Annotated in this window: 187 protein-coding genes, 3 tRNA genes and 8 pseudogenes (1 of these 198 cut by a window edge); 123 read left to right on the top strand and 75 right to left on the bottom strand. The window is 61.1% G+C overall.

The annotated features are described in order from the left end of the window. Positions 1–452 precede the first annotated feature (452 nt). On the top strand, positions 453–674 hold the full coding sequence (locus NVV77_RS08975; protein ID WP_295412239.1) for a DUF2798 domain-containing protein: 222 nt from the start codon (positions 453–455) through the stop codon (positions 672–674). Positions 675–773: 99 nt separating this feature from the next. On the opposite strand, the gene NVV77_RS21950 is transcribed toward NVV77_RS08975, so the two are convergent. Continuing rightward, positions 774–1055, bottom strand: coding sequence for a hypothetical protein (locus NVV77_RS21950; protein ID WP_367178605.1), 282 nt, complete (start codon positions 1053–1055; stop codon positions 774–776). A 130-nt stretch (positions 1056–1185) separates the two neighbouring features. Here NVV77_RS21950 and NVV77_RS21945 point away from each other — a divergent pair, with 130 nt between their 5' ends. Then, positions 1186–1938 carry a hypothetical protein gene (locus tag NVV77_RS21945; protein WP_367178604.1) on the top strand — a complete coding sequence of 251 codons (753 nt, stop codon included), beginning with the start codon at positions 1186–1188 and terminating at the stop codon, positions 1936–1938. On the opposite strand, the gene NVV77_RS08965 is transcribed toward NVV77_RS21945, so the two are convergent. The 8 genes and pseudogenes from NVV77_RS08965 to NVV77_RS08930 form a co-directional block, all read right to left on the bottom strand. Continuing rightward, a complete protein-coding gene (locus NVV77_RS08965) occupies positions 1935–2639 on the bottom strand; it encodes a molybdopterin molybdotransferase MoeA (protein WP_295412238.1) in 705 nt (234 codons plus the stop codon). The two genes, NVV77_RS21945 and NVV77_RS08965, sit on opposite strands and share 4 nt — an antisense overlap. Continuing rightward, positions 2593–3138, bottom strand: a complete 546-nt coding sequence (locus NVV77_RS08960; protein ID WP_295412236.1) for a hypothetical protein — start codon at positions 3136–3138, stop codon at positions 2593–2595. Before NVV77_RS08960 ends, NVV77_RS08965 begins: the two co-directional genes overlap by 47 nt. Further along, positions 3135–3617, bottom strand: coding sequence for a cyclic pyranopterin monophosphate synthase MoaC (gene moaC, locus NVV77_RS08955; protein ID WP_295412235.1), 483 nt, complete (start codon positions 3615–3617; stop codon positions 3135–3137). Before moaC ends, NVV77_RS08960 begins: the two co-directional genes overlap by 4 nt. Beyond that, entirely contained in the window at positions 3617–4429 is an 813-nt protein-coding gene (gene trpC / locus NVV77_RS08950) for an indole-3-glycerol phosphate synthase TrpC (RefSeq protein WP_295412233.1), read from the bottom strand. Before trpC ends, moaC begins: the two co-directional genes overlap by 1 nt. Continuing rightward, a pseudogene (gene trpD, locus NVV77_RS08945) lies at positions 4426–5386 on the bottom strand (anthranilate phosphoribosyltransferase). Before trpD ends, trpC begins: the two are co-directional and overlap by 4 nt. 59 nt (positions 5387–5445) lie before the next feature. Then, positions 5446–6045: an aminodeoxychorismate/anthranilate synthase component II gene (locus tag NVV77_RS08940; RefSeq protein WP_295412232.1), complete on the bottom strand. Its 600-nt coding sequence runs from the start codon at positions 6043–6045 to the stop codon at positions 5446–5448. Between the two features lie 177 nt (positions 6046–6222). Next, entirely contained in the window at positions 6223–7731 is a 1509-nt protein-coding gene (gene trpE, locus NVV77_RS08935; RefSeq protein ID WP_295412230.1) for an anthranilate synthase component I, read from the bottom strand. 36 nt (positions 7732–7767) lie between these two features. Next, positions 7768–9639, bottom strand: coding sequence for a peptidylprolyl isomerase (locus tag NVV77_RS08930; RefSeq protein WP_295412228.1), 1872 nt, complete (start codon positions 9637–9639; stop codon positions 7768–7770). Between the two features lie 122 nt (positions 9640–9761). Between NVV77_RS08930 and tpiA the strand changes: the two genes are divergently transcribed. The 3 genes from tpiA (at position 9762) to NVV77_RS08915 (ending at position 12953) form a co-directional block, all read left to right on the top strand. Next, positions 9762–10514, top strand: a complete 753-nt coding sequence (tpiA, locus tag NVV77_RS08925) for a triose-phosphate isomerase (RefSeq protein ID WP_295412226.1) — start codon at positions 9762–9764, stop codon at positions 10512–10514. 110 nt (positions 10515–10624) lie between these two features. Next, entirely contained in the window at positions 10625–11212 is a 588-nt protein-coding gene (gene secG / locus NVV77_RS08920) for a preprotein translocase subunit SecG (RefSeq protein ID WP_295412224.1), read from the top strand. Positions 11213–11324: 112 nt separating this feature from the next. Further along, complete coding sequence (locus NVV77_RS08915; RefSeq protein ID WP_295412222.1) at positions 11325–12953, top strand: CTP synthase; 1629 nt, start codon at positions 11325–11327, stop codon at positions 12951–12953. A 136-nt stretch (positions 12954–13089) separates the two neighbouring features. On the opposite strand, the gene NVV77_RS08910 is transcribed toward NVV77_RS08915, so the two are convergent. Beyond that, entirely contained in the window at positions 13090–13938 is an 849-nt protein-coding gene (locus NVV77_RS08910; protein ID WP_295412221.1) for an SDR family oxidoreductase, read from the bottom strand. A gap of 132 nt (positions 13939–14070) precedes the next feature. On the opposite strand from NVV77_RS08910, the gene NVV77_RS08905 reads away from it, so the two are divergent. The 3 genes from NVV77_RS08905 to NVV77_RS08895 all read left to right on the top strand — a co-directional run bounded on the left by NVV77_RS08905 (position 14071) and on the right by NVV77_RS08895 (position 16180). Further along, positions 14071–14442 carry a helix-turn-helix domain-containing protein gene (locus NVV77_RS08905; RefSeq protein WP_295412219.1) on the top strand — a complete coding sequence of 124 codons (372 nt, stop codon included), beginning with the start codon at positions 14071–14073 and terminating at the stop codon, positions 14440–14442. A gap of 10 nt (positions 14443–14452) precedes the next feature. After that, positions 14453–14629 carry a DUF4169 family protein gene (locus NVV77_RS08900; RefSeq protein ID WP_295412217.1) on the top strand — a complete coding sequence of 59 codons (177 nt, stop codon included), beginning with the start codon at positions 14453–14455 and terminating at the stop codon, positions 14627–14629. A 261-nt stretch (positions 14630–14890) separates the two neighbouring features. Beyond that, entirely contained in the window at positions 14891–16180 is a 1290-nt protein-coding gene (locus NVV77_RS08895; protein ID WP_295412215.1) for an MFS transporter, read from the top strand. A gap of 210 nt (positions 16181–16390) precedes the next feature. Here the strand turns inward: NVV77_RS08895 and ftrA are convergent, their stop codons facing one another. Further along, positions 16391–17362: a transcriptional regulator FtrA gene (gene ftrA, locus NVV77_RS08890; protein ID WP_295412213.1), complete on the bottom strand. Its 972-nt coding sequence runs from the start codon at positions 17360–17362 to the stop codon at positions 16391–16393. Between the two features lie 79 nt (positions 17363–17441). Between ftrA and NVV77_RS08885 the strand changes: the two genes are divergently transcribed. Next, positions 17442–17849: a rhodanese-like domain-containing protein gene (locus NVV77_RS08885; protein ID WP_295412211.1), complete on the top strand. Its 408-nt coding sequence runs from the start codon at positions 17442–17444 to the stop codon at positions 17847–17849. A gap of 266 nt (positions 17850–18115) precedes the next feature. Here the strand turns inward: NVV77_RS08885 and NVV77_RS08880 are convergent, their stop codons facing one another. Then, positions 18116–18541, bottom strand: a complete 426-nt coding sequence (locus NVV77_RS08880; protein ID WP_295412210.1) for a VOC family protein — start codon at positions 18539–18541, stop codon at positions 18116–18118. 153 nt (positions 18542–18694) lie between these two features. Between NVV77_RS08880 and eno the strand changes: the two genes are divergently transcribed. The 3 genes from eno to aqpZ all read left to right on the top strand — a co-directional run bounded on the left by eno (position 18695) and on the right by aqpZ (position 21732). Then, a complete protein-coding gene (gene eno / locus NVV77_RS08875) occupies positions 18695–19972 on the top strand; it encodes a phosphopyruvate hydratase (protein ID WP_295412208.1) in 1278 nt (425 codons plus the stop codon). A gap of 2 nt (positions 19973–19974) precedes the next feature. Beyond that, positions 19975–20934 (top strand): NAD(P)-dependent alcohol dehydrogenase, encoded by a 960-nt coding sequence (locus tag NVV77_RS08870; protein WP_295412206.1) that lies wholly within the window; start codon positions 19975–19977, stop codon positions 20932–20934. Between the two features lie 111 nt (positions 20935–21045). Continuing rightward, positions 21046–21732, top strand: a complete 687-nt coding sequence (aqpZ, locus tag NVV77_RS08865; RefSeq protein WP_295412204.1) for an aquaporin Z — start codon at positions 21046–21048, stop codon at positions 21730–21732. Positions 21733–21798: 66 nt separating this feature from the next. Here aqpZ and NVV77_RS08860 read toward each other — a convergent pair whose 3' ends face one another. The 4 genes from NVV77_RS08860 to NVV77_RS08845 form a co-directional block, all read right to left on the bottom strand. Further along, positions 21799–22191, bottom strand: a complete 393-nt coding sequence (locus tag NVV77_RS08860; protein WP_295412202.1) for a hypothetical protein — start codon at positions 22189–22191, stop codon at positions 21799–21801. Positions 22192–22315: 124 nt separating this feature from the next. Then, positions 22316–22615 (bottom strand): hypothetical protein, encoded by a 300-nt coding sequence (locus tag NVV77_RS08855; RefSeq protein WP_295412200.1) that lies wholly within the window; start codon positions 22613–22615, stop codon positions 22316–22318. Positions 22616–22661: 46 nt separating this feature from the next. Next, positions 22662–22838 carry a hypothetical protein gene (locus NVV77_RS08850; RefSeq protein ID WP_295412198.1) on the bottom strand — a complete coding sequence of 59 codons (177 nt, stop codon included), beginning with the start codon at positions 22836–22838 and terminating at the stop codon, positions 22662–22664. A gap of 47 nt (positions 22839–22885) precedes the next feature. After that, complete coding sequence (locus NVV77_RS08845) at positions 22886–24361, bottom strand: AMP nucleosidase (RefSeq protein WP_295412196.1); 1476 nt, start codon at positions 24359–24361, stop codon at positions 22886–22888. 510 nt (positions 24362–24871) lie between these two features. Between NVV77_RS08845 and greA the strand changes: the two genes are divergently transcribed. Continuing rightward, a complete protein-coding gene (gene greA / locus NVV77_RS08840) occupies positions 24872–25354 on the top strand; it encodes a transcription elongation factor GreA (protein WP_295412194.1) in 483 nt (160 codons plus the stop codon). A gap of 179 nt (positions 25355–25533) precedes the next feature. On the opposite strand, the gene NVV77_RS08835 is transcribed toward greA, so the two are convergent. After that, positions 25534–25962 (bottom strand): DUF1801 domain-containing protein, encoded by a 429-nt coding sequence (locus NVV77_RS08835; protein ID WP_295412193.1) that lies wholly within the window; start codon positions 25960–25962, stop codon positions 25534–25536. Between the two features lie 17 nt (positions 25963–25979). Further along, complete coding sequence (locus NVV77_RS08830; protein WP_295412191.1) at positions 25980–26591, bottom strand: DUF1176 domain-containing protein; 612 nt, start codon at positions 26589–26591, stop codon at positions 25980–25982. A 75-nt stretch (positions 26592–26666) separates the two neighbouring features. Here NVV77_RS08830 and folD point away from each other — a divergent pair, with 75 nt between their 5' ends. Both folD and NVV77_RS08820 read left to right on the top strand, forming a co-directional pair. Then, on the top strand, positions 26667–27569 hold the full coding sequence (gene folD, locus NVV77_RS08825; RefSeq protein WP_295412189.1) for a bifunctional methylenetetrahydrofolate dehydrogenase/methenyltetrahydrofolate cyclohydrolase FolD: 903 nt from the start codon (positions 26667–26669) through the stop codon (positions 27567–27569). Beyond that, a complete protein-coding gene (locus NVV77_RS08820) occupies positions 27566–28138 on the top strand; it encodes a DUF1643 domain-containing protein (protein WP_295412187.1) in 573 nt (190 codons plus the stop codon). Before folD ends, NVV77_RS08820 begins: the two co-directional genes overlap by 4 nt. Positions 28139–28220: 82 nt before the next feature. Here the strand turns inward: NVV77_RS08820 and NVV77_RS08815 are convergent, their stop codons facing one another. Continuing rightward, positions 28221–28634: a GreA/GreB family elongation factor gene (locus tag NVV77_RS08815; protein ID WP_295412185.1), complete on the bottom strand. Its 414-nt coding sequence runs from the start codon at positions 28632–28634 to the stop codon at positions 28221–28223. A 176-nt stretch (positions 28635–28810) separates the two neighbouring features. Then, entirely contained in the window at positions 28811–29020 is a 210-nt protein-coding gene (locus NVV77_RS08810) for a hypothetical protein (RefSeq protein ID WP_295412183.1), read from the bottom strand. Between the two features lie 482 nt (positions 29021–29502). Between NVV77_RS08810 and NVV77_RS08805 the strand changes: the two genes are divergently transcribed. The 8 genes and pseudogenes from NVV77_RS08805 (at position 29503) to NVV77_RS08775 (ending at position 36803) form a co-directional block, all read left to right on the top strand. Beyond that, positions 29503–30471 carry a septal ring lytic transglycosylase RlpA family protein gene (locus tag NVV77_RS08805; RefSeq protein WP_295412290.1) on the top strand — a complete coding sequence of 323 codons (969 nt, stop codon included), beginning with the start codon at positions 29503–29505 and terminating at the stop codon, positions 30469–30471. 156 nt (positions 30472–30627) lie between these two features. After that, a pseudogene (locus NVV77_RS21940) lies at positions 30628–31215 on the top strand (D-alanyl-D-alanine carboxypeptidase family protein); the annotation flags it as partial. Then, a complete protein-coding gene (locus NVV77_RS21935) occupies positions 31125–31673 on the top strand; it encodes a hypothetical protein (protein WP_367178609.1) in 549 nt (182 codons plus the stop codon). The pseudogene NVV77_RS21940 and the gene NVV77_RS21935, both read left to right, overlap by 91 nt. A 255-nt stretch (positions 31674–31928) precedes the next feature. Next, positions 31929–32615, top strand: coding sequence for a dTMP kinase (gene tmk, locus NVV77_RS08795; RefSeq protein ID WP_295412181.1), 687 nt, complete (start codon positions 31929–31931; stop codon positions 32613–32615). Beyond that, a complete protein-coding gene (locus tag NVV77_RS08790) occupies positions 32612–33637 on the top strand; it encodes an AAA family ATPase (protein WP_295412179.1) in 1026 nt (341 codons plus the stop codon). Before tmk ends, NVV77_RS08790 begins: the two co-directional genes overlap by 4 nt. Then, the gene (gene metG, locus NVV77_RS08785) at positions 33634–35184 is read left to right on the top strand and encodes a methionine--tRNA ligase (RefSeq protein WP_295412177.1); all 1551 of its coding nucleotides are present in this window, start codon (positions 33634–33636) and stop codon (positions 35182–35184) included. Before NVV77_RS08790 ends, metG begins: the two co-directional genes overlap by 4 nt. 3 nt (positions 35185–35187) lie before the next feature. Beyond that, entirely contained in the window at positions 35188–35967 is a 780-nt protein-coding gene (locus NVV77_RS08780) for a TatD family hydrolase (protein WP_295412176.1), read from the top strand. Beyond that, entirely contained in the window at positions 35967–36803 is an 837-nt protein-coding gene (locus NVV77_RS08775) for an MBL fold metallo-hydrolase (RefSeq protein ID WP_295412175.1), read from the top strand. The genes NVV77_RS08780 and NVV77_RS08775 overlap by 1 nt, the downstream gene beginning before the upstream one ends. Before the next feature lie 129 nt (positions 36804–36932). Here the strand turns inward: NVV77_RS08775 and parE are convergent, their stop codons facing one another. Continuing rightward, positions 36933–38954 (bottom strand): DNA topoisomerase IV subunit B, encoded by a 2022-nt coding sequence (gene parE, locus NVV77_RS08770; RefSeq protein ID WP_295412173.1) that lies wholly within the window; start codon positions 38952–38954, stop codon positions 36933–36935. A gap of 210 nt (positions 38955–39164) precedes the next feature. Here parE and NVV77_RS08765 point away from each other — a divergent pair, with 210 nt between their 5' ends. Then, complete coding sequence (locus NVV77_RS08765; protein WP_295412172.1) at positions 39165–39482, top strand: hypothetical protein; 318 nt, start codon at positions 39165–39167, stop codon at positions 39480–39482. Positions 39483–40073: 591 nt separating this feature from the next. Continuing rightward, positions 40074–41591: an ABC-F family ATP-binding cassette domain-containing protein gene (locus NVV77_RS08760; protein WP_295412170.1), complete on the top strand. Its 1518-nt coding sequence runs from the start codon at positions 40074–40076 to the stop codon at positions 41589–41591. On the opposite strand, the gene NVV77_RS08755 is transcribed toward NVV77_RS08760, so the two are convergent. From NVV77_RS08755 to NVV77_RS08735, 5 genes are all read right to left on the bottom strand, one after another. After that, entirely contained in the window at positions 41588–42817 is a 1230-nt protein-coding gene (locus NVV77_RS08755; protein WP_295412168.1) for a GGDEF domain-containing protein, read from the bottom strand. The genes NVV77_RS08760 and NVV77_RS08755 overlap by 4 nt on opposite strands. Before the next feature lie 116 nt (positions 42818–42933). Beyond that, positions 42934–44313, bottom strand: coding sequence for a trigger factor (gene tig, locus NVV77_RS08750; RefSeq protein ID WP_295412167.1), 1380 nt, complete (start codon positions 44311–44313; stop codon positions 42934–42936). Between the two features lie 46 nt (positions 44314–44359). Further along, positions 44360–44444: transfer RNA gene (locus tag NVV77_RS08745), tRNA-Leu, on the bottom strand. Between the two features lie 61 nt (positions 44445–44505). After that, complete coding sequence (locus tag NVV77_RS08740) at positions 44506–44853, bottom strand: nuclear transport factor 2 family protein (RefSeq protein WP_295412165.1); 348 nt, start codon at positions 44851–44853, stop codon at positions 44506–44508. 92 nt (positions 44854–44945) lie between these two features. Further along, positions 44946–46742 carry a methyl-accepting chemotaxis protein gene (locus NVV77_RS08735; RefSeq protein WP_295412163.1) on the bottom strand — a complete coding sequence of 599 codons (1797 nt, stop codon included), beginning with the start codon at positions 46740–46742 and terminating at the stop codon, positions 44946–44948. Between the two features lie 355 nt (positions 46743–47097). On the opposite strand from NVV77_RS08735, the gene NVV77_RS08730 reads away from it, so the two are divergent. The 6 genes from NVV77_RS08730 (at position 47098) to NVV77_RS08705 (ending at position 54401) form a co-directional block, all read left to right on the top strand. Next, entirely contained in the window at positions 47098–48120 is a 1023-nt protein-coding gene (locus tag NVV77_RS08730) for a PAS domain-containing protein (protein WP_295412161.1), read from the top strand. Positions 48121–48367: 247 nt separating this feature from the next. Then, positions 48368–48706, top strand: a complete 339-nt coding sequence (locus tag NVV77_RS08725; RefSeq protein WP_035079039.1) for a P-II family nitrogen regulator — start codon at positions 48368–48370, stop codon at positions 48704–48706. Between the two features lie 52 nt (positions 48707–48758). Then, entirely contained in the window at positions 48759–50168 is a 1410-nt protein-coding gene (glnA, locus tag NVV77_RS08720) for a type I glutamate--ammonia ligase (RefSeq protein ID WP_295412157.1), read from the top strand. Between the two features lie 134 nt (positions 50169–50302). Next, positions 50303–51082, top strand: a complete 780-nt coding sequence (locus tag NVV77_RS08715; protein ID WP_295412156.1) for a class I SAM-dependent methyltransferase — start codon at positions 50303–50305, stop codon at positions 51080–51082. A gap of 159 nt (positions 51083–51241) precedes the next feature. Next, positions 51242–52828 (top strand): diguanylate cyclase, encoded by a 1587-nt coding sequence (locus tag NVV77_RS08710; protein WP_295412154.1) that lies wholly within the window; start codon positions 51242–51244, stop codon positions 52826–52828. 103 nt (positions 52829–52931) lie between these two features. After that, on the top strand, positions 52932–54401 hold the full coding sequence (locus NVV77_RS08705; RefSeq protein ID WP_295412152.1) for an NAD(P)H-hydrate dehydratase: 1470 nt from the start codon (positions 52932–52934) through the stop codon (positions 54399–54401). On the opposite strand, the gene NVV77_RS08700 is transcribed toward NVV77_RS08705, so the two are convergent. Beyond that, a complete protein-coding gene (locus tag NVV77_RS08700; protein ID WP_295412150.1) occupies positions 54398–55654 on the bottom strand; it encodes a cytochrome P450 in 1257 nt (418 codons plus the stop codon). The genes NVV77_RS08705 and NVV77_RS08700 overlap by 4 nt on opposite strands. Positions 55655–55804: 150 nt before the next feature. Here NVV77_RS08700 and NVV77_RS08695 point away from each other — a divergent pair, with 150 nt between their 5' ends. Then, complete coding sequence (locus NVV77_RS08695; RefSeq protein WP_295412148.1) at positions 55805–56203, top strand: YciI family protein; 399 nt, start codon at positions 55805–55807, stop codon at positions 56201–56203. A 205-nt stretch (positions 56204–56408) separates the two neighbouring features. Next, positions 56409–56648: a hypothetical protein gene (locus tag NVV77_RS08690; protein ID WP_295412146.1), complete on the top strand. Its 240-nt coding sequence runs from the start codon at positions 56409–56411 to the stop codon at positions 56646–56648. 36 nt (positions 56649–56684) lie between these two features. On the opposite strand, the gene NVV77_RS08685 is transcribed toward NVV77_RS08690, so the two are convergent. Next, positions 56685–57080: a nuclear transport factor 2 family protein gene (locus NVV77_RS08685; protein ID WP_295412144.1), complete on the bottom strand. Its 396-nt coding sequence runs from the start codon at positions 57078–57080 to the stop codon at positions 56685–56687. Positions 57081–57425: 345 nt separating this feature from the next. Here NVV77_RS08685 and NVV77_RS08680 point away from each other — a divergent pair, with 345 nt between their 5' ends. The 3 genes from NVV77_RS08680 to NVV77_RS08670 all read left to right on the top strand — a co-directional run bounded on the left by NVV77_RS08680 (position 57426) and on the right by NVV77_RS08670 (position 60539). Continuing rightward, positions 57426–58055, top strand: a complete 630-nt coding sequence (locus NVV77_RS08680; RefSeq protein WP_295412142.1) for an ATP-dependent Clp protease proteolytic subunit — start codon at positions 57426–57428, stop codon at positions 58053–58055. A gap of 173 nt (positions 58056–58228) precedes the next feature. Further along, positions 58229–59506 (top strand): ATP-dependent Clp protease ATP-binding subunit ClpX, encoded by a 1278-nt coding sequence (clpX, locus tag NVV77_RS08675; protein ID WP_295412140.1) that lies wholly within the window; start codon positions 58229–58231, stop codon positions 59504–59506. 295 nt (positions 59507–59801) lie between these two features. After that, positions 59802–60539 carry a hypothetical protein gene (locus tag NVV77_RS08670; protein ID WP_295412138.1) on the top strand — a complete coding sequence of 246 codons (738 nt, stop codon included), beginning with the start codon at positions 59802–59804 and terminating at the stop codon, positions 60537–60539. Positions 60540–60553: 14 nt separating this feature from the next. Here NVV77_RS08670 and rocF read toward each other — a convergent pair whose 3' ends face one another. Then, a complete protein-coding gene (gene rocF, locus NVV77_RS08665; RefSeq protein WP_295412136.1) occupies positions 60554–61525 on the bottom strand; it encodes an arginase in 972 nt (323 codons plus the stop codon). Positions 61526–61851: 326 nt separating this feature from the next. On the opposite strand from rocF, the pseudogene lon reads away from it, so the two are divergent. The 8 genes and pseudogenes from lon to NVV77_RS08630 all read left to right on the top strand — a co-directional run bounded on the left by lon (position 61852) and on the right by NVV77_RS08630 (position 69043). Continuing rightward, a pseudogene (gene lon / locus NVV77_RS08660) lies at positions 61852–64279 on the top strand (endopeptidase La). A gap of 236 nt (positions 64280–64515) precedes the next feature. After that, a pseudogene (locus tag NVV77_RS21930) lies at positions 64516–65211 on the top strand (MFS transporter); the annotation flags it as partial. Between the two features lie 43 nt (positions 65212–65254). After that, on the top strand, positions 65255–65683 hold the full coding sequence (locus NVV77_RS21925) for an MFS transporter (protein WP_367178608.1): 429 nt from the start codon (positions 65255–65257) through the stop codon (positions 65681–65683). 186 nt (positions 65684–65869) lie between these two features. Continuing rightward, positions 65870–66142 carry an HU family DNA-binding protein gene (locus NVV77_RS08650; protein ID WP_035079006.1) on the top strand — a complete coding sequence of 91 codons (273 nt, stop codon included), beginning with the start codon at positions 65870–65872 and terminating at the stop codon, positions 66140–66142. A gap of 458 nt (positions 66143–66600) precedes the next feature. Further along, positions 66601–66676: transfer RNA gene (locus NVV77_RS08645), tRNA-Val, on the top strand. A gap of 212 nt (positions 66677–66888) precedes the next feature. Beyond that, positions 66889–67710 (top strand): hypothetical protein, encoded by an 822-nt coding sequence (locus tag NVV77_RS08640; protein ID WP_295412132.1) that lies wholly within the window; start codon positions 66889–66891, stop codon positions 67708–67710. Then, positions 67707–68543: a hypothetical protein gene (locus tag NVV77_RS08635; protein ID WP_295412131.1), complete on the top strand. Its 837-nt coding sequence runs from the start codon at positions 67707–67709 to the stop codon at positions 68541–68543. The genes NVV77_RS08640 and NVV77_RS08635 overlap by 4 nt, the downstream gene beginning before the upstream one ends. After that, positions 68540–69043: a hypothetical protein gene (locus NVV77_RS08630; RefSeq protein ID WP_295412129.1), complete on the top strand. Its 504-nt coding sequence runs from the start codon at positions 68540–68542 to the stop codon at positions 69041–69043. The genes NVV77_RS08635 and NVV77_RS08630 overlap by 4 nt, the downstream gene beginning before the upstream one ends. Positions 69044–69058: 15 nt before the next feature. On the opposite strand, the gene NVV77_RS08625 is transcribed toward NVV77_RS08630, so the two are convergent. From NVV77_RS08625 to NVV77_RS08605, 5 genes are all read right to left on the bottom strand, one after another. After that, positions 69059–70126 (bottom strand): tyrosine-type recombinase/integrase, encoded by a 1068-nt coding sequence (locus NVV77_RS08625; RefSeq protein WP_295412127.1) that lies wholly within the window; start codon positions 70124–70126, stop codon positions 69059–69061. 17 nt (positions 70127–70143) lie between these two features. After that, the gene (locus NVV77_RS08620; RefSeq protein WP_295412125.1) at positions 70144–70386 is read right to left on the bottom strand and encodes a hypothetical protein; all 243 of its coding nucleotides are present in this window, start codon (positions 70384–70386) and stop codon (positions 70144–70146) included. Further along, on the bottom strand, positions 70379–70882 hold the full coding sequence (locus NVV77_RS08615) for a DUF5131 family protein (protein WP_295412288.1): 504 nt from the start codon (positions 70880–70882) through the stop codon (positions 70379–70381). Before NVV77_RS08615 ends, NVV77_RS08620 begins: the two co-directional genes overlap by 8 nt. Positions 70883–71473: 591 nt before the next feature. Next, on the bottom strand, positions 71474–72601 hold the full coding sequence (locus tag NVV77_RS08610) for a DUF6035 family protein (RefSeq protein ID WP_295412123.1): 1128 nt from the start codon (positions 72599–72601) through the stop codon (positions 71474–71476). Between the two features lie 51 nt (positions 72602–72652). Then, on the bottom strand, positions 72653–73867 hold the full coding sequence (locus NVV77_RS08605) for an AAA family ATPase (protein WP_295412121.1): 1215 nt from the start codon (positions 73865–73867) through the stop codon (positions 72653–72655). A gap of 1026 nt (positions 73868–74893) precedes the next feature. Between NVV77_RS08605 and NVV77_RS08600 the strand changes: the two genes are divergently transcribed. Together NVV77_RS08600 and NVV77_RS08595 are read left to right on the top strand one after the other, a co-directional pair. Beyond that, complete coding sequence (locus tag NVV77_RS08600; protein ID WP_295412119.1) at positions 74894–75217, top strand: plasmid recombination protein; 324 nt, start codon at positions 74894–74896, stop codon at positions 75215–75217. A gap of 13 nt (positions 75218–75230) precedes the next feature. Further along, entirely contained in the window at positions 75231–75620 is a 390-nt protein-coding gene (locus NVV77_RS08595; protein WP_295412118.1) for a plasmid recombination protein, read from the top strand. Between the two features lie 1380 nt (positions 75621–77000). Here the strand turns inward: NVV77_RS08595 and NVV77_RS08590 are convergent. Beyond that, on the bottom strand, positions 77001–77393 hold the full coding sequence (locus NVV77_RS08590; RefSeq protein WP_367178607.1) for a hypothetical protein: 393 nt from the start codon (positions 77391–77393) through the stop codon (positions 77001–77003). Positions 77394–77918: 525 nt separating this feature from the next. Here NVV77_RS08590 and NVV77_RS08585 point away from each other — a divergent pair. From NVV77_RS08585 to NVV77_RS08440, 29 genes and pseudogenes are all read left to right on the top strand, one after another. Continuing rightward, on the top strand, positions 77919–78608 hold the full coding sequence (locus NVV77_RS08585; protein WP_295412116.1) for a DNA cytosine methyltransferase: 690 nt from the start codon (positions 77919–77921) through the stop codon (positions 78606–78608). Between the two features lie 162 nt (positions 78609–78770). After that, positions 78771–79034 (top strand): DNA cytosine methyltransferase, encoded by a 264-nt coding sequence (locus tag NVV77_RS08580; RefSeq protein WP_367178603.1) that lies wholly within the window; start codon positions 78771–78773, stop codon positions 79032–79034. 37 nt (positions 79035–79071) lie between these two features. Then, positions 79072–81761: pseudogene (locus NVV77_RS21920) on the top strand (Z1 domain-containing protein). Beyond that, positions 81754–82761: a PD-(D/E)XK motif protein gene (locus NVV77_RS08565; RefSeq protein ID WP_295412109.1), complete on the top strand. Its 1008-nt coding sequence runs from the start codon at positions 81754–81756 to the stop codon at positions 82759–82761. Before NVV77_RS21920 ends, NVV77_RS08565 begins: the two are co-directional and overlap by 8 nt. Then, positions 82758–84371, top strand: a complete 1614-nt coding sequence (locus NVV77_RS08560; RefSeq protein WP_295412108.1) for a hypothetical protein — start codon at positions 82758–82760, stop codon at positions 84369–84371. Before NVV77_RS08565 ends, NVV77_RS08560 begins: the two co-directional genes overlap by 4 nt. A 231-nt stretch (positions 84372–84602) precedes the next feature. Continuing rightward, positions 84603–85517, top strand: coding sequence for a hypothetical protein (locus NVV77_RS08555; RefSeq protein ID WP_295412106.1), 915 nt, complete (start codon positions 84603–84605; stop codon positions 85515–85517). Continuing rightward, positions 85514–86380 carry a DUF6339 family protein gene (locus tag NVV77_RS08550; RefSeq protein WP_295412105.1) on the top strand — a complete coding sequence of 289 codons (867 nt, stop codon included), beginning with the start codon at positions 85514–85516 and terminating at the stop codon, positions 86378–86380. Before NVV77_RS08555 ends, NVV77_RS08550 begins: the two co-directional genes overlap by 4 nt. A gap of 1299 nt (positions 86381–87679) precedes the next feature. After that, positions 87680–87756: transfer RNA gene (locus NVV77_RS08545), tRNA-Asp, on the top strand. A 130-nt stretch (positions 87757–87886) separates the two neighbouring features. Beyond that, complete coding sequence (msrA, locus tag NVV77_RS08540) at positions 87887–88618, top strand: peptide-methionine (S)-S-oxide reductase MsrA (RefSeq protein WP_295412104.1); 732 nt, start codon at positions 87887–87889, stop codon at positions 88616–88618. Between the two features lie 217 nt (positions 88619–88835). After that, positions 88836–89384, top strand: coding sequence for a porin family protein (locus tag NVV77_RS08535; RefSeq protein ID WP_295412102.1), 549 nt, complete (start codon positions 88836–88838; stop codon positions 89382–89384). Positions 89385–89738: 354 nt separating this feature from the next. Then, positions 89739–90314 (top strand): hypothetical protein, encoded by a 576-nt coding sequence (locus tag NVV77_RS08530; RefSeq protein ID WP_295412100.1) that lies wholly within the window; start codon positions 89739–89741, stop codon positions 90312–90314. Between the two features lie 252 nt (positions 90315–90566). After that, on the top strand, positions 90567–91142 hold the full coding sequence (locus tag NVV77_RS08525; RefSeq protein WP_295412098.1) for a hypothetical protein: 576 nt from the start codon (positions 90567–90569) through the stop codon (positions 91140–91142). Between the two features lie 361 nt (positions 91143–91503). Beyond that, positions 91504–91869, top strand: coding sequence for an NADH-quinone oxidoreductase subunit A (locus NVV77_RS08520; protein ID WP_295412097.1), 366 nt, complete (start codon positions 91504–91506; stop codon positions 91867–91869). Then, entirely contained in the window at positions 91860–92441 is a 582-nt protein-coding gene (locus NVV77_RS08515) for an NADH-quinone oxidoreductase subunit B family protein (protein WP_295412096.1), read from the top strand. Before NVV77_RS08520 ends, NVV77_RS08515 begins: the two co-directional genes overlap by 10 nt. A gap of 9 nt (positions 92442–92450) precedes the next feature. Further along, positions 92451–93089 (top strand): NADH-quinone oxidoreductase subunit C, encoded by a 639-nt coding sequence (locus tag NVV77_RS08510; RefSeq protein WP_295412095.1) that lies wholly within the window; start codon positions 92451–92453, stop codon positions 93087–93089. Continuing rightward, on the top strand, positions 93089–94279 hold the full coding sequence (locus tag NVV77_RS08505) for an NADH-quinone oxidoreductase subunit D (RefSeq protein WP_295412093.1): 1191 nt from the start codon (positions 93089–93091) through the stop codon (positions 94277–94279). The genes NVV77_RS08510 and NVV77_RS08505 overlap by 1 nt, the downstream gene beginning before the upstream one ends. Next, complete coding sequence (gene nuoE / locus NVV77_RS08500; RefSeq protein ID WP_295412092.1) at positions 94279–95619, top strand: NADH-quinone oxidoreductase subunit NuoE; 1341 nt, start codon at positions 94279–94281, stop codon at positions 95617–95619. The genes NVV77_RS08505 and nuoE overlap by 1 nt, the downstream gene beginning before the upstream one ends. Continuing rightward, positions 95619–96927: pseudogene (gene nuoF, locus NVV77_RS08495) on the top strand (NADH-quinone oxidoreductase subunit NuoF). Before nuoE ends, nuoF begins: the two are co-directional and overlap by 1 nt. Positions 96928–96931: 4 nt before the next feature. Then, positions 96932–99034: an NADH-quinone oxidoreductase subunit NuoG gene (nuoG, locus tag NVV77_RS08490; RefSeq protein ID WP_295412090.1), complete on the top strand. Its 2103-nt coding sequence runs from the start codon at positions 96932–96934 to the stop codon at positions 99032–99034. Between the two features lie 9 nt (positions 99035–99043). Next, entirely contained in the window at positions 99044–100141 is a 1098-nt protein-coding gene (nuoH, locus tag NVV77_RS08485) for an NADH-quinone oxidoreductase subunit NuoH (protein WP_295412089.1), read from the top strand. Then, positions 100141–100629: an NADH-quinone oxidoreductase subunit NuoI gene (nuoI, locus tag NVV77_RS08480; protein ID WP_295412087.1), complete on the top strand. Its 489-nt coding sequence runs from the start codon at positions 100141–100143 to the stop codon at positions 100627–100629. The genes nuoH and nuoI overlap by 1 nt, the downstream gene beginning before the upstream one ends. 11 nt (positions 100630–100640) lie before the next feature. Then, positions 100641–101249, top strand: coding sequence for an NADH-quinone oxidoreductase subunit J (locus tag NVV77_RS08475; RefSeq protein ID WP_295412085.1), 609 nt, complete (start codon positions 100641–100643; stop codon positions 101247–101249). 15 nt (positions 101250–101264) lie between these two features. Then, positions 101265–101573, top strand: a complete 309-nt coding sequence (nuoK, locus tag NVV77_RS08470; RefSeq protein WP_295412284.1) for an NADH-quinone oxidoreductase subunit NuoK — start codon at positions 101265–101267, stop codon at positions 101571–101573. Between the two features lie 10 nt (positions 101574–101583). Continuing rightward, a complete protein-coding gene (gene nuoL / locus NVV77_RS08465) occupies positions 101584–103662 on the top strand; it encodes an NADH-quinone oxidoreductase subunit L (RefSeq protein WP_295412083.1) in 2079 nt (692 codons plus the stop codon). Beyond that, a complete protein-coding gene (locus tag NVV77_RS08460; RefSeq protein WP_295412081.1) occupies positions 103662–105266 on the top strand; it encodes an NADH-quinone oxidoreductase subunit M in 1605 nt (534 codons plus the stop codon). Before nuoL ends, NVV77_RS08460 begins: the two co-directional genes overlap by 1 nt. Next, a complete protein-coding gene (gene nuoN, locus NVV77_RS08455) occupies positions 105256–106701 on the top strand; it encodes an NADH-quinone oxidoreductase subunit NuoN (RefSeq protein ID WP_295412079.1) in 1446 nt (481 codons plus the stop codon). The genes NVV77_RS08460 and nuoN overlap by 11 nt, the downstream gene beginning before the upstream one ends. After that, positions 106702–107532 (top strand): biotin--[acetyl-CoA-carboxylase] ligase, encoded by an 831-nt coding sequence (locus NVV77_RS08450; protein ID WP_295412077.1) that lies wholly within the window; start codon positions 106702–106704, stop codon positions 107530–107532. 72 nt (positions 107533–107604) lie between these two features. Continuing rightward, positions 107605–109278 (top strand): ribonuclease J, encoded by a 1674-nt coding sequence (locus NVV77_RS08445; RefSeq protein WP_295412075.1) that lies wholly within the window; start codon positions 107605–107607, stop codon positions 109276–109278. 4 nt (positions 109279–109282) lie between these two features. Beyond that, on the top strand, positions 109283–109534 hold the full coding sequence (locus tag NVV77_RS08440; RefSeq protein ID WP_035078957.1) for a DUF1467 family protein: 252 nt from the start codon (positions 109283–109285) through the stop codon (positions 109532–109534). A gap of 313 nt (positions 109535–109847) precedes the next feature. On the opposite strand, the gene NVV77_RS08435 is transcribed toward NVV77_RS08440, so the two are convergent. Next, entirely contained in the window at positions 109848–110171 is a 324-nt protein-coding gene (locus NVV77_RS08435; RefSeq protein ID WP_295412073.1) for an MmcQ/YjbR family DNA-binding protein, read from the bottom strand. A 294-nt stretch (positions 110172–110465) separates the two neighbouring features. On the opposite strand from NVV77_RS08435, the gene proS reads away from it, so the two are divergent. The 13 genes from proS to bamA all read left to right on the top strand — a co-directional run bounded on the left by proS (position 110466) and on the right by bamA (position 126892). Then, positions 110466–111815, top strand: coding sequence for a proline--tRNA ligase (gene proS, locus NVV77_RS08430; RefSeq protein WP_295412072.1), 1350 nt, complete (start codon positions 110466–110468; stop codon positions 111813–111815). 62 nt (positions 111816–111877) lie between these two features. Further along, positions 111878–113188 (top strand): FtsX-like permease family protein, encoded by a 1311-nt coding sequence (locus NVV77_RS08425; RefSeq protein WP_295412071.1) that lies wholly within the window; start codon positions 111878–111880, stop codon positions 113186–113188. Next, entirely contained in the window at positions 113181–113867 is a 687-nt protein-coding gene (locus NVV77_RS08420; RefSeq protein ID WP_295412069.1) for an ABC transporter ATP-binding protein, read from the top strand. Before NVV77_RS08425 ends, NVV77_RS08420 begins: the two co-directional genes overlap by 8 nt. A 779-nt stretch (positions 113868–114646) precedes the next feature. Next, the gene (dnaE, locus tag NVV77_RS08415) at positions 114647–118102 is read left to right on the top strand and encodes a DNA polymerase III subunit alpha (RefSeq protein ID WP_295412068.1); all 3456 of its coding nucleotides are present in this window, start codon (positions 114647–114649) and stop codon (positions 118100–118102) included. Positions 118103–118421: 319 nt separating this feature from the next. Then, the gene (gene rpsB / locus NVV77_RS08410; protein WP_295412067.1) at positions 118422–119192 is read left to right on the top strand and encodes a 30S ribosomal protein S2; all 771 of its coding nucleotides are present in this window, start codon (positions 118422–118424) and stop codon (positions 119190–119192) included. Positions 119193–119262: 70 nt separating this feature from the next. Beyond that, positions 119263–120192 carry a translation elongation factor Ts gene (gene tsf / locus NVV77_RS08405; protein WP_295412066.1) on the top strand — a complete coding sequence of 310 codons (930 nt, stop codon included), beginning with the start codon at positions 119263–119265 and terminating at the stop codon, positions 120190–120192. Positions 120193–120369: 177 nt separating this feature from the next. Beyond that, positions 120370–121089 (top strand): UMP kinase, encoded by a 720-nt coding sequence (gene pyrH / locus NVV77_RS08400; RefSeq protein ID WP_295412065.1) that lies wholly within the window; start codon positions 120370–120372, stop codon positions 121087–121089. A gap of 77 nt (positions 121090–121166) precedes the next feature. Then, positions 121167–121742, top strand: coding sequence for a ribosome recycling factor (gene frr / locus NVV77_RS08395; protein WP_295412064.1), 576 nt, complete (start codon positions 121167–121169; stop codon positions 121740–121742). Between the two features lie 34 nt (positions 121743–121776). After that, positions 121777–122538, top strand: coding sequence for an isoprenyl transferase (locus tag NVV77_RS08390; protein ID WP_295412062.1), 762 nt, complete (start codon positions 121777–121779; stop codon positions 122536–122538). After that, positions 122538–123395: a phosphatidate cytidylyltransferase gene (locus NVV77_RS08385; protein WP_295412283.1), complete on the top strand. Its 858-nt coding sequence runs from the start codon at positions 122538–122540 to the stop codon at positions 123393–123395. The genes NVV77_RS08390 and NVV77_RS08385 overlap by 1 nt, the downstream gene beginning before the upstream one ends. Before the next feature lie 42 nt (positions 123396–123437). Continuing rightward, positions 123438–124574, top strand: a complete 1137-nt coding sequence (gene rseP, locus NVV77_RS08380; RefSeq protein WP_295412061.1) for an RIP metalloprotease RseP — start codon at positions 123438–123440, stop codon at positions 124572–124574. A gap of 181 nt (positions 124575–124755) precedes the next feature. Further along, the gene (locus NVV77_RS08375) at positions 124756–125331 is read left to right on the top strand and encodes a POTRA domain-containing protein (RefSeq protein WP_295412059.1); all 576 of its coding nucleotides are present in this window, start codon (positions 124756–124758) and stop codon (positions 125329–125331) included. Continuing rightward, entirely contained in the window at positions 125234–126892 is a 1659-nt protein-coding gene (bamA, locus tag NVV77_RS08370) for an outer membrane protein assembly factor BamA (protein ID WP_295412058.1), read from the top strand. Before NVV77_RS08375 ends, bamA begins: the two co-directional genes overlap by 98 nt. Positions 126893–126915: 23 nt before the next feature. Here the strand turns inward: bamA and NVV77_RS08365 are convergent, their stop codons facing one another. Next, on the bottom strand, positions 126916–127134 hold the full coding sequence (locus NVV77_RS08365) for a hypothetical protein (RefSeq protein WP_295412292.1): 219 nt from the start codon (positions 127132–127134) through the stop codon (positions 126916–126918). On the opposite strand from NVV77_RS08365, the gene lpxD reads away from it, so the two are divergent. From lpxD to NVV77_RS08345, 4 genes are read left to right on the top strand one after another with little or no spacing between them, the layout of a single operon-like run. Then, the gene (lpxD, locus tag NVV77_RS08360; RefSeq protein WP_295412281.1) at positions 127042–127992 is read left to right on the top strand and encodes a UDP-3-O-(3-hydroxymyristoyl)glucosamine N-acyltransferase; all 951 of its coding nucleotides are present in this window, start codon (positions 127042–127044) and stop codon (positions 127990–127992) included. The genes NVV77_RS08365 and lpxD overlap by 93 nt on opposite strands. Next, on the top strand, positions 127989–128465 hold the full coding sequence (gene fabZ / locus NVV77_RS08355) for a 3-hydroxyacyl-ACP dehydratase FabZ (RefSeq protein WP_295412056.1): 477 nt from the start codon (positions 127989–127991) through the stop codon (positions 128463–128465). The genes lpxD and fabZ overlap by 4 nt, the downstream gene beginning before the upstream one ends. Continuing rightward, positions 128462–129271: an acyl-ACP--UDP-N-acetylglucosamine O-acyltransferase gene (gene lpxA, locus NVV77_RS08350; RefSeq protein ID WP_295412054.1), complete on the top strand. Its 810-nt coding sequence runs from the start codon at positions 128462–128464 to the stop codon at positions 129269–129271. Before fabZ ends, lpxA begins: the two co-directional genes overlap by 4 nt. After that, positions 129272–130402: a lipid-A-disaccharide synthase gene (locus tag NVV77_RS08345; RefSeq protein WP_295412053.1), complete on the top strand. Its 1131-nt coding sequence runs from the start codon at positions 129272–129274 to the stop codon at positions 130400–130402. Positions 130403–130481: 79 nt separating this feature from the next. On the opposite strand, the gene gltA is transcribed toward NVV77_RS08345, so the two are convergent. Together gltA and gltX are read right to left on the bottom strand one after the other, a co-directional pair. Next, on the bottom strand, positions 130482–131771 hold the full coding sequence (gene gltA, locus NVV77_RS08340; protein WP_295412051.1) for a citrate synthase: 1290 nt from the start codon (positions 131769–131771) through the stop codon (positions 130482–130484). Positions 131772–131925: 154 nt separating this feature from the next. Next, the gene (gene gltX / locus NVV77_RS08335; RefSeq protein ID WP_295412279.1) at positions 131926–133341 is read right to left on the bottom strand and encodes a glutamate--tRNA ligase; all 1416 of its coding nucleotides are present in this window, start codon (positions 133339–133341) and stop codon (positions 131926–131928) included. Positions 133342–133415: 74 nt separating this feature from the next. Here gltX and NVV77_RS08330 point away from each other — a divergent pair, with 74 nt between their 5' ends. Beyond that, positions 133416–135551, top strand: a complete 2136-nt coding sequence (locus NVV77_RS08330) for a ComEC/Rec2 family competence protein (protein ID WP_295412050.1) — start codon at positions 133416–133418, stop codon at positions 135549–135551. Here NVV77_RS08330 and NVV77_RS08325 read toward each other — a convergent pair. From NVV77_RS08325 to NVV77_RS08300, 6 genes and pseudogenes are all read right to left on the bottom strand, one after another. Next, entirely contained in the window at positions 135520–136629 is a 1110-nt protein-coding gene (locus NVV77_RS08325) for a beta-galactosidase (RefSeq protein ID WP_295412049.1), read from the bottom strand. The two genes, NVV77_RS08330 and NVV77_RS08325, sit on opposite strands and share 32 nt — an antisense overlap. 76 nt (positions 136630–136705) lie before the next feature. Beyond that, a pseudogene (locus NVV77_RS08320) lies at positions 136706–137401 on the bottom strand (beta-galactosidase); the annotation flags it as partial. Positions 137402–137491: 90 nt separating this feature from the next. Further along, positions 137492–138367, bottom strand: a complete 876-nt coding sequence (locus tag NVV77_RS08315) for an SMP-30/gluconolactonase/LRE family protein (protein WP_295412047.1) — start codon at positions 138365–138367, stop codon at positions 137492–137494. Then, positions 138364–138975: a 2-dehydro-3-deoxy-6-phosphogalactonate aldolase gene (locus NVV77_RS08310; RefSeq protein ID WP_295412045.1), complete on the bottom strand. Its 612-nt coding sequence runs from the start codon at positions 138973–138975 to the stop codon at positions 138364–138366. The genes NVV77_RS08315 and NVV77_RS08310 overlap by 4 nt, the downstream gene beginning before the upstream one ends. An 11-nt stretch (positions 138976–138986) precedes the next feature. Next, positions 138987–139247 carry a 2-dehydro-3-deoxygalactonokinase gene (locus NVV77_RS08305; RefSeq protein WP_295412043.1) on the bottom strand — a complete coding sequence of 87 codons (261 nt, stop codon included), beginning with the start codon at positions 139245–139247 and terminating at the stop codon, positions 138987–138989. Next, positions 139129–139899 carry a 2-dehydro-3-deoxygalactonokinase gene (locus tag NVV77_RS08300; RefSeq protein WP_295412042.1) on the bottom strand — a complete coding sequence of 257 codons (771 nt, stop codon included), beginning with the start codon at positions 139897–139899 and terminating at the stop codon, positions 139129–139131. The genes NVV77_RS08305 and NVV77_RS08300 overlap by 119 nt, the downstream gene beginning before the upstream one ends. A 286-nt stretch (positions 139900–140185) precedes the next feature. On the opposite strand from NVV77_RS08300, the gene NVV77_RS08295 reads away from it, so the two are divergent. After that, entirely contained in the window at positions 140186–141994 is a 1809-nt protein-coding gene (locus NVV77_RS08295; RefSeq protein WP_295412041.1) for an IlvD/Edd family dehydratase, read from the top strand. Between the two features lie 555 nt (positions 141995–142549). Here NVV77_RS08295 and NVV77_RS08290 read toward each other — a convergent pair. Next, positions 142550–143269 carry a YafY family protein gene (locus NVV77_RS08290; protein WP_295412040.1) on the bottom strand — a complete coding sequence of 240 codons (720 nt, stop codon included), beginning with the start codon at positions 143267–143269 and terminating at the stop codon, positions 142550–142552. 86 nt (positions 143270–143355) lie between these two features. Between NVV77_RS08290 and NVV77_RS08285 the strand changes: the two genes are divergently transcribed. Next, complete coding sequence (locus NVV77_RS08285; protein ID WP_295412037.1) at positions 143356–144300, top strand: alpha/beta hydrolase; 945 nt, start codon at positions 143356–143358, stop codon at positions 144298–144300. 216 nt (positions 144301–144516) lie between these two features. On the opposite strand, the gene NVV77_RS08280 is transcribed toward NVV77_RS08285, so the two are convergent. The 11 genes from NVV77_RS08280 to NVV77_RS08230 all read right to left on the bottom strand — a co-directional run bounded on the left by NVV77_RS08280 (position 144517) and on the right by NVV77_RS08230 (position 153293). Then, positions 144517–144837: a GGDEF domain-containing protein gene (locus tag NVV77_RS08280; protein ID WP_295412035.1), complete on the bottom strand. Its 321-nt coding sequence runs from the start codon at positions 144835–144837 to the stop codon at positions 144517–144519. Continuing rightward, positions 144837–146219, bottom strand: a complete 1383-nt coding sequence (locus NVV77_RS08275) for a HAMP domain-containing protein (RefSeq protein WP_295412033.1) — start codon at positions 146217–146219, stop codon at positions 144837–144839. The genes NVV77_RS08280 and NVV77_RS08275 overlap by 1 nt, the downstream gene beginning before the upstream one ends. A 210-nt stretch (positions 146220–146429) precedes the next feature. Further along, complete coding sequence (locus NVV77_RS08270; RefSeq protein WP_295412031.1) at positions 146430–146810, bottom strand: nuclear transport factor 2 family protein; 381 nt, start codon at positions 146808–146810, stop codon at positions 146430–146432. Next, on the bottom strand, positions 146810–147517 hold the full coding sequence (gene lexA, locus NVV77_RS08265; protein ID WP_295412030.1) for a transcriptional repressor LexA: 708 nt from the start codon (positions 147515–147517) through the stop codon (positions 146810–146812). Before lexA ends, NVV77_RS08270 begins: the two co-directional genes overlap by 1 nt. A gap of 96 nt (positions 147518–147613) precedes the next feature. Continuing rightward, positions 147614–148030 (bottom strand): HIT family protein, encoded by a 417-nt coding sequence (locus NVV77_RS08260; RefSeq protein WP_295412029.1) that lies wholly within the window; start codon positions 148028–148030, stop codon positions 147614–147616. A 12-nt stretch (positions 148031–148042) separates the two neighbouring features. Next, complete coding sequence (locus NVV77_RS08255) at positions 148043–149143, bottom strand: hypothetical protein (protein WP_295412028.1); 1101 nt, start codon at positions 149141–149143, stop codon at positions 148043–148045. A gap of 81 nt (positions 149144–149224) precedes the next feature. After that, positions 149225–150400, bottom strand: coding sequence for a GNAT family N-acetyltransferase (locus NVV77_RS08250; protein WP_295412026.1), 1176 nt, complete (start codon positions 150398–150400; stop codon positions 149225–149227). Further along, entirely contained in the window at positions 150390–151151 is a 762-nt protein-coding gene (locus tag NVV77_RS08245; RefSeq protein ID WP_295412024.1) for a glycerophosphodiester phosphodiesterase family protein, read from the bottom strand. The genes NVV77_RS08250 and NVV77_RS08245 overlap by 11 nt, the downstream gene beginning before the upstream one ends. A gap of 70 nt (positions 151152–151221) precedes the next feature. Further along, positions 151222–151680 carry a RidA family protein gene (locus NVV77_RS08240; RefSeq protein ID WP_295412022.1) on the bottom strand — a complete coding sequence of 153 codons (459 nt, stop codon included), beginning with the start codon at positions 151678–151680 and terminating at the stop codon, positions 151222–151224. Then, positions 151677–153005, bottom strand: a complete 1329-nt coding sequence (locus tag NVV77_RS08235; protein ID WP_295412020.1) for a DNA polymerase IV — start codon at positions 153003–153005, stop codon at positions 151677–151679. Before NVV77_RS08235 ends, NVV77_RS08240 begins: the two co-directional genes overlap by 4 nt. A 9-nt stretch (positions 153006–153014) precedes the next feature. After that, a complete protein-coding gene (locus tag NVV77_RS08230) occupies positions 153015–153293 on the bottom strand; it encodes a DUF3572 family protein (RefSeq protein WP_295412018.1) in 279 nt (92 codons plus the stop codon). Positions 153294–153416: 123 nt separating this feature from the next. Here NVV77_RS08230 and NVV77_RS08225 point away from each other — a divergent pair, with 123 nt between their 5' ends. Together NVV77_RS08225 and NVV77_RS08220 are read left to right on the top strand one after the other, a co-directional pair. Continuing rightward, the gene (locus NVV77_RS08225; RefSeq protein ID WP_291417845.1) at positions 153417–153788 is read left to right on the top strand and encodes a response regulator; all 372 of its coding nucleotides are present in this window, start codon (positions 153417–153419) and stop codon (positions 153786–153788) included. An 87-nt stretch (positions 153789–153875) separates the two neighbouring features. Further along, a pseudogene (locus tag NVV77_RS08220) lies at positions 153876–155247 on the top strand (PleD family two-component system response regulator). A 397-nt stretch (positions 155248–155644) separates the two neighbouring features. Here NVV77_RS08220 and rpmG read toward each other — a convergent pair. The 3 genes from rpmG to rnr all read right to left on the bottom strand — a co-directional run bounded on the left by rpmG (position 155645) and on the right by rnr (position 158595). Next, positions 155645–155812 (bottom strand): 50S ribosomal protein L33, encoded by a 168-nt coding sequence (gene rpmG, locus NVV77_RS08215; RefSeq protein ID WP_046104197.1) that lies wholly within the window; start codon positions 155810–155812, stop codon positions 155645–155647. Positions 155813–155906: 94 nt separating this feature from the next. Further along, entirely contained in the window at positions 155907–156302 is a 396-nt protein-coding gene (locus tag NVV77_RS08210) for a DUF983 domain-containing protein (protein WP_295412012.1), read from the bottom strand. A gap of 4 nt (positions 156303–156306) precedes the next feature. Beyond that, on the bottom strand, positions 156307–158595 hold the full coding sequence (rnr, locus tag NVV77_RS08205) for a ribonuclease R (protein ID WP_295412011.1): 2289 nt from the start codon (positions 158593–158595) through the stop codon (positions 156307–156309). A 98-nt stretch (positions 158596–158693) separates the two neighbouring features. Here rnr and NVV77_RS08200 point away from each other — a divergent pair, with 98 nt between their 5' ends. Continuing rightward, positions 158694–159740 carry a dipeptidase gene (locus tag NVV77_RS08200; protein ID WP_295412010.1) on the top strand — a complete coding sequence of 349 codons (1047 nt, stop codon included), beginning with the start codon at positions 158694–158696 and terminating at the stop codon, positions 159738–159740. A 51-nt stretch (positions 159741–159791) separates the two neighbouring features. Next, entirely contained in the window at positions 159792–160172 is a 381-nt protein-coding gene (locus NVV77_RS08195; RefSeq protein WP_295412008.1) for a nuclear transport factor 2 family protein, read from the top strand. A gap of 13 nt (positions 160173–160185) precedes the next feature. Here the strand turns inward: NVV77_RS08195 and topA are convergent, their stop codons facing one another. The 8 genes from topA to NVV77_RS08155 all read right to left on the bottom strand — a co-directional run bounded on the left by topA (position 160186) and on the right by NVV77_RS08155 (position 169011). Next, positions 160186–162819: a type I DNA topoisomerase gene (topA, locus tag NVV77_RS08190; RefSeq protein WP_295412006.1), complete on the bottom strand. Its 2634-nt coding sequence runs from the start codon at positions 162817–162819 to the stop codon at positions 160186–160188. 83 nt (positions 162820–162902) lie between these two features. After that, positions 162903–164024 (bottom strand): DNA-processing protein DprA, encoded by a 1122-nt coding sequence (gene dprA, locus NVV77_RS08185; protein WP_295412005.1) that lies wholly within the window; start codon positions 164022–164024, stop codon positions 162903–162905. Positions 164025–164026: 2 nt separating this feature from the next. Beyond that, on the bottom strand, positions 164027–164638 hold the full coding sequence (gene plsY, locus NVV77_RS08180) for a glycerol-3-phosphate 1-O-acyltransferase PlsY (RefSeq protein WP_295412003.1): 612 nt from the start codon (positions 164636–164638) through the stop codon (positions 164027–164029). Positions 164639–164829: 191 nt separating this feature from the next. Next, on the bottom strand, positions 164830–165330 hold the full coding sequence (locus tag NVV77_RS08175; protein WP_295412001.1) for a DUF1993 family protein: 501 nt from the start codon (positions 165328–165330) through the stop codon (positions 164830–164832). 90 nt (positions 165331–165420) lie between these two features. Then, positions 165421–166713 carry a dihydroorotase gene (pyrC, locus tag NVV77_RS08170; RefSeq protein WP_295411999.1) on the bottom strand — a complete coding sequence of 431 codons (1293 nt, stop codon included), beginning with the start codon at positions 166711–166713 and terminating at the stop codon, positions 165421–165423. Further along, a complete protein-coding gene (locus NVV77_RS08165; RefSeq protein WP_295411998.1) occupies positions 166710–167672 on the bottom strand; it encodes an aspartate carbamoyltransferase catalytic subunit in 963 nt (320 codons plus the stop codon). The genes pyrC and NVV77_RS08165 overlap by 4 nt, the downstream gene beginning before the upstream one ends. Positions 167673–167785: 113 nt before the next feature. Then, positions 167786–168181, bottom strand: coding sequence for a DUF4345 domain-containing protein (locus NVV77_RS08160; RefSeq protein ID WP_295412277.1), 396 nt, complete (start codon positions 168179–168181; stop codon positions 167786–167788). Next, positions 168181–169011, bottom strand: coding sequence for an NAD(P)H-binding protein (locus NVV77_RS08155; RefSeq protein WP_295411997.1), 831 nt, complete (start codon positions 169009–169011; stop codon positions 168181–168183). Before NVV77_RS08155 ends, NVV77_RS08160 begins: the two co-directional genes overlap by 1 nt. 81 nt (positions 169012–169092) lie before the next feature. Here NVV77_RS08155 and NVV77_RS08150 point away from each other — a divergent pair, with 81 nt between their 5' ends. After that, positions 169093–170070 carry an AraC family transcriptional regulator gene (locus NVV77_RS08150; protein ID WP_295411996.1) on the top strand — a complete coding sequence of 326 codons (978 nt, stop codon included), beginning with the start codon at positions 169093–169095 and terminating at the stop codon, positions 170068–170070. Here NVV77_RS08150 and ruvX read toward each other — a convergent pair. Beyond that, entirely contained in the window at positions 170059–170505 is a 447-nt protein-coding gene (gene ruvX / locus NVV77_RS08145) for a Holliday junction resolvase RuvX (protein WP_295411995.1), read from the bottom strand. The genes NVV77_RS08150 and ruvX overlap by 12 nt on opposite strands. A 143-nt stretch (positions 170506–170648) precedes the next feature. Between ruvX and NVV77_RS08140 the strand changes: the two genes are divergently transcribed. The 9 genes from NVV77_RS08140 to NVV77_RS08100 all read left to right on the top strand — a co-directional run bounded on the left by NVV77_RS08140 (position 170649) and on the right by NVV77_RS08100 (position 175113). Beyond that, positions 170649–170876 carry a DUF4160 domain-containing protein gene (locus tag NVV77_RS08140; protein WP_295411993.1) on the top strand — a complete coding sequence of 76 codons (228 nt, stop codon included), beginning with the start codon at positions 170649–170651 and terminating at the stop codon, positions 170874–170876. Next, entirely contained in the window at positions 170869–171330 is a 462-nt protein-coding gene (locus tag NVV77_RS08135) for a DUF2442 domain-containing protein (RefSeq protein WP_295411991.1), read from the top strand. The genes NVV77_RS08140 and NVV77_RS08135 overlap by 8 nt, the downstream gene beginning before the upstream one ends. A gap of 12 nt (positions 171331–171342) precedes the next feature. Further along, entirely contained in the window at positions 171343–171552 is a 210-nt protein-coding gene (locus NVV77_RS08130; RefSeq protein WP_295411990.1) for a hypothetical protein, read from the top strand. 4 nt (positions 171553–171556) lie between these two features. Then, entirely contained in the window at positions 171557–171865 is a 309-nt protein-coding gene (locus NVV77_RS08125) for a hypothetical protein (protein ID WP_295411987.1), read from the top strand. Between the two features lie 87 nt (positions 171866–171952). After that, positions 171953–172240: an Asp-tRNA(Asn)/Glu-tRNA(Gln) amidotransferase subunit GatC gene (gene gatC / locus NVV77_RS08120; RefSeq protein ID WP_295411986.1), complete on the top strand. Its 288-nt coding sequence runs from the start codon at positions 171953–171955 to the stop codon at positions 172238–172240. Between the two features lie 2 nt (positions 172241–172242). Further along, positions 172243–172725: a GNAT family N-acetyltransferase gene (locus NVV77_RS08115; protein WP_295411984.1), complete on the top strand. Its 483-nt coding sequence runs from the start codon at positions 172243–172245 to the stop codon at positions 172723–172725. After that, positions 172722–173189 (top strand): hypothetical protein, encoded by a 468-nt coding sequence (locus tag NVV77_RS08110; protein ID WP_295411982.1) that lies wholly within the window; start codon positions 172722–172724, stop codon positions 173187–173189. The genes NVV77_RS08115 and NVV77_RS08110 overlap by 4 nt, the downstream gene beginning before the upstream one ends. Then, positions 173182–174666 (top strand): Asp-tRNA(Asn)/Glu-tRNA(Gln) amidotransferase subunit GatA, encoded by a 1485-nt coding sequence (gene gatA / locus NVV77_RS08105; RefSeq protein WP_295411980.1) that lies wholly within the window; start codon positions 173182–173184, stop codon positions 174664–174666. Before NVV77_RS08110 ends, gatA begins: the two co-directional genes overlap by 8 nt. Before the next feature lie 129 nt (positions 174667–174795). Beyond that, positions 174796–175113 (top strand): hypothetical protein, encoded by a 318-nt coding sequence (locus NVV77_RS08100; RefSeq protein WP_295411978.1) that lies wholly within the window; start codon positions 174796–174798, stop codon positions 175111–175113. 71 nt (positions 175114–175184) lie between these two features. On the opposite strand, the gene NVV77_RS08095 is transcribed toward NVV77_RS08100, so the two are convergent. Further along, positions 175185–175427 carry a YjhX family toxin gene (locus NVV77_RS08095; protein WP_295411976.1) on the bottom strand — a complete coding sequence of 81 codons (243 nt, stop codon included), beginning with the start codon at positions 175425–175427 and terminating at the stop codon, positions 175185–175187. 264 nt (positions 175428–175691) lie between these two features. On the opposite strand from NVV77_RS08095, the gene NVV77_RS08090 reads away from it, so the two are divergent. The 4 genes from NVV77_RS08090 (at position 175692) to NVV77_RS08075 (ending at position 178456) form a co-directional block, all read left to right on the top strand. Then, a complete protein-coding gene (locus NVV77_RS08090) occupies positions 175692–176009 on the top strand; it encodes a chorismate mutase (protein WP_295411974.1) in 318 nt (105 codons plus the stop codon). Between the two features lie 37 nt (positions 176010–176046). Beyond that, the gene (locus tag NVV77_RS08085) at positions 176047–176556 is read left to right on the top strand and encodes a GNAT family N-acetyltransferase (protein WP_295411973.1); all 510 of its coding nucleotides are present in this window, start codon (positions 176047–176049) and stop codon (positions 176554–176556) included. 89 nt (positions 176557–176645) lie between these two features. Further along, positions 176646–178145 carry an Asp-tRNA(Asn)/Glu-tRNA(Gln) amidotransferase subunit GatB gene (gatB, locus tag NVV77_RS08080; protein WP_295411971.1) on the top strand — a complete coding sequence of 500 codons (1500 nt, stop codon included), beginning with the start codon at positions 176646–176648 and terminating at the stop codon, positions 178143–178145. 17 nt (positions 178146–178162) lie between these two features. Further along, complete coding sequence (locus NVV77_RS08075) at positions 178163–178456, top strand: DUF1330 domain-containing protein (RefSeq protein WP_295411970.1); 294 nt, start codon at positions 178163–178165, stop codon at positions 178454–178456. A 40-nt stretch (positions 178457–178496) separates the two neighbouring features. Here NVV77_RS08075 and NVV77_RS08070 read toward each other — a convergent pair whose 3' ends face one another. Further along, positions 178497–178697 carry a hypothetical protein gene (locus NVV77_RS08070; protein ID WP_295411968.1) on the bottom strand — a complete coding sequence of 67 codons (201 nt, stop codon included), beginning with the start codon at positions 178695–178697 and terminating at the stop codon, positions 178497–178499. 47 nt (positions 178698–178744) lie between these two features. Then, entirely contained in the window at positions 178745–179647 is a 903-nt protein-coding gene (locus NVV77_RS08065) for a DMT family transporter (protein ID WP_295411967.1), read from the bottom strand. A 192-nt stretch (positions 179648–179839) separates the two neighbouring features. Here NVV77_RS08065 and NVV77_RS08060 point away from each other — a divergent pair, with 192 nt between their 5' ends. The 3 genes from NVV77_RS08060 (at position 179840) to NVV77_RS08050 (ending at position 181662) form a co-directional block, all read left to right on the top strand. Then, entirely contained in the window at positions 179840–180445 is a 606-nt protein-coding gene (locus NVV77_RS08060) for a nucleotidyltransferase family protein (protein ID WP_295411966.1), read from the top strand. Positions 180446–180492: 47 nt separating this feature from the next. Next, positions 180493–181071: a TetR/AcrR family transcriptional regulator gene (locus NVV77_RS08055; protein WP_295411964.1), complete on the top strand. Its 579-nt coding sequence runs from the start codon at positions 180493–180495 to the stop codon at positions 181069–181071. Positions 181072–181170: 99 nt separating this feature from the next. Then, the gene (locus NVV77_RS08050; protein ID WP_295411962.1) at positions 181171–181662 is read left to right on the top strand and encodes a hypothetical protein; all 492 of its coding nucleotides are present in this window, start codon (positions 181171–181173) and stop codon (positions 181660–181662) included. On the opposite strand, the gene purN is transcribed toward NVV77_RS08050, so the two are convergent. Both purN and purM read right to left on the bottom strand, forming a co-directional pair. After that, complete coding sequence (gene purN / locus NVV77_RS08045; RefSeq protein WP_295411960.1) at positions 181659–182243, bottom strand: phosphoribosylglycinamide formyltransferase; 585 nt, start codon at positions 182241–182243, stop codon at positions 181659–181661. The two genes, NVV77_RS08050 and purN, sit on opposite strands and share 4 nt — an antisense overlap. Beyond that, complete coding sequence (purM, locus tag NVV77_RS08040; RefSeq protein WP_295411958.1) at positions 182240–183316, bottom strand: phosphoribosylformylglycinamidine cyclo-ligase; 1077 nt, start codon at positions 183314–183316, stop codon at positions 182240–182242. The genes purN and purM overlap by 4 nt, the downstream gene beginning before the upstream one ends. 236 nt (positions 183317–183552) lie before the next feature. Here purM and NVV77_RS08035 point away from each other — a divergent pair, with 236 nt between their 5' ends. Genes NVV77_RS08035 through NVV77_RS08020 form a run of 4 tightly spaced genes read left to right on the top strand, consistent with a single transcriptional unit; the run spans position 183553 to position 189052 of the window. After that, complete coding sequence (locus tag NVV77_RS08035; protein ID WP_295411956.1) at positions 183553–184644, top strand: AI-2E family transporter; 1092 nt, start codon at positions 183553–183555, stop codon at positions 184642–184644. Beyond that, entirely contained in the window at positions 184625–185359 is a 735-nt protein-coding gene (locus tag NVV77_RS08030) for a hypothetical protein (RefSeq protein ID WP_295411955.1), read from the top strand. The genes NVV77_RS08035 and NVV77_RS08030 overlap by 20 nt, the downstream gene beginning before the upstream one ends. Next, positions 185352–187514: an RNA degradosome polyphosphate kinase gene (locus NVV77_RS08025; RefSeq protein WP_295411954.1), complete on the top strand. Its 2163-nt coding sequence runs from the start codon at positions 185352–185354 to the stop codon at positions 187512–187514. The genes NVV77_RS08030 and NVV77_RS08025 overlap by 8 nt, the downstream gene beginning before the upstream one ends. Before the next feature lie 2 nt (positions 187515–187516). Then, positions 187517–189052 (top strand): Ppx/GppA phosphatase family protein, encoded by a 1536-nt coding sequence (locus NVV77_RS08020; protein ID WP_295411952.1) that lies wholly within the window; start codon positions 187517–187519, stop codon positions 189050–189052. Between the two features lie 3 nt (positions 189053–189055). On the opposite strand, the gene rnd is transcribed toward NVV77_RS08020, so the two are convergent. Continuing rightward, positions 189056–190225 (bottom strand): ribonuclease D, encoded by a 1170-nt coding sequence (gene rnd, locus NVV77_RS08015; RefSeq protein WP_295411950.1) that lies wholly within the window; start codon positions 190223–190225, stop codon positions 189056–189058. A gap of 171 nt (positions 190226–190396) precedes the next feature. Between rnd and aspS the strand changes: the two genes are divergently transcribed. The 3 genes from aspS to NVV77_RS08000 all read left to right on the top strand — a co-directional run. Next, complete coding sequence (gene aspS, locus NVV77_RS08010; RefSeq protein ID WP_295411948.1) at positions 190397–192187, top strand: aspartate--tRNA ligase; 1791 nt, start codon at positions 190397–190399, stop codon at positions 192185–192187. A gap of 141 nt (positions 192188–192328) precedes the next feature. Next, entirely contained in the window at positions 192329–193939 is a 1611-nt protein-coding gene (locus NVV77_RS08005) for an EAL domain-containing protein (protein WP_295411947.1), read from the top strand. A 127-nt stretch (positions 193940–194066) separates the two neighbouring features. Then, positions 194067–195369, top strand: the 5' portion of a protein-coding gene (locus tag NVV77_RS08000) for an NADP-dependent malic enzyme (protein ID WP_295411945.1). Its footprint extends 980 nt past the window's final position; 1303 of the gene's 2283 nt are visible here — the first part of the coding sequence; it begins with the start codon at positions 194067–194069; its stop codon lies beyond the right edge, outside the window.

The following is a 195369-nucleotide window of genomic DNA, read 5'->3' as shown; positions in this document are numbered from 1 at the left end:
TTTCTTACCCACTCTCTGTCACCGGGCGCAGCGCGCAGCGCCGGGTGAGGGGCGTTGCGCGCAAATGCCCCACCACCCCACGGTGTCATCCCCGCGAAAGCGGGGATCTCTGTTTCCTCGGACACGCCCTCACTTCGATCGTCACTACCGGGCTCGTCCCGGTGGTCCACGCCGCCGCACGCTGGATGGTGGCTCCCCTGAATCATCCGCTTGCTATCACTTTTCCCTTTTCCACCACCCCTCGCAACGCAAGCCTCCCATCCACACCCGCCGGTTGCCTCAACTCGCCAAGCCCCCTAAACCACCCAAGCCGAAAAGACGTCGCCGGTTGGTATCCCGGCCCGCATCCGCGGTTTCGACGCTTCCGCGTCCCACAGGCACCATACCTTCAACCCTGAAGATGGTGCTGGCCGGGACTTTTCTCCGTCAGCCTCTTCACCGACGGAACCTCAATGCCCAAGAAAACCCTCTTCCTCGCCCAGCTCTTCATCACCTTCGGCATGGCCTTTTCCATGTCCGGCATCATGGGCTTCATCTCCGTCGGCCCCGATTTCCTCTCCCACTGGCCGCTGAGCTTCATCACCGCCTGGCCCATCGCCTTCATCATGACCCAGGTCGTCACACCGCTCGCCTTCAAGCTGGCGCACACCATCGCACCCGCCCCGAGCGCCTGACACGTCACCCCGGCGAAAGCCGGGGCCCATCCTGAGATGACAGGCCTTCATCAAACCTCTACAGCACCACGATATCGGCTAGTTCCCTCCCGCCGTCGATCACCCGTGCCCGTCATCCTCCGCTACCTCATCATCCTCGCCATCGGCCAGAATATCGGCTGGGGCACCGTCGGCCTCCTCGCCGTACTCGGCAGCACCATGGCCGCCGATCTCGACATGCCGCAGCCGGTCATCTTCGCCGGCACGTCGGTCTTCTACGTCACCATGGGCCTCTGCGCCCCGCTCCTCGGCTCTGCCTTCATCCGTTTTGGCGCCCGCACCCTGCTCGCCGCCGGCTCCCTTATGTCCGCGCTCGGTTTCATCCTTCTCGCGGCCAGCCACGGCACCATTCCCTATTTTCTCGCCTGGGCCATCCTCGGGCCTCGCGGGCTCCGCCTCCCTCTCGACCGCCTCCCACATCGCCCTCAACGAGGCCCTCGGCGCCCGCGCCAAAAACGCCATCGGCCTCCTTATGCTGGCCTCCGGCCTCTCCGGCACCATCTTCTGGCCCACCACGGCCTATCTCGCCGGCCTCACCGACTGGCGCACGATCTGCCTGATCTTCGCGGCTCTTCTACTCTTCGCCGCAGCCCTTTACGCCCTCGGCCTCCCGCGCCCTCAAACCGCCGCCGCCCCTCCGGCCAAAACCACGGAACCCGCCGCCGCCCCGGCACAAACCACCTTTTACCTCGTCGCCGCGGCGATCGCGCTCAACGCCTTCGTCACCTTCGGCTTTTCCGCCATCCTGATCGAGCTGTTGAAAAGTCTCGGCGTCCAACCAGACCTCGCCGTTGGCCTCGCCTCCTCCCTCGGCATCATCCAGGTCGCCGCCCGGGCCCTCGATCTTCTCGGCGGCACCCGCTGGGACGGCCTCTCGACAGCCCTCGTCGCCGCGCCGGCTCTCGTCCTGTCGCTGATCCTGCTGCTGGTCTTCGGCGCCTCATGGGGCGGCGTCGTCAGCTTCATCGTGGTCTACGGCATCGGCGCTGGTGCCCTGGCCGTCGCGCGCGCCACAATGCCACTCGTCTTCTACGACAAGGCCGAATACGCCCGCGCCCTGACGCGCATCGCTCTGCCGCTCAACCTGATCTCCGCCGCCGCGCCTCCAGCGCTCATCGCGCTGCTAGACGGCATCGGTCCTCAAGCTGTTCTCATCGCTTCGTTGGTTTGTTCAGGTCTGGCGCTGGGGCTTCTAGTTCTGCTCAACCAGCGTCGACCGACCTAGATCGCCCCGATCGGCAATGCAGAAACCACCGTGCCCGCTTGCTGCCCCGGATCGAACTCCGGCTGCACAATCAGCGCATCTGCTGCCGCCAGCGACGATGTATGCCCGCTATCCGTCTCATTGATCGGCAACAATCCTGTCACGCCATCGCGCACCAAAACCCGTGCCCGCATAAAATGCCGCCGCGCCGTATTGGGCGGCGTCGGCCCCAGCAGCGGCAATCGCAGCGGCTCCACATCCGCCAGACCCAGCCAGTGCCGTAGCGCCGGCTTCACAAAAAGCTCGGCCGTCACCATGGCCGAAACCGGATTGCCCGGCAGCCCGAACACCAGCGTCTTGCCGCGCGCGCCAAACATCAGCGGCTTGCCCGGCCGCATATTGATCCGCCAGAAATCCAGCGTCACGCCGTGGTCCAGCAGCGCCGCCTGCACGAGATCATGCTCGCCGACACTGGCCCCACCTGTGGTCACCACCACATCAGGCTCGCTGGCAAAAATCCGCTCCAGCACCGCATCGAGATCTTCGCGTCTATCCCGCGCAATCCCGAAATCCGTCACCACCTCGGCAGAAGGCGCCAACGCCGCCGCCAGTCCAACGCTATTGGAAGCCACAATCTGGTCCGGCCCCAATGCCGTCCCCGGCAGCACCAGCTCATCACCCGTCGCCAGCAGCGCAATCTTCGGCCGCCGAGCGACAGTCACAATTCCCGCATTTGCCGCCGCAGCGACCGCCACCTGAAACGCCCCCCAACCGCGTCCCACGCTCGAGGATCGTCCGGCCAACTGCAAAATCATAACCCCGCGGCCGCACGCTATGACCAAGCCGGGCAGGGGCCGTAAACCGAACAAAATCCCCGTTCCGTTCCGCCTCTTCCTGCATGATGACGGTATCGGCACCCTCCGGCACCGGCGCGCCGGTAAAAATCCGCACCGCCTCGCCGACGCCAACCGCGCCGGCAAAACCGGCGCCCGCCTGCGACATGCCAACAATCTTAAGCCAGACGCCCTCGGCCACGTCGGCCGCCCGCATGGCATAGCCATCCATGGCGCTCGCATTGAACGGCGGCTGGTCATGGCTCGCCACCACCGGTTCGGCCAACACGCGCCCCGCCGCCTCGGCCAGTACAACACTCTCGCCAACCACATCCGGCACTCGTGCCAGAATGCGATTCAACGCTTCATCAACCGGAAGCAGGCTCATGATTCTCTTCGATAATCGCCCGATTTGCCGCCCGATTTCTCGATGAGGCAAATGTCTGAAATCACCATGGCCCGGTCGAGCGCCTTGGCCATGTCGTAAAGCGTGAGGGCCGCGGTCGTCGCCGCCGTCAGCGCTTCCATCTCGACGCCTGTCTGCCCCGTTGTCTCGGCAACAGTACGGATGAGAATGGTCGTCTCAGTCTCGCCCTCGATCTCCACACTCACCTTGGTCAGCGGGATCGGATGGCAAAGCGGAATGATGTCGCTGGTTTTCTTGGCGCCCATGATCCCGGCAACGCGCGCCACAGCCAGCGCATCGCCCTTCTTGAGCCCACCACCCAAAATGGTCGCAATCGTCTCGGCCTCGCCGCTCAGCCGCGCCTGCGCCACTGCCCGCCGCCGCGTGATCGCCTTCTCGCCGATATCGACGATATGCGCCTCGCCCTTGGCATCGAGATGGGTCAGGCGCCGCTCGCTCATCAGCGCACCGTCTCGGGCACGCCCTGCAACAGCGCCCGCGTCGCCGCCACCACATCGTCCTGCCGCATCAGGCTCTCACCTACGAGGAACGTGCCGATTCCGGCCTTCTCATCGAGCATGCGCACATGGTCATGATTGACGATGCCGCTTTCGCTCACCAGCAGCACATTGCTAGGCACGCCCACGGCGAGCTGCACCGAAGTGTCCAGCGTCGTCTCAAACGTCCTGAGATTGCGGTTATTGATGCCGATGAATTTTGAATCCAGCGCCAGCGCCCGATCCAGCTCGAGCTGGTCGTGTACTTCCACCAGCGCATCCATGCCCCATTCTTCCGAGGCATCGAGCAGATAGCGCGCCACGTCGTCGCCGACCGCCGCCAGAATGATCAGAATGCAGTCCGCCCCCCAGGAGCGCGCTTCCGCCACCTGATAGGTCTCGAACAGAAAATCCTTGCGCAGCACCGGCAGCTTCGTCGCCGCCCGCGCCTCGATCAGATAGCTCGGCGAACCCTGAAAGCTCGGCCGATCGGTCAGTACGGACAAGCAAGCCGCCCCAGCCGTCTCATAGTCCCGCGCAATCTGCGCCGGATTGAAATCGGCCCGAATGAGACCCTTGGACGGGCTCGCCTTCTTCACCTCGGCGATCAGGCCATATTGCCCCTTCGCCCGCTTGTCCTTCAGAGCCTTCAGAAAACCACGCGGCTTGGGCTGGTCATGCGCCTGGGCAACAACCTCCGCCCAGGGTCGCATCGACTTTGCCGCCGCGATTTCCTCGCGCTTATAGGCTTCGATCTGTTTGAGAATGTCGGTCATGCATTCTGTCCGTTGGAAACGGCCACGATCTTGGCCAGGGTCTGTTTCGCCGCGCCACTGTCGATGGCTTCCTTCGCCATGGCAACGCCTGATTTGAGATCGTCCGCCTTGTCGGCCACGATCAGCGCCGCGGCGGCATTGAGCAGCACGATATCGCGATAAGCGCCTTCCGCGCCGTCAAACAGCGCATGGATCGCCGCGGCATTCTCCTCAGGCGTCCCCCCGAGAATATCCTTCAATTCGTGCCTTTTCAGCCCCGCCTGTTCCGGCGTCACTTCAAAACTGCGCAAATCGCCATCGGCAATCTGCGCCACAAAGCTCGGCCCAGTCACGGTCAGCTCATCAAGCCCGTCACTTCCATGCATCACCCAGGCCTTTACCGCCCGGTTTGCCAGCAGCGCCGCCGCCACCGGCTCCACCCACTGCTCGGAATAGACCCCAAGCACGTAGCGACGCACGCTCGCGGGATTGGACTGCGGCCCCAGCAAGTTGAACATCGTCCGCACGCCGAGTTCAGCGCGGGCAGGGCCCACATATTTCATCGCCGGATGATGCGAAGGGGCAAACATGAAGCCGATCCCGGCCTTCCTGATGCATTCGCCAATCTGCGCCGGCGTCAGGTCGAGTTTTACGCCGAGCGCCTCAAGCGCCTGCGACGAACCCGATTTGGAAGACAGCGCCCGATTGCCATGCTTGGCCACCGGCACACCCGTCGCCGCCACGACGAACGAAGCCGCGGTCGAAATATTCAGCGTGCCGACGCCATCGCCACCCGTGCCGACAATATCGACGGCATCCTCGGGCGCATCCACCGGCACCATCTTTTTCGCGCATGATCGAAACCGCGGCGGCAATCTCGCCCACGCTTTCGCCCTTGATGCGCATGCCCATGAGGAAGGCACCGAGCTGCGCCGGCGTCGCTTCCCCTTCCATGATCAGCCGCATCACCGAGCGCATTTCCTCGCCCGCGAGATCACGCCCTTCGGAAATCTTGTGCAGAGCCTGCTTGATATCCATCACGCGGCCCTCTGCCCGTTGAAGTCACGGGCAATGTTCAGAAAATTCTGCAGCAGCGCATGGCCATTTTCCGAAGCAATGCTTTCCGGGTGGAACTGCACCCCATGCAGCGGCAGCGTCTTGTGCTGCATCCCCATGATCAGCCCATCATCCGTCGTCGCCGTCACTTCCAGCACGTCCGGCAGCGTCTCTGCCTTGACGATCAGCGAGTGATACCGCGTCGCCTCAAAACCCGCATTCAATCCCCGGAAAATACCCTTTCCGGTATGGTTGATCTTGCTGGTCTTGCCATGCACCAGATGCGGCGCGCGAATGACGTCGCCGCCCAGCGCCTGGCCCATGGCCTGATGTCCCAGGCACACGCCCAGCATCGGAATCTGCCCCTTGAACCGGTCGATCACGGCAAGGCAAATCCCCGCCTCGGTCGGTGTGCACGGCCCGGGCGACAGCACGATCGCCTCCGGCGCCATGGCGGCGATTTCTTCAAGGGTAATCTTGTCATTGCGACGCACGGTAATCTGAGCGCCGAGCTCGCCCAGGAAATGGACGAGATTGTAGGTAAAACTGTCGTAGTTATCGATGACGAGGGTTTTTGTCATTTTGGGGCCTTCTCCAATCCACGGTGTCATTCCCGCGAAAGCGGGAATCTCTGTTTCAGAGTTGACCCCGCCATCGATTGGAGATCCCCGCTTTCGCGGGGATGACGCCGAGTGCTTCCACACTCACCGTGTCATTCCCGCGAAAGCGGGAATCCCTTGCTTCAAAACACACAAAACTCACTGTCCCACTCCCGCTTCGCCGGCATAGCGTAGCGCTTCTTCTGCCGCGCTGAAAAGGGCACGCGCCTTGTTCTCGCATTCGAGCTGTTCCAGCTCGCGCTGGCTATCGGCGACGATCCCGGCGCCCGACTGCACATAAAGCTTGCCGTCTTTGACGATCCCGGTGCGCAGCACGATGCAGGTATCCATGGTCCCATCGGCACCAAAGTACCCGACGCAACCGCCATAAATCCCGCGCCGCGACTTTTCGAGTTCGTCGATGATTTCCATCGCCCGCACCTTCGGCGCACCCGAAACCGTGCCCGCGGGGAACCCCGCCGACAGCGCATCCACAAAGTCATATTGCGGATCGAGCTTGCCCACGACATTCGAGACGATGTGCATCACGTGCGAATAGTATTCGAGGAAGAACTTGTCGGTCACCTTAACCGAACCCGTCTCCGCCACGCGACCCACATCATTGCGCCCAAGATCGAGCAGCATCAGGTGCTCGGCCAGTTCCTTCGGATCGCTCAGCAGTTCCGCCGCCAGTTCCTGATCCCGCGTCGGCGTCGCCCCGCGCTTACGCGTGCCGGCGATCGGCCGAATGGTCACTTCGCCGTTCTGCACCCGCACCAGAATTTCCGGGCTCGACCCGGCCACGGCAAAATCCCCGAAATCGAGGAAGTACATATAGGGCGAGGGATTGGTCCGGCGCAGCGCCCGATAGAGCGCCGTCGGCGGCAACGTAAAATCGGCCGAAAACCTCTGGCTCAACACCACCTGAAAGATATCGCCCGCCGCGATGTAGTCCTTCGCCCGGGCCACCATCTCGAAATATTCTTCGCGCGAGGTGTTGCTGGTCACCTCGATGGATTCGAGATCGGGCAGGGCAGGGGTCGCCGGCAGCGCCCGACCCAGTCGCGCAATCGCATCGTCAATCCGCGCTTCCGCCGCTTCCAGCGCCTGCCGTGCCGAAACCCCGGCTTTCACATAGACCGGCGCCGTCAGATAAAGCTCGTCCTTGACCGTATCGAAGATCGCCAGCAGCGACGGCCGCATCAGCACAGCTTCCGGAGTCTGCAGATCGTCCGGATTGCTGTTGGGCAGCACTTCCATGTAGCGGACCATCTCATAGCCGAGATAGCCATAGATCCCGGCCGATTGCGGCGGCAGCCCCGGCGGCACTTCGATCTGGCTTTCTGCCACCAGCCCGCGCAGCGCGTCGAGCGGTTTTTCCGTCATCACCTCGAAGGCATTGGGATCAAGCTGCGCCTGCCGATTGACGCTCGCTGTGCCGTCCTCGACCCGAACGATCAGGTCCGGCAGCAGGCCGATGATCGAATAGCGCCCACGCGTCGTCCCGTCCTGCACGCTTTCGAGCAGGAACGAGTGGGTCCGTTCCTGCGCCAGCTTGAGATAGGTCCCGATGGGCGTTTCGAGATCGGCCACGATGCGACGCCAGACGATCTGCGATTTGCCGGCTTCATATTGCTCTGCAAAACGCGTGGAAAAATCGTCGCCCATCGTGGTCTCTACGGTTGGTGGTAAAGCGGCTCGGTTCTATTGGCCGAAGTTGAGAGTTAGCAGTTGCTGCAGCGCCTGCTGGTTGATCCTCAGGCCTGCATCATCACGCACAGCACCGACGAAGTCGCCATAGACCCCGCTCTTGGCTTCGTTCTGCAGGTTGTCGGCTGCCGCGGTTTCCAGCGGTTCGGTCGGCACGGTGTTTTCCACCACCTCGAAGACGATGAACTCGCCCGTGCTGCTCACCACCGAGCCCTTGTGCTCCGGTCCGCCATTGAACGCGGCCTGCGCAATGACGCTATCGATGCTGCCATCATCCGAGCCGAAGCGCGAGAAGGGCGGCGAAAGCTGCGGGAAGAGGTTCAGCGTCAGCGCCAGGTCGGCCAGCGTCGAACCACCGTTGAGCTGGCCAACGATTTCTTCGCTCTTGGCGAGCAGCGCATTATTGGTCCGCTCGGCAATCAGCGTCGCGGTCAGGTCTTCGCGCACTTCGTCCAGCGTCTGGTCGCGCGCCGGCAGCACTTCGACGAGATCGAAGAACACATGCGCATTGCCGCTCAGCGGAATCGACGGCGTCAGCTGGCCAGCGGTCGCCTTGAAAATGGCCTGGCTCACCTTGGTGCGCTCTTCGGCCTGCAGGTTCGGCAGGATTTCCAGCTGCGTGCCGCCCGAGGTCACGTCGGCCTCATAGAGATCGAGCCCAAAACGCTCGGCAATTTCCGTCAGCGGCCGGAAGGCTGCGCGGAGTTCTTCGATCTGGTCGAGAATGTCGTTGATTTCGTTGCGAGCCGCAGCCATCGACAGCGAGGTCACGATCTGCTCGCGCGCTTCTTCCAGCGTTGGCTGGCCGGCTGCCTCGATCGCGGCAACGTGCACGGCGCGCTTGCCGGTCACGCCGTCGATCAGCGTCACACCACCTTGCGCAAGGCCAAAGGCAGCGGTCGCAAGCGCCGTGTCCGTCACCTGCGCCTGGGTCAGCGTACCAAGGCTCGTCGCCGTCAGGCCGTTTTCGGTCAGCAGCGTGGCAAAATCCTTGCCCTCAGCAAGGCCAGCCTCGAAAGCGGTATGCTGCTCTGCATTGAGCACGACCTGCTCGATAGTGCGCTTTTCCGGCGTCGTCAGCGTCGCCTTGATGCGTTCATATTCGGCGACAATCGCGTCTTCTTCGATCGTCTTGGTCGCAGCGAGCGAGGCCAGCGACAGGTCCAGCATCTGCACTTTGCGAGTTTCCACCGTGCGGTACTCGGCCTGGTGCTCGGTGAGGTAAGCCGTCAGCTCTTCCTCGGTCGGGGCAGCCGGCGTCTCGATATTGGCATCGGTCAGCGTGATATAGTCGATCGTGCGCTGCGTACCGGCATAGTCGTTGATCAGGCCCTGGGCCACGTCGGGCAGGGTCTTTTCGGCAAAGAGCGCCGAGATCAGCTGCTCGCGCTTGGCTTCATTGCCGCGCGTCTCGAAATATTCGGACTCTGTCCAGCCGCTGGCCTGCAGAACCTGCGTAAAGATCGCCGGATCGAAATTACCCAGCGTCCCCTGGAAGGACGGGTCGGCGCGCAGCATCTCGCCCAGCTTTGCGTCAGAAACGCCAAGCCCGAGCTGGTTGGCGAGCACATTCATCGCCTCGCCCTGCGAAATGTTCATCAGCACATAGGTCGGCAGACCCATGGCCTCGGCTTCAGCCACGGTCGGCACGCGGCCGATTTGGTTGGCAAGGTTGTTCGCCTGGGTCTGGTAGGCCCGCAAGAATTCGCGAGAGGTGATTTCCTGGTCGCCCACGCGTGCCACGGTATTGCTGCCGAGATCGGTGATCACGTTGTTGATACCGAAGCCGGCTACACCCACTAGCAGAAATGCCCCCAGGATTTTCCCCGGCCAGGATTTTGCAAAGCTACGCAAACCATCGAGCATTTCGAACGTTCCAGTTTGGGGTCTGAGGCTTTACCCGAAGGGTCACCTGAGACTAGTAAGACTTTCCGACAGCCGGGGTTAGGGCAAAGCCCACTTTGGCGCAAGAGGCAGGAGTATCTAGATTGACCACCATCTCACCGCTGATCGCCGGCAATTGGAAGATGAACGGGGTGTCCCAGTCGCTCGACGAGCTGACTGAACTGGCCCATTTGCTCACGACTGGCGAGGCTCCACGCGCTGTTGTCGTCATCTGCCCGCCGGCGACCCTCGTTGCCGCCGTCGCGGCGCAGGGTGCATCCAGCGGTATCATGGCCGGTGGCCAGGATTGCCACGCCAATGCGTCCGGCGCCCATACCGGCGATATTTCCGCCTATATGCTGGCTGACGCCGGCGCCCAGTTCGTCATCGTCGGCCATTCCGAGCGCCGCGCCGATCACGGCGAAACCGATGATCAGGTTCGCTCCAAGGCCGAAGCTGCCATCGGCGCTGGTTTGAAGCCGATCATCTGCGTTGGCGAAACCGAGGCCCAGCGCGATGCAGGCCAGGCCGAATCCGTCGTCGCCGCTCAGCTCGCGGCCTCCATTCCCGATGGCGCCGGTCAGCACGAAGTCATCATCGCCTATGAACCCATCTGGGCCATCGGCACCGGCCGTACCCCCAGCAATGACGACATCGCCCAGATGCATGCCAGCATCCGCGCCCGCCTCGTCGAGCGCTTCGGTCCGCGCGGCCAGGAATTCCGCATTCTTTATGGTGGTTCGCTCAAACCCGTGAACGCGCGCGAAATTCTCGCGGTCGAAAACGTCAATGGCGGGCTCGTCGGTGGTGCCAGCCTCTTGGCAAAAGACTTTTACACCATTATCTCCGCGGTATGACCGGACGGCATAGGCGGTTGTCGCGAATTTCGCGGCAACGGTCTGGCCTTTGCCGTTTTAGGCGTGTATGACGCCGCATCCTTTCTGACTGACGCGAAGACCAAGACCTCATGGCGAACGTCCTTATTGTTGTCTATCTGCTGATCGTTGTGGCCCTTATCGGCGTCATCCTGATCCAGCGCTCCGAAGGCGGCGCGCTTGGCATCGGCGGTGGTGGCGGCGGCGGCCTCATGACGGCGCGTGGCTCGGCAAACCTCTTGACCCGCACCACGGCAATCCTGGCAACCCTGTTCTTCGCCACGGCCATTGGCCTGACCATTCTCAATGAGTTTGATCGCGGCACGTCGAGCATTCTCGATAGCGCCACGACCACCAATGAAGATGGTACGGCTCCGTCGAACGTTCTCGATGCGCTGAACGCGCTGCAGGGCGACTCGACCTCTGATCTTCCGGTTCCGGCCGACGCTCAGGCTCCTGCTACGACGCCCGCTCCGGCTACGACGCCCGCTCCGGCTACAACTCCTGCGGCTCCCGCGCCGACCAGCGACCTGCCGGTCCCCGCGGCAACCCCGGAAGCTTCGCCCGCGGCTCCGGAAGCTTCTTCTGAAGCGACCCCGGAAGCTTCTTCCGAAGCGACCCCGGAGGCTCCGGCCCCAGCGACTGGTACGCAAACGCCGGCTACGACAACCGGTAACTAAAGCGCCGAAAGGCGACCGCCGAAAAAGGGGATGGAAACATCCCCTTCTTCTTTGTGTGGACCGCATCATGCGGCTCTGCGAATCGTTCATGATGTGCTTATGGTGATCGCCCATGGCTCGGTACGTTTTTATCACCGGAGGCGTGGTTTCCTCCCTTGGCAAAGGTTTGGCTTCAGCGGCGCTTGGCGCTGTGCTGCAGGCGCGCGGCTATAAGGTCCGCCTGAGGAAGCTCGACCCCTATCTCAATGTGGACCCCGGCACGATGTCGCCGACCCAGCACGGCGAGGTCTTCGTGACCGACGACGGCGCTGAGACCGACCTCGACCTCGGCCACTATGAGCGCTTCACTGGCCGCGCGGCCAACAAGCGCGACAACATCACCTCGGGCCGGATCTACTCCGACCTGCTCAGCAAAGAGCGCAAGGGCGAATTCCTCGGCGCGACCGTGCAGGTCATTCCGCACGTCACCGACTCGATCAAGAATTTCGTCCTCGAAGGCAACGAGGATTACGATTTCGTCCTCGTCGAAATCGGCGGCACCGTCGGCGACATCGAAGGTCTCCCGTTCTTCGAAGCCATCCGCCAGCTCGGCAACGAACTGCCGCGCAACCACGCCGCTTACCTCCACCTCACCCTCATGCCGTATATTCCCTCGGCCGGTGAGCTGAAGACCAAGCCGACCCAGCACTCGGTCAAGGAGCTCCGCTCCATCGGCATCGCCCCCGACGTGCTTCTGGTCCGCTGCGATCGTCCGATTCCGGAAGGCGAAAAGAAGAAGCTCTCGCTCTTCTGCAACGTCCGCGAATCCGCGGTCATCCAGGGGCTCGACGTCGCCTCGATCTACGATGTGCCCGTCGCCTATCACAATGAAGGCCTCGACCGCGAAATCCTCGCAGCTCTCGGCATCACCGATGCGCCCGAGCCGGACATGTCCGCTTGGGACGAAGTCTCCCGCCGCTATCACAACCCCGAAGGCGAAGTGAACATCGCCATCGTCGGCAAGTATACCGGCCTCAAGGACGCCTATAAGTCGCTCTCGGAAGCCCTGACCCACGGCGGCATCGCCAACAAGGTCAAGGTCAACCTGCAGTGGATTGACTCCGAAGTCTTTGAACGCGACGATCCGGCCCCCTATCTCGAACACGTCCACGGCATCCTCGTGCCCGGCGGTTTCGGCGAGCGCGGCTCTGCCGGCAAGATCGAAGCGGCCCGCTTCGCCCGCGTAAAAGACGTGCCCTATTTCGGCATTTGCTTCGGCATGCAGATGGCCTGCATCGAAGCCGCCCGCAACACCGCCGGCATCAAGGCCGCATCTTCCACCGAGTTCGGTCCCACCAAGGAGCCGATCGTTGGCATGATGACCGAATGGGTCAAGGGCAACGAAACCGAGACCCGCGACTCCTCTGGCAATCTCGGCGGCACCCTGCGCCTCGGCGCCTATCCTGCCCAGCTCACCCGCGGCTCGCGGGTCGCCGACATCTACGGCTCCACCCGCATCTCCGAGCGCCATCGTCACCGCTACGAAGTGAACATGGACTACCGGAAGCTCCTCGAAAAGAATGGCCTGCTGTTCTCCGGCGTCTCGCCTGATGGCAAGCTGCCCGAAATCGTCGAGCGCACCGATCACCCGTGGTTCATCGGCGTCCAGTTCCACCCGGAACTGAAATCCAAGCCGTTCGAACCCCATCCGCTGTTCACGAGCTTCATCGCAGCAGCCATGGATCAGAGCCGGTTGGTCTAGGGCTCCGCGCCTTCCGATGCTGATAGCTCCGTCGCCCCAGTAGCCCTCATGGTGAGGTGCGCAGCGAAGCGAAGCCTCGAACCACGAGGGCGTGGCACCACAAAAAAGGGGCTCCCAACCGGGAGCCCCTTTTGCTTTACGCCGGAACGAACTTCGCCGCATTCTCCGCCACATAAGCCGCCAGCGTCCGCGGCTTCTTCCCCGTCAGCTTCTCCACCGCATCTGTGGTCGCCGCCGTCCAGCCCTCGCGCACCGGATAAAAGATCGCCGCCAGCATCTGTGCATAATCCTGCGTCAGGCCCGCCGAAACGAGGGCAGGGACGAACTCCGCGTCATCGACCGACCGATAGCCAACATTCCGCCCCGCTGCCTTCGAAATCAGCGCTGCCGCCTCGCCATAGCTCAGCGCCTCCGGCCCCGTCAGCGCAAAGGCCTGTCCATCGAACCTGTCGGTCGTCAGCGCTACAGCAGCCGCCGCGGCAATATCCCGGCTATCGATAAAGCTCGACTTGCCTTCGCCCGCCGGCACCCGGATTTCGCCTGCCAGCACATCGTGGCCCCAATAGCTCTCAAAATTGTCCGAGAACCAGTTCGGCCGCAGGATCACATAGGGCACGCCCGACTTTTCGAGCCGCAGCTCCACCTGCCGGAACGGAATATTGTCATCCGCCTCGACCCCTATGGCCGTCTGCAACACCACTTTCACCCCGCGCTCCGCCGCAGCATCCACCACCGGCGCCAGCAACCGCACATGATCCGCCTCGCCAGCCGGCGCCAAAACGAACAGCCGATCCACACCCTCCAGCGCCGGCCCCAGCGTTTCCGGCCTGTCGAGGTCAACCAGCACCGCCTTGGCCCCGGAAACCGAAACCTTCTCCGGCCGCCGCGTCCCCACGCGCACCGTCTCGCCCTTTGCCAGCAGTTCCTGCACCAGCGTCGCGCCGACATTGCCGGTCCCGCCGATCACCAAAATCTCTTTGCTCATTTCGCGCTCTCCACATTGCAGCTAGTACCCAAGAGAAACTAGCTAGCGAAATTGCACTTAAACCAATTCTGGAAAGCTGGTAAGAAGGCACTACCGGGTGATAAGGTCACCGCACGGAAACTTGGTGCCGCCATGAAAATTCCAAACGTCTACGAAAAGGATTGTCCCACGCGGCTGGTCCTCGACCACATCGCCGACAAATGGACCGCGCTGATCCTGTGGAAACTTGTCGACGGCCCGCTGCGCTTCAACCAGATCCGCCGCATCGTCGAAGGCATCTCGCAAAAGATGCTGTCCCAAACCCTGAAACAGCTCGAGCGCGATGGCCTCGTCTCCCGCCGCGCTTTCGCCACTGTCCCGGTTACGGTGGAATATTCCGTCACGCCCCTGGGCCACAGCCTCGCCGAAAAAATGGCTGCCGTTTCCCTCTGGGCGCAGGACAATATCGATAGCGTACTCTCGGCCCAGGCGAAGTATGATGCCGGAGTCGGCGAGAACGCCTAGGAGCGCCAAAATGGGTGAAGTCATCTCCCTGTCGAAAGCCCGCAAAGCCAAGGCCCGCACCGAAAAGGAAGCGGCCGCCGAAGCCAACCGCCAGAAATTCGGCCGCACCAAAGGCGAAAAGCTCAAGGACGCCGCCGAAAAATCCAGCGCCGAAAAGCACCTCGATGGGCACAAGCTCGACGAGTAGCCCCAGCGCTATCGGACCCACCGGCCGTCATCCTCGGGCTCGACCCGAGGACACTTCACTTAGCAATGACAAGGCAAGTGAAAAGCCCTCGGGTCGAGCCCGAGGGTGACGATCATCGATGATCGTAAGCCCTCCGCCAAAACCCCTTGCCCTCAACCGTACTCTGCGGTACTCCCCAACCCAATCGTTGGCTATGGCGCGGACTATCGGGATGGAGGCGCGCTATCTCCGCGCCCAATTGTAAAACCATCCCGGACTACCATGACCATCGCATCAGCATCGTCCCCGGCGGCCGCGCCGAGGAATTCCGCCCGCCGCGTTCTCGCTGCGAGCATGATCGGCACCACGATCGAATTCTTCGATTTTTACATCTACGCCACCGCCGCGGTGATCGTCTTCCCGCACCTTTTCTTCCCCTCCACCGACGAAAACTCGGCGCTGCTCTCCTCGCTCGCCACCTTCGCCATTGCTTTCCTCGCGCGCCCCATCGGCGCCGCCTTCTTCGGCCATTTCGGTGACAAGGTCGGCCGCAAGGCAACGCTCGTCGCCGCGCTCCTCACCATGGGCATTTCCACCGTCCTCATTGGCGCTTTGCCCACCTACGAGCAGATCGGCATTTTCGCGCCGCTGCTGCTGGCTCTCTGCCGTCTGGGGCAGGGCCTCGGTCTGGGCGGTGAATGGGGCGGCGCTGTCCTCCTCGCCACTGAAAACGCCCCCGAAGGCAAGCGCGCCTGGTACGGCATGTTCCCCCAGCTCGGTGCTCCCGTCGGCTTCTTCTTCGCCACCACCATTTTTCTGGTCCTCGCCCATTTCCTCGGCGATGAAGCCTTCATGTCCTGGGGTTGGCGCGTGCCGTTCCTCGCCAGCGCCGTGCTGGTCATCTTCGGCCTCTTCATCCGCCTGAAAATCACCGAAACCCCGGAATTCGCCAAGGCCGTGGAAAAGTCCGAGCGCGTCGAAGTCCCCTTTTTCGACGTCTTCAAGAGCCACAAGCTGAGCTTGCTTCTCGGCACCATGGCCGCTCTGGCCACCTTCGTGCTGTTCTACATCATGACGGTGTTTTCGCTCAGCTACGGCACGGGCACCCTCGGCTACAGTCGCGAAGAATTCCTCATCCTGCAGATGGTCGGCGTCCTCGCCTTCGGCCTCTTTATCCCCGTCGCCGCCGTCCTCGCCGACCGCTTTGGCATGCGCCGCGTCATGATCGGTGTCTCCATCGGCATCGCCCTTTTCGGCCTCATCCTCGCCCCGCTCCTCGGCTCGGGCAATGTCGTCGGCGTCCTTGGCTTCCTCTGCATCGGCTTCGCCCTCATGGGCATGACCTACGGCCCCCTGGGCACCGCGCTCGCCGCGCCATTCCCCACGGCCGTCCGCTACACCGGCGCCTCGCTGACTTTTAATCTCGGCGGTATCTTTGGCGCTTCTTTCGCGCCCTATATCGCCACCTGGCTCGCCAGCACCTACGGCCTCCACACCGTCGGCTACTACATGATCATCGCCGCCGTGATCACGCTCGTCGCCTTCGGCTTCATCCGCCAGACTTCGGAATAGGGCCACCCACCGCGCGTCATCCTCGGGCTCGACCCGAGGACACTTCACTTAGCGAACGCGCAGCAAGTACAAAGCCCTCGGGTCAAGCCCGAGGGTGACGGTTCGAGTGAACGCACATCCCCCAAAGCCACCACGTCATTCCCGCGAAAGCGGGAATCTCTCTTTCGAGTGCAGGGATGCCCGCTTTCGCGGGAATGACGCGGAGTAAAACTACCCCGCCACCTCCTCCAAAAACCGCGCCCGAAACTCACTCGGACTGATCCCCACCTTCTGCCGAAAATGATGCCGCAGCGTGTGCGCGCTTCCAAAGCCCACCGCAGCCGCCACATCCTCCATCCCCGGGTTCCCCTGGGTAAGAAGCCTCTTGGCCTCGCCAACCCGTTCATCGGCCAGCCAATCCCCCGGCGATTGTCCCGTCGCCTCGGCAGACCGCCGCAAAAACGTCCGCAGGCTCATCCCCATCTCGCCGGCCATCCGCGACACAGTCCAATCGGCCTCAAGGCTCCCGCGAACCTCTTCCAGCAGTGGCCCGATCTCCGTGCCCTCCCGCACCCCCACTGGCCGCTCCAGAAACTGCGCCTGTCCACCCGCGCGGTGTGCCGGCATCACCAGCCGCCGCGCCACCGAATTAGCCGCCGCAGCCCCAAAGTCCTGCCGCACCACTTCGATGAGCAGATCGATCCCCGCCGCACTCCCCGCCGACGTATGGATCCGATCATGGATGCGATAGAGCGAAGCATCATCCACGGAAACATCCGGATACCGCTCCCGCAGCTTCTCGGCATAGCGCCAATGCGTCGTCGCCGTCCCGCCACTCAGCAGCCCCGTCGCCGCCAGCACAAACGCCCCCGAACAGATCGAAGCCAGCCGCGCCCCCCGCGCATGCGCTGCCCGCAATTGCTCAGCCAGCGCCTCAGGCACCGGCGCATCCGCACCCTTCCACCCCGGAACCACGATGATATCCGCCTCGGCCAAAATCTCCGGCCCATGATCGGCCACCACAGTCAGCCCGCCATGCGCCCGCATCGGCCCATCATCGACCGCGCAACTGGCAAACCGATACCAGCCGGTTCCCATTTCCGGCCGCGACAGCCCAAAAATCTCGGCCACGATGCCGAATTCAAACGTGCAAAGCCCATCATAGAGCAGGGCGACAACAAGGGGACCGGTCAAGTTTGGCATGATATCTACGCATATTGTCATTCACGCCAATTTTCAACGGGGCAGGGCACACCTATCCAAGAGGACGAAGGAGAACCACATGCCCACTTCCGTCGCCGCCACGCCCGCCGCCCCCAGCGTCCTCGCCCGCGAACATTTTGCTGCCCAGTTCGCTTTCGAAACCGATTGCTGGGACGTCCACGACGCCCTGTCGAAGGGCCCGGACTTCGTCCTCCTCGACGTCCGCAGCCCCGCCATGTTCGCCCGCGGCCACGTCCCCGGCGCCATCAACCTGCCGCACGGCAAGATCATCCGCTCCAGGATGGAGCAGTACCCAGCCGACACGCTCTTCGTGACCTACTGCGCCGGCCCCCACTGCAACGGCGCCGCCCGCGGCGCCCTGCGCCTCGCGGAGCTGGGCCGCCCGGTAAAGATCATGGCCGGCGGCATCACCGGTTGGGTCGACGAGGGATTTGAGTTGGAAGTCAGCGAGGAGGTGGCGGCCTAGTCACCACCGGCGCTGCTAAACAACCGCCGCGCGCACAAATCTCTCCCCTCCATCGTCATTGCCGGGCTCGTCCCGGCAATCCATCTCGCCTTAGCATGGACCACCGGGACGAGCCCGGTGGTGACGATAATTGAGAAATCACAACGCGCTTTTCTCTCCGTTTTCTCGGTGTCATCCCCGCGAAAGCGGGGAGCTCCGTTTCGAAACAGGGGTTCCCGCTTTCGCGGGAATGACATCGAGCACGGAGATAAAACGTAACTCCGGCCTTACCAGTCTACCTGGCAAACCACCCCATCCGGCCCAAACTGCATGCTGTCCGGCGTGTATTCAAAAATCTCCAGCTTCACCCCGCTCGGATCCGCCAGCCAAGCCTGCCAGGTGTGATCCACCCCCAGCTTCTTGTCGGTAATCGCCACCCCATGCGCCTTGGCATTGGCGATGAACCCATCAAGATCGTCCGTCTCAAAACAGATGTGGTTGATCTGGTTCGTCTCTTCGAACCGCGACTCGCCCTTGAGAAACACCTCAACAAACGTCCGATTGCCGAAATCGAGATAAAACCCGATCCGCTTGTCGCCCCGCTTGAAGTCGAATTTCGGCTTGATGCCGATCACATCGCGATAAAACGCCTCCACGGCGTCGAGATCTCTGGCGAAGACACAGGTATGGGCGACCTGTTTGACGAGCGGCATGTTGATTCCTCCGTTTTTTGTAACGTTACAGTTCTCGATCGTGCCGCGAAACGGGGCAGGGGCGAGAAAATTTCGCTTCGCCTCTTTCCCTTGTCACAAGCGCAGTCTAGGAGAAGCCGAATAGCCTCGAAACACCGCAGGGAAAGGCCGAAAATGTCTTCAATTATCCACGTCCAGGGTCGCCAGGTTTACGATAGCCGCGGCAACCCCACCGTCGAAGTCGATGTGGTCCTGGATGACGGCAGTTTTGGCCGCGCCGCCGTTCCCTCGGGCGCTTCCACCGGCGCCCATGAAGCCGTCGAACTGCGCGATGGCGGCAAGAAGTACAACGGCAAGGGCGTCACCCAGGCCGTCGAAAACGTCAACACCGCCATTTTCGAAGAAATCCAGGGCATGGATGCCCTCGATCAGCTCGGCGTCGATCAGGCCATGATCGATCTCGATGGCACCCCGAACAAGTCGCGCCTCGGCGCCAACGCCATCCTCGGCGTTTCGCTGGCCGTCGCCAAGGCCGCCGCTGAATCGAGCGAACTGCCGCTCTACCGCTATGTCGGTGGCCCCAACGCGCACGTCCTGCCCGTCCCGATGATGAACATCATCAATGGCGGCGAGCATGCCGATAACCCGATCGACATGCAGGAATTCATGATCCTGCCCGCCGGCGCTGAAAACCTCGCCGATGCCGTCCGTATCGGCTCGGAAATCTTCCACACCCTCAAGAAGGGTCTCTCCGCCGAAGGCCACAACACCAATGTGGGCGACGAAGGCGGTTTCGCGCCGAACCTCGGCTCCGCCGACGAAGCCCTCGGCTTCATCATGCGCTCCATCGAAAAGGCCGGCTACAAGCCGGGCGAGGACATCTTCCTCGGCCTCGATTGCGCCGCCACCGAATATTTTAAGAACGGCAAGTACGAGATGGTCGGCGAGGGCAAGTCGCTCTCCTCCGAAGAAAACGTAAAATTCCTGGCCGATCTCGCCGCCCGCTACCCGATCATCACCATCGAAGACGGCATGGCCGAAGACGATTGGGATGGCTGGAAGGCCCTCACCGATGCCATCGGCAAGAAGGTTCAGCTCGTCGGCGACGATCTCTTCGTTACCAACACCCAGCGCCTCGTTTCGGGCATCAAGATGGGCACCGCCAACTCGATCCTCGTCAAGGTCAACCAGATCGGCTCGCTGTCTGAAACCCTGAACGCCGTCGATACCGCGCACCGCGCCGGCTACACCTCGGTCATGTCGCACCGCTCGGGCGAAACCGAGGATTCGACCATTGCCGACCTCGCCGTCGCGCTCAACTGCGGTCAGATCAAGACCGGCTCGCTCAGCCGCTCCGATCGTCTGGCCAAGTACAACCAGCTGATCCGTATCGAAGAGCAGCTCGGTTCCTCGGCCAAGTACGCCGGCTACTCGGTCGTCAAGGGCCGCTAAGCATGATGCGGGCCCTCGTTCTTGAGCGATACGGCCCGCCAGAACAGGTTCTGCGGCTGGAGCAAGTGCCCCGGCCGCAGCCCAAACCGGGCGAAGTCCTCGTCCGCGTAAAGGCCGCTTCGGTCAATTCGTGGGACTGGGACCTCGTCGCCGGCACCCCCATGGGCCGCATTTCGGGCCCCTTCAAACCACCCCACAAAATCCTCGGCGCCGATATCGCCGGCACGGTTGAAGCCATAGGGCAGGGCGTCACCGCCTTCCAACCCGGCGATCCCGTTTTCGGCGATCTCAGCGAAGGCAAATGGGGCGGCTTCGCCGACTATGTCTGCGCCCCTGCGAAAACCCTGGCCAAAATCCCCGCTGGCGTCTCGTTCACCGATGCAGCCGCACTTCCCCAAGCCGGCGCGCTGGCCCTGCAAGCCCTGCGCAAATTCGAAGGCCTCGGCCCCGGCCACACCGTCCTCTTCAACGGCGCCGGTGGAGGCGTCGGCACTCTGGGCATCCAGCTCGCCAAAGCCAAGGGCGCAAAAATCATCGCCGTCGAGCGCGCCGAAAAGCGCGAAGCCGTCCTCGCCCTCGGCGCAGACAGCTTTATCGACTACCGATCCCAGGACTTTACGGCCGCGCCCGAGAGCTACGACCTCATCATCGACGTCGTCGCCAACCGCCCCGCCGCCCACTATGCCCGGTGTCTGAAACCCGGCGGTCGCCTCATGCTCATCGGCGGCACCTATGGCAGCCTGATCCGCGTCGCCCTGGCTGGCCTTTTCCGCCGCGACAAATCCCTCGGCGTCCTCGTCTACAAAGCCTCCCCCGCAGACAATCTCGCCCTGGCCGAACTCTGCCGCGCCGGCACACTCCGCCCCATCATCGACGGCCCCTTCTCCCTCGAAGACGGCGCCCGGGCCCTCCGCCGCCTCGGCAGTGGTCTCGCTGTGGGCAAGGTCGTCATCTCCCTCTAGTCCCGCCACGTCGTCATTCCCGCGAAAGCGGGAATACGTCCCTATGTACTGCCCAAAAACTGGGCATAAGATGACAAGTGTAGAATCATCTGCGCTTGGGGAGTCTCTGGTATGATAAAGCGTCTATCTGCCGAAGCATTTGGTACATTCTGGCTAGTATTCGGCGGCTGTGGCTCTGCCGTTCTTGCTGCCGGTATTCCTGAACTTGGTATCGGCTATGCCGGCGTTGCTTTGGCCTTCGGCCTCACAGTGCTGACCATGGCCTATGCCGTGGGTCACATTTCCGGCGGCCACTTCAATCCCGCCGTTTCCCTCGGCCTCGCCATCGCCGGTCGCTTCCAATACAAGGACCTCATTCCCTATTGGGTCGCCCAGCTCGTCGGCGGCATTCTGGGCGCCGCCGTTCTCTTCGCCATCGCCTCGGGCACGGCCGGCTTCACCGCAGGCGGCTTCGCCTCCAACGGCTACGATGCCCTCTCGCCCCATGGCTATGGCCTCGTCTCCGTGCTGATCGCCGAAGTCGTGCTCACCGCCTTCTTCCTGATCATCATCCTCGGCTCGACCCATGGCAACGCCCCGGTCGGCTTCGCCCCCATCGCCATCGGCCTCGGCCTGACCCTGATCCACCTGATCTCGATCCCGGTCAGCAATACCTCGGTCAACCCGGCCCGCTCCATCGCCGCCGCCATCTTCGCCCAAAACGGCGCCCTCGGTCAGGTCTGGCTCTTCATCGTCGCGCCCCTCGCCGGCGCCGCCATCGGCGCCATCCTCTGGAAAGCCCTGCTGAATCGCGATTGACGCAACGAAAAAGGCCCGGTGGAACAAACCGGGCCTTTTGCTTGTCGGGTCAGAAGAGGGACGCCCTTATTTCCGCTGATAGGTCAGCGTCTGGCAAAGCAGTTCCGCCTGGCAGCCTTCAATGTCGATAGTATCGGGGCCTGTCTGCGTAACCGTCGCTTCAGCACTCAGCCCCCCGGCATCCAGCGCCCCTTTCCATGTGTTCGGCGCCGTCTGCTGCGCCTGCATCACCTGCTTTCCGACATAAGCAAGGTTCTCTTCCGTCGCAGAGTCACCCTGCAGAACATCCAGCGTCCCGCACAGGTCGGTCCCGGATCCGCAGAGGGAGAACGTGAACGTCGTGCCCCACTCATCGGCAAAGGAGCCCGAGGGATCGAGCGCGGCGGGCTGCGACATCGCTGGCGCCGCGAGCATCGCGCTCAGTCCAGCGATTGCAGCTAGGGCGGTGATTTTGTGCATTGAGGTCTCCTGCCATTTGCGTGGCCACACACCGGCAGTCCAATAAGAGCCGATAGGAGCCAACGCAGAGACAGGAGTTGCGGTTCGCTCGCCGCTAAAGTCGTGATCCAGTGCCCGGCAGCAGTCAGCGGTGATCGATGAGCTTCTTGAACAGAGCTTTCTTGGCGATGCCGCTGGTCGCATGGCCCTTGGTCTTGCTCAGATTGATCACCAGCAGCACGTCGCTATCCTGCAACGCGACCGCCGAGGTGATCTCGTCTTTGAGCCCCACCGAGTTCCGGGTCGAATTCAGCAGATAAAACGACGCGGTTTCCGACCAGACCTCGCCATCTGCCGCCTGCTCGATGGCCTTGGCCAGCGCAGCATGGCGATCGTCATAGTCGCTTCCGTCTTCAAGCATGAAGCTTACGGCAAAAAGCGCCAAAGCATTCTCCTATGGGATTTGTATGGTGCCCGCGCGCGAGCGTAGATCAGGACCAGACAGTATAGTCCTCGCCTGCATGGCCCTTTTCCCAGCCCTCGTCCCAGTTGGCTTCGTCGTCATTCTTCTTGCCGCGGTGCGGATTGGTGTTCTTGTCTTTTTCCGTGGCCCCGGCCGTCCATCCGGCCAGCCGCACCTGTTCATCGTGACGTTTACCGTTCGCCATCTCTTGCTCCTGTAACACTAGTCCCGACGCTATCCGTAACCGCTCCGTTACTGGAACGCCGTCTCCGCAAAACTCCGCAGTTTTCGCGAGTGCAACCGCTCCGCCGGCTGATCCCTCAGAATCTCCATCGCCCTCAACCCAATCTGCAAATGCCGATTGACCTGCGTGCGATAAAAATCCGAAGCCATGCCCGGCAGTTTCAGCTCCCCATGCAACGGCTTGTCCGAAACACACAGCAGCGTCCCATAGGGCACGCGGAACCTGAACCCGTTCGCCGCAATCGTCGCGCTCTCCATATCGAGCGCCACCGCCCGCGACTGGCTCAGCTGCCGCACGATCTCCGTCTGGTCCCGCAATTCCCAATTGCGATTGTCAAACGTCGCCACCGTCCCGGTGCGCATGATCTTCTTGGTCTCGATCCCCTCGGTCTGGGTGATCTCCTCCACCGCCTGCTCCAGCGCCACCTGCACTTCGGCCAGCGCCGGCACCGGCACGGTCAGCGGCAGGTCGGCGTCGAGCACATGGTCCTCGCGCACATAAGCATGCGCCAGCACATAGTCGCCCAGTTCCTGCGAATTCCTGAGGCCCGCACAATGCCCCAGCATGATCCAGGCATGCGGCCGCAAAACCGCAATATGGTCGGTAATCGTCTTCGCATTGGCCGGCCCGACGCCGATATTGACCATGGTAATGCCGCGCCCGCGATCACCCACCAGGTGATAGGCCGGCATCTGCGGCGTCCGCGGCGGCGGCGACCCGGTCACCGCGCCCCCGGTCAGCGCGTTGTCGGTCGACACATTCCCCGGCTCGATAAATCGCTGATAGTGCCCATGCCCATCGGCCATCCACGCCTTCGCCACCCGGCAGAATTCGTCGATATAGAACTGGTAGTTCGTAAAGATCACAAAGTTCTGGAAATGCTCGGCCGCCGTGCCCGTATAGTGCGCCAGCCGGAACAGCGAATAGTCCACGCGCGGCGCCGTAAAGGCCGAAAGCGGGTAGGGTCCACCTCGCGGCGGCACATAGGTGCCATTGGCAATCTCGTCGTCCGTATTGGCCAGGTCCGGCGCGTCAAAAACATCGCGCAGCGGAATATTGAGCGCATTCAGCGCCGCGCCATCCACATGCTCATGCGGCGGCAGGGCAAAATGCAGTGGGATCGGCGTGTCGCTCTCACCCACATCGATGGTGCCACCATGATTGCGCAGCAGCACGGTGAACTGTTCTTCAAAATAGGTCTTGAACAGTTCCGGCGCCGTCACCGTGGTGCGATAAATCCCGGGCGTATGCAGATACCCATAGGGCAGGGTGCTCTCATGCTTGGAATAGCTGGTGGAACGCACTTCCACCTGCGGATAGCAGGCCCGCACCCGACCCTTCGGAATCTCTCCCCGCGTCAGGCTCGCCAGTTGATCGCGGATGAAATCGCAGTTCCGATGGTAGATGTGAGCGATATGCTCCCAGGCGGCCTCTGGATCGGTAAAGCTCTGGGTCTCAAGGCGCGGCGGGCAAATCGTCGTCATGAACCATCCTCATCTGCCAGCCACATCAGGCCGGCGGGCGCTCATTGGAATCGCGCCGGTTTGACCGTTCACTATAGGGACCGCATGACACCTTCTCAACGGAGGCCGTGGGGGCCAAAACAGTCTTCACACTTCGGTGAGCCGTACTTTTATTGCCGCAATTGCCTCCCATCTTTTCACTCAGTTCATCGGCAACTGCAAACGACCCATGCACCGGTGAGCAGGATATGGTTGGCCGCTTGTCCCCCAAGCCCTCAACAGCGCGGCGGACCATATCCCCCAAGGCCGTCCGGCAGAGATGTCGGACGGTCTTTTTTTGTTTTGCCTGGTTTGTTTTGCTTGGAGAGCGCGCAACCTTTCCCTCTCGTCGTCACCACCGGGCTTGTCCCGGTGGTCCATGCTGCCAAGACTGGATTGCCCGGACAAGCCGGGCAATGACGATCGACAAGGGTTGTGTGTTCATGCGAAGCGCAGCACCCTGTCCCTTCGGTGCGATAAACGGAGCCTCCAGTGAGCGTAGCCTTCACCAAAGAAGACAGTGCTGAAACTGCCTCGGAATCCGTCCTGCCCGATCGCCCCATTCCGCCCGGTCTCAATCTTGTCACCGAAGCTGGCCTCAAGGCGCTCGAAGCCCAGGTGGAATCCGCCCGCACCGCCTTCGAGGCCGCCCAGGCCACCGACGACATCAACGAGCGCCGCCGCCAGTCCGCCGTGCCGCTCCGCGATCTCCGCTACTTCTCCGAGCGCCTGCGCACCGCCCAACTCGTCCCGGCTCCTGCCGACACAAAAACCGTCGCCTTCGGCAGCACCGTCACCTTCAGCCGCGACGATGGCCGCGTGCAGACCTACCGCATCGTCGGCGAAGACGAAGCCGAGCCCAAATCCGGCACCATCTCCCACGCCTCTCCCATCGCGCAGGCCCTCCTCGGCAAAAGCGTCGACGACGTCGCCACCCTCGGCGCGCAGGAACTGGAAATCATTAGGATCGGCTGACGGCCCAGTTCACGGTGTCATTCCCGCGAAAGCGGGAACCCCTGTTTCTGAGCTGAAACTCTCTCCTCCGTCGTCATTGCCGGGCTTGTCCCGGCAATCCATCTCGCCTCCGCATGGACCACCGGGACAAGCCCGGTGGTGACGACCACTAGTAGCTCTAGCGTGCGTCCTCGGGGCTCTCACCCATAAGCCTTCCGCAGCTCCCCCACCGAAATCTCCGCCAGCTCCCTCAACACCCCCATATCCACATCGCTTAGCCGCTTCACATAAAGACAAGCCTTGCCCATCCGGTGCTTCCCAAGCCGCGCCAACAGCGCCTCCCGCTTCTCCGCCACCTCCGGAAAGTACGTCCCCATAAGATAGATGCTGAATTCCGTCTTGCGCGGCGCAAAGCCGACAAGAAAGCTGTCGCCCTCGTGCCCCGTCTCGTAGCGATAGTGGTACTGCCCAAAACCCACCATCGTGCCCCACAGCACTGGCAGCTCCCCCGAAACCTCGCTCATCAGTGCGATCAGCGCCTGCGCGTCGGCCCGCTTGCCCGCGTCCTCGATCCCCTCGATGAACGCTGCCACATCACCGCTGCCGGGCTTCGTCTTCTGTTCCGCCATTCCCGACCTCCGTCCCGTTACTCCGTATAGTCGACCACAGTCTCCGGATTGCTCTCGCCATCATAGCTGGCGTCGATCTCGTAGCGCTGCAGCGTCCATTCGCCGTCATTGAAATTCCAGGTTCCGGAGGAGCTGGCATCGCCAATGCCGCGCCAGAGCGAATAGTCCGAAATCGTCCGCGTCTTCGGGTCATATTGGGAATTGGTCAGAATGGTCGTGGCGTTGAACCCCAGCACCGTCAGGTCTTCGAGCCTACCTTCAATGGGCTCGTCGTCCTCATAGGTCGTCTCATAGGCCGGCACCGCGAAGCTGAGCGTCGCCAGCCCCTCATAGTTGCGGTAGGTGTAATAGGCATGCACCTCGTTATAGGCGCCCGTCATGCACCAGATGCGGATGAGGGTGATTTCCTCCTGGTCGGAAGCAGCGCCCGGATAGAGATCGTAGCTGAACGTCCAGCTCTGATAGGCGCTCTCCGCATCATGGGCATTTTCGAGCGGCTCGCAGTAGCCCCCGCTCGCCAGCGCGTGCAGTTTCCTGGCCTGCTTCTCCAGCCCATCCGGCTGGGCGGCCGCAGGCGTCGCCGCAAGTAAAAGCGCCGCCAAAGGCAAGCAAAGCAATGGACGGATCATGACGCATCCCTTATGTCGAAGCCGAAACGCGGGAGCACCTTCCCGCGCCTCTATCCCCAAGAAAACGAGGCCACTATGACCGCAAAAATCATCGACGGAAAACTCTTTGCCGAGAATCTGCGCGGTCGTATCGCGGGCCACGTTCAGCGCCTCAAAACCGAGCACGGCATCACCCCCGGCCTCGCTGTCGTGATCGTCGGATCCGATCCGGCCAGCCAGGTCTATGTGTCCAACAAGGCCAAGCAGACTGCCGAAGTCGGGATGAATTCCTTCAAGCACGAGCTGCCCGCCGACGTCTCGGAAGCCGACCTGCTCGCCCTCGTCGCCAAGCTCAATGCCGACCCCGCTGTTCACGGCATTTTGGTCCAGCTCCCGGTTCCAAAGCACATCGACCCCAACAAGGTCATCGAAGCCATCGACCCCATGAAGGACGTCGACAGTTTTACGCCTGCCAATGTCGGCAAGGTCCAGATCGGCCTTCCGGGCCCGGTCTCCTGCACGCCGCTCGGCTCGCTGATGCTGTTGCGCGATCACCTCGGCAAGCTCGAAGGCAAGAACGCCGTCATCATCGGCCGCTCCAATCTCGTCGGCAAACCGATGATGCAGCTCCTCCTGCGCGACAACTGCACCGTCACAGTCGCCCATTCGAAGACGCAGAACCTCGCCGACGTCGTCCGTCAGGCCGATATCGTCGTCGCCGCCGTCGGCCGTCCTGAAATGATCAAGGGCGATTGGCTGAAACCCGGCGCGGTGGTCATCGATGTCGGCATCAACCGCGTGCCCGCGCCCGAAAAGGGCGAGGGCAAGACCAAGCTCGTCGGCGACGTCGACTTCGCCTCCGCGGTGGAAGTCGCTGGCGCCATCACCCCGGTTCCCGGCGGCGTCGGCCCCATGACCATCGCCTGCCTCCTGGCCAATACCATCACCACTGCCTCGCTCATCAACGGCCTCGTGCCCCCGAGCGATCTCACGGCATGAGCCAGACCTCTCTCGACCTGGGCGACGACACCGCCCACGATCCCGGCGGCAAGGTGCGTCTGCGCCTTGGCGCCGGCGTCCATGGCGATGCGGTCATGAGCGAAGACGGCCGCTACCGCCAGCTCATGCGCCGCTGGCTGGGCGACACGTTCCCGGAAAACTACATCCTCTTCATCGGCATGAATCCCTCGACCGCCGATGCGACCGTCGACGACCCCACCTGCGCCCGCGAATGGACCTTTGCCCGCCGCGAAGGTTTTTCGGCCATGGTCAAATGCAACGTCGGTGACTACCGCGCCACCGATCCCAAAATGCTGATCCAGCCCGGCATAGTCGCCGTCTCGCCCGCCAACATCCCCGCCATCCGGAAAGCCGCAAACGGGGCAGGGCGCATCGTCCTCTGCCACGGCAAACTAAACAAAGCCCTCGCCCCCGCCGGCCGCGAACTCGTGAACACCCTCCGCGCCGACAACCTCGACCTCTGGTGCTTCGGCACCAATGCCGACGGCTCCCCCAAACACCCACTCTATCTCCGCGCCGACACCGCCCTCATCCCATTCCCAGCCTAACGCGAAGCGCACCCCTCCCTCTGAGAAGCGTGAACCGGCCGGAAGCCGCGCCGACTAAGCGGCGCAGCTTCCCAAGCCCCACTCACCCCGCGTTGGCCACCTTCAACACCTCCACGCTATGCGCGGCCCCGCCGGCATCGACCCAGGCAATGATCTGCCCGGGCCGCAATCCCAACAGCGCCGCCCCATGCTTCGATGTCACCGACATGCGATAGGCCTCGCGCCCGGCGACATGTTCGGGCAATACCAGCTTGATCGTCCGCTCTTCGCCCGAAGCCACGCGAAAGCGCACCACGCTGCCGAGCCGAACAATGTCAGCCGGCAGCATCGTGTCCTCCACGATCACCGCCCGATCGAGTTCATAGAGCAGGAAGTCCACCTGATCCGAATCCTGCTCCACATCGATCAGCGCCGCGGTGGTCAGCCGTCTATGCTCCCGCGCGCCGATCATGATGTCGGGCGATTGCGACCAATCCTTCAGCGAAAGCGTCGTCATCGCGCGTCCTCCCTCTGCGTCCGCAAACCACTTCTGCCCTCCGGCGCATCGAAGAGATGTTCAGGCAGGGCCTTGGGACCATCATAGTCCCGGTGACACCACGGACAGCGCTGCGCCGCCCGCGGTCGAGGACCGGCACAAGACCGGCAAAATCTGAGTGCTGGCATGTCCCATCCTCACATCTGCGAGGATCGGGCAAAGGCCTGCAGCAGCAACTGCCGCTCCTCGAGCGAAGCCATGCGTATGGTCATGGTTTCGGTCTTGATCGGCGTCTGCGGCGGCAGGCGGTAGCGCACGGCAGGCACATGCTGCTCGGCCCAATCCTTAAACCGGCTGAGCTTGTTGCCGCCGCTGATGGGAAGGGTCACGGAATACTTGAAGGTCATCGCAATTGTCTCGGACAAGCATGCCAAAACGCGCCCACGAACCGCGGGCGCTTGTCAGGCATGAAAAATGTAGGATTGGGTTAGAGCCTCCTGGTGCCGCTCTTGCCTAAAAGGCAGGTAGCAACACCAGGCAATCAGCCTGCCAGGCGATGACCGTCGCGTGTCTGGGGGACGAAAATGAAATCCGTGCTCATGCCGCCCATCATGGCCATATTGCCCGCCTTGTCAAATTCGCCCCGGAAAACCCTCTTTACCGCTCGTTTACCCAATTCCACGCAATGCGGCGCCGAATGCTAACAGTCTGTCAGCATTAACGTCCCCTCAACCAGCCTGACGACATTTTGCGAAGAACTGTACGCGCGCTGTGTAAAAACGCGCGCCTGACCCAAGCGTGTTGAGTAAAGAGTACCGTGACCACTTGGCGCAACCTCGTCCGCACAGTCGCCCTGTGCGCGCTAATCGCCCCGACCCTTGCCGCCTGCATGGGCGGCGGAGGCCTCGGCGCCACCGTCAAGCGCGGTGCCTTCACCTCCAAGGAATATGGCGTCGCCGTCTCCCCGCGCGTCACCAATGACCCCAATCCGCCGCGCGGTGGCGGCCGCTATCAGGTCGGCCAGCCCTATACCGTGCGCGGAAAAACCTATGTGCCGCAGCACGATCCGAATTATCAGGCCGCCGGCACGGCCTCCTGGTACGGCTCCGATTTCCACGGCCGCCGCACGGCAAATGGCGAAATCTTCTCCGCCAACGCCATCACAGCCGCGCACCCAACCCTGCCGCTGCCGTCCTATGTTCGCGTCACCAATCAGGACAATGGCCGCTCGCTGATCGTCCGTGTGAACGACCGCGGCCCCTACGTCGCCGGCCGCGTCATCGACCTGTCGCACCAGGCCGCCTCCATGCTTGGCTACGTCAACAACGGCTCGGCCAATGTCCAGGTCCAGTATGTCGGCGCCGCCCCGCTCGAAGGCGACGACACCCGCACCCTGATGGCCAGCTATTCCGGCCCGAACGATTTCGACACCGGCAACATCCGCGTCGCATCGGCCGAGAGCAATCGCAGCCTCGTGGGCATGACCACCAATTTCTTCAATGGCTTGTTCTCCTACGCCGACTCGACACCTCAGGAAGTCGACGCCGGCATCGGCACGGCTTTCGCCGCCGTCAATTCGATGGCCGCCGGCACGCCCGACCTCCAGGCCTGGGCCAAGAGCGTCGATGCCGATAGCCGCGCCTTCAAGCTCGGCCTCGGCACCTTCTCCAACCCGACCAATGCCGTCGCGCTCGCCGAACGCTTCGCCATTCTCGGCGCGGTCGATGAAGAGCAGGTGCTGGTCAATGGCCACCCGGCGACCCGCCTCACTCTCAGCTATTTGAAGCCCGGCGCCACAAAAGAGGACGCTCTCGCACTGGCGCGAGAACTTGGACTTGGCGACATAATTCTCTATTAAAATAGGGGTCGATCGCCGAGCCGAATCCGGCCAGGACGGCCGAAACGCAAGGTATTGCCCGTGAGACTGCTTCTTGCCCTGCTCATCGCCTTCGCCAGTGCCTTTCCCGCTCTGGCGCAGGCAAATTTCGAGACCAATGCCCGCTTCGCGGTGCTGATGGACTATGAATCGGGCACGGTGATTTTCCAGAAGGATGCGGACGCGCAGCTCGAGCCGGCCAGCATGGCCAAGCTCATGACCCTGGCCGTCGTCTTCAACGAAATCCGCTCCGGCCGCGTGCATCTCAACGACGAGTTTTTCGTCTCCGAACACGCCTGGCGCACCGGCGGCGCCTCCTCGGGCGGCTCCACCATGTTCGCTGACCTGAATTCAAAAATCCGCGTCGAAGATCTCGTCCGATCTGTCATCATCCAGTCCGGTAACGACGCCGCTATCATCCTCGCCGAAGGCATCGCCGGCACCGAAGGCAGCTTCGCCGCCATGATGAACGAGCTGGCCCGCAATATCGGCCTCGATGGCTCGCATTTCATGAACCCGACCGGCCTGCCGGACCCCGACCAATATTCAACCGCCCGCGACCTGGCCGATCTCGGCAGCTACCTGATCCGCGAATTCCCCGAATACTACCACTACTTCTCCGAGCCCGAGATGGAGTGGAACGGCATCAAGCAGGCCAACCGCAATTCCCTGATCGAAGTCGGCATCGGCGTCGATGGCCTGAAAACCGGCCACACCGAAGCTGCCGGCTACGGGGCCGTCATCTCCACCGCCCAAGGCGATCGCCGCCTCGTCGCCGTCGTCCACGGCCTAGGCTCCATGCGCGAACGTGCCGAAGAGGGCCGCAAGTTGCTCACCTGGGGCTCCCGCGCCTTCGAGCGCTTCGAAGCCTATCCCGACGGTGCCGTGGTCACCTATGCCGATGTCTATGGCGGCGCCATCTCCAGCGTCGGCCTCGTCGGCAATGGCGAAATCGCCCTCTATCTGCCGCGTGGTTCCCGCGATTGCCTGTCGGCCAGCGTCCACTATGTCGGCCCGCTTCTCCCCCGGTTTCGGCCGGTCAGCAGGTCGCCGAGCTGCGCGTCTTCTGCAATGACGAACTCGTACAGAGTGCGCCGCTCTACGCCGCCGAAGATGTGCCGCAAGGCGATCTCGTGCGCAGGGCTACCGACGCGCTCAAACAGCTCGCGTTGGGCTGGCTTTGAGCCGAAGGGCAAATTTGCTCCGTTGGAGCGCGCCCCACCCACGGCGTCATTCCCGCGAAAGCGGGAATCTCTGTTTCCGCGCTGGAATGACACGGTGGGAGTGACAGGGCCAAACATAAGCCCCATCGTCATTGCCGGGCCTGTCCCGGCAATCCATCTCAGGGAGGCAAGGCCTCCGGCCCAATGTCCCTCCAAAACCTTTCCCCACCTCCCGAGTTGACCTAAAAGAAACCGGACCAAGGAATCAGCCTACCCATGCTCGAAGCGCCAAATCGCAGACAGGCCCGCTTCATCACCTTTGAAGGTGGGGAAGGGGTGGGCAAGTCCACCCAGGTAAAACGCCTGCTCGCCAATCTGGCCAGTGTCTCCGTCGACGCCGTACGCACCCGCGAACCCGGCGGCACGCCCAAGGCAGAGGCCATCCGCTCCTTCATCCTGCAGGGCCGCAGCGAAGCCTGGGGTTCAGGCGCCGAAGCCGTGCTTTTTGCCGCCGCCCGCTACGATCACGTTACGCAACTGATCGCCCCCAATCTCGCCAAGGGCACCTGGGTCATCTCCGACCGCTTTTGCGATTCCACCCGCGCTTACCAGGGCCTGACGGGCGGCGTCGATTCCAAGCTGATCGACGCCCTCGAAGACCTCGCGCTCGATGGCCACACGCCCGATCTGACCATCGTCCTCGACATGGACCCGGAAACCGCCTTCAAGCGCGTTGCCGAGCGCGCCATCGAAGACGGCCTCGCCCTCACCGGCGATCGCTTCGAAAAGGAAGAGCTCGACTGGCACAAGCGCCTGCGCGACGGCTTCCTCGATATCGCCCGCAACAATACCGACCGCTGTGTGGTCCTTTCCGCCAATCAGGCCGAAGAAAGCCTGGAGCGCGAAATCTGGAACACCGTCCAGTCGCGGTTCCCGGAACTCCAGACCGGTATCCCCGCGTGACCGATCCCTCTGCGCTTGCCGGCCTGCCGCTGCCCGAAGAACGGCACGGCGCCATCGGCCATGACGCCGCCCGCGCGGCAATCCTCGCCCAGCTCCACGAGCGCCGCCTGCCGGGGGCCATAATGCTCCACGGCCCCCAAGGCATCGGCAAGGCCACCTTTGCCTTCGAACTTGCCGCCGCCATTCTCCTCGCCACCGGCGACGAAAGCCCCGAGCGCGTGCAGGAACAGGTCACCGCGCTCTCGCACCCAAACCTCTTCGTCCTCCGCCGCCGCCCCAAGGACGCCAAGGGCTTTTACACCATCATCCGCGTCGAAGACGTGCGCGAACTCCGCGATGCGCTGCATCACACCCGCGGTCGCGCCGGCCACCGCATCGCCATTCTCGACTCCATCGACGATTGCAATCCCTCGGCCGCCAACGCGCTCCTCAAGACCCTCGAAGAGCCGCCCGCTGACACGACCTTCCTCCTGATCTCGCATCGCCCAGGCCAATTGCTGCCGACCATCAAGTCGCGCTGTCACAACCTGGCCCTGCGCCCGCTCGCCGATAGCGATGTCGCCGAGATCGTCACGGCCAGCATGCCGGGCATCGACGACGAAACCCTGCAACGCGCCCTCGGCCTCGCCGGTGGCCGTCCGCGCCGCGCCTTCGAAACCCTGGCACTGTCTCCGGAGTCCCCCGTCGGCGCTCTCATTGCCTGGTTGCAGGCGCCCCAAAACCTGCCAGCCGGCACGGCCATCGCCCTTGCCGACGCCATAGGTTCCGATCCTCAGGGACCGGACATGTCCTTCGCCCGCGAAATCCTTCTTGATTGGCTTTCCGACGAGGCGCGCAATGCCGCAATGCAGCCCGGCGAGCGGTTGCGGCTTGCCTCGGCAACTGACCTATGGGACAAGGCAAACGCGCTTCTGAGCGAAGCCGACAGCGTCAATCTCGACATGAAGCAGACGCTGTCCGTGCTGTTCGACGCCATAAGGAAGCACCGAAACACGACTGCCATCCCCACAGAGTCACAATGACCGCAAAGCCCTTTTACGTCACGACCGCGATTTCCTATCCCAATGGCGCCCCGCATATCGGCCACGCCTATGAGATGATCGCGACCGACGCCATCGCCCGCTGGAAGCGGCTCGAAGGCCGGGAAGTTTACTTCCTCACCGGTACGGACGAACATGGGATCAAGATGGTTCAGACCGCGGCCAAGGAAGGCATTCCTGTCCGCGAACTGGCAGATCGCAACTCGGCCGAGTTCCGCAAACTCGCCGAAGCGCTGAACCTCTCCAACGACGATTTTATCCGCACCACCGAAGAGCGCCACTACGCTGCCTCGCAGGCCATCTGGAAGAAGATGGAAGCAAGCCACAACGGCGACATTTTCCAGTCCACCTACAAGGGCTGGTACTCGGTGCGCGACGAGGCCTATTTCGACGAGAGCGAACTGACCGAAAAGAACGGCAAGCGCTTCGCCCCCTCGGGCGCCGAGGTCGAATGGGTCGAAGAACCGACCTATTTCTTCCGCCTTTCCGCCTATCAGGAAAAGCTGCTCGCACTCTACGAAGCCAATCCCGATTTCATCGCTCCCAAGGAGCGTCGAAACGAAATCATCTCCTTCGTGAAGGGCGGCCTGCAGGACCTTTCCGTGTCCCGCACCACCTTCGATTGGGGCATTCCTGTTCCCGGCGCCGAAGGCCATGTGATGTATGTCTGGGTCGACGCCCTGACCAACTACATCACCGGCGTTGGCTACCCCGACGAGCAGAGCGAGCTCTTCAAGAAATTCTGGCCCGCTGACCTCCATGTCATCGGCAAGGACATCATCCGCTTCCACACCGTCTACTGGCCCGCTTTCCTCATGAGCGCCGGCATCGAAGTGCAGCACCGCGTCTTCGCCCATGGCTTCCTCACCGTCGACGGCCAGAAGATGAGCAAGTCGCTCGGTAACGTCATCGACCCGTTTGAGCTGGTCGAAACCTTCGGTCCCGACGCCGTCCGCTACTTCTTCCTGCGCGAAGTCTCCTTCGGCAACGATGGCGACTATTCCAACGAAAAACTGGTCAACCGCGTCAACGCCGACCTTGCCAACAACCTCGGCAATCTAGCCCAGCGTTCGCTCTCGATGATCAACAAGAACTGCGACGCCAAGGTGCCCGAACTCGGCGCCCTGACCGACGCCGACAACGCCATCATCGCCGAAGTCACCGAAGCGCTCGAAGCGGCGCAAAAGGCCATGGACGAGCAGCTGGTCCACGAAGCCACAGGCGCCCTCATCGCTGCCCTGTCGTCGGCCAACAACTACTTCGCTGGCCAGGAACCCTGGGCGCTGAAGAAGACCGATCCCGCCCGCATGGCGACCGTCCTCTATGTCACCGCCGACACCGTTCGCCGCATCGCCATCCCGATGCTCGCCTTCGTTCCGGCCTCGGCAGCGCGCCTTCTCGACCAGTTGGCAGTCCCCGCTGACCAACGGACCCTCTCTGCTGCGCTCAATGCTAACAGTCTGCTAACCAATACTGACCTGCCAGTGCCGCAAGGTGTCTTCGCGCGTCTCGAAAAGCCGGCCGAGTAAGCCATGCTGATCGACAGCCACTGCCATCTCGACTTCGAGGCGCTTTCGGCCGACATCGACGGCGTGATGGCCCGCGCCGCTGCCGTCGGCGTCACCGGAATGGTGACGATTTCCACACGTGTGGATAACTTTTCCACGTACACTGCCATCGCGGAACGTTTCCCGAACGTTTGGTGCTCGGTCGGCACGCATCCGCACAATGCCGATCAGGAATTGCATATACAAACGGATGATCTTGTCCGGCTAAGTGCCCATCCCCGTTGCATTGCTATCGGCGAAGCGGGCCTCGACTACTTCTACGACAACGCCCCGCGCGAGGCCCAGGCCACCGGCCTCCGCCGCCATATCGCAGCCTCTAGGCAGACGGGTCTTCCACTGGTTATCCACAGCCGCGCCGCTGACGAAGACATGGCCAACATCCTCGAAGAAGAAAGCCGGGCAGGGGCCTTCCCCTTCGTGCTCCACTGCTTCACCGCCGGCCGCGACCTCGCCGAGCGTTCCCTTGCCCTTGGCGGCTACATTTCCTTCTCCGGCATCGTTACCTTCAAAAATGCCCAGGAAATTCAAGAAGTTGCCAAAATCGTCCCCGCCGATCGTTATATCGTAGAGACCGACTCCCCCTACCTCGCACCCATCCCCCATCGCGGCCAATCCAACGAACCCAGTTTCGTCCGCCACACGGCCGAAAAAGTCGCCGAACTCCGCGGCATTTCCCTCGAGCAACTGGCCCACGAAACCACCGCAAACTTCGGCCGCCTCTTCTCGAAATCCGGCGTAAAATAATGCCCGCGCCCGACTGGATCATCGCGACCATTCTGGGCTGCGGTTCCTCCGGCGGCGTGCCGCGTATCGGCAACGATTGGGGAATTTGCGATCCGCACAATCCCCGAAACCGCCGCCGCCGCTGCGCCCTTCTCGTCGAAGGCTTTCGGAACGGCGAGGCCCAACCCACCCGCGTTCTGATCGACACGGGCGTCGACCTCCGCGAACAGTTGCTCGATGCCAAAGTCGACCGCGTCGATGCCGTGCTCTACACCCACGAGCACGCCGACCACACCCACGGCATTGATGATCTTAGGGTTTTGGCCCTCCACAACCGCCGCCGCGTCGACGTCTACTTCACCAAGGAATGCGGCCACCGCCTCAACGAAGCCTTCGGCTACTGCTTCACGACGCCCCCCGGCAGCGCCTATCCGCCTATCCTGAACGCGCATATTATCGAAGCAGGCCAGTTGCTTAAGGTAGACGGCCCCGGTGGCACGCTGGAAATCCAGTCCTTCCTGCAAAACCACGGCGACATTGACTCCCTCGGCTTCAAGATCGCCCGCACCGCCTATTGCTGCGACCTCTCCGGCTTCCCCGAAAGCGCCGAACCCCACGTCGCCGACCTCGACATCTGGATCATCGACGCTCTCCGCCAGACCCCGCATCCGAGCCACCTGAGCCTGCCCGAAACCCTAGACCTCATCGAGCGCCACAAGCCCCGCCAGGCGGTGCTGACGGACATGCATATCGACCTCGACTATGCGCAGACGGATGCCCATACCCCAGCCAACGTCACCCCGGCTTTCGATGGTATGCAGATCGACGTGCTGAGCGGCCGAATTCTGAACCGCTAGGTTCCCCCCGGGTTTCCCCACACCCACCGCGTCATTCCCGCGAAAGCGGGAATCCCCCTTTCGGCGCCCAAAAACAGAGATCCCCGCTTTCGCGGGGATGACATCGAGACCGGGAGTGGAGCCGGACGCCTAGACGTCCAGATCCATCACAAACTCAGCATTCTCCTGGATAAACTCAAACCGCGCCTCCGGCTTGGTCCCCATCAACCGGTCGACCGTTGTCTTGGTCGCCTGATGATCATCCAGCACCTTCACCTGCAACAAAGTCCGCGTTTTGGGCGACATCGTTGTCTCGCGCAGATGCGCATAGGGCATTTCGCCGAGGCCTTTGAAGCGGGTGATATCGGCCTTGCTCTTGCCCGTGAACTCGGTCGCCATCAGCTCGTTCTTGTGCGCGTCGTCGCGCGCATAAAGCGTCTTGCCGCCCTGGCTGATGCGATAGAGCGGGGGCAGGGCGAGGTAGAGGTGCCCGTTCTCGATCAGCCGCGGCATTTCCTGGAAGAAGAAGGTGATCAGCAGCGACGCAATATGCGCCCCGTCCACGTCGGCGTCGGTCATGACGATGATCTTGTCGTAACGCAGATCATCCTCGGTATAGCGGTCACGCGTGCCGCAGCCGAGCGCCTGGATCAGGTCCGAGATCAGCTGGCTCGCCGCCATTTTCTCGCGGCTCGCGCCAGCCACGTTGAGAATCTTGCCACGCAGCGGCAACACGGCCTGATTGGAACGGTTGCGCGCCTGCTTGGCCGAGCCACCAGCCGAGTCACCTTCGACGATGAACAGTTCCGCGCCCTGCGCCGCATTCTGCGTGCAGTCAGCCAGCTTGCCCGGCAGACGCAGTTTTCGCGTTGCGCTGGCGCGGTCGATCTCTTTTTCCTTGCGACGGCGCAGGCGTTCTTCAGCGCGCTCCACAGCCCAGTCGAGCAGTTTCCCCGCCTGCTGCGGCGAAGAACCAAGCCAGTGGTCAAACGCATCGCGCAGCGCATTTTCGACAATGCGCGTCGCTTCGCCTGAAGCCAGCTTGTCCTTGGTCTGCCCCACGAATTCCGGCTCGCGCACGAAGACCGACAGCATGGCATTGCAATGCCCAAGCACGTCTTCCGCCGTCAGGTTCGCCGCCGCCTTGTTCTTGGTCAGCTCGGCATAGTTCTTGAGCCCGCGCAGCAACACCAGCCGCAAGCCAGCTTCGTGCGTACCGCCATCGGGCGTCGGCACGGTGTTGCAGTAAGACGAAACGCTACCATCCTCGATGGTCCAGGCCACAGCCCATTCCACTGATCCATGGCTACCCGGCCGCCCGGTCTTGCCGGCAAAAATATCGTCGACGATGCGCGTCTCGCCCTCGATCCGCGCCGTCATGAAGTCCTTGAGGCCATCGGGATAATGGAACACGGCCTTGGCCGGAACCTCGTCGCTGGCAAGGCTTTCGTCACAGCTCCAGCGCAGTTCCACGCCGCCGAAGAGATAGGCCTTGGCCCGCGTCATGCGGTAAATGCGACCCGGCGAGAAATGCGCCGTTGGCCCAAAGATCTCGGGATCAGGATGGAAGCGCGTCGACGTCCCACGCCGGTTCTGCACCCGGCCGATATTCTCGACGTCCTGCACCACCTTGCCGCGCGAGAAGATGATGCGATGCAACTGCTGGTCGCGCGCAACCTCAACGACCATGTCGTCCGAAAGCGCGTTGACCACCGACACACCAACCCCGTGCAAACCGCCCGAGGTTTCATAGGCCTTGGAGTCGAACTTGCCGCCGGCGTGAAGGATCGTATGCACGATTTCCAGCGTCGACCGCCCCGGAAATTTCGGATGCTTTTCCACCGGAATGCCGCGACCATTGTCGGTAACGGTCAGGTAGCCGTCGGCCCCTAGATGCACTTCAATGCGCGTGGCGTGGCCGGCAATGGCCTCGTCCATGGAATTGTCGATCACCTCGGCGAAGAGGTGGTGATAGGCGTTCGAATCCGTGCCGCCGATATACATGCCCGGGCGACGCCGTACCGGCTCGAGCCCCTCAAGAACCTCGATGTCGGACGCACTATAGCTGTCGGTCGCCGGCGCGGGGGCCTTGGCGACTGGCTTTTCCTTTGCTGGCTTAGGGTCTTGCGGCTTGGGTTCGGCCCCGCCGCCAAAGAGATCGTCTGCTTGCATGCAACAGGATTTCCAACAGGTCGATTCAGAATCAGGCTGGTAGACTATGTAGCATATCGTATGCCGGCATCCGGACGCCGGTTTGCCGCGGTTTTCCCCCGAAACCGGCCGATATGAACGGCAAATGAACGGGCGATTGGCGGGGGGTTCAGGAGCCAAAGCGCATCATACCCGTTTGGTGGGCAAGATCGGTCGAAAAGGAGCAATGTCATGGTCAAGAAAATTATCGCTGCCGCAATGCTGTCGGCGCTGGCGCTTGTCCCGATGCCTGCCTCGGCGCAGGTCAGCTTTGGCTTCCATTTCGGCGATGAGCCGCGGGATTTCTACCCCCAACTGCCCATGTGCCTCTCGGATCACCAGATTCGCGAAGCGATAGCCCGGCGTGGCTACACCAATATCTCGCTCAATGTCGCCAATGAAAAGCGTATCCAGGTGCGCGCCACACAGGATGGCTGGGTCTATCTCATAGACTTCGATTTCTGCGCCGATCGCATTCGTGGCCAGAAGGCCCTCCGCCCTGCGGGCTGATCGGCGGGCGATCGGTAAAACCCCGTTTCAACTTGGGCCGTCGCGTTTACTCCTCGTTTGCTTCTTGAAAGCACTTTCTTAAGCGCGCGCTGTTAGCGTTCAGGCATACGGTTTTTGTATGGAGTTACCGTATGCGAACCCGAAATGGGCCCAGTATTGCGTATTTAGTGCCCCATTTCGGTTCATCTGCTGGCGTTTGGCCAAGAGCCGGATTTTTGAGTATTGCGTACCGGCTGGCCCAACTCCACGTCCCGCGTTTTGGGGCGACTCTGCTTGCGAGCCTTGTTTTCTATCTCGCCTGACGCTTGCTTTCGGCCACAAGGTCGATTAGCTCTGCTTTTGGTCGTAGGCCAAATCGTCCAACACGAAACGGGGAGGGATGCATGATCTATTTCACTCATCATCATCAGTATGGCCCCGTTCACGCCCTGTGGCTCAAGCTGCAGGGCTGACCAGCCCGGTTCGGACGTCATCTGCCGTCATTGATCCTTCTGGTTTGCCCGTCACGGCATTCTGACCTCTGTCAGGATGCAAAATGATGGACTAGGCGCGCGTCGAAACGCAGCGCTTGCCGCCCAGAAAGACTACAAGATGGCAAATCTCAGCCTCCGCAATGCCGGCCTCCGTTCGGGCCATGTGCTTTTCTCCAATCTCTCCCTGTCGCTTTCCGATGGCGATCGCGTCGGTCTTGTCGCCGCCAATGGCCGCGGCAAATCCACGCTGCTGCGCGCTTTCGTGGGCGAGGCAGAACTCAGCGAAGGCGAACTCTCCCGCTCGCGCGGCCTGACCATCGGCTATGTCCCGCAGGACGTGCCGCCGGAGGCATTGGCCATTCCGCTACGTGATTTCGTCGAACAGGCCCTGCCGCAAGCCGACCGCGAAAGCGAGGGCTGGCGCGCCGACGTGGCTCTCGACGAACTCGGCTTCCCGCTCGATCTCGTGCAAAAGCCCATCGGCCAATTGAGCGGCGGCTGGCAGCGTCTGGCGCTGATCGCCCGCGGCTGGGTTACCCAACCAGACCTTTTGCTTCTCGACGAGCCTACCAACCATCTCGACCTCGGCCGCATCCTCGCGCTCGAAAACTGGATGGCCGCTTTGCCGCGCCAGACTATCGTGGTCATGGCCAGCCACGACCGCCAGTTTTTGGATAGCGTCACCAACCGCACGCTCTTCCTGCGCCCGGAAACCTCGCATTTCTTCCCGCTCGCCTACAGCGCGGCGCGCAACGCCCTCGACGAAGCCGACGAGGCCGCCGAGCAGCAGCGCCAACGCGACCTCAAGGAAGTTGCCCAGCTCCGCAAGCAGGCGGCCAAGCTGACCAATATCGGCATCAACTCCGGCAGCGACCTGCTGACGGTCAAATCCAAACAGCTTCGTGAGCGCGCCGAAAAGATCGAGAACCAGGTCGTCTCCGTGCATCGCGAGAAGACCGGCAAGGTCATGTTGGGGAACAGTGGCGCCGAAGCCCGCGTCATGCTCGCCTTCGAGAACATGGCCGTGACGACGCCAGATGGCCGGCCGCTCTTTTCGATTGAAAAACTGCACGTTTTCCAGGGCGATCGCGTCGTCCTGCTTGGCCGCAACGGCACCGGCAAATCCCAGCTCATGCGAAAAGTGGCGGCGGCGCTCGGCGGCGAGGCAGTGGACGGATTGCGCCTCAGCCCGCAGATCGTGCCGGGCTATCTCGATCAGGCTCTCGATTGGCTACCGCTCAAGCAGACGCCGCTGGACTTTATTGTCTCGCGCTACAATGAAGGCGACCGCCGCAGTATCGCGCTGCTGGCCGGCGCAGGCTTTGACCCCGACCGGCAGGACAAGCAAATCCGCACGCTTTCCCTCGGCCAGCGAGCCCGCCTGGCACTGCTGGCCCTGCGCCTGCAACGGCCGAATTTCTATCTGCTCGACGAGCCCACCAACCATCTCGATATCCCCGGCCAGGAGCAGCTTGAGCTGGACATTGCCGAGCATGGCGCGACCTGTCTCCTCGTCTCCCACGATCGAGCCTTCCTGCGGGGCGTGGGGACACGCTTCCTTCAGATCATTGGCAAGCGCTTGCGTGAGGTCGAAGGGCCGGAAGACTTCTTCGCGGAAATGGCGGAAACGCCCTAGAGCCGATCCTGGCTCTGCAATCTGCTTCCGGTTGCGAGGTGCAAGCGAACGGGCGTCATCACCGCCCGATCCTTGCCCTCGCTCTTGGCCCGGTAGAGCGCCTGGTCGGCAAGGGTCATCATGTCGGTCAGAGACTCGTGGCTATAGCTGAGATGAAGCCCGATGCTGAGCGTAACGGGGTAATTGCTCGGCAGGCCGGCAATCGTCACCTGCGCCAGTGCAGCGCGTATCCTGCGGGCGATTTCCTGCAGTTCGGCCCGATCGATGTCGTTGTAGTAGAGGGCGAACTCCTCGCCGCCGGTGCGTGCCGCCAGAACGGCCTCGCCATGCCGCGCCAATGTGCGGCCCACGGCAACGATCACGGCATCTCCAACCTTGTGCCCAAACGTGTCGTTGACCTTCTTGAAGTCGTCGATATCGGCCACGAGCATTGCGGGCTGGCGTGAATTGGCAAAATCCCGGGTCACGGCCTCGTCCCCGGTCGTCTCGAAGCCACGTCGATTAAGAAGGCCCGTCAGGTAATCTCGATCTGCCTGACCCTTGAGGTGTCCAATGACATCGAGGCCAATGGCCACGGTAAAGAGCGTGGCGACGATGATGGACATGATCGGGGTAAACGCCCTGATCGATGTCCAGTAGTCCGAGGCGGTGAAGCCGGCGGGGCTCTCGATGTCCAGGGCTCCCGTCAAAACCAGGCCGGGACGGAAAATGGCGACGAAGAAGGCGAGACCGACGGCGGATGCAAACAGGTTATCGGCGACCGTCCTGTCCCGCTGACGAACGAGCCCGACAAAAGTGATGCTGGTCACGCCGGCAAAAATCGCCGACGTGATCACGATGCGCGCCAATATGGACGGTTCGACCAGCAGATACCACGCGAAGGGCAGGGCGCCCGAGGCTATGACCGCCAGGAAGAGCAAGGTGGGAGGCGGTTGGTTCTTGCGCAGAAACGTGCTGCTGCAAGCCAGGGTTATGGTGGCGACGTAGAGAATGTTCGCGCCGACATTGATGTCGCCCGGCCAGACCAGAATGCGAAAGTCGTAGAAGATGAACCCGAGGCCGAGGCAGAGGAAGGCCGCTGACAGGACCGGCAGATGCTTGTAGTCCCGCCACCGCAGCCAGATGAGCGCGAAGCCGAGCGAAAACAGCAGTGCGATGATCGGATTGACGAGTGCAAAGAAAAGCTGGCCATGCACCATCGTCGAGGTTCCAAATGTGTCCTGCATCCCGTCGCGAAGTCTATTCGTCGCGATGCAATAACAGGTTAACCGTTTGTCGCCGCCGGCTGGCCAAAAGAAAGGGCCGCCCGAAGGCGGCCCTACTAAACCATGAGTCGCACCAATTAGTGGTGATGCTCTTCCGGCACTTCGTTTTCGTCGGCCTGGATGAGCTTGGCCAGCTCGTCGCGCGACATCTTCTTCTCGGTCTGTTCGGCAAGGCTGGCGACATAGTCGACGACCTTGTTCTCGAACACCGGAGCGCGGAGGCTGGCGAGAGCCTGGGCGTTCTTGCGGTAGTAGTCGTAGACCTGCTGTTCCTGGCCGGGGAAGCGGCGGATTTCAGCGAGCAGGGCCTGCTGGTGCTCGTCGTCGGTCACCTGGACTTCGTTCTGGTTGCCGATTTCGGCAACGACGAGGCCCAGACGCACGCGGCGCTCGGCGATACGCTGATACTGTTCCTTGGCTTCGGCTTCGGTCGTGCCTTCGTCTTCGAAGGAGCGGCCATGGCCTTCAACTTCATGCTGAACGCGCTGCCAGATGGTGGCGAATTCGGCTTCGACCAGCTGGGCCGGAACGTCGAACTTGTGGCCTTCGTCGAGGGCGTCGAGAATCTGACGCTTGACGTGCTGCTTGCTCATGGAAACGAGTGCGGCTTCCATCTGCTCCTTCACGGCCTTGCGCAGGCCGGCGACGTCTTCGACGCCGAGGCGCTTGGCGAATTCGTCGTCGAGTTCACCCTGGTTCGGGCCATCGACATGGAGGATGGTGACGTCGAAGGTAGCTTCCTTGCCGGCGAGTTCGGCATTGCCGTAGTCAGCGGGGAAGGTGACCGTGATGGTGCGGGTTTCGTCCTTCTTCTGGCCAACGAGCTGTTCTTCGAAGCCAGGGATGAATTCGCCGGAGCCGACGGTCAGGTGAGCATGGTCGGAGGTGCCGCCCGGGAAGGCAACGCCGTCGATCTTGCCAACGAACGAGAGACCGAGACGGTCGCCCTGTTCGACAACGGCGCCATCGCCCTTGTCGGTGAAGCCACGGTTCTGGGCGAACACGCGATTCACTTCGGCGTCGATTTCTTCTTCGGTGACTTCAACGACCGGCTTGTTCAGCTTGAGGCCCTTGAGGTCCATCAGCGAAACCGGCGGGAGAACTTCGTATTCGACTTCGAATGCGAGGTCGGCCTTGCCGTCGAGCACGTCGTTGATCAGCGTCTGGTCCTGCGGCAGGTCGACCTTGGGCTGGGCGGCGGCGCGTTCCTTGCGGCCATCGAGCGTGTCGGACACGGTCGAGTTGATCGCGTCGGTCATCACTTCGGACATGGCCGAGCGGCCATAGACCTTCTTGAGGTGAGCGGTCGGAACCTTGCCCGGACGGAAGCCCTTGATGCTGGCCTGGCCCTTGAGTTCTTCGAGCTTGGCATCGAGGCGCGACACGAGGTCAGCGGCCGGAATGGTGACGCTGAGCTTGCGCTTCAGGCCTTCGTTAAGGGTCTCAGTTACCTGCATTGGGGTTTATCCCGTATTGGTTCATCTCGTTCGGCCGAGGCCGCTATGGTGCGGGTGAGAGGACTCGAACCTCCACGCCTTGCGGCGCTGGAACCTAAATCCAGTGCGTCTACCAATTCCGCCACACCCGCAAGGGTCCCCGTCGGCCGGGTTGGCGATGCATCTATATGAAGTGTTGAAGCCAGTCAAAGCCTAGCTTGGCGATTTGGCCGGAATGAAGAACACTTGAGCGATCAGCCCATCCTCGATGACGAAGACCACGGATGTCTCCATAGGCTCCGGGCCGAGCCCATGGATCAGTTCATGGTCGATGACCTTGTTCCCAACCACCATTCGATTCAGTAGCTTGGCGTGCAATCCCTCATGCACGAAGCGGTTCGCCGCATAGAACTCGCCGAGGGCCGCCTTTCCATCGATGGTAAGAACCATGTCGGGTAGGCGATAGCAGCGGACGTTTTCGGCAAAAGCGGTCAGAAAAAGCTTGAGATTTCGCTCGTTATAGGCCGCGAGCTGAAGTTCCACGCATTCAAGTGGTGTCATTTTGGTCAATTTGCTCCTCCGGAGGAAGTCGATAGCAATTCCGGGTCGGAAATGACAGGCAGGACGCCGGATGGCGACCTGCCTGGGTTCGCTTAGCGCTCGCTCCAGCCGATATCGAGGGCTGCGTTACCTTGCCCCATCCAATCCCATGCCGGCCTGGCCGCCCGCGGCGCTGAGCGCGACTTCTCCTGCGCCGGTTTCGCCGGTTCACGACCGCGCGGCCCGTCGTCGACCACGAAGACCTCGACGATTCTGTCGAGTTCGCTCGCCTGTCCCTCGGTCTGCTCGATCGCTGCATTGGTCTCTTCGACGAGCGCCGCATTGTGTTGCGTCATCTCGTCCATCTGCCGCACCGCTGTGGCAACTTCGGCAATCGCGCCCGATTGCTGGCGGCTGCCGCTGGCAATGCTGTCCATGAGGCCGCAATTGTCCCGCACATCACCCAGCATGCTGGCAATGCGCTCCGCCGCGTCGGAAAGCAGCTTGGACCCCGTCGAAATTTCCGAGGATGATCGCTCGATCAGCGCCTTGACGTCCGAGGACGCCTGCGCCGCCGATTGCGCGAGCCGGCGCACTTCCACCGCAACCACGGCAAAGCCCTTCCCGGCGTCACCCGCTCGCGCCGCCTCGACGGAAGCGTTGAGAGCGAGCAGGTTGGTCTGGAAGGCGATATCGTCGATCAGGCCGACAATGTTTGAGATTTGCGACGATGACGCCAGGATTCGTCCCATGGCCTCCTGAGCTTGGCTCATGACCTCGCCGCTCTGCTCGGCGGTCGTCGAGACGGCCCGCGTCTTGCCGCTGGCCTCTTCAGCCAGCGCTGCATTCTCTTCTACCGTGCTCGCCAGGTTCCTCATTGCGGCACTCGTTTCCTGGATCGCCGAAGCCTGCCGCGAGGTGCGCTCGGCAAGATCATTGGCGCCGGTCAGGATCTCGGCCGTTGCTGCGCGCAACGTGCTCGACGAGCGCCGGAGCCGAGCCACGATCTCGGCGAAGCGGTCGACAGTATTGTTGTAGGCGAGCCGCACGGCATCGAGTTCGCCCTTGAACGGCGTCTGGATACGGGCCCGCAGGTCGCCCTGGGCTAGTTTGGCCAGCTCGCTGCCCAGCAGGTTCACTGCGCGCTTCCGATCAGTAACATCGGTGGCATATTTGACGATCTTGAACACCTTCCCATGGTGGTCGAAGATCGGATTGTAGGTCGCCTGGATCCAGACTTCCTGTCCACCTTTGCCGACGCGCAGATATTCCGCCGCCTGAAACTCGCCACGCCCCAACCGGCTCCAGAACTCCTGATAGGCACTGGTGGATGCTTCCGTCGCTGGCACAAAAATCTTGTGATGCCGGCCGCGGATTTCATCGAGCGAATAGCCCAGCGCCTGACAGAAATTGTCGTTGGCGGTAATCACCTCGCCCTTCGGCGTGAATTCGATGACGGCCTGCGAGCGTGAGATCGCGGCAAGCTGGCCGGCGCTGTCCGCGGCAACCAGTTTTGCTGCAGTAACATCGGTTGCAAACTTCACGATCTTCGTGGGCTTCCCATCGCGCCCGAAGACCGGATTGTAGGTCGCCTGAATCCAGACATCCCGTCGGCCCTTGCCGATGCGGCGATATTCTGCCGCCTGGAATTCGCCCTTGGCCAATTGCTCCCAGAACAGCTTGTAGTCGGGCAGGGCGCTCTCCGCCGGGTCGACGAAAATGCGGTGATGCTGCCCGCGAACTTCTTCGAGCGTGTATCCCATCACGTCGAGGAAGTTCTTGTTGGCTGTCCGGATCGTACCGTCGAGTTCGAATTCGATGACTGCCAGCGCCCGCGAAATTGCGTCGAGTGTAGCTTGGTTCTCTTGCGCCAGAACCCGGCGTTTATTGCTGAAGAGGCGGACGTCCACAGTATCCCCCAGGGTTGAAAGTGGACCGACGTTAACAACTTCAGATGAGCACTATCTTTCGGCGTTCGACCCTTTTGGGCCCCTGTCGGAGTACGTATTTCTCCCAATGCGCCGACTTCGCTACTTTTCTGCTCAAGGGCTGAGAGAAATAGTTTCATTGATCCAGATCAAGTCATCCCCGCGAATCTTGTCGCTAGTCTCAAAAAAACGATCGCCACGGGCACTTGCCATGGCCCAGGTTTTCGAAGAAAGACAACACGCGGCACTTGATGATGCCGCAGAGTCCCTGACTTCGTCTGGCCAGCTCCTGCTGTGCGGTTAGCGGATGCGAAAAGCATCCGATGGAGAGAGGGACATGGCAGAACGTAGTCCGGGTATCCGGCAATCCGACGAGTGGGTGCGCGCGGTCGAAGCCAGGCTTGGCGTTGGCTTCTGGTCCTGGGATATCGCCAACGCGCGGCTCCATTGTTCGGCGGGGCTCTATGCTCTGGCCGGCATCAACCCGGCCGGTCTCCACCTCGACCTGGCCTTCCTCGAAACCCTTGTGCATCCCAAGGATCGCCTGCCCGTCGACGATCTGCACGGCTTCGTCACCGATTCTCGTCAGACCGACCGGCAATTCAGGATCATCCGTCCGGACGGCCAGTTGCGGCATCTGCGGAGCGAAGCGCGGCGCCTGTTTGATCGCGATGGCAATGCGACCCGCGTCGTCGCCGTGGTTTCCGACATTACCGAGCGCCAGGATGTCGGCGAACGCCTCGCCAACACGCGCGCCCTGCTGCAAAACATTTCCCGGCTCATCGGCGCGATCCTGTGGATCGCCGACGAGGAGGGGCGCCTGATCGAGCATTTCAGCAGCAACGATCTCATCGACACTGACGCAGTGCCGAATGGCGATGTCAGCAATTGGCGCGCGAGCCTCCATCCCGACGATCTCGAACGCCTGCCCGACCACTGGCGCGAAGCGGTGGGCAATCGGAAGCCCTACAGCTTCTCGCCGCGCCTGCGTCTCACCAATGGCGAGTACCAGCAGTTCCACATCGAAGGGCTGCCTTTCTCCTCCGAAATGTCCTCCAGCCTGCTCTATGGCGGCATTTCGAGCAGTAACGCCCGCATTACCGCTCCGCGCTCCACAAGGGATGATCTTGCCTCCCTGACGCCGGCTCAGGTCAGGGCCTGCCGCGCGCTTCTCGATTGGACCGCCGAAACTCTCGCCCAAAATGCCGGCATCTCGGTTTCGACTGTCCGCCGCATCGAGAGTGCCGAAGTCCCAGGGCAGGGCGACAGCCTGCGTCTGGTCTTGCTGGCTTTCCGAGAGGCTGGTCTCACCATCTGGCGCGACGAGCGCGGCCGCTTTGCCGTCTCCGATCTCGCCTGAATGCAGCATGTGGTGAGATTTTGGTCAGCCTTGGCGCAAGGAATGTCCGAAAGCGGCAATTACGTGCATAAAAAATATGCAGATAGCTCGAAAAACGATCAATCATGCTATCGTGACCACCCGGCCGCATCTCTCCCGCCCTGGCCAAGTCCATGCAACGGTTAATGTTTTCCGTGCTTTGGCACGCTGGCATGGCCCGTGCATACAGGTTGGCGGTAACGGCCTAAGACGCTCAGTGGAGGCACAGTTGAAAAAAATCGAGGCTATCGTAAAGCCCTTCAAGCTCGACGAAGTCAAAGAGGCACTGCAGGAAGTTGGCCTGCAGGGCATCACCGTGACCGAGGCCAAAGGCTTTGGCCGCCAGAAGGGGCACACGGAGCTCTATCGTGGCGCGGAATATGTCGTCGATTTCCTTCCCAAGGTGAAGGTCGAGGTGGTTTGCCCCGACGAGCTCGCCGAAAAGGCGATCGAGGCGATCCGCAATGCCGCGCAAACCGGCCGCATCGGCGATGGCAAAATTTTCGTTTATTCGATCGAACAAGCCATCCGCATCCGTACCGGCGAATTCGGCGACGACGCACTCTAAGCGTCGCGTCACAACACCAGCAACAAGCAGTGCGATTACAGGGGAAGACCTGATGACTACCGGAGCAGACATTATCCAGCGCATGAAAGACGAGAACATCAAGTATCTCGACGTGCGTTTCACCGACCTGCGCGGCAAGCTGCAGCACGTCACCATGGATGCGTCCGTCGTTGACGCCGACATGTTCGAAGATGGCGTGATGTTCGACGGTTCCTCGATTGCTGGCTGGAAGGCCATCAACGAGTCCGACATGGTGCTGATGCCCGATCCGAACTCGGCTTACATCGACCCCTTCTTCGCGGCCTCGACCCTCGCTATCAACTGCGACATTCTCGAGCCAGCGACCTACCAGCCCTACAACCGCGATCCGCGCTCGATCGCCAAGAAGGCCGAGGGCCTCGTCAAGTCCTCCGGTATCGGCGACACCGTCGTGTTCGGCCCCGAGCCCGAATTCTTCATCTTCGACGACGTGAAGTACTCGACCACCACCTACAAGGTTGGTTTCTCGGTCGATCACTCCGAACTGCCGACCAACAACGATGCCGACTACGAATCCGGCAACAATGGTCACCACATCGGCATCAAGAAGGGTTACTTCCCGGTTCCCCCGCTTGATAGCGCGCAGGACATGCGCGGCGAGATGCTCGAGGCCATGGGCCAGATGGGCATCATCATCGAGAAGCACCACCACGAAGTGGCTTCCGCCCAGCACGAACTCGGCCTCAAGTACAAGCAGATGATCGCGTCGGCTGACGACGTGCTGATCTACAAGTATGCCGTCCAGCAGGTTGCCAATGCCTATGGCAAGACCGCAACCTTCCTGCCGAAGCCGGTTTACGGCGACAACGGTTCGGGCATGCACTGCCACATGTCGATCTGGAAGGACGGCAAGCCGCTCTTCGCTGGCGACCAGTATGCTGGCCTCTCGATGGAATGCCTCTGGTACATCGGCGGCGTCATCAAGCACGCCAAGGCGATCAATGCCTTCACCAACCCGACCACCAACTCCTACAAGCGTCTGGTGCCCGGCTTCGAAGCTCCGGTTCTCTTGGCCTACTCGGCCCGTAACCGTTCGGCTTCCTGCCGTATCCCCTTCGGCCAGTCGCCGAAGGCAAAGCGCGTCGAAGTTCGCTTCCCCGATCCGCTGGCAAACCCGTACCTGGCCTACACCGCGCTGCTGATGGCCGGCCTCGACGGCATCAAGAACAAGATCCACCCCGGCGAGCCGATGGACAAGGATCTCTACGAACTGCCCAAGGACGAACTCAAGGAAATCCCGACCGTTTCCGGCTCGCTCCGTGAAGCTCTGGAAAACCTCGACAAGAACCGCGACTTCCTCAAGGTCGGCGGCGTCATGGACGACGATTTCATCGATGCCTATATCGAGCTCAAGATGCAGGAAGTCCTCCGCGTCGAAATGACCCCGCATCCGGTCGAATACGAAATGTACTACTCGGCCTAAGAGCTGCAGTAGCGAAGAGAAAAGGGCCCTCCGGGGCCCTTTTTTACGTCGGCACTTACATCGTGGATGCGAGAGCCGAAGTTAAGGAGTATCGTTCGTTTCGAGGGTGGCCTTTCCTGCGATGGAGACGCCTGATGTCTGTCCAAACGATGCAGTTCGTCGACGGCAAAAGCTACGAAACGATGATGGGCCTCTGGAGCGCGGAGGTCGGAAACGCCTTTCTTGACTGGCTCGAGGCACCCACCGGCAAACGCTGGATCGATGTCGGCTGCGGCAATGGCGCGTCCACGGAATTGCTGGTCAGGCGCGCAGCGCCGGCACATATCGAGGCACTGGACCCATCCGCCCAGCAGCTCGACTTCGCCCGGCAGCGCCACCAGTCGGGCGTCGCCAATTTCAGCATCGGCACGGCAGACGATCTGCCTTTTCCAGACGATGACTTCGATATGGCCCTGATGGCCCTCGTGATCTTCTTCGTGCCCGATGCCAATGCGGCCGTGGACGAAATGGTTCGCGTCGTGCGGCGAGGGGGCAAGGTCACAGCCTATGCGTGGGATATTTTGGGCGGTGGCTTTCCCTATGAAGCGATCCACAAGGCCATGTCCGCGGCAGGCATAACGCCCATTCTGCCGCCCCATCCGGATGCAGGCGATCTCGCTGTCCTGGAAAAGCTTTGGACCGCTGCAGGCCTCGCCGATGTCGCCACCAAAACTATCCACGTATCGCGCGCGTACCCAACCTTCGGTGAATACTGGGCCGTCGGTACCTCTGCACCGGGCATAAGCCAGGTGCTCAACCAGTTGAGCGCGCAAGATGTGGCGGGCATCCGCAGCAGGGCGCAGGAGATAACAGGGCAGGGCCCGATCACCATCAAGGCTCGCGCCCACGCCATCAAGGGAACGGTCGCTCAGTAGACGCGGTCGCGCGCTTCGGCATGTCGGAGACGAAGGGGCCTGTTCGGGCCCCTTTGCTTGTCCACGTCGCCGGCCAAATACCGTACACTCCGAAAAGTTGAGTATAATCAGGGGCGAACATCGGCTATAGTCGTCCCTGCCTCCAAGTTGCGAGTATCTGTGACGGACCAGCGCTTTTTCGGTGACGACCTTGCCCAGAGCCTTCGCCTCATGGATAGAGGTGATTGTGCCGGTGCGATGCGCCACGCCAAGTTGGCCTTCGTGTCGGCGGAGCAGAAAGGCGATTCCGAGGCGCTTGCCCGCAGCATGAGCCAGATGGCCTGGTGCTGCATGCGGCTGGGCGATCCGGAGGCGGGTCTTGAATGCGCCGTTGCGGCGAGACGCCTCTGGAGCCAGCTTGGCGATGCGGTGGAATTGGCGCGTATCGAGGCGGTCGAAGCTTTCCTCCTCCTCGATAACGGCCTCAGCGACGACGCCTTCGAAATGGCAACGCTTGCCGTTGCTACCGCCGAAAGCGGCGTTGACCCCTCTGTCCTGGCTTTTGCACTCAATGCCCGTGGCGTGACCCTCGCGGTTTGCCGGCAGGTTTCCATGGCCGTTCCGCTGCTCCAGCGCGCCATATCGGTCGCTGCCGAGGCAGGGGCCCGGGGGCACCACGCTTTCGCCCTGCTCAATCTTGGTTTTTGCCAAGTGAAGCTGGCGGAGGAGGCCGAGGCCAACGAAGATGCTGCCTCCATGGACCTCTGGCTCGATCGAGCCATCGCCGCTACCACCGAGGCCATAGAAGCGGCGGAAGACTTTGGCGACCTCTGGATTCTACGCGTCGCGCTCGGCAATTGTGCCGAAATGTACGCCCTTCGCGGCGATGTTCCGTCGGCCATGGCGCATCTCGATCGCTCGGCCGCCGTGCCCGGCGAGGGCGGCACGAGCCTCCGCATCCACTACCTCTACACACTTGCCACGGCCCGCCTGCGCAGCGGCGATCTCGCGGGCGCCCAGGAAGCGGCCCGGCAATCGCTTGATCTCGCTGACAAAACCGGCCAGATCGACCACCAGCTCAATGCTGCTTCCCAATTGGGCCGCGTCTTCGAGGCGCAGGGCCGGTTCGAAGAAGCGCTGGCCTTGCAGAAGCGCTATCACGCGCTCTACGTGCGCCAATCCGGCGAAACGACCCACCGCCTCGCCAAGGCTGCAGAGTTGCGCGCCGAAACACGCGAACTGCGCGCCCGCGCCAGCGCTCTGGCGGCCGAGGCTTTGATGGATGCCCTGACCGGCATGCCAAATCGGCGCAGTTTTGAGCGCAAGGTGGAAGACCTTGCCGGCAGTGCCTATGCGCTGGCCATTATCGATCTCGACCACTTCAAGGCCGTGAACGATCAGTATTCGCACCTGGTTGGCGACGACGTCCTTCGGCGCGTGTCGCGAACTCTGGAAGTGCACATGGCCGAGCTGGGTTTTGCCGCTCGCCTCGGCGGCGAGGAATTCGTCCTGCTCCTGCCTCACCACGACACCGAAGCAGCCGTCGCGGTGGTCGAGAATGTGCGCCTGGCGCTCCGCGAGATCGACTGGGGCGACGTCGCACCCGGCCTGTTGACCACCGCTAGCGTGGGCCTGTGCTCGACCGCGGAGACCAGCCATCACCCCGACATCATGATCACGGCCGACATGCGCCTCTACGCCGCCAAACGCTCCGGCCGCGATCGCACCGTCTGGCGTGACGCCGATCAACGCCGCCACGTCGGCTGAAAGCGCCTTCCAGCCTCTAATCACTCCGCCGCGCCGTTTCTTTGTCTCATTTTCGGTCCAACCCGCTATGAGATAGAGAGCACCGACTCGCAGCGAGGCACAAATGGCCCACACCGATGCCCTTCTCACGCCTCAGGAAATGGCCCAGGCCGATCGTCTGGCCATCGAAGGAGGCGTCCGGTCCTTTCGCCTGATGGAGGCAGCCGGCAAGGCGGTGGCCGAAGCCATTATCGAGCGCTACTACCAGCGCTCCGTCCTCGTGCTCTGCGGCACCGGCAACAATGGCGGCGATGGCTTCATCGTCGCCCGCCTCCTGCAACAGCGCGGCTGGCCTGTGCAGGTGCGCCTCTTGGGCGAGCGCGATGCCCTGCGCGGCGACGCTCTCGTGGCCGCCGAGCAATGGACCGGCCGGATTGACGCGCCGAGCGAAAAGGACATCGAGGACGCCGATCTCGTCGTCGACGCCATTCTGGGCGCCGGGCTCGATCGCGACGTCGAAGGCGAGATCGCCAGCATCATCACCACGGTCAACGGTTCCACGCTTCCCGTCGTCAGCGTCGACGTGCCAAGTGGCATTGATGGCGCCACAGGCGCCGTCCGCGGCATTGCCATGATCGCCGACATGACCGTCACCTTCTTCCGCCTCAAGCCCGGCCATGTCCTGCTGCCTGGCCGCCAACATTGCGGCGAAGTCGTCCTCGCCGACATCGGCATTCCCGACGCGGTCCTGGACCGTGTCAGCCCGAAAGCCTGGCAGAACACACGCGAACTCTGGGCCATGCCGCAGTCCATGGCCGACGGTCACAAATACGACCGCGGCCACGTCATCGTCGTGTCCGGCAGCGAGTTCGAAACCGGCGGCGCGCGCCTTGCCGCCCATGGCGCTTTTCGCGTTGGGGCAGGGGTCGTTTCCCTTGCAGGCGAAACCGCCGCGTTACGCGTTCACGCTGCCCACGTGACGGCCATCATGCTCAAGCCGGCCGAAAATGCCGCCGAGCTGTCCGAACTTCTGAGCGACAAACGCATGAATGCCGTGATTCTCGGGCCCGCCGCCGGCATTGGCCAGGCTACCCGCGAAAAAGTGCTGGCTACGCTGTCCTCTGGCGCCGCAACCGTCCTCGACGCCGATGCCATCACCAGCTTTGCCAGCGAGAGCGAAACCCTCTTCGCCGCCATCAAGGCCAATACCGATCGCTCCGTCGTGCTCACGCCCCACGAAGGCGAATTCCAACGCCTCTTCGGCAATGTACCCGGCGGCAAGCTCGAGCGCGCCCGCGCCGCCGCCCAACATTCCGGCGCGGTCATCCTCCTCAAGGGCAGCGACACCGTCATCGCCGCGCCCGATGGCCGTGCCGCCATCAATGCCAACGCCCCCAGTTGGCTCGGCACAGCCGGCTCTGGCGACGTCCTCGCCGGCATCATCGGCGGCCTTCTTGCCCAGGGCATGAGCGGCTTCGACGCCGCCTGTGCCGGCGCCTGGCTCCACGCCGAAGCCGCCAATCGCTTTGGCGGCCCCGGCATGATCAGCGAAGATATTCCCCCGCTGCTGCCCGGCGTGCTGGCAGCCCTTTAGCTCCAGCGCACCATGAGCTTTTCGAGCCCATGGAAGTGGAACACATCGTTGTAACTCGGTTTTTCCGCCAGCCGCAGCTTCGGCAGCCGCTGGAACAGCACCGACATCGCCTCCTGCAACTCGATCCGAGCCAGCGGCGCGCCGATGCAGAAGTGAATACCCGCACCAAAGCTGACATTGGCGCCATCCGTCCGGAACGGATCGAACCGACCGGCATCGGCAAAGCGCGAGGGATCGCGATTGGCGGCACCCAGCATCAGCCCGATCACGTCACCCTTGCGTAACGGGATCCCTTCTACGTCCATGTTCGTCAGCGCGTAGCGCGTGAAGAGATGCAGCGGCGCATCGAAGCGCAGGCACTCTTCCACTGTCGCCTCGGTCTGCTCCGGCGTCGCAAACAGCGTCTGGGGATCGAGCCCGCTTTCAAGAATGGACTTCACCCCATTGCCGGTCGTATGCACGGTCGCTTCATGCCCGGCATTGAGCAACAGGATGGCGGTGGACATCACCTCATCGTCGCTCAGCTTCTCGCCACCCTGTTCGGCCGTCAGCATGTGGGTGAGCAAATCTTCGCGCGGCGCCCGCCGGCGCTCGGCGATCACGTCGCGAAGATAGGTCATGAAATCGGCCGACGCCTTGTTGGCATCAAGCTCGGTCTCATAGGTCACCCCATACATATACATGGTGACCATGCGATTGGACCAATTGAGCAATTGCGGCGCGGCCTCTGCCGGCAGCCCGATCATTTCTGCAATGATGATCGCAGGCAGGGGCGCGGCAAAAGCCTTGATCAGATCAACGCTATCCTCGCCCTCGAACCCATCAATGATCTCGTTGGCCAGCTGCCGGATACGCGGCCGCAACTGCTCCACCTGCCGCGACACGAAGGCGCGATTGACCAGCATGCGCAGCCGCGTATGGCCCGGCGGTTCTAGGTTCAGCAGCGAGTATTTCTCGGTCAGATCAAAATCCGCCACATGCGGCTTTGGCTCCGGCAGGCCGATCTCCTCCCGCGTCGCCACATGCAGGATTTCACGCCCAAACCGCTTGTCGCGTAACAGGGCGCTGACGGATTTGAAGTCGGCAAAGCACCAGTGTCCATACTCTTCCCAGAAGAAAGCCGGATTGCTCGCATGCCGCTCGGCATAGAAAGCATAGGGGTTCTGGAAGAATTCTGGGTCGCGCGGGGCGGCACTGGCGCGGCTGGTGTCCGGAACATTGGTGATCGGCTTGACTTGAATAATGGCGGCCATGGTCGTCCGTAGGGCTTGTACCCCGTCACCTTAAGCCGACCCCATCGCCGTGCAAATGCCTCTGGTGGCTCAACGAAAAAAAGCTCAGAAAATTAGTCGAGCCCGTGAAAGGGCACTCGTCGCGTCGCTGTCCAACCACGGAGACCGAACATGAAATTCCTCTGTCTGTTCCATTTTGCGCCCGACGCCTTTGCCGGCGTCACGCCCGAGGAGATGCGCCGCCTCGACGACGCGACCATCGAGCATGACCAAAAACTGCGCGCCAGCGGCCACCTGCTCCTCGCCTCGCCCCTGGCTGATGTTTCAACCGAACAAGTGATCGACCGCCGCCGCCCCGTGCGTATCAACGAGACCGACGGCCCCTATGCTGAAACCAAGGAAGTGGTCGGCGGCGTGGTGCTGGTCGAAGCCAGGGATATGGACGAGGCAAAATCCCTCTTCGCCGATGACCCCATCGCCGCCCATTGCCGCATCCAGATTCGTCCACTGCGCGACAACGACCGCCACAGCGAGACCGGCGGGGGGCGCCCAGAATTCACGCTGGTATGAGGGCATCTGCGGGTTTGGGAGCTAGCTTCTCGCTCTGGCGCCTTCATCCACTCGGCGTCATCCCCGCGAAAGCTGGGATCTCTGTTTCCTCAAATGGGGGTTCCCGCTTTCGCGGGAATGACACCGAGATTAGGGTGAAAACCCTTGGCAAAAGACCCGCAATGATGTCTTGAGAGCGCCAAAACGCGACGAAGGAAATACGCACGTGAGCGACATCACCGTTTCCGCAGCGATCGACGCCATCTACGCCTCGATCAAGAACAACAACGAAGACATCGATCTTCACATTGCAGCGCTCAAGGCCGCCATGGCTCGTGAAGGCGCCAAGGAAGCCGTGTTCGAAACCTCCAAGCTCGCCCAGCCCAATCGCCAGGGCCGCAAGCTCATGCAGGCCTATTTCAAGAAAAAGGGCATTGCCGTCTCGTTCTCCGGCAGCGCCGAATAGATTCTTGCGGCGGGAACGCTTCCCGCCGCATCTTCCCTAAAGCGTATGGGGTGCCGGGTCCGGTATGCCGGCCTCGGTGATCGACCAATGGGTCTGGATGATCCGCCACACGTCACCACGGCGCCGGAACACCTCGGTGCAATTCCAGCGCAGCGCATTGCCTTCATTGTCCCACGAGACAAACCTGAACGTCAGCACCGCCGCGTCGCCGATTTCCTGCACCAGCGGCTCGATGAATTCGTAGCGGTCGGCAAAGATCGTTCCTTCGATCTCGGCATACATCGCCACCAGGGCCGCCTTGTTGAGCCGACTCGCTGTCGTCGGGTCGAAATAAACGACATCCTCATCGAGCAGGTCGACGAAGCCTTGCGTTTCGCCTCTGCACCAACGGGCCATGGCAGCGCGCTCCAGTTCCAGAACCGGATGATCCATATAGTCCTCCCTCAAGATCGCAGATGACTAGAACAAAAGAGGAACAAAATCAACCGAGGTCTCAAACCTGTTTGTGCGCAGCTGACCCAACTCGGCAAACATCCCAAACGCCGCATTCACCTTAGTGTCACTGTGAGGGAGACGGTCTATTGAAGCCGGCCCCATTGCCGCCTATTTGTCCCTTTACCGCCCGTTAAGGCGGCATAGCTGCAATCGGCCAGTCGCGCCGATCTGAATTTCACCTGCGTTTCTGCCTTGCCATGTGCGCGTTCGGGGCAGGGGCGTGGGCCAACCAACTAAGCCTGCCGTCCGCTTGCGACGCCGACGGGGGCCAAGGGGCAAAATATGCGGGATCCGCACGATCTTTACATGAACACGCTCGTTCCCATGGTGGTCGAGCAGTCGAACCGTGGCGAACGCGCTTTCGACATCTACTCGCGCCTGCTGCGCGAGCGCATCATTTTCGTGACCGGTGTGGTCGAGGACAATATGGCCTCGCTCATCGTCGCCCAGCTTCTGTTCCTCGAATCAGAGAATCCGAAGAAGGAAATCGCCATGTACATCAACTCGCCTGGTGGCGTGGTGACGGCTGGCCTTTCCATTTACGACACGATGCAGTTCATCCGTCCGGCCGTTGCCACCATGGTCATGGGCCAGGCCGCATCCATGGGTTCGCTGCTCCTCGCCGCTGGCGAAAAGGGCATGCGCACCTCGCTGCCGAACTCGCGCGTCATGGTTCACCAGCCTTCCGGCGGCTTCCAGGGTCAGGTCACTGACATCCTGATTCATGCCAAGGAAGTCGAGGGTTTGAAGCGCCGTCTTAATCAGATTTATGAAAAGCACACGGGCCGTACTTACGAGGAAATCGAGAACGCTCTCGAGCGCGATCGCTTCCTGAGCCCCGAGGAAGCGCAGACCTTCGGCCTCATCGATTCCGTGTTCGAAAAGCGCGCCGTCCCCGAGGCATCTGCCTGATTTGACGCGCGTTAAGCACATTGCTGATGCGCCGTGGACTGTGATCCCCAGGCAATTGCACACAGCCGGAACGGCCTTTAAGGTCGTTTCGGCTTAGACTTTCTTTATGTCTTCAGCGTTACGGTTTCCGATAACGCTGATTTTGGGGGCCAAAAGTCCCCGGGAGTGACTAGATGTCCAAAGAGACAACGAACGGCGAAACCTCCAAGAACACGCTGTACTGCTCGTTCTGCGGCAAGTCGCAGCATGAGGTTCGCAAGCTGATCGCCGGGCCGACCGTATTCATCTGCGATGAATGCGTCGAACTGTGCATGGACATCATCCGCGAAGAGAACAAGACCTCCATGGTCAAGTCCTCCGATGGCGTGCCGACCCCTGCCGATATCTGCAAGGTGCTCGACGACTACGTCATCGGCCAGGGTCGCGCCAAGCGCGTCCTTTCCGTGGCCGTCCACAACCACTACAAGCGCCTCCACCACGCGACCAAGAATCAGGACGTCGAGCTCTCGAAGTCCAACATTCTGCTCATCGGTCCCACCGGTTCCGGTAAGACCCTGCTCGCGCAGACGCTCGCACGCATTCTCGACGTGCCCTTCACCATGGCTGACGCCACGACCCTGACCGAAGCCGGTTATGTCGGTGAAGACGTCGAAAACATCATTCTCAAGCTCCTGCAGGCCGCCGACTACAATGTCGAAAAGGCCCAGCGCGGCATCGTCTATATCGACGAAGTCGACAAGATTTCCCGCAAGTCGGACAATCCGTCGATCACTCGCGACGTGTCGGGCGAAGGCGTGCAGCAGGCTCTCCTCAAGATCATGGAAGGCACCGTTGCCTCCGTGCCTCCGCAGGGCGGCCGCAAGCATCCGCAGCAGGAATTCCTGCAGGTCGATACGACGAACATCCTCTTCATCTGCGGCGGCGCTTTCGCTGGTCTTGAAAAGATCATCTCCGCTCGCGGCGAAGGTTCGGGCATCGGCTTTGCGGCCACCGTCAAGGATCCGCAGGACCGTCGCGTCGGCGAACTGCTCAAGGACGTCGCTCCGGAAGATCTCGTCCGTTTCGGCCTGATCCCGGAATTCATCGGTCGTCTCCCGGTCCTCGCGACCCTGGAAGACCTCGACATTCCGGCCCTGATCGAAATCCTGACGGCTCCGAAGAACGCTCTCGTCCGCCAGTACCAGCGCCTCTTCCAGATGGAAGAAGTCGAACTGACCTTCCACGAAGACGCCCTCAAGGCGATCGCCGAGAAGGCCATCGAGCGCAAGACCGGCGCCCGCGGCCTCCGCTCGATCATGGAAGCGATCCTGCTTGACACCATGTACGATCTGCCCTCGCTCGAAGGCGTCGAAGAAGTGGTGATCTCGGAAGAAGTGGTGAAGGGCAAGGACGTCCGTCCGCTCTACATCTACTCCGAGCGCAAGAAAGACGAAGAGCCGGCATCGGCCTGATCGCCAGCTGCGCAAGCGATTGAAACGCCGGGCAGTGCCCGGCGTTTTTTTGTTCCGCGATTGCCTGTCTGCATGTACTTGCGAACAGTGATGAGGTCGCGGGGAATTGGGGGCAGGGCGCGTGTCACGGCGGCTTTTCGGGCTACGGCGGCTTTTCTGGTTGATGCGCTGGCGTCTGGCGGCGGTCTGGGCGAGGCGCCTAAGTCCGCCAGCTTCCGCTCGTCTGGCGGTAAGCTTGCACTTGCAGTCAGGAATGCCGTCGACATGGCCCCTGATGCGGCACAGAAATGGATATGTGCGTGAGGCCGCCCTCAATGCCCTCGAGGTTCCAATTGTTTCTGCCGAAGAGTTGCGCGAGCTTGCTGACAGGCTCAACGACTGGGTGCCGGAAGTAAGGACTGCAGCTCTTGCCGCAGCGAGGAGACTGTTCGCGACCGCAAGTGCGGATATCGTCGTGGCGGCGGCGCCACATCTCCTATCTCGTTGGTCGCTCTGGCAGCGCTGGGAGCCACCGGCAATTGCCGAGGTTGACGCGCTGTTGGGCCGGCCCGACGTCGTAAGGCAATTGGCTTCGAGTTTGATGAGCGCCCGCAATGGCGGGGTGGGTCGCCAGCTCCAACATCTGCTGCGGCATGAATGGATAGACGGATTTCTTGTAGAGCTGGCTCGAGGCGCGGTTCAACCTCAGGTTCGAAAGGTTGCGTTTCAGACGCTGCTTGCTGGCGAAGCCAGATGGCGGTCTCCTCACGTTAAGAGGGCCGAAGAACTTCGCTATGCCATCTACAAAAGCGGCTTGACCTTCGAGCATCGCCCGCTGACCGTCCAAGTCGATCGTAACGTACTTGTCGAAGCGGGCCTGCGGGACCGCTTTGCATCTGTACGTTGGCTCGCGGCAGGGGCACTGGTTGAGAGTTCTGTCCAAGTCGTAAGGGAAGAGCAGGCAATCGCTCGGCTCCTCAAGGACAAGAGCCGCTCGGTCCGCGAGCGCGGACAATTCCTGGCCCGTCGCGCTTCGGTTGCCAGTGGAGATTGAAGGAAAGCCCGTGCCTAGTCCTCGCCGGTCACAAACTCCACGGGCCCTGGCTCCTCGCCCATGATCGAACGCCCGAAAAGGCTTGCCACCAGGTCCACCAGCAACGTCGCGCTCTTGCCGCCGTGGTCGACGAACGGATTGAGCTCCACGATATCCAGCGACCCCACCACGCCGCTATCGTGCAGCATTTCCATGATCAGATGCGCCTCGCGATAGGTTAGCCCGCCCGGCACCAGCGTACCACCGCCCGGCGCCAAAGCCGGGTCGACCACGTCCACGTCAAAACTCACATGCAGATGCCCATTCGCCGCCTTCACGCGGTCAAGTATCGGCTGCATCAACCCGACCACGCCGGTCTGATCAATCTTGCGCATGTCGATCACCTCGACGCCCCGCGCCTGCAACAGCCGGCGCTCCTCGCGATCGATCGAACGCGCCCCAAAGATCGTCACATTGCGCGGCTCGATCTTCCCGAGCCAATCGCCCTTAAAACTGTCGTCAAACCCCGGCTCGCCACAAAGCAGCGCCAACGGCATCCCATGGAGGTTGCCGGAAGGCGAGGTGTCAGGCGTGTTGTAGTCGGCATGCGCATCCACCCAGAGCACATGTACCGGCTTGCCCTTGGTTTCATTGTACCGCGACACAGCTGACAGCGACCCCATGGCGATCGAATGGTCGCCGCCAACAAAGATCGGGAAGTTGCCATTGGTGAGGATGTCGAAGCCAGCCTGGCTGGTACGTTCCGCCAGCTCAAGCACATCGGCCTTGCGCTCATCCGGCAGTCGCCAGCTCGACGGATTGGTGCTGATCTCAGGATATACGCGCCGGAGATCGCCGTGGTCGGCAATCGAATGCTCCAGCTCCACCAGCGCCTCAAGCAGCCCCGCCACCCGCAGCGCCTCGGGTCCCATGCCGCAGCCGCGAACCGACGCGCCTGAGGCCGTTGCTACGCCCAGAATGTCGATCCGTTTGGGTTTGGTTACCATTGTTTGGTCCTCATTTTGGGGCATGGTTGTTGGCAAAGCATGGCACAGCTTCCTGTCACACCCAATCTATAGGGTGCGACACAGTCTTCCGAATGCGCAAAAGACAGATTCTCCTTTGCATCCAAGGCACACGCCTGTTCCTGCCTTGATATGCATGCCTGCTGTGCGAAGCGGTGCAATAGGTCACAAAACCGCAATGATTGACTTGCGGCGAGGGTAGTCCACCCTATTTATTAACCTGAATCGCCCAGCCTTCCAGGATTGGGCAGTCGCAATACGGGCGCGCTACTCCAATTCCTCCCGGCGCGCCCCGGAAAGGAAATATGATGTCGGACGTCAATCCCACCGGCGAAGTGAGCCGGGACCGGGTTTACCCGGTTCTTCCCCTGCGCGACATCGTGGTCTTCCCCGGAATGATCGTGCCGCTGTTTGTCGGTCGCGAAAAGTCGGTCAAGGCTCTTGAAGAGGTCATGCGCGACGACAAGCACATTCTTGTCGTGACCCAGAAGAACGCGCAGGACGATGATCCAGCTCCGGACCAGATTTATGGCACCGGCACCATCGCAACTGTGCTCCAGCTTCTGAAACTTCCCGATGGCACCGTGAAGGTCCTCGTGGAAGGCCTCAGCCGCGCGACCATCGACAATTATCTGCAGACGGAAGAGTATTTCGAAGCTGAAGCGAGCCCGCTTCCCGAGCCCGAGGAAGATGCGACCGAGCTTGAAGCTCTGGCGCGCTCCGCTCAGAGCGAATTCGAGAACTACGTCAAGCTGAACAAGAAGATCTCGGCAGAGGTCGTGGCTGCGGTCGGTCAGATTGAGAGCCCGTCCAAGCTCGCCGATACCATTGCCAGCCACCTCGTCATCAAGATCCCGGAAAAGGAAGACCTGCTTTCCACGATCTCGGTGATCGAACGCTTCCAGAAGGTGATAGGCCTGATGGAAGGTGAGATCGGCGTGCTGCAGGTGGAAAAGCGTATCCGCTCGCGCGTCAAGCGCCAGATGGAGAAGACGCAGCGCGAGTACTATCTCAACGAGCAGATGAAGGCGATCCAGAAGGAACTCGGCGACGGCGAAGACGGCGCCAACGAGATCACCGAACTGGAAGAGCGCATCGCCAAGACCAAGCTTTCCAAGGAAGCTCGGGCCAAGGCCGATGGCGAAGTCAAGAAGCTCAAGGCCATGAGCCCGATGTCGGCTGAGGCCACCGTCGTGCGTAACTACCTTGATACGCTTCTGGGCCTCCCATGGGGCAAGAAGACCAAGGTCAAGCGCGACTTGGCCCTGGCTGAAAAAGGTGCTCGACGAAGACCACTACGGCCTCGAAAAGGTCAAGGAACGCATCCTTGAATACCTGGCCGTGCAGGCTCGTACCGGTACGCTCAAGGGCCCGATCCTGTGCCTCGTCGGCCCTCCGGGCGTCGGCAAGACCTCGCTCGGCAAGTCGATCGCCAAGGCGACCGGCCGCGAATTCGTGCGCATGGCGCTTGGTGGCGTCCGTGACGAAGCCGAAATCCGCGGTCACCGCCGCACCTATATCGGCTCCATGCCCGGCAAGATCATCCAGTCGCTCAAGAAGGTCGGCAAGTCCAACCCGCTCTTCCTGCTCGACGAAATCGACAAGATGGGCCAGGACTTCCGCGGCGATCCGTCTTCGGCTCTGCTCGAAGTGCTCGATCCCGAACAGAACAATACGTTCGCCGATCACTACCTCGAGGTCGACTATGACCTTTCGGACGTGATGTTCGTGACGACTTCGAACACGCTGAACATCCCCGGCCCGCTGATGGACCGCATGGAGATCATTCGCCTCTCGGGCTACACCGAGCAGGAGAAGCACGCGATCGCCAAGCAGCACCTGATCCCGGAAGCCGCCAAGGAAAACGGCGTGGCCCACGGCGAGTTCGTGCTCGATGACGATATGCTGATGAAGGTCATCCGCGGCTATACCCGCGAGGCCGGCGTCCGCAATCTGAAGCGCGAAATCTCCAAGCTGATGCGCAAGGCGGTTACGGACATCGTCCGTACCAAGACCAAGTCGATCACCATCGATGAGGAACGTCTGGCCAAATATCTCGGCCCCTCGATCTTCACGCATGGCGAAATCGAAGCCGAATCGCAGGTTGGCCTGGTTACCGGTCTCGCCTGGACTTCGGTTGGTGGCGAGCTGCTGACCATTGAAGGCGTGATGACGCCGGGCAAGGGCCGCATGACGGTCACCGGCAACATCAAGGAAGTGATGAAGGAATCGCTGACGGCGGCCACGGCCTATGTCCGCTCCCGCTCGATCGACTTCGGCATCAAGCCGCCGATGTTCGATACCCGCGACATCCACGTCCACCTGCCGGAAGGCGCAACGCCCAAGGATGGTCCGTCTGCCGGTATCGGTCTTGCGACCGCCATCGTCTCGGTGATGACCGGCATTCCGGTACGCAATGATGTCGCCATGACCGGCGAAATCACGCTGCGGGGCAGGGTGCTTCCCATCGGCGGCCTCAAGGAAAAGCTCCTTGCAGCCCTCCGCGGCGGCATCAAGACGGTGCTGATCCCCGAAGAGAACGTTCGCGATCTCCAGGAGATTCCGGACATCGTCAAGGAAGGCATGGAGATCGTCCCGGTCTCCCGCATGGACCAGGTCATCGAACGCGCTTTGGTGCGCAAGCCCGAAGCGATCGAATGGAACTTCGATGAAGCTCCGGCCGTCGCCAAGACCGACCCGGCTGCCGACGACTCCGCAGCCAGCCTGACGCACTGATCGACCTGATAGAGATGAAAACGGCGGCCCTCGGGCCGCCGTTTTTCTTTGGGCTCAAGGCTGCGCCATGGATGTTAGGGGGCCCAAAACTCTTCCTGTCGAATTCTGTCAGCACCATCCGTCATAGGGGGCGGGCTTGTAACAATCTCGTCAACATCCTACGTCCCCTTACTGGCCGGTGAGCCATCAGGAGCACTCCCTTGAACAAGGCCCTCGTCGTTATTCTCGCCGCCGTGATGCTCGATGCCATCGGCATCGGCCTTATCTTCCCGATTCTCCCGGCACTGCTGCGCGAAGTCGGGCACACATCGGATATTTCGATCCTGCTCGGCATCATGCTGGCGCTCTATTCGGCGTGCCAGTTCCTGTTCTCGCCGATTCTAGGCGTGCTCAGCGATCGCTTCGGGCGGCGTCCAGTGCTTCTGGTCTCGCTGGCGGGCGCCGCCATCGACTATCTCATCATGGCCTTCGCCCCGCATCTCTGGATGCTGGTTATCGGCCGCGCCATTGCCGGCGTCACCAGCGCCAACATGGCCGTGGCGACAGCCTACATCACCGACATCACCACGGAAGAAGAGCGCGCCCAACGCTTCGGTCTCTTCCACGCCATGTTCGGCATCGGCTTCATCATCGGCCCGGTCATCGGCGGCATTCTGGGCGAATGGTGGTGGCTCCACGCGCCCTTCCTGGCGGCGGCCGTGCTCAACGGCGTCAACTTCTCCCTGGCACTCTTCGTCCTGCCCGAATCTAGGCCCGGCAAGGCTGACGCGCGCTTCACCTGGGAGACGCTCAATCCCTTCAAGCCGCTGGCCTGGGCCTTTAATTTCAAGGCTTTGGTGCCGCTGATGGCCATCTTCCTGATCATGAATTTCGTCGGCACCGTCTACGGCACGGCCTGGGCACAGTTCAGCGAAGATCAGTTCGCCTTTTCCGGCCTGACCATCGGTCTGTCGCTCGGCGCTTTCGGCGTGTTCCATGCCTTGGCGCAGGCTTTTTCTTACCGGCCCCGCCGTTGCCTGGCTCGGCGAACGCTGGGCTCTGGTCGTCGGCATGGCCTTCGAAACTGGCGCCATGCTCACCCTGGCCTTTGCCGGCCAGGGCTGGCTGCTTTTCGCTATGGCACCGATCTTCGCCCTGGGCGGCATCGGCATGCCGGCGCTGCAATCATTGACGACACAGCAGGTCGATTCCGATCGTCAAGGTCAGCTACAGGGCGTGCTCGCCAGCATCGTCAGCCTTGCCTCTGTCTTTGGCCCGCTGCTCTTCAGCGCCATTTACGCATCGGTGCGCCACGATTGGCCCGGAATGATCTGGATCGTCGCCATCTGCATCTACTGTCTTGCCTTGCCGCTCATGGTCGGCATCCGGAGGGCGCCGGCTGCGGCAAAAAACCCGGCGGAATGATGGTGGAAAGGCCGGAAAACCTGATAGTTCGGCCTTGTCGGTCCCGAATTTCCGCGGCATTAACATTCCCGTACCGTTCGGCCTCGCCAAAACGGCGGAAACACTTGCGCTTCAGCTAGAATCGACCAAGGGTTGCCGCCACCAAGCTTCGCCAGCGAGGGCGGGCATTCACTGTGAGGATACGCAATGAACAAGAACGATCTGGTTGGCGTCGTTGCCGACAAGGCTACGATCACCAAGGCTCAGGCCGCTGAAGCGGTTGACGCAGTGTTCGAAGCAATCACCGCCGCCCTTAAGTCGGGTGACGAAGTTCGTCTCGTTGGCTTCGGCACCTTCGCCGTGTCGCAGCGCAAGGCATCGACTGGCCGCAACCCGGCCACCGGCGCAGAGATTCAGATTCCGGCCTCCAATCAGGCCAAGTTCAAGCCCGGCAAGGGCCTGAAGGACGCGATCAACTAAAAGCACCGCTTTTAGCGCTTCAAACAAACGGTCCCGCGTTCACTCGCCGGGGCCGTTTTGTTTTTTGGGGGCAGCGGGCCGGGCCTTCGCCCGCGTGCTCCCATCCCAATCCCCTCCGTCGAGGGGAGTGATTGCTCCGGACCGCTCTGCCCTCTGATTCCCATCCACGGTGTCATTCCCGCGAAAGTGGGAACCCCTGTTTGAAACGGAGGTCCCCGCTTTCGCGGGGATGACACATAGAAAGTGAAAGCATCCGCGTGCGTCCAAGGGGAACAGGCCCTCCGCCGACGGGAGGCACTGCACCGAGACGGAGACGCGATTTGCGCGATATACACTACGCCGCGACCCGGTCTCCGCTCGCCATCCCCACAGCTCGAACCGCCCATTGGCAAATTGCCTGTTGACGGGCAAGGGCAGGGGCCCTAATCAGAGCGCCGTTCCAGACCATTGTGTCGGACGGGCGATTAGCTCAGTTGGTAGAGCGTCTCGTTTACACCGAGAATGTCGGCGGTTCGAGTCCGTCATCGCCCACCAACCCCTTTATGTTCCAAGGGGTTAGAAGGGTTTTTTCTGTGCAGTTAGAACATGCTCAGTAGAGAATTCCGTGCTTAACTCACCTGCCGCGCCTCGATCTGCCGGTTTTTTAAGCCTTTCGCAGTGAGATCTGAATTTTCTACTTGACGCATTGCTGCGTTCAGGCTGGTTGCTCTGGCGCTTGTCAGCCGCTGTTGCGAAGGGAATACGAGATGTGGACGCAAGGTGATAATCGACAGGCTGTTGAAGGCTTGGCGGTATCTATCCACTTCTCCAGCGAAATGCCCCCCTTGCTCGCTTTGAAGGTGCGAGATCGAGCGCGCTCGGTCGCGGCGGGCTTAGGTCTGGGTCTTGAAAGAACGATTTTTGAAGTCGATGTTAATGACGATGGGGAGTCCTCCTCTACAGAGACAGGTAAGGTCTTTTTGTCAGCAGACGGCATATCGGAAGATCGTCGTGCGGCAGGTCATTTCCATGAAATGCTGTCGATCGAAGATGATAAGATAATTTATAGGACAGCTGCTTTCGAAGGATGGGCTGTTGCGCGTGAGAGATTTGTCGCGCTTATGGTCGACATTCTTTCGCAGGTTAAAGAAGTAATGGAACTGCGCACCATCCGGCTTGAAGTGCGTTACAGGTTCTTTTGGGAGGGAGCGCGAAGTGATTGGGACTTTTCGCCGCTGCTTCGAACGAATTCGCCCTACATAGCGCCCTTCGTTTATGAGACATCTGAGCCATGGCATTCCAACTCTGGAAAATGGCTGCCAAGGACCTCGACTAAAGCTCGACTGTTGCAAACAAATGTTCAGGCGAACCACTGGCGCAATTCGTTCAACGATCGGGAAAGCGCCGGCCTAACGATGAGAATCTCGGTTGAGGATAGAATAAGGTCCTCGGGTATTGAGGTTTCAGACAGCGCCTACGATATGGTGTTCACAGACCTAGACAAACTCCATGAGGACATGCAGGCTGCCTCGGAAGAGATCATTGTTTCTGAGTTTTTGAGGGACGCCGGCTCGGTAGAAGCAAAATGATTGCTACGTCCGCGACATTCAATGAAGTTTTTGAACTAGACGGTCCCGGGCCTCTGGACGCGATTTCTGATGTCTGGGATCTTCATACTGATGTTGTGAAGCAGCGTCGGAATGCACGTAGAAGGAAATCTTCGATCGCGGCGCGCAGCCCAATCTGCCTCGATCATCTCCCCAGTGAATTCCTGCAACCTCTCGATCTCCTTCAGCTTGCAGACGATGAGTTTGGAAGTGAGTTCAGCCCGGCCTTAGAAAAGGACACCACCGGCGGTGTGGGCTCGTTGATGTGGCTGGCCGCGGCTGGCGCCCTGAGCGTGGTTGTGCCCGCAATGACTGTTGGGGCGTTCCCGGTGTCGCGCATCGGGGCTTCCGACCATGTCGTGATCGGAGGTGTTGCCTATGAACCAGCGCTCCTGCCGGGTCACATTATGGGGCCCGCTGGATCGATACCGCAGGTACAGCCAGAGACAGCGGAAGTCCTGTACGCACACGTTTCGCCGCGGATTGTTGAACTAGAAGGCATAGCCGCTGACGAGGAAATTGATGTTTCGAGTGCGTCGAAGACTGACTTGGTTTCGTTGTTTGTTCAGTTTAGCTTCAAGCAAACGCCATCAATCTTCCTTCTTGATAGCGGCAACTTCAAAGTCGCCTGGCGAGAAAGCTTGGAGCGCCACGTCTCTTTCGAGCTTTTGGGCAATGGCGCAATGAAGCCCGTTATATTCTCCAAGGACGACCAGAGTGGCGCGTCCAACCATTTGGCCGGCGTCATGCCAGTTCGCAGCCTGTCGGATCTTTTGGCTGCGTCAGGCCTTAAGTCCTGGATTCTCAAAGATTGACTTTGCTGTCGACAGATAGTCGGATCGTCCGTCATGTTCCGGGGAACAAACACCAAGATGGGAAAGTCGATGGCTCGGTGTTTGTGCCGCTCGTTGACGGCGATGTATTTCGATTGCGTCAGTTCGAGGACGGCTCTCTAGAAGTAGGGCTGTCTGTCGCCTCGCTGGATCTCTTGGAGGGAGCCGACGATGACCGGCTCTCTAAGGTCAGGGCGACCTTCCCCAAAAAGCTAAACAAAGCTCAGCGATTTGCCGAACTTACGGTCTCGGGTGCGATCAGCGCAGTGGCCTCAAAATTCGCAGATAACGCTGATGTTAAAAGACTTTGCGCGTTATCGCTTATCCACACCCCCGTAGGGAAGGAAGGAGAAGCCATTCACTTTGAGACCCACTGTGATGTGCTTGGCTTGCCTCTTCGGACTGACGCGTTCTCTGAGTTGGTTGCCGAGGCAATTTCCTATTCTGTGACTGCCTTGCACCCAGCACTTGTCGTCGAGTGAGGCTGGCGGGGCCGTCTATCTAGTAATGCTCAGACGTGCCATCGCCGCCCGGGCAAGCTTCTTCTGATCGGCCGACCTGGTGTAGCGCTCGACTTCCTCTATCGTCTTGTGGCCAGACACTGCCATGATCTCCCTGGTCGAGCATCCTGATTCAGCCAACCGCCGGCAGGCTGCCTTGCGCAGGCCGTGGGCGTTGAAGCCTTTGGGCAATCCCGCATCACGACAGCGATCGCCGAACCAGTTGCCGAAAGAGGTCGGCTGGAAGGGCTTATTGTGTTCGGAAAGCAGAAAGGCGGGAATGTCCACCGTGACGGCGTCGAGAACCGGCGCCAGGTCATCGTGGATTGGGATATCGAGATAGGCGCCTGTTTTCTGCTGGCGTACGGCCATCATGCCGTCGCGGACATGCTGGCGGCCCATGCGGACCACGTCGCTGCGGCGCTGGGCCGTGAAGAGCAGGAGGGCGAGCGCGAGGCGCGGCTTTGAGCCGACAGGCCAATGGCGCTCGAACTGCTCGATGTGATGTTCTTCCCAGACGAGAAAACCGTCGCCGTCGCCGACCTTCAGCGACTTCATGCCGGCGGCCGGGTTGTCAGTCCGAAGCTCTTCTTCGATGGCAAACTTGAGAAGCAGCTTGAGAGTGCGGAGGCGCTTGTTTGCTGCGCCTGGCTTGTCTGCCTTCTCGGCAATCAGCGCTTTCACGCCGCGGCGATCGAGCATGGCGATGGGCTTCGGCCCATGCGGATTACCATGCTTGTCCTTCTCGCGGCGAAACTTGTCGATCTCGTTGCGGTAGGTAGCCTGAGTGATTTCGGCCAATGTCTTGAACTCGGCGGAGGCGTAGTAGCGCAGGGCGACGTCATCGACGCTGCCTGGAACGACCTTGGGGGCGCGAGCGGGGACCTTGCGCGACTGTTTGGCCTCCAGTGCGTCAAGGCACGCCTGATAGGCCGCCATGAAGCTCTTGGAGCCTGGCAGGCCGGGCAGGGCGGTCTTGGGCTCGCCAAGTTTGTTGAAATAGTGGCGGCGCACTCCGAGGCGATCTGTATAGCTCTTGATATATTTGAGCTTGATCGTGCTCACTGTCTCACCTTCGGGTTTCAATGCCACGGGTTATCCTGATGCTCTTCGCCCTCGATTGGCAGCGCCCTGAAGGCAGCGTCGATGTCGTCCACGTCCCACACGCGGCGATTGTCGATCAGACGCGGGCGCGGCATGCGCCCGTCTCTGACGAGTTCGGCGAACTTGCTCGCACCCAAGCCGACATACATGGCGGCCTCGGCCTCTCCGAGACCACGCCGGATCGGCAGACGAGCGGCGACGGAGGCCTTGCGCTCACTCATTGGCGGACTCCGGAAATTCGTACTGTGCTCGAGCGTCTACCAAACGGCCTGTAGCGTTCTTGCCCTCCTTGACCGTGAGCGATAGTCGCACGCCGTCAATCCCGTTGCAAAGACGCTGCCACTTACCCGTCAGCATCGACTGGAAACGGGAGAGGTCGGGGCGGTGTGCCCATCCTTCCCACTGCTTGAAGAAGGGGACGCCTACATATTCGCGCTCATCTCGAAGCTCACGGACCCAGTCGGTATGTATGTGGCGCGCCTTGTGTCCGGAAGCGCTGGCGAGGGTGTCGGTCCGCCTGTCCACTAGCATGATGGACGTGAGGCCTTTCGGCCCAATCATGGGTCCGTACGCGAGGAAGCGGATCGCGGCGCGTGTTGGCAAGAGGGTCACGACACGTTCGTTCGCGGTTGACCGGTCGGCTACGCTCACGGACACGCCAATGCGTTGTGCAGCGGCGTGTCGGGGGACGCATCGTGGATAGACATGAAAGCGCATATGTCGGCGGAACCCACCTTCAGAGAAATTCCTGCGGTAATCTGGTGATACGATCGCCGAACGGTAGTCTTCCAAAATTGTGTAATCTGCAGATAGCAAGCAAATTTATTCGTTGATTTTTGGCAACTTGTGAAAAAATCACAAAATGAACTGGAATGCGAATATGTATCTGATCAGAGATTGGAAATACTTTTTCTCATCTATCGATGTCCGGCTAGGGGCGTTCTCTCGCTTCTCGACCGCGAGGCGCGTTGGCCGAATGGAGTAAGGACGCGATCGCCACTCACCCCTCAATGGGGTGGGTGGCGAGGATGCTCAGGTAGTCTCAACAGAGCGCGAGACTAGATGGCCGGCGCCCCTTTCCTGCGCGGCGGCGCCTTGGCCAGGAGGTAGTACGACAGCCAGGGGTGCAGGGCGGAAAGCATGTGTCGATGGTACGCGTGGAACGGCAGAGCCTTGTCAGGGCTAGTGCGGAGCCTGTTCAGCGTCTTCGGAAGATGGGTCTCTTGGACTGCCGAAACCCGAGGATTTGTGCGGCCGAGAAGCTCAACCAGCCCCAGCCAGTGGAGGCCATCGCTAGAGCGCAGGACATCACCCGTGGCTTGAGCAACGTCCCGCTGCTTCATGGCAAGCATCTGCTGCTCGGCGGCGTTGAGCGCCTCTACCGAATGCAACATTACCAAGACTGGGGAGATGCCGGCAGCAAGTGACTGGGAGAGGTCGCGGCCACCGAGAAGTCGCGCCAGCGCGTTCCAGTCTGTCTCGACAGCATGCAAGTCCTTTTTTGTGCTTGGTGCAATCGTTGATCGCGACAACGGAACCCGGCGCCTGAGCGCTTACCTGCTGGCTAAGGGACTGACCGTAGCGACCAATACCTTCGGCATGGCGCTCGTCCTGGGGCATGAAGATAACGTCAGGACCAACGAGGCTGCGGCTCCATCGATTGAACAGTGCATAGGGTGCCCGCACCCAGGGTTTGAGCGACAGTTCGACCAGATGAAACTGCGACGTTGCGCGGGACCGATCCAGGCACGTGGCGTCGATGGCGAAAATGCGTCCACCGGCCTGAAAGTACAGATCGCGAAAAGACTGTGTGCCGAGATTATAGACGTTAGACGGCGTGGTGACCCAGATCAGCATCATGCCGGCCTCACGGTAGAAGGCCTCGCGCTCGATCATGGTCTGGAGCGGCAGGCGCGCCAGCTGCAGTTCGAAAGCGACTGGCTGGCCGTTGTAGCTGGCCGACACATCCGGGCGGCGCCAGCGAGGTCCGATGGCGTGACGCTTTTCAAGTTCGATACCTGTGATGTTCGGATCGTAGCGCAGAACGTCGACAAGCATCTGCTTCTTGAGCTGATGCTCAAGCCCTTCCTGAAGGCCATCGTACTGGCAGCCGCCCTGCGAGTAAGTTTTGTCACCGGAGCGCCAGGCACATTCCGTGTCACCCTTGGCATAGTGGCTAAAGTGAGTGGAGCGTCCATCACCTGTGAGGCCTTCGCCACCATTGATGTAGACAGGCTCATTGCACTGGCCGCAGCGGAACGCTGCATCGTTCTGCGCGCGCTCCTCTCCGACGTCATGGCGCAGCGTCGAAAGGGAGGCGGTCGTCAGGCCGTCGAGGAGGTTGGCAGCATTCACCAGAATGCCGCCAAGCCGCATATCGCGCACTTCTTTGATGGTGCGGTTCGGGGAGGACAGGGTCGAAGGAAGAGTGGTCATCAGAGGTCTCTTTCGGAACAAGAAATAGAAATGAAGGAAGGACGATGAGGGTTAGTGGAGACGCGGCCGGGTCAGCACGGCCTCCGCTGCATCAAGGGCTTTGGAGAGCTTGCGAAGGCTTTTGATCTCGCCACGCCTGCAGGCCTTGGAGATCTCGCGCAGGAGATCGCTTGAGAGCTTGCGTCGCTCGACCTCGCGGGTGGCAATGGCGACGATCTCGTTCGTTGTCAGCGACTCGATCTGGATGACCTTGCAGCGGTCACGTACCGGCGCCGGGATTTTGCTCAGATCATTGGCGAGCAGAATCCAGTTGAGATGGCTCAGGTCGAGGTCGATACCCAAAAAATGGTCGTGCATGCACTGGGCGCTGCGCTGTTCCAGAAATCCAAGCATGGCCTCTGCAGGACTTTCGCGCCCGCCCCTGGATGTGTCCGTGGCTTTGTCGATCTCGTCGAACACCACGACGGGATTGCCGATCCCATTGGCGGCCAGATTCTGGACAATGTCGCTGGCGCGGGCACTGCGATAGATCGCATCGCCACCCAACAACGGCGTCGCCGTTGTCATGGTCGAGCCGTCAAGCAAGGCCATTGGAAGTGCACATGTGCTAGCTAGCTTGCTAGCAACACTGGTTTTGCCGAGACCTGGCGGCGAAACGATCAGCATCGGGCGAAAGCTCAGCCACGACGCACCACGGCTCAGGTTGAGCTGCGCACTTTCTCTAATGGCCTGCAGCACCGGGCCAAAGTGAGGAAACGCCTCGAACACCGTGCTGATGGCAGTGTCAATTGCATCGAGCGATGCTGGCCCTTCCAGTGTGAGGGGCTGGTCGAGGCTCTCGAGAAGACGACGCTTCGCCACAGCATCGCTGGCTTTGTCGAAGGCCAGCTCCCCAGCGAGTGCGAGCGTGCTGGCATCAGTCAGGCGCATCAGCGAGAGCGGACCGGTGCTCAACTGAACCGTGCGGGGCCGCCCGAACTCCACAAGCGTGAAGGCTCGGTCCTTGCGGTCCCAGTCGGTCTCGGTGGACGAGATCTCTGGTGCTTCGTCTGCTTCATCCGTCTCCAACTCGAGGGATGGAGCAACGTCGTCAGCAGAATAGGTCTTCATGTCGTTGTCGACGTCACCTCCCGCCAGCAAATCCAGAGGATCCGGCGGATCGGCGTCTTCTGGCCTTTGCGGGCGGAACAGGTCATTGCGGTGGGTAGAGTCGTCCTTTGACGGGCGCGCACTGGCCCGCTTCGGTTTGTCGTCTTTGTTGGTCATCGTCTTTTTCGATATGGGCGAGCAAATCCGTGGCGTCTCAAGGACGCAAAGGCGGATGATCGCAATGATGGGAGCGCGCGGTTTCTCGGGCGGGAGAACGTCCCGCCGTTAACAGCACACGATGTTGAGGGTCGGAGGCTCGCTAGGAAGCGACGGCCTCACGACGCGCAACAGTCAAGAGCGGTCCACAATCGATCGAAAGTTCAGATGGGGTGTTGCTGCGAATCTGGACGCAGCCGTAGATACGGTTAGCCATGCGGCTTCTCCTGTGTCTGCAGGTTGATGGCTACTTGGTTAGGCCGTCAGTTCGGTGCCAGCCGGACCGTCGGCCGCCTGATGGCAGCCATAGACCCCTTTTGAGTCCACACTCAAATTGACAGCACTGGCTAGAAAGTCACGGGCCTTCCCATCATTTGGTTAACAATGGATTCTCGCTGACTCGCCTTTCGTCGATTGGGCGCAACGGCTGGTAGCGGCTCTCCGGGTGGCTTAACAAACTTTACGTCAATGTAGGCAGGTAGGCGCTTAGGCCGCTACCTGCACCCCGGGGCAATCATCGCTCTAAATGCCCGCCCTCTGGCTTCACCTACAGCCATAATATCTCCCGCGCGTAGGCGGTCGCCACCGCTTATGCTGAGAATTGGAGCTGTATGAAGAGCAAACTATGACGTCTACATAAGTTCGTGATGAGAAATAGTTTTTCCAATCGAACTAAGTGGTGTGTTATAACATTGTTGGTCTATTTCAACTTTCCACAGTCGAATTTCATAATCGCCGAAATGTCTGGCACATTGGAAGTATGAGCCAGTGGAATGCTTTTACAGATCTTTCTTTCTCCTAGTGGGGTGACCTAGCTTTGCTAGGGGTACTCACCACACCAATTCCATTGGTTTCGTCGTTCCGGACCAGCACATCCGTGCTGGCCGAGACCATGATCGACACATCCGTGATCGAGCATGGTCCAAGGCTCGCGCGTCCGCGACGAGCCTCCGCCACTTGGAAAGGAAGAACATGGCGAGGAAGAATATGACGATCTGCCGCTTCACTAAGCTGAAGTCGATGGCAGAGATTTCCGGCAGTGCCGCTCACATGATCCGTTCAGATCATGCGGCTAATGCCGACCCCGAGCGTGCGGGCCTCAACCGCGTCATCGTCGGCGGAAGCGATCCTGCCGCGGAAGTCCGCGACCGTTTGGAAGGGATTTTGTCCCGAACCAACCCGTTCTTTGCGATCGAAGTCATGCTGTCCGCATCACCTGAATGGTGGGTAGGGGCCAACCGGATCAGGTCGAAGCGTGGATCACGGCGAGCATGCGGTTCCTCGATGAGGAGTTCGGAAAGGCTAACGTAGTGCACCTCCAGGAATGCACTTTGACGAAACAACGCCTCATTTCGACCGGCTACACGTTCCGATCGTCAACGGACGGCTCAACGCGAGCTTTCTGGGAGGTAAGGAAAAAATGCGGGTGCTTCAGGACAAGGCTGCAACCGCCGTCGCACGTTCATCTGATATTGCGCGTGGATTGAAGGGATCACAGGCATCGCACGTGTCGATGAAAAAATTCTACGCAACTGAGCGGCCAAAGTCCCTACGCCAGATCCGGAAATCGCATTCCCATGCTTGTCGCGCTGGCCAAGAGTTCGCAATGGCCCATGCGGCGAAGGAAGCCACGGCGGCTGCGCGCATTGGATCGATCAAGTGCTGGTTGCCGCAGGGCTGGACCGTTCACCGCAGCTTAGGCGCAAAGCGGTGAGGTTGACGTTGAAGGACATGGGTTTACCATCACCATTAGTGGCAACAAATGGCTGTGATCTGAAATCCGGGGTGGAAGGGAAAGGGCGGGGGCAATCGACCTTGTCCAGCACCTTCTTGGATGCGACTTCACCTGACTTCTCGCGATGTGGCTCGTCTCCGTTCCCGACCGCGGTACAACTGGTTGCGGACGAGTGCGCGAAAGCCGAACGGAAGGCCCACATTGAGATTTCGAAAGCGGTGCCGCTTGAGTTTATTCCACCGGAACCGTCGGAGGAGGGAACTTTAGACGAAGGTGAAGAGAGCCATCTCGTTCGAGCACCGAGGTCTCGCAGGTGGCTTTATCGATGGAGCAGCATGATGCGGGAGACATCTACACCGACTTTGCCACGCTCGAATGCCATCTTTCTTAGCCCCGAGACGAAACTGGCACGCCGGTGAGTGCCGAGGTCAGGGGGCAGGTATAATGCGATCTATACAAAGGCGCGGCACTCGGCAGTCGGCGCGAGAGGGGGCTGTTCTCCATCGGTAATGTTGCTGCCAACGTCGTGGTTACAGCCGAGGTCGAGAGCGCACGATTGATGCGATCTCATACTGCCAATGCGCGAAAGCGTTGGCCGGCTTCTACCGAGGACATCTTGAAGACGACGCGCATTGTTTCGACCGGCGGGGTGCGTCGCGAGCCACCGCCGTCGAGCAAAAGCATGTTATTTGTGCCCACCGGCCGACCCCGCCACCGGCGACAAGGCCGCGATCTGGGGAACGCGGGTTCGCCCTGCCGAACACAAGGACTGGGAACCTTGAGCTTCAGGACGTCCTTAGTTTTCGTCGTGATCCTGCCCAGGCGCAGGCCGCAGCGGAGCGCGAAAACGCGGGGCTGCGTGAACTCGAGAAACCCGCTCTTTCCTCCCCCTTCAAGCATGCCATCACTGACCTCGCCGCGGGCGAGGTCGGGGGACGGAAGAGATGGAAAGGCCAGAAGAAGAGGGCCCGAGCGATCGTAGGGACCTGGACGAGGCTCCAACATTCTAAGACCGGGCCTCTAAGCCACCGTCGGTAGGTGCCGATGTCGGCGGTGGACTCTGGAGCATGGCAGCAGCTCATGGTGTCGCTCTGAAATCCCTTAACCTCGACTGAACTGTTCCAGCTTGGCTGCCTAGGAACGCAATGGTCGATTAGCACTACTGAGCTGCCAAGTATCCGCGGAATTGGAAACCGGCATTCCGAAGACACGCCAACATTGCGCTAGCGCTGCCTTTAATTGGCACATAGGAAAGGTCGCCGTGGTAAAAGAACTAGTCGATCGGACCCAGCCATGAGGCCCATTCTCACGTCGACGAATGTGGCTTTGGACTCGAACCCGCTCGCTCTCCACCTATCTCTATGGTTTGATGGCCGGAGACAAGCCAGTGGGCCAAACGAGTGGCAGCGTTGTGAGGACTGTTCGGCTTCCGCAACGCACATTCCCAGACAGTTGCGATGCGCCAGCCGCCTTCAACCAGTGCCTCCTTTGCCGCCTGATCGCGAGCCACATTCGTGTCGAATTTCGTCTTCCAGAACTCTGGGCGAGTTGCCGGAACCGTTGCGTAGGGACAGCCCCGTGCCGATGCCAAAAACAGCCGTGCACAAAGACGACGGCGTGGTGTTTGGCGAGAACGATATCTGGCCGGCCCCGGAGCTTCGCGTTGTGAAGTCTAAAACGAAATCCCTGTGCGTGAAGTGCCTTTCGGAGCGAAACCTCCGGCTTTGTATTTTTGCTTCTGATTGCCGCCATCATCCTAAAACGGGTGGGACGGTCCACTATATCTATCACGTGCATCCTGGTTTTTCGCGCTCGAACCGAGTATACACCGAACAATTGGCGAGCGTTGGAGCCTGATTTGCCCTCTACCTTTGGAGTTGTTGATCTATTCGCCGGTCCCGGAGGGCTGGGGGAGGGGTTCGCCACCTTCGTGGCGCATGGGGTAGGCGCCGTTCAAAATTGGCATATCAGTGGAAAAAGGGGCCTCTGCTCATCGAACGCTCACGCTGCGCTCGTTCCTACGGGAATACCGCACCCGGCACATGCACCTACCCCGACAGTTCATCGAGTTCCATGCAGGGTTGGCAGTCGAACCAGACTGGTCCGGAGTAGACCCGGAGTTGTGGCAGCACGCAACCGGGGAAGCGCGGGCGCTGGAACTCGGCACTGACACGGCGGCAACAGCGCTCGATACAGCAATCGACAAACTAAAGGAGGACTACGAGGACACTGTTCTCATCGGTGGCCCGCCTTGCCAAGCCTATTCTCTGGTAGGACGTGCTAGGTCTAAGGGCAAGAACTGGCTACATACCGGAGGAAGATTCTCGTCACTACCTCTTTCGAGAGTACATTCGCGTTCTCGACAAGCTTAGGCCAGCCGCGTTCGTCATGGAAAACGTCAAAGGCATGCTTTCATCGACGGTAGAGAGCCGGCTTGTTTTCGATATGCTGATGGATGACTTGTCCTCCTTGGGCACCGGGCGCGGGCACCACTATGAACTACGTGCGATACGGGTTGAGGACGGCACGGCCAGCCTCCAAGAAGCCATTCGTCCGTCCGACTTTATCGTCCGAGCCGAAGCCTTCGAAGTACCGCAACGTCGCCACCGGGTGATCATTGTTGGAGTGCGGTCGGATTTGGCTTCCAACGCAAACGGAGCCAAATTGACGATGTCCGGGCTAATGCGCACGGTGAGTTCAGCAATCGGAAACTTGCCCGCCCTCCGAAGCGGAATCAGCCGAGGTCATGACGATTCTGCTTCTTGGAGGTCTGAGGTACATACCGCGGCGAACAAGTTGGCAAGCATCTACAGGGCGCAACAGGATTGGAAACTCGTCCAAGCGTTTAAGTCGATGTCAGAGCAATTTGCAGAAAGCTCGCCATCTTCGCGCACTTCGTCGACCCTACCAGAGGGCTACGCCAGCTCCAACGACCAGCTCCTGCAATGGCTGAAAGGCCTGGATTGATTGCCTTGGCTCAGCATGAGTCTCGCGGTCACATGCCGTCCGACCTTGGTCGTTATCTGTTCTCGGCAGTGTTCGGCGGCGTTCGCGGATACAGCCCGAAAGCAGCCGATTTCCCGGAGGCGATAAGCCCTGACCATCGGAATTGGCATAGCGGCGTTTTTAATGACCGTTTTCGGGTTCAATTGGCAGACCATGCCTCGACCACGGTTACGAGCCATATTTCCAAAGACGGACATTATTTCATACATCCAGATCCAATGCAGTGCCGCAGCCTCACTGTTCGCGAGGCTGCTAGACTTCAAACTTTTTCCTGACGATTATCTCTTCCTAGGAAATCGAACGCAGCAGTACGTCCAGGTTGGGAACGCCGTTCCACCATTCTTGGCTCGGCAGATCGCGGAGTTATTGTATCGCGTTTTGACCTGATAGCATCAAGTCTAATGAATTTTTCGAGCGACTGCGGATGTTTCCAAGTTTGACGACCAAATACTCCGGTGCCAAGAAAGCTGAGGCAACTTGCACTCAGAGATTCTCATGCCCTCTCCCCAAGTCGAGATTTTTTGCGACCCACCTCCGCCAGCGACGTGCCAACTATGGAACCCTAGAGGAGGCAGCTGCAGCGATGCGGCGGGAGACCATTCAGATGTGGGGGGCTATTGCGCCGGAGATGGAGGCCAACCTTCTGGTCGCTATGGAGGTGGTCCGGTCCGAACTTCAAGATGTGGAAATTCTTCGGCGTCACTCGATCGTCGATGCGCCGGAGGACTGGTATCACGGACCTGGGAAGAACAGCCACCATTGGTCTGCATTGCACGAGTATCTCAAGACCAAGGGTTGGAACCCCGACACCATTGGCTCGCTTGATCGGGCCTCAACTGAGGTTGTGTCGTTGCTTGGCAATCCGGCCAAGGACAAGTTCGCCAGTCGCGGCCTAGTCGTAGGATATGTGCAATCGGGCAAGACCGCCAACATGACTGCCGTCATGGCGAAGGCGGTCGATGCCGGCTATAACATGATTATTGTCCTTGGAGGCGTTACGAACAAACTCCGCAAGCAGACGCAAGAGCGTTTCGAAAAAGACGTTCTCAGGCACAGAACTCTTTGGCAGCTTTACACTACAAGCGAACCCAATGGTGATTTCGTTCAGCCCGCGAATGGCGGCTTTGTCCTACCGGCGGACGGTCATGCACAGTTGATCGTCATGAAGAAGGAAGGAAGCCGACTGAAGCAACTCCGGCGCACGATAGCGAGGACGCCCGCGGTCGTCTTGCGAAAACTCAAGGTGCTGCTGATCGACGACGAGTGTGATCAAGCATCAGTGAATTCGGCGCGAGGCGAATTCGATATGACGCGTATAAACGAAGAAATACGGCGAGCCCTGGCGGAGCTGCCGGCCGTCACCTACGTCGGATACACAGCCACCCCTTTTGCCAACGTCTTCATCAACCCCTATCCATACGGAAACGAAGACGAGTTGGATGATCTCTACCCCCGCGATTTCATAACCGCGCTTGAGCGACCCATAGGCTATTTCGGTGCGCGCGAAGTTTTCGGGAGCGATAGCGCTGAAACAGAAGCCGACGAACAGGACATGATCCGCATCCTGTCTGACGACGAGCCAGCTCTGTTGCGCCCCACGTCTCCGAAGGAAAAGGAGAACTTCCGCCCGGAGATGACCAAGAGCCTCGAAGACGCCATTCTCTGGTTCTTTGCCACCTGCGCTATCAGGAGGGCCCGTGGCCAGGAGAACGAACATATGTCTATGCTCGTTCATTCGTCGCCATTCATACGGCAACACGAGTATATGTCAGGCTTGATCCGTACTTGGGTGGAGCAAAGGAAATCAGACCTGCTCGCGGGTACGGGTGATATCTCATCGAGGCTGCGGGAAGTTTTTGAGGTAGAACGCGAACGTACTGCTCCCGCCGGCCACGATCGCATCCCAGAGGACTTTTCCTCCGTATTTGCCCATCTTCCGGCGGTCCTTGGTGCGCTTTGCTATCCGGTTGAAAATGGCGAAACCGATGAACCTTTGCGCCTCGACTATACAGGGAAGCCGGTGACCTGCATCGTGGTCGGGGGAACTGTCTTGGCGCGCGGCCTCACGCTTGAAGGGCTATGCGTGTCTTTTTCCTGAGGACGTCGAAGCAGTATGACACGCTGCTGCAAATGGGCCGCTGGTTTGGTTACCGGCGCGGATATGAGGACCTCCCGCGCCTTTGGACTACCGAAGATCTCGCCTCCAAGTTCCGCTCGTTGGCTGTTATCGAAGAAGAGATACGCGCGGACATTTCAGTATACCGCGATAGCCACCTTACACCCCGCGACTTTGCCGTGAAGGTGCGGTCGATTCCCGGCATGGCCATCACCGCGGCAACAAAGATGAAACACGCCTTCCGCACGAGCATGAACTTCTCGGGCAAGCACGTGCAGACAATCCGGTTTGACCACCGCGATAGTGAAACCGTGGGCAGTAACTGGGACGCCGCATCGCAGCTGGTTGATGCGATGCTGAGGACAACGGACGCCTCGGTTAAAGACGGTGGGCTCTTGTTCAGCCGTATCCCGTTTCAGATGGTGCGCAGGTTTGTGGCCGCTAGTGAGATTTCTGAACAACACATGGATCTCAAGAAACCGCACTTGATCAGCTATCTCGATGAGGCTGAGGGGAATCTCAGGGAGTGGAATGTTGCGGTCATCCAGACAAATTCAACCACAGTGTCTTCCAAACCCCTTGGCGCGCTTGGCGAACTGCGAACCATGAGGCGATCGCGTCTCAGTGAGGCGTCTCCACGGTACGCGGACATCAAAGCGCTGATGTCGAAGGGCGATATCCTTATCGATGCCGAAAAAAAGCCGGAAGGCAAGGAGGATTGGTCCAGCTACAAGGCCTGTCGTCCAAATGTGCCGTTGCTTCTCCTCTATTTGATTGACGCAAAGTCAGAACCGCAAGAGAGAAAATCGACCGGGAACAAGCCGCCCTCTCGCGTTGCCCTAGATGCGGTTTCTGACATTGTGGGTTTCGGCATGGTTTTCCCGGGCCACAAGGATCGGTCTGGCGGGTACTTCTCGGTCGACATCGACGCTCCGGCGTTCGAGGAGACCGAAGAAGGTGAAGACCAGATCGAAGAAGTAGACGGCGCAGATGCTTGATCCCCGGCTTCTCGAAAGGGAATGGAGTGAGATCCGGTCAACCGGTCGAGGTGACGGAGAGCTGGAGGTCCCAAGTAGACCATCCGGTGTCACAAGTGGGTATGGTCAGGTACGTATTGCGATAGGCCCGAAGGGCCAACCACGTCTTCTCGTTCCCGTAGCTCGACCGGCAGCTGCAGGAGCCCAAAATACAGGAAGCAATAACTTGGTCGTGAGCCGGTCATCCTTTCGATCTGGAGGAAAGCTCGAGCACTTCATTGATGTGATGCTCGGGAATCCGCAGCTTGCAAAGGTATTTAGCGAGCTGGTCCGCGAGATACTCGCGCGTTTGACGAGTGGCGACGGGCCAGAGACGGCTGTGAATGGTACTATCAAAGATTTCAGGGATCTGTTCGCTAGGACACCCGATGCCGAGGTGTCTTTAGCCAAGCTCGGCGGACTGATCGGCGAGCTTGTGGTCCTTGACATGCTAACGGCATTGCGTCCCGAGGCAATAAGTGGATGGACCGGCCCCCTCGGCCAGCGTCACGATTTCCGGCGCAGGGATATAGCTGTGGAGGTAAAGACCTCCCTTCGCTCCGATGCGACGCGTGTTACGGTACATGGACCGGAGCAGCTAATGCCGCAACTGAGTGGTCGGTTGTTCTTGGCGCACGTTCGGGTGGAGCCGGTGGACAATGGCCCTCTCTCTCTCGGGGCACTCCATCGGAGCATCGTTGCACGTGGAGCGGACGAGCTCATGTTGGACAATTGTTTGGCCGAACTTGGGTGTCGGGATGCCAATGCGGGCGAATGGAATACGTCTCACTTTGCGCTGGAAGGCGTCGACTTCTACGAGGTTGCGGATGGCTTTCCATGTGTGACGCCCAAATCCTTTGCTGGTGGCGCTTTGCCATCTGGAGTGCATGCCCTGACCTACGAAATAGATCTTTCGGTTGCTCGCAAATGCCTGCTTAGCCACTCGCAAACGGCTGACGTGCTGTCGGAATTTGCCGCATGATTCCTCTTGATCTGCACAGCGAGCGATTTGCTCCTACGGGCAATTTGGCCGGCGAGGGCTTCCGGCGCCTGCTAGGCCGCCCAGCACTCGGCCTTCTGCAGACAGTGATCAGGGAGGCACTTCAGAACTCGGTTGACGCGGCTCTGCACGATAGGAATGTCGAGATTTTTTTGCGCTTCCGGACGCTCGAAGGTGAAGCGCTCGATCGCTTGCGCAATCTGCTCTTTCAAGCACTGCCGCCGGAGGCGAAGGAAGCGTCCGGCGAGCAAGATGATACCCCCAGCTTGCATGACATCTTAGGCATTGGACGCGTTTCGGTGTTGGAGATCGCCGACTTCAATACCAGGGGATTAGGAGGGCCGACCCGAGCAGACGTGGCTACCGGCACGGAGCAGATGGACTTCGTGAACTTCCTCCGAAACGTCGGAGCCGCACGGGACATGCATCATGGTGGCGGAACTTACGGCTATGGGAAGACCTCGCTTTATGCCTTGAGCCGCGTATCCACAATCATCGCTGATAGCCAAGCCATTGCTTATGGCGAGCCGGTCAGGCGACTCATGGGCTGTCACCTTGGTCCCGCCTTTGAGGCGCCGGTCGATGACAAGCCACGACGTTTCACTGGAAGGCATTGGTGGGGACGCAGCGATAGCGAAGGCGGTGTTGAGCCTGTTGAAGGTGTGGAGGCTATCGAGCTTTCCGACGCACTTGGTCTTCCTCAACGCGACGAAAGGCGTACTGGAACAACAGTGGCCATCTTGGCTCCCCACGTGGATGGCGGTGTAGATCTGCGTGCTGAGCTCGTTGAGGCTGTACTCTGGAACTTCTGGCCCAGAATGTGCACTTCCACTCCAGAGGGGCGCAAGATCGAGGTCTCGCTCGAGTTCGAAGGCGAGAAAGTCATTATACCTGCACCTGAGGACTATCCTCCGCTGGATCTTTACGCGGAAGCACTTCGAAACGTTCGCGGGGAAGGCGCCGGAGAAGTAACGACCATCAGAAGTCCTAGTCTACGGTCTGATCTTGGACGGTTATCGATTGTCCGTGGTATGTATGCACGTCGGAACCCGATAGCTCAGCGCGAAGAAAGTCCAATGCGAGCGCATGCGCGCGCCATCGCACTGATGAGACCGGTAGAACTCGTCGTGCGATATCTCCCGGGGGAGCCATTTGCTGACCAACGTTTTGAGTGGGCCGGAGCTTTCGTCTGCTCAAAGGAAGACGAAATTGAAAGCGCTTTTGCGGTGTCTGAGCCCCCAGCCCATGACGACTGGATACCGGATATGTTGCCCAAAGGGCGATCAAAGACGGCCGTGAATGTGGCTATGAGGGAACTGAAATTGGCTGCAGCTGGCTTTGCGCAGCCGACTGCGGCTCTGGGAGCGGCCCACGACAAAGGGCCTTCTGTCGCCAAAACGGCCGCGAAGCTTGGAACACTCTTGACTGGCGCGTCCGGAAAGGGTCCCGGACGGCCAGTTTCTCCCGGTGGTGGCGTCAGTAGGAAGAGAATTCAGATATCTTCGCCCCGCTTCGTCCGTCTTGAGTTGATTGATGGACGACGTGTCGCGAAGGTTCGAAGCCGATCTTACCAACGATGGGAGCCAGCCTAGCATTGTGCTAAGGGCAATGCCCCATTTGGTCGTGGATGGATCGGCGGCCTCAACGGACGACCTGCCCGACGATATTTCAGTTGAACTTCTGCGGATGTCTTTGGGAGAGAGAGAGACCGCTGCTGATACCATTGAGCTGGGGACATTGACAGGCATTGTCTCGTGCCTAGTCTCGGTCCCTATCGATGCGGCGGTCGGGATCCGGTTCTCATTTGATGAGGCGAGCACCGAATGACATCCGGTATTGCGTTTCCGTTCCTGACTCTTGCTGAGGATACCGTGACTCTCGACGGCCTTCTGATCGGTCATTCCGGACAACCGCTCTTCCCATTCCTGCCGATGCTGCCTAACTGGGACTATGCTGCGGACATTGATCTCCGCATTTCAATCTCCATCGACATGGAGCGAGCTGCGCGAGACCTTTCTATCCCAAAAGATGAGCTTAGGCTCGCGGTCGTCCTCAAGATTGGAACTGGCCGTGGTAGGTTTCCCAGAAGGGTTGAACGTGCCATGTCCCTCGTCTTTGCACAGGACACCAACGGGAGCCTTGAACTGCACACTCGTGTTCCTGGGAACGCGCTGTCTGGCCGCATGGTTGTCCGAGCGGAAGTTTTACTAGATACAATTGCCGAGAACGCGTCGCTTCTGTCTCCAGCCAAAGCGGGTTCGCGACTGTGGTCACAGGAGTTTGTGGTCGATCTAGAAGACGGTGGTGACAATCGCTTCCCGATTGAACTCGTATCGTTTGGCCAGACATTCCCAAACCAAAAACATGTCAATTCACCATGGTATCTGTCCTGGCGTACAAATGCACTTACCGCAGACTTCTCTGGCACAGTGCGCCTTTACGTCAACTCCGACAATGAAGAGCTAGCGGATCGGGTAATTGCCGGCGATGCACTGACGCTCCAAGCAATTGTCGGAGACGTCATGTTGCAGATGGTAGGTTCTGTCATCGATGCGGAGGACCTCGACGACCAACTGGCGGATTGCGAAGAAGGGTCTGTAGGTGCCCAGATTTTTGGTTGGATGAAACTTGCGTTTCCAAATCGAAGCATTTCCGAAGTGCGAAGGATCAAACGCAACGCGCCGGGAATGTTCCATTCAAGTGTCCATGCGGCGGCCGAGCTGAAAGACGACGAATGAGCAATGTCTGGCTCCTTCCTCGCCTCAGCGACCTGGGCGTGACCCAATGTCTTGAAGACCTCGAAGTTCGGTCCAAGAGCGCGGTTAATCTTACAGCCGCGGCGGCGCGCCGGGCTAAATATGAAGCTTGGATCTGGTACGCCCCCAGCGGAGGATCAGTAGCTAATGAACTGCCTGACGAGATAAGGCGTAACATGCTGGCGCTCGCAGAGCGACATGGGTATCCGGATCGAGCCAGTGAAAAGCAAAAAGCAAACTTCGACACTGATGCAGCCAAATGGCTTGCGATTCACCTTGATGCCTCGTTGCCGGAGCTGTTGCGTGACGACGTCTGGGCATTCGTGACGTGCATTCTTTTGCAGGACCTAGTCATTTGGCGATACCCTAATCCCAATCGTGCTCGGCTAGCAGGCGGCGTCAGGAACACTTTTCAGAGGCTATGGGTAAGGGGGAAAACTCTCGATCTTGGAGCAGAAGCCGGTTCGGAACGTTGGCGGCTTCTACAAGCGCCCAGTGAGGATGCGATGGTTCAAATTTTCGAACGCGCTTCCATTGCGTCGGACGCTAATCTTGCTCGTGCCATCGCCCAAGGTTGGGTCACAACTGCCAACAATATCGGGCGCGAAAAAATGGAGGACGTGATGAGACGGGCGACAAAACTCTTGCGACTACGCAATCAGATTGTCGATCTGTCTTTCATGTCAGCAGAAGAGTTGGAGGCAGAGGTGCAGCAAGCGTTCAACCGGTCTGCTGTAGGACTCTCCCTAAACGGACGAGATAACGGCGGGATGAGTCCCCTGATGGCACGGATCGGTCGCGTACTCCGAGCACCACGCCTCGGTGGAGGCGCAAAGCCGACTTGATTGCAGTAGCTCCAGCAGCATGTGTGTCCGATCTAGTACCAAAGCCTAGTTAAAGCTAACGGACCGTTTTCGATCCCCGAATGGCTACATGACTAGGATTTTCTGCCTTGCCTTTCCACACTGCCCAAATTGCCAGCTGAAGCTAACACAGTTTCTACTTTGGCAGTTTTGGAGTTGGGGCGGGCAGGGGGAAGTTGAAACCATCGCCGGTTTCATTGTCGGCGTGCCACGCCGAGGTCGCGGGTCAGGGGCGGCTATTCGTAAGTGGCCTGCGCTCCGTCCTCTTGTCGCCATAACCTCCCGGTCGTTTCGATACTTGTCGCACGCCGTTTCAGCATTCGCTTCTGGTCAGGTCTGAGAGCGTCCGAATCGATGGGAACATGTCCCGGTAGACTTTCTTTTCTACGCCCGGCGCGAGCTTTTCTTCGTTGCGTGCGAAATACCAAACCTGAAGCACTTGGGCCTTAAGGGGCAGTCTGCTCGTAAGGGCTAGATAGTCGTACCATCCCTCCTAAAGCACGGTGTCGTTAGCCACATCGGTGCAACTCCCAAGAAGGTCCGCGTCCTCCCTCACGGTCGTTTTGTCCTGGGCGTAGAAATGCTTCATCGCATTCCAGAACTGATTCCGAAGGAACGTCACTTTCCACGGTTTCATGCCGGGGTTTAGCTTCCGGATGAGGGGCTGAGAGAACCTCGACATTGCGCACTTCGCCAGCGCCTTCCAGCAGTTCACAGGCACCACATGCCAATACCTGAACGGAAATCGGGTCTCTATCCCGAAGAAACAGGTCTGTCGCAGTGCCCAGTTGCACACGAGCAATGTCGATTTTGATCTGATGTGGGTCCAAGAAGGCCTCGTTGAGTTAGAAAGTCGCCGAAAAAGGCGAACAAAATCAATGGGCGGTATGGGGCAGATCGGAAGGGGCTAGACGTTCTAACCTCTTTATATATATAGGCGCTGGCGGTCCGTCATCGCCCACCATTTTCGTTTCCCGACCACTCCCGCCCAGCCGGAGGGTGCGAAACGGAAAATCAGATGCCGTCGCCTGCCACGCGCGTCGGCAAAGCCCCAATCCTTCTTCATCTCAGCCACAGACACCCCGGCCGATGCCCTTCGAGAGCGCGTCAGCTCGCGTTCCTGTTGAGAAAACGCGCCTTGTGGCTTGAAGCATAATAGTTTTCCACAGGCTCGATCGCCTCTGTGAAGTTTTTATGCCGGATGCGGAAAGGGGCGCTTGACTTAGTCAGGGGCGCTGGGTACATCAGCGTCACGTTCAGCGGGCCACACGGTTCGCCGATGCGGGAGTAGCTCAGTTGGTTAGAGCGCCGGCCTGTCACGCCGGAGGTCGCGGGTTCGAGCCCCGTCTCTCGCGCCACCCTTTCTAGAAGGTGTGGCCACCACGGCGCCCATAGGGCGCCTTTTTTGTTTGCTCTCTTCTTTGTGTGTAACGCGCTGGATGCGGCCACCGTATCTGCTGGTAGAATAGCCAGTAGGAAGGTGCTCCAATGTCGCCACGTTTTCCCGATTTTGCGTTTTCCCGTCGCAGCCTGCTCGGCGGACTTGCTGCGGCGTCGGTCCTCGGCTTTGCGGCAAGACCCAGCTCGGTCTTTGCGCAGGAAGAGCCCGTGGTCATCCCGCCGCCCGACAAGGATCTGGTTGAATCAGCGGCCTCGGCGGTCGCCGTTTTCGCCGGCGGATGCTTCTGGGGTGTGCAGGGCGTGTTCCAGCGAGTGAAGGGCGTCACCAATGCCGTATCCGGCTATTCCGGCGGCGCGGCCAACACAGCCACATATGAGCAGACGACAAGGGGAGACACCGGTCACGCCGAGACGGTCGAAGTTACCTACGATCCCAAGGCCGTGACCTTCGGCAAGCTGCTGCAGATTTTCTTCTCCGTTGCCCACAATCCGACCCAGCTCAATTTCCAGGGTCCGGACCGCGGCACGCAATATCGCTCGACCATCTTCCCGGTAAACGAGGATCAGGCCGAAGTCGCCAAGGCCTACATCGCCCAGCTCGATGCCGCGAATCTCTTTTCTGGCCCGATCGTCACCACGCTCGAGCCGTTCCAGGCCTTCTATCCTGCGGAGCAGTACCATCAGGATTTCCTGACGCTCAATCCGACCTGGCCCTACATCGTGCGGAACGACCTTCCCAAGATCGCGGCCCTGGCGGCTCTGTTCCCGGATGTCTATCGCACCGAACCCGTACTGGTCGGGGAGTTGCCCGCCGCCTGAGCGGTGTGACTCCAATGCAACGGCGGCGCGGTGCCTTGTTTTGGCCCCTCAATGGGCGGCTTACAGCCGGATTGGGTGGCGAACTTCCTTGCCGGTCGCCGGAGTCGGTGTTGCACATCGGCATCGCCCGGCGGTCATGGAAAACCAGTGGTGGAACGCGCGGATCATTCTTCCGTTCTTCTCCCACCTGCTGGTTGTAGTGCTAAGGAGAAACGCGATGCGCTCGTCTCACAAGATCGCCCTGGCAACGCTTGCCACCGCCCTGATGTCGGGCTCGGCCTTCGCCGCCGACTTGATTACCGTGCCCACGAGCACACCGGCAGCATTGCCCATCTATGAAGAAGCAGCCGGCTTTGACTGGAACGGTTTTTATGCCGGCGTCTATGGCGGCATCCAGAATAGCCCGGTTGGCGGCATGCAATATGGTGCCGGCGCCATGGCCGGCGTGAATGCCCAATTCGACTTCTACCTTCTGGGTGCTGAAGTTGCGGTACAGGGGATCACCGGCGGCAACACCAATACCAGCTATGGCCAGATCCTCGGTCGTGCCGGTCTCGTCGTTTCCGACAATGTCGTCGTTTACGCAGCCGGCGGCTATGGCATCGATCTCGGCGTGCCGGAAGAAGATGACGTCCTGCTCGGAGGCGGTGTCGAACTGGCCGTGACCGACAATGTCTCGGTTCGGGCACAATACCTTCACGGCTTCCCGCTCAATGGCGGCAATGCCAAGGATCAGTTCACGGTTGGGGCGGCCTTCCACTTCTGACCCGCTCCGCAGCCACGATTCGTCGGTAGAATCGGCGAATCTGATCGAATCTCTAAAAATGGCCCCGCAATTGTTGCGGGGCCATTTGCATTTCGGGCAACAATGTGGCAGCGTGCCCTCCAACAGCCATATTTGGGCTGGTGTCCGGTCACAAATTCGGGCGCTGATCCAAGGCTGAATGCGTCAATTTGTATCAAACTGGACCAATTCCGAGACCTAAAGGCAACACTCGGGTCGTTTTGGTCATGAAAACTTATCCGCACCGCCCAATATGTGTTGGCGCGGGGTTGCCTCTTTTTCTCCCTTGAGTCATTAGTCCGGTCGACTACGGTTAACTCTATGGGAGTGCAAGATATGTTTGTACGTTCTCTCTCGCTCGGCGTTGCTGCCGCTGCACTCATGGTTGGTGGCGCTCAGGCTGCTGATCTGATCATCCCGACCACCCCGCAGCCGATCTATGAAGCTGCTGGCTTCGATTGGTCCGGTCTCTATGCTGGTGTCCGCGCTGGCGGCCAGTGGACTGGTGCAAACCAGTACGCAAACACCACCATCAACACCACCTATGGCGTTGTCGGTGCTGCTGTCGGCGTGAACTTCATCCCGGTTGATCCGTTCCTGATCGGTGCTGAAGTCACCGGTGACTGGACCTGGGCAAACAACACCTCGTCGGGTGAATTCTTCGCCAACCTCCGCGCTGGCGCTGTCGTCACCGACTCCGTGCTCGTCTATGCCCTCGGCGGCGTTGGCGTGAACACCACCGGCAACACCACCGAATCCGTCTACCAGCTTGGTGGCGGCGTCGAAGTTGCCGTGACCGATGCGATCACCGTCCGCGGTGAACTCGTTGGCCAGGGTGACTTCTCGAACGTTGCTGGCGACCAGTTCTTTGAGTCGGCCAAGGCAACCGTCGGCGTTTTCTACCACTTCTAAGACACTATTTTTCGCGACGGCTCAGGCCGTTGCGGAACAAGTCTTGCAAACCCAGGCGGCGAACCGGTTTCCGGTTCGCCGTTTGCGTTTATTACCAATGATTTAACAAGTGCGAAGTCTGGTGTTGTCGATTGGCTACACTTGCCGAAAAGCCGACACGTTTTGGGCGATGTGAAGGCCAAACCCATTGCGGGGCGCGTGTGGCTCTGTCAGGTTAGAGTAAGTTACCAACGAAATCTTCGAGGGCTTAAAATGTCTGTTCGTTCTCTGCTTATTGGCGTGTCGATCGCCGCTCTTGGTACCGCCGCCGCTTCGGCAGCGGACCTGATCATCCCGACCACCCCGCAGCCGATCTACGAAGCTGCTGGTTTTGATTGGGAAGGCCTCTACATCGGTGCTCGCGCCGGTGGTCAGTGGACCGGCACCAATGCCTACACCAACCACACTCTGAGCTCGACCTATGGCGTCATCGGTGCTGCCGTCGGCGTGAACTTCATCCCCGTCGATCCGCTGCTGCTCGGCGTTGAAGTCACCGGCGACTACACCTGGAACAGCGTCAACTCGGGCGGCGAATTCTTCGCCAACCTGCGCGCTGGTGCTGTCGTGACCGACGCTGCCCTGATCTACGCAATCGGTGGTGTTGGCGTTTCGACCGTCGGTGGCGGTTCGGAAGGCGTGTACCAGCTCGGTGCTGGTGTTGAATTCGCCGTTACCGATGCGATCACCGTACGCGGTGAAGTCGTCGGCCAGGGTGACTTCTCCAACGCTGCTGGCGACCAGTTCTTTGAAGCCGCCAAGGCAACCGTCGGCGTCTTCTACCACTTCTAAGATTTGGCTGGCGGGCTCGTCCCGCCATCCTCCAGTCTTGCGAACGGCGAGTCGGTATCGACTCGCCGTTTTCGTTTATTCGCGACATAATCGGGCGCCAATTGCGCTTGCAGCCTGTTCCAAAATTCGCATTGCACGCGCCAATATTTACGTCAAACTCACGTCTCTGAAGCCATAAGCTTTTCCAGCCATGCGGCTTAGATATATGATTTTTCAGGTCATATTTTCTTTCCCTTGAAACCATTTAGGGGAAGGTCTAAGCCCTAGCCATCAACTGACGCGGTGGTCGGCTCGCCCCAATTGCTTGCTCGCCTCGCGGATCGCCGGGACCCTCCGACCGGCTCGAACCTTAGGCTGCCGCATGACTGACTTGCTCAGCAATTACCTGCCAATCCTTCTCTTTATCGGACTTGCCGCCGTCATCGGTGGTGCGCTCCTCGTGGCGCCGTGGCTTGTTGCCTACCGCAAGCCCGATCCGGAAAAGCTGTCCGCATTCGAAGCAGGCTTCGATGCCTTCGACGACGCGCGCATGAAGGTCGACGTCCGATTCTATCTGGTGTCGATTCTCTTCATCATCTTTGACCTTGAAGTGGCGTTCCTCTTCCCCTGGGCCGTGGCTTTCCACGACATCGGTTGGTTCGGCTTCTGGTCGGTGATGGTCTTCCTCGGCGTGCTGACCGTCGGCTTTATTTATGAATGGCGCAAAGGAGCTCTGGAATGGGATTGAGCCCCTCCAACGCGACGCTGGTGACTCCCCGTCCCACCGGCGCTCTCGACCCGGCAACCGGCAAGCCGTTCGGCGCCGAAGATCCGTTTTTTGTAGGCGTGAACAACGAGCTGGCCGACAAGGGCTTCCTCGTCACCACCGTGTCGCAGCTCATCACCTGGGCCCGTACCGGCTCGCTGATGTGGATGCAGACGGGCCTGGCCTGCTGCGCCGTTGAAATGATGCAGATGTCGATGCCCCGCTACGACATCGAGCGCTTCGGCACCGCACCGCGCGCTTCGCCGCGCCAGTCCGACGTTCTCATCGTCGCCGGCACGCTGACCAACAAGATGGCGCCCGCTCTGCGCAAGGTCTACGACCAGATGCCCGAGCCGCGCTACGTCATCTCCATGGGCTCCTGCGCCAATGGCGGCGGCTATTATCACTATTCCTATTCGGTGGTGCGCGGTTGCGATCGCATCCTGCCCGTGGACGTCTATGTCCCCGGCTGCCCTCCGACCGCCGAGGCGCTTCTTTACGGCATCCTGTTGCTGCAAAAGAAGATCCGCCGCGACGGCACGATCGAGCGATAGGGCCGGGCCATGACCGATACTGTTGAAACCGTCGAGCCCGTCATCGAAGTCCACCCGCTGGTCGCCCTCGGCGAACACATTGCTGCCTCGCTCGGCGAGGCAGTAACCGGCTTCGAACACGCCTTCGGCGACCTGACCATCACCGCCCAGCGCGATTCCATCGTCGACGTCGTCACCTTCCTTCGTGACGACGCAAAGTGCCGTTTCATCTCCTTCGTTGATGTGTGCGGCGCCGACTATCCCTCGCGCGAATTCCGCTTTGACGTGGTCTACCACTTCATGAGCCCGCACTTGAACCAGCGCGTCCGCGTCAAGGTGCAGGCCGATGAGGCAACGCCCGTTCCCTCGATCACCGGCGTCTTCGCCGGTGCCGATTGGTTCGAGCGCGAGACCTACGATCTCTACGGCGTGCTGTTCTCCGGCCACCCCGACCTGCGCCGCATCCTCACGGACTATGGCTTTGACGGCCATCCGCTGCGCAAGGATTTCCCGCTCACTGGCTTTGTGGAAGTGCGTTACGACGAAGAGCGCCGCCGCGTGGTCTATGAGCCGGTTGCCCTGGCTCAGGAATTCCGCTCGTTCGATTATTTGTCGCCTTGGGAAGGTACGGATTACGTGCTGCCCGGTGACGAGAAGGCGAAGAACTGATGTCAGAAGTCGACGTCCGCAATTTCACGATCAACTTCGGCCCGGTTCACCCCTCGGCCCACGGCGTGCTGCGCATGATTCTCGAGCTCGATGGCGAGCTTGTTGAACGTGTCGATCCGCACGTCGGCCTGCTGCACCGCGGCACTGAAAAGCTGATCGAATACAAGACCTACCTGCAGGCGGTTCCCTATTTCGACCGCCTCGACTACGTGGCCCCGATGAACCAGGAGCATGCCTTTGCCCTGGCCGTCGAGCGCATGCTCGGCATCGAAGTGCCGCGCCGTGGTCAGCTGATCCGCGTGCTCTATGCCGAAATCGGCCGCTTGCTCGCTCACCTGATGAACGTGACCACTCAGGCCATGGACATCGGCGCGCTGACCCCGCCGCTCTGGGGCTTCGAACAGCGCGAAAAGCTCATGGTTTTCTATGAGCGCGCTTCGGGCGCCCGCATGCACGCTGCCTATTTCCGTCCCGGTGGCGTCCATCAGGACCTGCCGCAGGCGCTCGTCGACGACATCGGCACCTTCTGCGACGAATTCCCCGCAGCACTCGCCGACATCGACACGCTCCTCACCGACAACCGCATCTTCAAGCAGCGTAACGTCGATATCGGCGTCGTCCCGCTCGAAGAAGCATGGGGCAGGGGTTTCTCGGGCGTCATGGTCCGCGGCTCCGGCGCCGCCTGGGATCTGCGCAAGGCCCAGCCCTACGACGCCTATGCCGAAATGGATTTCGATATCCCGACCGGCTCCAATGGCGACTGCTACGATCGCTACCTGATCCGCATGGAAGAAATGCGGCAGGCCAACAAGATCATGAAGCAGTGCGTCGAAAAGCTGAACGCGCCGGAAGGCAAGGGCCCTGTGGCCTCTGTCGATGGCAAGGTCGTTCCGCCCAAGCGCGGTGAGATGAAGCAGTCGATGGAAGCATTGATCCATCACTTCAAGCTCTACACCGAAGGCTTCAAGGTTCCGGCCGGCGAGATCTACGCCGCCGTCGAAGCGCCCAAGGGTGAGTTCGGCGTCTATGTGGTGTCCGATGGCACCAACAAGCCCTATCGCTGTCACATCCGCGCCCCGGGCTTTGCCCATCTGAGCGCCATGGACTGGCTCTGCCGCGGCCACATGCTGGCAGACGTCACCGCGATCCTCGGGTCGATTGATATTGTGTTCGGAGAGGTTGATCGCTGATGAGCGTGCGACGCCTTGCAGACGAGTCGGTTCAGCCGGCAAGTTTCGCCTTTAGTGATGCTAATCAGGCCTGGGCCGAAAAGCGCATTGCGCTTTACCCGGCCGGCCGTCAGCAGTCTGCCGTTATCCCGCTGCTTATGCGTGCGCAGGATCAGGACGGCTGGGTTTCCCGCGCGACCATTGAAAAGGTCGCCGAGATGCTCGGCATGGCCTATATCCGCGTGCTCGAAGTCGCGACCTTCTATACCCAGTTCCAGCTGCAGCCCGTCGGCACGCGTGCCCACGTTCAGGTTTGCGGTACCACGCCGTGCATGCTGCGCGGGGCAGGGGAACTGATCGAGGTCTGCAAGAGCAAGATCCATCACGATCCGCACCATCTCAACGAAGATGGCACGCTGTCCTGGGAAGAAGTCGAATGCGCTGGCGCCTGCGTCAACGCACCGATGGTCACCATCTACCACGACACCTATGAAGACCTCACGGCCGGTCGCCTCGAAGAAATCATCGATGCGTTCCAGGCCGGCAAGGGCGACACCATCAAGCCGGGCACCCAGATCGAGCGCCTGAACGCTGCCGCCGAAGGCGGTCAGACGACCCTGCTCGAAAAGCCGACGGCCAAGCGCGAAAAGTTCGTGCCGCCCCCGCCGCCGGAAGGTTCAGCGCCAGCTACCGCAGGCGCGCCCGCTCCAGCGGCCGCTGCGCCGGCTCCGGCCGCTGCGGCTCCCGCGCCGACCACGGCCGCCAAGCCCAAGGATGTTTCGGAAGAATCCGCGCCTGCCCTCAAGGGTACGCCCAAGGAAGCCAAGGTTTCCGAGGCCAAGGCCGAAGGCGAACGCAAGGCCGCCAATGCTTCGGCAAAGGCAACCGGCAAGCCCGCCAAGGAAATGCGCGAAGATGCTGTCGGCGCCGAATCCAAGGCGGCCAAGGTTGATGGCGGCAAGGCTCCCGGCAAGAAGTCGGCCGATGCCCCCGCTGGCGACGCTGCCGCCACCTCGGTGAAGAAATCGACCAAGAAGGTCGTTGCTGCTCCCGCCGAAGGCCTGAGCCCGACGGCTGAGACCGGTGGCCCCACGCCCCTGTTTCAGAAGCAGGAAGGCCCTGCAGACGATCTCAAGCTGATCTCGGGCGTTGGTCCGGTCCTCGAAGGCAAGCTCAACGCAGTTGGCATCACCAAGTGGAGCCAGGTTGCGAAGATGACGCCGGATCAGATCACGGCTCTGGAATCCAGTCTCAACTTCAAGGGTCGCGTTGCGCGTGACAACTGGCTGCAACAGGCCGAAGTCCTCGCCCGCGGCGGGGTTGAGGAATATCGCAAGGTGTTCGGGAAGGACCCGCGCTAATGCTCGCTGATAAAGACCGCATTTTTACCAACCTCTACGGCCAGCACGACTGGCGCCTCGAAGGCGCGCGTGCGCGTGGCTCCTCGGGTTGGTACGAAGGAATTTCTCGATCAGGGCCGCGATTGGATCACCAACGAGGTCAAGGGTTCGGGCCTGCGCGGCCGTGGCGGCGCCGGTTTCCCCACTGGTCTCAAGTGGAGCTTCATGCCCAAGGTCAGCGATGGCCGTCCGCATTATCTCCTCGTCAACGCTGACGAATCCGAGCCCGGTACGTGCAAGGACCGCGAAATCCTGCGTCACGATCCGCACCATCTGATCGAAGGCTGCCTGATCGCCTCGCGCGCCATGGATGCGCACCTGGCCTTCATCTATGTCCGCGGTGAATTCATCCGCGAACGTCAGCGCCTAGAGGAAGCCGTTCAGGAGGCCTACGACGCCAAGCTGATCGGCAAGGACAATATCCACGGCTGGGATCTGGACATCATCGTCCATCACGGCGCCGGCGCTTACATTTGCGGCGAAGAAACCGCACTGATGGAATCGCTCGAAGGCAAGAAGGGCCAGCCCCGCCTCAAGCCGCCGTTCCCGGCCGGCATGGGCGTCTATGGCAACCCGACCACCGTCAACAACGTCGAGTCGATCGCCGTCGTCCCGGAAATCCTGCGTCGCTCCGGCGCCTGGTTCTCGTCCATCGGCCGCCCGAACAATGTCGGCACCAAGCTGTTCATGGTCTCGGGCCATGTGAACAAGCCGGCGACCTTCGAAGAAGCCCTTGGCGAAAGCTTCAAGGACATCATCGAAAAGCACTGCGGCGGCATCCGCGGCGGCTGGGACAATCTCCTCGCCGTTATCCCGGGTGGCGCTTCGTGCCCCGTCGTGCGCGGCGAAGACATGATGACTGCCGTGATGGACTTTGACGGTCTGCGCGAAAAGAAGTCGTCCTTTGGCACCGGCGGCATGATTGTCATGGACAAGTCCACCGACATCATCCGGGCCATCTGGCGCATCGCTGCTTTCTTCAAGCACGAGAGCTGCGGCCAGTGCACGCCGTGCCGTGAAGGCACCGGCTGGATGATGCGCGTTATGGAGCGCATGGTCGAAGGCCGCGCCCAGAAGCGCGAAATCGACATGCTGTTCTCGGTCACCAAGCAGATCGAAGGTCACACCATTTGCGCCCTTGGCGACGCGGCCGCTTGGCCGATCCAGGGCCTGATCCGCAACTTCCGTGACGTGATCGAAGCGCGGATCGATCAATATACCTGGTCCTCGACCAGCGACGGCGCCGTGCCGTCGATTGCGGCGGAGTGAGCCGATGGCACAGATCAAGGTAGACGGCACGCTCGTCGAAGTCCCTGATTACTACACCCTCATGCAGGCAGCGGAAGCCGCCGGCGCGGAAATCCCGCGCTTCTGCTACCACGACCGTCTTTCGGTCGCGGGCAACTGCCGCATGTGTCTCGTCGAAGTGAAGGGCGGTCCCCCGAAGCCGCAGGCTTCGTGCGCCATGGCGGTCAAGGACCTGCGTCCGGGCCCCAATGGCGAGCCGCCCGAAATGTTCACCAACACGCCCATGGTCAAAAAGGCCCGTGAAGGCGTGATGGAATTCCTGCTGGTCAATCACCCGCTGGACTGCCCGATCTGCGATCAGGGCGGCGAGTGCGACCTTCAGGACCAGGCCATGGCCTACGGTGTAGATAAGTCGCGCTTCCACGAAAACAAGCGCGCTGTCGAAGACAAGTACATCGGGCCGCTGGTCAAGACTTCGATGAACCGCTGCATTCACTGCACGCGTTGCGTCCGCTTCACCACCGAAGTCGCCGGCATTGCCGAAATGGGTCTGCTTGGTCGCGGCGAAGACGCCGAGATCACCACCTATCTCGAAAAGGCGCTGTCGAGCGAACTCCAGGGCAATGTCATCGACCTTTGCCCGGTTGGCGCTCTGACCTCCAAGCCTTATGCCTTCAACGCCCGTCCGTGGGAGCTGACCAAGACCGAATCCATCGATGTGATGGATGCCGTCGGTTCGGCCATCCGCGTCGATAGCCGTGGCCGCGAAGTCATGCGCATCATGCCGCGCGTCAACGAAGCCATCAACGAAGAGTGGATCTCCGACAAGACCCGCTTCATCTGGGATGGCCTCAAAAACCAGCGCCTCGATCGCCCATACGTTCGCAAGAACGGCAAGCTCCAGGCCACCACCTGGGAAGAAGCCCTGTCGGCTGTTGCCGCTCGCGTGAAGAAGGCCGGCAACAAGGTCGGCGCCATCGCTGGCGATCTCGCTGCCGTCGAAGAAATGTACGCCCTCAAGGGCCTGCTCGCTTCGATCGGTTCGGGCAATACCGACGTCCGTCCTGCCATGTCGGGCATCGATCCCTCGATGCCGCGCTCGGCCTACATCTTCAATCCGACCATTGCCGGCATTGAAGAAGCTGACGCCGTGCTGATCATCGGCGCCAATCCGCGCAAGGAAGCCTCGCTCATCAACGCGCGCATCCGTAAGACCTGGCGCGCCAAGAACATCCCCGTGGGCGTGATCGGCGAACGCGCCGACCTCACCTACACCTACGACTATCTCGGCGAAGGCTTTGAAACCCTCGTTGACGTTGCTGCCGGCAAGGGCTCCTTCGGCGAAATCCTCGCCAAGGCCCAGCGTCCGATCATCATCGTCGGCGAAGCCGCTGTCTCGCATGCCAGCCTCGGCAAGCAGGTCGGCCGCGATGTCATTGCGATTGCCTCCAAGCTCGCCACCGGCGCTAATGTCGCCGAGGGCTGGAACGGTTTCGCGCTGCTCCACAATGCGGCCAGCCGCGTTGGTGGCATCGACATCGGCTTCGTGCCGCATGACGGCGGCGTCTGCTCGGCTGACCAGATCGCTCTGGCCGGCAAGGGCGAACTCGACGTCCTGTTCCTGCTCGGCGCCGACGAATACGACATGTCCGCCATGGGCAAGGCATTCGTCGTCTATGTCGGTTCGCACGGCGACCAGGGTGCACACCGCGCCGACGTCATCCTGCCGGCTGCGACCTATACCGAAAAGTCGGGCACCTATGTGAACACCGAAGGCCGCGTCCAGCAGACCGCCCGTTCCGTGTTCCCGCCGGGCGACGCCAAGGAAGATTGGGCCATTTTCCGTGCCCTTTCCGGCGCCATCGGCAAGCCGCTCCCGTACAACTCGCTGGCCCAGCTGCGTTCGGCCCTCTATGCCGAATTCCCGCACCTGGCCAATGTCGATGAGATCGCCCCGGGCAAGGTTGCCGACCTCGGCAAGCTCGCCAAGGCTGCTATCAAGACCAAGTCGGCGCCGTTCGGTTCGGCCGTCGCCGATTTCTATCTCAGCAACCCGATTGCACGCGCTTCGGCCGTCATGGGTGAATGCGCCGCGCTGGCTGCCGGTCTCCGGCAGGCCGCGGAGTAGGGGACCACAATGGATTTCGTTACTACGGCCCTCGACTATCTGCTCGGCATCCCCTTCCTCGGTTGGGGCGTGCAGATCGGTTTCATCTACAAGGCCCTGGCCTTGCTGGTTGCCCTGCTTGTCTTCACGGCCTTCATCCTTCTCGCCGACCGTAAGATCTGGGCTGCCGTCCAGATGCGCCGCGGTCCCAACGTCGTCGGTCCTTTCGGCCTTCTGCAGTCCTTCGCTGACTTGCTGAAGTTCGTCTTCAAGGAGCCGATCATTCCGGCCGGCGCCGACAAGGCCCTGTTCCTGCTCGCGCCGCTCCTGACTGCCACGCTGGCTCTCGCCGGCTGGGCCGTCGTGCCGGTCGACAATGGCTGGGCCATGGCCAATATCAACATTGGCATCCTGTACCTGCTCGGCATTTCCTCGCTCGGCGTCTATGGCGTGATCATCGGCGGCTGGGCCTCGAACTCGAAGTACCCCTTCTTCGGCTCGCTTCGCGCTGCCGCCCAGATGGTGTCCTACGAAGTCTCGATCGGCCTCGTCATCATCACCGTGCTGCTCTGCGTCGGTTCGCTGAACCTGAATGACATCGTCGTCGCGCAGAAGGAAATGGGCCTCGCCCACATGCTCGGCGTGCCGTGGCTCTCGTTCCTGAACTGGTTCTGGATCCCGCTCTTCCCGATGTTCGTGATTTTCTACATTTCGGCTCTCGCCGAAACCAACCGTCCGCCGTTCGACTTGGCAGAAGGTGAATCCGAACTCGTCGCCGGCTTCATGACCGAATATTCGGCTTCGCCCTACATGCTCTTCATGCTTGGCGAATACATCTCGATCCTCCTGATGTGCGCCATGACCACCATCCTGTTCATGGGTGGCTGGGCTGCGCCGATCGATCTGCCGCCCTTTACCTGGATCCCGGGTGTCATCTGGTTCTTCATCAAGCTGAGCCTGGTGTTCTTCATGTTCGCGATGGCCAAGTCCATCGTGCCCCGTTACCGCTATGACCAGCTCATGCGGATCGGTTGGAAGCTGTTCCTGCCGCTCTCGCTGATCATGGTCGTGATCGTCGCCTTCGTCCTCAAGCTCACGGGCTGGGGTTGGCACGGAGGAATCGTCTGATGCGCGCTGCACAAGTCGTCAACACGCTCCTGCTCAAGGAGTTCGTATCGGCCTTCTTCCTGGCCATGCGCTACTTCTTCTCGCCGAAGCCGACCATCAACTACCCCTTCGAAAAGGGTCCGGTGTCGCCCCGCTTCCGCGGTGAGCATGCCCTGCGCCGTTATCCCAATGGCGAAGAGCGTTGCATTGCCTGCAAGCTGTGCGAAGCCATCTGCCCGGCCCAGGCCATCACCATCGAGGCCGGCCCGCGCCAGAACGACGGCACCCGCCGTACCGTGCGCTACGACATCGACATGGTGAAGTGCATCTATTGCGGCTTCTGCCAGGAAGCCTGCCCGGTGGACGCCATCGTCGAAGGCCCGAACTTCGAATTCGCAACTGAAACGCGCGAAGAGCTCTACTTCTCCAAAGAGAAGCTTCTTGAAAACGGCGATCGTTGGGAGCGTGAAATCGCCTCCAACCTTGCAGCCGACGCGCCTTACCGCTGAGAGGGAAGAGGATGACCCTTCCACTATTCTTTTTCTACCTCTTCTCGGCGGTTGCTGTCGTCTCGGCCTTCATGGTCATTTCGGCGCGCAACCCCGTGCATGCGGTGCTGTTTCTCATCCTGACCTTCGTCAATGGCGCAGGTCTCTTCATGCTGGCCGGCGCCGAGTTCCTCGCGCTGATCCTGATCGTCGTCTATGTGGGCGCGGTCGCCGTGCTCTTCCTCTTCGTCGTCATGATGCTCGACATCGACTTCGCTGAAATGCGCCAGGGCATGCTGCAATATGCGCCCATCGGCATTCTGGTGGGGGTGATCCTGCTGCTCGAGCTGCTGCTCGTTGCCGGCAGCTTCTTCATCTCGCCAGAAGTCGCGAGCGGGTCGGGTCTGCCGATCGATGCGGCCATGGACAATACGCGTCAGCTCGGTCTCGTGCTGTACACGCGCTACTTCTTCCTGTTCCAGGGTGCTGGTGCAATTCTGCTGGTCGCCATGATTGGTGCCATCGTGCTCACGCTGCGTCACCGCGCGTCGGCAAAGCGCCAGGATCCGATCAAGCAGGTTGCTCGTCAGGCGAGCGAGACGCTGAAGGTCGTCAAGGTCAAGAGCGGTCAGGGGCTATAGGGGTTTATCATGGGCTTGGAAATCGGGCTCGGTCACTACCTGACCGTTGCAGCCATCCTGTTCACGCTTGGCGTGTTCGGCATCTTTCTCAACCGCAAGAACGTCATCGTCATCCTGATGTCGGTGGAATTGATCCTGCTTGCGGTCAATCTGAACTTCGTGGCCTTCAGCGCCCACTTGGCTGATTTGCAGGGCCAGGTCTTCGCGCTGATGATCCTCACCGTGGCTGCTGCTGAAGCCGCCATCGGTCTGGCCATCCTGGTCATTTTCTATCGCAACCGTGGTTCCATCGCGGTTGAAGACGCCAATCTGATGAAGGGCTAAGAGCACCGCTATGATCATTCAGGCGATTGTTTTCCTGCCCCTCATCGGGGCGCTTATTGCCGGCCTTTTGGGCCGGTCCATCGGCCACCGGCCATCTGAGTTCATCACCACCGGCCTGCTGCTCATCGCAGCAGTGCTGAGCTGGTTCGTGTTCATCCCCGTCGCCTTTGGTGATGGCCTTGTCGGCGCCGTGGGCGATGGTCATACGGCCGTGCTCAAGGTCGAAGTCATGCGCTGGATCCAGGTCGGCGACATGGACCTGCGCTGGACCCTGCGTGTCGACACGCTCACCGCCATCATGCTGGTGGTCGTGAACACGGTTTCGGCCCTCGTGCACGTCTACTCGATCGGCTACATGAGCGAGGATCCGCATCGTTCGCGCTTCTTCGCGTACCTTTCGCTCTTCACCTTCGCCATGCTCATGCTGGTGACAGCTGACAACTTCCTCCAGATGTTCTTCGGCTGGGAAGGCGTGGGTCTGGCGTCCTACCTGCTGATCGGCTTCTGGTACACCAAGCCCTCGGCAACCGCCGCCGCCATGAAGGCCTTCATCGTCAACCGCGTCGGTGACTTCGGCTTTGCGCTCGGCATCTTCGGCGCTTTCCTCGTGCTCGGTCACATCGATTTCGACGGCGCCTTCCACGCTGCCGACGAATTCGCGACCACCGGCCTGCCGGTCATCAAGTTCCTCTCCTGGAACCTCGATGCCATGACCGTCGTCTGCCTGCTGCTCTTCATGGGCGCCATGGGTAAGTCGGCGCAGTTCCTGCTGCACACCTGGCTTCCTGACGCCATGGAAGGCCCGACCCCGGTGTCGGCGCTCATCCATGCGGCAACCATGGTCACGGCCGGCGTCTTCATGGTCGCCCGTTTCTCGCCACTGTTCGAGCTTTCGCCTTTCGCCCTCAATGTCGTGATCGTCATCGGCGCCATCACCGCTTTCTTCGCGGCGACCGTCGGCCTCGTCCAGAACGACATCAAGCGCGTCATCGCCTACTCGACCTGTTCGCAGCTCGGCTACATGTTCGTCGCGCTCGGGGCAGGGGCCTATTCGGCCGGTATCTTCCACCTCTTCACCCACGCCTTCTTCAAGGCTCTGTTGTTCCTCGGCGCCGGCGCGGTCATCCATGCCATGCACCATGAGCAGGATATGCGGAACATGGGTGGCCTGCGGAAGAAGATCCCGATCACCTATGCGATGATGCTCATCGGTACCCTCGCTCTCACCGGCGTCGGCATCCCGGGCACCAACTTCGGCTTCGCCGGCTTCTTCTCCAAGGACTCGATCATTGAAGCGGCCTATGCGGTCGGCGGCAATATCGGCAGCTTCGCCTTCTGGCTCCTGGTGATCGCGGCTCTGTTCACGAGCTTCTATTCCTGGCGCCTTGTCCACCTGACCTTCCACGGCACGCCGCGCGAAGCCGCTCATGGCCACGACGATCACGCTCATGACGATCATGCGCATGATGATCACGCCCATGATGATCATGGGCACGGCCACCACGGCTCGGCGTATGACAATGCTCATGAAGCGCCCAACGTCATGCTGGTACCGCTCTATGTGCTGGCTGTCGGTGCGGTCCTGGCTGGTGTGGTCTTCTACGGCATGTTCTTCCATGACGTTGAGCACATCGAGCACTTCTTCGCCGGTTCGATCTTCATCGACCACGAGATCATCGAGGCCGCGCACCATGTGCCGACCTGGGTGAAGTGGAGCGCCACGGCGTCCATGATCATCGGCTTCGTCGCCGCCTGGTACATGTACATCCGTCGTCCGGATATCCCGGGCAAGCTGGCCGCCACCAATCCGGGGCTCTACCAGTTCCTCTTGAATAAGTGGTACTTCGACGAACTGTACAACACGATCTTCGTGCGCCCCGCGCTCTGGATCGGCCGCGCCATCTGGCATGGGTTCGATGACTGGCTGGTCGACGGCAAGATCGCCGAGGGCCTCGGCCGTCGCGTTCAGAACGTCACCTCCTGGGTTGTGAAACTCCAGTCCGGCTACCTCTATCACTATGCCTTCGCCATGCTGATCGGCATCGCGGCGCTGCTGACCTGGGCCATCGCGGCCGGGGGACTGATCTGATGACCTTCGAGAACTCTATCCTCTCAATCGTGACCTTCCTGCCGCTCCTCGGCGCGGCACTGGTTCTGGTCACGCCCAAGACGGCGCTTAACGCGATCCGCTGGACGGCCCTGGTGACGACCCTCGTCACCCTGGCCCTCTCGCTCTGGATCTGGGCGGCATTCGATGCCTCCAATCCGGGCTTCCAGTTCGTGGTCAACTATCCCTGGCTGGGCGACAGCATCGGTTACCGCGTCGGCGTCGACGGCATTTCCGTGCTCTTCGTGGTGCTCTCGGCTCTCCTGATGCCGTTCTGCATCCTTGCGAGCTGGGAAGCCATCGACAAGCGCGTCAAGGAATACATGCTGGTCTTCCTGATCCTGGAAGTCCTCATGATCGGCGTGTTCACCACGCTCGATCTCGCCATGTTCTATGTCTTCTTCGAAGGCACCCTGCTGCCGATGTTCCTCATCATCGGTATCTGGGGCGGCAAGCGCCGCATCCAGGCGAGCTACAAGTTCTTCTTCTACACCTTCATCGGCTCCGTCCTGATGCTCCTGGCCATCATGGCCATGTACTGGAACGCCGGCACCACCGACATTTCGCGCCTGCTGACCCACCAGTTCCCGGAAAGCATGCAGATTTGGCTCTGGCTGGCCTTCTTCGCCTCGCTGGCGGTCAAGATGCCGATGTGGCCGTTCCACCGCTGGCTGCCTGAAGCCCACGTGGAAGCCCCGACTGCCGGTTCCGTCATTCTGGCGGCAATCCTGCTAAAGCTTGGCGGCTACGGCTTCCTGCGCTTTTCCCTGCCCATGTTCCCCGATGCCTCGGCCCAGCTCTCGAACTTCGTGTTCGTGCTCTCGGTCGCTGCCATCATCATCACTTCGCTGGTCGCCCTCGTTCAGACCGACATCAAGAAGCTCATCGCTTACTCGTCGGTCGCGCACATGGGTTTCGTCACCATGGGTATCTTCGCGGGCAACGCGTTGGGCATCCAGGGCGCCATGTTCCAGATGATCTCGCATGGTCTGGTCTCCGGCGCGCTCTTCCTTTCGGTTGGCGTCATCTATGACCGCATGCACACTCGCGACATCGAAGCCTATGGCGGCCTTGTCGAGCGCATGCCGCGCTATGCCTTCGCCTTCATGGTCTTCACCATGGCGAACGTCGGCCTTCCGGGTACTTCGGGCTTCGTCGGTGAATTCCTCACCATGCTCGGCGTCTTCCAGGTCAATACCTGGGTGGCCTTCGGCGCTGCCTTCGGCGTGATCTTCTCGGCCGGCTATGCCCTTTGGCTCTATCGCCGCGTCGTGTTCGGTGCACTCACCAAGGAAAGCCTCAAGGGCATTCTCGATCTGAACCTGCGCGAAAAGATCATTCTCTACCCGCTGATCGTGCTGATCATCGTGTTCGGCTTCTACCCGTCGCCGATCCTCGATACGACGGCCGCTTCGGTCAACAATCTGGTGTCGCACTACGCCACCTCGATTGGCCTCGACCCTGCCGTTTCCCTGGCTGATGCCCGGGCCCCCCTCGAATACGCCGCGCCCACGGGCGAGGGCCGCGCCGGCCGCAGAACATGCGGCCGAGCCTGCTGCGCACTAGGAGAGCACCGTGAACTCTGACGTTATTGATTTCGCGAGCGTTGCGCCAGCTTATCCCGAACTGCTGATGGCAGTCGGCGCCCTGGTCCTTGTGATCCTGGGCGTCGCCATCAACAAGGAGAAGTCGGCCCTCATCTCCTGGCTCGCCGTCCTGCTGATCGCCGCCACCGGTGTCGTCGCTCTGTTGAATCCCGCCGATGCGGTTCTGTTCAACGGCGTCTTCATCGCCGATGCCTTCGGCCGCTATATGAAGCTGCTGGTTCTCGGCGGTGCTGCGCTTTCGCTCATCCTCGCCATGCCGAATTCCGAGACAAACGGGGTCCACAAGTTCGAATATTCGATCCTGGCCGTCCTCGCGACGCTGGGCATGATGATCATGGTGTCGGCTAACGACCTCATGAGCCTCTATATCGGTCTTGAACTGCAGTCCCTGGCGCTCTACGTCATGGCCGCCATCAAGCGCGACGACAAACGCGCCTCTGAAGCGGGCCTGAAGTACTTCGTCCTCGGCGCCCTCTCCTCGGGCATGCTGCTCTACGGTGCCTCGCTGGTCTATGGCTTCACCGGCCATACCAACCTCACCGAGATCGTCGGCGCCATCGCCATGGAAGGCCGTTCCATTGGCCTCGTCTTCGGCATGGTGTTCCTGCTGGCCGGCGTTGCCTTCAAGATTTCGGCCGTGCCGTTCCACATGTGGACGCCGGACGTTTATGAAGGCGCCCCGACGCCCGTGACGGCCTTCTTCGCCATGGCTCCCAAGGTGGCCGCCATGTCGCTGATGATCCGTCTGGTCATGGATACCTTCCAGCCGATCTCGCACGATTGGCAGCAGGTCGTGATCTTCCTCTCGATCGCCTCCATGGTCCTCGCTGCTTTCGCAGCCATCGGCCAGAAGTCGATTAAGCGACTGATCGCGTACTCCTCGATCGGTCACGTCGGCTTCGCCCTCGTCGGCCTCTCCTCGGGCACCCAGGTCGGTGTCGAAGGCGTCGCGATCTACATGGCGATCTACGTCACCATGACCGCCGGCCTCTTCGCCTGCATCCTGTCGCTGCGCACCGAAGACGGTTACGTCGAGAACATCGAAGACCTCGCCGGCGCCGCCCAGACGCGTCCCTTCGTCGCCGCCATCATGGCGATCCTGATGTTCTCGCTGATCGGCATGCCGCCGCTCGCCGGGTTCTTCGCCAAGTGGCACGTCTTCCTCGCCGCCATCGAAGCCAACCTCTATGTCCTCTCGGTCATCGGCGTTCTGGCCTCGGCAGTGAGCGCGTACTACTACCTGCGCGTCGTCAAGACGATGTACTTCGACGAACCGAAGTCGACCTTCATCGCGGTCCCGAATGAGCTCAACATCATTCTCGCGGTCAGTGCCTTCTTGGTCGTTACGTACTACTTCAGTGTTGGCAGTGTGCTAACCAATTGGGCACACATTGCCGCGGGAAGCCTGTTCTAGGTGGCCGAGTTTTCACTCGGCCCAAAGGCCCGGTCTGCCGGTTATCGGCTGGCCGGGTTCGATGAAATAGGGTCCACCAATTCAGAAGCGCTCGCGGCCGCCGCCGCGGGCGATCAAGGCGGCGTCTGGTTCGCCGCTCTCAAGCAGACCGCCGGCCGTGGCCGCCGCGGACGCGCCTGGGAAAGCCCTTCCGGCAACCTCGCCGCCAGCCTCCTCATTGTCCCCGACGCCGATGCCAACGTCTTGGCAACACTGGGCTTTGTCGCCGGCGTCGCCATGCAGAACGCCTTCGCGCGTATCCTGCCGCAAGGGGCCGTCCGCATCGGCATCGACGGCGCTGACGCCATGAACGGCTCCGGCCGCGTCGCGCTCAAATGGCCCAATGACGTTCTCGCCGACGGCGCAAAAGTCGCCGGCATCCTGCTTGAAATGGGCAAGACCGCCGACGGCCGCCACGCAATCGTCATCGGCATCGGTGTCAATGTCATTGCGGCCCCCACCGGTTTGCCCTATCCCGCTACCAGCCTTAGAGATCTTGGCTACGAGCGCAGCGCCGAAGACGTCTTCGAAGCGCTCTCCGAAGCTTGGGTCGATGCCTTCTCCCTCTGGAACGAAGGCACTGGAATCACTGAGATTTTGAACCAGTGGCGCGGTTCGGCCGCGGGCATCGGTGCCCCGGTCGCTGTCTCGCAGGACGGTGTTATCAGGCGAGGAATTTTTGAAACCATCGACTCGTCCGGTCGACTGGTCATGCGCGACGACGATGGCGCGCGGATCGTGATCACGGCCGGCGATGTGCATTTTGGGGCAACGGCCAGCGCCCGAAGCTGACCACAACATCTGCGCGACGACCAGCGACCAAAGATCGCCAGGCGCCGCGCGCAAAAAGGAAAAAGAAAACCCATGGCTAAGAACCAAAGGGATGAACTCGTCTTTGTGCCCCTCGGGGGCGTCGGCGAGATCGGCATGAATATGGGCGCCTATGGCTTTGGCCCCGAAAAATCCCGCAAGTGGGTCGTCGTCGATTGCGGCGTCAGCTTCGGTGGGCCGGACCTGCCGGGCATCGAACTCATCATGGCAAACCCCGAATTTCTCGAGGAAAATGCCGATGACGTCCTCGCCCTGATCCTCACCCACAGCCACGAAGACCACTACGGCGCCGTGCTCGATCTCTGGCCCGTCTTCGACAAGCCGGTTTATGCGACGCCCTTCACCGCCGCCATGCTGGCGGCCAAGCGGGCAGGGGACGGCATCGTCGAAAACGTCGACGTCCGCATCATGCGCACCGGCAAGCCGTTCGACATCGGTCCCTTCAAGATCGAAGCGATCAACGTCGCCCACTCGATCCCCGAATCCAACAGCCTGCTCATCACGACCCCCGTTGGCCGTGTTCTGCACACCGGCGACTGGAAGCTCGATCCGACGCCCGTTGTCAGCGCCCCGACTGACGTGGAACGCTTCAAGGCCATCGGCACCGAATCCGACCTGCCGCTGGCGCTGATCTGCGATTCCACCAATGCCCTCAAGGACGGCGAAAGCCCGAGCGAAGCCGAAATCGGCGCAACGCTCGCCGCCCTCATCGCCGAGGCCCCCAATCGCGTCGCTGTCACCACCTTCGCCTCGAACGTCGGTCGCGTCGTCTCCATCGTCCGGGCCGCCCATCAGGCCGGACGTCAGGTCGTTCTCTCCGGCCGTTCGCTGCACCGCATCATGGGCATCGCCAAGGAACTCGGCATGCTCGAGGGCCTGCCGACCCTGCATGACCAGGATGCCTACAAGACTATCGCCCGCAACAAGTGCGTGCTGATCTGCACCGGCAGCCAGGGCGAAGCCCGCGCCGCCATCGCCCGCATTGCGCGCGGCGAGCACCCGGTCATCGATCTCAATGCTGGCGACCGCATGATCTTCTCGTCCTGGGCCATCCCCGGCAATGAACGCGAAGTCATCGACATCCAGAACCTGCTCATCGACAAGGGCATCGAAGTCATCACCCAGAACGACGCGCTCGTTCACGTCACCGGCCACCCGCGCCGCGACGAACTGCGCCGCCTCTATTCCTGGGTAAAGCCGCAGGTGCTCGTGCCTGTGCATGGCGAAGCAACCCATCTTGCCGCCCACGCCAAGCTCGGCCGCGAAGAAGGCATTCCCAATGTCTGCGAAGCCCGCAACGGCGACATGGTCCGGCTCTTCCCAGAGCCCATGGCCTATCCCGCCGAAGTGCGCACCGGCGAGCTCTATCTCGACGGCCTCGTGCTCTGCACGCCCGAGGAATCAGGCGTAAAGGGCCGTCGCCGCCTGTCCTTCGGCGGCATGATCATCGTCAGCCTCGCGGTCAATTCCAGTGGTCAGGTCGTTTCCGGCCCGGACTATGTCATCGAGGGCCTGCCCGAGACCGAAGACGAGTCGCTGGTGGAACTGGTGGAAGACACCGTCACCAACACCATCAAGAGCCTGCCGCCCAAGCGCCGCACGGATCCCGATGTGTTCTCGTCGGCGCTCTTCAAGGCTATCCGCAACGAAGTGAATGGTTTCTGGGGCCGCAAGCCCAACGTGAACGTCTTCGTACACAGGGTCTGACGCCATGCAGTGGGGATCGATCGCCGCAGTCTTCTTCGTCGTCTGGTGGCTCTGCTTCGTCGCAGTGCTTCCCATCGGCGCACGGAGCCATCACGAAACCGGCGAAGCGCTCGTGCCGGGCGCCGATCCCGGCTCCCCGGTCGCCCCGCGCATGGGACGAAAGCTGCTGATCGCCACCGGCCTCGCCATATTCTTCACGGCGCTACTGCTCTGGGTGCTCACCAACGAAACGCTGATGGCCTACTGGAATCGGTAGGCCGCTCCCTCGCTCAAACGCGCGGGCTCCAGTGGGATGCTAAATCACACACCGGCTGTCACCCCGGCGAAGGCCGGGGCCCATCCTGACATCTCAAGATAGACCTCGGATCTACGTCGAAAGCTGCGAACTGCTCGGCTCTTTGATTTCCATCCACGATGTCATTCCCGCGAAAGCGGGAACCCCTGTTTTGAAACGGAGGTCCCCGCTTTCGCGGGGATGACACCGAGTAAGCCAGCAGAACAGCGCGCTTTCCAAGCGAAGCGTCCGCCTTAATAGGGGACTATCGCGACTGTGGTGGCGGCCTCAACTTCTACTTCTTCTTTGCCGCACCGACCGCGTGCACATGCGCCATGGTAAGCGCCGCAGCGACATCATCCTCTGTCGCCTTCGCCAGCCAAATCGTCGTCCAGCCCTGACGCCCCCAGCCATTGTCGATCGCCTGAAACACCTCCGGCGCAAGCTGGCATTTGAATTCCTGCTCGTCCGGCGTGAATTTCAGGTTTGCGCTCAATCCATCGGCCGCAAGCGTCGCAAACGTGCGTTTCACCTTGAACGCCGTGCGGTCAAAATGCGGCCCGCTCGTCGCGCCGGGCAGGGCAAGGGCAATTCTTGTGAAACTTTCAGAGTCAGCCATTACGTCTTGATTCCGAAATAAAAAAGCAGGGCACAAAGGCCCTGCTTTATAGTTGAATCGACAATACGTTGGTCTTAGGCTCGCTCTACAGCGTGCGGCCAACGCTCCTCCCTTGACGTTGTCGACCGTTGGCGGTTGGACCGCCTTCGTTTTATTGTGACAGGAACCTAACAACACATTTTCTTCCTGTCACGCAGATTCTGCATAGCTTGCATGCTTGAATCGTATGGACGGTTGGGCTCTGAGTGGGCATCAACAAAAGTCTTGAGTCGAAGCACGAATTTCGGAGTTCCCATGCGCCTTTCCCGCTATTTTCTGCCGGTTCTGCGCGACGTTCCAAAGGAAGCCGAGATCGTCTCGCATCGGCTGATGCTGCGCGCCGGCATGATCCGTCAGCAGGCCTCCGGCCTCTATTCCTGGCTGCCCATGGGCTACAAGGTGCTGATGAAGGTCCAGAAGATCATCGAAGAGGAGCAGAACCGCTCCGGCGCGATCGAGCTTCTGATGCCGACCATCCAGTCCGCCGATCTCTGGCGCGAATCGGGCCGCTACGATGCCTACGGCAAGGAAATGCTGCGCATCGAAGATCGCCACGAGCGCGAATTCCTCTATGGCCCGACCAATGAGGAAATGATCACCGACATTTTCCGCACCTATGTGAAGTCCTACAAGGACCTGCCGCTGAACCTCTACCACATCCAGTGGAAGTTCCGCGACGAGGTGCGTCCCCGCTTCGGCACCATGCGTTCGCGCGAATTCCTGATGAAGGACGCCTATTCCTTCGATCTCGACAAGGACCGCGCCGTCGCCGCCTACGAACGCATGTTCGTTGCGTACCTCCGCACCTATGCCCGCATGGGCCTCACCGCCATTCCGATGCGCGCCGATACCGGCCCGATCGGTGGCGACCTCAGCCATGAGTGGATCATTCTGGCCGACACCGGCGAAAGCCAGGTCTTCTGTCATCGTGACCTGCTGGACAAAACCATTCCCGGCCAGGACACCGATTTCCGCGGCGACCTGAAACCCATCTTCAACGATTGGACCTCGCTCTACGCCGCCACCGAGGACATGGTTGACCATGCCGAGTTCGAAGCCTCCGTGCCGGAAGACAAGCGCGTCTCCGCTAGGGGTATCGAAGTCGGCCACATCTTCTATTTCGGCACGAAATATTCCGAGCCGATGAAGGCATCGGTCACCGGCAATGACGGCAAGGAAACCATCGTCCACATGGGTTCCTACGGCATCGGCCTGACCCGTGTCGTCCCGGCCATCATCGAAGCCAGCCACGACGAAAACGGCATCATCTGGCCGGTCTCCGTCGCGCCCTTCGAAGCGGTACTGATCAACCTCAAGGCCGGCGATGCCGACACCGATGCCGCCTGCGACAAGCTCTATGCCGAGCTGACCGCAGCCGGTCTCGACATGCTCTATGACGATCGCGACCAGCCCGCCGGCTCGAAGTTCGCCACGGCCGATCTCGTCGGCATCCCGTACCAGATTATCCTTGGGCCACGCGGCCTTAAATCGGGCGAAGTTGAGATCAAACATCGCAAGACTGGCGAGCGCGAGACGCTGCCGCTCGCCAATGCGGTCGAGCGTCTCAAGGGCCTTATCGAACCTCAGCGGATGAACGACATTTGACCCTTAGCGCGCAGCAAGCCCCGGCCGGCCGATCCACTCGGCCCTTCGCCCGGTTTGAGTGGATGATTGCTGGGCGCTATTTGCGCGCGAGGCGGAAGGAGGCGTTCATCTCGGTGATCGCCAGCCTCACCATGGTCGGCGTGGCGATCGGCGTCGCGACGCTGATCGTCGTCATGTCCGTCATGAACGGTTTTAGAGCCGAACTGCTCACCAAAATCCTTGGGCTAAACGGCCACTTCACGGCCTTCCCCATCGAGAGCAAGTTCACCGACTACAAGGACGCTGTGACAACCCTCGAGGAAGTCCAGGGCGTCAAATTCGCCGTCTATTACGTTGAAGGCCAGGTCCTCGCCTCCGGTCGCGGCGGCTCGACCGGTGTGTCCGTGCGCGGCATGGATGCGGAAAATCTCGAAAAGCTCGACCTGCTGTTCAACTCGGCAGAGCAGGGCGGTTTCGATAGCTGGGACGAAAACGACGGGATCGCCATCGGTTACCGATTGGCCCAGACGCTCGGCGTCGGCCTCGGCGATCAGGTGCAGATCATCAATCCCGACAGCGGAGCCATGACGCCCTTCGGCTCGACCCCGCAGATCAAGTCCTACCCCGTCCGCACCATCTTCAATCTGGGCATGGTCGAGTTCGATAGCCTCTTTATGTATATGCCGCTGAAGACGGCGCAGGACTATTTCAAGCTCTACGAAGATGTGCTCAAGCCCGGCCAGCCTCCGCTTGACCCCATGGCCTCGGACGAAGAGATCGACGCCGCTTACGAGCGCATCTATCAGGCGACCGCCGCGGAAATCTTCATCGACAACCCCGATGCGATTCCCCTGATGCGCGAGCGTCTTGCGGCAGCTACCAACATCCGCCCCTTCATCCTCACCGATTGGCAGCAGCGCAACGAGACCTTCTTCTCCGCGCTGCAAGTCGAGCGCGTGGTGATGTTCACCATCCTCTCGATGATCGTCCTCGTCGCCGCCTTCAACATCATTTCGAGTCTCGTGATGCTGGTGAAGGACAAGAGCAAGGACATCGCCGTGCTCCGAACCATGGGCGCCACCCGCGGCGCCATCATGCGCATCTTCTCGATCACCGGCACCACCATCGGCGTCGTCGGCACGCTGAGCGGCCTCGTTCTCGGCCTCATCGTCGCCGCCAATGCCGAAGCCATCCGCGCGGCCATTTCCAACACGCTGGGCGTCGCGCTTTTCCCGCCCGAGGTCTTCTTCCTCTCGGCCCTGCCGAGCAAAACGGACCCAACCGAAGTGACTGTCGTGGTCGTCCTGGCCCTGACCCTGAGCTTCCTCGCCACGCTTTATCCCGCCTGGCGCGCGGCCCAATATGATCCCGTCGAGGCGCTCCGTTATGAGTAATTCCTATCTGCGTCTCTCCGGCGTCCATCGTCACTATGGCGAAGGCGCAACCCAGGTACGCGTGCTCGATCAGGCCGACCTCGTCGTCGAAAGTGGCGAACTCGTTGCGCTCGTCGCCCCCTCCGGCGCCGGCAAATCGACGCTCCTACACCTCTGCGGCCTGCTCGAAAGCCCGCAGGCCGGCGAGGTCGAAATCGTCGGCAACAAGACCAGCAAGCTCAGCGATCGCAGCCGTACCCAGCTTCGTCGCAACACGGTGGGCTACGTCTACCAGTTCCACCACCTGTTGCCCGAATTCTCAGCACTCGAAAACGTAACCATGCCGCAACTGATCGCGGGCAAATCGCCTGCCGACGCAGACAAACGCGCCATGGAACTCCTCGACATACTCGGCGTGGCCCCCCGCGCCGCCCATCGTCCCGCCGAACTCTCGGGCGGCGAACAACAGCGCGTCGCCATCGCCCGTGCGGCGGCCAACCACCCGCGTGTCATCCTCGCCGATGAGCCCACCGGCAACCTCGATCCGGACACCAGCGACCTGGTCTTCCAGGCGCTGCAGAGCCTGATCCGCACCGAAGGCGCCGCCGCCCTCATCGCGACACACAATCACGACCTCGCCAAGCGCGCCGACCGCATCGTCACCATCAAGGCCGGCAAGGTCGTTCCGCATAGTCTCTGATGCCTCTCCCTCCGGGTGGAGTGGTCACCGCGAGGCGGTGGGCGAGGGGGCCATCGACAAGCGCGACTGCCGCCTTTCCATCACCGCATCATTCTGGCGAAAGCGGGAATCTCATTGCCCGAAGCAGAGATCCCCGCTTTCGCGGGGATGCTACCGTGGGAGGTGGAGGCAGCACATCTATCCCTCTTATCCCCGCTCTCACTGACAGTGCTATTCTGCCCATCCAACCTCGCACGGACGGTCTGCAGACGACAGTAGCGAGGGGGCCCGGCAGGGGTTCGTCTCCCAGGCACGTTCGGGGCTGGCCGCTTGCGACGAGCGATCAAAAGTCGCCTTAGTTCCCGCCCGAAAAGAGGGCACTCCGGAGCGGTATGCGCTTCATCTACTAAAAACTTCGAGGCGAATACCGCTCCGGGGTCCGTCCACTGCATCTCCGGAAGCCCCTGGCTATCCGGCGCTTCCGCACGTCCGAATCCTGCACGTCGCGACGCGCGGCTTCTAACGAATCCCTAACGCGTTAACCCTGTCCCCGCTTTCCCCGATCATCCCACTGGACCAGAACAAAGAGAAAACATATAAGAACATTATAGCAACACGGGAGCTAAAGATGATTGATTTCCTCAAGGACTTCGCCGCCTTCGTGACCCTCGGTGCCTTCACCATCGGTTCGCTCACCTGGATGGACCTGCTCACGCATTTGGGCTGATCGCCTGTGGATTGGGGGCCGGGTGATTTGACCTCTGGCCCCGACAGGCTAAGACTCCTTTCAGGAGACCTATATGCGCGGCCCCGGCTTCATCCACCTACATGTTCACTCGGCGTTCTCGCTCCTCGAAGGAGCGGTCCAGCTTGAGTCGATTCTCAAACTCGCCGCCGCCGACGCTCAGCCGGCGCTTGGCCTGGCCGATACAGCCAATCTCTTCGGCGCCCTGGAATTCTCCGAGAAGGCGACGAAGAAGGGTATCCAGCCGCTGATCGGCGTCGAACTCGCCATCGACTTCGCCGCCGCCGAAGAGCGTGTCAGCGAACGTGGTCACGTCGCCTGGAACGGTAAATCCAGCGTCGTCATGATGGCCCAGTCCGAAGAGGGCTTTGCCAATCTCTCGCGCCTCGTTTCCCGCGCCTATATGCAGGGCGAAAACGGCCTTGCCCGCGCCAAGCTCGATTGGCTGACGCCCGATTCCCTCGCCGGCATGATCTGCCTGTCCGGCGGCCCCGAAGGCGCCATTGACATGCCCTTCGCCCATGGGCAGGACGCCAACGCCATCCGCCGCCTCGATCGCCTCGCCGATCTCTTCGGCGATCGCTTCTATATCGAATTGCAGCGCCACGGCCGCGCGCAGGAAGTCACTGTCGAGCCGCGCCTGATCGACTACGCCTATCGCAAGGGCATCCCGCTGGTCGCCACCAACGAGCCCTTCTTCAAGTCCGCCAAGGAATATGAAGCGCACGACGCGCTCCTCGCCATTGCCGGCAGTTCCGTTCTGGCTCAGACCGAACGCCGAAAGCTCAACGACCAGTACTATTTCAAGACCCGCGCGGAGATGATCGAGCTTTTTGCCGACATCCCCGAAGCACTCGATTCCACCATCGAGATTGCCCGCCGCGTCGCCTACCGCCCGCGCACGCGCGGCCCCATCCTGCCAAAATTCGCTGCCGGCTCGCACGATACCGAAGAGGCCGTCGTCGCCGCCGAAGCTGCGGCATTGCGTGAGATTTCGGTTACCGGTCTGAATGCCCGTCTCGCCGCCCATGGCCCTGGCCCCGGCAAGACCGAACAGGAATATCGCGAGCGTCTCGATTTCGAGTTGGGCGTCATCGAGAAGATGAAGTTTCCTGGCTACTTCCTCATCGTGGCCGACTTTATCCAATGGGCCAAGGCGCAGGGCATTCCGGTGGGGCCGGGCCGCGGTTCCGGTGCTGGTTCGCTTGTGGCCTATGCCACCACCATCACTGACCTCGATCCGCTGCGCTACAATCTGCTGTTCGAACGCTTCCTCAATCCTGAGCGCGTCTCGATGCCCGACTTCGATATCGACTTCTGCCAGGACCGGCGCGAAGAAGTCATCGAATACGTGCAGAAGAAGTATGGCGCCGAGCAGGTGGCGCAGATCATCACCTTCGGTTCGCTCCAGGCGCGCGCCGTGCTGCGCGACGTCGGTCGAGTGCTGCAGATGCCTTACGGGCAGGTCGACCGCATCTGTAAGCTCGTGCCAGCCAATCCGGCCGATCCCTGGACCATCGAGCGCACCATGAACGAGGTGCCGCAGTTCAAGCAGATGGCCGAAGAAGACGAAACCGTCGGCCAGCTCGTCGAAATCGCCAAGTCCCTCGAAGGCCTGTTCCGCCACGCGTCGACGCACGCCGCCGGCATCGTGATCGGCGATCGCCCGCTGCAAGAGCTGCTACCGCTTTATCGCGATCCGCGCTCCGAAATGCCGGTCACGCAGTACAACCTGAAATGGGTTGAGCCGGCCGGCCTCGTGAAGTTCGACTTCCTCGGCCTCAAGACCCTGACGACGATCCAGTACGCGGTCGAGATGGTGCGCAAGCGTGGCGTCGAGATCGACATCGACACCATCCCTATCGACGACGCAGCCACTTACAATCTTTACGCGCGTGGCGACACCTACGGCATCTTCCAGTTTGAAAGTGGCGGCATGCGCCGGGCCCTGATGGACCTCAAGCCCGACCGCATCGAAGATCTCATCGCTATGAACGCGCTCTATCGGCCTGGTCCGATGGACAACATCCCGAGCTTCATCGATCGTAAGCATGGTCGCGAGGAGGTGGAGTATCCCCACCCCAAGCTGAGCGAAGTGCTCGACGAAACCTATGGCATCATCGTCTACCAGGAGCAGGTGATGCAGATCGCCCAGCTCCTGTCGGGCTATTCGCTCGGCGAAGCCGACATGCTGCGCCGCGCCATGGGCAAGAAGATCAAGGCGGAAATGGACAATCAGCGCGTCCGCTTCCGCGAGGGTTCCGGCCCCCAAGGGGTCAGCGAAGCGCTGGCCGATCAGATTTTCGATCTTCTCGCAAAGTTCGCCAACTACGGATTCAACAAGAGCCACGCGGCCGCCTACGCCTGGGTGTCCTATCAGACCGCCTATCTCAAGCAGCATTTCCCGCATGAATTCTATGCGGCCTCGATGACGCTCGATATGGCGCAGACCGACAAGCTGTCGGATTTCCGCCGCGAGGCCGGCAAGAAGAAGATCGAGGTCGTTCCACCCTGCGTGAATGCCTCTGAAGTCGTCTTCTCGGTGAAAAACGACCGCATCCACTACGGCCTCTCCGCCGTGAAGGGCGTCGGTCGTGCCGTTGCCGAGCACATCGTCGAAGTCCGTGGCGACAAGCCGTTCAAGGATCTGGGCGACTTTGCCCGCCGCGTTGATCCCAAGGCGATCAACAAGCGTACGCTTGAAACCCTCGTCAATGCCGGCGCCTTCGACTCGCTGGTCGAGCGTCGCGAAATTGCCTTCGCTGCCATGGACCAGGTTGTGGGCACCGCCCAGGCCCTGACCACGGAGCGCAACGAAGGCCAGTGGAACATGTTCGCCTCGAGTGAACCTGAACCATTCCGCCTGCCCACCAGCGTCCCCGCCTGGAATTCCACCGAGCGGGCCGACCGTGAACTCTCGGCCATCGGCTTTCACCTCTCGGCCCATCCGCTCGATGCTTATTCCGACCTCTTCGAGCGCCTTCGCGTCCAGCGCTGGAGCGATTTCGAGCGTGCGGTGAAGGACGGCGCCTCAGCCGGACGTATGGCTGGAACCATCTCGTCGCGTAACGACAGGCGAACGCGTAAAGGCACGCCGATGATGATCCTGAGCCTCTCGGATCAGAGCGGCACCTTTGAAGTCATCGCCTTTTCCGAGCAGATCACCCAGTTCGGCGCCATCCTGCAGCCGGGCAATTCGGTGATCCTCGAAGTCGGCGCTCAAGAGCGCGCGGAAGGCATCAGTCTCATGCTCAACGGCGCCAAGCCCATCGAAGGGCTGGCAGAAAGCATCGACCGACGCCTTACTATCTTCACCGCGAGCGAGAAGGCTCTCGGACCGGTAAGCGCCCAACTGAAGCGCGGCGGCAATGGTACGGTGAGTTTCGTGGTGATCCGCGACGCCGGCGCCCGCGAGTACGAAATCGAACTCCCCGGCAAGTATTCCGTCAGCGCCGAAGTCGCCGGCGGCATCAAGGCGCTCGATGGGATCACCGACGTCCGGTTCAATTAGGGTAGGGGCCAGACAAGCGCAGAGGAGGTGAGCGCAAAGCTCTTCCTCCTCCGCTCAGGGGCTTTCACCCTGTAGCCCCACGTCCGGGCGCGGGTCCATGTGGAAGCAACGAGTAATCCACGGATCGGTTCGTTGACGATCCCGTGAGTGACTTTGGCGGGTTGCGCTCGGGTAAGAGTTCGCTTATATCGCCCACGCGTCCAGCAGTTTGGCTGGCGCGATCTCACACACGAAGCAGGCCCTCCGTTTGGAGTGCCATCCGGTGGCGGGCAACCGTCGCAAGGCTTCGTGGAGGCATCAACCGGTAAAGGAATACCAAATGGCTCTGCCAGAATTCTCCATGCGCCAGCTCCTCGAAGCAGGCGTGCACTTCGGCCACCAGAAGCACCGCTGGAACCCGAAGATGGAACGCTTCATTTTCGGCGTTCGCAACGACATTCACATTCTCGACCTGTCGCAGACCGTGCCGGCCCTGAGCCGCGCCCTGCAGCTCGTGTCCGACACCGTTGCCGATGGCGGCCGCGTGCTCTTCGTCGGCACCAAGCGTCAGGCTGCCCCGCTCGTTGCTGAAGCTGCCAAGCAGTCCGCTCAGTACTACGTCAACTCCCGCTGGCTCGGCGGCACGCTGACCAACTGGCAGACGATCTCGAACTCCATCTCGCGTCTGCGCGAACTGGAATCGATGAGCGAAGAAGACCTGAACCTGCGCACCAAGAAAGAGCGCCTGATGATGTCCCGCGAGCAGGAGCGTCTTGAGCGCGACCTCGGCGGCATCAAGGACATGGGCAACGTTCCCTCGCTCCTCTTCGTGATTGACACCAACAAGGAAGCCAACGCCATCAAGGAAGCCCGTCGCCTGGGCATCCCGGTCGTTGCCATCGTCGACACCAATTGCGATCCGGACGTGGTCGACTACGCCATCCCGGGCAATGACGACGCCAGCCGCGCTCTCGAGCTCTATGTCTCGCTGATCTCGCGCGCTGCCCTCGACGGTATCGGTCGCTCGTCGAGCGCTCTCGGCCAGGATCTCGGCGCTTCTTCGGAAGCTCCGGCTGAAGATCTTCCGGGCGAAGGCGCAGCTGTCAACTAAGTCCGGTATGTCCGGAATCGTTTGAACGAAACTATGCGGCCCCAGTCTGGGGCCGCCGAAAGGTGAACCCATGGAAATCACTGCTGCACTGGTTAAGCAGCTCCGCGACTCGACCGGCGTCGGGATGATGGACTGCAAGAAGGCTCTGGCCGAAACCAATGGCGACATGGAAGCTGCCGTCGATTGGCTGCGCACCCGTGGCCTCGCCAAGGCCGCCAAGAAGGCTGACCGCGTTGCCGCGGAAGGTCTGGTCGGCGTTGCAACCTCCGGCACCAAGGCTGCTGTCGTCGAAGTCAACTCTGAGACCGACTTCGTTGCCCGCAACGAGCAGTTCCAGAACATCGTTGGCTCGATTGCCAAGCTCGCTCTTGACGCTGATGGTGATGTCGCCAAGCTCGGCGAAATGCCGTTCCCCGGCGCTGGTCACTCGGTCCAGGCCGAACTGACTGAAGCCATCGCCAAGATCGGCGAAAACATGAACCTGCGCCGCACGCTGACCGTTTCGGTCGCCGATGGCGTGGTGGAAAGCTACGTGCACAACGCCGTCAAGGCTGGCCTGGGCAAGATCGGTATTCTGGTCGCCCTCGAGTCCACCGGCGATAAGGCTGCCCTGTCCGCTCTCGGCAAGCAGCTTGCCATGCACATCGCCGCCACCAACCCGCTGGCGATCGACTCCAGCGAGCTGGATCAGGACGTAGTGGCTCGTGAACGCGCCATCATCCTCGAGCAGGTCAAGGAATCGGGCAAGCCCGCCGACATCGCCGAGAAGATGGTCGAAGGCCGCCTGCGCAAGTACTACGAGGAAGTCACTCTCCTCGCTCAGACCTTCGTGATCGACGGTGAGACCAAGGTCGCCGACGCCATCAAGACGGCCGAGAAGGACGTTGGCGCCCCGATCAAGCTGACCAAGTTCGTGCGCTATGCGCTCGGCGAAGGCATTGAAAAGGTCGAAACCGACTTCGCAGCCGAAGTCGCCGCGACCGCAGGCGTCAAGGCCTGATGACTTTTGGACGGGCCTCAATGGCCCGTCCATCGCTCTCCAGTGCGGCTGGATCGAGCTTCATAAGTTTTACATTTACTTCCTGCGTGGCTTAGCCTTCAGCTTGTGGCAGTTTTGCCCTAGTGTCCCGAAGGTCTTGCAGAGTCGCGAGCCCGCAGTCTCACATGAGGTCTTCCGATGGCGTCGAGCTACAAGCGCATTCTGCTCAAGGTTTCGGGCGAGGCGCTGGCGGGAGATAACTCCTTCGGCATCGAGCCGCCCTTTCTGCAGGCCGTAGCCAAGCAGATCGCCGACGCGGCACGCTCCGGCATCCAGGTTGCCATCGTCGTCGGTGGCGGCAATATCTTCCGCGGCATGGCCGGCGCTGCCGACGGCACCGATCGCGTCACTGCCGACCTGATGGGCATGCTGGGCACCATGATCAATGCCCTCGCTCTGTCCAACGCCATTACCCGCCAGGGCGTGAAGTCAAAACCCTTCAGCGCCGCGACCATGCCGTCCGTGGCTGATACCTTCACCGCACGCGACGCCAAGCAGGCGCTTGAAGAAGGTTTCGTGGTCGTCCTCGGTGGTGGCACCGGCAATCCGTTCTTCACGACCGATACCGCCGCTACGCTCCGTGCTATCGAGCTTGAATGCGATGTCGTGCTCAAGGGGACCAAGGTCGACGGCGTCTATTCCGATGACCCTAAGAAGAACCCCGATGCCGTCCGCTATTCGCAGATTGGCTATGACGAAGTCATCGCCCGCAATTTGAAGGTGATGGATACGGCTGCATTCGCGCTTGCCCGCGACAGCCACATGCCCATTATTGTATATGCTCTCGATGAGCCTGCTGGCCTTTCCGGCATCCTGGAAGGCAAGGGACTGTCTACTCGAGTTGGCGACCCGATTTAGGGCAGGGCGGTTTTCGCCCATTGCACCTTCCCGGTGCGAGTTTAATAGAGAAGCGCGCCCCATGCTGGCAGCGCCAAATGACTGGAAGGACCACGGCAATGGCCTATGATCTCACCGACATCAAGAACCGCATGCAGAAGTCGATCGGCTCGCTCAAGGACGAACTGGTGGGCCTGCGCACCGGCCGCGCCAGCGCCAGCCTGCTGGAGCCGGTGACGGTTGAGGCCTATGGTTCGCGCACGCCGCTTAGCCAGCTCGCTACCGTGACCGTTCCGGAGCCGCGCATGCTCTCCGTGCAGGTCTGGGACCGCGGCTTGGCCAACGCTGTTGAAAAGGCCATCCGCGACAGCGGCCTCGGCCTTAACCCGATGGGCGAAGGCCAGGTCATCCGCGTTCCGCTTCCGGAACTCAACGAGCAGCGCCGCAAGGAACTCGCCAAGGTCGCTCACACCTATGCCGAACAGGCACGCGTTGCAGTGCGCCATATTCGTCGCGATGGCATGGACGCCTTGAAAAAGGCGGAGAAGGACGGCGACATGAGCCAGGACGACGCCAAGAAGCAGACTGAGCTCGTGCAGAAGGCTACCGACGACGCCGTCAAGGAGATCGATGCGATCGTGGCGGCCAAGGAACAGGAAATCATGCAGGTCTAGGGACCTGCATGGAACGCCGCCGGGAGGGGCGTTGATGGCAAGCGAGACCGCCGCAAAAATGAGCCCGGACCTCGGTTCGGGCCTCCGTATTCCGGTTCACCTGGGCGTGATCATGGATGGCAATGGCCGTTGGGCCAAGGCCAGGGGCAAGCGCCGTACCGAGGGGCATATTGAGGGCGTGCACGCGCTCCGCAACCTCGTGCAGTCTTGCATCAAGCACGGCGTCGGCTATCTGACGGTCTTCAGCTTTTCGTCCGAGAACTGGACGCGCCCGGCGGAAGAAGTCTCCTTCATCTTCGGGCTTTTGCGGCGCTTTGTGGCCTCTGATCTGCAGCGGCTCATTCGCAACAATGTTCGCATTCGCATCATTGGTACGCGGTCAGGTCTCGAACCGTCTCTCGTTCGTCTTATCGAGGACGTGGAAGCTAAGACGGCATCCAATACGGGCCTCGTCCTCGTCGTCGCCTTCAACTACGGCGGTCGAGCCGAAATCACCGATGCCGTCCGTAGCCTGGTGAGGGATGCTGCGGAAGGCCGCATTGATCCTGCCGATATCGATGAGGCGGCGATTTCGCGCGCGCTTTATACCGTCGACTTGCCGGATCCCGACATCATCATCCGGACGAGCGGCGAACAGCGCCTTTCCAACTTCCTGCTTTGGCAATCGGCCTATGCCGAACTCGTCTTCGTGCCGGAAAACTGGCCGGACTTCGACGAGGCAAGTTTCCTCCGCGTTCTTGAAGCCTATTCCCTGCGTGATCGGCGTTTTGGCGGTCTGGGGGCGACCGGGAGTTGATGGAGCCAGGCGCACCTTCACCCAAGCCTCCTGAACCCCAACGTCGCAATTGGGCAGATGTCGGCCCACGTTTCGCGTCGGCCATGGTGCTGATCGCCGTTACAGCGACCGCACTCTATCTTGGCAGCTACTTTTTCTCTGGCGTGGTGGGGGCCGTCTATGCGGGCGCCTATCGCGAATGGGAGACAATGGTTTCGCGGGCGCCGCTGACCATGCCGGGCATGGCACTGATCGGGCTGGTCGGTCTCTCCGGTCTGATTTTTCCGTTGCTGGGTGTTTGGGGGCTCGTTGGAGCCATCGCGCTTGCATGCGTGGTTGCTGCCTTCATGGGGCGCGAACTTTTCTTCTGGCGGGCCGCCGGTCTCGTCCTGTTCGGCGTGTTGATTCTGTCGGCCGTGCTGATGCGTGGCGACGGCGTAGCGGGCATTTGGGCAGGCATCTTCCTTGGCACTGTCGTGTGGATGACTGATTCCGCAGCTTTCTTCACCGGTCGCCAGATTGGCGGCGAGAAACTGGTTCCGAGCATTTCGCCCTCAAAGACATGGTCAGGTGCTCTGGGCGGCCTTGCCCTTGGCTCCGGGGCGGGCTTGCTGGTCTGGGTCGTCCTGACCGATTCCCCCTGGTGGATAGGTCTGTTGATCTCGTTGTCTATCAGCATTCTCGGCCAATTGGGCGATCTCAGCGAAAGTGCCGTGAAACGGCATTTCCGGATCAAGGACAGCGGCGACATTATCCCCGGCCATGGCGGCTTGATGGATCGGCTTGATAGCCTCACATTCGGCATCATTCTGGTCTTGATCGTCGGCGCATTGCACGGCGGCATCGGCTCGGTGGCCGAGGGACTGCTCTATTGGTGATCACCGCGCAGGCGGCGTTGCTGCCTCAGATCGGGAATGACGATGTTTGAATTTGTGGCCTGGCTTCTGTCCTACGTCATTCCGTTTCTGGCCGTTTTGACCGTCATCGTCTTCGTCCACGAAATGGGGCACTACCTTGTCGCGCGCTGGAACGGGGTCGCCATTCAGGCCTTTTCCATCGGCTTTGGTCGCGAACTCATCGGCTGGAACGATCGTCACGGCACGCGCTGGAAGATTTCGGCAATTCCCCTTGGCGGCTATGTCCGCTTTGCCGGCGACATGAATGCGTCGAGCATGCCGGACCCCACTGCAGCAGAGCTTCGGGACCCGGAGCTGGCGCCGCGGCTGTTCGTCAATAAATCCGTCTGGCAGCGCATCGCCATCGTGGCGGCAGGCCCGATTGCCAACGTGCTTCTGACATTCCTGATTCTCTACGCACTTCTGCTTGGCTACGGGCGCGAAACGGTGCCCGCGGTCATCGGCGAGGTTGTCTCGGGCTCTGTTGCCGAGGCCGCTGGCTTTGAGCCCGGCGATACGATTCTGTCCGTGGACGGCTATGTCGTTCGTGGTTTCGAGGATTTCCAGCGCTACGTCGCTACCAGCCCGGCCCGTGAGGTGGTGATCGAAATCGAGCGCGGCGGGTCGACGGACACGCTTCGGCTCGTGCCTGAGCCGGTGGTGATTCAGGATCGCTTCGGCAATGATCAGCGCATCGGCCGGATAGGCGTTGCTCGAAATATTGAAGCAGCCGATATCCAGCTTTATCGCCCCGGACCCGTCGAGGCGATTGGCATGACGTTCGAGGAAATCCGCTTCATCGTGCAGCGCACGGCCGCGTTCCTGGGTGACTTTTTCGTCGGTCGAGGGGATGTTCAGCAGCTGAGCGGACCGGTGAAGGTCGCCAAGGTTTCGGGCGAAGTGGCTACGCTGGGCGTCATCGCCCTTATCAACCTGATGGCGCTTCTGTCTCTGAACATTGGGATATTCAATCTTTTACCCGTTCCCATGCTCGACGGCGGCCATCTCTTATACTATCTCATCGAGGCCGTTCGCGGACGCCCTCTCAGCATGCGCGTGCAAGAGATAGGATTTCGCTTCGGCTTCGCCCTGGTGCTGGCCTTGATGGTTTTTACCCTGTTCAACGACACGGTTTTCGACCATTTTGGCATCTTGCGCTAAACCTTGGTTAACCTTGGTTCGCAAGGTGTTGCACGAATACACGCGCGCCAATGAATTGCTAACTGCGTCCGGGCTTACCGCTTGTCCGTGGTTAAAAAAACAGTAAAACACTCCAATGGAGTTAGCTTGGGGGAGCGGCGTATGACGATTCTCCGGGCAGGTCGCAGAAGGCAATAACAATATGATTAACCCCAAGCTGTTGCGTGGCGCTGTCTCGGTGATCGCGATTATGGGTGCGAGCCCAATGGTCGGTGCCGGGATCCCCGTGCTGGGCGTCGTCGCTGCGCAAGCTCAGGAGCAGTTGGTCGGTTCGGTCCTGTTTGAGGGTAACCGGCGCTTCTCCGACGCGCAGCTCCTTGCAATGGTCGATGTCTCTGCCTCCGGCATCTATACCTCGCAGCGCGTTGCGGCCGACGTTGAAAGCATTCGTCAGGCCTATGATCGCGACGGCTTCCTCGGCGTGACGGTGACGTCGCGTACGGAGCCGACTGCTGATGGCCGCGTTCGCGTGGTCTTCCAGGTCAATGAAGGTGAACGCGCGGGCATCGCAGCGGTCAACTTCACCGGTAATAATGCAATCAGCAGCGGCAACCTCAAGGGTGCCATGCTCACCAAGGAAACCGGCATTCTGAGCTGGCTCCTTCGTGATGATACCTATGATGAGCAGAAGCTGGCGGTCGATCGCGAGCGTCTCCGTCTCTACTACGCGAGATCGCGGCTATCCCGACGCGCAGGTGACCTCGGTTGCCGAGTATGATGCTGCGCGTAACGCGTACTTCATCAACTTCACGGTCAATGAAGGCCAGCGCTACCAGTTTGGCAATGTCGGTATCGAAACCAGCATCAACGGCCTGAACACCGACGTGCTGCGCTCAACCGTCCAGACCGGCAAGGGTGCTCAGTACTCCGTCTCGAACCTGCAGGAAACCATCGAGGACATGGCTTACGAGGCCACGACTCAGGGTTATTCCTTCGCGGACGTTCGTGCTCGCCTTGATCGCGACGTTGCGACCGGCACCTTCAACGTGACCTACCTGGTCGACGAAGGCGCGCGCATCTATGTCGAACGCATCAACATCACCGGCAATACCAAGACGCGCGACTTCGTTGTTCGCCGCGAACTGGCCTTTGGTGAAGGCGATCCGTTCAATCGCTCCATGGTCATCCGTGGTCGCGAAGCCATCCAGAACCTCGGATTCTTCTCCAAGGTTGAAGTCACGACCGCGCCAGGCTCTTCGCCTGACAAGGTGGTTCTCAACATCAACGTGACCGAAACCTCGACGGGCGAATATGGCGCCAGCGCCGGCTATTCGACCAGCGACGGGATCCTGGGCGAAGTTTCGCTGACCGAGCGCAATTTCCTTGGTCGTGGTCAGTACCTGCGTGCTGCCATCGGCGCATCGCAGTCGGGCCGTACCTTCGACTTCTCCTTCACCGAGCCGCGTTTCATGGGGCTCAAGGTGTCGGCTGGCTTTGATGCCTATCACCGTATTTCGGACGAGACGACGGCTAGCTTCTACGGTTCGCAGTCGACTGGTGGCCAGGTGCGTTTCGGCGTGCCGATCACCAGTGCACTCAATGCGACGCTTTTCGGCGGTTACGAGCGTAAGGTCATCTCCGACGTCAAGGACAACCCGGCCTATAAGTCGGCTCTGGTCAATGATGCTCAGGAATTCAACAAGGCCTTTATTGGCTATACGTTGACCTGGAACGGCCTTGACGACGTCAAGGACCCGACCGAAGGGCTCTACGCAACCTTCACCCAGCAGTATATTGGCTGGGACCACAACCTGCTGAAGACCGAAGCACGCGGCCGTTACTTCTTGCCGGTTCTCGACGATAGCGGCATCGTTGCCAGCGTTCGTGGCCAGGCCGGTGTGGTCAACAGCCTCAACGGTGGCTCTGTTCACGCTGTTGAAGCGTTCATGCCGGGTTCAAGCATTATTCGTGGTTTCGAAGGCCGCGGCGTTGGCCCACGTTTGGCAGCAAACGCATCGGGTAACAGCGAATATCTCGGCGCGACCATGTACGCGGCCGTTTCTGCCGAAATCGAGTTCCCCATTCCGGCTCTTCCCGAGAGCTACGGCCTGAGCGGTGCGCTTTGGGCTGACGCCGCCTGGATTGACGGTCTGCCGGGCACCGGTACCGGCACTGTGGATCCGCTGAGCCAGGATGTGCCGCTTCGCACCTCCATCGGTGCGTCGCTTATCTGGGACTCGCCGTTCGGCCCGCTGCGCGGCGACGTCTCGCACGTGCTCAACAAATCGACGGCAGACCGTACCCAGGTCTTCCAGATCACGCTTCAGACCTTGCTCTAGTACGGGCAACGTGAAAGAAGTCATCAAGCCGCGGGGCGGTAGCTCCGCGGCTTTTCTTTTGAAGTGATCTCATGGTCGATACTCGATTTCACCGATTTTCCGGACCGATTGCTGTTGGCGCGCTGCTGACCGAACTCGGGCATGCCGATGTGGCTGCGGGACTTGCCGATGCCGACCGTGTAGTAGGCGGCGTTTCCGAGCTTGAACTTGCCGGACCCCAGGATCTCGTACTTGCCGCTCATGTATCATATGCCGAAGACCTGCGCCGGACGGCGGCGGGTTTTGCTATTGTGCATCCGTCCCTAAAGGACAGCGTGCCACCCGGCGCCGTGGCCATCGTGGCGCCGCGAGCGCATCATCTCTTCACCGAAATTCTGGATCGTCTTTATCCGGCGAGCACCAGGGCAGCTATCGCGGGTGGCCGCGAGGACCTTGGCGCGCCGATATTCGAACGTGACGTGACCATTGGTTCGAACGTCGTCATCGGCAATGGCGTTGAAATCGGCCGCGGCACGATCATCGGGGCCAATACTGTTATCGGCCCGGGCGTCACCATTGGACGCAACAGCATCATCGCTGCCAATTGCACCATTGATTGCGCGCATCTGGGTAATGATGTCGTCCTGCACTCCGGTGTACGGATCGGTACAGAAGGCTTTGGTTGGCTCGACCACGGCATGGCCAACCGCAAGATCCCGCAATTGGGTCGTGTTATCATTCAGGATCGCGTCGAAATCGGCGCAAATAGCACGGTGGATCGCGGCGCCCTTGGCGACACGGTTATCGGCGACGGCACGAAGATCGATAATCAGGTGCAGATCGGACATAATTGCCGCATTGGCCGCAATTGCCTGATTGCCGCCCAGAGTGGTCTGTCCGGATCGACCATCGTGGAGGATAGTGTCCTGATGGGCGGCGGCGTCGGCACCTCGGGGCATTTGCGTATCGGCGCGGGTACGACTATTTTCGGCCGCGCAGCAGTAACTAAGGACTGGCCGGCAGGCTCCAAACTTGGTGGCGCGCCGGCGCAGGAGTTGACGGATTTCTGGCGAGAGCTCGCCACGTTGCGGAAATTGGCAAAAGGGAACAAGCGGGGATGACGGACACCGTAGGCGCGACGACTGAACTCGATGCCATGAGCATTCAGGATATCCTCCTGGCTCTGCCACATCGTTATCCCATGCTGATGATTGACCGCATCGTTGATATCAATGGCGACGAGTCAGCCGTCGGCATCAAGAACGTCACCTTCAACGAGCCGATCTTCCAGGGTCATTTCCCGAACAATCCGATCTTCCCCGGCGTGCTGATCCTCGAAGGTATGGCGCAGACGGCTGGCGCCATTGTCATCAAGTACGACGCGACGGCTGATAGCAAGAGCATCGTCATGTTGCTTGGCATTGACAGTGCTCGCTTCCGCAAGCCGGCGGGGCCTGGCGATACGATCGAGTATCACATCTCCAAGCTGCACCGTCGCCGCACGGTGGGCCGCTACAAGGCCGAAGCCAAGGTGAACGGCGCCGTTATCGCCGAAGCCGAGCTGACTGCCATGATTGTCGAGGCGACCGAGTGAGCGATATCGTTGTTCATCCGACAGCGATTGTCGCTAGCGGCGCGCAACTTGGGGCCGGCGTCAAGATCGGTCCTTACTGCATGGTGGGCGAGCATGTTGTCCTACGCGACAATGTCGAGCTGATTTCCCACGTTGTCGTTGAAGGCAATACGACCATCGGCGCTGGCACGAGGATTTTTCCTTTCGCCTCCGTCGGTCACCAGCCACAGGACCTGAAGTTCCACGGCGAAGCATCGCGCGTCGAAATCGGCGAGCGCTGCACCATTCGCGAGTCGGTGACCATCAATCCGGGCACCGAAGGCGGCGGCATGCTGACCAAGATCGGCAATGACTGCCTGCTGATGGCTTGCAGCCATGTCGCGCATGACGCACACGTCGGCAACAATGTCGTCCTGGCGAATTATGTCGGCGTCGCCGGACATACGGTCATCGGCGATTATGTCCGCTTCGGCGGCATGTGCGCCGTGCACCAGTTTGTGCGCATCGGCGCCCATGCCTTTATCGGCGCCCATAGCATGATCGACAACGACGTCATTCCCTATGGCATGGCTATCGGCAATCGTGCCCGCCTTGCAGGTCTCAATCTGGTAGGGCTCAAGCGCTCCGGATTCGACCGCGAAGCCATCCACACGCTGCGCGCTGCCTATCGCATGATCTTTTCAAGCGAAGGCACGCTGCGCGAGCGCGTCGACGACGCGGCGGTGATGTTCAAGGACGCGAGCCTCGTACAGGACGTGGTAACGTTCATCGCGACCGCAAAAGACCGCCCGCTCTGCTTGCCGCGTGCAGGCTCGGAAGAGGAATAAGTGTCGCCCGAGTTGCGGCTTTTTGTACTCGCCGGCGAGCCTTCGGGCGATCGGATCGGCGCCGACCTGGTGAACCGACTGCGCGAACGGGTGGCGGTCGACGTTAGCGGTGTCGGCGGGGATGCTCTCGCAGCGGTCGGCATCAAATCGCTCTTCGACATGAACGAGCTGTCGGTCATGGGCTGGGCCGATGTGCTTCCGCGGCTCCCCAAGCTTCTCTGGCGCGCTCGGCAAGTCGCGAAGGCCATTGTCCGTACGCGGCCCGACGTGGTTGTGCTTGTCGATGCGCAGGTCTTCTCCTCGATCGTCGCCAAGCAGGTCTGCAAGGCCGCTCCCGATATCCCCGTTCTGCTTTGCGTGGCGCCGGCCGTCTGGGCCTGGAAGCCGGAGCGGGCGCAACACCTGAAGCCGCATTTCCGCGAAGTGATGGCGGTTCTGCCTTTTGAACCTGCATTCATGCGTAGCGTGGACGGGCCGGAAACGCATTATGTCGGCCATCCCGCCGCCAGCGCCCTTGCGTTCCGTTCGGCTGTTCCGGAGCGCGGGCCGATGCTGCTTTTGCCCGGCAGCCGCGACGGCGAACTGCGACGCCACTTGCCGATGATGCGGGCAGTCGTCGAGAACCTCGCGTCTCATCCCCGGATCAGCGGTTTCGTTCTGCCCACGCCGCGCCGGCTTGAAGCTACGGTTAAGGAGCGCGTGACCGATTGGCCCGCCAAAGTCGAAGTCATCACCGGCGAAGAGCGCAAGGCTGCAGCTATGGCAAGCGCCGTGGTTGCTGTCGCCGCCACCGGAACCGTGACGCTCGAACTGGCCCTGGCCGGGGTGCCCATGGTGACCACCTATGTCGCCGACAAGGGCCAGGCAAGGCTTTGGGTGAGATTCAAGGTCAAGTATGCCTCGCTGCCCAATATCCTGCTGGATAGGCCACTGGTACCCGAGATCCTGCAGCTTGAACCGGATGCCGACGCGCTGGTTTCAGCAGTGCGCAGCCATTTGGATGATGGTGAAGGCCTTGCTCAGTTCGAAGGGTTCAAGACGATCCGGAAGATGATGGAAGACGGCACGGACGAAGACCCGCGTGTCAATCCGGCAGAGCGCGTGCTTCACCACTGGCACGACGCTCCCTGAGCCATCTGGCCAGCACAATTCGAGAGCCCAAAACAAATGACCCCGCCGAAGCGGGGTCATTTTCATTTTGGCGACGAGATCAGCGGGTGCCGATCTCGGAATAGTCGCGCGCCACCGAGCCGTTATAGAGCTGGCGCGGGCGGCCGATCTTCTTTTGCGGGTCGCCGATCATTTCCTTCCACTGGCTGATCCAGCCAACGGTACGGGCCACGGCGAAGAGCACGGTGAACATCGAAGTCGGGAAGCCGATGGCATCAAGGATGACGCCCGAATAGAAGTCGACGTTCGGATAGAGCTTGCGGTCGACGAAGTACGGGTCGGACAGCGCGATACGTTCAAGTTCCTTGGCCACCTGCAGCGTCGGGTTGTTTTCGACGCCGAGCAAGTCCAACACGCGGTTTGCAGTTTCCTGCATGACCTTGGCGCGCGGATCATAGTTCTTGTAGACGCGGTGACCAAAGCCCATCAGGCGGAACGGATCGTTCTTGTCCTTGGCGCGGGCGATATATTCCGGAATGCGATCAACCGTACCGATTTCGCGCAGCATGTTGAGCGCGGCTTCGTTGGCGCCGCCATGGGCAGGGCCCCAGAGGCAAGCAACGCCGGCAGCGATACAGGCGAAGGGGTTGGCATCGGACGAGCCCGAGAGACGAACGGTCGAGGTCGAGGCGTTCTGCTCGTGGTCAGCATGCAGGGTGAAGATCAGGTCCATCGCACGGGCGATTTCCGGGTTCACCTTGTATTCTTCCGCCGGTACCGAGAAGCACATGTGGAGGAAGTTCGATGCGTAGTCGAGATCGTTGCGCGGATACACGAAGGGCTGACCGACCGAGTACTTGTAGGCCATTGCCGCGAGCGTCGGGATCTTGGCGATCATGCGGATCGAGGCGATCTCGCGCTGCTGCGGATCGTTGATATCAGTCGAGTCGTGGTAGAAGGCGGCCATTGCGCCGACGACGCCAGTCATCACGGCCATCGGGTGCGCATCGCGACGGAAGCCACGATAGAAGTAGTGCATCTGCTCGTGCACCATGGTGTGGCGCGTCACGAGCTCTTCGAATTCCTTGAACTGCGCCTTGGTCGGCAGGTTGCCGTAGAGCAGCAGGTAGCAGACTTCGAGATAGTTCGACTTTTCGGCGAGCTGTTCGATCGGGTAGCCCCGATAGAGGAGTTCGCCCTTGTCACCATCGATATAGGTGATGGCGCTGTCGCAGGCCGCCGTCGAGGTAAAGCCCGGATCGTAGGTGAACAGCCCCGTCTTGGCGTAGAGCGAGCGGATGTCGACGACATCCGGACCCACGGTTCCGCTCAGGATTGGAAATTCGACGGTCTGGTCTCCGACGATGAGTTTGGCGACTTTTTCGGTCATTGAGCTCTCCTCGTTTTGCCCACGCTCCGAGGGAAGGGAGGTGAAGCGGGGCAGCACCTCCAGCGGTGCCGATTGATGACCGCAGAGGTATCAGTTTTTGCCCCGCACAAGCAACCGATAGGTAAGCAGACGTTACCCTCTGCGGCCCCGTTTCTTAAGCGATTTGGTCACTTAAACGTGCCATCGATTCTTCACGGCCGATGAGCACCATGACCTCGAAGATTCCCGGCGAAACCGTACGTCCCGTAAGGGCTGCGCGCAGCGGCTGGGCCAGCTTTCCGAGCTTGAGACCCTTGGCTTCGGCCAGTTCGCGCATGGCGCCATCGATGGCCGGCACTGACCAATCGGCAAGGCCCCCTAACGTTTCGGCAATACCGGCGAGGACCACCTTGGCTTCCGGCGTCAGCAGTGCCGCCGCAGCGGCGTCGGGCGTGATCGGGCGCAGGGCGTAGATGAACTGTGCGAGGTCGATCAGCTCCAACACCGTCTTGGCGCGCGGCTGCAATTCGGGCAGGGCGGCAAGGACCGTGTTGTGGTTCGCCATCAGGCCCTTGGCGTCCTCGTCGCGGCCCACTTCCTTGGCCGTGTCGATCATGACGTTGTAGAGATAGGTCGGGTCGGCCTCGCGGATATAGTGGCCGTTGATGTTCTCGAGCTTGACGAAGTCGAAGCGCGCCGCGCCCTTGTTGAGGGCTTCCAGGCTAAACCACTCCACCATCTGCTCGGTCGAGAAGATTTCCTCGTCGCCATGGCTCCAGCCGAGGCGAGCAAGATAGTTGCGCAGCGCCGCCGGCAGGTAGCCCATCTGGCGATAGGCTTCGACGCCAAGGGCGCCATGGCGCTTGGAGAGTTTTGCGCCATCCGGACCATGGATCAGCGGAATATGCGCCATCTCGGGCACAGTCCAACCCATGGCGTTGTAGATGATGATCTGGCGGGCGGCATTGGTCAGGTGGTCGTCGCCACGGATGATGTGGGTGACACCCATGTCATGATCGTCGACCACCACCGCGTGCATATAGGTCGGCGTACCGTCCGAGCGCAGGATGATGAAGTCGTCGAGGTTCTCGGTCTTGAACACGACCTTGCCCTGAACGTGGTCATTGACCACGATCTCGCCGCTCAGCGGAGCCTTGATGCGGATAACCGGGGAAATGCCTTCCGGCGCTTCCTTCGGGTCGCGATCACGCCAGAAGCCATTATAGCGCGGCGGCTTGCCGGCAGCGCGGGCTTCCTCGCGCATCTGGTCCAGCTCTTCGGGCGAGCAATAGCAATAATAGGCGTGGCCCATCTTCACGAGCTCATGCGCGACCTCGGCGTGACGCGAGGCACGAGCGAACTGGCTGATCGGCTCGCCTTCCCAATCAAGGCCCAGCCACTTGAGCCCGTCGATCAGCGCAACAACGGCAGCCTCGGTCGAACGTTCGCGGTCGGTGTCCTCAATGCGCAGCAGCATCTTGCCGCCCTTGTTCTGGGCATAGGCCCAGCTGAACAGGGCCGTACGGGCGCCGCCGATATGCAGGTACCCGGTAGGGGAAGGAGCAAAGCGAGTAACAACCTGGGACATGATAACCGGAACGAATTGAGGGAATTTCGGGCCGTGTGTAGCATAGGCGGGCTTGAGCGCAAGGGCAGGGGTGCGCGGTGCAGGGGCAGGGGACCGGCAGAGGGCAGATTGTGCTGGGGGCATCGGGCATTGCACGCCCGCGCCTCTGGCATGTTGCCGGCTGGCTCACGCTTGGCTGGCAGTCTCTTCCGATAGCCGTTGTCGATGCTGCAGAGCAACTGCGACTCTTCGTGCTTCTGCCCTTCAGCCTGATTTTCGGGCTTGTCGCGTACGCATTGCTGCCCGCCGAGCCCGAGACCTTCCATTTCATCATAGGTTCGCTTTGCGTTACCGGATGCCTGGTTCTGGCAATGCTGTCGCACTCGCTCGCCGGTTTGCGCGTGGCAACTCAATTGTGCGCAGCGTGGCTCGGCTTCTGTCTTCTTGCCCTGCACGGACTGGCCTTCGGTACAGCCATGCTGTCTGTGCCTGCCTACGGGACCTATGAGGCACGAGTTGACGAGGTTCTGTCGACCGACGCAAACGGTATCCGTGCCGTCGTCTCCTCAATGCGTCCAATCGAAGACGCGCGCGAACTTCCCATCAGACGCGCTCGCATACTCCTGCCAACGGAGCCAAGGGTCGAGGTCGGTGATCTGATTGAAGCGCAGATACGGCTGGCCTCCGTGCCGGGTCCGATCCTGCCCTGGGCCTTCGATGGGCAGTTCCACGCCTATTTCTCCGGTATCGGTGCCTACGGCAACGCCATCGGCACGGTTGAAATTGTCGTCCAGGGCGGCGACGGCGACATCGCACGTCGAGTGCAGGCGCTGCGCAACCATATTGGCGAGCGGATTGATCTCGCGTTGGAGGGCCCCAGCGCTGCGATTGGCCGCGCCATGATGATGGGCGACCAGAGTGCCATCAGCGATGAAACGCGCGATGTCATGGCGGCCTCCGGTCTCGCCCACGTCTATTCGATTTCCGGACTCCACCTGTCCATCGTCGCGGGTGGCATCTTCTGGCTTTTGCGACTGGCTCTGGCGAGCTTGCCTATGGCCCTGACCTGGCCCAACAAGCAGATAGCGGCGATTGCTGGCCTGTCCGCCGCCTTCGGCTATCTGCTTCTCGCGGGAGGCATGGACAATGTTCCGGCTTTCCGCTCCACCCTTATGCTCGCCCTGATCTTTGGCGCCGTCCTCGCAGGACGCCGCGCCCTGACCATGCGCAACGTCGCTATTGCCGCCCTGGTGATCATCCTCATCGACCCCGCCAGCGTCTTCCGCGCCAGCTTTCAGCTCTCCTTCGCCGCCGTGGTCGCACTCATCGGCATCTACGAACTGCCGCGCCTATCCCCTCCGGGAACCGGCGGAAGCGTCGAGCGCTTGTTACGCTTCATTTCGGCAACAGCGTGGACCAGTTTTGTGGCCGGTGCTGCAACACTGCTCTTCTCCGCCTACCATTTTCAGCAGACAGCGCCGCTGGGCGTGCTTGGCAATGTGCTGGCGCTCCCCTTCGTCAGCCTCATCATGTGGTTCGGCGTGCTCGCCATCCTCGCCATGCCATTCGGGCTGGACGGCCCGTTCCTCAAACTGATGGGCTGGAACATCGACCGCATGGTGGACGTGGCGGAACTGGTCGCGGGCTGGAGCGCAAACCTGACCGGCAACCCCATCTTGGCGGGGTGGACGCTGCTGGCAGGTCTCGGGGCTCTTGCCTGGTTCGCCTTCATCGAAGGGCGCTGGCGCTTGTTGGCCCCGGTCATACTGCTACCTATCGTTCTGCTATTCGGCTTCTCGCCTCGGCCCGACGTGCTCATCGCCGATACGACGCAAGCCGTTGCAGTCCGCGATGGAACGGGCATGGGTCTTGTCACCGGTCGCACGGGAAGCTTCGCCGTCGATGTCTGGAGCCAACACTACCAGACCGAGATTGCTCCAACCCATTCAGGCACCCAATGCGACAGTGTTGGGTGCATCGTGAAGACAGAGAGATTCAGCATCGCAGTGATCCGCAACGCGGCTGCCTTTGCCGAAGATTGTGTGGGACAAGATCTGGTCGTCGCCCGAATTTCGGCGCCCAAAGGCTGTGGCGCATCCGGTCAGATCATCACGGCAAACGACCTCGCTAGAGGTGGTGTCCAGTGGCTGCGTTGGGATGAAACGGCCGGACGGTTCGAAATCCGCCCGGCCATCGAAACGCTCAGCCGGCCGTGGCGAGTTTTGCCACGGTGACACCGGCAGCAGGAACCTCAGTGCCGCCAATCACGTAGCCGCTCTCGTCCGAAGCGGGGCTCAGCGTGGCGGCGCTGGCCGAGTAGTTCACATAGATGCGGTATCCGCCGCGGCTGCGGGCGCGAACGCCGGCCGGCAGGCTGAGGATCGGCAGGTCGGCCTCGGCAATCAGATAGTCGGCAATGCGCTGCATCAGGGCCCGATCGCCGCTGGCGGTGAGGTAGAACAGCTTGCCCTGCGAGATCAGCACCGGCACGCCTTCATTGTCTTCCATCACCACTTCGCCGCGCGTTTCGACCTTCTCGCGCCAGAGTCGCGTGGAGCCGCCGCCCTTCACGGTGACCGAAACGTGTGCGGGAATGCTGTCTACCCGCATCACGCGGGCATCGAGAAGGTTAGGCGACAGGTCCGGACCAAGGCGGGCAGGAATGGAGAAGTTCTTCGTCTTCGAGCCCGAGCGGGGTCCGATCAGCAGATGACCTTCAAAGGCAGCCACGGCCTCACGCAGTTCCTCCGTCCAGGCAAAGAGCGCCGGGATTGCCACGATGTCGTAGCCGGCGAAGCTCTTGGTCTTGGGCGAGAGAATGTCGATGTCGACGCCGTGCTTGCGGAAGGCGGCGTAAATGTCACGCACATGCGCGCCGTGCTTGAAGCCCTGAGCCTGCGGTTGCACTTCCCATGCCCATTCGCTGTCATAGTCGAAGACAAGAGCGACGCGTGCCTTGCCCACGGGACCATCGAGGCCGGTGAGCTTGAGTTCCTCGGCGACCTGGCTTGCTTCGCTATAAGCCGGAGCCGGTTCGCTGTCTGGTCGCAGCAGGCCGGCATGCATCTGCTCCTGCGCGAACGGCGCTTGCCGCCAGCGGAAGTAGGAGACGACTTCGGCGCCATGAGCAAAGGCTTCCCAGGCCCAGAGGCGGGCCATGCCTGGCAGCGGGTCAGGATTGAACTTTGCCCAATTCACCGGGCCGGGCTGCTGTTCCATGACCCACCAGCGGCCATGGCCTACGGTGCGATAGAGATCGTGGTGGAAGGCCGCATTGTCCGGGTCGCCCTGACGCATGTACTGGCGCTTCATGTCCTCGGTCTCGTCGCTGACCGCGAGGTGGCCAATGGGGTAGGGAGTCCCAGCTCGCGACATCGAGCGTTTCGGCCAGGTCGTAATGGTCGAACTCGGTGTACCGGCTCATGAAATTATGGATGACAGGCAAGTCCGGCCGCTTGGCCTTCAGGATGTCGTACTGGACCTTGTTGAAGGCACTGACCTGATCCGAGGAATAGCGGCGGAAATCGAGATCGTGGATCGGGTTGGGCTCGCAGACCAGCAGGTTCGGCAGATCGATCTGGTCGAAGCTGTTGTACACCATCGACCAGAAGACATTGCCCCAGGCCTGGTTCAGCGCATCGATCGACCCGTAACGGTCAGCGAGCCATTTGCGGAAGCCTTCGAGCGCTGCGGGCGAATAGGAATAGGTCGTGCCATGGCAGCCATATTCGTTGTCGGTCTGCCAGCCGCCGAGCGAGGGATGATCGCTGAGCGCATCAGCAAGAATCTGCGTAATGCGCGCCGATTCCTCGCGATAGGGCAGATGCGAGAAGTCGTAGTGGCGGCGCGAACCAAAACCCTTGCGCTGGCCGCGAGCGTCGACCGCCAGCATGTCGGGGTGCTTGTCGACCATCCAGCGCGGTGGTGTGGCGGTCGGCGTGCCGACGATGACCTTGAGCCCATGTTTGCCCAGCACGTCCATCGACCGGATCATCCAGTCGAGCTGTAGATTGCCCGGCGTCGGCTCCAGCCGCGACCAGGCGAATTCGCCGATGCGGACATATTTGATGCCCACTTCGGCCATGCGGGCAGCGTCCTTGTCCCACCACTCTTCGGGCCAATGTTCGGGATAGTAGCAAACGCCGAGGGTGGGACTGATGGACATGGCTTAGGCTCAGAGCTTTATGGGAGTTTCGGGAAGGCCGGGCACGTTGACCTCGATGGCAAAGACGCCACCGGCCACCTTTTCAGCGGCAAGCTGTTCCGGCGTCAGTGTCTTGGCGGCGGTGGTGATGAACAGCGTCTTGAGGTCCTTGCCGCCGAAGGCAGGGCAGGTGACCTGGCTGACGGGAACTTCCACGACGCGATCAATCGATCCATCGGGCGCGAAGCGAACGACGCAGCTGCCGCCCCAGCGGGCGTTCCAGAGATAGCCTTCGCTATCGACCACGGCGCCATCGGGCCAGCCGCGGTGGTCCGACACGTCAGCGAACAGTTCCCATTCGCCAATTGGTAGGCCGGTTTCCGGGTCGGTCGCGCATTTCAGGATTTTCTTGGTCGGCGTATCGGTCCAATAGGCGGTCCGGCCATCGGGCGAGAAGCAGGTCGCGTTGGGAATGGCGACGTTCTCGATGATCTTTTTGAGCTGGCCGGCGCGGTAGTGATAGACGGAACCTTCCTTTGGTCCCTCTTCCTTGACCATGGTGCCGATCCAGAAGGCGCCGGACGGATGAACGCGGCTGTCATTGGTCCGGTTGGCCGGTACCTCGCGCTCGATGTCGTGCAGGCGATTCATGCCGCCCACGCTAAGGTCGAACTCGATCAGGCCGTTCTCGCTGGCGATTGCCAGCCGATCCCGGTCGATGATCGCGGCTGCGGCCACGGTCTCGTTGAAGAGCCAGCTTTCCTCGATTTCGCCATCCGCATTGGCGGCGAACAGCGACTGTTCGTTGATGTCGAACCAGAAGAGCTGCTGACGTTCGCCGTGCCAGATCGGGCCTTCGCCCAGCTCGCACTTGCTGTCGATCAGGAGGCGTGCCGTATCGCTCATGCCTTGGCTCCCTTGTCATAAGCGGCGACGGCAGTGGCGGCGCGCTCGGCGACTTCGGCAACGCTCATGCCGGGCTTGTAGATGTAAGTGCCAAGGCCGAAGCCGGCGCAGCCGACGGCGAAAAATTCATCGAAGTTGTCGGGGTTGGCCCCGCCCACGGCGTAGAGCGGGAGGTCAGGCGGGAGCACCGCCTTCATGGCCTTGATACCCTTGGAGCCCAATACTTCGGCCGGGAAGAATTTTAGCCCGGTCGCGCCGGTGCGGATCGCCTTGAAGGCGTCGCTGGGCGAGAAGACGCCCGGATAGGATTTGAGGCCAAGTTTTACGGTCTCGGCGATGACGGCTTCATTCGTGTCGGGCGAGACGATGAAAGTGCCGCCTGAGGCCGCGACGGCGCGCACGTTCTCTTCGGTGAGAACCGTACCGGCGCCGATTTCCGCGCGGCCGGACAGTGCCTTGGCCGCCCGCGAAATGCTTTCGAGCGCATTGGGGGAATTCAGCGGCACTTCGATGAGCGTGATACCGGCTTCGACGAGAGCCGTGCAGACCGGTACGGCTTCGTCATTGGTGATGCCGCGCAGGATGGCGATGATGTGGCGGTGGGACATGGCGTGTTTCCTTAGGCGGCGTCGCGAGCGGCCTTGAGGCCGGCCAGAACGACAGCGGTAGCATCGACGGGGCGGCCGGCAGCGCCGGCCATTTCCAGCACCTGGCCATAGAGGGCGCAGAGCACATGTGAACCGATCAGCGGAACGGGTTCGTTACCGATCTGGTGGCGATTGGCTGATATTTCGGTGCCGATGAGCAGGCCCGATAGATAGCCGGCGCACCAGGCAGGCTGGCGGCCCGAGACAAGGGCACTGGCGCGGACGCGGAACAATTGGCCGAGGAGGTCGGCAGGGTGCTCGAGACCGTCCCCGGCGCCGGCCGCGGAATCCTTCGGCGCGCTCAGGGGTGTCGAGGTCGCCGCCGAGCGAATGGCGCAGCACCGAATGTGTGGAGAGAATCTCGAACATTTCGCCGGTCATTGCGGTGGTGAAATGCTCGATCTTCGTGCCGTCAAGCAGTGCCCATTTCGAATGGGTGCCGGGCATGCAGACCAGACCGGAATAGCCGGGCAGGGTGCTGGCGAGGCCCAGCAACTGGGTTTCCTCGCCGCGCATGACGTTGTCGGCTCCCTGCTTCTGGCAGACGCCGGGCAGGATCGAGACTTTCAGCTTGTCTGAACCGCTATCTGGACGAACGGCACCCCCGAGGAGATCGCGCAGGTCAGTCGGCGCTTCGAGATAGGGTGCTTCGAGCCAGCCCTGGCGTGCACCCGCCATGCCGCAGACAAGCACATCTGTGGGGGTGGTGAGATCGACGCCAGAGAGGAGCTCGGCCAGCGCTGCCGGGAATTCCTCGCGAATGAGCTTGCCCATACCCTTGGGCGAACTGCGGGACGCAAGGACGTTGCCGCCCGCATCAATTGTCCAGCCTCGGAGATTGGATGTGCCCCAATCGACGGCAATCCACGCAACAGATTCGCTCAACCCAAACTCTCCTCGACGAACGCCTAATGAATGCGGCGGGACCCTAATGGGCTTCGCACGCTCTGAACAGGGCGTTCCGCTGCACCTGCTACCCGAGCGAGGAGCGGTGATCTCCTCGATTGGTAAGATTTTCAGCGCGTTCCGGCACATCTGGGGTCTGTTGCGCCAGCGCAATCAATTGTATGATTTTTTCGTTTGGAGCCGTTCACACCGGCGTTTGCCGTGCTAGAACGGGGTCAACCAAGGCCCCACGGTTCGCTGCGGCGGACGGAAAAGGAATTTGACGATGACGACTGACAATGGCGCCGGTGCCCCCAAGAAGCTGCGCTCGCGTGCATGGTTCGATAATCCCGAAAACCCGGACATGACCGCGCTCTATCTCGAGCGCTACATGAATTTCGGCGTCTCGCGCGAAGAGCTGCAATCGGGCAAGCCGATCATCGGCATTGCGCAGACCGGCTCGGATCTCAGCCCCTGCAACCGTCACCATATCGTCCTGGCCGAACGCGTGCGTGAGGGCATTCGTGAAGCCGGCGGTATCGCCATTGAATTCCCGGTCCATCCGATCCAGGAAACCGGCAAGCGCCCGACCGCTGGCCTTGACCGCAACCTTGCCTATCTCGGCCTTGTCGAAGTGCTCTATGGCTACCCGCTTGATGGCGTGGTGCTGACCATCGGCTGCGACAAGACCACTCCGGCCATGCTGATGGGCGCGGCGACCGTGAACATCCCGGCGATTGCCCTGTCGGTCGGCCCGATGCTGAACGGCTGGCACAAGGGCGAACGCACCGGTTCGGGCACGATCGTCTGGAAGGCCCGTCAGATGATGGCCGCTGGCGAAATCGACTACGCACAGTTCATCGAACTCGTTGCTTCGTCGGCTCCGTCGACCGGCTACTGCAACACCATGGGCACGGCCACCACGATGAACTCGCTGGCCGAGTCGCTTGGCATGCAGCTTCCCGGTTCGGCCGCGATCCCGGCGCCCTACCGCGACCGTCAGGAAATGGCGTACCGCACCGGCAAGCGCATCGTCGACATGGTGCATGAAGACCTCAAGCCGTCCGACATTCTCACCAAGGACAATTTTATCAACACCATCGTCGTCAATTCGGCGATCGGTGGCTCGACCAATGCGCCGATCCATATCCAGGCCATTGCCAAGCACATCGGCGTCGAGCTGGAACTGCAGGACTTCCAGACCTACGGCCACAAGGTGCCGCTGCTGGTCAATCTGCAGCCTGCCGGCGAATATCTCGGCGAAGACTACTACCATGCCGGCGGCGTGCCGGCGGTGGTCAACGAGCTGATGAAGCAGGGCCTGATCCGCGAGAACGCGCCGACCGTCAACGGCAAGACCATTGGCGAGAATTGCCGCGCGACGACGATCCAGGACGACAAGGTCATCCGTCACTTCGACAACCCGCTCAAGGTCGATGCCGGCTTCCTCGTGCTGCGCGGCAACCTCTTCGATACCGCCATCATGAAGACCAGCGTGATCTCGACCGAGTTCCGCGAACGCTACCTGAACAACCCCGATCACCCGGGCATGTTCGAAGGCAAGGCGGTGGTCTTCGATGGTCCGGAAGACTATCACCATCGGATCGACGATCCCTCGCTCGAGATCGACGAGCACACGCTGCTCTTCATGCGCGGCGCTGGCCCGATCGGCTATCCGGGCGCTGCCGAAGTCGTCAACATGCGTCCGCCGGCTTATCTCATCAAGAAGGGCATCTCCTCGCTCGCCTGTATTGGTGACGGTCGCCAGTCGGGTACTTCGGGCTCGCCTTCGATCCTCAACGCGTCTCCGGAAGCTGCTGCCGGTGGCAACCTTGCCATCCTCAAGACCGGTGACAAGGTGCGCATCGACCTCAACAAGGGCGAGGCCAATATCCTGATCTCGGCCGAGGAAATCGCGACCCGTCGCGCCGCGCTTGAGGCCGCTGGCGGCTACAAGTTCCCCAAGCACCAGACGCCGTGGCAGGAAATCCAGCGCGGTATCGTCGGCCAGCTTGGCGACGGCGCTATCCTGAAGCCCGCCGAGAAGTATCAGCGCATTGCCCAGAACGAAGGCTTGCCGCGCGACAACCACTAAGCCTGATCGAGGCGTAACCACGCTTTGACCAAAGGCCGGGCAGCACAAAGTGCCGCCCGGCCTTTTTGTTGGCGTCGCGGTTGCACGGTCGCGGCGCCCATCGGGCGCACGGCGGAAAGCGGCTTTCGCCCCGAAATGTGGATGAAAAGAAGAGGCGAAAGCCGCTTCCCACGATCGGGATTTTTTTGCGCACGCCTCGAGCGGTCCCCTTTTGAGGTTTTACGGTCCAGATCGCCGTCGGAAGCATCCCAAGATGCAACGGGGGCTCACTGCCGCTTGACCGGTGGTCGGCATCCACGCACCCGCCTGAGCGACCTCAAGCAGCCCGTCTCCCCACCCGGCACTTCGTCGGTACCGCGTGTTGCGGTGGGAACGGAGGGATAGTGGCATGAAGGGCAGGGGCCGGGGATAAGTTTGGTGGTGGCCGCGAAAGGCATTGGCCGATGGGACGTTGGCGGTGGTGGGTAGCGGGGAGAGTTTTGGGGTGGGAGGAAGGCGCGCGCGCCGGCGTTGCGCTGTTCAGGCTGTGCAACGGCGAATGCCTATGTGCCGCGTTCAACGAGACAGATCGCGAACTGGGCGGACGTGATCCTCGAACGGCACATGCCGCCGCTGAAAGGTTGCGCCTTCGTCGATTGCCGGCGTGCTGATCCGGTCCATACGAAAGTGACGGAAGTCGTTACGCGCCGGATCCCAGGCCACCAAATACCATAGCGGCGGCAGGATCAGCATGGCCTGCGGCTCAACATTTCGGTGGGACAAGATCCCTTTTGCGTCACGGTATTGGAAGCGCAGATGCTGCCGCTGGAGAAATGCCGTCTCGAATGCCGGCAGCAGCGTGGGGTCCATCGCACCCATATCCGAGATGTCCACCTGCGGTGACAGTTGCCCGACATAGAGGCAGCCCAGGAATCGGCGCAGGTCGCGCAACTTGTCCGGCGGCAAGGCTGCCTCGATTTTGGAGAGCCCGGCATCGGCGAGATCCGAAAAGGGAAGGTTTCCGGCTGCACGCATCGATGCAACGCTGATGAGAAGCGCGAAGACTTCGGCGACCGAGAGCCGCGCTGTGGTCTGAAGCGATTGCGGATCGAGTTGCAGGCCACCGCCGCGCCCGGGCTCGGAATGAATGACAAAACCCTCATCACGCAACGCGCTGATGTCACGCAGAACGGTGCGCCGGGACGCGCCAACCGCTTCGGCGAGGTCGGCTACTGTCGACGTGCCGTTGCGGCGAAGGCTGCGCACGATGGCGTCTTGTCGGAGGCGAGCTTTCATTCGGAGAGGATGTCATTCAATGGTGTCAAAGTTTGGCACCATTCACTTTTAGGCAGCGGTCGCAACATCAGCAAGGTGAATGACCAATGCCCAATATGATCGACTTTCCCAAGCCTTCGCTTGTTTCCGTCAACGGCGTGAAACTCGAAGTCTTCGAGGCAGGCCGGGAAAATCACGGAAACCCGATTGTGCTCTGTCACGGCTGGCCGGAGCATGCTTTTTCCTGGCGCTACCAGGTGCCGGCCCTTGTCGCAGCCGGCTACCATGTCATCGTTCCGAACCAACGGGGCTATGGCAACTCGTCCCGTCCGGCCGAAGTCTCAGCCTATGACATCGAGCATTTGGCGGGTGACCTTGTCGCGCTTCTCGATCACTACGGCTACGACCAAGCCACTTTTGTCGGTCACGACTGGGGAGCGATGGTCGTCTGGGGGCTGACCCTGTTGCATCCGAGCCGCGTCAACAAAGTGATCAATCTGAGCCTGCCATACCAGGAGCGCGGAGAGCTGCCCTGGATCGAGTTCCTGGAGCAAATCCTTGGCAGCGAGTACTATTTCGTCCATTTCAATCGGCAGCCGGGCGTGGCCGACGCCGTATTGGACGAGAATGCCTTCCGGTTCCTACGCAACCTCTATCGGAAAAACGAGCCCTTCAAGGAGCCTGAGCCGGGCATGGCGATGATCAATCTCGCCAGGGTAGAAACGCCGCTCGGGGAGCCCTTGATGAGCGACGGCGAGTTGGCGGTTTTCGTCTCGGCCTTCGAGAAAACGGGATTCACCGGCAGCATCAACTGGTACAGGAATCTTGATCGCAACTGGCATCTGTTGGCCGATGCGGATCCTATCATTCGGCAGCCAACACTCATGATCCACGGCGCGCGCGACGCGATTCCGCCGTCCGATAAGCTGGCTACGTTCGTTCCGAATGTAGATGTGGTCATGCTCGATTGCGGGCACTGGATCCAGCAGGAAAAACCGGAAGAGACGAACCGGACGATATTGGGCTGGCTGGAACGGCAGAAGGCTTCCTAGTCCCAAGGGGGCTGCACGAACAGACGCCCTCCGGTTCGGCCGGAGGGCCGAAGTGACGCCCGAGGCGATAGACCGGTCGTCATCGCCTCAGCTTGCAGCAAGCGGAGTGCGACCTGTTTTCCTTCATGCAAGGCGTCTATTGGCGCGGCCAGACCAATCGCTGACCACGGCATTTCTACCGCTGGACTTGGCCTGCAGAAGCGCCGCATCGGCCCGCTACATCAGCGTGGCTTTGGGTCGATCATCTTCGGTGGAGGCTATGCCGATGGAAACGGTGACAGTTCCCAAGGGCCGCCCCTGATAGTCGATCGGCGCCGTTTCGATGGCATGCCTTATCGCTTCCGCGGTGTGGAGCGCCGCAGTTGTGTCCTGCTTTCGAAGGATGATTGCGAACTCCTCGCCGCCATATCGATGCACGACACCGCCGGGTCCAGCGATACTCGTCATGATGGCCGCCACCTGACCCATGACGAAGTCGCCTGCGTCATGTCCGAACTGATCGTTGAAGCGTTTGAAATGGTCGATATCGATCATCATCAGCGAAGCGGAACCGTCTTCACCCCCTGGATCAACTCCGCCAGATTCTCGTCCAGCGAGCGCCGATTGAGTAGTCCAGTCAGGGGGTCCTTCACGGCGAGGTTGGCCAGTCGATCCCGCAATTGAAGATTGGCGATCGCCAGGGCCAGATTTTCCGCGATCAACTCGACATATGTTCGTGCTTTCCCGAGGGCCGCGCTGCCTTCGGCTTCCTCGAAGTACAGTGCGCCGACCGTGTCCCCGCGCGCAGAGAGCGGAACGCAAAGGGCCGAGCTTGAGCCTTGTTGTTCAAGGTGGAGGCATCTGACGTCACTGTTTGCGCCCTCGCTGAAATGCGCTCTGCCTCTTCGAATTCCCCAGCATTCATGAGCGGCGAATTCTCTGCCGGACAGGGTGGGCGTGCCCCAACTGCTTTTGGCGATCAGCGCCGTCCTGCCCGCGTTCATCACGAAGAGATGGCCGGACAGATCCGGAAACAGTTGCGAGGCAAACAGGGACACGACCGGGGCAAGTTCTCCTTCCAGTCGACAGGCCTGGAGACGATGCATCAGTTGTAGAATCTGGTCCTTGGTCTGCTGATCCTTGCGCCGTTCGGCGTCCAGGCGCTCTCTTTCCAGGCCGTTGTCACGAAATATCTGGATCGCCTGGTTCATGTCGCCAATCTCGTCGCGACGACCGTCTGTCAGAAGCTGAACATCATAGTCCTGCTTGGCGAGGCGCTGCACGACATTGCTCATGCGAAGCAAGGGGCGCGTCACACGCCGCGTCAGGACAAAATAGAGCACGCACAGGAAGACCACGGCGGTCAGGGCGAGCATCGACTTGGCTATCGTTCCCCAAAGAGCTGCCTGAGCGCTTGCCTGCTCCACTTCCCCGCGGGTTCGCGTGGCAACGAGATCGACAAAATGGCTGACGCTGCTCAGGAGGCCGAACTGGGCTTCTTCGTGTTCGGGAGAGAAGAGAGCCGCTTTGGCTTGAGCTTCGGCTCCGTTGGCAAAGTCTGCAACCGCGCCTTCCTCGATTGCGTCCAGGATTTCGGCGTTTGCTTCTATCGCGCGAAGCGCTGCCAATTCCTCTTCGGGCAGCCCCCGTTCTCGCAATATGCGAACCGCGCGTTCCCGTTCACGCTCTTCGGCCAGGGCCGCCTGAAAAGCCTGTTGGTATCGTTGCTCGCCAGTGAACACGTAAAGTCGGGCGTCCTCCGTGGTCAGCTCGGCCGCCCGGGCCAGCGCTTCGACACTCTCATCAGCCTTCCATGCCGTATCGAGGGCGTCACGCTCGCGATCCGCGTAGTGCGTCCCAATGATGAACGAACCGCCTGACAACAAGGTCAGGCCTACGGTCAAGGCATATGCCCAATTGGTGATCGTGCTGATGCGCATCGCGGTCCTCGTTCCAATTAGGGGGGCCTAGATTCAGGCTAGAGGATGCGCGATGGCGCTAAAAATCGGCTTAAACTTTGCCATTTTTGTTTGGTTCGCGATGTCGCAGGCTGGGTGGCGGGCACCAACGGAAGCCCCAATGGCCATGGATGTGCGTGAGACTGGTCCCGGTTGAGACACGCCTTGACGGCGAACGCGTGGCGGCCTCAGCTACGTCGGAAAGGCGCTCAAGTGTTCATGAACGATGCGCCAGCCATTCTCGCTTTTGGCAAGAACCGTCGTGCCGCGACCTTTGCCTTCGGCGCGTTGACCGTCGATCGTAGCGTGCCAATGAAAGCGGTACGTGCAGCTGGCGGCCTCCGCGCTTCTGGCGATCCAGGCGAGGTCTTCGAGCCAATAGGTCTCGTTGGCGAGACGTCGCCAAGTACGCTCGAAGGCTTCGCGCACCGCGTCGTAGCCCTTGTAGGTGCCCGAACTGAACCAGAAGCTGGCTTCCGGGGCGATCAGGGGGACCAGCAGCGCAAAATCGTGCCGGTTGATCAGGTCGGCATAAGCCGCCATCACCGCTTCAGGTGTGGCGGCCACGCTCATCAATATTTCCGCAGGAGCCCAACGAGCCTACCCTGCACCTTGACGCGGTCGGGCGGGAAGATGCGGGTTTCGTAGGCCGGATTGGCAGCTTCAAGCGCCACGGTATTGCCCTTGCGGCGCAGGCGCTTGAGGGTGGCTTCCTCGTCATCGACGAGAGCGACGATGATCTCGCCGGTCGAGGCCGTGTCTTGCTTCTTTATGAGCACCGTGTCGCCGTCAAAAATGCCGGCCTCGATCATCGAGTCACCGCGCACTTCAAGCGCATAGTGTTCGCCAGCGCCGAGCATTTCCGGGGGAACGGCGATGGTGTGGGAATGGCTCTGGATCGCCTCGATCGGCGTACCGGCGGCGATGCGGCCCATGACAGGGATCGAGATCGGGCGGGCATAGTCGTCGGTGCTGCGTGCGGGAGGCGAGGCGACCTTGCCCAGATTGCCCTCGATCACGGATGGCTCAAAGCGGGACTTGCGGCCGCCAAGCGAGGGGTTCATCGAATCGGGGAGCTTTACCACTTCCAGCGCGCGGGCCCGGTTGGGCAGGCGGCGGATGAAGCCGCGCTCTTCAAGCGCGGTGATCAGCCGGTGAATGCCTGATTTGGAGGCGAGATCGAGCGCGTCCTTCATTTCATCGAAGGACGGCGGAATGCCGCTTTCCTTCATGCGTTCATGAATGAACATGAGAAGTTCGTGTTGTTTGCGCGTCAGCATTGCCCGGCGACCCCAGAATCGGAACATAGACGGAACGACTATATGTGTTCCACCTATGTTCCGCAAGAGTCTTGGGGTTTTGGTGTTTTCCGGGTGCTAGAGCGCTGCCGCAATGTCCTTGGCCAATTGGGCCAGTTCGCCATCGTCGGCGCGGCCGGCGGCGTGGGCGCCAAGGGCAATGCCCTCATAAGCGGGAATGATGTGAAAATGCAGGTGGAAGACGGTCTGGCCGGCCGGGGCTTCGTTGAACTGGGCTAGACGCAGGCCATCGGCCTTGGTGGCGGTCTGGACAGCCTTGGCGACGCGTTGCACCAGCGGGATGACTTCCGCGAGAGCCGCAGGATCGGCATCGAGAAGGTTACGCGAGGCGGCCCTTGGAATGACTAGCGTGTGGCCCCTCGACTGGGGGAAGATGTCCATCATCACCAACGCCGTCTCGTCTTCATAGACCTTGTGACAGGGCAGTTCGCCCTTGAGGATTTTGGCGAAGATATTGGTCGGATCGTAGCTCATTGGCTCCTCGGATTATTCGGCTGCGGCCAGCGTTTCGTCGCCGGCATTGTTGGCGTAGCGGAAGCGGAAGAAATTGAGGACGGCAAGGCCCGTCAATGTAACCGGAACATACTTGATACCGCGCGTGATGAAAAACAGCGCGATGTTGACGGCCGTTTCCGCTGACATCGCGCCCTTGCCCATGGCGGAGGTGAAGGACGAGGGGACGATGTGGCGGTAAATGAGATCGTCGGAGCGATAATAGTGGCGAGCGCGGGCGGCAAAGGCGCGCTTGGAACTGGAATAGTCCTTGAGTTCATCAAGGCCCATATCGCCATGAAATTCGACTTCGGAGCCCAGCGCCCAGACTTCGGGTGGCGCCAGGCGGCCTTTGCCGATGGCGGTGAAACGCTCGATGAGATCGCGGAAGGTGACGTAATTGGCGTTCCAGCAGTCGTCGGTCTTGGCGCCATGGGAAAGCACGAGAACATCGGCGCGCGCGAGCTTTTCTTCTAGTCCGGCGTAGCTGCCTGCAGAAAAATCGACACCTGACTTTGCCACTTCGACAATGGCGCCGCGCTTTTCCAGCGCCTTGATCATGGCTGAGCCGAAGGCGCCGCCCGAACCGGTAACGAGAAAGCGCCGCCCCTCGATCTGGCAGGTCGTGCCGGCGACGAGATCGAAGACATTGGTGAAGGATGAGAAGAAGTTGTGCGGATAGACGTGATGCATCGCGTGGTAATTGTTGTTTACCCAGAGAAGGCCCTGCTGGCCTCCCACGCGGTTCATGGACATGTGGTTGAAATCGAGCCCTTCTTCCCGCAGCGTCAGGCCCAGCATGATCGTGCGCACCAGGGCGACGAGCGCGATCGGCGGCCAGGGAAAGACGAAAAGGAACAGCAGCGTTCCCAGCATTGCGGTGAGGTATTCGGGCAGGACGTGGAACCAGATATTGGCCCGGACATAGGCCGGGTTAACCTGCATATCGAGGCCGAGGAACTTGTGGTGGACCCAGTGCCAGGAGGAGAATTTCCTCAGCCACGGATTGGGAGATTTTTCCCAGCGGTGCAGCAGCCAGTGGAGCGCATCGAAAAGAGCCGTCGAAACGACGAAGGCGAGCGCGGCTTGAAGCAAAAAAATGAAAGCGTCCCAAAACATAAGACGGTTTTAGAATCGATCGCCGGGGAGGGAAAGGTGCTTTGCCGCCGCACGCGATCAGCGATCGGTGCGTTCGCCGCGCCGGTAGGGTGAGAAAGTTTCGAGCACCGACTGCTCGTGGGTTACCGCAGGGCGTTCTGCCTCGAGATAGTCAGCAACGGCCTCCCTGAGGCCCGGATGGGCAATCCAGTGCGCCGAATGCGTGCTCACCGGGGTGTAGCCGCGCGCGAGCTTGTGTTCGCCCTGCGCGCCTGCCTCGACAACCCTGAGGCCGTGGGCGATGGCGTAGTCGATAGCCTGGTAGTAGCAGACCTCGAAATGGAGGAATGGCACTTCGCGGGTCGCGCCCCAATTGCGCCCATAGAGCCGGTCCTTGCCGATGAAATTGATAGCGCCGGCAATGGGCTCATTGCGATCGTAGGCGAAGATCAGGACGATCCGGTCGGCCATGTACTGGCCGAGCAGCGAGAAGAATTTGCGGTTGAGATAGGGCTGGCCCCACTTCCGAGAACCGGTGTCCTCGTAGAAATCGAAGAAAGCATCCCAGTGATGCTCCTCGATATCCCTTCCGTTGAGCCACCGAATGGTGATGCCATCGGCTAATGCGTCGCGGCGCTCGCGACGGATCACCTTGCGCTTGCGCGAGGAGAGGGTTTCGAGAAAGGCGTCAAAAGTCGGAAAGCCGTCATTGTGCCAGTGGAACTGCGTGTCCACGCGGCTCAGCCAGTCCGAGGCCGTGGCCGTGGCCGCATCTTCGCCGGGAAGGAAGGTCAGGTGTACGGACGAGGCATTGCGCTGGCGGGCCAGCTCTTCGGCTGTCGAGAGCAGTGCAGCGCGGATTTCGAGACTGTCCGAGGGAACCAGCAGCTTTGGGGCGGTCACGGGCGTGAAGGGGATGGAGCCCTGCAGCTTGGGATAATAGTGTCCGCCGGCGCGTTCGAGCGCCTGGGCCCAGCCGTGGTCGAAGACATATTCGCCCATGGAATGGGTTTTGAGGAACAGAGGCAACAAGCCTACGGCAGTGCCGGCTTCGTCCTTGATGAGGATGTGCTGCGGCTGCCAGCCAGTGCGGCCGTTGGCGCAGCCCGATTCTTCGAGCGCGAGAAAGAAGGCGTGATCGAGGAAGGGATTGTCGGGCACCCCATCGGTGCCCGGCACAAGGGAATTCCACTGCTCGGCCGGAATGGAGGCCGTCGAGGGATGGATGGTTGCTGAAAGCTCTTTAGGAGACACTGTCCGGGTTGAACCCTTCGAACACGATCTGGTCGATGTAGGGGGCCGCGGCCTCCGCTTCAACCTTAGACCGGATCGTCCAGGCGGTCACCGGCTTGCCGAGGGCGCGCCAGAATGTGATCGCGGGCAGTGTCAGGGCGTTCTTGTCGCAGGAAATGAAGTCGAACTGCGTCTCATGCCAGTGGAGGAGGTGGCGGAGCGTGTAGCGCTCGTCCTCGGTGATCCCCGGCGGATAGTCTTCGCCTTCGTAGTCGTAGGTGATGATGCCGCGCGGGCCGGCAAAGCCGTATTCGCGGATGAGAGCGATGAGGCGCGGATCGAAGGATTCGACCGTGGTCGGGCCGGAATATTTGGCGAGCGCTTCGGCCGCAACCGTCGCGAGGCGGCGCGTGGCATCAAGGCTCGGCTGGTGCTTGAGCTCGACCTGGAGGAGGGCGCGTCCCGAGATTTGCTCGAGGAAAGCGTCGAAGGTCTGCGGACGGTCGCCGGCGGCGCTGTCGAGCAGCTTCATGTCGGTCATTTCGGCGAGGGTACGGTCGCTGACAAGACCGGTTTCGCCCGTCAGCCGTTCGAGCTTCTCATCGTGAAAGACCACCGCGTGACCGTCGCTGGTGAGCTGGAGATCGCACTCGATGGCGAAATTGCCCGCAATGGCGGCGGCAAAGGCGCTGGCGCTGTTTTCGATGACGCCATTGGCGCGGTCGTGCAGGCCGCGATGAGCGACGGGGCGTGGAAAGAGCGGTGCGGTCATGAAAAATCTGCCGTGAAATCGGAGGCGTCCGGTTCGCACGCCTCCGTGACAGTGCAATTACAGGCGGGTGCTAGACTTCGACGACAGCGTCGATTTCCACCGCTGCGCCAAATGGCAGCGAGGTAACGCCGAAGGCGGCGCGGGCGTGCTTGCCCTTGTCGCCCAAGATGCCGACCAGCAGGTTCGATGCGCCATTGGCAACGAGATGCTGTTCGGTGAATTCATTGTCGGAGCAGACGAGAACCGTCAGCTTCAGGATCTTCTTGATGTCCTGCAGCGGTACGCCTGCGGAATAAACGATGTGCGAAAGGACGTTGAGGATGGCGAGCTCGGCAGCATTGCCGCCCTGCTGGACGTTCATTGTGTCCCCCAGACGTCCGCCCACCACGCCGTTCTCGCCGGTCGAGATCTGGCCCGAGACATAGAGGAGATTGCCGCTGCGGGTGACGGGCACATAGCTCGCGACCGGCGCCTTGGGCGCGGGCAGTTCATAGCCATATTCGCGGAGCTTTTGGATCGGATCGGTCATCTGGTCTTGCCTTCCAGGTCTTCTGCTTCTTCTTCGGATGCCGGGGCCGAACTGGTTTCGGGCCGGCTGGTATAAAGTTTGCCGCGGACGACGGCGGCGCGGCCAAAGCGGGTACGCACGCGGTCCATGGCCCGTTCCGCCGCTGCCTTGCGGGCAACCTGCGGTTCGAGAAGGTCCGTTGGATCGGACCCGTCGGCCGCTTCGATGCCCGAAATGCCGATGCCGATCAAGCGGAACGGCGTGCCATCTGCCTCTCGCTGCAGGAGGTTTAGTCCTGCCTCATAAAGCACATTGGCGAGCTGTGTCGGCATCATCAGGTGTCGGGCGCGTGTGCGCAACTTAAATCCAGCTGTCTTGAGCTTTAGCGTCACCGTCTCGCCGACGATATTCTTGGCCTTCAGGCGCTCGGAGAGGCGTTCGCAACATTGGAGAAGTTCGGTGGACAGCTCCTCAAGCGTCGCGAGATCGCGGTTGAAGGTCGTTTCGGAGGAAACGGTCTTCATCTCGCCATCGATCGAGACGCGGCGGCTGTCCTGTCCAAGGGAAAGGCGGGCGAGGCGGGCGCCCGATTCGCCGTAGAGCCGCATGAGCTGGATAGGGTCGGCTTCCTGTAGCTGGCCGATCGTGTGATAGCCGTCCTTCTTGAGGGTCTCGGAGAAGACCTTGCCGACGCCAAAGATCAGGCTGATGGGTTTTGGCGCGAGGAATGACAGGGTTTCGGCGGCACCGATGACGGCGAAGCCGCGCGGCTTGTCGAGGTCGGAGGCGACCTTGGCGAGGAACTTGTTGTGGCTGAGACCGACGGAGATGCTGACGCCGACCTCCTGCTCGATGGTGCGGGAGAAGCGCGCCAGGGTCAGGGCAGGGGGCGCCTTGTGAACCCTCTCGGTGCCCGTCAGGTCGAGGAAGGCTTCGTCGATGGAAAGCGGTTCGACGAGTGGCGTCAGCGCGTCCATGTGGCTGCGTATCTGCCGGCTGACTTCCACATATTTGGCCATGTTGGGCTTGATGATCACCGCGTCGGGGCAAAGCTCGCGCGCCCTATACATGGGCATGGCGGAGCGGACGCCGGACTGGCGGGCAATATAGCAGCAGGTGGAGACAACGCCGCGCACGCCGCCGCCGATGATCAGCGGACGATCGCGCAGGCTCGGGTCATCGCGCTTTTCGACTGAGGCGTAAAAGGCGTCGCAATCGACATGGGCGATGGAGAGGCCGAAGAGCTCGGAATGGCTGCGGATTCGGGGCGAGCCGCATTGGGGACAGCGGCGGGGTTCAGCCGCCGCCGTTCCGGAACTGAGGCAGTCGCGGCACAGCCAATCCATCGCCTCGGGTCACCCGTTGGGGTTGAGTTTGTGCCACAGGCGCATGAACGATTCCGGGTTCATGCCGGCATTTGCGCAGAGTGCGAGCAGAATCGGTTCGTTTGCTGCAAAATAGTCGATGAGCCCGGTTTGCAGGCGCTTCGTACCGATCGCGGAACGAAGAGATTGCGGATCGAGCCCGGCATGCTGCATGAAAGCCAGCAGCTCATCGGGGTTTTCGGCGAGGTAACCGAGGCAGGCCCCGGCGACCTCTTCGAGGTCCAGCGATGACGGTTTTGCGAGCGGCAAGTCTTGGCCTCATTTGAGGTTTTGTAACGGATTGAATGATACCCCAAGGCGATGGGGAAGCGAAGGGCCGTGGTGCTGGGACCGGGGATAGTGCCGGTGCCAAAGGCACGCAAGTGAGGACCAATGTCCAAGACAGTCATGATCGTGGAAGACAACGAGCTGAATATGAAGCTCTTCAACGATCTGCTCGAATCGCGCGGCTACCGGGTCATCCAGACCCGCAATGGCCTTGAGGCACTGGATCTGGCACGGGCGCATATGCCCGACCTAATCCTGATGGATATCCAGCTACCGGAAGTGTCAGGCCTTGTTGTCACCAAATGGCTCAAGGATGACGAACAACTCGCCCATATTCCCGTCATCGCCGTTACGGCTTTCGCCATGAAGGGCGACGAGGAGCGGATTTTACAAGGCGGGTGCGAGGGTTACATATCGAAACCTATCTCCGTGGCTCATTTTCTGGAAACCATTGCCCAATATATTGGGCCTGCCTGACGGCGCCCGAGACGGTCAATGTTTAGGCGGACTTCTCCCGGTAGCCAGTTGGCATCGGGATGATTTGGTTTGTTTGGGGGATATGCGGTGACGGCGCGCGTTCTGATTGTCGACGACATTCCGACGAATGTTCGGCTGCTCGAAGCGCGGCTGACCGCAGAATATTTCGAGGTGCTGACCGCCAGTTCCGGGCCGGAAGCGCTTGAAATCCTTGAAGGAACCGACGTCGACATCATTCTGCTCGATGTGATGATGCCGGTGATGGACGGCTTTGAAGTCTGCCGTCTCCTCAAATCCAACCCCCGCACGCATCATGTGCCAGTGTTGATGATCACCGCGCTCGACCAGCCTTCCGACCGCGTGAAAGGCCTTGAGGCCGGGGCGGACGACTTTCTCACCAAGCCGGTCGATGACATGCAGCTCATGGCGCGTGTCAAAAGCCTGGCGCGGCTCAAGTCGCTGACGGACGAATTGCGGGCGCGTGCGCTGACTGGCCAGCAACTGGCCATTGAGGACGCGCTGCGGGCGATGGACACGATCTCCGCCCAAGGCGGGCAGGTGTTGATCATCGACACCGACAAGCGCCACGCCGAGCGCGTGCAGGGCTATCTTTCGGAAGAACACAAGGTCGACATCCTGCTCGAGCCGGCTGATGCCGTGTTCCAAGTGTCTGGCGCGCAATATGAATTGGCGCTGGTCAGCATGTCGCTCAACGACTTTGACCCGCTGCGCGTCGCCTCGCAGATCAGGACTGTCGAGCATTCGCGAAACCTGCCGATCATCCTGATGGCCGACGATGGCGACAAGCCGCGCGTGGTGCGGGCGCTTGATCTCGGGGTGAATGATTTCATCAGCCGGCCGATCGAGCGCAACGAGCTCAAGGCGCGGGTGCGCACGCAGATCCGGCGGCATCGCTACGCGATGGAGCTGCGCGAAAGCGTCAACAATTCCATTGCCATGGCGGTGACGGACGATCTGACAGGGCTCTATAACCGTCGCTATTTCGATAGACATCTCAATGTCTTGCTGAGCAAAGCCCAGGAGCAGGAACGCAACCTGGCGGTGATGATCCTCGATATCGACCACTTCAAATCGGTCAACGATACCTATGGCCACGACGTCGGCGACGTGGTGCTCAAGGAATTCTCGGCGCGGATGAAACGCAATATCCGTGGGGTCGATCTGGCCTGCCGGTTCGGCGGCGAGGAATTCGTGGTGCTGATGCCCGATACCGACGTCAGCAATGCCGAGCTGGTGGCTGAGCGTGTGCGTCAGGCTGTTGGTGAAAAAGACCTTTGAAATCAATGGTCAGCGGCCGTTGACGGTCACTGTGTCTGTTGGGGTTTCGTTCAACGAGAGCCTTGCCGATACCTCGGAAAGCCTGATCAAGCGGGCTGACCTGGCGCTCTATCGCGCCAAGCGCGAGGGCCGCAATCGGGTGATCCTGGACGCCGCTTGATAAAATGCCCGCTATTAGGGTTATCTGTTATAATTAACAAACGGTTATCAGTCGCTTTTGACTGGATTTCCTTGAGTTTCCCCGGGCCCATTGTAGGGTGATTTCAGACGGCGACGGTCGCAAACGACTGATGCCTCCGAGCTCCCTACGGCTTTTCTCAGGTCCGCCGCAACTCCTGAGTTCCGTAGGGCGGTTGGTCCGGATGCGGTGAGAGTGGCCTCTTCGACGTACCGCTCCGGACCAGCCACTCTCCTTCCCGAAATCGTTATAGAACTGCGCCCCGACGCTAGCAGACTGTTCGCGTGGAGCGTAACCGTTCGCACAATTGGTTGGCCCAAATGCGAAAAGGCCCCGCACCATGTGCAGGGCCTTCAAACACTTAGAAGGTCAGATCAGATTACTTGATCTTGGCTTCCTTGAATTCGACGTGCTTGCGGACGACCGGGTCGTACTTCTTGAAAGCAAGCTTTTCGGTCTGGGTGCGTGCGTTCTTCTTGGTGACGTAGAAGAAGCCGGTATCAGCCGTCGACACGAGCTTGATCTTGATGGTGGCGGCTTTTGCCATTTTCGCAGTCCTTCATAAAGAAAGGCGCTGCGAAACGGCAGCGCTGGAATTTGGGCGCAAACTACGGATTTGCGGACGATTGTCAAGCGGAGGTTCAGTCCCGCTGGCCGGTACCAAAACCATACATGCGCGTGGCCCATTGCAGGCCGACGATCGAGCCCTTGGTGGAGGGCAGAATCGCGAGCGGCAGGACGATGGCCAGGGGAATCATGGTGATCACATAGGTGATCGGCTGGACGTGGTAGGTCATGTCCATGTGGAGCATCAGGAAGATGATGATGTGGCCCACGATGGTGATGGCGATATAGGGCGGGAAGTCGTCGGCACGATGGTGCTTGAGCTCTTCGCCGCAGACGTCGCACTGGTCCGCGACCTTCAAATAGGCGCGGAACATCTTGCCCTTGCCGCAATGGGGGCACTTGCAGAGCGTGCCGCGCCACATGGCCTGGCCCACGCTGCGATTTTCGAGAGTTGTGGCGTTCTCGGTCATGGAACTACCTCTTTCTCCGGCCCTTGGGACCGAAGCTCTTAGATGGTCGCTTTTGCGGGCGCCGACCAGATGGCGGATTGCCGCGGGTGCCTTCCGACAGAAGTTCAAAGCGTAGCGCACCGGCTACTGGTGCGGCTTCGAGGAGGCGCACGGTGACACGGTCGCCAAGCGTAAAAGTTTCGCCGCCGCGCTCGCCGATCATCGCCTGCCGTTCTTCGACATAACGATAGTAGTCCTCGCCGAGGGTGGAGGCGGGAACGAAACCGTCGGCTCCGGTCTCGATGAGGCGAATGAAGAGACCGGAGCGGGTGACGCCGGAGATGCGGCCCTCGAAGCGGGCGCCGATTTTTTGCGCCAGAAATTGCGCCAGGAGGCGATCGGAGGTTTCGCGTTCGGCCACCATGGCTCGGCGCTCGGTGGCCGAGATGTGTTGGGCGATGCCCTGGAGCTTGGTCGCTTCCTGATCGGTGAGGCCGTCGTCGCCGAGGCCGAGTGCCCGTACCAGGGCGCGGTGCACGATGAGGTCGGCATAGCGGCGGATGGGCGAGGTGAAGTGAGCATAGCGGTCGAGGTTGAGACCGAAATGACCATAATTCTCGGCGGAATATTCGGCCTGCGCCTGGCTGCGTAGCACCATTTCGCTGACCTGCTCCACATTGCCGGCCTTGCGGGCCTGGCCGAGAATGCCATTGAAATCGGAGGCGCGGACGGAATCAGACTTCTTGACCGCGATATCGAGGCTGCCGAGGAAGTCGCGCAGGCTCTGCAGCTTTTCTGAACTCGGTTCATCGTGGACGCGATAGAGCAGTTCGCTCCGCTTCTGCTCGAGCGTTTCGGCGGCGGCGACGTTGGCCGCGATCATCATTTCTTCGATGAGACGATGAGCTTCGAGACGCTCCGGAATGCGGATATCGGCGACCATGCCCTTGTCGTCGAGGATGATCTTTCGTTCCGGCAGGTCGAGATCGAGCGGGCCGCGCCTGTCGCGGGCGCCGGCCATGGCGTCGTAGGCGTCCCAGAGGGGCCGCAGGATGGGTTCGAGCAGCGGGCCGGTCTTGTCGTCGGCATTGCCGTCAATCGCTGCCTGGGCCTGCTGGTAGCTGAGCTTTGCCGCCGAGCGCATCAGGATGCGATGGAAGCTGTGGCTGATCTTATGGCCGTCGGCATTGAGCACCATGCGCACGGCGAGGGCGGCGCGGGGCTCGCCTTCCTTGAGCGAGCAAAGCTCGTTGGAAATGCGCTCGGGCAGCATGGGCACGACGCGGTCAGGGAAATAGACCGAATTGCCGCGAAGGTAGGCTTCGCGATCGAGCGAGGTGCCGGGACGAACATAGGCAGCGACGTCGGCGATGGCCACGGTGACCACATGGCCGCCGGGGTTTTTCGGATCGTCGTCGGGCGCGGCGTGCACCGCGTCGTCATGGTCCTTGGCGTCGGGCGGATCGATGGTGACGAGCGGCAGGTCGCGCCAGTCTTCACGGCCCTTGAGCGTTGCTTCCTTGGCCTCTTCGGCCTCGCGAATGACGCTGGTCGGGAATTTGTAGGGAATTTCGAGATTGTGGATGGCAATCATCGAGACCGCGCCTTCGGAGGCGGGGTTGCCGATGACAGAGGTCACACGGGCGCGCGGAATCATCAGGCGGCCGGAGAGCTTCACTTCCACTTCGACGAGATCGCCGTCGGCAGCTTCGCCGAGATCGCCGAGTGGAATGCGCATTTCCTTCTGCTTGCGATCAACCGGGATGAGGCGGGCACCTTCATTGTCCATGCGGACAATGCCGATCTGGCCGCGACGGGGCTTGTCCAGCACCTTCATCGGCTTGGCGGTATAGAAGGGAATTTCGCCATCGCCGGCATCGATGCGGGCAAGAATGCGGTCGCCTGGGGCTGGGACGACGCGGGAATCCTTGCTGACAAGGATTTCGACGCGGGGCTTTTCGCCTTCTTCCGGGTTCCATTGGGCCGGGAAGGCGTGAAGCGCGTCGGGATCGGCATCCGAAGGAATGTCGAGCACGGTCACATGGGGCAGGGCGGCGGTGCGGCGCAGCGCCTTGCGCGTGCGCGTGATGACGCCATCGCCCTCAAGCTCGGCCAGCATGGCCTTGAACGGCCGGCGCATATCGCCGCGGATGCCGAAGACTTTTGCGAGGTCGCGCTTGCCCTTGATGTCGGCGTCTTGCGCCAAGGCTTCGAGCAGTTGTTCGCGCGTGGGCAATTCACCGGCGCGCGGTTGTGCGCTGCGCTTCGGGCCCGAGGTGTTTTTTGGTTTTGGTTTTGGTTTTTTGGTGGTCATGTTGCCCGATATGTAGGGGATTGCAGGGCTTTTGCCAAATTGGCTCGCCACGCCGAACAAAGGCCGCTTGAATGGGCGCTTCAACCCAAGGCGATTCCATGACGATTCCATTCTTCGACGGGCACAATGACACGCTGTTACGGCTGCTGGATGACCCGCGGCCCAACAAGGTGGAGCTGTTCACAGAGGGCATGGCCGAGGCGAATATCGATCTGCCGCGGGCGAACGAAGCCGGCATGGTTGGCGGGTTCTTTGCCATGTTCCCGCCGCCGCTAAAGACGAATTTGACGGCCGTGGCAGCGAGCCCAACGACATCGGGCGGGCAATTGCCACCGGAGCTCGACATTGCCGAGGCGCAGCGCTCGACCAATGCCATGGCGGCGCTGATGTTCCGGCTGGAGAAGGCCGGGGCGCTGGCCGTGTGTCGGACTGAGGCGGAACTGCGGGCGACGATTGCGGCCGGAAAGCTTGCGGCGATCTATCACCACGAGGGCGCCGAGGCGATCGACACCGATTTCAATTCGCTCGAAGTGCTCTATGCCGCGGGCTTCCGCTCGCTGGGGATCACCTGGAGCCGGGCCAATGCGTTCGGCACCGGTGTGCCGTTCAAGCACAATGCGGATCCCGATATCGGGCCGGGGCTGAGCGATGCCGGCAAGGAGTTGGTGCGGGTGTGTGACCGGATGGGGATCATGATTGATCTCAGCCATCTCAATGCCGCCGGCTTCCGCGATGTGGCGGCGATTTCATCGAAGCCATTGGTGGCGACGCATTCCAATGTTTTTGCGATCTGTCCTTCGACGCGCAACCTGACGGACTGGCAGCTGGCGGCGATCCGCGAGAGCGGCGGCGTTGTCGGGCTCAACTATGCGACGGGCTTCCTGCGGCCGGACGGCAAGATGGAGCCGGACATGGAGCTTGAACTGATGGTTCGCCATGTCGATGCGCTGGTGGAGGCGCTTGGCGAGGATGGCGTGGCGCTGGGGAGCGACTTTGATGGCGCGGTGATGCCGGCGCCGATCAAGGATGTCACCGGCGTGCCGAAGCTGCTGCAGGCGCTGCTGGACAAGGGCTATGGCGAGGAATTGGTCCGCAAGATCGCCTTGGAGAACTGGTTAAGCGTGATCGGAAGGACGATGGGTTAGGCGGAACCCCGCCTGCCGCGAGCCGTTTTCTCAACTCAAAGGAGAACGGTCATGAACGCGAACCAACAGAGTATCGTCGAACTCGAGACCAGCTTCTGGCAATCCATGGTGGACAAGGATGCCCGCTTCGCCAAGACGCTGATCGCTAAGGATTGTCTGATCACCGGGCCGATGGGGTCGATGAAGATCGACCCCGATGCCTATGAGAAGATGACCAAGGAGGGCAAGTGGACCCTCGACAGCTTCAAGTTCAGTAATCTTGAGGTGATCTTCCCGTCGGACGATACCGCCGTGATCGCCTACAAGGTGCACCAGAAGGGCGACATGGACGGCAAGCCGATGGACTTGAAATGTGCTGACAGCACAACCTGGGTGCGCGACGGCAAGAGCTGGAAGTGCGCCCTCCACACCGAGACCATGCTGGAAAACTGAAGACTGACCCGCCTCAGAACGGCGGATCTTCTTCTGTCACGGTCGCCTTGGCGGCCTTCTTTGCCGGTGCCTTCTTGGCGGCCGGCTTCTTTTCGGCGGTTGCTTTGGCAGCAGGCTTTTTGGCCGCGGCCTTTTTCGCGGGAGCCTTTTTCACCTTGGTGCCGGTGGCTTCGGCGCGGGCGGCAATCCACTGGACGGCCTGTTCGACGGTGACGTCCTCGGGCTTTACGTCCTTGGGGATGGTCGCATTGACCTTGCCCTGATTGACGTAGGGGCCATAGCGGCCGGCGCGGACCGTGATGGGGCCGTTGTCGTGCTCGAAGGTCTGGATGGCGGCGACCGCAGTGCCACCGCCGCGCTTGAAGCCGCCGGCGGCCTTCTGGGCGAGGAGGTCGACGGCGCGGTTGAGACCGACGGTGAAGACTTCCTCGACATCGGGCAGGTTGGCGTATTTGCCATCATGCAGGATGAAGGGGCCATAGCGGCCGAGGCCGGCCGAGATGGGGAGGCCGGTTTCGGGGTGCAGGCCGACTTCGCGCGGCAGCGAGAGCAACTGCAGCGCCTTTTCGAGCGTCAGGGAGCCCGGCTCCCAGCCCTTGGGGAGGGACGAGCGCTTGGGCTCCTTGCCTTCGCCAAGCTGGACATAGGGACCGAAACGGCCCGATTTCAGATGCACTTCCTCGCCCGATTCCGGATCGGTGCCGAGAACGCCATCACCCTGAGCGGCTTCCGAGGACTGGCCGGAGGCCGCGTCGGAGAGCTGCATGGTGTGCTTGCACTCGGGATAGTTCGAGCAGCCGATGAACGCGCCGAATTTGCCGAGTTTCAGCGAGAGCGTGCCGGTGCCGCAGGTGGGGCAGCGGCGCGGGTCCGAACCGTCTTCCTTGGGCGGGAAGATGCGGCTGGCAAGGAGATCGTTGAGGGCGTCGAGGACTTCGGAGACGCGGAGGTCCTTGATCTCGTCGATATTGCCGGTGAAATCCTTCCAGAAATCCCGCAGCACCTGCTTGTAGTCGAGCTTGCCGTCGGAAATTTCGTCGAGCTGCTCTTCGAGGCCGGCGGTGAAGCCGTATTCGACATAGCGGGTGAAGAAGCTTTCGAGGAAGGCGGTGACGATGCGGCCGCGATCTTCGGGGTGCAGGGCCTTGCCTTCGAGGCGGACATAGTCGCGGTCCTTGAGGGTCGAGACGATGGCGGCATAGGTGGAAGGACGGCCGATGCCGATCTCTTCCATCTTCTTGATCAGGCTCGCTTCGGTGTAGCGGCTCGGCGGCTGGGTGAAATGCTGCTCGATCTCGACCTTTTCGAGAGTCGGCTTGTCACCGACCTTGAGCGGGGGCAGTTCGCGGCTGTCTTCGTCTTCGGTCTCTTCGTCGGATTTGACCTCGACGCCGTAGAGTTTGAGGAAGCCCGGGAAGGTGACGACGGAGCCGACGGCGCGCAGTTCGACATTGCGGCCGGGTACGTTGACGGCGATGTCGACGGTGGTGCGGTCGATCTCGGCCGACTTCATCTGCGAAGCAAGCGTGCGGCGCCAGATCAGGCCGTAGAGTTTTGCCTGGTCGGCATCGAGCGAGAGCTGCTCGGGGCGCTTGAACATGTCCGTCGGGCGGATCGCTTCGTGCGCTTCCTGGGCGTTCTTGGCCTTGGACTGATAGATGCGCGCCTTTTCGGGGAGGTACTCGTCACCGTAATATTTGCCGATGACCGAGCGGGCCATCGCAATGCCTTCCGGAGCCATCTGCACGGCGTCGGTACGCATATAGGTGATGAGGCCGTCTTCGTAGAGGCGCTGGGCGATCTGCATGGTGCGCGAGGGCGAAAGGCCCAAGCGTGAGGAGGCGTCCTGCTGCAGCGACGAGGTCGTGAAGGGCGCGTAGGGGTTGCGCTTGGTCGGCTTCTTTTCAACGTTGGAAACGTTGAACTGGCCGGATTGGATGAGTTTTTTGAGCGCAGCGGCGTCTTCGCCGGTCTTGACGTCGAGCTTGTCGGTCTTCTTGCCATCGACGGAGAACAGGCGGGCCACAAAACCCTTGCCGTTCTGGGCGAGCGAGGCCTCGACGGACCAGTATTCGTCGGCCTTGAACTTTTCGATCTCGGCTTCGCGGTCGGAAACAAGGCGCAGGGTGACGGACTGCACGCGGCCAGCCGAGCGAGAGCCCGGCAGTTTGCGCCACAGGATCGGCGACAGGGTGAAGCCGACGAGATAGTCGAGCGCGCGGCGGGCGAGATAGGCGTCCACCAGCGGCATGTCGAGTTCGCGCGGATTGGCCATGGCCGCAGTCACGGCATCCTTGGTGATGGCATTGAAGACCACGCGCTGAACCTTTTGGTCCTTCTTGATCGCCTTCTTCTGCTTGAGCACGTCAAGGATATGCCAGGAGATGGCCTCGCCTTCGCGATCAGGGTCGGTTGCGAGGATCAGTTCATCAGCGCCCTTGAGGGCATTGGCAATATCGGAAACGCGCTTCTTGGAGGCAGTGTCGACCTCCCAGGACATGGCGAAATCTTCGTCAGGACGAACCGAACCGTCCTTGGCCGGCAGGTCGCGGATATGGCCGAAGCTGGCCAGGACTTCATAGCCCGAGCCCAAATACTTGTTGATTGTCTTGACCTTAGTCGGACTTTCAACGACGACGACCTTCATGGATGACCCGTTCCGCAACGCTGTAACTGAGAGCGCGCAACATGGTGAAGCGAGGGGGCGGTGTCAACGGGGACTGATTTTGTTCACGCGCCGCGCAGTGCGACAAGCTGTCCGGACGACCACTCGATCTGCCCGGCGAGATCGAATTCGAGGAGCAGGATCTGCATGGCCTGAGGCGATATCTCGGTCTGGGCGAGCAGTTCTTCGATATCGGTAGGCGTCGTCGAGAGAGCGCTCAGGAGACGGGAACGGTCGTCAGCGCCAGGAGGGGCGTCGACGGGGCCGATGTCCGGTTGCCACTCGGCTTCGAAGAGCAGGGTGCGCGAGGGATCGGCCGCGGACAGGGATTCGATGATGTCGGCGGCAGAGGTGATGAGCTTGGCGCCCTGCTGAATGAGGGCATTGCCGCCTTCGGCGCGTGGATCGAGTGGGGAGCCGGGGACGGCGAAGACGTCGCGGTTTTGTTCTAGGGCCAGGCGGGCGGTGATGAGGGAGCCGGAGCGCTTGGCGGCTTCGACGACGACGGTGCCGAGGGATAGACCGGATACGATGCGGTTACGTCTTGGGAAGTCGCGGGCGCGGGGTTCCCAGCCGAGCGGCATTTCGGTGACGAGGGCGCCGCCATAACCCAGGATTTCACTGGCGAGCGGAATGTTCTCGTCGGGATAGATGCAATCGAGGCCGCCGGCGAGGACGGCAATGGTGCCGGTCGTGAGGCTGGCGCGGTGGGCGGCGGTGTCGATGCCGCGGGCGAGGCCGGAGACGACGACATAGCCGGCTTCGCCGAGATCGGTGGTGAGGAGCCGCGTCATCTTGGCGCCGGCGGCCGAGGCATTGCGAGCGCCGACAATGGCGACGGTGCGGTGCCAGTCGAGGTTTTGGCCGCCAGCGATAGTCAGGAGCGGCGGGGCGGCAGGGATATGGGTCAGGTGCTCGGGATAATCGGCTTCGCCCATGGCGACGACGCGGGCATTGAGGCGGTCGAGTGCGGCGATTTCGTCTTCGGCCTGGGCCTGCGAGGTGATGCGGAACGGGCGGCCGGCGCTACGCATCAGGGCGGGCAGGGCGTCGAGGGAGGCTTCTACCGAACCGAAGCGGTTGACCAACTGGCGGAAGGTGACGGGGCCGACATTGTCGCTGCGCACAAGCCGCAGCCAGGCAGTGCGTTGGGCCGGCGTGAGCATGGGCATCACGCGGGCCCGCATGGTCAGCTGGCTTTCTTGTCGCCGCCGATGGTCGACTCGGTGCCGTTCATGAGCCGGCCGATATTTTCGCGGTGCTGGAAGAAGAGCAGGAGAGCGAGGCCGAGAACGGTGAGGGTGAGGTAGGTGCTGCCAACGACGACATAGGCGAAGATCGGCGCGGTGGCGGCGGCAGTGAGCGCGGCGAGCGAGGAAATCTTCCTTGTGTAGGCGATCAGGAGCCACACGGCGCAGAAGATGAGGCCTACGGGCCAGGCGAGCGAGAGGAGCGAGCCGATCATGACGGCAACGCCCTTGCCGCCCTTGAAGCCGAGCCAGACGGGGAAGCAATGGCCCAAGAAGGCGCCGACCGCGGCAAGCATGGCAGCGTCTTCGCCCCAGAAATAGCGGGCGACGAGAACGGGGATGGCGGCCTTGAGGGCGTCGAGAACCAAGGTGGCGGCGGCAACGGGTCGGTTGCCGGTGCGCAGCACATTGGTGGCGCCGATATTGCCCGAACCGATTTTGCGGATATCGCCGAGGCCGGCTGCCTGGGTGAGGATCAAGCCGAAGGGAATGGAACCGGCGAGATAGCCGAGGACGAGCGCCAGAATGAGCGGCAGGATATCGATCGGCATGGTTTCTCCCTTATTACCGGAAGGAGTAGCGCCGGGGCGGGGATGGGGCAAGAGCCCGATGATGGGGAGTTGAGGAAAGTCTACCCCAGCGCGGTGTCATCCCCGCGAAAGCGGGGATCTCCGTTGGTTCTCAAAACAGGGATTCCCGCTTTCGCGGGAATGACACCGAGAGTGTGGGGGCGTTTGGCAGATCAGCCGAGATAATCCCGCTTGCCGATCGGGACGCCCTTGTGGCGGAGGATGTCGTAGGCGGTGGTGATGTGGAAGAAGAAGTTCGGCAGGCCGCGGTTGAGGAGGTAGGTGTCTCCGGCGATCTCAACGTCCTGGCCACCGATTTTGATGGTGACATCGCGCTCGTCCGAGCCCGCAAAATCCTCGGGCGTGAAGGTCGCAAGATAGTCGATGCCCTTTTGCAGGCGCGCCTTGAGGTCGGCCCAGGTGACTTCATCATCGGCCCAGCTCGGGATCGGCTTGCCGGCGAGGCGCGAGGTGACGCCCTTGGCGCCGTCGGTCGCGATCTGCACCTGGCTGCGCAGCGGGTGCATGTCGGCGGCGAGGCGGGTTTCGACATAGGTCTGCAGGTCTACGCCTTCGGCTGCCGCAAAGGCTTCGGCCTTTTCGAAAATGGCCAGCAGATTCTTGAGCATGCGCGAAAAGACCGGCACCGAGGCCGAATACATGGACAGCGTCATTGGGAACACCATGAAAAGAAAAGCACGGGAAGCTCAATGCCGCCCGTGCCGGAAGATAGGGTCTTCATGTGCGCCCCGGAAGGGCGGCCGCTAGTCCTTATGCAAAAATACCGTCTCGCCGCCGACGATGGTCCGCATGACCTTTCCGGCGAGGCGGGCATTCTCAAAGCTCGTATTGCGCGAGCGCGAACGAAGCTCGTTCTCGTTGACCTGCCAGGGATAGTCGAGATCGACGAGGATCAGGTCTGCCGGGGCGCCCTTGGCGACGCGGCCGGCTTCGAGGCCGAGGATTTCCGCCGGGCGGCTGGTCATTGCCTTGAGGACAGTCAGCAGCGGGACGTCGTCGGAATGGACGAGGCGGAGCGCGGCGGCGAGCAGGGTTTCAAGGCCGATGGCGCCGTTTGAGGCTTCGGCAAAGGGCTGGCGCTTGACTTCGCTATCCTGCGGGTCGTGATCGGAATGGATCGTATCGATCACGCCCGAGCGCAGACCATCGATGACGGCGCGGCGGTCGTCTTCAGAGCGGAGCGGGGTGCCGAGCTTGAAGTAGGTCCGGTAGCGGCCGATGTCGTTTTCGTTGAGGCAAAGGTTGTTGATCGAGATGCCGGCGGTAATGCGCGGGTTACGCGATTTGGCGGCCTGGACGATCTCAACCGAGCCTGCGGTGGAGATTTGCGCGGCGTGGTAGCGGACGCCGGTGAGGGCCGCCAGTTGTAGGTCGCGGGACAGGGGAATGGTTTCGGCTTCGCGGGCGATGCCCTTCAGACCGAGCACCGTGGCGAAGAGGCCATCGTTCATGACGCCTTCGCCGGCAAGGCTGGTGTCGACCGTGTGGTGGACGATCGTCATGTCGAAATTGGCGGCGTAGGACATGGCGGTGCGCAGCAGCGCCGTGGACTGGATGGAATTGCGGCCATCGGAGAGGCAGACGGCGCCGGCCTCGCGCATGAGGCCGAATTCGGTGAGGTCTTTGCCGGCAAGGCCTTTGGTGATGCCAGCGGCGGGGAGGATGTTGACTTTGGAGGTCGCCTTGGCGCGGCGGACGAGGAAGTCCACAACGGCGCCGTCGTCCACAGCCGGCATGGTGTCGGGCATCATGACGAAGGACGTGACGCCACCGGCGGCGGCGGCTTCGCCGGCTGAGGCGAGGGTTTCGCGATATTCCCAGCCGGGTTCGCCGGTGAAAACGCGCATGTCGATGAGGCCGGGGGCGAGGACGAGGCCGTTGGCATTGATGACCTCGGCGCCATCGGGGACGCCGACGGGACCATCAAGGGCGAGATCGGCAATGCGGCCGTTTTCGATGAGCACGGCGCCGCGCTGGTCGGTGCCCGAGGCGGGATCGACGATGCGGGCATTTTCAATGAGCAGGGGTTTTGTCATGCCTGATCTCCCGAGAGCAGAGCGTCGAGGACGGCCATGCGGACGGCAACGCCCATTTCGACCTGATCGGTGATGACCGAGCGTGCGCCATCGGCAATGGCCGGATCGATCTCGACGCCGCGGTTCATGGGGCCGGGATGCATGACGATGGCATCGGGATTGGCGAAGGCGAGCTTTTCGGCATCGAGGCCGTAGAAGCGGTAATATTCGCGGACCGAGGGGATCATCTTGCCGCTGGCGCGCTCGTGCTGCAGGCGCAGCATCATCACCACGTCGACGCCTTTGAGGCCTTCTTCCATGTCGGTGAAAACTTCGGTGGCGAGGTGTTCGATGCCGGGCGGCAGCAGGTTGCGCGGGGCGATGACGCGGGTGCGGACATGGAGCGCGCCGAGCAGCAGCAGATTGGAGCGGGCAACGCGGGAATTGGCGATGTCGCCGCAGATGGCCACGGTGAGGCCGGAGATGCGGCCCTTGTGACGGCGGATGGTCAGGGCGTCGAGGAGGGCCTGGGTCGGGTGCTCATGGGCGCCGTCGCCGGCATTGATGACGGAGCAGCCGACTTTCTGGCTGAGCAGTTCCACCGCGCCGGCAGCGCCATGGCGGACCACCAGCACGTCGGGGCGCATGGCGTTGAGCGTTGCGGCGGTGTCAACGAGGGTTTCGCCCTTGGAGACCGAGCTTGTCTTCACCGACATGTTGACCACGAGGGCGCCGAGGCGTTTGCCCGCGATCTCGAAGGACGATTGCGTCCGGGTGGACGGCTCGAAGAACAAATTAATCTGGGTTTTGCCGGACAAGGTGGGGAGCGATTTGCGCTCCTGCCGGCTGACCGGGACCATGCGCTCGGCGCGATCCAGCAGGTCAATTATTTCGTGCTGTTTGAGATCAGCAATTGAAATGAGGTGTCGTTGGCGGAACGGGGGGAAGTCGCCGGAGGTGCTGGCGGGCGTGTCGGCCATGCTCGGATCCCTTCAGATTTGCTGCGGTCTATCCGAGGGGGGCGACACGTTCAACCCATGATTGGGTTTTCAACGGATGTTGGGGCGCCGGCCGGTGGTCGGCGCCGGGATTTTTAGGCAGTGATGGTGCGGCGCTGGATGATGAGGAGAACCACCGCGGCGAGGCCGAGGGCGAGTTCGAACGCGCCGGCGGCGAGGAGGCCGCTGGAGGGGATGCCGTCGAGGGCCAGCGATAGCGTGCGGGCGGTGGCGTAGCCGAGGTAGAAGACGGCGGCGGTCCAGAGGGCGAAATTGCGCCATTGGGGCGAGATGATGCCATAGCCGAAGAAGAGGCCGATGGTGGTCAGCAGGACGCCGGGGGAGCGGAGTTCGCTGGCGAGGCTCGGGGATAGCGTCGGGTCGATGCCATAGCTGCCGTAGAAGGCCGTCGGCATGGTGAGCATGCCGAGGCCGACGAACAGCGCCGTGAGGGCGGCGAGGGCGAGATAGGCTTGCGTGAGGCGGACCATCACGCGGCCTTGCGCCAGGCGCCGCGGGCGGCTGCGGCTTTCACATAGTCGGAGAAATCGCGCGGGGGGCGGCCGAGGGCGCGCTGCACGCCATCGCTGAGGCGCTCGTTGCGGCCATCAAAGACTTCAGCGCAGAGATTGGTCATGAGATCGGCGATTCCGGGGCCGACGGCGGGGAGCAGGGCGGCGTGGAAGGTGGGGCCGTCGATGGGGACGTAGCTGACGGGCAGGCCGCTGGCCGCGGCGATCTCGGCGGCGGCGTCGGCAAAAGTAAGAAGGCGGGGGCCGGTGACTTCGTAGGTTTCGCCATTGTGCTTGTCTTCGAGGAGCGCGGCCACGGCGACGTCGGCGATGTCGTCCACGTCGATGAAGGGTTCAACGCGGCTGCCGGCGGGCAGGGCGACGACACCATTGAGGATGGACGAGTGGAAAAAGCCTTCGTCAAAATTCTGGTTGAACCAGCTGGCACGGACGATGGTGAAATCGAGGCCGCTTTTGCGGATATTTTCCTCCGAGAGTTCGGCGCCGTGTTCGCCGCGGCCGGAAAGGAGGACCAGTTTTTTGAGGCCAGCGGATTTTGCCAGTTCGGCGAAGCGGCGGATGTTTTCCTGGGCTTCGGGGGCGGCGAGATCGGGCACATAGGTGATGTAGGCGCTCTTCATGCCCTCAAGGGCTGGCGCCCAGGTTTCTGGCTTTTCCCAATCGAATTCGGGTTCGGAGCGGCGCGAGACGGCGCGGTGGGGATGGCCCGCGGCGGCGAGGCGGGCAGCGACGCGAGCGCCGGTCTTGCCGGTGGCGCCGATGACGAGAACGGGGTTGTCGGTTGTCATGATGAAAAAGTCTCCTCTTGATGACAGGGGAGATTTTGGGGCGGTGGATGGGACTATCAATCACGTGAAGTCCGCGATATTTTGCAGATCGTCCAAACCGATGGTCTTGCCATGGATTGCTTTCAGCCTGTGCCGCTTTCCGATCCGCTGGGCGAGGTGCTGCACATGCTGCGCCTCACCGGGACGCTTTATTGCCGGGCGACCATGACGGCGCCCTGGGGCATCGACATGCCGCGGCTCATCGAGTCGATGATGTTCGTCATCGTCACTGAGGGACAGGGCGTGGCCGAGGTAGATGGCGAGGAAATCGTGCTCAAGGCGGGGAGCATGCTGGTGTTGCCGCATGGGCAGGAATTTCGGCTGCTGAGCGGATCGGGTGTGGCGAGCGTGCCGTTGTTCGATCTGCCGGTCGAAAAGATCAGCGAACGCTATGAGATCATGACGCTGGGTGGCGGTGGCGAGCTGGTGCGGGCCATGGCGGGCGTGGTGCAGTTTGACCACGTGGCGGGGAAACGGCTGCTGGATCTCTTGCCGCGAAAAATTCTCATCCATGCGTGGGACGAGGCGCTGGATGCCTGGGTACAGAGTACGCTGGGGCTGATTGCGCGCGAGGCGACGTCGCTGCGGCCCGGCGGGGAAACGGTAATGACGCGGTTGGCGGATATTCTGGTGATCCAGGCCGTTCGCGAATGGCTCGATACGGCGCCCGAAGCGCGGCAGGGCTGGCTGGCGGCGCTGCGCGATCCGCAAATTGGACGCGCGCTGGCGCTGATCCATCGGCGGCCGGAGGCGGATTGGTCGCTGGCCGGTCTGGCACGGGAGGCAGGCATGTCGCGCTCGGGCTTTGCGGCGCGATTTACCGACCTCGTGGGGCAGCCGGCGATGACCTATCTCGCGCAATGGCGGCTGCATTTGGCGCGGCTGAAACTCGTCGATACGGGCGAGTCGGTATCGCGGATTGCGAAAGCGAGCGGTTACCAGTCGGAGGCAGCGTTTTCGCGGGCGTTTCGAAAGCTTTTTGGCGAGGCGCCGGTGGCAGTGCGCCGTCTAGCGGCGTAGGCGGTCGAGCGCGCCCTGCAGGATGTAGCTGGCGGCGAGCTTGTCGACGACTTCGGCGCGGCGGTCGCGGCGGAGATCTGCTTCAATCATCATGCGGGTCACGGCGGAGGTGGAGAGGCGCTCGTCCCAGAAGGCGATCGGCAGGTCGAGTTTTTGCGCGAGATTGCGGGCAAAGGCGCGGGTGGATTGGACGCGCGGGCCCTCGGTGCCGTCCATATTGAGCGGCAGGCCGAGGATGAGGGCCACGGCGTTGTTCTCGGCGACGAGCTGGATGATGCGCTCCGCGTCCTGGGTAAACTTTGTGCGCTTGATGGTTTCGAGGGGGCTCGCCGAATACCGCATGCCGTCTGACACCGCGACACCGATAGTTTTGGTGCCGAGGTCGAGGCCGAGGATCTTTCCGGTCGGGGGAATGGCAGCCAATTCATCAGACATCTTTACTCCATTTGACAGAACAAAAAGAAAACATTAAGAGAACAAATGGATCGAAGAATACGTAAGTAGTTGTGCGGACATACATAGATTTCCGAATAGGATATTGTCGTAGTGCGTGAGGTGCACTATTTTGGGGGCAGAGAATGCCAACGATCTATCGTTTCGGCAATGCGAAGATCACCATGTACGCCAATGACCACAACCCGCCCCACTTTCATATCGGTACTCCGGATTTTGCCGCGATAATCTCTCTGGAGACGCTTGAGATCGTATCAGGGGAATTACCTAGGCAGACATACGAGGTGGGCAAGGCCTGGGCGATAGAACATATCACAGAACTGTGGGCTCTTTGGAATGAACTCAATGGTTAGCAATGACGTGGTAGGCACAGGTACACCATTACCTCGCATTGAACATGTTGAGGTTCTCGAGGGACGCCGACTGCGAGTCACATGGCAGTCAGGCGAGACGCACGACATCGACGTGGCGCCCGCCTTGCTCAGCCATCGTCTGTTTGTCGAATTACGATCCAATGACGAGTTGTTCCGTACGGCGGCCAGGGATGAATATGGCGATGCGGTAGTCTGGTCCGATGGCAGTGAGCTGGCTGCGACATGGCTATACGAGCTTGCCGAGCCTGCGGAGCTAACAAACGACGAGTTCCGATCCGCGATGGAAAGCCTCCACATGAGCCTAGACGGCATGGCGGTACGCTTGGGCATTGCCCGCAGGCTTGTTGCTGACTATCGAAAGAATAGGCCAATTCCTCGTACGGTAGCTTTGGCAACGCGCCACTTGATGGAGCGGCAACGACACAGCGGATAGCGATCAGAATCTATGAAACTCACCTGGTTCGGAGACGATACGTTTCGCATTCATGCGGCGGGGGCGATTGTGGTTGTCGAGGGTGAGGGGGCTTTGCCGGGGGTGGATCGGGCGGAGCTGGTGAGTGGGGCTGATCTCGTCGTGGCGTTTGCCGGGGCGGTGGGTGGCACGAAGGGGGGATTGGAAGCCGCGGGCGCCATTGCGGATGCTGGAGGTGGATGAGGCCATGCGGAAGCCGGAGGTGGTTGGGCTGGGGCAGGGCGTGCTGGTGGTCGATGCCGATGGGGAGGCGCCATTGGTGCTGGCGCGGGAGGAGTTTGCGGCGGTCGGGCGCTGGTTGGGGCAGGCGGTGGTTGTGCTTATTGGCGAGGGTTTGGCGGAGCGCGGCGGGAAGCTGCTGGAGCGGTCTGCGCCCCGGCTGGTTGCGCTGGCCGGGGCCGAGTCGGAGGTGGATGCGGCCTTTGATGCGCTGCGGGATCGGCTCGATGGGACGGGGCTCATTGCACTTGAGCGTGGAATGGCTGTGGAAGTCTGATCCCTGCCATAAGGCATTTTCATTGTCTTTTGGGTGCCTGCATTGCTAATGAAGCGGCAAAGAAGGCCTTATTCGCTGGAGTTTGCCATGTCTGTCGACGCCACCACCGTCAAGCGCATCGGGCGCCTTGCCCGTATCCGTATCGAGGAGGAGGAAGTTGCCGGCTATCAGAATGAACTCAATGCCATTCTGGGCTTCGTCGAACAGCTCGGTGAAGTGAATGTCGATGGCGTTGAGCCGATGACATCCGTGACCCCGATGCAGCTGCGCCGCCGCGATGACGTTGTGACCGACGGCGGCTATCCCGAGAGAATCGTCAAGAACGCTCCATTGACCGAAGACAATTTCTTCATGGTGCCCAAGGTGGTGGAGTAAAAATGGCGATCTCGATCGCCATTGAAACCCCGCTTCAGGACGACGTGCGCGGGCTCGTCGACCGTCTCAACGACCATTTGCTGCCGCTGTCGCCGCTGGAATTCCAGTTCAAGATGACTGTGGAGCAGATGGCCGATAGCGACACGACGCTGTTCGTGGCGCGGGACGAGACCGGCGCTGCGGTGGGCATGGGCGCGCTCAAGGCGCACGGGCCGGAGCTGGGTGAAGTCAAGCGCATGTACACCGTGCCGGAAGTGCGCGGGCAGCGCGTCGGCCGGCAGCTGCTGGAGCGGATCGTCGAGCTGGCGCGCGAGCGGGGCATGCCGGTCGTGATGCTGGAAACCGGCACTGGCGACGGCATGCTCGAGGCGCATCGGCTCTATGAACGTTACGGATTCGTGGCGCGTGGGCCGTTCCTCGACTATCCCGATAGCGAGTGGTCGGCCTTCTTCGAGCTGCGACTCGACGAGGAGAAAGCCGCATGATCCGTCTTGCCCTTGTTTCCCTGTTCGCCCTGACGGCGCCTGCCTTCGCGCAGGAGGACCTCAGCATCGACCAGACCAAGATCTATGTCAGCGACGCCAAGGCGTGCGGCGTGATCGAGGACAAGGGCATCGACGCTTTCATGGACCTCGACTTCCTGGCCCTCGATTTTTCCAAGGGTATCCAGTCGATGGAGTTTCATTGCAACTTCTTCGACGTCAAAAGCCGGAAGGGCTCGACGCATCTGTTCATTGATGCAATCTGCGAGCTTCCGGGCGAAATTTATCCTGACATCCTGGCCGTGACGCCGTATTCGGAAACCGAGATACAGGTGGCGTCCTCCGCAGATATCATGTGGGCGATGAACTTTGAGCCCGAAGAAGCGGAATCGGCCGACGCCATAGTGCCCACGGGCACAACCATTTATACGCGCTGCGACAATCTGAGCGAGATTACCGTTGACTGAACTGACCAAGCTGAGCCTCGCCGATGCCCGCAAGGGCCTCAAGGACAAGAGCTTTTCCGCTCTGGAGCTGACCGAGGCCTATATCGGTGCCATCGACGCTGCCAATGACAAGCTCAATGCCTATGTAGCGACGACGCCGGACCAGGCGCGCGACATGGCCAAGGCGAGCGACGCGAAACTGGCCAAGGGCGAGGCTGGCTTGCTGGAAGGCATTCCGCTGGGCGTAAAAGATCTTTTTGCGACCAAGGGCGTGCATACCCAGGCTGCGAGCCACATTCTCGATGGGTTCAAGCCCGAATACGAATCGACCGTGACAGCCAATCTCTGGCGCGATGGCGCCGTGATGCTGGGCAAGCTGAACATGGACGAATTCGCCATGGGTTCGTCCAACGAGACCAGCTACTACGGCTCGGTGATCAACCCGTTCCGTGCCGAAGGCAGCAATGCCAATCTCGTGCCGGGCGGCTCTTCGGGTGGTTCGGCTTCGGCTGTGGCCGCATGGCTCTGCGCCGGCGCGACCGCGACCGATACCGGTGGTTCGATCCGCCAGCCGGCGGCGTTCACCGGCACCGTGGGCATCAAGCCGACCTATGGCCGTTGCTCGCGCTGGGGCACGGTGGCTTTCGCCTCTTCGCTCGATCAGGCTGGTCCGATTGCCCGTACCGTGGAAGATGCCGCGCTGATGCTGCAGTCCATGTCGGGTTTTGACGTCAAGGATCTGACCAGTGTCGATCTCGCGGTTCCTGATTTTGCCGCTGCCGTCGAGCGCGGTGTAAAGGGCCTCACCATTGGCGTGCCGCGCGAATATCGCATGGATGGCATGCCGTCCGAGATCGAGGCGTTGTGGAACCAGGGTCTCGAATGGCTCAAGGCCGAAGGCGCGACGGTGAAGGATATTTCGCTGCCGCACACCAAGTATGCTCTGCCGGCCTACTATATCGTGGCCCCGGCCGAAGCCTCGTCCAACCTCGCGCGCTATGACGGCGTGAAGTATGGCCTGCGCGTTTCGGGCAAAGACATCACCGACCTCTACGAACTCACCCGCGCTGCCGGCTTCGGCCGCGAAGTGAAGCGCCGCATCATGATCGGCACCTATGTGCTCTCGGCCGGCTATTTTGACGCCTATTACGTCAAGGCACAGAAGGTCCGCACGCTCATCAAGAAAGACTTCGAAGATGCCTTCAATGCAGGCGTCGACGCGGTGCTGACCCCGGCAACGCCGTCGGCGGCATTTGCCATTGGCGACGAGGCTTTGGCGGCAGATCCCGTGGCCATGTATCTCAATGACGTCTTCACCGTGACCGTGAACATGGCGGGCCTGCCGGGCATCGCCGTTCCGGCCGGCAAGGACGGTAAGGGCCTGCCACTGGGCCTGCAGCTGATCGGCAAGCCGTTCGACGAAGAGACGCTGTTTGCGGCCGCCCGCGTGATCGAAAAGAGCACCGGCACCGACTTTTCGCCCACCCGCTGGTGGTAAGCGACAAGACGTTCGGAGACGGCGGCGCTTGATTGCGCCGCAGTTCCGCACTATTTGCGCGCCATGCACAAGTTGAAACTGGTTGTGACGCGCCCTGTGGCAGCGTCCGGGCCGACAGGAATTTCGCCGATGGCCATTGATATTTTCACGACGATCGACTGGTCGGAGCCGCCCAAGGATATGGGCATGCCCCTGCAGGCACTATGGTGGCTGAAGAAGGGTGAGCTGCGCGTCGGGCCCGAATGGGAAAAGGCGCACAATATCGTTCAGGCGATGGAAGGCGTGCAGGCTTTCGACTGGGTGCACGCACTGATGCACTGGATCGAGGCCGATATGGGCAATGCCGACTATTGGTATCGCCGCGCCGGCAAGCGCCGGGCGACAGCGAGCGTCAGCGCGGAATGGGAACACATCGCCGCGGCGCTGAGCGAAGTGACCAAGCACTAGAGCGCTCCCAGCGAAATTTGGGCCGCAGGACAGTCTGTCCTGCGGCCTTTTCTTTTCACAATAATGCCCGATCAGACGCGCAGCATTTCGAGGCCTTGCCTCGTAATGCGATATGGACCTCCGCGCGTGGACGAGATGACTTTCTTGGACCGCATGCTTTTGAACATGTCCAAGGTGCAGTCCGTCATCACCCATCCTTCGCGGGTGTAGCATTCAATATCTGTCGTCCTGCCGTCATCATCGCGAATGAGACAGATGCGGCCGCCAAGCGCCAAAACGCCGAGCACGCGGCGTTCGAGTCGAGAAATGTTCATTGTCTTTGAGGTGTCTAGGAGCGGCGTGCCATAAGCACGGTCGCGAACAAACGGGCCCGGCCGCTGGCATCACGCACAGGGGGCCGGGTGGTTCATTCTGCCCCGTCGCGATTGGACGGGGTCTTATGCAATCTCAGACTGGCTAGACATGGCGTATCGTCTACCGCCGCTCTGCCATTGCGTCCAGAATCTCCGAAAGCAGCGGTTGAAATCGTGGCCATGGCGGTGCAAACCAGCAACAGACGCATGACTTGAGGATAGACCGTGACCGCTGCCGCCAAACTGCCCGCCGAATGTGAAAGCAAGGATGATGTGCGGGCCGAGATCGACCGTATCGACCAAGCCCTGTTGACCCTGCTTGCCGAGCGTCACCGCTATGTGACAAGAATGGCCGAGATCAAAACCGATCCGCACGAGGCCTATGATCCCGCGCGTATCGAAGCGGTCATTTCCAAGGTTCGCACGCGCAGTGGCGATCTTGAACTGGACGAAGACCAGGCCGAACTCTTGTGGCGGACCCTGATCGACTGGAACGTAAACTACGAAAAGGGCATCATCGCCGCTCGTCGCCGGGCGCGGTGAGATATCGGGCGCAACTGAAGCGTAACGGGAGCTGGGCGTGGCGGTGATCGAAATTCGGAAGGCCGAAATATCCGACGCCCCACGCATGGCCGACATTGCCTTCGCCGCCTGGGACACCGGTATTCGTCCATTGCTCGATGAACAGCCCGGGCAGCGCGAAAACGAACGGGCGCGGCTTTCGCAGGCGTCCGCCATGAACTGGCAGAACACCATTGTCGCCACCATCGATGGTATCGTGGTTGGCTGGTGTTCCCGCTCGGCGCGGCGGAGCTATATCCCCTATCTCTTCGTGATGCCCGACATGCAGGGCCATGGGATTGGCGCGAGCCTGCTCGGCCGCATGGAAACGATCCTCGAGCTGCAGGGTGCCAGCAAGGTGCATCTCGAAACGCCCGCCGACAATGTGCGGGCCGTGCGGTTTTATGAGCGGCAGGGCTATCACATCCTGGCGCTACGCGGAGAGCCGCGTGGCGGGCATGATCCGTTCACGAGCGTGCACCTCGAAAAGCAGCTTCGGCCCTATGAGGGCGAAATCGACGAGGATTGAGGGCCCCGAAGCCGGGCTATTCGGTTGCATCGCCGCGCCAACATAAGTAAGCACTTACCTAGATTTGCCTCGCCTTTCAGGACATTGAATTGACCCTCGTCGACACCCGCACCCCTGACAAGAAGCGCCTGATTTCCGGTTCGACCGGGGATTGGGAAGTGATCATCGGCATGGAAGTGCACGCGCAAGTCACGAGTGAGAGCAAGCTGTTCTCCGGCTCTTCGACGGCCTTCGGCAATCCGCCCAATGCCAATGTGAGCTTTGTGGACGCGGCCATGCCCGGCATGCTGCCGACGATCAACGAGGAATGCGTGCGCCAGGCAGTGCGCACTGGCCTTGGCTTGAAGGCCAAGATCAACAAGCGCTCGGTGTTCGACCGGAAGAACTATTTCTATCCGGATTTGCCGCAGGGCTACCAGATTTCCCAGTTCAAGGACCCGATCGTTGGTGAGGGCAAGGTTTTGCTCGACGTCGATGGCGAGCAGATCGAGATCGGTATCGAGCGCCTGCACCTCGAGCAGGACGCCGGCAAGTCGATCCACGACCAGCATCCGAACATGAGCTTTGTGGACCTCAACCGGTCCGGTGTGGCGCTGATGGAAATCGTGTCGAAGCCTGATCTACGCTCGTCGGAAGAAGCCAAGGCGTATCTGGGCAAGCTGCGCACGATTCTGCGCTATCTCGGCACCTGTGACGGCAATATGGAGCAGGGCTCCATGCGCGCCGACGTGAACGTGTCGGTGCGCCGCCCGGGCGGCGAGTTCGGCACGCGCTGCGAAATCAAGAACGTCAATTCCATCCGTTTCGCCGGCCAGGCGATCGAGTATGAAGCGCGTCGCCAGATCGACATTCTGGAAGACGGCGGCTCGATCGATCAGGAAACGCGGCTGTTCGATCCCAAGCTGGGTGAAACGCGCTCGATGCGTTCCAAGGAAGAAGCGCACGACTATCGCTACTTCCCCGATCCGGATCTGCTGCCGCTCGAATTCGATGATGCCTTTGTCGCAGAGCTCGGCAAGCACCTCCCGGAATTGCCGGACGAGAAGCAGGCACGCTTCATCGCTGACCATGGCGTGACGGCCTATGACGCCATGGTGCTGACGCTCGATCGCGAAACGGCGGACTATTTTGAGGCCTGCGTCGCCTTTGGTGACAGCAAGCGCGACGGCAAGGCCGTGGCCAATATCCTCAATGCTGACGTCGCGGCCTATGCCAATAGCCAGGGTCTGGCCGTGTGGGAAACGCACTTGCAGCCGGCTCAGATCGCCGGGCTCGTTGATCTCATCGCCGGCGGTACGATTTCGTCCAAGGGCGGCAAGGACGTGCTGCAGATTCTTATCGCTGAAGAGCCCGAGGGCAATCCGGCTGAGGTCGTTGAGCGTCGTGGCCTCAAGCAGGTGACCGATCTCGGCGCGATCGAGAAGATCGTCGACGAAATCATTGCGGCCAACCCGGATCAGGTGGCCAAGGTTCTCGCCAAGCCGACCATGATCGGCTGGTTCGTCGGCCAGGCCATGAAGGCCTCGGGCGGCAAGGCAAATCCGCAGGCGCTGAACGACCTCATGAAGAAGAAGCTCGGCATCGAATAGACTGTTCTGGAGGGGGCATGGCGAAAGGCTATTGGGTGGTTCGGGTCGATGTGACTGATCCCGAACAGTTCAAGATCTACCAGGCTTTCGTCGGCCCCTTTCTGGCCGAGCACGATGGGCGCTTCCTCGTACGCGGGGGGCGCCACACCATTCCCGAGGGCACGGCGCGGCAGCGCACCGTTGTCGTGGAATTTCCAACCTACGAGGCCGCGCTAAAGGCCTATGATTCCGCCGAATACCAGGGCGGTATTGCTATGCGCGAAAATGCGTCCGTAGTCGATTTCGTGGTCGTGGAAGGCTACGAAGGCTAATTTTCACAGTGATGTCGCGGCCCGGCTCCGGCGCGCAAAGCTATGCCTCGCTCATCCGCGGTTCGTACCCCGGATCGGACGGAAAATCGGGCGTGGTGGGATTTTCGATCGGCTGGTCCGGCGGCGGAAATTCCTCCGGTCCCGGCGGGTAGGGATTGATTGGCTGCGGGTTCGACGGTTCGGGCTGCGGTATGATTTCTGGGATCGGTCGCGGATCGATATCGGGTCTCGGTTCGGGCATGGCACACCTCCTTGAAGCCAACGTAAGGCCTCAAGGAGAGTTCCGCGTCAGCTCGCAGACTTGACCTGTCTCGGTCGCCAGCGCTGCACCAGCCGGCCGTCCATGAAGATCAGGCCGATGAAGATCACGACGATGCCGGCGACATGCACAGGCTCGAAGCGTTCGTGGAGGATCAGCACGCCCAGAAGGATCGCCGAGATTGGCGTGATATAGGTGTTGAGCGAGAGATTGGTGGGGCCCACACGCGGCAGCAGCCAATAGACCAGCAGGAAGCTGAAGCTGGTCGAGAAGGTCGCAATGGCAAAGAGCGCGCCCCAGGTTTCGAGACGGGTAATGATCGGCAGGCCCGAAAAGATCAGCGCGATTGGCAGCGAGACCAGCGCGGCGCCGGTCAGCGAGCAGGTGGCGACGACGGCGGGCTCGATAGCTTTGAAGCGCCGCGCATAGTTGAGCGTCACCGCGTAGCAGACGGTGGCAAGAAGTGCGGCCAGGAGCCCGATGACCTGGGCGGAGGCGCCGGCGCCGAGCGAGGGCAGGGCGAGGATCACTGCCCCGAGGAAACCAATCACCACACCAACGACCTTGTTCCAGGTCGCCTTTTCACCGCCCGGCCAAAGCTGCGAAACGATGACGGTGCTCATCGGGGTCAGGCCGTTGATGACGCCCACGATGCTGCTGGCGACGGTGTGCTCGGCAAAGGGGAAGAGCGAGAAGGGGATGGAGTAGTTGAGAATGCCCAGGAAAAGCAGCTGGCCATAAATCTTGCCATCTCTGGGCAATGTCTTGCGGGTGGCGAAGAAATAGACCCAGCAAATGGCAGCGCCGATGCTGACGCGACCTGCCGAGACCCAGAGTGGGCTGATTTCGCGAATAAGAACCGCATTGAAAAGGAACGAACTGCCCCAGACCGCGCCCAGCAGAATGATCAGCAACCAATAGCGTAGCGGCACAGGTGTTCTCCCTTTGTGCTGACGGTAGCGGGCAAAAGGAGTCGCGTCGAACCGATTTTGACGATGGGGGTCATCAATTGCGGTGATGCGGTCGGTCTGCCTGCGGAGACTGAACGTCTTTCTGCTGACAGTCCATGTCAGCGACGTCTGTTGCATTCGGCCGGAGGCGGTTGAGCGAGGGACTCAAGCGTGGTGGCACACCTAAGATATTCGGGGCTAGATGCCGATGTGCAGCGGCAGGTCCTCGTCGACATTATTGCGGATGATCCGGCGTTGATGCGGTTCCTGAGGGGCATGGCGGACCTTGGTCTTCCCGATCCGCTGCTGGGCTCGGGGGCGATCTACAACACGGTCTGGAATGTGCTGACCGGTCGCGAGCGGTACGCGGGAATCAAGGACGCCGACATCGTCTATTTCGACCCAAGCGATCGAAGCTACGAGGCGGAAGACCAAGTTATTCGCCGAACGCAGACCTATTTCGAGGACAGCCCAATTCCGGTTGAAGTGCGGAACCAGGCGCGGGTGCATCTCTGGTTTCCCGAAAAGTTTGGGCTGGCCTATCCCGAACTGACATGCAGCGCCGACATGCTGCTCTATTTTGCCACCAGGACCCACGCGGTTGCGGCACGGATCGAGAATGGAGAGATCGTCATCTTCGCGCCCTTTGGGCTTGATGACATGTTCTCGTTTCGGCTGACACCCAATCCTGTTCTGCACAATCGTGCCACGCACGAAAGCAAGGCGGCACGGGCCATGGCCCTTTGGCCGGAACTGCGGTTCGAACCCTGGCCGGATTAGTCAGCTCGGTGCTTGACGGCAAACCTACTAGAAGGTAGGTAGCTTGCATGACCGAGCTTTCCAGTACTGCCGAAGAAATCCTCCGCCGCACGCGTCCGCTCATTCTCTCGGGCGGATATGACGGATTCAGCTATGCGGATATTTCCACCATCGTCGGCATCCGCAAGGCCAGTATTCACCACCACTTTCCGACCAAGGCACAACTGGTGCGCATTCTGGTGGAGCGCTATCGGCGGGAGGCCGTTGAAGGGCTTCAGAAAATGGATGAGGCCATTGCCGACCCGGCGGAAAAGCTGCGGGCCTATACGGGCTATTGGCAGTCCTGCATCACTTCGGGCTCGGAGCCTTTCTGCGTTTGCGCCTTGTTGGCCAGTCAGATGCCGGCTTTGCCTGATGAGGTTGCTGCCGAGGTGCGGGTGCACTTTCGGGCGCTGGCCACGTGGCTGACCTCAGTGTTTCGGGATGGTTTGGAGCAAGGAAGCCTGCACATGGCCCATGATCCCGAGATAGAGGCGGAAGTCTTTGTTGCCACGGTGCACGGGGCCATGCTGTCCAGCCGGGCTCATGGCGATCCCGCCGTTTTTGAAATGATCGTCCGCCCCCTGGTGGAGCGGTTGGTCAAATAGGGGCAGGGGTGAGAATGCCGACCTTCTGCAAATTAGCCTACCAACTAGTAGATATACGTGGGGCGCATTGCGCGTCCTCTTCAATGTGAAGGACTAAAAATGTTCGGTATTTCTCCCATCGGCTGGTTTCACACGCTTGGCAGTCTGCCGGCGCTCGTCGTGGCCGCCTATATGCTGGCGCGGCATGGCCGCATCGTGCCGCGTTCCGTACCGGGCGCGATCTACTTTGCTTCGATGGTTTTGGGAGGCGCCACGGCGTTTCTGGTGGCAAAGCAGCCGGTGAGCTATGCCATCGGCGGCCTGACGCTGCTTTTGATCGCCGTGGGTTATGGCGTGCATCGCGTGAGCTTTTTGGGGCGCCTGCGGCGGTATATCGAAACCGTCAGCCTCAGCTTCAGCGTCTTGTTGCTGCTGGTGCCGACGGTGACGGAAACGCTGACGCGCGTGCCGGATGGGGCGCCGCTGGCGTCGAGCGTTACCTCGCCCATCGTGCTGGGATCTCACGCAGCGCTGTTGCTGGCCTTCATCGTCGGGCTGATCGTGCAGATCATCGTGCTGCGGCGCGAAGGCCGCATGCCGGCTTACCGCTAGAGCGAGACTTCGCCGCGGGCGAGCATTGCTAGCGCCTGCGGATAAATCTTGTGCTCTTCGACGAGCACGCGGGCGGTCAGCGTCTCGGGCGTATCGCCCGGGAGGACCGGGACGCGGGCCTGGAGGATCGCGGGGCCTTCGTCGAGGCCCGGCGTGACGAAATGGACCGTGCAGCCATGCTCGGCGTCGCCAGCGGCGAGGACGCGGGCGTGGGTGTCGAGGCCCTTGTAGAGGGGCAGGAGGGAGGGGTGGATGTTGACCATCCGCCCCTGCCAACGCAGCACGAAATCTTCGCCCAAGATGCGCATGAAGCCGGCGAGGCAGACATAGTCGACTTCCCAGCTCTCAAGGATCTGGGTCATCGTGTCTTCGAACATTTCCCGGCTCGGGAACTTGCTCTGGGCCAGTGAGGCCGTGGCGATGCCGTTTTCCCGGGCCGTCAGCAGACCCGGAGCAGCAGCCCTGTTCGAGAGCACGCCGACGATTTCGGCCGGATAGTCCGGAGCCTTGGTGGCCTCGATCAGCGCGGACATGTTGGAGCCGCGGCCGGAAATGAGGACGCCGACCTTCTTTCGGCTCACAGGGCGAGCTTTCCGCGGAAGGTGACGGGTTCGCCGGTGCGCGGCGTCAACTGGCCGACAATGGCAGCGGTTTCGCCCGAGGCGGTGAGGTTTGCGACCAGCTTTTCGGCGTCTTCCGGGGTGACGGCGACGAGCATGCCGACGCCGCAATTGAAGGTACGGAGCATTTCGCGTTCGCTCATGCCGCCGACCTTGGAGAGCCAGCCAAAGACTGCCGGCACGGTGACGGCGTCGAGATCGACATCGGCTGCGAGATCATCGGGCAGGACGCGCGGAATATTGTCGATGAAGCCACCGCCCGTGATGTGGGCCAGGGCCTTGATGCCGATGCCAGCCTTGAGGGCGGCGAGGAGCGGCTTCACATAGATGCGGGTCGGTTCGAGGAGCGCTTCGGCGAGGGTCTTGCCGGATTCGAAGGGAGCGTCGGCAGTCCAAGCGAGGCCGGAGAGGTCGACGATCTTGCGGACCAGCGAATAGCCATTGGAATGAACGCCGGAGGAGGCGATTGCAACGAGCGTGTCTCCGGCGGCAATATCCTTGCGCGGCAACAGCGCATTGCGCTCGGCGGCGCCGACGGCGAAGCCGGCGAGATCATAGTCGTTGCCGTGATACATGCCCGGCATTTCGGCGGTTTCCCCGCCGATCAGGGCGCAACCGGCGAGGCGGCAGCCATGGGCAATGCCTTCGACGATGGCGGTGCCTTGGGCCACATCGAGCTTACCGGTGGCGAAATAATCAAGGAAGAACAGCGGCTCGGCGCCCTGCACCACGAGGTCGTTGACGCACATGGCGACAAGGTCCTGGCCAATGGTGTCGTGCTTGCCGGTATCGATGGCGATCTTCAGCTTGGTGCCGACGCCATCATTGGCGGCGACGAGAACCGGATCGACAAAACCTGCGGCCTTGAGGTCGAAAAGACCACCGAAACCGCCGATTTCGCCATCGGCGCCGGGGCGGCGAGTGGAGCGTACGGCGGGCTTGATCGCCTCGACAAGAGCATTGCCAGCATCGATATCGACACCCGCCTGCTTGTATGACAGGCCGTTTGATGGCAGGTTTTGCGCGTCGGACATGAGCCTAAAGCCATTGCTGGGGATATCGGGAACGCTTTGGCTACCGAGACCCGGTCTGGTTGAACTTAACGGTGCTGGCCGCTAGAGCTTTTCGTGCGATCCTCGAATCGCGTGATGCTCCAGGTCTTTGTTTTTGCGGCGGTTTCAAAAGCGGAAAGTAATAGATGCTTTCCGCTGAATTCGCCTGAAGGCCTGATAGCTTCTTGGATAGTCAGACGCAAGGGCCGCCCGGCACCATGAACCTTAGAAATCAAGTGCTGATCTGGATCGGCTTTCTCGTCTTCCTGATCCTGGCTCTCTGGATCTTCCGCGGAATTCTCCTGCCCTTCGTGGTCGGCGCGGCGCTAGCCTATCTGCTCAACCCGCTCGTCAACCAGCTCCAGAAGTGGCATTTCAACCGCAGCTGGGCCACGGCGGTCGTGCTGCTCTGCGTGGTTGCCATTATCGCCGGCATCTTCGTCATGATCGTTCCGATGGTGGCGCAGCAGATCGTGGGGCTGGTGCAGCGCCTTCCGGGCTATGCGGCCGATCTTGAAGCCATGGTGCGGAAATGGGCGCCTGAACTCAACGAGTGGCTCGGGCCGGAACGCGCGGCGCAGGTGGAACGCACGGTTTCGGACATGCTCGGGCAGATCGTCGGATTTGCCGGTGTTGTCACATCTGAAATTCTGGCTTCCGGCATGACGCTGATCAGCGTGATCGGCTTCGCCATTTTTACGCCCGTCGTCGCCTTCTATCTGCTGCTCGACTGGGACAGCATGGTGCGCGGCGTGCATGACCTGCTGCCGCGGCGGCATCGGGCGGAGATTCTCGGAATCCTGCGCGATATCGACAGCTCGATGGCCGGCGTGATCCGCGGGCAGGGCGGTGTGCTGGTGATCGACGCCGTGTTCTATGCGGGTGCGCTTTCCCTCGTTGGCCTTAACTATGGCCTCGCCGTCGGGCTCATTGCCGGGCTTTTGAGCTTCATTCCCTATGTCGGGTTCGGCGTTGGCTTTGCGCTGTCCATGGGTATCGCCACGGTGCAGTTCTGGCCGAACTGGTGGATGATCGCGCTGGTCTTCGGCATTTTCATGGGCTGGCAGTTTGTCGAGGGCAACGTGCTCTATCCCAAGCTCGTGGGCAGTTCGATCAACATCAACCCGGTGTGGCTGATGTTCGCCCTTTTGGCTTTCGGCGCGCTGTTCGGCTTTGTCGGGCTGTTGTTGGCCGTGCCGCTGGCGGCGATTGGCGGGGTGCTCGTGCGCTACGGCATTCGCAAGTATAAGGGTAGCAGCCTCTATCTCGGATCAACCCATGGTGGCCAGGGTGGTAACCCCACTGCGTAACGACAGGCTGCGGCAATTGCCGCTCGAGTTCGAGCATACGCCATCCCATGCCGCAGACGATTTTCTGGTGGGGGAAGGCAATGCCTTGGCCCATGGACGCATCGGCGCCTGGCCACATTGGCCCGATGCCGTCACGCTGCTGATCGGCCCGCCGGCCTCGGGGAAATCGCATCTGGCGCGGATTTTTGCCGATCGCAGCCATGCACCCATGGTGACGCCGGAAACGATCGCCGCCATTGCCGAAGCCGATGGGCGCGGGCCGTTGGTTGTCGAGGATGTGGATCGGCTGGGTTATGACGAGCCGAGCCTGTTTCACCTGCTCAACCAGGCCATGCGCGGCAACCGGACGCTGCTGCTGACGGCGCGCGAAGATATCGCCAAGTGGCCTCTGGCAACGGACGACGTGCGGTCGCGTGTGCGCCGCGCTCCGGCCTTCCGGCTTGAGGTCAGCGACGACATAGAACTGTCACACATGTTCGCCAAACTTTTCGGCGATCGTCAGATCAAGGTCGACCCGAAAATCATCCACTATCTTGTGGCGCGCATGGAACGCAGCCCCGAGGAAGTGGCCGTTTTGGTCGACCGCATGGACAGGCTGGCCCTCGCGAGAGGCACGGCCGTTACCCGAACGATTGCAGCAGAGGCCCTGGCGCTCCGGGAGGCGGAGCGCGACGGTGGCAGCCAACAGGACTGGGACCCTTTAAGCGATGAATGACATGAGCGAGATCACCGAGGCAGAAGGCGCTGGGCCGGACGTCGAGGCGTTGCGAACCAGCCCGGCGCGGTTCGTCAACCGTGAGGTGAGCTGGCTGCAGTTCAACATGCGCGTGCTGGAAGAAGCCGGCAACGAGGCGCACCCGCTGCTCGAGCGCCTGCGTTTCGTGTCGATCTCGGCCAACAATCTCGACGAATTCTATATGGTGCGCGTGGCTGGTCTGAAGGGTCAGATCCGGGCGGGCCTCACGAAGCAGAGCGCTGACGGGCTGACACCGGCCGAACAGCTCGAAGAAATCGCGACGCTGGCCCAGCACTTGCAGCGCGACCAGCAGGATCATTGGGAAACGCTGCGCGAAGAGCTGTTTGCGCAGAATGTCGTCATCCACGAATCCAACGATCTCAGCGAAGAGCAGGTGGCTTACCTGCAAAAGCTCTTCCGCGAAGAAATCTTCCCGGTTCTTACACCAATCGCGGTCGATCCGGCGCATCCATTTCCGTTTATTCCCAATCTTGGGCTGGCGCTGGCCTTTGAGTTGAAGCGTCCTGACAGCGATCAGCCGCTGACGGCGCTGGTTCGTATTCCGGGCAATCTCGACCGTTTTATCAATCTGCCCAATGAGCTCGTTTCGGAGGGGCGCAGCGAAGTCGTGACCATCGATACGCTGGTCAAGCTCTTCTTCCACAAGATGTTTCCGGGCCACGAGGTCGTGGGATCGGGTGCGTTCCGCATCATTCGCGACAGCGAAATCGAAATCGACGACGAAGCGGCAGACCTCGTGGTGGAGTTCGAAAGCGCCTTGCGCCAGCGTCGCCGCGGCCAGGTGATCCGGCTTGAAATCGAACGCTCCATGCCGCGTGCGCTGCAGCGCCAGATCGGCGAACAGCTGGGCATCAAGGATGCCGATGTGTTCGAAGTTCACGGCTTCCTCGGGCTCGCCGATGCGCGCAAGGTTTGCGATGTGGATCGGCCCGACCTGAAATTCACGCCCTATATCGCCCGCTTCCCCGAGCGTATCCGCGACTATAACGGCGACAATTTTGCCGCGATCCGGGCCAAGGATATTCTGGTCCACCATCCGTTCGAGAGCTTTGACGTCGTTGCGCAATTCCTGATGCAGGCGGCGCGCGATCCGGACGTAGTGGCGATCAAGCAGACGCTCTATCGCACCTCGTCGGACAGCCCGATCGTCAAGGCGCTGGTGATGGCTGCCGAGGCCGGTAAGTCGGTGACATGCCTTGTCGAGCTCAAGGCGCGCTTTGACGAAGAAGCCAATATCCGTTGGGCGCGAGATCTTGAACGCGCTGGCGCGCAGGTGGTTTTCGGCTTTATCGAGTTGAAGACGCACGCCAAACTGAGCCAGGTGGTGCGGCGCGAGAAGGGCAAGCTCGTCAGCTATTGCCATATCGGCACGGGCAATTATCACCCGATCACGGCCAAGATTTATACCGATCTCAGCTATTTCACGATCGATCCCGCAATCACCCGCGACGTGGCGCGCGTTTTCAATTTCATCACCGGCTATGCGCGGCCGACCGAACTCGAAACCATCGCGGTTTCGCCGGTCAACCTGCGCGAAACATTGGTCAACAATATTGCCCGCGAGATCGAGTTCGCGCGCTCGGGCCAACCGGCCTCGATCCTGCTCAAGATGAACTCTCTCGTCGATCCGCAGGTGATCGACGCGCTCTATGACGCGAGCCAGGCTGGGGTGAAGGTCGATCTCATCGTCCGCGGCATCTGCTGCCTGCGGCCGGGTATTCCGGGTTTCTCGGATAATATCCGGGTCAAATCGGTGGTCGGGCGTTTCCTCGAACACAGCCGCATCTATTGCTTCGGCAATGGCGAATCCATGCCGTCGGCGCGGGCGCTGGTCTATATTTCTTCCGCGGATTTGATGGGTCGGAACCTTGATGGTCGCGTCGAGGTGATGGTGCCGATTCTCAACAGAACCGTGCACAAGCAGATTCTTGACAGAACGCTAGTTGCCTATTTGAAGGACAATCAGCAAAGTTGGGAAGTCTTGCCAGATGGCAGTTCCCATCGCTTGCGCGTTGCCGAAGGGGCGGAACCTTTCAATGCGCATGACTATTTCATGACCAATCCGTCGCTGTCTGGACGCGGCAGCGCCGGGATTGGAGACGACGAGGGCTGAGTTTGACACAATTCTGGGGCGTAGACGCCGATCCTACGGCCCAGGGCCGTCTCAAGGGCGCCCAGCCGGTCGCTGTCCTTGATATCGGGTCAAACTCCGTTCGCCTTGTCGTTTATGAGCGCCACGCGCGCTCCCTGACGCCGCTCTACAACGAGAAATCGGCCTGCGCGCTCGGCCGGGGCATTGCCCAGAGCGGGCGGCTGGCCGATGCCAATGTCGAAAAGGCACTCGACGCCATCAAGCGCTTTGCGCTGGTGGCGCGGATGATGCGTGTCGGCAAGGTCCATGTGCTCGCCACCTCGGCCGTGCGTGATGCGGCCAATCGGCAGGAATTCGTCTCGGCCGTGGAAGCGATCATGGAAACGCCCGTCCGGGTGCTTTCGGGCGAAGAAGAGGCCCATTTTGCTGCGCTTGGCGTCGTCGCCGGCATTCCGGGATTTGCCGGTGTGGTCGGTGACCTGGGCGGCGGCAGCCTCGAATTGTCTGTGATCACAAATGGTCGCGACGCCGACGGACAATCGCACGAGCTGGGTGTCATTCGGCTGCAGGACGATGCCGACGGGTCGCCTAAAAAGGCTGCGGCCCTGGTCCGGGAAAAACTCAAGAAGTCGCTGCTCGCGGGCATCGAGCCGGGCGGGCGGTTTGCGGCCATTGGGGGCACCTGGCGCTCCCTCGCGAAACTGCATCTCGAACTGCGCGACTACCCGCTCCACATGGTGCAGGACTATGTGGTGCCGGCGGCCGAAATGATTGCGGTCTGCGAAGACATCATCGCGGCCGAGTCGCTCAAGAGCTATCCGGGCTCAAACAGCGCCAGCAATTCGCGCCGCGAACTCGTGCCGTTCGGCGCCGCCGTGCTGGCTGAAGTACTGCGCGCGGGCAAGTTTGAGAGCGTCGTATTCTCGGCATTGGGCGTGCGCGAAGGCTATCTGCACGGCTTGCTGTCCGAAGCCGAACAGGCGGTCGATCCGCTGATTCAGGGCGCCGAGGAACTGTCGGTACTGCGCTCGCGCTCGCCGGCTCACGCTTCGGATCTTGTCGAGTTTACCGCCCAGTATTTTGCGGCGACCGGCACTGTCGAAACGGCCGAGGAAAGCCGGTTGCGGCAGGTGGCATGCCTCCTGGCCGATATCGGCTGGCGCGCGCATCCGGATTACCGCGGGCCGCAAAGCGTCGATTCGGTGGCCTATGGCTCGCTGACCGGGGTCGACCACCCCGGCCGCGCCGTGCTCGCCCATGCCATTTCGGTGCGCTATGACGGGCTCAAGAGCAAATCGGCCAATACGCTGATCCCACTGGCTTCGCCGGAAATGATCAAGCGGGGACGGCTGATCGGCACGCTGTTCCGTGTGGCCTATCCGATGACGGCCGCCATGCCGGGAATTCTGCCGCGCATCCGTTTCCGTCTCGATGGTGACGTGCTGGTGCTGCAGCTACCGACGGACTTTGCCTTCCTCAATGGCGAGCACCTTCGCAACCGGCTGAGCCAGTTCGCCAGCTTCGCCGAGCACGCCGATGCGCGGGTGGAAGTGGGCTGAGAGCTACTCAGCCGCTTCTGCCTGATTGACCGCGAACTCGATGACGCCTTTTCGCGTGGCCACGAGGCCGATGCGGCCATGCTTTATGGCCAGGGCTTTTTCGCCGAAGAGTTTTCTGCGCCAGCCTTTGAGGGCGGGGACGTCGGCTTCGTCATCGAGCACGAGGGCGTCGATGTCGTCCGAAGTCGCGAGGATGCGGGCGGCGACGCCGTGCTGTTCGGCCACGGACTTCAGAAGCACGCGGATGAGGTCACCCACGGCGCCCTTTGGCGAGGGGCCGCGGTAACGCTCGGGCAGGGTGGGGAGGTCGGTCTTTTGTAGAGCCTCGACGCCCTTGAGGAGTTCGATGATTTCGGCAGCGGCTGAACTGCGGCCAAAGCCGCGGGGCACGGCGCGCAGTTTGTCGAAAGCATCTGGCGTCAGGGGGCGCTGCATGGCGAGGTCGAACAGCGCGTCATCCTTGAAGACGCGGCTGCGCGGCTGATCTGATGTCTGCGCCTTGCGCTCGCGCCATTCGGCCAAGACCTTGAGGGCAGCGAGATCGCGTGGGCGATTGATCTTCATCTTGAGCCGTTCCCAGGCCTCTTCGGGCTGGACGACATAGGTATCGATGCTGCGAAGAACGGTGAGTTCGTCTTCGACCCAATCCCAGCGGCGAGTCTGTTCGACCTGCTTGCGGAGTTCGCGATAGATGTCGCGGAGATACGTGACGTCGGCGAGCGCATAAAGGCGCTGCTTTTCCGAGAGCGGGCGAGCCGACCAATCGGTAAAGCGCGAGGACTTGTCGAGCTCGACCTTGCAGATGGCGCGCACGAGGCTGTCATAGGACGCGCTATCTCCAAAGCCGCATACGCTGGCTGCGATCTGCGTGTCGAAAATATTGTGCGGTACGGCGCCGGTCAGTTTGACAAAGATTTCAATGTCTTGCCGGGCGGCATGAAACACCTTGGTGACCGATGGGTTGGCCAGAAGCGCGAAGAACGGTTTCAGATCAAGGTGATCAGCCAGGGGATCGATGAGAACGGCTTCGTCATCCGTCGCCACCTGAATGAGACAGAGACGCGGCCAATAGGTGGTTTCGCGCAGGAATTCGGTGTCCACCGTCACGAAATCAAACTGGGCTGCACGCTCGCAAAATGCCGAGAGCGCCTCTGTGGAAACAATCAGGTCCATATGAATACCGTCTCAAAATAGTCACTATCGTTCCTAGCAGGTGCTGAAGGATTGCTCCACCTCGGATTTCCGCCACGGACCGGGAAAGCCCGGGTGCTTGACAAGCGGGGTGCTCCATGCGCTTTTCCCGCCCGAGAATCCGGCCCTTTTTGCACTTTTTCGGAAAAGAAAATGACGACACATCGCTACCGTACCCACACCTGTGGCGCTCTCACGGCGAACGATGCCGGCAATAACGTGCGTCTGTCCGGCTGGGTTCATCGTATTCGCGACCATGGCGGCCTGCTGTTTATCGATCTCCGTGACAACTATGGCATTACCCAGTGCGTGATCGACCCTGATTCCGCGGCCTTTGCCGACGCCGAAAAGGTGCGTTCGGAATGGGTGCTGCGCATCGATGGTGAAGTGAAGCTGCGCGACGCTGCGGCTGTAAACACCAACATTGCCACTGGTGGCATCGAAATCTTCATTCGCGAAATCGAGGTCCTGTCGGTCGCCAAGGAGCTGCCGCTGCCGGTGTTTGGCGATGCCGAATATCCGGAAGATATTCGCCTGCGCTACCGCTTCCTCGACCTGCGTCGCGAGAAGCTGCACGCCAATATTTTGAAGCGCACCAAGGTCATCTCGGCCATGCGCGCCGGAATGGGTGATGCCGGCTTTACCGAATTTTCGACGCCGATTCTGACGGCCTCGTCGCCGGAAGGCGCGCGCGACTTCCTCGTGCCCAGCCGTATCCACCCCGGCAAGTTCTTTGCCCTGCCGCAGGCGCCGCAGCAGTACAAGCAGCTCCTCATGGTGGCTGGCTTCGACCGCTACTTCCAGGTGGCACCGTGCTTCCGTGACGAAGATCCGCGCGCTGACCGCCTGCCGGGCGAATTCTACCAGCTCGACCTCGAAATGAGCTTTGTGACGCAGGAAGACGTGTGGAGCACCGTCGAGCCGGTGATCACCAACGTGTTCGAGAAGTTTGCCGATGGCAAGCGCGTCACCAAGAGCTGGCCGCGCATTCCCTATGACACGGCGATCCGCAAATATGGCTCGGACAAGCCCGACCTGCGCAACCCGATCGAGATAGACGCCGTCACCCAGCACTTTGCCGGTTCGGGCTTCAAGGTCTTCGCCAACCAGATTGAAACCGATCCGAAGGTGGAAGTCTGGGCGATTCCGGCCAAGAACAAGGCTGGCGCCGAGCCGATCGGTCGCGCCTTCTGCGATCGCATGAACGCCTGGGCGCAGGGCGAAGGCCAGCCGGGCCTTGGCTACATCTTCTTCAAGGACGGCGCTGGCTCTGGCCCGATCGCCAAGAACATCGGCGAAGAGCGCACGGCTGCGATCAAGGCCCAGTTCGGCCTAGAAGACGGCGATGCGGTGTTCTTCGTCGCCGGTCGCCCGGAGAAGTTCTACAAGTTCGCCGGCGAAGCCCGCACCAAGGTCGGTACCGATCTCGGCGTGGTGGATACCGAGCAGTTCGCGCTGTGCTGGATCGTCGACTTCCCGTTCTATGAATGGAGCGAGGAAGAAAAGCGCATCGACTTCGCGCACAACCCGTTCTCGATGCCGCAGGGTGGTCTTGAGGCGCTGAACTCGGCCGAGCCGCTGTCGCTGAAGGCCTATCAGTATGACGCGGTCTGCAACGGCTACGAAATCGCCTCCGGGTCGATTCGTAACCAGGAGCCCGAGACCATGGTCAAGGCGTTCGAACTGACCGGCAAGTCGCGTCAGGAAGTCGAAGAGCAGTTTGGCGGCCTCTACCGTGCGTTCCAGTATGGCGCTCCGCCGCATGGTGGCGCGGCCTTCGGTATCGACCGTATCGTGATGCTGCTGTGCGGCGTGCAGAACCTGCGCGAAATCACGGCCTTCCCGATGAATCAGCAGGCCGAAGACCTTCTCATGGGCGCGCCAAGCCCGGCTTCGGCCAAGCAGATGCGCGAGCTGAGCATCCGCCTCAACGTGCAAAGCTGATTTCGGCGCACTAATTTTCTTCCAAAGGCAGGCCGCAAGGCCTGCCTTTTTCGTTTCCACGGGCGGTTAAAATCCTGGTTAACGGGTCTTTAAGATCGCAGCGTTAACAATGGGATAGAGCTGATAGAAGTGGATTGGTCGGTGAAGGCGAAGTTCTCGCACGTACTTATGTTGCTGGGCGCCTTGTTGGCCTTCGTCCCCATAGTCTCCGTCGACTACCTGCTCGACGCCTATGCAAGGAATAAGGAAGTCGCCGCGCTGCAGACGCGGATCGATGCCCTCAGCTCCGAGATCAATTACAACGCGGCCAATGCTGTCGCGGCGCTGCGGCAGGTGGTTGCCGATAGTCCGTCGTTCTGTACGCCGACCTTTAGCGGCTTTGCCCAGACGGCAATCGACAACAGCTTCAATGTGAAGCAGATTCTCGTCGAGAACATGGATGGGGTGCAGTATTGCGACGCCTTTGGTCGCAATGTCGCCTATTCGCCGCTCTCCGAGTCGCTGCCTGTGCCGGGACTCACCGAAACGATCACCGTCGTCAAATTCGCCGAGATGATCATGCCGGCCCTCAAGGTTACGCAAACCCTGGGCGGCGTGCGGCGCATTTCGGCGTTTACCCCACTGATGGCGACGACGCAGGAAGCGCTCGCTGACAGTCTGCCGGATGGCGCCATGCTGGACATCGCGCTGACCAGTGGCCTGCCGGTTCTCTCGCTTGGCGCTTCGGTCGATTTCGATCGCCAGGCGGCGCGCGGGGACTATCTGGCTGTGCAGAGCTTTGCCGGCGAACTGCCGATCAAGGTTCGCTATCTGCTGCCCTTCGCCGAGGCGCGCGCGGGCTATGCCGATCTCGATGTGCTTTTCACCATTCTCGGGTGCTTGCTGAGTGCGGGGCTGCTACTCCTAACGCTGCGCTATGCTCGCCGCTCACGAACGCCGTCGTTCGATCTCGAGCGCGCCATCGGCCGTAACGAAATCAAGCCCTATTACCAGCCGGTCATCAACCTGCGCACTGGCGGCCTCATGGGTTGCGAAGTGCTCTGCCGCTGGGAAAAGCCGAGTGGCGAAGTGGTGCCGCCGGGCGTCTTCATCGACTATGCCGAAGCGTCGGGCATGGCCATTCCGATGACGCTCTCACTGATGCAGCAGGTGCGCTACGACCTGAGCGATCTCTCGCAGAAAATCCCGGGCCTGAAGATTTCGATCAATCTCTTCGAGGGTCACTTCCGCGATGTCGGTATCGTGGACGACGTGCAGGCGATCTTCGGCAACTCGCCGATTTCTTACGATCAGCTTGTGTTCGAAATCACCGAGCGCCGTCCGCTGGAAAACTCGCTGGCTGTGAACAGCGTTATTTCTGGCCTCCATGCGCTCGGCTCGCGTATTGCCATGGACGATGCGGGTACGGGGCACTCGAACCTTGCCTATATCGCGACGCTCGGCGTCGACGTGATCAAGATCGACCGCATCTTCGTCGACATGATCAAGCCGGGCACGACTCAGGTGCCGGTGCTCGACGGTCTCATCGCCATGTCCAAGGATCTCGATTGCGAAATCGTGGCCGAAGGCGTCGAAACTGAAGCGCAGGCTATCTATTTGCGGTCGCGTGGCGTCGTCCAGGCGCAGGGTTATATCTTCGCGCCAGCCCTCAAGGTGGGTGCATTCAAGGAACTCGCGCTGGCACTCGCTACGAGCCCGGCCCGCTATTCCGATACGCAGGATCCCTCTGAAATCGTTACTGACGCGGCTTGATCGCGCCTTCTACGAATTGCCTATGGCGACGGCCTCGATTCTTGGCTTCACGAGGTCGCAACGCCCCTTTCCTTCGGCGCTGATTGGTGGCAGGTACGACGCCATCTAAGCTGTGCCGGAGGAAAGCGTGTCGACTGATCCTAATGAACAACGCAAGGTTTTGCGCGACGCTGCTCTCCACTTCCATGAGTTCCCCAAGCCCGGCAAGCTGGAAATCCAGCCGATCAAGCCGCTTGGCAACCAGCGCGACCTCGCGCTCGCCTATTCGCCTGGCGTTGCGGCACCCTGCGAAGAGATTGCGCAGACCCCGGAGGCCGTGGCCCGTTACACTTCGCGGCAGAATCTCGTTGCGGTGATTTCGAATGGCACGGCAGTGCTGGGTCTTGGCAATATCGGCGCGCTGGCCAGCAAGCCGGTGATGGAAGGCAAGGCGGTTCTGTTCAAGAAGTTCGCCGGCATTGACGTCTTCGATCTTGAGATCGACGAGATCGAGCCGAAGAAATTCATCGATGCCGTGGCGCCGCTCTGGCCGACCTTTGGCGGCATCAATCTCGAAGATATCCGCGCGCCTGACTGCTTCGAGATCGAAGAGACACTGCGCGAGCGCATGCCGATCCCGGTATTCCATGACGATCAGCACGGCACGGCGATCATCGTCGGTGCCGCTGTGCTCAATGGGCTCGAACTGACCGGCAAGAAGATCGACGAGGTGAAGATCTGCACCTCGGGGGCAGGGGCTGCGGCCATTGCCTGCCTCAACGTGCTGGTGGCGCTGGGCGCCAAGCACGAGAACATCTGGGTTGCCGACAAGGATGGCCTCGTCACGCACAAGCGCAACGACGTCAATGACAAGTGGCGTGGCCAGTTCCGCCGCCAGAGTGATGCGACGACGCTTGCCGAAGTGATCGACGGCGCGGACGTGTTCCTGGGCCTGTCGGCCGCCGGCGCGCTGAAGCCGGAAATGCTGGCTAAGATGGCGCCCAAGCCGCTGATCCTGGCGCTGGCCAACCCCAATCCGGAAATCATGCCGGAAGTGGCGAAGGCAACGCGGCCTGACGCCATGGTCTGCACCGGGCGGTCGGACTATCCCAACCAGGTCAACAACGTTCTCTGCTTCCCCTTCATCTTCCGCGGTGCGCTCGACGTGCATGCAACGACGATCAATGAAGAGATGAAGCTGGCGGCGGTTCGCGCCATTGCCAAGCTGGCGCATGAGCCGGGCCTTGAAGTCTCGCCTTCGGGCGCGCCGGCCGTGTTCGGGCCGGACCACATCATTCCCAACCCGTTCGACCAGCGTCTTATCCTGCGTATCGCGCCGGCCGTGGCGCGGGCGGCGATGGAATCGGGCGTGGCCAAGCGCCCGATCGCCGACTGGGACGCTTATCAGGACCAGCTCAACCGCTTCGTGTTCCGCTCTGGCCTCGTGATGA

The sequence above is a fragment of the Devosia sp. genome (assembly GCF_024707125.1).
In the GTDB taxonomy this organism is placed as follows: domain Bacteria; phylum Pseudomonadota; class Alphaproteobacteria; order Rhizobiales; family Devosiaceae; genus Devosia.
This window is presented reverse-complemented; position numbering and strand designations above follow the sequence as displayed.

Bases quoted from the DNA above. Each gene is read 5' to 3' on its own strand.
- NVV77_RS08975 (WP_295412239.1), top strand. From the start codon at position 453: ATGCCCAAGAAAACCCTCTTCCTCGCCCAGCTCTTCATCACCTTCGGC.
- NVV77_RS21945 (WP_367178604.1), top strand. From the start codon at position 1,186: ATGCTGGCCTCCGGCCTCTCCGGCACCATCTTCTGGCCCACCACGGCC.
- NVV77_RS08960 (WP_295412236.1), bottom strand. From the start codon at position 3,138: ATGAGCCTGCTTCCGGTTGATGAAGCGTTGAATCGCATTCTGGCACGA.
- moaC (WP_295412235.1), bottom strand. From the start codon at position 3,617: ATGAGCGAGCGGCGCCTGACCCATCTCGATGCCAAGGGCGAGGCGCAT.
- trpC (WP_295412233.1), bottom strand. From the start codon at position 4,429: ATGACCGACATTCTCAAACAGATCGAAGCCTATAAGCGCGAGGAAATC.
- NVV77_RS08940 (WP_295412232.1), bottom strand. From the start codon at position 6,045: ATGACAAAAACCCTCGTCATCGATAACTACGACAGTTTTACCTACAAT.
- trpE (WP_295412230.1), bottom strand. From the start codon at position 7,731: ATGGGCGACGATTTTTCCACGCGTTTTGCAGAGCAATATGAAGCCGGC.
- NVV77_RS08930 (WP_295412228.1), bottom strand. From the start codon at position 9,639: ATGCTCGATGGTTTGCGTAGCTTTGCAAAATCCTGGCCGGGGAAAATC.
- secG (WP_295412224.1), top strand. From the start codon at position 10,625: ATGGCGAACGTCCTTATTGTTGTCTATCTGCTGATCGTTGTGGCCCTT.
- NVV77_RS08915 (WP_295412222.1), top strand. From the start codon at position 11,325: ATGGCTCGGTACGTTTTTATCACCGGAGGCGTGGTTTCCTCCCTTGGC.
- NVV77_RS08910 (WP_295412221.1), bottom strand. From the start codon at position 13,938: ATGAGCAAAGAGATTTTGGTGATCGGCGGGACCGGCAATGTCGGCGCG.
- NVV77_RS08905 (WP_295412219.1), top strand. From the start codon at position 14,071: ATGAAAATTCCAAACGTCTACGAAAAGGATTGTCCCACGCGGCTGGTC.
- NVV77_RS08900 (WP_295412217.1), top strand. From the start codon at position 14,453: ATGGGTGAAGTCATCTCCCTGTCGAAAGCCCGCAAAGCCAAGGCCCGC.
- NVV77_RS08895 (WP_295412215.1), top strand. From the start codon at position 14,891: ATGACCATCGCATCAGCATCGTCCCCGGCGGCCGCGCCGAGGAATTCC.
- ftrA (WP_295412213.1), bottom strand. From the start codon at position 17,362: ATGCCAAACTTGACCGGTCCCCTTGTTGTCGCCCTGCTCTATGATGGG.
- NVV77_RS08885 (WP_295412211.1), top strand. From the start codon at position 17,442: ATGCCCACTTCCGTCGCCGCCACGCCCGCCGCCCCCAGCGTCCTCGCC.
- NVV77_RS08880 (WP_295412210.1), bottom strand. From the start codon at position 18,541: ATGCCGCTCGTCAAACAGGTCGCCCATACCTGTGTCTTCGCCAGAGAT.
- eno (WP_295412208.1), top strand. From the start codon at position 18,695: ATGTCTTCAATTATCCACGTCCAGGGTCGCCAGGTTTACGATAGCCGC.
- NVV77_RS08870 (WP_295412206.1), top strand. From the start codon at position 19,975: ATGATGCGGGCCCTCGTTCTTGAGCGATACGGCCCGCCAGAACAGGTT.
- aqpZ (WP_295412204.1), top strand. From the start codon at position 21,046: ATGATAAAGCGTCTATCTGCCGAAGCATTTGGTACATTCTGGCTAGTA.
- NVV77_RS08860 (WP_295412202.1), bottom strand. From the start codon at position 22,191: ATGCACAAAATCACCGCCCTAGCTGCAATCGCTGGACTGAGCGCGATG.
- NVV77_RS08850 (WP_295412198.1), bottom strand. From the start codon at position 22,838: ATGGCGAACGGTAAACGTCACGATGAACAGGTGCGGCTGGCCGGATGG.
- NVV77_RS08845 (WP_295412196.1), bottom strand. From the start codon at position 24,361: ATGACGACGATTTGCCCGCCGCGCCTTGAGACCCAGAGCTTTACCGAT.
- NVV77_RS08835 (WP_295412193.1), bottom strand. From the start codon at position 25,962: ATGGCGGAACAGAAGACGAAGCCCGGCAGCGGTGATGTGGCAGCGTTC.
- NVV77_RS08830 (WP_295412191.1), bottom strand. From the start codon at position 26,591: ATGATCCGTCCATTGCTTTGCTTGCCTTTGGCGGCGCTTTTACTTGCG.
- folD (WP_295412189.1), top strand. From the start codon at position 26,667: ATGACCGCAAAAATCATCGACGGAAAACTCTTTGCCGAGAATCTGCGC.
- NVV77_RS08820 (WP_295412187.1), top strand. From the start codon at position 27,566: ATGAGCCAGACCTCTCTCGACCTGGGCGACGACACCGCCCACGATCCC.
- NVV77_RS08815 (WP_295412185.1), bottom strand. From the start codon at position 28,634: ATGACGACGCTTTCGCTGAAGGATTGGTCGCAATCGCCCGACATCATG.
- NVV77_RS08810 (WP_295412183.1), bottom strand. From the start codon at position 29,020: ATGACCTTCAAGTATTCCGTGACCCTTCCCATCAGCGGCGGCAACAAG.
- NVV77_RS08805 (WP_295412290.1), top strand. From the start codon at position 29,503: ATGGGCGGCGGAGGCCTCGGCGCCACCGTCAAGCGCGGTGCCTTCACC.
- tmk (WP_295412181.1), top strand. From the start codon at position 31,929: ATGCTCGAAGCGCCAAATCGCAGACAGGCCCGCTTCATCACCTTTGAA.
- metG (WP_295412177.1), top strand. From the start codon at position 33,634: ATGACCGCAAAGCCCTTTTACGTCACGACCGCGATTTCCTATCCCAAT.
- NVV77_RS08780 (WP_295412176.1), top strand. From the start codon at position 35,188: ATGCTGATCGACAGCCACTGCCATCTCGACTTCGAGGCGCTTTCGGCC.
- NVV77_RS08775 (WP_295412175.1), top strand. From the start codon at position 35,967: ATGCCCGCGCCCGACTGGATCATCGCGACCATTCTGGGCTGCGGTTCC.
- parE (WP_295412173.1), bottom strand. From the start codon at position 38,954: ATGCAAGCAGACGATCTCTTTGGCGGCGGGGCCGAACCCAAGCCGCAA.
- NVV77_RS08765 (WP_295412172.1), top strand. From the start codon at position 39,165: ATGGTCAAGAAAATTATCGCTGCCGCAATGCTGTCGGCGCTGGCGCTT.
- NVV77_RS08760 (WP_295412170.1), top strand. From the start codon at position 40,074: ATGGCAAATCTCAGCCTCCGCAATGCCGGCCTCCGTTCGGGCCATGTG.
- NVV77_RS08755 (WP_295412168.1), bottom strand. From the start codon at position 42,817: ATGCAGGACACATTTGGAACCTCGACGATGGTGCATGGCCAGCTTTTC.
- tig (WP_295412167.1), bottom strand. From the start codon at position 44,313: ATGCAGGTAACTGAGACCCTTAACGAAGGCCTGAAGCGCAAGCTCAGC.
- NVV77_RS08740 (WP_295412165.1), bottom strand. From the start codon at position 44,853: ATGACACCACTTGAATGCGTGGAACTTCAGCTCGCGGCCTATAACGAG.
- NVV77_RS08730 (WP_295412161.1), top strand. From the start codon at position 47,098: ATGGCAGAACGTAGTCCGGGTATCCGGCAATCCGACGAGTGGGTGCGC.
- glnA (WP_295412157.1), top strand. From the start codon at position 48,759: ATGACTACCGGAGCAGACATTATCCAGCGCATGAAAGACGAGAACATC.
- NVV77_RS08715 (WP_295412156.1), top strand. From the start codon at position 50,303: ATGTCTGTCCAAACGATGCAGTTCGTCGACGGCAAAAGCTACGAAACG.
- NVV77_RS08705 (WP_295412152.1), top strand. From the start codon at position 52,932: ATGGCCCACACCGATGCCCTTCTCACGCCTCAGGAAATGGCCCAGGCC.
- NVV77_RS08700 (WP_295412150.1), bottom strand. From the start codon at position 55,654: ATGGCCGCCATTATTCAAGTCAAGCCGATCACCAATGTTCCGGACACC.
- NVV77_RS08695 (WP_295412148.1), top strand. From the start codon at position 55,805: ATGAAATTCCTCTGTCTGTTCCATTTTGCGCCCGACGCCTTTGCCGGC.
- NVV77_RS08685 (WP_295412144.1), bottom strand. From the start codon at position 57,080: ATGGATCATCCGGTTCTGGAACTGGAGCGCGCTGCCATGGCCCGTTGG.
- NVV77_RS08680 (WP_295412142.1), top strand. From the start codon at position 57,426: ATGCGGGATCCGCACGATCTTTACATGAACACGCTCGTTCCCATGGTG.
- clpX (WP_295412140.1), top strand. From the start codon at position 58,229: ATGTCCAAAGAGACAACGAACGGCGAAACCTCCAAGAACACGCTGTAC.
- rocF (WP_295412136.1), bottom strand. From the start codon at position 61,525: ATGGTAACCAAACCCAAACGGATCGACATTCTGGGCGTAGCAACGGCC.
- NVV77_RS21925 (WP_367178608.1), top strand. From the start codon at position 65,255: ATGCCTTGGCGCAGGCTTTTTCTTACCGGCCCCGCCGTTGCCTGGCTC.
- NVV77_RS08650 (WP_035079006.1), top strand. From the start codon at position 65,870: ATGAACAAGAACGATCTGGTTGGCGTCGTTGCCGACAAGGCTACGATC.
- NVV77_RS08640 (WP_295412132.1), top strand. From the start codon at position 66,889: ATGTGGACGCAAGGTGATAATCGACAGGCTGTTGAAGGCTTGGCGGTA.
- NVV77_RS08635 (WP_295412131.1), top strand. From the start codon at position 67,707: ATGATTGCTACGTCCGCGACATTCAATGAAGTTTTTGAACTAGACGGT.
- NVV77_RS08620 (WP_295412125.1), bottom strand. From the start codon at position 70,386: ATGAGTGAGCGCAAGGCCTCCGTCGCCGCTCGTCTGCCGATCCGGCGT.
- NVV77_RS08615 (WP_295412288.1), bottom strand. From the start codon at position 70,882: ATGCGCTTTCATGTCTATCCACGATGCGTCCCCCGACACGCCGCTGCA.
- NVV77_RS08610 (WP_295412123.1), bottom strand. From the start codon at position 72,601: ATGACCACTCTTCCTTCGACCCTGTCCTCCCCGAACCGCACCATCAAA.
- NVV77_RS08605 (WP_295412121.1), bottom strand. From the start codon at position 73,867: ATGACCAACAAAGACGACAAACCGAAGCGGGCCAGTGCGCGCCCGTCA.
- NVV77_RS08600 (WP_295412119.1), top strand. From the start codon at position 74,894: ATGACGATCTGCCGCTTCACTAAGCTGAAGTCGATGGCAGAGATTTCC.
- NVV77_RS08595 (WP_295412118.1), top strand. From the start codon at position 75,231: ATGCACTTTGACGAAACAACGCCTCATTTCGACCGGCTACACGTTCCG.
- NVV77_RS08590 (WP_367178607.1), bottom strand. From the start codon at position 77,393: ATGGCGGCAATCAGAAGCAAAAATACAAAGCCGGAGGTTTCGCTCCGA.
- NVV77_RS08580 (WP_367178603.1), top strand. From the start codon at position 78,771: ATGACCGTTTTCGGGTTCAATTGGCAGACCATGCCTCGACCACGGTTA.
- NVV77_RS08565 (WP_295412109.1), top strand. From the start codon at position 81,754: ATGCTTGATCCCCGGCTTCTCGAAAGGGAATGGAGTGAGATCCGGTCA.
- NVV77_RS08560 (WP_295412108.1), top strand. From the start codon at position 82,758: ATGATTCCTCTTGATCTGCACAGCGAGCGATTTGCTCCTACGGGCAAT.
- NVV77_RS08555 (WP_295412106.1), top strand. From the start codon at position 84,603: ATGACATCCGGTATTGCGTTTCCGTTCCTGACTCTTGCTGAGGATACC.
- NVV77_RS08550 (WP_295412105.1), top strand. From the start codon at position 85,514: ATGAGCAATGTCTGGCTCCTTCCTCGCCTCAGCGACCTGGGCGTGACC.
- msrA (WP_295412104.1), top strand. From the start codon at position 87,887: ATGTCGCCACGTTTTCCCGATTTTGCGTTTTCCCGTCGCAGCCTGCTC.
- NVV77_RS08535 (WP_295412102.1), top strand. From the start codon at position 88,836: ATGCGCTCGTCTCACAAGATCGCCCTGGCAACGCTTGCCACCGCCCTG.
- NVV77_RS08530 (WP_295412100.1), top strand. From the start codon at position 89,739: ATGTTTGTACGTTCTCTCTCGCTCGGCGTTGCTGCCGCTGCACTCATG.
- NVV77_RS08525 (WP_295412098.1), top strand. From the start codon at position 90,567: ATGTCTGTTCGTTCTCTGCTTATTGGCGTGTCGATCGCCGCTCTTGGT.
- NVV77_RS08520 (WP_295412097.1), top strand. From the start codon at position 91,504: ATGACTGACTTGCTCAGCAATTACCTGCCAATCCTTCTCTTTATCGGA.
- NVV77_RS08515 (WP_295412096.1), top strand. From the start codon at position 91,860: ATGGGATTGAGCCCCTCCAACGCGACGCTGGTGACTCCCCGTCCCACC.
- NVV77_RS08510 (WP_295412095.1), top strand. From the start codon at position 92,451: ATGACCGATACTGTTGAAACCGTCGAGCCCGTCATCGAAGTCCACCCG.
- NVV77_RS08505 (WP_295412093.1), top strand. From the start codon at position 93,089: ATGTCAGAAGTCGACGTCCGCAATTTCACGATCAACTTCGGCCCGGTT.
- nuoE (WP_295412092.1), top strand. From the start codon at position 94,279: ATGAGCGTGCGACGCCTTGCAGACGAGTCGGTTCAGCCGGCAAGTTTC.
- nuoG (WP_295412090.1), top strand. From the start codon at position 96,932: ATGGCACAGATCAAGGTAGACGGCACGCTCGTCGAAGTCCCTGATTAC.
- nuoH (WP_295412089.1), top strand. From the start codon at position 99,044: ATGGATTTCGTTACTACGGCCCTCGACTATCTGCTCGGCATCCCCTTC.
- nuoI (WP_295412087.1), top strand. From the start codon at position 100,141: ATGCGCGCTGCACAAGTCGTCAACACGCTCCTGCTCAAGGAGTTCGTA.
- NVV77_RS08475 (WP_295412085.1), top strand. From the start codon at position 100,641: ATGACCCTTCCACTATTCTTTTTCTACCTCTTCTCGGCGGTTGCTGTC.
- nuoL (WP_295412083.1), top strand. From the start codon at position 101,584: ATGATCATTCAGGCGATTGTTTTCCTGCCCCTCATCGGGGCGCTTATT.
- NVV77_RS08460 (WP_295412081.1), top strand. From the start codon at position 103,662: ATGACCTTCGAGAACTCTATCCTCTCAATCGTGACCTTCCTGCCGCTC.
- NVV77_RS08445 (WP_295412075.1), top strand. From the start codon at position 107,605: ATGGCTAAGAACCAAAGGGATGAACTCGTCTTTGTGCCCCTCGGGGGC.
- NVV77_RS08440 (WP_035078957.1), top strand. From the start codon at position 109,283: ATGCAGTGGGGATCGATCGCCGCAGTCTTCTTCGTCGTCTGGTGGCTC.
- NVV77_RS08435 (WP_295412073.1), bottom strand. From the start codon at position 110,171: ATGGCTGACTCTGAAAGTTTCACAAGAATTGCCCTTGCCCTGCCCGGC.
- proS (WP_295412072.1), top strand. From the start codon at position 110,466: ATGCGCCTTTCCCGCTATTTTCTGCCGGTTCTGCGCGACGTTCCAAAG.
- NVV77_RS08425 (WP_295412071.1), top strand. From the start codon at position 111,878: ATGATTGCTGGGCGCTATTTGCGCGCGAGGCGGAAGGAGGCGTTCATC.
- NVV77_RS08420 (WP_295412069.1), top strand. From the start codon at position 113,181: ATGAGTAATTCCTATCTGCGTCTCTCCGGCGTCCATCGTCACTATGGC.
- dnaE (WP_295412068.1), top strand. From the start codon at position 114,647: ATGCGCGGCCCCGGCTTCATCCACCTACATGTTCACTCGGCGTTCTCG.
- rpsB (WP_295412067.1), top strand. From the start codon at position 118,422: ATGGCTCTGCCAGAATTCTCCATGCGCCAGCTCCTCGAAGCAGGCGTG.
- tsf (WP_295412066.1), top strand. From the start codon at position 119,263: ATGGAAATCACTGCTGCACTGGTTAAGCAGCTCCGCGACTCGACCGGC.
- pyrH (WP_295412065.1), top strand. From the start codon at position 120,370: ATGGCGTCGAGCTACAAGCGCATTCTGCTCAAGGTTTCGGGCGAGGCG.
- frr (WP_295412064.1), top strand. From the start codon at position 121,167: ATGACTGGAAGGACCACGGCAATGGCCTATGATCTCACCGACATCAAG.
- NVV77_RS08390 (WP_295412062.1), top strand. From the start codon at position 121,777: ATGGCAAGCGAGACCGCCGCAAAAATGAGCCCGGACCTCGGTTCGGGC.
- NVV77_RS08385 (WP_295412283.1), top strand. From the start codon at position 122,538: ATGGAGCCAGGCGCACCTTCACCCAAGCCTCCTGAACCCCAACGTCGC.
- rseP (WP_295412061.1), top strand. From the start codon at position 123,438: ATGTTTGAATTTGTGGCCTGGCTTCTGTCCTACGTCATTCCGTTTCTG.
- NVV77_RS08375 (WP_295412059.1), top strand. From the start codon at position 124,756: ATGATTAACCCCAAGCTGTTGCGTGGCGCTGTCTCGGTGATCGCGATT.
- bamA (WP_295412058.1), top strand. From the start codon at position 125,234: ATGAGCAGAAGCTGGCGGTCGATCGCGAGCGTCTCCGTCTCTACTACG.
- NVV77_RS08365 (WP_295412292.1), bottom strand. From the start codon at position 127,134: ATGAGCGGCAAGTACGAGATCCTGGGGTCCGGCAAGTTCAAGCTCGGA.
- fabZ (WP_295412056.1), top strand. From the start codon at position 127,989: ATGACGGACACCGTAGGCGCGACGACTGAACTCGATGCCATGAGCATT.
- gltA (WP_295412051.1), bottom strand. From the start codon at position 131,771: ATGACCGAAAAAGTCGCCAAACTCATCGTCGGAGACCAGACCGTCGAA.
- NVV77_RS08325 (WP_295412049.1), bottom strand. From the start codon at position 136,629: ATGAAGCGCCAGTACATGCGTCAGGGCGACCCGGACAATGCGGCCTTC.
- NVV77_RS08315 (WP_295412047.1), bottom strand. From the start codon at position 138,367: ATGAGCGATACGGCACGCCTCCTGATCGACAGCAAGTGCGAGCTGGGC.
- NVV77_RS08310 (WP_295412045.1), bottom strand. From the start codon at position 138,975: ATGTCCCACCGCCACATCATCGCCATCCTGCGCGGCATCACCAATGAC.
- NVV77_RS08295 (WP_295412041.1), top strand. From the start codon at position 140,186: ATGACGACTGACAATGGCGCCGGTGCCCCCAAGAAGCTGCGCTCGCGT.
- NVV77_RS08290 (WP_295412040.1), bottom strand. From the start codon at position 143,269: ATGAAAGCTCGCCTCCGACAAGACGCCATCGTGCGCAGCCTTCGCCGC.
- NVV77_RS08285 (WP_295412037.1), top strand. From the start codon at position 143,356: ATGCCCAATATGATCGACTTTCCCAAGCCTTCGCTTGTTTCCGTCAAC.
- NVV77_RS08280 (WP_295412035.1), bottom strand. From the start codon at position 144,837: ATGATGATCGATATCGACCATTTCAAACGCTTCAACGATCAGTTCGGA.
- NVV77_RS08275 (WP_295412033.1), bottom strand. From the start codon at position 146,219: ATGCGCATCAGCACGATCACCAATTGGGCATATGCCTTGACCGTAGGC.
- NVV77_RS08270 (WP_295412031.1), bottom strand. From the start codon at position 146,810: ATGAGCGTGGCCGCCACACCTGAAGCGGTGATGGCGGCTTATGCCGAC.
- lexA (WP_295412030.1), bottom strand. From the start codon at position 147,517: ATGCTGACGCGCAAACAACACGAACTTCTCATGTTCATTCATGAACGC.
- NVV77_RS08260 (WP_295412029.1), bottom strand. From the start codon at position 148,030: ATGAGCTACGATCCGACCAATATCTTCGCCAAAATCCTCAAGGGCGAA.
- NVV77_RS08245 (WP_295412024.1), bottom strand. From the start codon at position 151,151: ATGACCGCACCGCTCTTTCCACGCCCCGTCGCTCATCGCGGCCTGCAC.
- NVV77_RS08240 (WP_295412022.1), bottom strand. From the start codon at position 151,680: ATGACCGATCCGATCCAAAAGCTCCGCGAATATGGCTATGAACTGCCC.
- NVV77_RS08235 (WP_295412020.1), bottom strand. From the start codon at position 153,005: ATGGATTGGCTGTGCCGCGACTGCCTCAGTTCCGGAACGGCGGCGGCT.
- NVV77_RS08225 (WP_291417845.1), top strand. From the start codon at position 153,417: ATGTCCAAGACAGTCATGATCGTGGAAGACAACGAGCTGAATATGAAG.
- rpmG (WP_046104197.1), bottom strand. From the start codon at position 155,812: ATGGCAAAAGCCGCCACCATCAAGATCAAGCTCGTGTCGACGGCTGAT.
- NVV77_RS08210 (WP_295412012.1), bottom strand. From the start codon at position 156,302: ATGACCGAGAACGCCACAACTCTCGAAAATCGCAGCGTGGGCCAGGCC.
- rnr (WP_295412011.1), bottom strand. From the start codon at position 158,595: ATGACCACCAAAAAACCAAAACCAAAACCAAAAAACACCTCGGGCCCG.
- NVV77_RS08200 (WP_295412010.1), top strand. From the start codon at position 158,694: ATGACGATTCCATTCTTCGACGGGCACAATGACACGCTGTTACGGCTG.
- NVV77_RS08195 (WP_295412008.1), top strand. From the start codon at position 159,792: ATGAACGCGAACCAACAGAGTATCGTCGAACTCGAGACCAGCTTCTGG.
- topA (WP_295412006.1), bottom strand. From the start codon at position 162,819: ATGAAGGTCGTCGTCGTTGAAAGTCCGACTAAGGTCAAGACAATCAAC.
- dprA (WP_295412005.1), bottom strand. From the start codon at position 164,024: ATGCGGGCCCGCGTGATGCCCATGCTCACGCCGGCCCAACGCACTGCC.
- plsY (WP_295412003.1), bottom strand. From the start codon at position 164,638: ATGCCGATCGATATCCTGCCGCTCATTCTGGCGCTCGTCCTCGGCTAT.
- NVV77_RS08175 (WP_295412001.1), bottom strand. From the start codon at position 165,330: ATGACGCTGTCCATGTATTCGGCCTCGGTGCCGGTCTTTTCGCGCATG.
- pyrC (WP_295411999.1), bottom strand. From the start codon at position 166,713: ATGACAAAACCCCTGCTCATTGAAAATGCCCGCATCGTCGATCCCGCC.
- NVV77_RS08165 (WP_295411998.1), bottom strand. From the start codon at position 167,672: ATGGCCGACACGCCCGCCAGCACCTCCGGCGACTTCCCCCCGTTCCGC.
- NVV77_RS08160 (WP_295412277.1), bottom strand. From the start codon at position 168,181: ATGGTCCGCCTCACGCAAGCCTATCTCGCCCTCGCCGCCCTCACGGCG.
- NVV77_RS08155 (WP_295411997.1), bottom strand. From the start codon at position 169,011: ATGACAACCGACAACCCCGTTCTCGTCATCGGCGCCACCGGCAAGACC.
- ruvX (WP_295411995.1), bottom strand. From the start codon at position 170,505: ATGTCTGATGAATTGGCTGCCATTCCCCCGACCGGAAAGATCCTCGGC.
- NVV77_RS08140 (WP_295411993.1), top strand. From the start codon at position 170,649: ATGCCAACGATCTATCGTTTCGGCAATGCGAAGATCACCATGTACGCC.
- NVV77_RS08135 (WP_295411991.1), top strand. From the start codon at position 170,869: ATGGTTAGCAATGACGTGGTAGGCACAGGTACACCATTACCTCGCATT.
- NVV77_RS08130 (WP_295411990.1), top strand. From the start codon at position 171,343: ATGAAACTCACCTGGTTCGGAGACGATACGTTTCGCATTCATGCGGCG.
- NVV77_RS08125 (WP_295411987.1), top strand. From the start codon at position 171,557: ATGCGGAAGCCGGAGGTGGTTGGGCTGGGGCAGGGCGTGCTGGTGGTC.
- gatC (WP_295411986.1), top strand. From the start codon at position 171,953: ATGTCTGTCGACGCCACCACCGTCAAGCGCATCGGGCGCCTTGCCCGT.
- NVV77_RS08115 (WP_295411984.1), top strand. From the start codon at position 172,243: ATGGCGATCTCGATCGCCATTGAAACCCCGCTTCAGGACGACGTGCGC.
- NVV77_RS08110 (WP_295411982.1), top strand. From the start codon at position 172,722: ATGATCCGTCTTGCCCTTGTTTCCCTGTTCGCCCTGACGGCGCCTGCC.
- NVV77_RS08100 (WP_295411978.1), top strand. From the start codon at position 174,796: ATGGCCATTGATATTTTCACGACGATCGACTGGTCGGAGCCGCCCAAG.
- NVV77_RS08095 (WP_295411976.1), bottom strand. From the start codon at position 175,427: ATGAACATTTCTCGACTCGAACGCCGCGTGCTCGGCGTTTTGGCGCTT.
- NVV77_RS08075 (WP_295411970.1), top strand. From the start codon at position 178,163: ATGGCGAAAGGCTATTGGGTGGTTCGGGTCGATGTGACTGATCCCGAA.
- NVV77_RS08070 (WP_295411968.1), bottom strand. From the start codon at position 178,697: ATGCCCGAACCGAGACCCGATATCGATCCGCGACCGATCCCAGAAATC.
- NVV77_RS08055 (WP_295411964.1), top strand. From the start codon at position 180,493: ATGACCGAGCTTTCCAGTACTGCCGAAGAAATCCTCCGCCGCACGCGT.
- NVV77_RS08050 (WP_295411962.1), top strand. From the start codon at position 181,171: ATGTTCGGTATTTCTCCCATCGGCTGGTTTCACACGCTTGGCAGTCTG.
- purM (WP_295411958.1), bottom strand. From the start codon at position 183,316: ATGTCCGACGCGCAAAACCTGCCATCAAACGGCCTGTCATACAAGCAG.
- NVV77_RS08035 (WP_295411956.1), top strand. From the start codon at position 183,553: ATGAACCTTAGAAATCAAGTGCTGATCTGGATCGGCTTTCTCGTCTTC.
- NVV77_RS08025 (WP_295411954.1), top strand. From the start codon at position 185,352: ATGAATGACATGAGCGAGATCACCGAGGCAGAAGGCGCTGGGCCGGAC.
- rnd (WP_295411950.1), bottom strand. From the start codon at position 190,225: ATGGACCTGATTGTTTCCACAGAGGCGCTCTCGGCATTTTGCGAGCGT.
- aspS (WP_295411948.1), top strand. From the start codon at position 190,397: ATGACGACACATCGCTACCGTACCCACACCTGTGGCGCTCTCACGGCG.